Genomic DNA, 218,876 nt, shown 5'->3' on the forward strand with positions numbered 1-218,876 from the left:
TGAGAAGGTCTTCGAGATCGCGAAGAACTTCAGGAACGAAGACATCGACACCAACCACAACCCCGAGTTCACAATGGTGGAGATCTACGAGGCCTACCGCGACTACGACGACATGATGAACCTCACCGAGGAGATCCTCTCCTATCTCGCGGAGAGGGTGCTCGGGACGACCGCCTGCTCGTTTGCGGGGCATGATCTGGACTTCTCCCGGCCCTGGCGCCGCCTCACGATGGAGGAGGCGGTGCGGGAGTACGCCGGGATCGACTTCCCGGCCATGAGCCTCGAAGAACTCCGCGCCTTCGGCCTCGAGCACTGCGTGGAGGGCTGCGAGAGCGCCACGACCCGGGGCGAGTACCTGGTGCTCTTCTTCGAGCACTTCGGCGAGAAGCACCTCATCCAGCCGACGTTCGTCTACGACTTCCCGATCGAGAACTCGCCGCTTGCAAAGAAGCACCGCGCGAAGGAAGGGCTGACGGAGCGGTTCGAACTCTTCATCGCCGGGATGGAGATGGCGAACGGCTTCTCGGAGTTAAACGACCCCCTCGACCAGAAGTCCCGGCTCGAACTTCAGGACGCAAAGCGCCGGAGGGGCGATCTCGAAGCGCAGATGATCGACTACGACTTCATCAACGCGCTCGGCTACGGGATGCCCCCGACGGGCGGCGTCGGCATCGGGATCGACCGCCTGGTGATGCTCCTCACCGGCAAGGACTCGATCAAGGAGATCCTCCTCTTCCCGCAGATGAAGACCGCCGTCCCCGGGCAGAACGGGGACGGAGCGGAAGAGAGCGACAGGGAAGAGTGAACCCCCGCATTTTCAGGTCATGAACGGACGGAACAGGGCCGCCATCAAACCCGGGATGACGGTGGATATCGTACTCAAACGTGACCAGAAGACCGGCAAGCGCACCCGGGGCATCGTCGCCGAGATCCTGACGAACTCCTCTTTTCACCCCCACGGGATCAAGGTCCGGCTCCGGGACGGGCAGGTCGGGCGGGTGCAGGAGATCGTCGAATAGGGCTAGGCGGCCTTGCGGAGGGTGAACCGGACGGCCGTCCCCTCCTCCGGCCGCCCTTCCACCCGGTCGTCCGCCCATATCCTCCCGCCGTAGCGTTCGATGAGCATCCGGCAGATGTAGAGGCCGAGACCCAGACCGGCAAGCGATCCGCTCCCCTTCTGGAAACGGCGGAAGAGTTCGCTCTTCACCGCGTCGGGGATGCCCGGCCCGCTATCCTCGACCGAGATCAGCACGTCCTCCCCGCGGTCTTCGACCCGGACGGCGATCTCGACCCCCGGCCCGCCGAACTTCACCGCGTTGCCGATGAGGTTCGCGAAGACCTCCGAGAGGAGGTCATCTGCAAGAACCGCAAGCGGGCGCCCTTCGTACCGGATTCGGATCGCGGGGTGGTTCGCGATCTCCGTGCGGACCACCGGATCCAGGTCCACCCGTGTCAACGGACTTCCGCTCTCCAGGGCCTCCCGGAGGGTGGCGACGGACCCGATGATCGCGGAACTCTGTTCAAGCCGGGAGAGCATCTTCTCGGCCATCTCCCGCCGTTCCCCTTCAAGCGCACCGACGAGGAGACGGGTATACCCGATAGCGACGGTGTTTGCATTGTTGATGTCGTGGACCATGATGTCCAGAAAGAGCGTTGCCGCCCGGTTCGACTGCTCGAGGTCGGCAGTCCGTTCCCGGACCAGATCTTCAAGCCGGGTGCTGTAACCCCGTGCCGTCTCCTCCGAGGCGCGGAGACGCCGGATGTTCTCCTTAAGGGCGTCGACCATGGCATCGATGCTCTCTTCGAGACGGGTGAACTCCGCTCCCGCGGAGACCCGGATCCGGTGATCGAGATCCCCCCGGGCTATGATGTTGACGTCGTCGACAATCTCCCGCACCGGACGGGTTATCTGCCGCGAGACCGGAACCGCGATGCAACAGGCGGCGAGGCTTGCGAAGAGCGCGAGGAGGGCATGAGTGAGGCGGATCCCGGCAAGCCGGGCATCGAGAGGAGCGGTACTGTAGGTCAACTCGACGACCCGGCTCGCGTCCGAGGGGGATCCGGCAGCGGAGAGGTCGACAAGGACGTACCGGACGATCTTGCCCGCTACCGGATCCGTTATTGTCCGGTCCCGTTGCTCCTCATAGACCGCCCGGGCAACGAAATCGATGGCGGCGGGATCGGCCGGGCTCTCCGACTCGGTCGCATTGACGGATCTCCCGTAACGGTCGAAGATCCGGATCCCTTCGAGCGCAGGGTTCAACCGCATCAGGTCGTCTTCGAGGGTCCGGTATTTCAGATCGAACCGGTCGGTCCCGATGGAACCGCAGACGAGCCCGAGCTCGAAGAGATAGCGGTGATCCGGCGAAGGCATGTAGGCGTACTTTCGCAACCGCCCGCTCGCCGGCTCCGCCACGATCCGGTCGGCCGTAAACGAGTCACCGAGCCGGATCTCCGTTATCCGGTTATGGAAAGATGGAACTTCACGGAAATCGATGCCGAGATCAGGAGGGTAGGTGGTATATTCGATGACACCCGCGTCGTTGATGATGTAGACGTCCATCTCCTCCCCGAGCTGCGCTCTGACGCGGGCAAGATCCATCTCTTCCGGATCCCCGCCCACCCGTTTGTATTCGGCCAGAACCGGGGTGAACGCCTCCTGCATCCGGTGGTCGAGCGTGCAGTCGAAGAGATTCAAGCCCGCATCCATAAGGCGTATCGACTGGACGGCACTCCTCTCCGTCTGCTCCCGGAGGTGATCCTCCTCGGCGATCAGGGCCCCCTCGACCTGCCGGTAGTCCAGAGCCGAGATCAGCCCGATCACCGGGAGCGTGATCACGATCATGACGAGGATCAGGTGCGTACCGAATCGGAGCGGTCTTCCGCCCCCGACCGCCGTCATGGGTTGTCCTCCTCCGCCTTCCGAAGCGTAAACCGGATGGCGGTGCCGCACTCCGGGCATCCCTCCACCCGGTTGTCCGCCCATATCCTTCCGCCGTAGCGTTCGATGAGCATCCGGCAGATGTAGAGACCGAGTCCCGTCCCCGCCGCGCCGTGGGTTCCCCGAACCAGCCGCTCGAAGAGTCGGACCTTTATCGCGTCCGGGATACCCGGTCCGGTATCCTCGACCGAGACCAGCGCCTCCTCCCCGCGCTCTTCGACCCGGACGGTGGTCTCGACCGCCGGCCCGCCGTGCTTCGCCGCGTTGCCGATGAGGTTCGCAAAGACTTCTGAGAGGAGGTCGTCGGCGAGGACGGTGGCCGTGGTGCCGGAATACGTGATTCCCGTGACGGAAGAACGCTCTATCTCGGCCCTGATAACGGAATCAAGGTCGAGCGGACGAAGCGACGGCACGCCACCCTGAACCTGCTGGATGGTGTTGACGTTGTGGACGATCTCGATACTCTTCGTAAGCCCCTTCCTCGCCTTCCCGAGCAACTCGACCTCGGGCCCTCCCTCGAGTTCGGCGTGGAGAAGGTCGGCGTAGAGGTTTGCGACGTTGTTTGCGTTGTTGATATCGTGCCCCATGATGTCCAGGTAGAGGGTCGCCATCCGGTTGCACTCCTCGAGAGCGGCGGTCCGTTCCCGGACCTGCTCTTCGAGGACACGGCTGTGCCGGACGATCTCCTCCTCCGACTCCCGGAACTTTCGGATAGTCTCCTTCAAGGATCCGACCATCGCCGAGACGCTCTTTGCGAGGTGTACGAACTCCTCGTCCCCGCTCATCCGTATGGGCCGCTCCAGATCCCCGCGGGCGATGGCATCGACATCCTCGACAAGGATGCGTATCGGCCGCGTCAGGTGGTGCGCGGCGATGGCCGAGAGAGAGCCGATGCAGAAGAACGCGATAAGGAGGACACCCGCATGCCGGTCGAACATTCCGGCGAGTTCCGCCTCCGCCCTCCTCGTGGTATAGGTCAGTTCTACGACCTGGCTCATGTCCGATGCATAATCGAGGTCGGCCATATCGACGAAGACGTAGCGTGTCAGTTCGCCTGCAGTGGCGTTCTCCACCTCGATCGTGGCCTTCTCCCGGTAAGCCTTGCGGACGAACTCCAGCCGGCGGTCGTCGTCGGGATGCACCTCCCCGGTGATCATCTCCCCCAGGCAGTCGAAGATCCGGATCTCGATAACGTCCGGGTTTTCATCCACAAGTTCCCGGACGGTCTCCCGGTACTTCAGCGCTGTGCGGTACTGCTGAAACTCGGACTCCGCAAGGCCGAGTTCGAAGAGGTAGCGGTGATCCGGAGAAGGATGATACGCGTACTTCCGGAGTTCCCCTGACGAGATCTCGGAGACGACCCTGTCGGCAGCAAACGAGTCTCCAAGCCGGATCTCTGTTAGCCGACCGTAAAACTCGGGCATTTGCCTGAAATCAAGGCCAAGGTCAGGAGGGTAGGTGGTATATTCGATGATACCCGAGTCGTTGATGACATAAAGATCCATCCTGCCCCCGAGTTCCTCCTTGACACCGGGGAGATCCATCTCTCCCGGATCCCTTCCCGCCCGCTCGTACTCGGCGATAAAAAGGTCGAATCCCCCCTCCATCTCCCGGTTCAACGTCTTATCGAAGAGTTTCAGCCCGGTGTCCACCAGGTTCACCGCGAGGACGATGCCGGACTCGGTCTGGTTCCGGGACTCTTCGGCATTCGCCTCCAGTTCCTGCCTGACCGCCGCCGAATCGACGATCGAGAGCAGGCAGACGACAGGGACCGTCGCGAGGAGAATCACAAGCAGAAGATAGACCATGAGCGGAAGCGACGGTCGCACGGGACTCTTCGCCGTCATTTACGCATACACTCCGCTCCTCATGCGATACCCCCGGGGGCAGGATCAATTCCTCAAGGAAGGGTATATCTGTAACTATATAGCATGAACGATTTTGACGCGAAAGAGGAAATTTGAACAGATCATTTCGTCGCGAGATGCCGGAGGGGGCAGGATCACGCCCCCCTGCAGACCGGGATCGGAGGGGAGCCCGACGGGCCGAAGGGTGCGACGGTTCACTAGAACCGGAGCATGAGAAGCCCGAAGGGCTTCGAGTCCGGAACTCGAGCACCGGAGATGCGGTGCAACTCCCGGGTGGAAACGCGGTGCGAAAAAAGAGAGTGCCGGGCCCGGATCGCGGCCCCGGATCGTATCGTGGGACGGTACGGTGATCTTACATCGGGGGCATGCCCATGCCGCCCATGCCGCCACCCATGCCACCGCCCATGGCAGCCATCTCCTCAGGAGAGGGGCCGGCGGACTTGGACGAGGCGATGACGTCGTCGATCCGGAGGATCATGACGGCGGCCTCGGCGGCGCTTGCGATTGCCTGGGTCTTCACCCGGAGGGGCTCGACGACGCCGCCCTTGAGCATGTCGCCGGAGGCGGCGTTGAAGACGTCGAGGCCCATGTATTTTGCATTCTTGCCGCCTTTCTCGTGGGAGGCGCGCAACGCAACGAGCATGTCGATCGGGTCGAGACCCGCGTTCTCGGCAAGCGTCCTCGGGATGATCTCAAGTGCGTTTGCAAACGCCTCGATGGCAAGCTGGGCACGGCCGCCGACACTTGCGGCGTACTCGCGGAGCCGGAGCGAGAGCTCGATCTCGGGGGCACCACCGCCGGCGACGAACTTCTTGTCCTCGACGGCAACGCTGACGACCCGGAGCGCGTCCTCGATGGCGCGGTCGAGTTCATCGACGACGTGCTCGGTGCCGCCGCGAATGATGATCGAGACCGCCTTCGGGTTCTCGCACTCGGTGACGAAGATCATCTCTTCGCCGGAGACTTTCTTCTCCTCGACACTGCCGGCCTTTCCGAGTTCCTCGGGGGCGATGGCGTCGATGGAGCTGACGACGGCCGCACCGGTGGCGCGGGCGAGTTTCTCCATGTCGCTCTTCTTGACACGGCGGACGGCAAAGATGCCGGCCTTGGCGAGATAGTGCTGGGCGATGTCGTCGATGCCCTTCTGGCAGAAGAGGACGTTCGCGCCGCTGGCAACGATCTTGTCGACGATGCCCTTGATCATCCGCTCCTCTTCATCGAGGAACATCTGGAGCTGGTCGGGGCTCGTGATGCTGATCTCGGCGTCGACCTCGGTCTTCTTGAACTCGACGGCGGCGTTCAAGAGCAGGATCTTCGCGTTCTTGACGGCACGGGGCATCGCGGGGTGGACACGCTCCTTGTCGATGATCATGCCCTCGACGATCTCGGACTCCTCGATGGAGCCGCCGACCTTCTTCTCGACCTTCACGAACTCGGTGTCGACGGTTCCGTCGGCGTCGGCGACCATCGTGATTGCCTTGACGACGAGCTCGGTGAGTTTCTCCTTTGCAGCCTCGGCGCCCTTGCCGGTCATGGCGGTGTCGGCAAGCTTCCTGAGCATCGCCATGTCGTCGGGCTTGACGTCGACGGCGATCTCGTCGAGGATATCCTGGGCCTTGTCGGCTGCCATGCGGTAGCCGTGGGCGATGACCGTGGGGTGCACGTCCTGGTCGAGGAGATCCTCGGCACGCTTCAGGAGCTCGCCTGCGATCACCACGGCTGTCGTGGTGCCGTCGCCGACCTCATCGTCCTGGGTCTTGGCGATCTCGACCATCATCTTCGCGGCGGGGTGCTCGATATCCATCTCTTTCAAGATGGTCACACCGTCGTTCGTGATGACGACGTCGCCGATGGTATCGACGAGCATCTTGTCCATGCCCTTCGGGCCAAGCGTTGTCCGTACAGCGCTTGCCACGGCTTTTGCGGCTGCGATGTTGCCCGACTGTGCGTCACGACCGCGGGTACGCTGGCTACCCTCTTTCAGAATCAGGATTGGTTGTCCTCCAAGACTTGACATAGGTATCACCGTTGTTAAGCGATAGAAAGGTAGGTTTGTAGTTCTATATAAACTTATTCACTCATTTATCATATCTATGAGTTCCGAGCCGTCTTCGAGGGTGTGGAGATGTTCTTCTCCGATAAGAAGCGTTTTGCCGATCTTTTTCTGCTTTTTATAATCCGTGATGACGCACATTGCAAACGTCTTCGTGATCTGCGAGATGTTGCCGATGAGCGAAGCGCGCTTCACGATCTTCTGGGAAGTGCCGTACGCCGTCAGGATCGTGTGCCGATCAAAGAGCGCCAGAGCCTGGAACGGAGCCTGCCGCATCGCATGGATCTCCATCCCCATACGTTCAAGGTCGGCCAGAACGTCGCCGGGCGTGGATTCCAGGTGCTTCTCGGGTTCGGGAGTGCGGTAACCGAGGAGCTCGATCGTCTCGACGAGCGGGGCGTTGAAGATCTCCTCGAGCCTGATGGCGACATCGAGCGTGGTACCCATCCCGCTCTCGTACTTGCTGATCGTCCGGCGGGAGACCCCGAGGTGCGACGCAAGATCCCCGAGCGACATCCTGAAGCGCTCCCGCACCTCCCGCAGAAGATCGCCTTTGATCTTCACGTAGAGGCCACCGGGGGAGGCGTAGACCATCGGCGAGAGCCCTTCCACGAAGTAGTCGTAGAGTGTCTCGGGGCTGAGGGCAAAGAGCCCGTAGCGGATGTAGACGACGCCGCGCTCGAGATCCGTATCGCGTGCCCGCTCCCCGACGATGAGGGGGGTGGCCTCCAGGTGGCTGGCGATCAGGTTGAGATCCCAGGCGATGTCGGCGCTCACGCTGTCGATATGAGAGGCGACTTTGATGATGACCAGGTTGTCGCCCTTCTTCGCGATAAGGTCGAAACTCCGCGGACGGATGTTGCATCGCTCCGAGACGTCGAAGTTCGCGAGGAGCATGATGCTGATGACCATCTGGGGGAGGCGATCCTGCGACATAACCCGTAAGAATCGATATAGCCGGAGACGATATAAACTAGAGGGTTATGTGGATCGGGATCGACGATACGGACTCGCCTGCCGGGATGTGCACCACCTACCTCGGTGCGGTCCTGGTGCGGCGGCTCGCGCAGGCGGGGCTGCGCACCATCGGCGCCCGCCTGGTCAGGCTGAACCCGAACGTCATCCACAAGACCCGGGGGAACGCGGCGATCGCCATCGAGGCCGACGGCGATCCGGAGACGGGCTTCGCCCTCGCCACCGCGTGCGTCGAAGAACTCGCGGAGTTCGACGACGAAAAGACCAATCCCGGCGTGGCGGTGGCGAGCGTCCGTCCGCCGCCGGACTTCTATTACGCGGCGCTCCGGGACTACTGCACCGTTGACGAGGCGGTCAGGGTGCTCGAGGCGGCCGGGGCCCTGTACCGGGGCTACAAGAACCGGCGCGGGCTCATCGGCGCAACAGCCGCGATCGCAAGCGATCTTCCCGACCTGACCTACGAACTGCTCGCCTACCGGAAGCGCCCGTTGTGGGGGACACACCGGCAGGTGGATGCAGCGAGCCTCTTTCGCGCCGAGGAGGAGACCTACCCGCATACCTGGGACACGGTCGACCGGGAGAACAGCGTGGTGGTCGGGGTGCCCCACACCCCCGACCCCGTCCTCTTCGGCATCAGGGGGGAGAGCCCGGCATGGGTAAAGGAGGCGCGTTCATACGTGCGCTCGGAGGAGCCTGCCTGCGAGCAGGTCTACGCCACCAACCAGGGAACCGACGCCCACCTGATACCGGGATCGATCGCAACGCTCCGGGAGGGGCGGTCGTACCTGGTGCGGGGCACGGTCGCAGAGGCCGCTGCCACCGGGCCCGGCGGCCACGTCTCGTTCCTCCTCAACGATTGCGGCATCGATCTCCGCTGTATGGCCTACGAGCCGACCAAGGGGTTCCGGGACGTCGTGAGGGCGCTCGTCCCGGGCGACGTGGTGGCCGCGGCCGGGAGTTACAAGGGCGGGAGCCTCAACCTCGAGAAACTCGGTGTCGCCCGCCTCGCCGACGCGGCCCGGATCCGCCCGCCGGTCTGCCCTGCCTGCGGAAAGCGGATGACGAGCGCCGGGACAGGCAAGGGCTACAAGTGCAGGGTCTGCGGCGAGCGCAGCCGCGAACCCGAGACCGAGGTGGTGGAGCGCCGGCTCCGGCCCGGGTGGTATGAGGTGCCCTCCACTGCCCGCCGGCATCTCGCACGGCCGCTGGCGCGCGGCGTCCCGGGATGGGAAGAGATCGTGCTTCAATCCGGCCGGAAGTGCAATCAATCCTCCACCACGTCAATCAAATGAAGTTTACAAAAAAAGATTTATAACGTTTGTGCGTTAACTTACTCCCTGGTGATCCCGTGCCGACGATCTGCGGCGAACGTATGCATGCCCCGACCTCTCCGTCCGCGACGGTGCCACCCATGGCGGACGGGGTTTCGCGGCAGGCTGTACGGGTTCGCGGCAGAGTATGCACGGAACGAAGACGAAGGTAGCCTTCCGGGCACCTTTCCGTTTCCGGCCCGAAAGTCCGCTCTCTAGAGAGATGGTCCGGGCATACCGGACCCCGACACGGTGGGACGAGCGGGATCATCCCGTGTCGAATAACCAGTCATCCCCTGTCTGGCAGCGGGGGCCCGACCACCGGACCCCCGCAACATCATGGCATTTTTATCAGGGCATTCCTTTCAGCCGACGGGCCTTACGGACGGCCCCGCAAAAAGACGATCCATTATCGTGCATGAATGCCAATACCTCGTACAGAAGCTGGTGTAACAGTATCATGACCTTCAAGTACGGGGAAGCGGTTCAGCAGGCACGGGTGCACCCCGGGATGACGGTCGGCGAACTCGTCGACGAACTCGGGAAAGCCGGAGCCTACAACGGAGGGTCGCTGTGGCAGGCGGTCAACATCTACGAACGGATGCTCCGCGACGAAAAAGCGCTGAAATTCTTCGGCCTCTCGGGTGCGATGGTGCCCGGCGGCATGGGGGGCATCGTCGCCGACCTCATCGAGAGAGGACATATCGACGTGCTCGTCTCGACGGGGGCGAACCTCACCCACGACGTCATCGAGGCGATCGGCTGCCACCACTACCACGGGACCGCTCAAGTCTCCGATACCGAACTCTGCGAGGAGGGGGTCAACCGGATCTACGACATCTTCCTCCCGAACGAGGCGTTCATCCGGTTCGAGGAGTTTCTGCAGGACGCCTACTCCTCCCTACCCGAAGGCTCGACGGTCTCGATCTCCGATCTCCTCGGCCGGATCGGCAGCCGGCTCGATACCGGGATCCTCTCCGCGGCGGCAAAGGCCGGGGTGCCGGTTTACTGCCCGGCCATTCAGGACTCGATGATCGGGCTGCAGTACTGGCTCTTTTCCCAGACGCACAGGGTCACGGTCAGCGCGTTCGACGACATGCCCGGGCTGCTCGATCGGTGCTTTGAGGCCGAGCGGGCCGGCACCATCCTGGTCGGCGGCGGCGTCCCGAAGAACTACATCCTGCAGAGCAAACTGATGACCGAGAGCGGGTTTGATTACGCGGTGCAGCTCACCGGCGACCGGCCGGACCTCGGCGGCCTCTCGGGTGCGACGCTCGACGAGGCCCGGTCGTGGGGCAAACTCACCGGAGAGGCCACCGCCGTGACGGTCTACGGCGACGCGACGATCAACCTGCCGCTCCTCGTTGCGGCAACCCTCGAGAGGCTGGGATCGTGACCGAACTCATCCTCTCCCTCGACGTGCTCGACCGGAAACAGGCGGTGAGCGTTGCGGAGTCGTGTGCACCCTTCATCGACGCGATCAAGATCGGTTATCCCCTCGTCCTCTCGACAGGCCTCTCGATCGTCAGCGACCTCGCCGATCTCGCCCTCCCGCTCATCGCCGACTTCAAAGTCGCGGACATCCCGAACACCAACCGCCTCATCTGCGAGGCGGTCTTCTCGGCCGGGTTCGACGCCGTGATCGCCCACGGGTTCGTGGGAGCCGATGCCGCGAGAACCTGCGTCGAGGTGGCGCACAGGCACAGCGGGGCGGCCTACATCGTCGCCGAGATGAGCCATCCCGGGGCGACCGAGTTCTTCCACGGCGGCGTCGCCGAACGGATCGCGGAACTCGCCGTCACCTGCCGGGCCGACGGCATCATCGCTCCGGCTACCCGTCCCGAGCGGATCGCCCGGCTCCGGGAGATCGTCGGCAGCAAGGCGATCTACTCGCCGGGCGTGGGGGCACAGGGCGGCGACCCCGACGAAGTTGCCCGGCTGGTCGACGGGATCATCGTGGGAAGGAGCATCTACGAAGCGGAGAACCCGGGCGCCGAAGCCGAACGCCTCTCCCGCATCCGCCGGTGATGAATTCTCCGTTCCGATCCCCGTCAGGGGAGATGACGAACCCTATGAGTGATCTGAGGCGGATGCGGCCTATCCCGCATCTGAAGGGTTATATATTCTCCCGCAGATACTGGTATCATGAACTGGAGTCCCGAACAACTCAAACTGGCGGAGAAATACCGGAGCCTCGATGAAATCCCCGCGGGAGAGCGGCGGTACAAGTGCCACACCTGCCACTTCGTCGTGGACGAGAACCCCTGCCCTCACTGCGGCGAGACGTCGCTTGAGATCATGTGCCCGCTCGACCACTGCGACTGCCACCACTCCATCGTCGAGAGCATCGAGTACTGTCCGCTCTGCGGCAAGGCTGTCTGTCCGGAGTGCGGGAGCCATGACGTCGTCCAGATCAGCAGGGTCACCGGATACCTCCAGGACGTTGCGGGCTGGAACGCGGGCAAGCAGCAGGAGCTGAAAGACCGGGTCCGCTACTCCGTCGTATGAGATATTTCGTCAGGGACGAGACTCTTTTTCTTCGCGGCCGGTTCAGGGCAGCGAGCACCGGGGTTCACGGGGGTATCGGCGACGTCACGACGGTCCTGAACCACACGGTGCCCCGCGACTTCGAGGGCGATCCGGTGCGCCATCTCGACCTTCTCGCCGCCCGGCACGGGATCTTCCGGGACTACTTCGGCCTCATGACGGCCGTTAACATGCGCCACCTCTGCGTGCTCCAGTACGATTTCGTTACGGTCTTCATCACCGCCGGGGTGACCAACCCGACGGGGGGGCCCGCGAGGGGCGACGCCCCGCACACCATCAACATCATCGTCTACAGCCGGGAGGGGATGTGCGATGCGGCGCTCCTTGAAGCAATCGTCACCGCGACGGGGGCGAAGGCCCAGGCGCTCCACGACCTCGGCTACGACTTCCCCGGGACCACGACGGACGCGGTCGCCGTCGCCTGCGAACGTGACGCTCCACCATCGCACACCTACGCCGGAACCCTGACCGGGGTCGGCAGCAGGGTTCACGAGGCCGTCCTCTACGGGCTCCCGGAGGCCCTCGCGCGGCAGCAGGGCGGGACCCGGCGGAGCGAGCCGTCGTTCTTCATTTACAGCCGTTACGGCGGGGACCACTGGGTGGAGTGGCAGAAGGAGAACTGCCCCTACTACCCCTGCCACTTTCCGGGACAGCGGTGCGACTACTGCTACTGTCCCTGCTACCCCTGTGCGGACGAAGAACTCGGCGAGTGGGTCGAGAGTTCGAATGGTGGCAAGATCTGGGGGTGCGCGGGCTGCACGCTCCTGCATGTCCCGGAAATTGCAGATTACATGAAAAGAAACCCGGAGGCCGCTCTCGCCGAACTCAAGCGTCTCCGGCAACGATTATAATCGGATTTTACGCCTCGGCGACGCCGAGAGCGGAGAGCATCTCTTCGAGAGGGATGCCGTGCGCCTGGGCGGCTTCCCGGATCGTCTCGTTGTTTGCGATGGCGCAGCCAAGGCAACCCATGCCGAACCGGAAGAGTACCTGTGCCGATTCGGGCTTCTCCCGAAGGAGTTCCGCGATTGTACTGTCCGCAGTCAATGCCATGCAGCTGATGTTGTCCTTGCCTCTATATATACATTCAAGTATCGGGTGCAGAGGCGTCCTGATTTGCTCGCAGACGCCTAAACCGCGCATCCGCCTGCCCCGGCAGGTACCGGCAACCTGGAGCCCGCATGGGGACCGCCCCTCCGGTCAGCGGGGGGACGTGTGCCGCGTGATGACCGGGGCGGCCGACTCCTGCCGTGCTCTCTTCCGGCCGGCCGCATGGGGGGCATCCGCGGCGGGCTCCGGGTTCACTTTCACATCGCGGGCCGAGTCTTAATACCCTGACAGTCTGAAGTACAGACTGGAGATGTAAGTATGAACCTATCAGAGGTAACAGAGAGAATCTCCCGGAAACTTGAAGCAAAAGGCGCACAGCCCGATCGGCAGAAGATCGAATCACGCCTCCGCCGTCTCGTCGAGGAGTTCGGCGTCCACGTCGACGAGGCCGAACGAACGGTGACGGCCGATCTCGCCCGCGAGCACAACGTCACCGGTGTCGGGAGCACCTCCACCGAGCTCCGCCCGATACACGAGATCGTTCCCGGCGAGTGGGTCACGATCGAGGGGAAGATCGTTGCCCTGACCCCGCCCGTCTCGCCCTCGATCGCACAGACCGGGATCATCGCCGACTCGAGCGGCGCCATGCGTTTTGTCACCTGGGCACGGGCGAACGCCCCTGCAATGGAGTACGGCCACTGGTACCGGCTCGAGTCCGCGGTCGTCGACGAGTACAAGGGTGCGCCGAACCTGAAGATTCACTCGGGCACCACGATCGCCCGGATGGAAAAGGATGCTCCGCTTCTTCCTTCGATCACGCCGATCGCCGAGCTGAAGCCCGGCGTCGGGAGCGTGCGGGCCAAGTTCATCCAGGAGTGGGACGCCTCGCACGACCGGATGCTCCAGACGGGGCTCCTCGGCGACGAGACCGGCACCATCAAGTTCGTCATCTGGAAGGAAGAGGGAGCCGGCTCCTCCGGAACCAGCCCGGCGGCTCCAAAGGAGCCGCTCGGAAAAGATAAACTGGAACTCGATGCCGTCTACAACATCTTCTACGCCACCGTAGACGAGTACAACGGCAGGCTCTCCCTCGCCCTGAACACCGCAATGTACATCGCCGACGAGGGCGATATCGAGGTCGGGCGAACCGAGACCGAGATCCGGGGCGCTCTCGTCCACGTCGCTCCCGGCTCGGGCCTGATCAAACGCTGCCCCGTCGAGGGCTGCAACCGGACGCTCTCCCGGCAGAACTACTGCCCGGTGCACGAGATCCAGCCAGAGTTCCGCTACGACCTCCGCTTGAAAGCGGTCCTCGACGACGGCGTACGTGCCAGGAACGTCCTGATGCAGCGTGAGGTCGTCGAGGCCCTCACGGGGATCACCCTTGAAGAGGCCGTCCAGATCGCGGAGACGAACCCGCTCGGCATGGACGAGATCTTCTACCGGATCAGGAACACGGTGCTCGGCCGCTACTATACCTGCAGCGGGAACGAGTTCGGCGGCAGGCTGCTCGTCAACGCCTGTACCCCGATCGTGTTCCAGCCCGAAGAACTGGCTGCGTTGCTGAACCGCGCCGGGGGTGAGCCGGCATGAAGCCCCAGAGCGCATTCGAGCGCGAACCGGCTCGCAGGGTCTTCGCATCCGAGCTCCGCGAGACCCGCTACCAGTTCAAGGACGGCGAGGACGAGAAGAGCCCGACCTACGTCATCCTCCCGACCGGGATCCGGAGCAACCGGATCTTCATCGCCGGGACGCTCACGGAGAAGCAGCGGCAGGGCGACCAGAACATCTTCTACCGAGGGAGAGTGGTCGACCCGACGGGCACCTTCTTCATCATGGCGGGCTCCTACCAGCCCGAGGCGATGCAGCAGCTTGCCCGGATCGAGCCGCCGGCCTTCGTCGCCGTCGTCGGGAAGCCGAACCTCTACACGACCCCGGACGGGAACTGTCTGGTCTCGGTTCGCGTGGAGTCGGTCGCGGTCGTGGACCGCGAGACCCGCGACCTCTGGGTGCTGGATACCGCCCGCGAGACCCTGGACCGGCTGGATGCGTTCGGCACCACCGACGACTCCAGAAAGGCCCAGGAGGAGTACGGGACGCAACCGGACGTCTACAAAAAGATCGTCTACGACGCCCTCACCCAGGTGCAGCTGTAGAGGCTCTACCTCCGAAAACTCTTTTTTTTGCAGACCCGCTGCATTTGCTCCCGGTAGCAACCTTCACGGTGTGATACCGGTGCAATATCGCCCCCCTGCTATATTAGCGCAGAAACCCGCCCGGACTTAAGGATAATGCCTGACGGGGATAGGGAGGAGAGCCCCGACGCACAAAAATAGTGGGTATCGGCCTCTTACAGCCTGAAGACGAAGAGGTTCCAGAAGTTGACCCACCACGACAGCATGAAAAGTCCGATAACGACGATGCTGTAGTGCACCCGGTGCCATACAGACCAGTAACGCCGTCTCCAGACCAGGATGGCAAAGGCGGCGGCCACAGCCGATAAGAGCACGGCAATGACCGGGACGGTCATGACTGCGCTCAGGACAAGGGGGATCGTCTGGCCGAACATGTACGACTCGATGAGTGCCATATCGCCCATCACCGCCGGGAGGAGAGCGAGCACGAAGACGACGAAGAGCAGGGAGGCCGCTCCGGCCACCAGGCGGACATACGCGGAGAGGGCCGTATCGCGTTCGTCCCCGGTAACACCGTAAACCCGCCGGAATACGGCCATGATCGGCCATACGAGAACCGTCAGGAGAATCGCGAGGCCGGCATTCTTCACGCCGTCGGTGAACGGATCGGTTGCATACCATGGCACCCGCTCGAACGCGAAGAAAGGCAGGTTTCCGTAACAGAAGAAGTCTACAGTGCCCTGTTCATCCTCGTGAAAGACCAGGTTCCCGTAAGATGTCCGCTGACCGCTCGATTGCGCAAAGACACCGGGAGTGACCTCGCCATATTCGGAAGGAGGGCTTCCGCTCGATGTAAACAACAGCGTCTTCTCTCCCTGTTCGATACGTATCTGCCCGGGCCGCGAGAGATAGAACTCGAACGTTCTGTAGTTTTGACGCGTCGACTGATAGGTCCCGGTGTATTTTCCGGCGGGCGTTCCTGAATCTTTTGCGGGCGCGATGGAGGCGGAGGCGGGATAGAACCGATCGACAAACTCCATCAGGAGATCGTCTCTCGCTTGACCCCCTCCGAGACTGTTGTAGGAGACAAAAAATCCTGTCCCCCTCTCCGGGATGATTGCAAGGAGGGAATGGAACGTATCCGTGTCGCCGCCATGCCCGATTATTCTCTCGTCGTTCAGGCGTGTCTCGTAAAACCCGAGGCACATGCCGCTTACACGCGGATCGTTGGAGAACGCCGGCGCGTGCATGAGGGCGGCAGTCTCTTCCGAGAGGATCTCCACACCGTGCCAGGAACCGTTCTTCATATGGGCGGCAAGGAATGCCGCCATGTCGTTTGCGGTGGAACTGATGGCTCCGGCAGGACCGATGACATAGATCATATCCACAACGGCCTCGTTCGCCATTCCCGTATAATGGTAGCCGGAGGAGAGGTTCCGGGCCATCTCCGGGGGAAGCGTGTACGAGATGCTTGTTCTCGTCATGGAGAGCGGGGAGAGGATATGCTCGTTGAGGTACTGCTCATAAGGCACACCGGTAACGTCTTCGACGATGACCGCAGCGAGTGTTGTACCGTAATTCGAATACGAGGTGACCGTCCCGGGGGGATACACCCTGGCGGGAACGTTCTCCTTGCAGTATATCCTGAACGGATAGAGATCCTCTACGTCTAAAACGGCCCCATGGATCCCCTGCTCTTCAAAACCCGCCGAATGCGTCATCAGGTGCCGCATCGTCACCGGGTTTCCAGGATATGTCTCCGGGATTGAGAAATCTTTCAAATACGTATTGATATCCGCATCCAGGTCGATCTTCCCTTCTTCCACCAGCTGCATGACACATGTCCAGGTGAAGAGCTTGGTGATCGACCCGATGTGAAAGAGCGTCGTTTCGGGATCGACGGGTGTTCTGTTTTCAATATCGGAGTACCCGTATCCTCTGGAAAAGATCAGTTCCCCATCCTGTACGAAAGAAACCGTGGCACCTGGAATGTTGTACTTCGCCAGTCCTGCCGGTACGGCCTCATCAAAAAATGCTTCCACTTCCGCACGATCTACGGTTCCGCTCTCGAAGGAAGGTCCGGCATCGCCGGCAAGCACCGGTGACCATGTGATCAGGATCAATGCAAGAACCAGGATCGTATACCTGCGGAAACCTCGAAGTTTCCCGGAACGGTGAACGTTTCGGCCCTCAGAAGGCATATCATTCAGTTATATCCTTTTTGCACAATTTAGACTTGCTGAAATGATCCAAATAGGAAAAATCGCATTTCTTGCCTTTCGGGGTCTAAAAATGCCAATCGTGGAAAAAAGTGTTCCGTCCGTAAACGGATCTCCCAACCCGGTATCGGTTCCGGAACGGCTTTCCGGGTGTCAACTACCCGCGCCTGTGGGATAGGATTCAGGATTCCCTGATCCCGGTGAGAACCTCCAGCTCGATCACATCATCGCAGTTCTGGACGGCGAGTTCAACGATACCCCTGAAGACGTGGGGGTTCGTGGCAGTCATCAACCGTCTCCGGCCGAAAAGAGGGGTCAGCATCCTCTTTGCCGACCAGGTGCCCTTTGACTACGTCACTCCTCCGGCTCCTGCCGGACGCCCTTCCACTCCCCCTTCAGTTCCGGGTAGTCCGCGAGGATCTTGCTGACCGTGCTCCTGCTCACGTCGAACATCCTGCAGATCTGGCTGATGCTCGTGCCGGCCTGCCGTACCGTGAGGAGAGCCTCGACCTGCCCCTCGTTGAGCGCCTTCGGCCGTCCGATGGGGCGCCCGTTATCTTTCTTCGTCTTCTTCGCGACGGCCGGGGCGGCTTTCCGGCCGCTCTCGCGGTACTGCTCCATATACTCGATGAAGTTTCCGATCGCCGCTCCCCTCTCCTTCGGGTCGTCCCGGAACCCGAAGAAATCGTTATTCACGCAGTAGACGGTGTAGTGCTCGTTCAAGGTTTTGAGTGCGGCAAGCCCGGCGTCCGGGTCCCTCGCGAGGCCTGCAAGGTCGGGGATAATGATATCGGAACAGTTGTTGGCGGCGCAATACTCCAGCATCTCTGAAAAACCCTTCCGCTTCTCCGGGGGCGTTGCAGTTGCCCGGTGATCGTGGAAGATTTCAACAACCTGAAACCGGTATTTGCAAAAATCCTCGACATCCCTCTTTTGTGCTGCGAAATCCCCCTTCTTTCTCGTATTCAAGTATGCCACAGCATCTCTTTTCATCCGATTATGGTGCCGTACAATCGTATATATTGTTTTTGAAAACACCCGCGCCGTGCCGTTTTGCGGCGCAACTGGAGAGCCCGAGCACGTTACGGGGGATGTGCAAAAAGGCATCCGGGAATACTTTTCGGGAGGCGGGTTTTGCGGGGGAGGAACGAAAAGAAGCGGGTGTTATTGCGATTTCTCCGACTCCCACCGCTCCAGGACGTCCTTCCCCTCGATGAAGACAAGCCCGTGCTTTCTCGCATACTCCATCGCACCCTCCTTCGAGAGGGCAAACCCCGTCTCGTCGTCCAGCATCTCGCAGATCGTGACCGCCGGGGTGATGTTAGCCATGGTCGCGAGCGCGATCGAGAGCTCGGTCTGCCCCCGCCGCTCGTCAAGCAGCCGGTCGGCGGCCCTGAGGAGCGCCATATGGCCCGGCGTCCGGAAATGCGCCGCAAAGGCATGGCCGCCGCCGTTGAGCGACTTTCTCACCTCGTCCGCGATGGCGGTGACCGTCAGGGCCCGGTCACGGTCGGTGACCCCGGTATAGGTCTCGCGGTGATTCACCCAGAGGGAGAACGAGGAGTGGTTCTTCGGGTCGTACGGGACCTCACCGTCCCTCTCAACGAGGCTGCAGGCCCGCAGGACCTCGTGCGCAAACGGCAGGCCGAGCCTCTTTGCAGCCTCGGGATGGACCGCCGTGCAGATCAGCCCGCCGCCGTCTTTACGCATCTGCCGGATGTGGGCGGGCGTGACGGCGTCCGAGCGGATCGCGAAATCCGTCTCGCGCTCGCGGTTGTCAAAGTCGTATAGCAGGACGAATTCGCCCCTGGCAAGGGCCTTTATGGCTGCATCAATCATGGGTAATCTCCACCTCAATCGTATCGTTATCGTTCAGGTTCAGGGCTTTGCGAAGTTCGCACCCGGCGATGACCTCGATGATATCTTCCGGGTAATGGGTGCGGGAGGGCACGACGATCGCGCACTTCTGCCCCCTGATCCGGCAGGGGAGCACCCGTGCGCCGCCGAACGTCCGATCGTCGGCGGTAAATCCGGGAATGTCGATCCAGCCGGCGTGATCGAGCAGTTTGCGGACCTCGATACTCGCTGCATCGAGCCTGATGTTCAGGGTTCCGGGGAAGGGTTCGAACCCGAGACACTCACCGAACTGCTCCTTGTAATGAGGGATGCTCATGTAGTAGCGGCCTTCCCCGAGCCCGCTGATCACGGTTCCTGTCAGGGTGTACCCCCTCTGATCCGGGTTGAATATCCGGACGTAATCCGTGTACTCCCGCTTCAGCGCCTGCTCGCCCTCGCGGGTGACGGCGACATACTGGCCGTCGGGCTTCATCGTTCGGACGACGAACTGCTGCCGCTCAAGCGCGATCAGCCGCCGCGAAGCGGTCTGGGGGCTGATATCCAGAACGTTGCCGAGCGACTGCGACGAGAGCCAGATCGGCCCGCGGCACCCGCCGAGCAGGGCAATCGTCTTCAAGGACTGCAGGTCTTCCGCTTCAACCATTGTATCAGAATTGAGATGCATACTATATACGGGTTGCGCAACGATCCCGCTTCGTTGATCTTCGTGAAATGTCGATGTGGGATACGCTAATTATTTAAGTCGGGGGTGCTGACAGTACCTGCATGAAATCCGGAGTGCGGCATCAGCTTGCCGAGAAAATGGCAGGAGAAATCACACTCTCGGACTCACCGGGTCAGGCCCTCAAGAAGTGGCGGCAGAGCTTCAACATCCCGCAGGGATTGCTTGCCGAGCGACTGGAGGTCTCTCCCTCAGTTATCAGCGACTACGAAAGCGGACGGCGAAAGAGTCCGGGAACTGCCATCGTTGGAAAGATCGTCGATACGATCCTCTCGATCGACGAGGACAACGGAGGCCGGTTCATCAACAAATTTGCGAAAATCCTGTACAGCGAATTCGACGAAGACGTCATCTACGACATCCACGAGTACGCGTCCCCTGTGGCCCTCTCCGACTTTGCGGAGGCCATCGGCGCCGTCATGCTCTGCGGCCCGACGGATCAGACCATCTACGGGTACACGGTGATCAACAGCCTCAATGCGATCCTCCAGCTCTCTTCGAGCGAGTTCAACCGCATCTATGGCTGGAGCACGGAACGTGCCCTCATCTTCACCGAGGTCTCGACCGGAAAATCTCCCATGGTGGCGATCCGGGTCACGCCGTTCAAACCGCGTTGCGTGGTGCTGCAGGGACTCGGCCCGGACGAGGTGCATCCGTTGATCCCGGGCCTCGCGGAACGCGACCGGATCAGCGTGCTCTGCACGGAGATGGATGTCGAGACGATCATCAGTTCACTACGAGGAAAACTATGGTAGGCATCTACTCATACGGCGTCTACATCCCGCGATACCGGATAAAAGTCCCGGAGATCGCGCGGGTCTGGGGCGCCAATGCAGACGACATCATGAGAGGTCTCGGGGTCTTTGAAAAGTCCGTCCCCGATCTCGATGAAGATACCGCAACGATCGCCGTCGAGGCGGCACGCGCCGCCCTCCGGCGGAGAACCGTCGACACCGACGCGATCGGCGCCATCTACGTGGGCAGCGAATCCCACCCCTACGCGGTCAAGCCCACGGCCTGCACGGTCGGCGAGGCGATCGGGGCGACCCCGAACATGACCGCCGCCGACTACGAGTTCGCGTGCAAGGCGGGGACGGCAGGCATCCAGACCTGCATGGGCATGGTCAAGAGCGGGATGATCCCGTTCGGGGTCGCCATCGGTGCGGACGTGGCGCAGGGCGCTCCCGGCGACGCGCTCGAGTACACGGCCGCCGCCGGCGGAGCAGCGTTCGTCATCGGTAACGAGGACGTCATCGCCGAGATCAACCACACCTGTTCGTTCACCACCGACACGCCCGACTTCTGGCGGCGCGAAGGGCAGAACTACCCCCGCCATGGCGGGCGGTTCACCGGCGATCCCGGCTACTTCAAGCACGTTCAGGGTGCGGCGCGGCTGATGCTCGATGCGAGGGGAACGAACCCGAAGGACTACGATTACGCCGTCTTCCACCAGCCAAACGCGAAGTTCCCGCAGCGGGTGGCGAAGATGCTCGGGTTCACGGACGAGCAGATCCGCCCCGGCCTCGTCGTCCCGAGGCTCGGCAATACCTACTCGGGGGCGTCGATGATCGGGCTGGCGGCCACGCTCGATGTGGCGAAACCGGGCGACCGGATCTTCGTCACCTCGTTCGGGTCCGGGGCCGGGAGCGATGCCTTCGACATCACGGTGACCGACGCCATCGAGTCCGCAGAGTTCGACCGGACGGCGGCGCCGAGCGTGGAGAACCTCCTCGCAAATCCGACCTACCTCGACTATGCACTGTATGCCAAACACAAGGGAAAGATCGTGATGCAGAAATGAGAGACGTAGCAGTAATCGGAGTCGGGTGCACGGAGTTCGGGGAGCACTGGGGAACCTCGTTCCGCGACCTCTTCGTCAAGGCCGGGGCGCTGGCGCTCGAGGATGCCGGTGTCACCGGCGAGAGGATCGACGCTCTCTACGTCGGGAACATGAGTGCCGGACGGTTCGTCGAGCAGGAGCACATCGGTGCCCTGATCGCGGATTACGCAGGCCTCGCGAGCAACAACATTCCCTCGACGAGGGTGGAGGCGGCCTGCGCCTCCGGCGGGCTTGCCTTCCGGCAGGCGGTCATCGCGGTCGCGAGCGGCATGGAGGATGTCGTCGTCGCGGCCGGCGTCGAGAAGATGACCGACGTCGGGACCGGAGCGAGCGTGGACATGCTCGCGAGCGCCGCAGACCGCGAGTGGGAAGGGTTCGCCGGAGCGACCTTCCCCGGGCTGTATGCGATGATCGCAAAAGACTACATGCACCGCTACCCCCTTACCCGGGAGCAGCTTGCACAGGTCGCGGTGAAGAACCACGAGAACGGCGCGAAGAACCCGATCGCACAATTCCGAAACCGAATCACGGTCGATACGGTCTTAAATTCGTCGCTCGTGGCCGACCCCCTGCGGCTCTTCGACTGCTCGCCGATCACCGACGGTGCGGCGGCGGTCGTGGTGGTTCCGCTCGAGCGTGCCCGCGAGTTCACCGACTCGCCGGTCAGGGTGCTTGCAAGCGCCCAGGCGAGCGACACGATATCGCTCCACGACCGGCGGGACATCTCGACCCTGGACGCCTCGGTCGCCGCAGGCAAGCGGGCGTTCGCCCAGGCGGGCCTCACCCACAAGGACATTGACATGGTGGAGGTCCACGACTGCTTCACGATCGCGGAGATCTGCGCAATCGAGGACCTCGGGTTCTGCAAGAAGGGCGAAGCGGGGAGACTCACCGCGGACGGGGCGACTGCTCTCGGCGGGGAGATCCCGGTGAACACGAGCGGCGGCCTGAAGGCCTGCGGCCATCCGGTCGGTGCGACCGGGATCAAGCAGATCTGCGAGATCGTCGGCCAGCTCCGCGGCGAGGCCGCAGGTCGGCAGGTGGACGCGGAGATCGGTATGGCGCATAACGTCGGCGGCACCGGCGCGACGGTCGTCGTGCACATCCTGGGGGCCTAACCATGTCGGTCTCACGGTTCTGGAGAAAGATTCCGCAGCGTTACAACCTCGTCGGGACGAAGTGCACAACCTGCGGGCGGCACTTCTTCCCGCCCCGGTCGCTCTGCCCCGACTGCCGGCGGAGCGGCAACATCGTCGACCACAAGTTCACCGGCGAAGGAGCGGTCGTCACCTACACGGTGATCCGGTCGGCAAGCGACCAGTTCGAGAACACCACGCCCTACGTCCTCGCGGTCGTGGAACTCGACGAGGGCCCGAGGCTCACCACCCAGATCGCATGTCCCATCGAGGATATTAAGATCGGGATGCGGGTCAAAAGCGTCTTCCGCCGGATAGCGGCGGACGGCGAGAGCGGCACCATCCACTACGGCACGAAGTTCGTCCCGGTGGAATAAATCTAACCCTTTTCGGGTTGGCAGGGGTTTCCCGCGCAGAGTGCGGGATTGAATCACGCTCTATACTTCTTTTTTGGTTCGCACGAGAGCGTAGCGAGATTGAGACGTCATCAGGCTTTGAAGATGCAGGCGGTGTGTCCAGCGGTGCGGCGGATGCATGGGCGCCGAGGGGTGCAACGGGTTTCCCTCCGTCAGAGGATATCGGAATAACTTCAATCACAAGCTCCATCCACGGCTTTCCAGTGGATATCGCCAGGAGAGGGGGGGAGGGGACAGGGGAGTGCGAGCGCAGCGAGAATGAGAAACTCGAAGAGTTTCGAGGGGGGATGCTCCCCCCTTCCCACCTGACGGTGGTCGAGCTCCGGGCGTTCCGCCCATCGCACTCCCCGTCAGCCCCACCCCCAATGGCGATACTCCCACGGAATCCGTGCCAGATATAGCCATAGGAAGTTCGAAGGATAGAACCCGGGTGCCCCGGGTGCGAGGTTCGATGTTCCGCCAGGAACGACTGCCTGCAGGATGCAAGAACCGCAATCTCCAGATCCCCTTACTTCTCCATCACAATATCATACACCGCGTGCCACTTCCCCGGCGAGTAGGTCCTGACCTGCCGCTCGACGACCTCCCCACGGGTGACCTCGCGGATCAGGGGGAGGTATTCGCCCTCCTGCTCCTCGAGGGCGTAGAGGTGGATCGTGCCGCCGTCCCGGCAGAGGGCGGCTGCCGCCGGGAGGAACTCCGGCGCGGCGAGGGGGAGGTTCATGACGACCCGATCGAAGGGAGCAAAACCGAGCCGGGGGAGGTGCGCGGCGTCGGCGAGCATCGGGATGACGTTTCCGGCGCGGTTGAGCGCGATGTTCTCGATCAGGAGGTGGACCGCGGCGGGGTTGAGGTCCGCGGCGACGACGAACCCTGCCTTCCCGGCGAGGGTGATCGCGAACGGCCCGACGCCGGCGAACATATCGAGCACCCGTTCTCCTTCCTCCATCGCCCCGAGAACCCGCTGCCGCTCGGTCGAGAGCCGGGCGGAGAAGTAGGCAAGGGAGAGATCGACATCGAAGGAGTGGCCGTACTCCGTCACCCGGGTGCGGGTGGAGGGAACTCCGGCAAGAACCGCAAACCGGCGGGTGCGGTACTCCCCCTCGACGGCGGTCTCCGGGAACAACACCGTATCGAGTGACGGCCGGGAGGCGAGCAGCCGCTCCGCGCCTTCGGGATCGTTCTCCTGCATGATGGCAATCCCGCCGACGAGCTCGTGGCGGGGGAGAACGAGGCGTTCCGGCACCGCCTCGAACTCGCACCGGACGGCGCCCAAAACCTCCTCCGTCACCGGGAAGAGGACCGCGTCGCCCTCCGGCCGCGGGCGGAACCGACGGTCGAGGAGCCCCTCCTCAAGCAGCCGGCGCCGCGTCTCTTCAGCCTCTCGTCTCGGCACCGCAAGGCACCACTGTTCTTCTCCCAGATCGACCACCAGCCATTTAGGTATGAGTTCTCATACTTATTCATGGATGAGTATATCGGGAGGCTGAAAGACGGGTCTCTCAAACTCTATGCCCTCGAGAAGGTTCTCCCCCCCGAGGAGGCCGTCCGGGTGCGCCGGGCGTTCGTCGAGAGAGAGACCGGCACCGCCCTCCCGAAGGTCGGGTCGTTTTCCATCGGGCTCGACCGGGTCGTGAAGCGCAACATCGAGAACATGATCGGCACTGTCCAGGTGCCGCTCGGTGTCGCGGGGCCGCTCCGGGTGAAGGGCGAGTACGCCGACGGGTCATACTACCTCCCCCTCGCGACGACCGAAGGGGCGCTCGTCGCCTCGGTGAACCGCGGCTGCTCGCTGATCACCAGGGCGGGGGGTGCGGACGTGCGGATCATGCGGGACGGGATGACCCGGGCACCGGTCTTTGCCGCCCGCGACGTCGTTCACGCCCGCGAAGTGGTCGAGTGGGTCGAGGGGCACGGCGCCGAGATACGTGAGGTCGCACAGAGCACCACGAAGCACGGGGAGTTCCTCGAAGCCGTCTCCTACGTGGCGGGGACGAACGTCTTCGTCCGGCTTGAGTTCGACACCAAGGACGCCATGGGCATGAACATGGTGACGATCGCAGGCCAGAAGGTTGGGGAGTTCATCGAGCGGGAGACCGGGGCCCGCCTCATCGCCAACTCCGGGAACATGTGCACCGACAAGAAACCCGCGGCGATCAATCTGGTCCGTGGCCGGGGGAAGACCGTGGTCGCGGGGGTGCGGCTCACCGATGAGATGGTCGCCGACCTCCTGAAGACCGACGCGGAGACCCTCGCCGAGGTCAACTACCGCAAAAACCTGGTGGGCTCGGCGCGGGCGGCCTCGTTCGGGTTCAACGCCCACGCGGCAAACGTCGTCGCCGCCATGTTCATCGCCTGCGGGCAGGACCCCGCCCACGTCGTGGAAGGGAGCACCGCGATCACCACCGTCGACCGGGTGGACGGCGGCGTCTACGTCTCGGTCACCCTCCCCTCGCTCCCGGTGGGGACGGTCGGCGGCGGCACGGGGGTCGATACCCAGCACGAGTGCCTCGCGATGCTCGGCGTCGCCGGGGGCGGCGACCCGCCGGGAGCCCACGCAAAGGCGCTCGGGGAGATCGTCGCCGCCGGGGTGCTCGCCGGCGAACTCTCCCTCCTCGGCGCCCTCGCGGCCCAGCACCTTGCCCGGGCACACCAGGAGCACGGGCGGGGATAACGGTCTGGTGCTCCCCGGCGCTGCTGTGGTGCCGGGGAGTAAGGGTGCATGAGAAGATTTAAGAGGCGCGATCGTCGTAAGTACTTCTTGGGCATGCATCCGGGAGCCGATATCTATACCCTTCTCATCCAGAAGCGGGATGAGATCTTATCTCTTGCGCACCGGAGGGGAGCCAGAAACGTGCGGGTATTCGGATCCGTGGCACGAAACGAAGCCCGGGAAGACAGTGATATCGATCTCCTGATCGATCTCGATCCTGACCGGAGTCTCCTTGACGTGGGCGGTCTTGCGATGGATCTCTCGCTCCTGCTCGGTCGTTCGGTCGATGTTGTGACCGAAGCGGGGCTTCGGGAGCGTATCCGATCGAGGGTCTTACGGGAAGCGCGGCTGTTATGAGAGATGATCGTGAACGCCTGCTGGATGTTATCGAAGCCATCGAACGGATTGAAAGAGTATCGGCCCGAGGGCGCGAGTACTTCTACAATGATGAGATGGCACAGGTTTGGGTGATCCACCACCTTCAGATCATCGGGGAAGCCGTAAGGGGGATTTCATCAGAATTCAGGGCCGAAAACCCGGGAATCCCCTGGACGGAGATCATCGGCATGAGGAACGTCCTTATTCACCACTATTTTGGGATCGACCGCGATGCAGTCTGGAACGTGGTCGAACACGATCTGCTGGAACTGAAAAGCCAGATCCAGTCCAGGGTCAGGGAGTAGGGGCCACCAGGAGCGATGGTGAGCGGCTCCAGACCCTTCGGCCCGTCGCGAGTCGCACCTTCGGTGCTCCCGCTCCGGTTCTACGAACCGTCACAAGTCGAAAACGCTTCGCGTTTTCTCCCGCTCCGCTCCTTGCGGAGCGTCGCGTCTAGAACCTGAACCACTTCATCATGACCAGGGCATCCTCCTCGTTCGCATAATATGCAGCGACCTGGAAGACCTCCCGGTAGCCGAGACGGCGGTAGAACTCCTGCGCCCCGGTGTTGCTGACCCTGACTTCGAGCTGGACGGCGCTTGCGCCGAGAACGGTATACTCCTGCTCCAGGCGGCGGATGAGGTGGCGCCCGATTCCCCGGCGCCGGCATCCGGGGGCGACGGCGAGGTTCATGATATGCCCGTACACCTCTTCCCCGGTATCTTCGATGCCCCCGGCGACGAAACCGGCCACGTCACCGTTGTTCCTGGCGACAAAGAACGTCTCCGGATAGTAGGCGAGGGATTCCTGGAGCGTCTTCTCGTCCCAGGGGTCGGCGAAGGCCACCCTCTCGACGGCGACTATCTGCGGAATGTCTGCGGGCTGTGCCCGGTGAATGGTGAGTTGAAGCGGCATCATAGTCGGCCTCTCCCTCTTGGAATGCCTTACCTAATATAGTGTCAGGGAACAAAATAGTAGGCACATACGAGTGGCGGTATTTATGGTTCAGATCTATCGTTTCGCGGCGGTCCGTCCGGGGCGGCGGTACTCCGAAAAGATCCCTTCCGTGCCCTACGATGTGGTGACGGCAGAAGAGGCCCGGGAATGCATCGAGAGGAATCCCTTAAGCTTCCTGCGGGTCAGCCGGCCGGACGCCGAGCTCCCCGACATACCCCCGAACGACGACCGGGTCTACCGGCGGTCGCGGGAGGTCTTTGATGGGATGCTCGCGGACGGCCTGATGCAGCGTGACCAGGAGGACGGGATGTACGTCTACCGGGCGGTCCAGGACGGCGAGGAGTTCGTCGGCCTGGTCTGCTGCGTGGGGACGGAGGACTACGAGAACCGGACGATCCGGCGGCACGAACTCACCCGGTACGACAAGGAGGAAGACCGGACACGGCACATCGACGTCGTCGGCGCGAACACCGGCCTCGTCTTCCTGCTCTATCGCGACCCGGGGGAGATCTTCTCTCACGTCCGCTCCCTCATCGACGGCGTGCAGCCCGACGGGAGCACCACGACCGCATCGGGCGTGCTCCACGAGGTCTACCGGATCGCCGATGAAACCGCTCTCGCCCGCCTCGAGAACCTCTTTGCGGGCGTTCCGGAGACTTACATCGCGGACGGGCACCACCGCGCCAAATCGGCGGTGAACGTGGCGGAGCGGCGGCGTAGCGTTGGACGGTTCACCGAAGAGACCGGGAAGTTCATGGTGGTCCTCTTCGCCCACGACCGCGTCCGCATCCACGGCTACAGCAGGCTCGTCACCGACCTCGGCAACTACAGCACCCCCCGCGAGTTCATCGAGGCCCTTCCGAAAGCGGGCTGGACCGTCCGCCCCTACGGGAAGGTCGACGCAGCGGGCTACCAGATCCAGCCGCTCGCTGCACGGGATGCGCCGGTGCACGTCATGCACTTCTACCTCGAGGGAACCTGGTACGAGGTCTCCCGGCCGGTCGCGGGCCCCGGCGACCTTATCGGATCGCTCGACGTCTCGGTCCTCCAGAAAGACGTCCTTGAAGGGATGCTCGGCATCTCCGATCCCCGGGGCGATCCCCGGCTCCACTACATGGGCGGGGCAAAACCCCTCCGTGAACTCGAACGACTCGTGGATACCGGCAAATACGCCTTTGCGGTAGCGATGCAGCCGGTGCCGGTCGAGACGGTGCTCGCGATCGCCGATGCGGACGGTGTCATGCCCCCGAAATCCACCTGGTTCGAGCCGAAACTCCTCTCGGGGCTTGTCGTCCACACCATCGACTGAAAATCCATATCACCAACTTTAACTCATTTTCTGCCCGATCACCTCTTATGATCACGATTGCGCTCCCGAAGGGGAGCCTTGAAGCGCAGACGCTCCAGCTCTTCAAGGAGGCGGACCTCGAGGTCAGGCGAACCGACCGCGACTACAATCCCCGGATCAGCGATCCCCGGATCGGGAAGGTGAAGATCCTCCGCCCGCAGGAGATCCCGCTCTACGTCCAGATGGGCTACTTCGACCTCGGGATATCGGGGCTCGACTGGGTGCAGGAGAGCGGTGCCGACGTCGCCGAGGTTGCAAACCTCTCCTACAGCAAGACGGGCGACGGGAACGTCAAGATCGTGGTCGCGGTCCACCGGGACGAGCCGATAGAGGACGTCGCCGCCATCCGCCCGGAGAGCCGGGTGACGACCGAGTATCCACGGATCACGGAGCGGTTCTTCACGGACCTCGGGGTTCCGGTCAGCCTCTTTCCGTCCTACGGGGCATCCGAGGCGAAGGTTCCCGACCTGATGGACGTCGTCGTCGACCTCACCGAGACGGGGAGCACGCTCAAGAAGAACGGGTTGAAGATCGTCGGGCAGATCATGGAGTCGCACACCGCGCTCCTCGCGAACCGCGAATCCCTCTATGACCCGGAGAAACGGCGGGAGATCGACGAGATCACGACCCTCCTCCTCGGGGTGATCGAGGCGCGTCACCAGGTGCTCCTGACGATGAACGTGCCCTCGGCCGCGCTCGATCGCGTCATCGAGGTCCTCCCGGCGATGAAGAAGCCCACCGTCGGCAGGCTGCACGGCATAGACTACTTCAGTATCCAGACGGTGGTGCAGAAAGGGCTCGTCAACGGCCTCATACCGCCGCTCAAGGCTGCGGGCGCCGAAGACATCCTCGAGATCCCGATCGCAAAAATAGTGCGGTGAGGGGTGGTCTCACAGGTGCCGGGAATACTCCCGCGAGCAGGCGTAGCAGACGAACTTTCCGTCCTCGACCCTGACGCGGGACTCGGCGGTCATCTCGCCGCATTTCGCGCACGGCACCGATCGAAATATTCTGGCCCGTTCGGGGATCTCGGCATCGACCTCGCGGACAATGAAGAGCTGCTCGGCGGGCGCCTTCATGATGGCCTCGACAATCTTCTCCGTCCGCTCGTGAAACTCGGCGTGCTCCGCATCGGTCGCGATCCCCTGCATCACCCGCGCCCGAAGCGGCGCAAGCTCGGGGTCGAGCGAGTCGATGTTGAACGACGGGTTCGGCACCACGCGGATTGCGGCCCCGGTGTTGCGGTTGATGAACGTGAACGCGTGCTTGCCGTGATCCTTGAAAAGGAGGTTCCCTTTTCCTGCGGTGCAGCCTGTCAGGACCTGGATGGCATCGATGCCGCAGGCGTCGGTCTCGGCGATGGTGACGAGTTCTTCGTCCTCCGAGCGCCCGGAGCGTAGCCGCGCGAGGGCGACCTCTGCCGCCCGGTAGCCCGTCGCGAGACCGGGGCAGACGTGGCCGTGAAAGGCGGCTGCTTCGGCGAACCGGTCGCGTGTTTCTCCCGGCGTGCCGGGGGGAATGGTAGTACACATATGCTTACCCTGCATCAGGTGTTGTTACTAACTTTCGGATATATGTTACGGAAGCGCGCCGGAACCCGCGGCCCGGTACGCCCGGCATATAAGGGCGGAACCACTCCGGCCAGCGAGTCCGCGTGCGAAACGAAATATTTTTGCATTGGGTTCTCTGCACGTTTCCAATATCCCGATTTATGGGCAAATCTTTGAAGATACAAGAGTGGTGGTTATTTATATGCCCTCGGGTATAATGACTGCTTTACATGAGAGTTCCCGGGGGAGTTCTAGCCCTGCTTGCCGCAGTCTGTATCCTCTGCACCGCGTGTGGCTGTCTCGGCACATCCTCGCCGCCGCCCGGCGGCGGCATCACCTCCATCGATCTACCGGAGCCGGAGGGCTACACCCTCACCGAAGCTCTCGCGGAACTCGATGTGCTCAGCGTCGAAGGAGGCCTGAATCTCACCGGCACCTCGATGCGTCAGGTGCTCGGGAACCGCGTAACACTCGATGGGCGGGCAGCCGCCTGGGCCATCGGTTTTGAGGACGGCGAAGAGGGGCGCTGGCTGACCTCCGGCGTCACGGGCTGGAGGGAGACCTCGCTCCGTGCTCCCCTGCCCGACGGGGAGGTGAATATGACCGAGATCCTCTCCCCGGAGGCGCTCCTCGCGGCGCAGGAAGAGGCGATCCGGCCGGTGATGGTGCGCCTCGATGCGAGCACGGTCGATGTCATGCTCGCGGAGGGAGTCTACACCATCACGATTCGTTCGAATGCGGGGGTAGAGGTTCTCACGTTCCGGGCAGATAACGGGGAGGCGATCGTATAAAACCGGCAACCGATGACGGCATGATGTCGCTTGACTTCCTCGTGGGGTTCACGATCTTCATGCTCGCCCTGATCATGGTGGTGAGCATGGTTCCAGGGCTCCTCGCGGGTCTGGAGAGCAGCGAGATCGACTACGACGCGGTTGCCTACCGCACAGGGGTGATCCTGGTGGAGGATCCCGGCTGGCCGGTATACCCGCCATGGGAGATGAAGACTGAAGCCTATAAGGACGAGATCGAGCGGATGGGGCTCGCGGTCTCGAAGGAGACTCCGAACATCCTCCTCTCGACGAAGGTAGATAAGTTCTTCAACGACTCATTCTTCACCGAAGACGACTACCGCGACAGGGCGATCTTCGGCGACATCCCTTACTCTTACAGTTTCTTGTTCCGGAGCGGTAGCGAAGTCAAGCAGGTCGGCGACGCCCCTCCTTCCGGCCACGGCTACATCCGCCGTGTGGTGAAGATCAAAGAGCCGGGAGCGGCGGTGATCGACACGAGTTTCGTGCCGCAGTACAAGGCCACCTCCGCCCCCTCCGCGGATCAGGAATTCATCGTCCGGCTCAATTTCAGCCAGCTGCTGGACCCATCCGTCGATCCGGCCTACAGGATAGACCCGAGAACCGAGCCGGTGAACGTGACGATCACGGACTTCGACGCATTTCTGAACATGACCGAACCGAGTACCACGAACGCGACGCTCAAGAACGTGACGTTCTGGAAGATGGATCCGACGAGACCGAGCCCGCGGTTCACCCGTATTCCGTTCACCTACAATACGATGGACCCCGGTCTTTACACCCTCTCCCTCGACGGGAATCTAAAAAGCCTCGCGCCGCCGGGAGGGGTCGAAGTCTTCGACAACATATCCCTGGTGCTGAAACCGGCGGCCACCTCACTCTTCACCCTGGACCAGAACAGCATCCTGGATATCCGGTTCAACTTCGATGACGATCCTGTGCGAACCCACATCACCGGCATCCACCACTACGACTACAACCCGACAAACGTCACCCGCCCCGACCTGAAGCCCGGGGTTCTGGAGGTGGCGATATGGTGAACGATAGAGGACAGCTCTACACGATGGAGGGTGTCGCGGCCGGGATCATCATGCTGCTCACCGCGTACATCGTCATCAGCACGACAAGCATCTACACCCCCGGCGATACGCACATCCCGGACATGCAGCTCGAGCAGCTCGGGAGCGACGTCCTCGCGATGATGGATACGCCGAACTCCAAAGAAGACGACGAAAGCCAGGAGAGCGATCTCGTAACCTACATTCTCGCAACGGATAAAACCAGTTTCAGGGCTATGTTCCGCGACTACTGCAACATGCGGGCAGGTTCCGGTGACGACCTCAAGATGAACGCCTATGTTTATTTCCACGACCGGGATACCGGCACGGTCAGATCATACGTTCTCGACGAGGAAGACCACGCAACCGGGCGCGAAAACGCTGTCCGGGTCACCCGATGGGTCCAGCTCCCGGAGAGACCTGATAACCTTCCCATGGCAGTAACGGACATCGACAACCGCCCGCAAGCCGTTCTTCTGGAGGTGCTGCTATGGCGTACATGAACGAGGACGGCCAGTGGATCGTCCTGATGGGGCTTCTCGTCGCCGTGGGGCTGTTCTTCCTCGCGCTGATCATCAACCAGTCGGCGCTCGTCGGGCAGACGACCGCGGAAGGAGTGCTCGAGTTCCCGAAGAACGACATTCAGGACCTGCGAACGGCAGTGTTCGACTACGTCGATCAATTCCCCTATCCCGGGGATCCGAGAGTGCAAGAAGATATCATCGCGATATCGCTCGAGAGGAAGAACTCCCTGGTCGATTTCTCGGTCGGGCCGAAGGTGCAGGTCTCCGGCCGCGACCTGTACCCGATAACCATCCACTACTACAACGGGGTGACGAAGTATGATGAGACCGTGTATTACTGAACCGCCGAACGAGGAGGGCGTCACGAGGCTGATGGAGTACGTCATCGTCAGCGGCATGCTCCTCCTGCTGATGGTCGTCATGATCTTCACCGTCAACGCCGTCTTCATGGAGGGGCCGGCAAACAATCTCCGTTACCACGCCTTTGTAGACATCGGGAACGGGGTCAGCACCCGGATCGTCGACCTTTACGTTATCGCGCCCGGCAACGGGACGATCGCGACGAAGTTCGACATCCCCGACGACGTGGCCGGGGCGGACTATTTCGTGAACGTGGGCATGACGGGGGCGAGCCAGGAGATCCAGGTGCAGGGCGGCGGCATCCAGAGCAAAATCGCCATCGCCGGCGTCGGAGCGACGAGGGGCGTGACCGGCAACACCACCGGCGCCGGATGGAACATGATCCAGTATAACTCAAGCGGGGTTTAGGAGGAGATATCCGTGAAGATAAATGAGAAGGCGGTATCGGAGGCGATCGGGTTCGTCCTGATCCTCGGGATCGTCATCAGCGGCATCGGGCTGGTCACGCTCTACGGCTACCCGGTGCTCGTCAAGGAGCAGAGCAACACCGACGTAAGGAACATGGAGCGGGCGATGATCGTCATCCAGAACGACATGAAGAGCCTCTGCTTCAAGAACGTGCCCTACAAGGAGACATCGCTCCAGGTGAGCGGCGGAACGTTCGAGGTGATCAACGCCAGTGATTACGGTGGTTTCATCAACGTCACGAACGGCACTGCCGATTTCCAGCAGGACTACTACCTGGGCGCCCTGACCTACCGCTCCGACCGGGGCACCGGGGTGATCACCCTCGAGAACGGTGCGGTGATGATGCGCCAGGAGTGGGCGGCGGGGTCGGCGATGCTTGCCGAACCGCGATGGTTCTACGACGACGAACTGAGCGAGAGGACGTTCGTCATCTACATCATGAACGTCACCGCCGACACGTATATGGCGAAGTCCGGGATGACGACGGTGAGGATGAGCCTGGAAGATTCGAGTACGCAGACGATACCTGTTCCCGGAGGCAACGTGACGGTAGAGTATACGAGCGGTTCGTCGGGCGACTACTCGACGGCGTGGGAGAACTACCTGACCGGCACCTCGGTCGGGATGCAGAGGACCGCGCCCAATAACTACGAACGGGAAAACGTCGATAAACTCGTCATAAAAGAGTACAGGATCAAGATTTACGACATCTAACCTTTTTTGACTCTAATACTGCATATCGTCGGGCGCTGCCCCAGTACTTCAGTCGTTTCGGCAACCGAGACTGAACAATGCGGCCTCGTGCAATACGGTAACGAGGAGTTGGCAGCACTCGGTGGCCGGACTTCGCACCTTGCGGTGCTCGAGCTCTGTTCCTGATGGAACATCGCACTTCGCGGCTTCGCGCTCTTCGCGTGAGACCGTATTGGTATCTTCGCCCATCAACTCACGCGAAGGCGCGAAGAACGCAAAGGGAAGTTAATGGATTGACCTCTTGAAAACTACCTCAGCCATTTTAGCGAAGTACTGTGCCCGATCTCCCGGCGGGCGGAGGGTATGGAGTAAAAAAGGATATCAGAGATACCGGTTCTTCCGGAGCCACTCCACCTGAGGTTTCGTGTATCGGTAGACGATATCGCACTTCTCGTCCTGGAAACTCCAGGGAACGATTACCAGGACGTCTCCTTCCCGGATCCAGACTTTCTTCTTGATCTTGCCCTTGATCCGCCCGGTGCGGGTCACTCCGTCGAAGCAGCGGATCTTGATATGGTTTGCCCCGAGCATCAGTTCGGCGCTCCCGAACATCTCCCGGTTCCTCTTGTTCGGCAGGCGCACGCGGATAACCTCATCCCCCGCTTCCCCTCCATTGGACCCGGGTTTGCGCTTCGTAGGATCTGTCAGTTAATCAACCCCATGTTCCAGAGTATCCGGTCTTTTGTGTGTCAAATTTATACAACTGCTAGGTTATCAAATATTCTCCCGCGAGCGCAACGAGCGGCGGTCCCGCTCCGGTTGACCGCGACGGAGCCTGAGCACAACCCCCGGAGATTGCCGGCGGGGCGGTTATGTATATCTGCCGGGAGTATCCATCCAGCGTCTCCATGGCATGCTCGAACCCCCCGCGCGGGACTTACCTCACCTACATCATCCAGGGACTCATACTCCTGAGCGCAGCTTCGAGCATCCTGGCGGGCGAGTACTTCCTCGGGCTCTCGGCGACCGTCGCGTTCCTCCTGACGATGGCACCGTCCCTCATGACGAAAAATCTGCGCATCTGCTTTCCCTGGGAGATCAACCTCCTCGTTGCCGTCTCCTTCTATCTCCACGTCATGGGGCACGTCGGAGAGTTTTACGTCACCCTCGCGCCCTACTACGACAAACTGACCCACCTCGTCTCCTCGGTCACCGTCGCGCTTCTCGCTTTCTTTCTTGCGGTCCTTGCCGACCATCAGGGGGAGATCCGGCTGACGGGTCCGGCAATCGCCGTCTTCATCCTGACCGCCACGCTGGCGGCGGGGGCGGTCTGGGAGATCTACGAGTTTGCGGTCGACCAGGTCTTCGGCACGGGCCTCCAGCTCGGCAACACCGATACTATGTCGGATCTCATCGTCGATCTCGCCGGGGGAGCGATCGTCGCCGCCTTCGCCGCGATCGCTCTTGCGAGGGGTGAAGAGCATCGATTTATCCGGCTCTTCGCCGAGCAACCCTCCGGTGCGGAACCCTCCGAGATCGTGGGGGATCCGATCGATCCGGCTCGCAGCCGCTGACCCGCCCGGGTCCGATCCTGCGGATCGTATTTATATCCGGAAGGTTGAATAAAATACAGTGAACCTGAAGGCACCTAATGCGCGACATATGGCGATATTCATGCTTATCGTGCTTCCTTCCATGACGGGCTACATGGCCTGGGAGGCACGGGCCGTCGAGGTGACCGTCCTCTCGATCGACGGCGCACCCGAAGGCATCGTCTATATCACCGATCCCCACGTCAGGGCGTCCAACATCGACCACGTCCGGGAGGTGATCCGCGAGGTCAACCGCTTAAACCCCTCGCTCGTCCTGATCGGCGGCGACTTCGTCACCGGCGAAGAGGAAGACTTCGTCTCACAGGAGGTATGGAGGTCGCTCGACGCCCCGGCCTACGCCGTGCTCGGGAACCACGACTACCGGGTGGGGATCGACGGCCCGACGGGCATCGAGAGACTGCTCGCCACCTCGACGTCGGCCGTGGTCGCCGCCGGCGCCTACGACGTCTCCGCCTTGAACGACGGTTCCGCCGACACCCCGTTTGCCGATGATCTCACCGCAGTGCTGGAAGAGAACGGGGTGCACGTCCTCAGGAACGATTACGCCCGCGTTGCCGTCGGGGGCGAGGAGATCGTCATCGTCGGGATCGACGACGGGTGGGCAGGGATGGCGGACCCGCCCGAGGTTCCGGCAACCGATGCATTCACCCTCTACCTCATTCACGAACCCTCGTGCCGGGCGGACTGGGACGCCGACCTCATCCTCGCCGGCCACACCCACGGCGGCCAGTTCCTCTTCCCGGTCATCAAGCAGCTGAATGATCTCGGCGTCATCGAACTCGCCGGCCTCTTCGACGGCGACGGGAAGACGCCGACCTACATCTCCCGCGGGGTCTGCACCTCGAGTTTTGCGGGAGTGGAACTCCGGTTCAACTGCCAGCCCGAGATCGTCCTCATCAACCCGACCGAGGAGCAACTCCGGGCGATCGCCTGACTTCACGGTTCAAGAACGGCACGCGCCCGCCCGGCGATCAGCAGCACCTCTTTGAGGGGGATGCCCGCATCGTGGGCGATGGTCGCAGCGTCGCCGTAGGCGACCTGTTTTGCCGTGACGACCCCGGCAGCGGCCAGCCGGGTGGAGATCGACGACCTCACCCCGGCGACGATCGTGACCGGGTAGGACTGCGTCTTCTCGATCATCGTCCGGAGGTTCTGGTCCTCCGGGTAGTCCCACCCGATATGCCCGATTCCCCGGCAGGTGGCGTACCGCTTTGCATGCTCGGAGAGTTTGGTGTTGCAGACGATCAGGGCGCCGTCGATCGAGACGGTGCACCGTCCCGACCGGAACCCCTCCTGAAGGTCCTCGATGATAGCCCGGGCGATCCGGCCCTCGTCGAGGCCGGTCACCCGGTGATGGCTCACATGGTGTTTCACCTCGACAAAGATGGTTGCGCCGTCTCTCTCTGCGATGGCATCCACCTCGTGCTCCCCGCATAGCCCGGCGAGGATGCACCCGGTCTCCACCCGGTAGCCGTGCTCACGGAGGAGAACCCGCACGAACTCCTCAAAGTCCGGTTTCGAGCGCAGAAGGCCGAGTGCTCTCCGAAGGTTCGTCCGGTGCGCGGCGGCGGGGCGGACCGCCCGGGCCCGGGCCCGGATCATCCGGAGGACCGCGGCGGTCCTCACCCCGTCCGGCACAGACTCCTCGATATCGCCGGCAATCCGTTCGGCCTCCTCCGCGCCGATGCCCATGTTCCGGAGCGTTCGCTGCACCTTCAGCGGATCGAACGGCTGCCGGGTACCGTCGACCTTCGTGACGTGCTTCATCAGGTACGATACCTCGGCACCAGGGACGAAAAGTGTTCGCCATCCGATTCCCGGGACTCGGGATTAAAGCGTACACCACAATACCGCACCGTTATCGTCTTTTAGATCCAACAGCAGCTACGGGAAAGATGGAGTCTCTGCAAAGCCCGGTTATCCTGGTTCTCGGCGCGGGGGCGGTCGGCCTCTCGCTCGCCGGAAGACTTGCCGCGGTCGCAACGGTCTACGCGGCCTGCCGACCGGTGCATGCCGACGCGATCCGGGAGCGGGGCCTTTTGATGGAGGGCGTCTGGGGAGACGGTATCGTCAGGGGGGTTATACCGGTCACAGGGCCGGCCGATGTTCCGCCTGCGGTCGACTTCGTCGTCGTCACCGCGAAGGGCACCGGCACCCGGGCGATATGCGAGGAGTACGCCGGGGCGATCCGGGGCCGGCCGACGGCAAGCCTCCAGAACGGGATCGGAAACGAAGAGATCATTGCCGAGTATGCCGACACCGTCATCGGCGGAACCGTGACGACGAACTTCTCGACCCTCGGGGCCGGCCACGTCCGGGTCTTGAGCGAGAGCGCCCCGATGCGGCTCGGGGTCTGGTCCGGCGGCGACGGCGAGGCTCTCGATCGCCTGATCGGGATCATCCGGGCCGCCGGCATCCCGGTGGAGGCGGAGCCCGACATCCGCGCCGGCAAGTGGGCGAAAGCCCTCCTCAACATCGCGGTGAACCCGCTCTGCGCTCTCCTCCGCGCCCCGGTCGGGGTGGCCGCCGACGAGAACATCCGCGAGATCGTCGACGGCCTCGTCCGCGAGACCTTCGCCGTCGCGGGTGCCGAAGGGGTGCGGCTCCCCTGGGCGACCGCCGACGACTACCTTGCGCACCTGTTCCGCGTGCAGGTGCCCGACTTCGCCGCGGTCTACCCCTCCATGTATCACGACCTCCGGCAGGGCCGCCGAACGGAGATCGACCTCCTCAACGGATATATCGCGGCCCTCGGGGAACGCCACGGCATCGCAACGCCGCACAACCGGTGCATCTCCGGCCTCGTCCGCCACGCTGAAGCGCACCCGGACGGGCGGTGACGCTCACTCCCCGCCCACCTTCGCGGCGAGCCGCCGGGCCGCCTCTTTCGCCTTTGCTTCCGTCATCCAAAATCCGGTCTTCCCGACGGGATTTGCGTCCCGGTCGTAGAGCTGTACGTAATAACCGCCGTCCTGGCGGGAAAACCGGACTTCGCCGACGATGCCGGGACCGTATTCCTGCATGCCCCAAATCTTATCGGCAGTTGATTATGATGGTTCCGCATCCTGCTGCTCTATATGGAATGATCGACACTACCCCGCCCGGAGTGATGGTGATGATCCTCATCGTATACTACTCCGGCGAGGGGCATACGGAGAAGGTGGCGACGGCGCTCGGAAAAAAGGTCGGGGGCAGGCTCGCGACGATAGAGCCGGTTACGGAAGCGGGGACGTTTCGGAAAGCCATGACGGCGATGTTCGGGATGCGGGCGGCGATCCGCCCGATGAAGACGGATCTCTCCGACGTCGACTTTCTGGTCGTCGCAACCCCCGTCTGGTCGCGGAAGGTTCCGCCCTACGTCAACGAGTACCTTGCCGGGGTCACGAACGCCGCGGGAAAACCCTTCTCGGTGCTCGCGGAGATGGGCGGTTCCGGGGCGGAGAACGCCATCGAGATCGTGAGGAACAGCCTTGAGGCGAAGGGGATGCGGTTCGTCTCGTCTGCCGTGACGGTCGAGAGCGAGGTCGATGCCGGGCGGTTCGGCCCGGCGATCGAGGAGTTCGCCCGGACGATCACGGCGGTTGCCGCCCCGGCGGTCTAGATGCTCCTTACAGCGTCAACGGTATCCCGAGGAGGTGCAGCACCACCGTGACAAGGACGCCGAATATCCCGCCGATTGCGCAGATCAGGACGGTGATGATGTTGATCGGGATATCGGGCCGGCCGACGAGTTGCATCAGGTCGAGGAGGTTGATGAGCCAGAGCAGGATCACGCCCACGACGGCGTTGATGATGAGGCCGGTCACGCTCTTCACGACCTTGTAGAGGACGAACGCAAGGATGATCACCAGGATCAGAGCAAGGAGTCCCGTGAGTAAGCTCATACCGCTCGTATGACGCGCCTGGTATTGAACGTTCCTGCGTGAGGGGCGAAGACCGTTCAGAGGTAGCCCAGTGCCTCGAAGAGAGGCTGGAAACAGACCCCTTCCCCGATCTTCACGCACCTGACAGCAGAATTTCCTTCGTAAGCGCCCATCGTACGACCGTCGGCGAGTTCGACCCAGTCGTGGACGGCGACACCCTTCCCGAGGATCTCGACGTGGAGTGCGTTTGTCCGGAACGCTTCCGTATCCCAGACCATGATGCCGTGAACCGGCCGGGCAGGGACGCCGTTCCGGCAGAGAATCTCCGCCCTGAGAAGCGCGAGATCGGTGCAGTCGCCCACCCCGCAGGCAAGGGTCGCGTTGAGGCCCGCGGGAAACAGGCGAGGGGAACCGTCGACACAGGCGAACGTCGTCCGGTCCACCCGGTCGACGAGGGTGTCCAGGGCATGTTCCGGGAGGGGTTCGGAAAGGAAGGCGATCTCGTCTGCTTCCGCTTCTTCGACGACGCTGAACCCACCATCACCCCCTCCGCCGTCATAGATCAGGTATCCCTGAGGAACGAGGAGGGAGAGAAGGAAAATCGCGTTAAGAATACTCCAAACCACGTTATTTTCCCAATATATTTTAATGGATTCATCGCCATATTAGGCATTCTATTTTTCTGGCAGGGATATATATGGCGGATATATGATTTGCAGATTTCTGATCGAGGAGAGAGGCTCGAGCGCGCACCCCGCGAGAGATGGATCTCATGATGTACGGTCGAGAGAATCGGGGGTCCCGGAGGTCACCGGGCGGCGTAAACGCCGGCGATATGCCCTGCAGCAAGCGCTGCCGTGGAGAACGCGGCCTGGAGATTATAGCCGCCGGTATCGCCGTCGATATCGAGCACTTCGCCGACGCAGTAGAGGTTTTCGACGGTCTTTGACGCCATCGTCTTTTTGTTGATTCCCTCGAGAGCGACTCCGCCCCGCGTCGCCATCGCTTCGTTGAACCCGCCGAGCCTCTCCACCCGGAACGGGTACTCCGCGAGGGATGTGGCGAGCGCGTTCCGGGCGTTTTTCCGGAGCTGGGCGCAGGTCTCTCCCGCCGGAATCCCGGCGAGGTCGAGCAGCCGCCGGACGAACCGTTCGGGGAGGGCGAGATCGGAGAGGACGGTCTTTACCTGCCGGCCCCCGCCCGCCCCGATCGCGTCGGCGAGGCGTTTTCGCACCCCCTCCACGCTCGCCCCGGAGAGGAACGTGACCCGGAGGACGTCGCGGGGGAGGATGGAGCGGGAGAGATCGAGGATGCCCGGGCCAGAGAGCCCGGTGTGCGTGAAGAGGAGATCGCCGGCGTGCCGCCCGACACGTTTTCCGTCGCGGTAGACGGCCAGGGTGAGGTTCTGAAAGGAGATCCCGGCAAGGTCGGCGAACGGGTAGTCCTCAACGTAAACCGGGGCAAGCGCCGGGGCAACCTCTGTTGTCGGCTGTCCGAGAGCCCGGGCGAAGGCGTAGCCGTCACCGGTCGAGCCGGTGGCGGGGTAGGAGGCCCCGCCGGTGGCGATGACGAGGACACCGGCCCGGACGGCTGCCTTCGCCGTCCGGACGATGAACCCGTCGCCGTCGCGTTCGACGGCAAGGACGGGGTCGTTGCACCGTATCTCCACCCCGCGGGCGGTGCACTCCGCGAGGAGGACGGCGAGGACGTCGGCGGACTTCCGGGTCTCCGGGAAGACCTTCCCCCCGGGCTCGATCTCCATGCGAAGACCGCGATCGGCAAAGAACGCGATGAGATCCCGGTTCGTGAAATTCATGAACGCAGGCCGGAGGAACACCCCATGGTCGCCGTAATGGGTGAGGAAGTCGGCGACTCCGCCCGCGTGGGTGATGTTGCACTGCCCCGACCCGGCAATGAGGAGTTTCTTCCCCGGCGCCGGCTTCTTCTCGAAGACGACGACGTTCCGCCCCTCCCCTGCCGCCTGCAGGGCGCAGAAGAGCCCGGCGGGCCCTCCCCCGATGATCGCGATGGTCCCGTTCACGGCACTAACCGGTGTACCGTGCTCTCCCGCGAAGCATCAGCGTTGGGGTGCGGCGGCCGCTAGACGGATATAGGAGCGGGCCCCCACGGGGGGCGGATCACCATGAATGCTACCTGGATAGTTCTTGCCGGAGGGATCGCCGCGCTGCTCCTCGCAGCCGGTGCCGGGGCGGCTGCGGAGATCCCGCACGCCGCCGTTCCCACTGCGGATACGCCCGCCGACATCACCCCGCGGTACTGGCTGGACGGCAGCGGCGTTACCACCGGGGTGTTCGCTCATCGCCGGACGGTGTCGATCGACGACCCTCCCGGCATCGACGGTCTTGCGGTCGCCTTCAACGCAACCCACCTCCCGGGGATGCGGCCGGACTTTGCCGACATCCGCTTTATGGAGAGAGAAGGGACACCTATCCCCTACTGGATCGAGGGCGCGACCGCCGGCTCCCACGCCCGCGTCTGGCTCGCCCTCCCGGCGAACGCGACGGCGATCACGATGCTCTACGGCAACCCGGAGGCCCGGGACGCCGGCGACCCCGATGCCGTCTTCCTCTTCTTCGAGGATTACGAGAGAGGCGAACTCTCCCGGTGGTCATCCTGCGGTTCGAGCGCCGAGGTTCAGTCCGGCGTCGTCCGCGACGGTGCATACGCCGGGGATATCAACGTCTCCAAACCGGATCTCCCGGAGTTCAACGACAGAAGGGTCTGTACCGCAAACATCTCATACGGACCGATTGCCATCGAGGGGGACTTCCGGGTCAGTGAGTTCGGGCGCTGGTGCGGTTCGGGCTACATCCAGGCCTGGAACGGGACCGACCACCTGTACGCCCTCCACCTCCGGAACGGCTCCGTGCAGCACTACGACGGCGGCCACCGCAACTTCTCCATCGACGCCCGGGCCGAGACCGATACCTGGTACCGCATCAGGGTCGTCCTGGATACGCCGAACGCCACCGAACATGCCTGGATGGACGGCAAGTACCTGGGGAGCGTGCCCATGCGGTTCTCCGACGGGTCCCCGGTCAAGAACGATACGGTCTTTGACTATCTCGCCCTGATCGGGTCTTCCGCGTGGAATTCGGGCGATCCGCACCACTTCTACGCCGACAACGTCGTCGTCAGGAGGTACGTCCCCGTCGAGCCGGTGCTCTCTTACGCGGACGGCCCGGTCAGCCCGTAACGGCAACGAGGGCGAAGTAGGCGACGATCAGCCCCTGGAAGAGGAAGTAGCCCACGATATTCGCGACCGCATAGGGAAGGGCGCACGCCCGCCCGGGGCACCGGTGCGCAAAACCCCACAGAGCAATCCCGAGCGGGATGAATGATGCAAGCGTCACCGGCCAAAAATTCACGGGTGCGAAGAATCCGGTGAGCGCGAAGACGATGAGCGCCGCAGTCGCGAGGGACGCCGCGAGAGCGATGAGCGAGAATCCGAAGACGCGGCCTTTTCGGACGACGAGCGTCCGCTTCCCCCCGGCGATGTCGCCTTCCCTGTCCGGGATCTCGACGCTCGTGATGAAGACGAGCCCATAAAGGCAGAGCGGAACGGCGAACGTGAAGAACGAGGCATCGAGTGTTCCTTTCGCGACGAAGTAGCCCGCCCCCGGCATCAGGAGGCCGAAAGTGATCATGTTCGTGACCTCGCCGAGTTTATGGTAGGCGAAGGCGAACGGCGGCGCCGTGTAGAACCACCCGAGCAGGTTGCCCGCGATGCCGAAGGCGAGGAAAACGACCGGGTAACCGTAGACGGTCACGAAGAGATACCCGATCAGGACCGAGACCGCCATCAGGGCGACGGCCGCCCGGAACGCGGCGGGTTTGAGGCCGGGGTTGGCGGCGAGGACGCCGCTCCCCCCGGATATCGGCGTCGTCTCGACGAAACGGTCGGCGTCGGCATCGAAGTAGTCGTTGCTGTAGTGAACGGAGAGGTGCGCCGCCGCCATGGCCGCGTAGCCGACGAAAAACTGGGCCGGGGTGAACCGCGCCCCGAGGAGGAACGCGAGGAGCGCCCCGGCGGTGAACGGGATAAAGCCCGAGAGGAGGAAGGGGAACCGGCCGAGCCGGATGAAATCTCGGAAGGCACGGGTGTCCATGGAAGAGTCTCCCGCCGGAGCATGGGAGGAGCGGGTATATAGCCTTTTTCCGATCCCTATCCGTCCCGGCCGTGCGCGAGAAGCGACACCACGGCCCGCAACGCACCGACGCCCCCTTCGACGTAGATGAGACCGAGAACCGCCCGGGCAAGGGTCTCCTTCTCCCGCTCGAGGTTCCCGCCGTCCGGAGAGCGGCGGGGCCCGGGACCGATCCGGCTCTCGTGAAGACCCCACCGATCGCAGAGGGCGGCGAGGCCTGCCGCCCCGACGCCTTCGCCGGGGAGGACCTTCAGCCGCAGGGTGACGTCGCCGATGAGAGCAAGGGCATGGGCGTCGTCGGCGAAGTTCCCGAGCATTGCCAGGTCGTTTGCACGGATCGGGAGCGCGTCTTCAGGGAACCCGGTAAGGATATCCGAAAAGAGCCGTTTGGTAGAGGGGGCCATCAGAACCCGGGCAAGCCCGTCCGGGCCGCGGAAGGTGTGCCCGGTCTCCTGCTCGATGCGCGGAAGGGTGCGCTGTGCCACATGAGCGGCCTGCTCCGCCAGGCGGCCGGTCGCCCTGCACCACCCCCGTATCCGCCGGAGCCGCCGCGATCGCCGGGCCGAACGCCGGGGAGCGGGGAGGTACTCCAGGCGGTACTCACGCATGAGCCCTTCCTGCAGCGCCGCGAGGGTCTCCTCGAGCGGGCGGGAGAGCGGCCCGTACTCGTATGCCATACGATATGGTGAGACAACGGACTGATTATAACTTTGTCATCCTGTAAACCCCCATCCGTTGATAAGGGGTTGCAGGAGACCCATGACGAGCGCGGCGGCGAGCACGAGGTGCAGGCAGAGGAAGAGAGGGACGAGCCTAAAGAGCGGCTTCTGTGTCTTGTGCCGGAAGGCACGCATCGCGGCATAGGCGCCGAACGGCCCGAACAACGCGATGACGAGGAGCGTCTTCTCCGGCGTCCTCCACGCCGAACGCTTTGCCGACCGCTTGTCGCGGTAGTATGCAAGGAATGCAACGGCGTTTGCAAGGAGGTAGACCGTGATCGCGGCGAAAGCAGGAGTCATAAAGATTGTTCCTCCTGTTTGGGCGTGTTCCGCCGGATGCGTTCGCAGATCCCCGAATCAGATTGAAGTGCCTCCAGCAACAACCGGATCTGCTGGATCGTCGAGGGATGGAGTTCGTGTTCCATATAACAGGCGTCGGCGTTGGCAATCTTCTCCGGGACGTTGATGGTCATCAGAAACTCCTTTAAGGTATCGTGACGGAATTTGATGACCTCGGCAACCTCGCGCCCCGCCGGCGAGAGCACCACTCCTTCGTAACGCCGGTACCCGACAAGACCCATACCGTCAAGTTTCTGGAACATCTCCACGACTGTCGACGGGCTGATGTCCAGCTCGCATGCCACGTCTTTGGTGCGGGCGTAGCCTTTCTCCAGCGTGACGTTGAGGATGGCTTCGAGGTAATCCTCGACCCTGCTGCTGAGGTTTACTGCACATCCACGACGTCTCATACGGAACATATGTTTCATACAACAAAGATATGATCTTTTCGGGACGAACCCATATCAGCATTTCACCAGTTTGATGAAAACGCAACCTGTTCTCGGTGCATACCGTCAGAGCGTGAAAGGAACGTTCTCATTTCCACCTGCCTTTCAGAAGGACGAGGTGGCCGGGACCCGCTCCAGGCGCCGCACCGGGGCGGTAAACGGCAGAATGAACCCCGTCTCATTCATGCCTCATCGGACTTCCTATTGAAGAGGAAGTAGACAATCACCAGCGTAAACGGCAGGAGGAGGACCGCCGCCGAGTAGGGCGGAGCAAACCCCCCAATGAAACCGGCAACCGAGTTGAAGAACTCCGGTGCCTCTTCGCCGGCAGGAATGCTCTCGCATAACCGGGCGAAGATGTCGGTGCCGGCGATGATCCAGACCATGATCGCGCCGAGAATCGCCTTTGCAGACCGTTCCATGGTCCCGGGACTCATCAGGCTGCCGAGCATGAAAAGGCCGCCGAAGACCATGACGGCGCCTCCCCACGCCCAGCGGAAGAAGTCGTCGCCGGCGATCTCAAGGACGCCGATTGAGACGCTCTGGATCATCCCGGCCCAGGCGAGGATATCGGCGAGGCCGAACGCAAGCGTAACGAGTCCGAGCAGACCGATGTAGAGCGTAACCATGCTGGTATTCCGGTTCATTTATGCAACCCCCATGAGGATGCCGACGGCGTGAATCAGTCCGCCGTAGACAAAGACCGTCGCCGCGAGCACGGCAACCGCCGCGGCAAGTTCCTTCCACCCCTCGCGCAGCATCACCACGAAGGTGGCCACGCAGGGGAAGTAGATGGAGACGAGCACCACAGCGGTGATCATCTGGTACGGTGTCATGGCAATGGCGGAGAGCTGGGCGACCGCGAGGTCTTTGCGGAGGAAGGCTGCAATGAGCGGCCCCACCGTCTCTTTCGGCACCCCGAACCAGGTGACGAAGAGCGGTTCGAAGAGATCGGCGAGCGCCCCGATGACGCCCGCAAGGTAAAGAACATTGACGGCCAGCACCCCGAAGAGGACGAACGGAACAGCGTCTTTAAGGAAACTCTTCGTTCTGTTCACGAGTTTTTTTGCAACATTCTTCCACAGCGGCCAGTGATAGGGCGGGACGTCGATGAGGATCTCGGGGTTGCTGCCGGGAATGATCCGGTCGAGCACGAACCCGAAGATCCCGAACCCGAAAAGCAGGAAGAGCATGACCCATCCCACTGCATCAGGAATAACTTCGAGCATCACACCGAGCTGGGCGCCGCAGGGGATGAAGATGGCAAGCAGGGTCATCATGATGAACCGCTGTTTCCGCGTCTCCAGGACACGGGTCGCCGTCACCGCCGGCACGTTGCACCCGAGCCCGAGGATCGTCGGCACGATGGCATAGCCGTGCAGCCCGATCCGGTGAAAGACGGTGTCCATCAGGACGGCGAGGCGCGGGAGGTAGCCGGAGTCTTCAAGGATCGTCATCATCAGGTAGAAGATGAGGACGGCCGGCAGAACCACCCCGATCGAGACGAAGAGCCCCGACGTGAGCATCCCGAACGCTTCAAAGCAGTTTTCCGCCAGCGGGTCGCCGACGAAGAGGAAGTAGTGGATGCTTGCCGGGTCGGGCCAGACCTCCTGGAGCCACGGGAGCCAGTAGTCGTCGAAGGCCTTGACCATGAAACCGTCCGTGACGAGGGTGCCGGCAAACGAGGAGAAGATGCTCCAGAAGGCGTAGAGCACCGCAACCGCAACGGCAATGCCGGTGAGCGGCCTGACGGTGAGGTCACCGAGGACGTCGCCGAGGTTCTGCCGGTAGATCCCGGCGGTCACCGTTTTTCTGGCGATTGCATCGACAAGGTCCCACCGTTCCTGCACGGGAAGCGCCATCCTAGCATCCCCCGCACAGGCCGCACCCGGCACATCCGCCCGACCGTTCCGGCTCATTGAACCGTCCGTCGGCCCGGGCCCGTACCTTCTCGATATCGGCCTTCTGCGCCTTGCGTATCATCTCCGCAAGGTCCCGGACGCCTTCGCCGGTGACGGCCGATGTCGGCACCACCGGCACGCCGAGGATCTTCTGGAGCATGTGGGTATCGACCACGATCCGCCGGTCGCGTGCGGCGTCGATCATGTTCAGCGCGATGACTGCCGGACGGCCGCGTTCGATCACTTCCAGAGCCAGGTAGAGCCCCCGCTCGACGCGTGTCGCATCGAGGATGACCAGGACCGCCGCACCCGGGTTCTCCGAGATCAGCCGGACCGTCACGCTCTCGGCGGCGTCCCGTGCCTCAAGGGAGTACGTCCCCGGTGCATCGATGACCCCATACTCCCGCCCGGAGACGACGAGGAGGCCTTTCGTATAGTCGACCGTCGTTCCCGGATAGTTGGAGACGACCGCGTCTCCCCCGGTGAGCCTGTTGAAGAGGGCGCTCTTCCCGACGTTCGGGTTGCCCACCATCAACAGTGTTTTAGACGGTTCCGTCATACTCCGGTCCTCCCGCGGCCATCGGTCTCGATGATGACCCCTTCGGCAATCTCCAGTCCCATCGCCACCTCCATGTCGTCGACGACGACGACAACGGGCCCTTTGATCGGCTGGCGGGTGACCATCTTCACCTGTTTTTTCCTCCTGATACCAAGGCAGTTGAGTTCGTGCTGCGAGGCTCGAATCTCCCGGACAAATCCGGATTCGCCGTATTCCAGTTCGGACAATCTTTTCACGAAATCACACCTTCCGTACCTGAATTTTCCGCGCCATTCCCCGGCCGAGGACGAGCGTCTCATCGCTAATCCGGAGGACAACCGGGCCGAATCGGCCGGAGAGTACGCTGACGATGCATCCTCCGGCAAGCCCGCGCAGCGCGAGGTGCTGGCAGAGACACTGCCCGCCTTCGACCGCAACAACCCGGGCGCGTTCGTTCGGAACCAAGTCAGTCAGTTGCATTTCTCGTAAAACGGGTATCCAGTTCGGCCGTAATCAACCAGAGCCGAATACTCTTCGGAAAGACAGGGGGTCCCCGAAGAGGTTTCGGAAGAAGAGAGTGAACCGAAAGCCGGCCGATTCTTCTGGCGGGCAGCGGCACAACCCCTCCGGGGTATGATCCGCTCAACGAGACATGAACCAGGACCCTGCCCGTTGTGCTGCGTGAGTCCCGGCGCCACAGGGATTTCGTGATACGAAAAAGAGATCGGTTATTGGATGATGTTGGTCTGGTACGTTGTACAGAGTGAGGCTCTACCATGGCTATCCTGTTCCCCTACCGGGGTGACAACCGGGAGAATGCAGAATTCCAGCGCAGGACTACACCGGATCACCTCCGGGGCTTTGAGCAGCACGGTTCGATGCCGGATAGGCTCTTTCACCCTTCCACGAGACTGTTTTTTCCGAGTTCGTCTTTTTTTGCCTCCTGTCGGACTCTGCCGACATGTATCCCGTGTGTCGTTCGGGAAGCATGTACCTTCCCCGCATTCTGTTCGGTTTTGCCCTGAAAACGAGAGAGGTGTTCGGTTTCTCGTAAAAAACCGGAATCCCGGGCTACCCGGACCGTGGCTCCTTCCTCCGTTCCGGGCCCGGGCCGGAGAGGCGCCGGACGAACTCCCGGACCTCTTCGGGGTCCCGGACGCCGCGGATCGAAGCGCCGCTGCTCATCTCAAAGCACTCCTGAGCGGAAGTTCCGCCACGTTATCCGGAGAGAACCCTTCTTCACCTTCTCGTATCTCGTGCCGTTCATCTTCATGACCACCTATTCCCGGTATATCCGGTAAGGTGTTCGGGAGAGATGATCTTCACCCGAAATGAGTTCGGATCTGCACATATTCCCGGAAAAAAGCATGGACCGGGGAGCCCACGGGCATATCCCGATCGGGCAGATCCGGGAGTTTCGACCCGGAAAACCTGCTCTTCCCGGCGAGGCCGACCGGGCAGGTCTTCACGATCGTGGGGTGAGCCGGCTGCAGACTTAACCTGCCTGCAACGCTTTTTGAACCAGGACGTAGAACTCATGGCATACATCATGAGGGAGACCCTCACGGCGCTCGCGGACCTGACCCGGGCTCATTTCTTCTTCGTCTGGCCCCTGCTCTTCTGCTCGGGACTGGCGCTTGCGTTTGAGAACTACGGCGGGTTCTCGTGGGAACTCGTCGGGCGGGCGGCGCTGATCGGCCTTTTCGGGTTCGAAGCCGGGTTCGTCCTGAACGATTACGTCGACCGGGAGTACGACAGGAAGGACGTCAACGGCTCGCTCACCCGCTACTGGCGGCCGTTCGGCGAGCGACCGATACCGGCGGGAAAACTCTCCCCCCGGGCGGCATTCGCCGTCTTCCTCATCCTCGCCGGTCTCGCGGCCGCCCTCGCCGCGACCCTCCCCGCTCCCCACAACCTCTACGTCCTCGGGATCATGGGCTACTCGTACCTGGCCGAGTACTTCTACCAGACCAGGAAGCGCAACCAGAAGATCCCGCTGGCCCAGATCGTCGGGCGGACGGACTTCGCCCTCTTCCCCGTCGCCGGCTACCTGGTGTACGGGAATCCGGACGCGACCGCTCTCCTCTTCTTCCTCTTCTTCTACCCCTGGACGCTCGCGCACCTCGGGGCAAACGACATCGCTGATATCGAAAACGACCGCGTCCGGGGGATGGCGACGATCCCGAGTCTGACCTTCGGTCTGACCGGGTCGGCTCCGGAGGACCCGACTCCGGTCCTCTACGGCATGAAGGGCGCGACCGCCTGGGTTCTCGGCTTCTCGGCCGTCCACGCGGGTATGGCGCTCGTCTTCGCCCTCACGCTCGGGCCGATCGCCGTCGCCGGATTCGCGGCGGGGCTCATCCTCCTCGGGGCTGCGAACTACCTCATCCTCCGGGGGAAGACCGCGGACGCGGCGATGCGGGCGCTCCCGCTCATGCATGCATCGCTGCTCGTCTACGCCGCGGCGATCATCGCGGGTGCCGTCCTCTAGATCTCCTTCTGCATCCAGACGACTTCGAAGGGAAACCCGCGTTTTGTGCCGACGCTCTCAAAGCGCCCGCATTCGACGAACTCATGCCACCGGTGGAACCGGATGCTCCCCTCGTTCACCAACGAGATGCCCGCGAATCTGAAGGTTACTAGCGTAGCCCCCTACGTCACGATGAACGCCCCGTGCATCGCAGGATGGACGTCACACCGGAAGAAGTAATTTCCCGGGGTCTCGGGCGCCGTGAGGGTGTAGGTGGCGCGGGTGGGGCCCGTGATGATTTCGCCGACGAAGATCGCTTCGGCCGCGGAAGAATCCGTGTAGACCGCGACGTTGTGCGGAACCCCTTCATCCCGGTTGTCGAACTCGACTGTCACCTCCGCGCCTGCGGGAACCGTTATCGTCTCCGTGCTGAAGCCGAAGTTCTCGGCCGCGATCGCGACGGTCACCCTCGCTACGGCGCGGGCCGCTTCCGGGGTCACGCCCGCACCCCCGCGACGGATGCCATGCCTGCGGTCATTCGTATCATGAGCCCCTACCGGGCGGGCGGGAACCATAAAGGTTACTTCGCCTGCGCTATAGCGATCTCCCGGTGCGGCGACCGTATGCTAAAAAGGAGAGGGAAGCCCTCCCTACTCAACAACGAACTCCCCGTCCATCGGGGGATGCACGTCGCACCGGAAGTAATAGGTTCCGGGCTCCTCCGGCGCCGTGAAGGCGTAGGTCACCTGATCCGGGCCGGTGATGATATCGCCGACGAAGATCGCTTCGGCTGCCGAAGAATCCGTGTAGACCGCGACGTTGTGCGGGATGCCGGTGTCCCGGTTATCGAAGACCATCGTCACGTTCGCCCCCGCCGGGACGGTGATGGTGGATGTGTTGAAGGCAAAGGCTTCGGCCACAACCCCCACGGTCACGTTCCGGGCTCCGGGGGCAGGGGTGGTCGTCGCGTTCGCGGTCGGGACCGTCGTAACGTTTGCAGTCGGCGTTATAGTCACGTTCCCGGTCGCGGCCGGTGTTGCAGTCGCACCCGCGCCCGGAACCATCGTCACGTTTGCCGTCGGGGTCGGCGTCGCCGTCACGTTCCCCGGGACGATCTTCCAGACCCTGCCGGTCATGTTGGACGCATCCGGGCCCCCGTCGTCGGTCGTGAGCACATAGATCTCCGCCTCCTCATCCATACCGAATCCCAGGAGGAAGGCATCTACGGTTCCCGCAGGCGTCCCGGCCACGTTGAGTTTCTGCAGGCTCCACATCGCAACGTCTTCGGGAGTGAGGTTCTCCGCGGAGTCGGGGAAGGCCGTTGCGTTCCAACTCTCAGGGGGCGTCGCGGCGAGCAAGGTGGCGTTCCCGGCGGCGAAGTCACTGCTCCAGTAGCCGAAGACGTAGCGTCCGGCAAGTTCCGGGAGTGCCGTGCCGTTGTAGACCCGGCCGCCGACGAAGACGACGCCCTGATCATGGCCGCCCTCGATGACGGGGCCGATCAGGGGTTCGCCGGAGGAGCCGTTTGCCGGGCAGGTCACCGGGGGCGTGACGGGGTTCTCCGGGTCGAAGCAATGGGTTCCTTCCATGAGCCGCCAGCCGTAGTTCCCGCCCTTCGTAACGATATCCACCTCCTCAAAGAGGTTCTGGCCGGCGTCGGCCACGTAGAGGTTGCCTTCGCTGTCAAACGAGAGGTAAGCAGGATTCCGGAGGCCGTAGGCGTAGATCTCGGGTGGAATGCTCTCGTTTTCGACGAACGGGTTGTCCGCCGGAATACCATAGAGGGTACCCGCCGCCGTCGTCCAGGTAGCGTTCTCCGGCTCGGTCACGTTCCCGGTGACGTTGTCCACGTCGATCCGGAGTATCTTGCCGTAGATCTTCGTGAGATCCTGGGCGTTCCCGATACCGGGAGTGTGGCCGGTCCCGTTATCGTCTCCCGCCCCGCCGTCCCCGAGCGGGACGTAGAGATAACCGTCACCGGGACCAAAACCGATGCTCCCGCCGTTGTGGTTGAACTGTGGTTTGTCGATCTCCATCAGGATCTTCTCCGAGGTCGCGTTGACACGGTCGGGGTTCTCGGGGTCGATCTCGAACTCCACAAGACGGTTCGTGCAGTTCCAGTCCTCGGGAGCCTCCTCGCGGAGGGGCGCGCTGTAGAACGCAAAGACCCGCCCGTTCTCCCGGAAATCGGGGTGGAAGGCGATCGAGAGAAGACCGCGCTCATCGAACGCCGGGTTGAGTTCGACCAGGCGGTCGCGGACGTCCAGGAACGGTTCCTCGAGGAGAGTGCCGTTCGCGTCGATGATCGAGACCGTGCCGACCTGGTCGACGACAAAGAGCCGGCCCGAATCGTCGCCGGCGTCCGTGAGCATCACCGGCGCGACGAAGCCTTCGGCTACGGGCTCGAGGCTCACGTCAACCATCTCTCCGGCAAGCCGGGTGGTCGAAGTGTTGTTCAGGAACTCCGCCGCATAGGGCGACCCGGCGTTCGTCAGGTTTCCGGCGGTGGCCGTTACATTCGCCGCTTCGGAAGCGGGAGGCTGCGTGAGATCGGTTCCGCCGTTCGGGTACACCTCGGCCCCGGCAACGCCTGTCAGGGCGAGGAGCACGAGGACGGATATCATGACTACGGCTGCTCGCGTCATGCGCCCTTCCTGTCGGGGACGAACATATAAACGTTACCCTGCCCGTTCGTAGATCCTGACACCTTCCTCGTCGTAGATGAGACGGAGCCCCCGGTCCGGCAACCGGACGTCGTAGCGCTTGTGCTCGGGCTCGCCGACGTAGAGGAGGGTCGCGTTGTACTTCTCCATGAGCGCAAGGGTTCTTTCGGGATCTTCATAGATCGCCCGGATGTCCGCCGGGCGCTCCGTGTACCAGGCCCCGTTCCCCCGCCATGTCAGTTCGTGGCCGATCTGCCCGAGGATCGTCGGGATGCCGGAAAAAGACGAGACCCTCGAGTAGTAGCCGTAATCTCCGTTCTCCGCCTCGACGATCCGGTGGTCGCCGCCGAGCGTCCGGAGGAAGCCGATCGCCGCGGCCTCCCCCGGCCGCGTGGCCTCGAGGTAGGCGAACCCGTCCAGGGTGCCGTAGCCCGCGGGGGGGTAGTCGATCCCGAGGAGCCCCCGGCCGATATCGACGTCAAGGGCAACGGGGGCGGCGACGAGAGCGATGGCTGCGGCGACGGCGGCACCCTTCCGTGCCGTTTCCGGGAGGAACGCTCGGCGCCCGGCAAGCCATCCTCCGGCAAGGAGGAGGGAGCCGGTGCCGACCAGGACCCAGGCGTCGAAGTAGAACTTGAAGATGGTGTTGAACCGGCTGTAGTCGCCCCCGAGCATCTCCTGGAAATGGAAGATTTCGCAGAAGGCGAGGACCGTAAGGCCGGCGATGCAGAGGAGGCCTCCAAACGAGCGCCCCCGGCGGAGAAGGAGGTAGGTGAGCGGGACCAGGAGCAGAGCGAGCGCGGCGTAACCGGCGGCGAGTGCCGGGACGGCGACGGCGAGCGCCACCGGAAACCGCCGGATATCCCGGGCGACGGCGACGTAGACGATCCCGAGGAATCCGCCCCAGACCGCGAGGAAGGCGAGCAGGTCGGTGGGAGGGAGGCCCCACCCGATCCCGCCGATACCCGCGGGTTCGAGATGCAGGTAGTAGGGGAGGTAGATAAGGAAGGCGACGGCAGGGACCGCGACGGCGGCGGCGAGGGTGGAGCGGTCGCGTTCGCGGGCCAGGACGAGGAGGAGGAAGGCGGCGACAGCGGGAGCGTAGACGAGAGCGTCCCAGGAGCAGAAGAGCGGCATCGAGCCGACGGAGAGGCCGAGAAGGGAGAGGAGGCCGAACCGGCCCCGGGTGTCGAGTGCGCCCCACCGGCACCAGATAAACCCGAGGAGGAAGATGAGGAAGATCTGGTTGAACGCGGCCATCTCGAAGGCGTGGACGTTCCCGAGGAAGAGGGAGAAGACCGGGAACTCGAACCGGGCACCGGGGATGATCCAGTTGGTGTCCTGCAACGCGTAATAGAGATCGCTTCCTGTAGCGAGGAACCAGATGACCGACGGGGGGACGAGGAGGAGGGCCGTGAGGGGAAGCCACCGCCACCGCGGGAGGATGAGGTGCCCGAGAGCGTAGAGCGCGACAAACGACGTCCCGTAGACCGTCCCCGGAATCAGGTTGAAGGCCGCCTCCGACGGGATGCCGGTGACGATGGCAAGCGAGCCCATCAGCCAGTGGCCGAGGTAGTAGTAGACGGTGAGGTGCCCGCCCGCAAACCAGGGGTCGAGCGGGGGCACCACGGGCTCCCGGATGACGCTCGCGAGAAAGGCGTGGTTCATGTACTGCTCGCTGAAGTAGCCGATGGGAGGGTTTACGAACCGGACGGAGAGGGCGAAGAGGAACCCGACGGCAAAGACCGCATCCCAGGAGAGGAATCTCCGGATCTCGCGGAGCCGGTAGTCGCCCCGCCGGATGCCGTAGGCCCCGAGGGCGGCGAAGACGAGGAGGGCGAGAGCGACCGGAAGGCGGAGGAGGCCGCAGTACCAGGTCGCGAGGGCGAAGAGGAGGAGGGAGGCCGGGTAGGCCGCCGGGTAGGCGTAGTCCCCGAGTGCCGGGCGGAGCCGGGGCCAGAGGGCCATCTGCAGTCCTTTGAGGAGGCCTGCCCAGAGGAGCACGTCCCACGCCTGGAGGAGGAGGTTCACGCCCCGCTATCGTGGGTAGAGGTATATGCGGTTTGCGCTCGCCCCCCCGATCTCCGAAGGGTCAGCGGCCCGCGGCTGGCACCTCCCCCCTCTTCGCCTCGCGGTCGCCCCAGTCCCCGCACTCGGCAACGACCATCCACGTCTCCCGGATCCCTTCTTCCAGCCGCACAATCCGGGCGGTTCCGCCGAGGCTCTCCTCGACCTCGAAGAACTCCCGCGCCTTCTGCTCGTTGAACGGGCCGTAGCGTTCGGTGACGCCGCGGTCGCCGAGGACCTCGACCCTGTACTTCAGCCGCGAACCATTCATCATCATTCACCGACGGGAGAGTCGCCTGCGGATCCATAAACCTTGGGGCGTCCTGCCGGAATCCGGTGGGTCGGGGACGTACCGGGGCAAACCAGGGAGGTCGATCAGGATTCCAACGAACGCCAGCGACCCGAACACCATTCAGCTCCCGGCGTAACGCTCGATGAGAGAAGAACCAGGGGATTAACTGCGCATTCTTTTTCCGGCTGTCCTGCTGTCCACCCGTACCGATGAGCTACAATATATACTATCCAATCATAACTCTACAGGCAGTGTTCTATCTGCATGAGCAATCCAATGGATTATAACAGAGGAAACAGAAATTTCGGTGGACCGAGGAACTTCGGCGGGCCCCGTGAAATGACGAAGACCGTTTGTTCAGACTGTGGGAAAGAGTGCGAAGTCCCCTTCAAGCCGACCGAAGGCAGACCCGTGTATTGCCAGGACTGCCTCCCGAAGCACAGAAAACCCCGGTTCTAAACCAATAAATCTCTTTTTTTAGCCCTGTTGAAATGCTTTCCACAACCTTCGGATAACACCCGGTTATCGATAGAAGTCGGTGGTGCGGCATCGCGCGACCCACCTCTTCAAGGCCTCCCGGTGCTCGGGAGACCTTGATCGGAAAAAGGAGCGGGCTTATTCAAGCCCGAGTTCGGCAAAGAGGGTATCGCGGAGCGCCCGGAGTGCACCCGTTGCCGGGGACTCACTCCGGGTCACGGGGCGGCCGTTGCGGACGGCGTCGACCACCGCCGGGTCGAACGGTATCTTGCTCGCTACCACGATGCCCTCTCTCTCGCAGTAGTCCTCGATCCTCTTGCAGATATCCTCCGCAAGGTCGAACCGGTTGATAGCGGCGAAGATCCGGACGCCGAACCGGCGGCAGACCGTCACGAGCCGTTCGAGATCGTGGAGCGCCGAGACCCCCGGCTCCGTGACGATGAGAACCGCGTCCATGCCGCTGATCGTCGCGATCAACGGGCAGCCTATCCCCGGCGGGCCGTCGGCAAGCAGCAGGGCGGCGCCGTCCGCAAGACTCACGGCCCGCTTCTTCACCTCGGTGACGAGCAATCCCGAGTTCCCCGAGCCCGGGAAGAGCCGGGCATGGGCGAGGTTGCCCCGGTCGGTCGCCGAAGTGTAGATCTCGCCGCAGACGCGCTGTTCCATAGAGATCGCTCCCATGGGGCAGACATAGGTGCAGACGGCGCAGCCTTCGCAGTGCAGCGTATCCACCTCCCAGGCGTCGTCGCGGCGCACGATTGCCCCGAACCGGCAGTGGTCGGCACAGATGCCGCAGCCACGGCACCGCTCCGGGTCGATCCGGGCCGCCGCGAGCCCCCGGAACTCCTCCGTGGTTAGCCGCCGGGGGCGGAAGAGGAGCTCCAGGTTCGCGGCGTCCACGTCGCAGTCGGCGAGAACCTGCGGCACCCCGCTGATATCCGCGAGCGCCGCGGCCACCATCGTCTTCCCGGTGCCGCCCTTGCCGCTGACGACCGCAAGCCGGATCACGGACTCACCCCCGCGATCTTCACGACCGCTTCAAAGAGGGCGACGAACCGCTCCTCCCACCCGGGAAGGAGCGCGGCGATGAGACCGCCACGGTTCTGGACGGCGGCGATCTCCCGCGAAAACGGGATGGTCATGATGACGGGGAGCCCGCGCTCCCGGCAGAAGTCGAGAGTTTCCTCGTCCTTGCCGTCGCTGCGGTTGATCACGACGCCGGCAGGAATACCGACCCTCTCCACCACCTCGGCCGCGAGGCGGAGGTCGTGCAGCCCGAAAGGCGTCGATTCGGTCACCAGGATGCAGGCATCGCTCCCCTCGAGCGTCTCGATCACCGGGCAGGCGATCCCCGGAGAGGCATCGTAGAGGGTGAGCGGGTGCCCCTCCGCGAGCAGCTTTGCCGCCCTGATGACCGCCGGGGCCTGCACCTCCCCCTCGTTCAAGACGCCGCTGATCAACACCAGGGCAGGCAGCGGGCGGGAGCACGCGACCCGGCCGACGGTGCGCGGGACTTCCCGGACGGCTCCCTGCGGGCAGACGAGGGAGCAGCCCCCGCACGAGTGGCAGAGTTCCGGGAAGACGAGGACGCGGTCTTTCAAGACCGAGAGCGCCCCGAACCGGCAGAACTTCCCGCACTCACCGCAGAGGGTGCAGCGGGCGGGATCGATCTCCGGAACCGGTGTCGTCACCGGCACGTCCACGGTAGTAGCGGGGAAAAAGAGGTGGAGGTTCGGCTCCTCGACATCGCAGTCGACGAGCACCACCTCGCGGGAGCGGGAGAGCGTGCAGGCGAGGTTCGCCGCCACCGTACTCTTCCCGGTGCCGCCTTTCCCGCTTGCAATCGCGATCTTCATACTGGGTTCCGCTTCATGCAAGGGGGAGCGGCTGCAGGTTCCCGGCGGTATACTGCGCGAGGGCATCGGCCACGCTGCCGCTTCCGCGGTAGGCGTAGGCCTTGATCCCGCCTACTTCAAGCGCTTTCGCAGCGTTCCCGCCGACCTGACCGGTGATGACCACCGTCGCGCCGTGCTCCGAAAACATCTGGACCGCCCGGGGACCGACCCCGCCGGCAGCGTCGACGAGGGGATTCTCAACCGATTCCGCTTTCCCCGTCTCCGTGTCGACGAAGACGAAGTAAGGTGCCCGGCCGAACCGCTGCTCGACCGGGGCGTCTGTGCCTGCTGCACGTGCCGTGATACCGACTATCATCCTGATTCACTCCTCTGGTGGTTTTTGCTCATATGAGCATAATACTATGGGTGGTGCACCCGTCTCATTGGTGCCCGTCGCACTCGCCGCCGTCTTCGTGGTGGCAGGAGCTCTTCCCCGGAGAAAGGCGGCCGGCAATATAGTCCTGCGCCACGTAATCAGTGTTTCCACTGACGCCGAGGAGAACCTGAATTCCGTTTGCGTTGAAGAGCTCGACGGCTCGTGGACCCATGCCGCCGGCGATGATCAGGTTGACACCGTGCTCTGCAAGAAAGACCGGGAGCCGGCCGGGCTCGTGGCCGGGGTTCGGGAGATCGTCTCTTCTGTAGATGATCGAATCTTCGACGTCGAATATGGCGTAACCCTGGCAGTGCCCGAAGTGTTCGGATACCCTGTTTTCGTCCTGTGCGATTGCTATTCTCATAATATCACCGAATTTACGCGGCCTCATATCCGGTATCGGCCGCATACAAACGTACTACACATATGCGCGAAAGAAAGTAAAACCACCCATCGTACCATCCGGTGCCGGGCCGGGGAACCTTTTTTAAGGCGAGCGACATCCTGCGGTGTAAGTTGCAGAAACCTGGTGAGATTGATGATTCAGCCCTTGGATATCGGAGAGTACCGGAACGTCTACGAACCGGGAAAGGTGGAGTGCGCCAGCACCGAGGAGATGCGACCCCTCGAGGAGATCATCGGCCAGGAACGGGCGCTCCGGGCGCTGCGGTTCGGCCTTGAGATCCGGGAGGCCGGGTTCAACGTCTACGCCGCGGGCGCCCAGGGAACCGGGCGGGTGAGAGCCGTCCGGAGTTTTCTTGACGAACTCGCGAAGGCCAAGTCCCGGGCGAGCGACTGGGTCTATGTCCATAACTTCGAGAACCAGTACGAGCCCAACGCCGTCGCCCTCCCTGCCGGGAAAGGGACGGAGTTCCGGGAGGATGTGAAACGGTTCATCGAGGAGGCGCGGCAGGCTCTTCCCCGGGCGTTCCAGAGCGAAGAGTACGCCAGACGGCGGGACGAGACGCTTCAGGCGCTCCAGGGGAACAGGACGGATCTCATCGCGCGAATCAACCAGAAAGCCCAGGAGGCGGGATTCGTCATCCAGATGAGTCCCATCGGTCTCCTGACCATCCCGGTCATCGACGGGAGGCCGGTTCCCGAGGAGGAGTTCATCAACCTCCCCGACGAGGTGCGGGCGGAGGTCCAGCGGCGGCGTGACGCCCTGAACACCGAACTGCGGAGCACGCTCCGGCAGGTGCAGGATATCGAGCGGCAGGGGGCCGAGGCGGTCAAGGACTTAAACCACGACATCGCCCTCTACGCGATCGGCAACCTCGTCGCCGAACTCCAGGAGAAATATGCCGACGTCCCGGAAGTCCCCGGGTACATCGACGCCGTCCAGAACGACATCCTCGAGAACATCCAGATATTCCTCGGTGTCCCCGAGCAGCAGCAGGGCGTCCCGCCCCAGTTCCAGGCCTTCATGCGCGAGATTCCGTTCCGGAAGTACGAGGTGAACGTCGTCGTCGACAACGCCGCGACAGAAGGCGCGCCGGTGGTCTTCGAGCAGAACCCCACCTTCCAGAACCTTCTTGGAAAGATCGAGAAAGAGGTGCAGTTCGGCATCTTCACGACCGACTTCACGATGATCCGGCCGGGCTCGTTGCATCGGGCCAACGGCGGCTACCTGGTCCTCGAGGTCGAAGACCTCCTGCGCGCCCCGCTCTCCTGGGACGGGCTCAAAACGGCATTGAAGACCGGAGAGGCCGTCATCGAGGAGCCGGGAGAGCGGATGGGGTTCATCACGGCAAAGACGATCAAGCCCGAACCCATCCCCCTCGACATCAAGGTGGCCCTCATCGGGACGCCCATGATCTACCAGATCCTCTACCGGATGGACACCGACTTCAAGGAGCTCTTCAAGGTCAAGGCCGACTTCGACATCGTGATGGAGCGAACCGACGAGAACGCCAATAAATACGCCGACTTCATCTGCAACCTCGTCCGGGAGGAGAACCTCCGGCACCTCGAGCGGGAGGCGATCGCCCGGGTGATCGAGTACGGGTCGAGACTCGCTGCGGACAGGGAGAAGCTCTCGACCCGGTTCTCGGCGGTCGCCGACCTCATTCGGGAGGCGAACTTCTACGCCGCAGAGAACGGGGCCGAGCAGATCGAGAGGAGACACGTCACGAAGGCGATCGAGGAGAAGATCTACCGCTCGAATCTGATCCAGCAAAAGATCGAGGAGGCGATCCGGCGGGGAATCTTCCTCATCGATACCGGGGGCGAGAAGGTCGGCCAGGTGAACGGCCTCTCGGTCATCGGGCTCGGTGACTTCGCGTTCGGCCGGCCGTCGAAGGTGACCGCGAGCATCGGGGTCGGCCGCGAGGGGATCGTGGACATCGAGCGGGAGGCTGCGCTCGGCGGGCCGATCCACACGAAAGGCGTCCTGATCATCAGCGGCTACCTCAACAACAACTATGCGCGCGATAAGCCCCTCTCCCTCTCCGCCCGGCTCGTCTTCGAGCAGAGCTACGAGGGGATCGAGGGCGACTCCGCGTCGAGCACCGAACTCTACGCCCTCCTCTCGGCGCTCTCGGGGCTTCCGCTGAAACAGTACCTCGCCGTCACGGGCTCGGTGAACCAGCGGGGGGAGGTCCAGGCGATCGGTGGGGTGAACGAGAAACTGGAGGGGTTCTTCGAGGTCTGCAAGGCCAAAGGGCTCGACGGGAGCCAGGGAGCGCTGATCCCGGCGAGCAACGTCCAGAACCTGATGCTGAAAGAGGAGATAGTCGAGGCCGCGAAGGCCGGAAAGTTCCGGATCTACCCGGTGCGGACGATCGACGAGGGAATCGAGGTCCTCACGGGCGTTCCGGCAGGCATCCAGCGCGAGGACGGGACCTACGAGGAGGGGACGGTGAACTACCTGGTGGACCGGCGCCTTCGGGAGATGGCCGAGACGATGCGCGGGTTCCAGCCGACGACGGCGAAGTGACCGGGATGGAGCGGAAACGGTCGGTCTACATGGACCATGCGGCGACGACGCCGGTGCGGCCGGAGGTCGCCCGGGCGATGCTCCCCTACTTCTCGGAGCGGTTCGGGAACCCCTCCTCGCTCTACTCCCTCGCCCGGGAGGCGAAGGAGGCTGTTGAGGAAGCACGGGAACACGTGGCGGCGGCGATCGGGGCAAGCCCCGAGGAGATCTTCTTCACGTCGGGCGGGACGGAGGCCGACAACTGGGCAATCAAGGGGACGGCGGCGGCGAGCCGAAAGAAGGGTGATCATATCGTCACCTCTTCAATCGAACACCACGCCGTCCTCCACACCTGCCGGAGCCTTGAGAAGCAGGGCTACCGGGTCACCTATCTCCCGGTGGACGGGTACGGCCGGGTGGAGCCGGAAAGAGTCGAGGAGGCGATCACGGATGCGACGATCCTTGTCTCGGTGATGGCCGCGAACAACGAGATCGGGACGATCCAGCCGATTCGGGCGATCGCGGAGGTTGCGCACGACCACACAATCCCGTTCCATACCGACGCCGTCCAGGCGATTGGAGCCTTCCCGGCGGACGTTGACGAGATGAGGGCCGACCTCCTCGCCATCTCCGCCCACAAGTTCGGCGGCCCTAAGGGGACGGGAGCGCTCTACATCCGGCGGGGAACCCGGATAACGACGTTCATGGACGGTGGGGCGCAGGAGCGGGGCCGACGTGCCGGAACCGAGAACGTTCCCGGGATCGTGGGGCTCGGGCGGGCGATCGAACTCGCGGTCGCCGGGATGCCCCGGAACGCCCCCAGGCTTGCCGCGATGCGGGACCGGTTGATCCGGGGAATCCTGGAAGCGATCCCGGACACCCGCTTGAACGGCCACCCGACCGAGCGGCTCCCGAACAACGTGAACGTCGCATTCCGCTACGTCGAGGGGGAGTCGATCCTTCTCATGCTCGACGCCCTCGGGGTTGCCGCCTCGACGGGGAGCGCCTGCACCTCGGCGTCGCTCGAGCCCTCCCACGTCCTCACTTCGTGCGGCCTTCCCCACGAGGAGGCGCACGGCTCGCTCCGGCTCACCCTCGGGTACGCGAACACCGGGGACGACGTCGACTACGTCCTTGAAGTGCTCCCGGGGATCATCGAGCGGCTGCGGGCGATCTCGCCGCTCCGGGGGGAGGCGTGAATGGCCGGGATCTTTCGGGCCTACGACATCCGGGGACGCTACCCGGACGAGCTCGACGAGGCGACAGCAAAACGGATCGGGAACGCCTTCGTCGCGCTCCTTGCAGCTGAGCGGATCGTCGTCGGGCGGGACATGCGCCCATCCTCGGAGTCGCTTTCCCGGGCGTTCATCAGGGGTGCGGTCGAGGCCGGGGCGGAGGTCGCCGATATCGGGATGGCGAGCACCCCGCTCCTCAACCACGCCGTCATTGCCGGGGGGTTCGACGGCGGGGCGATGGTGACGGCCTCCCACCTTCCCGGGGAGATGAACGGGTTCAAACTCGCCCGCGAAGACGCCGTCCCGCTCTCCGGCGACCGCGACCTGCCGCTTCTGGAGACCCGAACCGGGGAGGAGGAGGTCGCCCGCGCCGGGGGGTCGTGCCGCGAGACCGGGATGCTGGACGCCTACGTCGGGACCGTGGCCGGGTTTGTCCGGGCGCCGAAACCGCTCACGGTCGTCGTGGACGCGGGGAACGGGATGGCCGGGCCGGAGGTGCCCCGGCTCTTTGAGCGGATTCCGGCATGGCGGCTCGTGCCGATGTATACCGAGCCCGACGGCCGGTTCCCTCACCACCATGCAAACCCGCTCGACCCCGCGACCACCCGGGAACTGCAGGAACGGGTCGTGGCCGAGGGCGCGGACTTCGGGGTGGCGTTCGACGGCGACGGCGACCGGTGCGGGCTCATCGACGAGCGGGGCGAGCGCGTCCGGGAGGATCTGGTGACCGGCCTCGTCGCGGAGTATCTGCTTGAAGAGAACCCGGGGGCAACGATCCTCTACGATCTCCGGTCGAGCCGGGCGATCCGCGAGGCGATCGAGCGGGCCGGGGGCCGGGGCGTCCGCTCAAGGGTCGGCCACGCCTTCATCAAGACCGCGATGCGCGAGGAGGACGCCCTCTTTGCCGGGGAACTCTCCGGGCATTACTACTACCGGGACATGGGGTTTACCGACAACGGGCTTCTCACGCTGGTCACGATCGCAAACATCCTCGCCGCAAGCGGCCGGACGCTCTCCGAACTTGTTGAGCCCCTCGACCGCTACCCCTCGACCGGGGAGGTTAACCTGACGGTGAGCGAACCGGCGGCGGTGCTCGCGGTGCTTGCGGCGCGCTACCGCGACGCGGACCTCGACAGGCTCGACGGGCTGACGGCGACCTACCCCGACTGGTGGTTCAACATCCGCCGCTCCCACACCGAGCCGGTGGTGCGGCTGAACATCGAGGCGGATACGAGGAGCCTCCTTGATGAGAAGAAGCGGGAGGTGCTCGCGGCCATCCGGGACGCCGAAGGTGCGTAAGGACCGGCCCGGCACGGAACGAGGGGCGGCGCGAACTGCCTACTCACGCGAAGGCGCGAAGGCGCCAACCCCCCCGGGTTTCTTAAGCCCGGGCCGTCGCGCTTCGCGTTCTTCGCGGCTTCGCGTGTGGCCGAAGAAATGTAAAGCAGGAAGCCCCCCTTCAGGGTGGGGTGGTTCACCAGCGCTGTCATTCCCAGATTCTGTGGATCGGGACATTTGTCCCCGGGCGGTCGCGGATCGGGATCGCAGCGCCGCCGGCATACCCCACGAAAAAGAGCCGTTCGATTCTTCACAGCCCAAGAAGGCGCCGTTAATCCATTGCTTCGGCGGGAAGAAGATGATGGCCGACGGCCGCAACTTATAAGTATCCGATATCCCACTGTTGCCCGGCAGGCTGCAGCTTGCAACCGAAGCGGGGCCGGGTGGAGCTCCCGGAAATTGTTATCCGGGGGAAGAGAGCCGGGATTCAACGGGCACCCGGGCCCCGAGCCGGGAAGACAGAACAGGTAATTGATGAGGTGATGATAATGGCGGAACAGCAGATGGAGTCCCGGCCCTGGCAGGAGACCATGGTCCGGAAGACAAACAACCAGGAGGAGCAGTTCAACCCCGACAAGATCAGGAGGTCGGTGCAGAACGCCGGAGCAGACCAGCAACTGGCGGACGAAATAACCCGGCAGATCCAGGGGAGCACGCACAGCGGGATGACGACCACCGAGATCGACGACAATATCCAGGATATCCTCAAGCAGCGGGATACGAACGCCTACAACAACTGGATGCAGTGGAAAGAGCAGCACCAGAAGATGCGGTAAGAAATTTCCTGGAGCATTCTGCAGGCAGTCCCTCATACTACAGGTGCCAGAGACCCGCCGGCAGGCTTGTACGGCGGACCTCCGGACATCGCGCCTGTCGGATATGCGGGCGCCCTGCAGAACGCGCACAACGTTTTTATGATCAAAGAACAATATTTATATGCAGTGAGATCCCGGGAAAATCCCGGAGATCCGAACTAAATGGCCGTTTCCGAATTCAGGCCGGCTGCATCACAATTCTCGGGCCCGTAGCTTAGTCCGGTCAGAGCGCCCGGCTCATAACCGGGCGGTCGTGGGTTCGAATCCCTCCGGGCCCATATTATTTTACGAGTACTCCGTGAGAAGAACAGGTAAGTGAAGGGCCGGCTCCGCAAAGCGACTCCACAAATGAACGTCCGTCCAGTGCATCGCAGGGAAACCCGTTAGAAAGGGCTATCTGCCGGGACGTGAGAGTTTCCTGGGACTATGATCGAATGGGCCGTAATCCTTCTGCTGTTTCTTGCTGTTTTAGTTTTATTTTATAAGTACTCCAGGATTCAGGGTCGGATCGAGCAAAAAGCACGCGAGATATTTGAATCCTGGCGCCTGAGGGAACGAGAAGACCTTGAAAATTGGAAAGAGCAGGAACTCAAACGTCTTTCGGACGAAAAAGCAAAGATCCTCTTTGAAACGTGGAGGCAGGAGGAAGAAGGGAACATCCGCACCGATGCGATCAAGCGCAGCCAATCGGTGACCCGGGGGAAGGTCACGGAGTGCCTCATCCCGTATTTCCCGGACTTCCCCTACAATCCGAAAGATGCGCGGTTTTTAGGGACGCCGGTCGATCTCATCGTCTTCGACGGATTGTCCGACGCCGATGAAGTGCAGAACGTGGTCTTTGTCGAAATAAAAACAGGTAAAGCCGCCAACCTGAGTAGACGAGAACGTGCGGTCAGAGAATGCATCAAAGCCGGCCGGGTGCAATATTTCATCATCCACCAGTCGTTTGACGAAACCGCCAATCAGTTGCGCGATATGGGGATGAACTAGTCATACACGGCCATATCGGGTTTTGAACCGCCTCAAAAAAGATACAGAGTATCTTCCGATCAGGGCGACGGTTCGAAGGAGGCGTCCTCGTCCTCCGGGCACCCCTCCTCCCGCCGGCGGCCGCACCCGACGATCCGGATCGTCTTCCCGTGCACCAGGGCGTCGGCGACCTTCGTCCGCGCCTCGTGCAGGTCGCGCCAGAGGGTCTTTCGGGAGACGCCGAGGGCGACGGCGGCCTCCTCCTGCTCGAGCCCCTGGAGGTCGACGAGCCGCAGGGCTTCCACCTCCTCGGGGAGGACGACGACGAACTCGTCGGGCCCCCCGCAGAGCGGTCCGAAACACCGGAACGCTCCCTGGTCCCCGATCATCCGGCGAACACGGGGCCGGCCCCGCTGGCGGCGGCCACGCCCCTCGCCGGGTTCTCTCTCGTTCATGCTACCGATCTCCTGAAGTAGAGATCGGTCTCCCGTGCAGATAGTGCCTTCGCTCCGGGTCGGCGGCTACCACCGGCCGCGTGCCCGGCCGCCGCGGCCAAAACCGCGGCCGCACCCCCACGGGATGCCGCCCCGGCCGATGCCGCGAAGCACCGGCGCGGAACCTTCTTCTGGTGTCCCCGCTACAGGGGGCGAGACGCACCGCCCCCGGCGGCCGCCCGTCATCGGGCCACGGCCGGCCGGGCCGGTTCCATCAAATCCTGGCATGGTTGTATCACCTCAATTATTACACATATGAGTAAAAATATGTAAAAATATCCAATGGGGCATATCCGGTGTTCCGGGCTGTGGCGGTCTAGTTGTGGTCTAGCTGATTGTGACTCCGCCTGATCAGGCGACGTCATAACCACCCGGACCACTGCGCTTACCCACCCTGAACGCCGCATATACAGCCGTTCCGCATCGATCTACTACACCTCTCGAGCCCCGGTGGTCCGGCTAAAACCCTCGCCTATCCACGGCGACGTCGTAACCACCCGGACCACAGTATCCCGGCAGGGCAACCTATATCCCGCACCCCGCACCCTCACCGAGCATGCCCGCCGGTGAGACGAACTGGAGGAGAAGCCTCCCGGCCGACCTCGTCGCCGGGGCGACCACCGCCCTCGTCGGCATCCCGCAGGGGATGGGGTTCGCCCTCGTCGCCGGGGTCAACCCCGTCTACGGCCTCTACACCGCCGCGTTCTCGACGGCGATCGGGGCGTTCCTCACCGGCTCCACCTACCTCAAGGTGATGCTCTCGAACGTCCTCGCGGTCTCGATCTTCTCGGTCCTCGCCCCCGTCCCCGAGGCCGACGTCCCGGCCACCCTTTTCATCCTGACGCTCCTCGTCGGGATCTTCCAGCTCGGGTTCGGGCTTCTTCGGGCAGGCAGCCTGACCCGGTTCGTATCGAACGCCGTTCTCACCGGCTTCGTCACGGGAGCAGCGCTCCTCATCGTCCTCGGCCAGCTCGGGAACCTCACCGGCTACCGGCTCCCGCGGGAAGCGATCCAGATCCTCGCCATCCCCGACCTGCTTCTCCACGCGGGAGAGATCCAGCCGCAGGCGCTCTTCGTCGGCCTCCTCACCATCGCTCTCGCCCTCGTCTTCCAGCGGGTGCCGCGCCTCAGCTCCGTCTCGCTCCTCCTCCCGGTCATCATCGCGGCCCTCATTGTCCGGACCGCATTCCCGGGGGTCGCGCTCGTCGGCGATATCGCCGCCATCCCCGCCGGCCTCCCGGCCCCCGTTGTCCCCGACATCACCCTCGTGCCCGGGCTCCTCGTCCCGGCGCTCGCCCTCGCCATCATCGGGCTCGTGATGGCCGTCGGGGTCACGGAGACGATCCCCGAGCCGGACGGCAGCATCGCCGACGTGAACCGGGACTTCTCCGGGCAGGGGATCACGAACATCCTCACGAGTTTCCTCCAGTGCGCCCCGTCGGCCGGCTCCCTCTCCGCGACGGCGCTCAACGTCGCCGCGGGGGCAGAGACGCGGGCGGCAAACCTCATCTCGGGCGCCCTCGTCGGAGCGGTCATCGTCGTCGCGGGATCGCTCGCGGAACAGATCCCGCTCCCGGCTCTCGCCGGGATCCTGATCCTCATCGGGGCCGAGCTCATGAACCAGCCCCACGTGATCGCCTGCATCTGGAGATATTCCCGCCCCGGGCGCTGGGCGATGCTCGCCACGTTCATCTCCACCCAGGTCCTCCCGCTCCAGTACAGCATCTACATCGGCGTCCTCCTCTCGCTTGCCATTTACCTGGTCACCTCCACCCGGGAGGCGACCGTGGTCCGCCTCGCCCCGGTCGAGGGGGGGATGTTCCGGGAAGAACCGGCGCCCGAACGACTTTTGGACGACAGCATCACCGTCCTCTCGGTCTCCGGGAGTGTCTACTTCGCCACCCTCCGTGCCATCGAGCGGTCGCTCCCGTCCCCGGGAGGGGCAGAGAGCGCCGTCGTCATCCTTGCCCTCCCCCGAAGGGTCGAGGCAGGAACCGGGCTCTTTCGGATGCTGACACGCTACGCCCGGAAGGTCACGGCCGGTGGGAACCGGCTCATCCTCGCCGAAGTCAATCCCCGGCTCCTTGCAGGACTTGAAGAGGGGGGCGTCGTCGAGGCCATCGGCCCCGGGAACATCTTCCCCGCGACACCGGTCATCGGCGAGTCGCTTCGGGCCGCTATCCGGGCGGCGAAGGCCGGAACGTGATAACCCCGCCGGAAAACTCTTTCTCTGTGGAGCGCCCATACCGTTCCTGTGAACATCGCCGGGAACCTCCCTCCCCCTGCCCGGATCGCGATCGTCGGGGCGGCGGTCGTCATCGTGCTCGCGGGGATACGGGTGGCCACACCGATCCTCGGCCCGCTCCTCGTCGCCGCCTTCTTCGCCATGATCACTGCCCCCGCCATGAAATGGTTGACCCGGCGGAGAGTTCCCCCGCTCCTCGCCGCCGCAACGGTGGTCGCGGGGCTGATCGGGATCTTCGCCGGAATGATCATCTTCCTCGGTGCGGCCTTTACCGGGTTTATCCGAACTCTTCCGCAGTATCAGGCGAGTCTCGAAGCCCATGCTGCCGTCCTCGCCGATTACGGCATAGATATCGGCAGGTTCACGATATGGGACTACATCGACCAGGGGTTCATCCTCCAGCAGGCGACCGAACTTGCCCGGCAGATCGGGAACATCGCCGTCGATGCCTTCCTCGTCTTCGTCGGAATCGGGTTCCTTCTCCTGGAGGCACCCCGTCTTGCGGCCGTTCTCGCGCGCCACCTGGGATCGGAGAGCGCCCCCTACCGGCACCTATCCCAATCGGGCAAGATCCTGATCGACTACGTGGTGGTCAGGACGAAGGTGAACCTGATCACCGGCGTCGGTACCGGACTCTTTCTCACCCTCCTCGGGGTCGACTTCGCGGTGCTCTGGGGGTTCATCGCCTTCGTCCTGAGTTACGTCCCCTACATAGGCCTCGTCGTGGCCGCGATCCCGCCCACCCTCCTTGCTTTCATCGAGTTCGGGCCGGCCGGAGCCGTTGCCGTCATCGCTGCCGTCGCCCTCATCGACGCCGCTGCAGAAAACCTCGTCCTCCCCCGGATGGCCGGGCGGGAACTCAACCTCTCCCCGTTCGTCGTCCTCTTCTCCGTCATCTTCTGGGGTTTCATCCTCGGTGCGGTCGGGATCTTCCTCGCCATACCGCTGACGATCGCGGTGAAACTCTTCCTCGAGAGCTGGGAAGAGACCCGGTGGATCGGGGAGATGATGGGCAACGGAGACCGGGAGGGGTAGCGGCGGCACAAGATGTTTACGAGACGACGACCAACCCGTGATCCATGAAGAGACCAGCCGGGCTCTACCTCGCCTACCTCTTCCAGTTCCTCATCGCCGCGAACGTCCTCCTCGCGCTCTCGCTCGGCGAATACTCGCAGGTCTTCGGCGGCGTCGTCGCGTTCTGCCTGACCCTGGTTCCCGCCGTCGTCACCCACAGGTGGAACATCACGCTCCCCTGGCAGGTCAACCTCCTCATCGTTCTCTCGCTCTACCTCCACATCGCCGGCGAGATCCGGGGGTTCTACATGCTCTACTATCCCTACTACGACAAAATCGCCCACCTCATCTCCGGGATAACCGTCTCGGTGCTCGCTTTCGTCATCGTCCTGCTGCTCGACCGGTTCAGCAGGTTGAACCTCTCCCGGTGGATGATCGTCGGGTTCGTCGTCATCGCCGCGATGGCAATGGAAGGGTTCTGGGAGATCTACGAATGGCTCTTCGACACCTTCCTCGGGACGAACCTCCAGCACGGGCTCGACGACACCATGCTCGATATGATCTTCGTCCTCATCGGCGCGATCGTCGTCGCACTCGCCGGGAACCGTTACCTCTCACGGTTCTCGAAAGAGGAGATCACCGGCAGACTGGTGATCCCGAAAGAGCCCCGGGCCGAATGACGGCCGGAACCTTTTTCTGATCCGCCCCGGAGAGGGGGCGCCATGCTCGAAGGGATGGCAACAGGTGCGGGAAACGTCGTCGGGTTCCGGTTCGACGGCGAGATGACGGCCGGAGATTACGACGGGACACTGATCCCGGCGCTCGAGGAAGCGGAGCGAAGCCACACGGTTCTCCGGATACTTTTTCATATCGTGAACTTCCACGGCTGGAAGCCGCACGGCTACTGGGAGAGGCTCAAGGACTGGTCGGGGATGGAGAAGGTCGACCGGATCGCGATCGTCGGCGGGGAGAAGTGGGAAGAGTGGATGAACCACCTGCCGGGACTCTTCACGGGCTTTACGGGTATCGACGTCCGCTATTTCACCGAAGGCCATCTGGACGCCGCCATCGGCTGGCTGCGGGAGCCGATACCCGCCGAACCGGAGATGAGATAGGTGCCGGTCCGGCCCGTTCCCGGAGAAGAGGCAACCCTTTTTCATCCCGGGACACCTACCGATGATCAGACAGAAACCCCATGCAGTACTATAAAGACATCGTATTTCAGAAACCCCTGCCTGAAGAGATCCGGCGTCTCGGGCTGCTCCCGGCGGACCTTCACTTCCATACCCGGCACTCCGACTCCGCCACCCGCGTGCGGGACGCACTGAAACTCGCGGCACGGCGGGGGATCGGGCTTGCGATCACCGACCACAACCAGGTCGGCGGCGTCTCCGAGGCAGAGCGGCTGGGGATTCGGGTCCCCCTCGTCCCCGGGATCGAGGTCAGCGCCAACGACGGCCCGCACATCCTGCTCTACTTTTACTCGGCGTCCGATCTGCGGGACTTCTACCGGCGCCACGTCGAGAGGAATCGGAGAAACGGCCCGTTCACCGCGATACGTCTCGATACTTCCGAGATCCTCGACCGCCGGGAGGGCTACGCCTGCATCGCCGCCGAGGCGCACCCCTGCGGCTACGCCTTCCTGAACCGCGGGGTCGAGCGGTGCGTCGCCGGTGAGTGCATCGGCGAAGAAGTCTTCTCCCGCCTGGACGGCCTCGAGGTGATCTGCGGCGGGATGGCCCGGTCCCACAACCTGAAGGCGGCCGGGCTCGCCGCCACCCACGGTCTCGGGCGGACCGGCGGAACCGACGGCCACCTCCTCTACGAACTCGGGGGGGTCGTCACCTGCGCCGAGGCCGATACCGTTGAAGAGTTCCTGGACGCAATCCGGGCAAAAAAGACCGTCATCATCGGGCGCGAGCGGCCGCTCTACGAGAAGGCGGTGATGGGGACCGCGGTCCTCCCGCACCACCTCCCCTACACCGTCCCCATCCTCCAGGCCCGCTGGGAGCAGGGCCTCCCCCGGATCAGGAAGTTCGTCGAGGGGCGGCTGAACCGGTGAGAAGGCCGGCACTTCGCGGGGTTTTTTGAGGCGGCGGAGCGCGAGAGGCTTTAGGCTTCGTGTGAGTTAATGGGGTATGGTGGAAAAGGCCTCACGCGAAGGCGCGAAGGAGACTGTCACCAACAGTCGACCGGACTTCGCGTTCTTCGCGGCTTCGCGTGAGAATATCAGGAAGTGGTAGTGATACGGTCTCACCCGAGCGGCGAGAAGAGGCGCGAGACCGACTCCTTCACCCGGACGCCGAGAGGGCGCGCCAGGTAGGTCTCCGGCGTGATCTCGGTGCAGATGGCGAGATCCTCCTCGAACGCCCGCACAAGATCCGCCCCGACGCCCGCGTCGTAGAAGAACGCGTTCGCCTCGAAGTTCAGCCGGAAACTCCGGACGTCCCAGTTCGCGCTCCCGACCGAACCCGCCTTCCCGTCGACGACGATCGTCTTCGCGTGGAGAAAACCCCCGTCGTAGGTGTAGGCCCGCACCCCGGCATCCAGCAGATCGCCGATGAACGAGAGGGTCGCCCAGTAGACGAACGGGTGATCGGGCTTGCAGGGGATCATGATCCGGACGTCGACCCCGGAGAGCGCCGCAAGCCGCAGGGCGTCGGCGACGCTCTCGTCCGGTATGAAGTAAGGCGTCTGGATGGAGATCGATTCCCGGGCGGAGTTGATCAGTTTGAGGTAGCCCTCCTTTATCGGGTTCCACCGGGTATCCGGGCCGCCGGAGACGATCTGGATGGGCGTCGTGCCGGGAGTGCTCTCCCGGGGAAAGTAGCAGGTCTCGAGGCCCGGATACTCGCCGGTCACGTAGTGCCAGTCGAGGAAGAACCGGAACTGGAGCATCCGGACGGCTTCTCCCGTGATCCGGACGGCGGTATCGCGCCAGCGGCCGAGCGGCCCCTTCCCGAGATAATCGTCCCCGATGTTGAACCCGCCGATGAACCCTACCGCCCCGTCGATGACGGCGATCTTTCGGTGATTGCGGTAGTTTATCCGGTAAATCGAGGGGAAGAAGACGCCGAGCTTCCCGCCCGCGTCCGTCAGTTCGGAGAACGCCTTCCGCGACCCGCCCCCGGCCCGGGAGCCCATTGCATCGAAGAGGAGACGGACCTCGACGCCCTGGCGTGCCTTCTCTGCAAGGGCGCGGACGACCGCACGCCCGAGTTCGTCGTCGTTGATGACGAAGTACTCCAGGTGGATGCTATGACATGCTCCCCGGATCGCGGCAAAGAGCGCGTCGAACTTATCCTCGCCCCGGGTATAGACGTCGACCCGGTTCCCCTCGGTCAGGTAGGCCCGGTTGTTCTGGAGGAGGAGGAAGATCGCGTCGCGGTACTCCTCCGCTTCCGGGGTGGCGAACCGGTGATGGTTGCTGGCGAGCGCCCGGTGCTGCTCTTCGAAAGTCTCCTGAAGAAAACAGCGGTCCTCATGCTCCTTGACGACGAACATCCTCTGCCGGGTATAGTTCTGGCCGAAGAACACATAGAGTGCGAATCCGACGGGAGGCAGCAGGAAGAGAACGATCAGCCATGCCGTCGTCGCCGTCGGGTTCCTCCGCTCGAAGAAGACTATCGTGACGGCGAAGACGACGTTGAGCGCCAGGATGACCCCTATCGAGAGCAGCAGTTCCACTCGAGAGACCCCCTGCCGGAACAGGGCGTTCCCGTCTATCTCCCCGCAGGGGTATATACATACCCGCCGGGATATCACCGGCGGTCAGCCATACCTTTTTTTCTTCAGAGGGCTATAGGGGCACCCATGCTTGACCGGATGAAGGAAAGTACGGGAAGTGTCCTCGGGTTCCGGTTCGACGGAAAGTTGAGCGAGAGCGATTGCGCCACCGTCCTGATCCCGGAACTGGAACGAGCAATGAGCGAGAATCGAAACGTCCGGATCCTCTTAAAGATCGAGGGGTTCCGCAGCTGGAGGCCGGGGGAGGGCTGGGAGGCTTTCAAACAGTGGCCGGGGCTGGAGAGAGTCGACCGAATTGCCGTCGTCGGTGGAGAGCGGTGGCGGGAATGGATGAACCGCCTGCCGGGGCTCTTTGTCGGCTTTGACGGGGTCGACGTGCGCTACTTCCCGGAGAGCCGCCTCCGGGACGCCTGGGGCTGGCTTCGCGAAGGGCTCGTGGTCACGGCGCCGCGGGCGGCGTGAAACGCCTATATACCGTGGGCTCCAACGCATCGATATGCATTGTCCGGTCTGCGGGCACGACTGCGTCACGGACGCCCGCTCACTTTTCGCGGAACTTCCCGGGCGGTTCGCACCGTGCCCCGACTGCATGGGGCTCGTCTACGACAAGAGGAGTCCCCCCCCCGATATCGATACGGCCGAACCCTGTCCCTCCTGCGGGAAGCGGTTCATCGATGAGGTCTTCGCCCAGATCTACCGGGTGATGGCCGCCGAAGGGGACCTCGCCGGAACCGAACCCCTCGCCGCCGCCGGAACGCCGCTCGTTCATCCCGGGTTCGCCATGCGTTCCGCCCCCTACCTCCCGCCCGATTCACTCGTCCTCCTCTCCCGGTCGGCCGGGAAGCGTGCCGCCGCCCGCCTGGTCGCCGAGATTCCCGAGGTCCGGGGCGTCGTCAGGACGGGTGCCGCAGCACCGGGGATCAGCGATACCGATACCGATACCGATGCCGAGCCCGCCGGGCATACCCTCCTTGCCGGGTGCGATGTCCGGGCGGACGTCTTCCCGACACGCGCGGGACCCGTCGCCGTCTACAAAGAGCAGTCCGCCCTGCACGTCGAGTTCCCCCGGGGCCGGGACGAGAAGATCCTCTCGCTCGAGCGCGAGATAGACCGGTACCGCCCCCGGACGTTCGTCGACGCCTGCTCCGGCGCCGGCACCCTCGGCCTCGCCGCCGCCCGGGCGGGAGTGCCTCACGTGATCGCGAACGACGCCTGGTACGCGGCTGCTTTCTGGACTGCCTGCAACTTTCGGGTCAATCAGGATGTTCTCGGTATCGGGGAGGTGGCGATGCACCGGTCCTACGACGACCTCCGCCGCCGGCCGGTCGCGCGGGACCCCGTTCTGATCGCCACCGCCGCCGGGACGCGGGAGATCGAGGTCTATCAGGGCGACCTGCGGCTGCTTTCGGCCGTCCTCCCACCCCGGATCGATCTCGCCGCCCTCGACCTCTTCGAGAAAAACGACGTCGGGAAGGTCGAGGAGATCACCGGAGCCTGGCGTGCCCGGGTGGGCGGAGCTATTTTTATCCCATAAACTCCAGTATATACGGGGACTAGCCCGGGTGGCTCGGCGTCACCTGTTACCCGAAACCGCCGTCCGCGGGGGGCGAAGTCTGAGGAAGGCCGCAGCGGCCTGCAGGAGCCTCTGCGTCCCGACGGAGAAACCTCGTCCCATGAGGTCGACGGAAAGGGATCAATGCCCCGGAGGGGGCGGCGACCTTTTGCCGCGGGTACCGGTTCAGGCCCGGAAGGGAGCAGACTTACCGTGGACGTTCGGCGCCCATGGGGTTGCGGGGTGGAGGAGGGATGCAGCGGTGAATGCTTGTGCGCACGGTCGACCAAGGACGTGTCCCCAACGGCGATTTCCATGGCAAAAGTAACGATTCTCGGGGCTACAGGGAACGTCGGCGTATTTGCGGCCCACACCATATCCGAGATCCCGTACGTCAGCGATATGCTGCTCGTCGGGAGGCCCGGACGCGAAGATTTTCTCGCGGGCTGCTGCCGTGACTTATCCGATTCGTTCGCTGCACGAGGCACTGATGTCCGCCTCTCGTACAGCACGAGTATTCTCGACGCAAAAGACTCGGATGTCATCATCTGCACGGCAGGCGTACCCCGCCGGCCCGGCCAGGACAGGAACGACCTGGCCTTTGAGAACGCAAAGATCATTGCCGAGACTGCCGAGACGATCGGCCGGTCATCGCCCGACGCCATCCTCTTTCTCGTAACGAATCCCGTCGACGTCATGACCGCCGTTGCCCTGAAATATTCGGGGCTTCAGCCGAGACAGATCTTCGGCCTCGGGACGCATCTCGACTCGATGCGCCTGAAATCCCTGATCGCGCATTACTTCCGGGTCCACGTCAGCGAGGTGCATACCCGTATCATCGGGGAGCACGGCGACAGCATGGTTCCGCTCTGGTCGGCGACGACGATCGGCGGCATCCGGATAAGCAACCTGCCCACCTTCTCGGGACTGCCTGTGCAGGAGATGATCGAGACCGTCAGGACAAGCGGGGAGGCGATCATCAGGGATAAGGGCTCTACCGTCTACGGGCCGGGAGAAGCGATCGCGACTCTTATTCGGACGATTCTCGGGGACGAGAACCGTATTCTCACCGTCTCAAGTTACATCAAGAGTGAGATCCACGGGATCGGCGATGTCTGCATCGGCGTGCCCGCGCGCATCAACCGGGACGGCGTTTTTCCGGTTCCGCTCAGCCTCGAAGAGAGCGAAGTCGCCGGGTTCCGCGAGTCGGTCAAGAAGATCCGCAAGGTCACTGCCGGCGTGATGGAACGGCTCGAAGAAGTTCGTTAGGAAAAGTGGGTATCGAAAGTCCCACTTACACAAGAGTGGATTCGACGATCTCGGCGCTTGCGACGCCATCTATCTTCTGGAGCGCCGCTTCGACCTCATCGGGAGCGCCGGCGCTGTCGGGGACGACCACGGCGGCTTTCAACGCCACGAGACCGAACCCGATCGGCTCTTCCTGAATATCGTCGACCGGGACGGCCGCCCTGACCGCCGCTTTGAGCGCTTCACGGTCGACTTCCGGGGATTCCGGCATTATCTTCACGATTATGGCTACGTTTCCCATGGTTATGGCCCCTGGAACCCGCACTTCGGGCACGTATACCCTATGCTCTGCTCCCTGCACCGGTAGCACCGGTTGATCTCGTGCGCGCACACCGGGCACGGGAACCAGGTGGAACCGTCCTCGGCCAGTGTGGCGTTGCAGGAGGTACATCGGTCTCTCGCTGTCATCGTTGCTTCCTCGAATGTTAACCTATCATATCGCTGCCGCAGCAATTAAAATCTCGGATCGACGAGAGTCCCGACAACCGGCTCGTCACGGAGCGCACTGCGGACACGGTCGCCATGCCTGCCGTTGATCACCCGGGCCGTGAGGTTGTTATCGAAGGCGAACCGGATGAACGCGGGATCGACATCATCGGAGACGAGCGAGGGATCTTCGATTCGTGCGAGGAGCTTTCGACGGTGACGGATACCGTCGACCGATTTCAGGAGAAGGAGATCGGCCGAGAGTTCGCGGGCGACCCAGGCGGCGATGGTGTCGGAGGTGACGTTCCAGGAGTGGGGGAGGGGATCGAGCTTGCGGAGAGCGCAGTAGGGGAGGAGGACCGTCGCCTCCACGGGAGGCGCGAGGGCGGAGGTTGCCGGGATGCCGTGCGAGGCGATGTACCACGCAAACTGCTCCATGCCGGCGATCGCCATCCAGTGGGCGGCGTCCTCGGAGACGTCGAGCCGTCGGACGAGGTCGGCGAACTTCCCGCCGCCGGGCACGATCAGCACCGGGCGTCCGGCCTCCCTGAAGAGGTCGAGCAGGGGGACGACCCGGTCGAAGAGGCTCCCCCCGACCTTGACGACCAGCGGGGATGCGGGCAAAGTCATATCGCTCTGCTATTAAACCGGAGATGACATAACCCTGCGTATGCGCCGGATCGCCGCCGTCCTGCTCCTCTGCCTCCTTGCCGGCACGGCCGGCGGTATTCAGATCGTCGAGTTCTGCCCCGATCCCTACCTCTCCGGCGATCCCGACGAGTACCTGGTGCTCGAGGGAACAGGGCTCCTCGACGGCTACGTCCTCTCGGACGGCGAAGGCGGCTACCGGTTCCCGCCGGGAACGCGGATCGACGGGCGGCTGGTGGTCGCGAGGAGCGGGCCCGCGTTCGAGCAGTCGCACGGCTACCTCCCCGACTTCGAGATCGAGGAGCGGACGCCGGCCGTGCCGGACGTTATCCCGAACGGGAACCTCATGATGGCGAACCGGGCGGACGAACTCCTCCTCTACCACAAAACAACCCTCGTCCAGCAGGTTGCCTGGCCCGGCGACGTCTGCGCCCGGGAAGGGCAGATCCATTACCTCGATGACGGTTTCTGGGACACGCGCCCGCTTTTTGTCGGCCAGTCCCGCATTAAGCCCCAAACCTTCGAGAGCGTTACGGTAACCGCGTTTGCCGCCCCGGACTGCTCGTACGAGGTCTTCTCGGCAGCCGTCGCGGGGGCACAGCGCGAGATCCTGGTGAATGTCTACGAGTTCACCGATGAAAAGATGGCGAACGACCTCACCCGCGCCCGCGAGCGGGGGGTTGCCGTGACCGTCCTCCTCGAAGGCGGGCCGGTGGGCGGCGTCTCACCGGAGGGGCGCGCCGTCGCGGGCACCCTTAACCGGAGCGGCATCCCGGTTCTCTCGATGACGACGACGGATGCCGCCCACGCGAAGTACCGCTACGACCACGCCAAGTACCTCATCATCGACAGGAGCACCGTTCTCCTCGGGAGCGAGAACTTCAAGCCCGGCGGCTACCCGGAACCGGGACTGCAGGGCAACCGTGGGTGGGGCGTCCTTCTCGAGGACCCGGAACTCGCGGCCTACTTCCGGGAGGTCTTCCTCTTCGATGCGGCGGGCGGGGACATCGTGCCGCTCGAAGGGACGGCAGCCGAACTCTACACACCCTGGGCGCCCGACTACACGGTCGAGTTCGCTCCCTGCCGCGCGGAGGGGGCGCGGGTGACCCCGGTCATATCCCCGGATACGAGCGTCCTCATCCTCGAACTGATCGAGGGGGCAGAGGAGAGCATCGCGATCGAGCAGGCCTACATCACGAACGAGACAGCCTGCGACTTCAACCCCTACCTCGCGGCCGCGATCGACGCCTCCCGGCGAGGCGTCGCGGTGCGGGTGCTCCTCGACTCCGCCTGGTTCAACACCGAGGGCGACGCTGACAACGACGAGATGGTCGGGATCATCAACCGGATTGCCGCGGCCGAAGGGCTGCCGCTCGAGGCACGGCTCGCCGACCTCGAGGCGAACAGTCTCGACAAGATCCACAACAAGGGCGTTGTCGTCGACGGCCGGGCGGTGCTCGTCAGCAGCATCAACTGGAACGCCAACTCACCGGCGTTTAACCGGGAAGCGGGCGTGATCGTCGAGCACCCGAAGATCGCCGCGTACTACGCTGCCGTCTTTGAAGATGACTGGGACGCTTCGGACAGGAGTAAGGCGAGCAGCGTTCCGAGATCCGACCTGCTCAAAATAGCCGCGGCGGCATGCATACTCGCCGCGCTGGCGGGACTCTACCTCCACCGGCGGAGGCGCACCTGATACATCACCGTTTGCCGGCAAGATCGGCGGAGCGGCAGACGTCGCAGATGGTGATCGTCCCTTCGCCCGAGGCGACTGCGGAGACCCATCGTTCGATGACCGATTCAAGGTTGTCGGGGAGATCTTCCCGGTTAAATCCGCGCTTCCGGCTCATGTACTGGGATATCGCGGCCCTGCTGATCCCGAGACGCTTCGAGGCCTCGCTCTGGCTGATCCCGCGCTCGTTCACCAGGCGGTAGACCATCTCGGCACGCATCTGGGGGAGCAGCCTTCGCGCGAGGGTGTTGCACCGCATGATGTCGCAGGAGTAAGGCTCAGTCATTGCGCGGACACCATCTGGGAGTCTTTGTACTCGTAGAGGATCTGCCGGGCATCCCTGAAGTTGAACTTCTCCACGATCATATCGTTGTCTTTGAGTCGCTTTAAAGCATACCGGACGGTGCGGGGGGCAAGGCTGCTGAGGCGGACGAGCTCCTTGTGGGTCAGGGCACCCCCGTCCTCTAAAAGCAGGAGGATCTTTCTCGAGGAGGGGGGAAGGTTCACATCATCCATGCAGGATAGTTAACGCTGTTAACATATCAAACTGACGGAAGTTATTAGCCCGGACGTCGATAGGGTTTACCATGCTGGAACGGCAGGAGAAAACGGCACTTGCCGTCCTCGTATGCGTCGTCGGGATCGCGCTTGCGGCGCACATCCTCTTCGACGCCGTGGGCCGGCCGCTGGTGGCGGAGCAGTACTCGCCGGAGGTTCCGGACGGGGCGCTGGTCCTCCTTGAAGGAAGCATTGAGGAGATCACGGAGACCGCGACCGGCGGACACCTGGTCCTCACCGTCAACGGCACCGCGGTCTTCCTGCCGGAGAACGTGGCTGCCGGGCTCGAACTGCACGAAAACGAGAACGTAACGCTGTATGGGGTCGTTCAGACCTATCGCGGGAAACGGGAGGTGGCGGTAGCCTCCTCCGGGGACATCCGGGTCCTGAAATGAACTACTTCGTCTTCGTGTAGAAGATATCGGCGTCGTCGCCATCCCCGAAGAGGGGCTGTCCCCGCCGGGACTTCCCGGGGCTCTCTGCCTTCTTCGCAGTCTCCCGTTCGGGTTCCCGGCGGGCGGGGGTCGGGGTCTCGTCGGGCTTCTTCTTCCGTCCCCCCTCCACGCCGGTCCCGGAGGGAAGGTCTCCGTCGTTGATCCGCACGCTCGGCATACAGGATAGTCGCCCTGTCCGGTATATGACACCTCTGGATCGCCCTGCGGCCACGTGAAGTTTTTCCGGTATAACGAGCCCCATCTCCTCCTCCGGCCTGGTGGGGGTGCCGGCGTGGAGGGTGAGGAATGCATCAGATCGGTTTTCACCGCACGGCGCGTCGCCGCGCGGAGTTTGCACGACGCAAATCCAAAAAGAATTTTCTCTCCATAGGAGAGACATTCAACCATCGCGAGAACAACAGTAATCCGGACCGAAAGGGGCGGCGGCGCGCCGGGATTGAGCGGCACGGAGGATTACCCGCTCTCCGCGGTCCCGGACGAGGCGCGGCGTGGATTCTGGCCGATCACCCTGGTGCTGCTCGGGTTCACCTTCTTCTCCGCCACGATGTGGGGCGGCGCGAGCATCGGGGTTGCGTTCCCGCTCTGGCCCGATCTCGCCCTGGTCATCCTTTTCGGGAGCGCGATACTCGCGTTCTATGTCGCCGGCCTCGGGTACGTCGGCTATAAGAGCGGGCTCTCCACCGCCCTCTCCGCCCGGTTCGCCTTCGGCGACGCGGGGAGCCGGTGGCCCGACATCCTCCTCGGGTTCACCCAGGTTGGGTGGTACGCCTGGGGAACCGCGACGATCACGATCGTCCTTGCCCGCCTGCTGGACCTCGATGCCGGGTTCGAGAAGCCCCTGATGGTCGTCTTCGGATTCGCCTTCTGCCTGACGGCATACATCGGCTACCGCGGCATTACAGCCCTCTCGTGGGTCTCGGTTCCGGCGATGCTCCTCCTCATCGCCGCAAGCGCCTCGGTCGCTCTCAGGGACGCCGGGGGTGCCGCCGGTCTCCTCCCACCGGGCACCGTAGGGGCGCTTACGGTCGCCGAAGCGCTCACGATCGTCGTCGGCACCTTCGTCTCCGGCGGCACCCAGGTCGCGAACTGGACGCGCTTTGCCGGGTCACCGCGCGCCGCCGTCGGTTCCACGTTTCTCGCCTTCTTCTTCGGGAACGGGCTGATGATCGCTGTCGGAGCCTTCGGTGCCGCCGTCTACGGTCTCTCCGACATCGTCGAGGTGCTGGCGGTCCAGGGCCTTCTTGCCGCCGGCATCCTGATGCTCTTCTTGAACATCTGGACGACCCAGGACAACACCATCTACAACTTCTCGGTCGCCGGGTGCCACTTCTTCAGGACGGAACGCCGAAGGCTGGTCACCTTCGCCGGCGCCGCTGCAGGGACGAGTCTCGCGCTCCTCGGGATGTACAACTGGCTGATCCCATACATGGTCATGATGGGGGTCTTCATCCCTCCGCTCGGCGGGGTGATCATGGCCGACTTCTTCGTCCGCCACCGGAGTAGCTACCCCGCACCCGGGGAGGGAGCCGTCCCCCGGCTCAACCTGCAGGGGATCGCGGCGTATGCCGCCGGCTCCCTCGCCGCCCTCCTGGTTCCGGGCATCCCCCCGCTGAACGGCATCGTCGCCGCGTTCCTCGCCTACGCCTGTCTCGTCCGGCTCCCGGCTCACATGAACCGCTCGAACCGGTCGCGGGAGACCCGGCAGATCGGGCAGGTCTCGGGCGGCTCGTTCCGGGCGCAGAGGTAGCCGCAGACCCGGCACCGCCAGACCGGGTAGTTCAGGGTTCCCGGTGCGCGGCCCACCAAGGCGCGCTCCTCTTTCTGCCGCTTGCGCTCCGCCGGCCCCGGGCGCCGTTCCGGGACGGGATCGGGGGCACGCTTCCCGGCTTCCACGTCGGCGGTGACGTAGAGCGCGCAGTAGCAGGCTCCGTAATCGGCGAGATCGGGGTCGCGGTAGTCGCAGGGGCAGATGATGTCGAGGTCGTCGTCCCGGTTTCCCGAGGCAAGCCTGCAGGGGCAGGATATGTAGCCGTAACGCTCCCGGTTCGCGAGCAGGCCCTTGACGAGATCGCGGGTGAACTCCCGGTCGGGATTCGTGTGGTAGCCGCCGGCCTCCGCCTCGGCTTCGAGGTCGCGCATGAGCCGGTCCACCTCCCCGTCACTCACCGCATCAGGCACCGACCGCCTCCCGGATCTCTTCTTCCCGGAACCCCACGATCACCTTCGCCCCGTCGATGACGATCGTCGGAAACGAGACCCGGGGGTTCCAGCGTTCGACCTCCCGGACCACACGGTCGCGCTCCTCCCCCGCGAGCAGGTCGACGTAGACATACGAGAACCCGACGCCGAGGTCGGTGAGAAGTTCCTTTGTGCGGGCACACCAGCCGCAGGTGCTCAGGGCGTAAAGCACTACCCTGCCGCGGTCGACTCCAGGCACGTCCTGCATCTCTGTCAAAAACCTTCCTCCGTCTCACCTGCTACGGGGGCCGAAGGTAAGTATCTTGCCCCGGAGCGGGAGGGTCAGGAGGGAGCGGGCTTGAGGAGCAGGAAGAGGCCGGCGCCGTTCCCGGAGATCGCAAGCGACGCTCCCGCAAGTCCGAACTTCCGCCGGTAGAACCGGATTCTCCGGGAGGAGAGGGGGTCGGAACCCCCGATCAGGAGCCCGGCGGCATCCCCCTCCCGCCGGAGGGCGAGCCGGATCTCCCGGGCGCCGGCGGCCGCCATATCCTCGAGGACGCCGACGACCTCGTCGCAGAACCGTTCCCGGTCGACCAGCACCGGCGGGAAAGAGCCTTCGGCATCGAGAACAAGCTCGACGTCCTCAAGGAGCGGGAGGTAGGCGAGCCGGGAGACGAGTTCCACCCGGTATGCCACCGGGTCGTCCGCCGCCTCGATGAACGCCTCGTCCGAGAACGGGGGCGTCGAGACCGCGGCGGCGATCTCGCGAAGCATCGACGAGGGATCCACGGTAGAGAGGAAACCTGTGTCGCGGTAGCCGAAGACCGTGTTCATGAAGTCGGTGAGCAGACGATCGGCCCGGCGGAGGAGCGCTGCGTCGACGACGTGGTTCAGCCGGTCGCCTGCGAAGTGAGCCTCGATCCGCTGGATCGCCTGGACCGCCTTGAGAACGAGCTGGACCTTAAGCCTCTTTCCGGCGTTGAACTCGTCGGCAAACCGTGAAAAATCATCGAGGACCCCGTCAATCTGGTCGGACTCCAGAAGTTCCTGGTAGCGCCGGGCCTCTTCGGCTTCGCCGAGGTCGTCGAGGCGGTAGGCGAGGGCGTAAAGCCGGCCTGAGACCGCTGCAAAGATCCGGTTGACCTCCTGGAGCAGATCGACGGCGTGTTCCAGGGAGTCGTCGAGCCGGCTCCGGTCGAAGGGACCTATGCTGGCGAGCTCCGCAGCATCCCTCTCGAGCCGGTCGAGGAGCGCCGGCATCGTCGTAGCCGGGATACACCTGCCGTGACCCGGGCAACAGAGGCTCACCGGTTCGTGAGCAAAGATCCACCGGAGCCTTCCCACCGTCTCGAGCAGCGCCGGCTGATCCCACCCGGAGATCCCGGCGATCCCGGGGCTTGCGGAGAAGAGGAGGTCGCCTATGAAGAGGTACTCGCCGAGCCGGATGCAGACACTATCGTGCGTGTGTCCGGGAGTATGGTAAACCACAAGAGTGTCCCCGGATCGGAGGGAGATCTGCTGCCTGTTGAGGACGACCCCATCATCCATCTTCAGGGCCTCACGGTCGCGAGCGGTGAGGAGAGGGAGACCGACCGGGAGCGGCTCGACCTCCCATCCCATCAGTTCCGCAATCGTCCAGATGGCGTCGCCGGCCTCGAGCGCCCGAGCGCCCGTCTCCTCTGCGGCGACAGAGAGATCCGGGAGAGACCGGAACCGGGGGCTCCGGACGGCCTGGAAGCAGTGGTCGGCATGGCAGTGCGTGAGGAAGAGGAGAACCGGGCGCGGCGTCTCCCGGAGGAGGTCGTCTAACAGTTCGAGGATCCGCTCCATCTGCTCATGCTCAGCCCCCGTATCGACGATCAGTATCTCACCGGGTGTCTGGATGAGGTAGGCGTTCGAACAGGTGACGTCCGGTTTCCGGATGAAGGGATAGATCTCGGCGCCGGCGGTTCCCGGCACCGATTGCCATTGTTGGTCCTGAAGCATGTCTGTACCTGCAGAGAGGGATAATTGACCAGTGTTGCACTGCAGGGGAGAAAAAACAGGCTGGTTTCTCCCAAAAAAGTGGATCGTCCGGCCGGACGGCCGGGCCCGGGTAACTTCTTATCCTGCCGTGCAGGAAGGAGAGATGAGGTGAAACAGAGCATGAATGTCAGGAGACTTGCCGGAATCGCGGCCGCGCTCGTGCTCGCGGCATGCATCTGCGGCAGTGCCGCCGCACAGCAGGCGGGCATCGACGATATCGGGACCGTCGCCGCCGGAGAGACGGTCACCATCGGCGGGACGACGAACCTCGCCCCCGGCAACCGCCTGCTCGTCGAGGTGACGCCGATCGGGTTCGGGCCGGGGAACGCCTCGGTGCAGGGAGGGACGTCGGGGACGGCCGTCGTGGAGGAGGGGGGCGACACCGCGAACTCCTGGTCGTTTGACGTGGACACGACCGGGTTCGAGCCCGGGGAGTACAGCGTGACCGTGGAGTGGGTCGAGGGCGACGCCACCGCAAGCACCACCTTCACCGTCGTCGAGGCGGCGGCGGTGACCCCGACGCCGACGGTGACCCCGGCCGCCACCACGCCGTCGACGACGACGGTGACGACGACCCCCACGCCGACCGCGGCAGGACCCGCTCTCCCGACGGCGGCTGCCCTCGCGGCAGGGCTGGCCGGCTACCTGGTGCGGCGGCGGTAGGGGCCGAAGTAGGAGCACCGCAAGGTGCGAAGCCCGACTGGCCGAAGGGAATTACAGATAACCCTCTACCGTTCTTCGCGTCCTTCGCGGCTTCGCGTGAGATAACCAGGATGAGCACCGAAATGGCCTCGCGCGAAGAACGCGAAGCCGCGAAACCCGGTGTCCCAACGCGAACCCCTGCACTTCCCGCACACCTCACCGCCGGTCCACGATCCGCTTCGGGCGGCCGGGCGCCCGGTGGAGTTCGAGCCCGCCCGGCGGCGTGACGCTGCAGAGGATCTGCAGCGTTCCGTCCTCGTATGCCCCCGAAAGACCCGGAACCGACCGCAGGAGGGCGGCAAGGAACGTCTCTTCGATCTCGCCCGCATCGACGTTGGCGGGATCGAAGCACTCCACGCTCACCCGGAGAACGGTCTCCCCCGCCTCGTCGCCGCCGTAGACGAACGCTTCGTACTCCCCGTTCAGGCGGGCCATGTTTTCGGGCGCAAAGACCGCCGCCTCCACGTCCACGCGGTTGAGCGCGATATCCCCGATCCGGACCGTCTCCGCCTCGCGCCGGGGGGAGGCGATCCGCATGTGCGTCCGCCCGCAGTCGCACCGCTCCCGGGAGACGACCGAGCAGGTATCCTCCGTATCGTAGTTGATGAGGAGCGTCCCCGCCCGCTTGCCCGGAGCAAGGAGCGTCGTGTAGACCAGCCGCCCGGTCTCGCCGTCATGGACGAACCGGTTCATCCCGGGGTCGTAGAGGTCGAAGTGAACCAGATCCTCGGGGACGTGGAGACCTGCCTGGCGGGTGCACTCGCCGCACATCGTCCCTTCGGTGCTCCCGTAGGAGTTGTAGACCGGGCATCCCCAGACCTCCTCCAGGTAGCGCCTCGATTCCGGGGCGAAACTCTCGCCCCCGACGACCAGTCGTTTCACGCCCGCGTCCTGTGGCGGGTGGCCTTCCGCCTCCATCCTGCGGGCGAGCCGCAGAAACTTGAAGACGCTCCCGATCAGCGCCGTCGGGCGGTACTGTTCCAGCACCCTGACCGGGAAGGTGCACTTCCCCTCCGGGACGATCGCCATCCCGATGTCGCGGGCGGCGAGGGTCATGGTGTTCGCGCCGACGTTCATCCCGTAGGAAGCGCAGACCACCACCCGGTCGCCGGCCTCGAACCCCTGCGAGACAAAGAGCCGGGCGTACTTCTCCGCATACCGCTCCCAGTCCTCCCAGGTGAGGAAGAAACTCTTCGGGATACCGCTCGTCCCGGAGGTCTCGTTGACCGTGAAGACCGCCTCCCAGGGGACGCTCTTGAAGCAGAACTCCCGCTCGTGCGGGGGCTGGTATCGCCGGATCGTCGCCCCGGAGATGATGGGCAGATCGCGGAGGTCCTCGTGCTCCCGGATAGCCTCCGGGCGGATGTTGTGCCGCTCGAACCACCGGCGGTAGAAGGGCGAGTGCTCCACTGCATACCGGACGGTCAGGCGGATCCGCTCGTCGATCAGCGTGTCGAGATCCGATCGCGCAAGCGTCTCCACCGCCGGGTCATGATATCGGTTGCCTGTCATCCGGCCGGGATAGACGCAGGGGATAAAATAGGTGCCGGGGGATCAGAGCGCCCAGGCGGGAATGTCCAGGGGAACCCCGAGTGCCCAGAGGACGATCGTGTAGAGGCAGACCATCCAGAGCGCCACGCCGATGAGGTCGAGCGCCCATCCGGACCGGAGCAGGTCTCGTGCGGCGATGTAGCCGCTCCCGTAGGCGACGGCGTTCGGCGGGGTGGCGACCGGGAGCATGAACGCCATCGAGGCGCAGACCGCGGCGGTCATCATCAGGACGATCGGGTTTAACTCCATGCTGACGGCCGTGACCGCCATGATCGGCATCAGGACGGCAGCCATGGCCGTGTTCGAGGCGATCTCCGAGGCAAACGAGACCCCCAGCGCCACGATGAGGATCAGGAGGATGACCGGGAGGCCATGGATGAGCGTGAGCGACTCGACGATCGCCGCGGCAAGTCCGCTCGCGAGGAACCCGTTCGAGAGGGCGATACCGCCGCCGAAGAGGAGGAGGATGCCCCAGGGGATCTTCACCGCCCATTCCCACTCCATCGTGAAGATACCCTTCTTCATGTCGACCGGGAGGACGAAGAGGAGGAGCGCACCGAAGATCGCGATGGTGGAGTCCTTGATCCCGGGGAAGATCATATCGAGGCCGGGGATGACGAACCCGCCGATCTCTTTCGTCTGCGCAAAGACCCAGGCGAGGGCGGTCAGGGTAAAGACGATCAGCGTCCATCGCTCCCCGGCAGAGATCGAACCGAGTTTCTCGAGTTCCTCGCGGATGATCCCCCGGGCGCTCGGGAGGCTCGACCCCATCTGCCGATACGGGACTTCAATGAGCCAGAGCCAGGCAAGAACGAGGAATATGGCAGCGAACGGAACGCCGAACTTCATCCAGGTGAAGAAGTCGATGGTGGGTCCCTCGGGAAAGATCGTCGCGAGCTGGGAGATGAAGATCCCGTTCGGGGGCGTGCCGATGATCGTGGCGATCCCCCCGATGCTCGCGGCGTAGGGGATGGAGAGGATGAGGCAGCGGGCAAGTGCCTGCTCTTTCCCGTCGAGGTTCTCAAGGGCTTTGTCGGTCCCGGGAATGATCGTCAGGATGATCGCGACCGCGATCGGGATCATCATCATCGCTGTTGCGGTGTTCGAGATCCACATTGAGAGGAACGCAGTGGCGACCATGAACCCGAGCACCAGGCGGCGCGGACTTGTTCCCACGATCCGGATGATGTGCAACGCGATACGCCGGTGCAGGCCCCACCGCTGCATCGACATGGCAATGATGAACCCCCCGAGGAAGAGGAAGATCACCTCGTTGCCGTATGACTCCGCCACCTTCACCGGCGAGAGAACCCCGAGCACCGGGAAAAGAACCAGCGGAAGCAGTGCGGTCGCCTCGAGTGGGATGACGCCCGTGACCCAGAAGAGAACCATCAGGATGGTCACTGCCGCGACGGATTTGGCCTCGGGCGCAAGGACGGTGGGATCGATGGGGATCGCCAGAACCACGAAGAAGACGAGGATTGATGCGATGATAAAGGCGACCCTGCTCATTATCAGAAATGGGAGAAGAAATTATTTAAGTGTAAGGAATCGAATTCCAGCGCATTTAGAGGATTATACAGGAATTCGAACGATAAGAGAAATGCTTTGTCGCGACAGGGCTATCCGGACGCAGCCGGAACCGCTCCCGGCGGAGAGGAGCCGCCGCGCCACCGTACCAACCTATATCAGCAGAATCAGCATACGGGATACCATGGCACCGGAATGGATCCGCAGGCGAGGCCTCGTCATCCTCCTCGCCATCTGTATCATTGCCCTCTGTGTGGGGCAGGCCGGAGCCCGCGGCCCGACGATCCGCGATATCCAGCCTTACGACACGATCTTTATCCACGAAGAGGGGCTCGACCTCTCGCAACTGAGGAACGCGACCACGGATAACCCCGTCACGGAACTGCGGCGATACCAGGACGACAACCCCGACCGGGGAGTCGCGAGGAGCATCCCGGTCACCGACGACACGAACTTCGAGGTGCAGGAGTTTCTGGTGCGCGACGACTACGGGACATACTACGCCTTCAACCCCACGGACGGGGCGACGGCGCAGGTCATGATCCGCGAGCCGAGGCTCTTCCTCGACGTGGTCCTCGCGAACCCCCACCATAACGAGCCCCTGGAAGGGCTGACCGTCTCCCCGAACACCCGGATAGCCTTCAGGATATCCGCCCCCGACGTCGGGGCGTTCTACCAGGCCGGCGGGGTCCACCCGGCGACGATCGATATCGTGCTCACCACGCCGGGCGGCGCCGAGACCACCGTCGTCGGAGGACGTAACTTTGCGGGCCTGAACGTCAGTTCGACCCGGTTCTACACCGACGACCCCGGCTGGCCCGGCGCAGTCCGGCTCGGCGACCTCGGTGAGCCGGGGACCTACTCCGTCAGGGCCGTATGGAGGACGCCTTCGGGGTTCGACGCCAACGCTCCCGACTCCGAGCGGGTGACGTTCACGGTAGCAAACCGCATCGGGGTGGATACGACCGCGACGCCGACACCCACCGCAACCGTGACGGCCACGCCGACGGCAACCCCCATGCCGACGACCGTGCCCACGACCGTGCCCACGACCGAACCGACGGCAACGGAGACGGCAACACCGGTCACAACCGCCACGACGGAGACGACAACACCGACACCGACCGCTACGCCGCTCCCGGCCGCCCTGGCCGTAGCAGCGGCCGGGTTCGCCCTGGCGCTCGCCGCCAGGCGGCGGTAAAAAAATCAGCAGAACCGGCAGCCGCTACCGCAGGCCGCGTCCCTGATCCTGCGGAGGGCGGCAGCCGCCCACCTTGCGACACCCGGATCGGCGTCCTCGAGCGCCTGCACGAGCGCCGGGATAGCTCCCGCATCCCCGATCATCCCCAGGGTGTAGGCCGCCCACATCCTGAGGCGGGGATCGGGATCGTCGAGCGCACAAAGAAGCGGCGGAAGCGCAGCCGGACCGAGGGCGGCGAGTTCCGCCGCCGCTGCCAACCGATCTGCGGTCTCACCGCCGCGAAGAGTCCGGATCAGCGCCCCGGGACCCGCCGTCACGGAGACGTTCTCTCCTCTTTCTCCCCGTCACCCGAGGCCAGGATCTCGTCCAATCCCACGTAGATCGGGAAGACCTCATGGACACCCGCCATCAGGAAGACCTTGTAAACGTCGGGCTGAACCGCGCAGAGTGCCATCTCTCCGTCCACCCGCCTTAGATCACGGAACTTGCCGAGCAGCACCCTTAGACCGCTGCTGCTCATGTAGGCGGCCTTCTCCAGGTTCACGAGCACCCGTTTTCCGCCCCGCGCCAGCACTCCGGTGATTGCCGTATCCAGGCTTTCTGCCGATTCCGCATCGATTCTGCCGTCAACGGATACGACTGCCGTATCGTCTCGCTCACTGACCGTTACGTCCATGGTTGTTTTTCGGTGCGGGAGGAGAAAAATCGTCCGTTTCTCAACGGGGCGCATGCAGCGCTTGCGCAACGCTTCCGCTTTTCTTGAAAAAAAGGTCAGTGAGTCTGCCGGTAGTAATCCCACGCGTCGATAACGGTTCCGTTTGCAAAGATACAGACACCGTACTCGCTGCCGTCGGCGTTCTTCCGGATCTCGTAGGTGTGGCCCTGCTCGATGCACCAGACCGCAGCCGGGTTCGCGATGCCGGCGTTTCCGCCGCATGCGGCGGAGACCCACGGGACGTCAATGATCTCGATAAGGGTTCCCCACTGCTGGATGGTCGCGGTATCCCGGGCTATCTCCCCGACGAAGGCAAGGCGCATCCCGTCGACGCGGTAGGTCTCGTCGAGATCGAGAGGGAGATAACGTTCGCCGCCGTCGGCGACGATCCCGTAGAAACCGCCCTCAAGATCGACATACGTGACGGTCCCGGTCTTTGCGACGTAGGTCGCATTTCCTGCCGCATCGACGGCGAGTACCTCGACCGGCGTGCCCCACTGCTGGATGGTCACGGTGTTCTCCTTGATCCGGGCGACGAACGTCACGTTCGTGCCGTCGGCCTGCCAGGTCTCGTTCAGGTTGAGCGGGAGGTAGTGCCTGCCGTCGTCGGCGACGAAGCCGAAAAAGCCGCCCTCGAGGTCGATGTAGGTGACCGTGGCGTTCCCGGAGACGAGCAGGACGCCTTCAATCACTTCGATCGACCGGATCTCGACCGGGGTTCCCCACATCTGGATTCCCGCGCCATCGTCCTGCACGTCGGCGCTGAACTGCACTAAAAGACCGTCCTGCCGGTACTCCGCCGGGAGGTTTCCGGGCAGGAATTTCCTGCCGTCGTCGGTGACGAGGCCGTAGAACCCGCCCTCGAGATCGATGTAGGTGACCGTGGCGTTCGCCGCGACCGTCCGGCGGGTGTCGCCCGCCGCGATCTCGACTATCTCGACCGGCGTGCCCCACTGCTGGATGGTTGCCGTCTCGCTCGCGGGTTCGACGACGAACGCGACACGGAGGCCGTCCTGCCGGCATTCAGTCGGGAGGTCGGTGGGGAGGTAGCGCTCGCCGTCATCGGCGACGATCCCGTAGAACCCGCCTTCGAGATCGACGAACGTGATCGTGCCGTTCCCGGAGATGCGATCGGCCGGCTCGTCCTCTCCTCCGGCAGCCATGCACCCGCATGCAACGACAGCCCCGAAGAGAACGAGGAAGATAACCAGGTAGTTCGGATTGGATCCCGTCATAGGCTTCAACAGAAATACATTACCCGGTCAGAGGTAAGTAGGTTTCCTTAACTACGAACAAATTCGGACTTATTTGACAGGAAGGCCATGTATCGGGTGGAAAAAAGATCGAAAAAGAGCGTCAGCGCCCCCCGACACCGCCGCCCCCAAAGCCGCCCCCGCCGCCGAACGACCCGCCGCCGCCGAACCCGCCGCTGCCGCCGCTCGACGGCGGGGAGTAGAGGACGATCGGGGCAAAGATCACCGGCATGTTCGAGTAGAGCGGCACCCCGACGTCCGGGAGGTTGATATGCAGGTTCTTCATCGCTTCCTCAACCTTATCGCCGAGGCCGAGCGCCGTCCCGTAGACCAGCCACTCACCCCACATCGAGAGGTCGGCAGGAGAGTACTGCCGGATCAGCGCGAGATCCGAGAGGAAGTAAGCGAACGCGTCCCACTCGAGTTTCTCCCGGTAGTGGTCGCCTTTCCAGAACCCAAACAGCGTCGAGGGGAAGAGGGCCGCGACCCCGACCTGGACCGCGGCGATGAAGGAGAGGACGCCGGCCGGAATCAGGAGATAGGCCGCTCCCGGCGCGAGGATGAACGCAAGAATGGATAGCCCGCACGGGATGGCACCGAGGAAGACGAGTGGAAGGATCATCGTCCGCCCGTCCTTGATGTACCGGTGGGCGAGCGAGGTGTCCACGTCCCGGGTCAGGCCGGCAAGCGACTGCTGGTACTGCACGATCCGGTGCTGGTATCCGGGGCTCCGCCGGGCGGTCCGGGCAAACTCCTCGAGCTCGGCGGTGTCCACGACGTGATCGTCGGCGATGTTTCCAAGGAAATTGAGCACCCGCCGTTCGTAGGGGTCGGTCGACTCCCCCGAGACGATCCGGACCGTGACGCCTTTGCCGTCCGGCTTTTCGGCCACCACGATCTTCTTCTGCCGGTGCAGGTCGAGGAGCGTCGCGTAGAACCCGTTCTCGTCGTAATCAAGCGCGTCGCCCTTGAAGAGGAGGTTCACCTGCCAGGGCTTGAGCGCGGTGTTCGGTGTGAAACTCAGGTACTCCGGCACCGTGAACGGTTTTTCCCTGCCGTAGCGAAGGTAGACGCCGAGAAGGATGAACGGGATCGCGAGGACGAGAACGGTCGCAAGGCCATAGAGGACGCTCGCCGCCGCATAGAGGATCGGAGGCCAGCGATTGGCGTCGGCCGCCTGCTGCCGCACGTCCGGGACATACTCCGGGAACCCGCCGACCTCGTCCATGAACGTGGGGTCGAGGATCATCTCGACATTCAGCGCGTCGTCCTGCGGGGCGGTCCCCGTGACGACGACGGACTCCGCCGTCCGCTCGATCTCAAGGGTCGGGGGATGCGTGTAGACCTCCTCGATCTGCCCGGCGAACGGCAGCGTAACCCGGAGATTGCGGAAGGGGACGTGCTCGTCCACGAGTTTCAGGTTCAGGTGCGCCCATTCCTCGTCGTACTCGATCGGCGGCCGGACGATGTAGCGGTACTCCACCGTATAGGTGCCCGGGGCAAAGTAGCCGGGGTTGTAGAGGCCCACCTCGTTATCGTATGCAAGATTTCGTATCGCCGCGACATCCGAAGGGGTCGCGCTCCCGGCGGCCGGGCGCACCTCACCCCAGTCATTTTTGACGTAGCCGATGGTTCCGGGCGGGACGGTCATCCCGACAAACTCGATATGCGGCCGACCGATTGCGGAGAATGTGAGCGGAGCGTCCCAGTAGCGGTAGAGCATCCGGTACTCGCCTGCGGCGCGGACGTCGTAGGTGTAGCGCTCGATCAGGGTTCCGTTCTGGTAAAAGACTGCGTCATACTGCTCGACGTCCAGGTTTCCCCGGAAGAGGGCAGGGAGCGCGTTCGCTCCGACGACCGCCAGCACCCCGACAACCAGGGTGAAGGCGACAAGGGTGAGTATCTGCTGCCGCTCAGTTATCCGCATGGTCTATCAGAACGCTATCGTCGGGACCCGCTCGATCTCCTCGCCGAACTCCAGGTATTCGAGCTTCTTAAAACCCATGACGCCGGCGATCAGGTTCGAAGGAACCGTGTCGGTCATGGTGTTGTACTGCTGCGCAATGTTGTTGTAAGTGTAGCGGTGCCGGGCGATCTCGTCCTCGACACCCTGGACCGCGCCCATCAGGTTCTGCACCGTCTGGGAGGTCTTGAGATCGGGGTAGTTCTCCGCGACCGCGAGCAGCCGCCCGAGAACCGAGCGCGATTCGCGCTCGAGTTCGTTCAGGTCGCCCGGGCCGGCGCTGCCGATGCGCGCCCGCATCTCGGTCACCCCGGTCAGGGTCTCCTTCTCGAAGGCCGCGTAGCTCTTCACCGCGCCGAGGAGCTGCTCGATCATGTCCAGCCGCTTCTTCATCGCGACCTTCACCTGCCCGACCGTCGCTTCGGCGGAGTTTTTGAGGGAGAAGAACCGGTTGTAGATGCCGACTGCTGCCGCCGCGACGCCGATGACGACCAGCACCACGACGGCGATAAGGACAAGGGAGATGATGTCCAACGTTGTCACCATTACTCTATGTGCCCCGCGGCGTATTTAAGGAGTGACCCTCGAAGTCGCACGGAGAAACCGGGAAAAACACGATGTGGGAGGAAACTGGGGGTTCCGCGCTACGAGCGCTTTTTCACGGAAAAACCGGCTACTCCGCAAGCTCCTCGCCGGAACTCACCATCGCCACCACGTTGCCGTCCGCGTCCCGTAGAAGGGCGTTGTGCCAGAGTATCGGCCGTTCCTGCCCGTCCCGCGTGACGACCGGACTCTCCTCGAACGGCGGAGGCTCGACGCCGCAGGCCACGAGACGGTTGAAGTTCTGCGCGAGTCGGTCGCGCAGCCGCCCGGGCACGACCGTCTCAAACCAGTTCTTCCCTGCAAGATCTCCCTCGGGGTATCCCAGGATCTCGCTCGCCTTCCGGTTGACGAGGTCGATGGTGCCGTCCGCCCCGATCACCGCGATCATCACGCCCGCCGCCTCAAGGTAGCCCTGCGCCCGGTCGCGCTCGGCGATCAGGAGAACCTCCGCGGCGGCGCGATCGGTGACGTCCTCGGCGAACCCGAGCATGTACTTCAGCATGCCCCTTGAACTGAAGATCGGGATCTTCTTCATGGAGATGGTTCGCCCGCCCGGGGTCCGGATCTCCTTCTCAAGGGCGGCCGCCCGCTCCACGAGTTCCCGGTCGCCGTCGGCGAAGAAGGCCGCCATCTCCGGCGGGAAGATCTCCGCGGCCCGTTTTCCCGCCATCTCCTCCTGCGTCATCCCGAGGAACGTCTCGGCGGCCTTGTTCGAGAAGACGAACGTGTTCTCTTCCACTTCCCGAACAAAGACCATGCTCGGGATGTTGTTGACCACGGAGTAGAGGAACGACTTCCACTGGGCCACCCGTTTTGCGGCACGCGCCCGTTCGGTGACGTCGCGGCAGACCATCCGGTAGCCGGTGAAGTCACCGATCACGTCGTAGACCGGCGTCCCGCTCGCCTCGAGAACGACGGGGCTCCCGTCCCGGTGGAGCATCGTCCATTCGAAGAGAACCCGCGGTCTCGGTTCTGCTAAAAGAGAGGAAAACTGCTCCCTGACCGGTTCTGCCTTCTCCGGGGGCATGAAGTCGCAGGGGGTCTTTCGAAGCATCTCCTCGGGTGCGTAACCGAGAATCTCCCGGCTTTTGGGGCTGACGTAGGTGAACACGCAGGCTTCGTCGACGTTCAGGATCAGGTCGCTGATATTCTCGACGAGGCTTCTAAAGAGGAGCTCGCTCTCGCGCAGGGCCTCTTCCGCCCGCCGCCCCTCGGTAATGTCCTCGAGGATGATGGTGACCCCCGGCGCCCCGTCGTTGAAGACGGTGGGGAGGAACTTGATCCTGAAGAAGAGTTCCTCGTCCTGCCGCAGGAACCGAAGTTCTTCGGTGACCTCGCGGCCGTTCAGGGCGTCGGTGATCCGGCTCCGTATCAGCGGGTGGTCGAACGCGGCGAGCGGCGACGTCTCGATGGAGTTCCCGATGATATCGTCTCGCTCCCTCCCCACAAACGAACAGACAGCGTCGTTTGCCTGGACGATCCGGCGATCCCGGTCGAGCACCAGCACGAGATCCGACGAGAAGTTGAGCATGGCGGCGATGGGGACCCTCTGCGAGAGGTAGAAGACCTTGGCCTTCCCGTAGGTCTCCATCTCCACCTGGCCCGATACCAGGAGGACGTCGAGGTACCGGGAGACGGTGTTCCGGTTGATCCCGACGGCTGCGGCAAGATCGGAGACCGACATGCCGCGCGGATGCTCTTTCAGGGCCCGGAGCAGGAGAGAGAGTGCGTCGGTAGTGGGATCCATGTGCAAACAGTGTTTCGTGCCGGGAGATATAGGGTTTTGCAGTGCTGCATGCTATGACGCTACACACAACGCCACACCACAATGCAAGGCAATGACCGAAAACGATATATGCCACCCGGATCAACTCATGATCCCCAGAGTCGAGAGACGGGGAATCTCTCCGACAACCCGGACCGCACAGGCACGGCGGGCCGGGCCGGCGCAGAAACGGCTGGGACCGGTGAACACAACATTCACCACGCTGACTGCATCAACGTCACGATGCACCGGAAGAGACCCGGTGTACACAGGCACACCTCTCTAAACACTCATACCGGCACGGTGGACGCGGCGCCGGGGCGGGCGGCACAACCGCCCCGGAACCCGCCGCAGACACCGCATGGTTATCACACACCCTACAATACCTCTTTTTTTGCTCTCTCCCTCTAGGACGTCCGAAAACAGAGAGCAACATCTATCTTCCATCAGAACAAAAATTCATGAAATGAGCGGGCACTTCGAGATCACCGAGAAAAAAGCCGGCACCGTCGATATCATCACGGTGAAAGGGCGGCTGGACGCAGGCTCTTCGGAGACGGCACAGGAGCGGATCAACAGGGTGCTCGACGCCGGAGGGAGGAACCTCCTCGTCAACCTCTGCGACCTCGACTATATCAGCAGTTCCGGGCTCCGGGTGCTGCTTGCCACGCTGAAGCGGCTGAAGGCCGACGGCGGGACGTTCCGGATCGCCTGCGCACAGCCGCAGATCCTCGAAGTCTTCACCATGGCGGGATTCCACCGGATCTTTTCGCTCTCTCCCGACGAGGCAACTGCGCTTGCCGGATTTCCGGCGGGACCCTGAGCGGCACCACGGGCGGTAGACCGGCATGGCGTTCTCCGGCTTCGGCGACATGTTCTTCGTGCTCCTGCAGATGATCTGCGTCATCATCGTGGTCGCCTACCTGATCACGCGGACGAAGTCGTTTACGCAGGTGCTCGACGGCATATTCTCCTGGAAGGGGCAGGCGACCCTCGTCCTCCTCTTTGGGGCGCTCTCCATCTACGGCACCGAGAGCGGGATCACCATCCTCGGTGCCACGGCAAACGTCCGCGACCTCGGCCCGATGGTCGGCGGGCTCGCCTGCGGCCCGGTGGTGGGACTCGGCGCCGGGCTGATCGGCGCGGCGTACCGCTTCTCCCTCGGGGGGTTCACCGCCGTCCCGTGCGCGACCGCGACCATCCTCGCGGGGCTCTTCGGGGGGCTGATCTTCCTCCTTGCCGGGCGTAAATTCATCGGGATGCACGGCGCAGTCCTCTTCGCCGTCTGTATGGAGGCATTCCACATGGGGATCACCCTCCTCCTCTGCCGGCCGTTCGATCAGGCGCTCGGGGTCGTCGAGGGGGTGGCCGTCCCGATGATCATCGCCAACGCCACCGGTGTCTTCATCTTCGCGTTCATCATCGGGAACCTGGTCGCCGAGCGGCAGACGAAGGAGGAGCGGGATACCTTCCTCTCTGAACTCGAACGCAAGAAGGCCGAACTGAAGATCGCGCACGACATCCAGATGAGTTTCCTCCCCGAACGGCTGCCGGAAGTTCCGGGCTTCGAACTCGCCGCCCTCTCGCTCCCGGCAAAGGAGGTCGGCGGGGACTTCTACGACGCCATCCCCCTTCCCGGCGGCCGGACGGCGCTCGTCATAGCCGACGTCTCGGGAAAAGGCGTCCCGGCAGCGCTTTTCATGGCGCTCTCGCGGACGGTGTTGCGGGCGAACTCGCTGGTTCCCCGGAGCGCCCGCGACGCCGTCGGCGAGGCCAACATGCTGATAGCCGAGGACGCGAAGTCCGGGATGTTCGTCACCCTCTTCTACGCGGTCGCCGACCCGGCGAACAAGACGATCACCTACGTCAACGCGGGGCACAACCCGCCGCTCCTCTTCCGGGCGGGCGGCGGGCGGCCCACGGGGCTGAAAGGAACCGGGATCATCCTCGGGGTCATGCCGGAGGCCGAGTACGGCGAGGAGACGATCCATCTTGCGAGCGGGGACCTCGTCCTCTTCTACACCGACGGCGTCACCGAGGCGATCAACCCCGGCGAGGAGCAGTTCGGGGAGGCGCGGCTGATCGAGACCGTCGCGGGCTCCCTTGACCGGCCTCCGGCCGAGATCGTCGAGAGGATCCGCGACGCGGTTATGGCGTTCTCGGGCGACGAGCCGCAGTTCGACGACCTGACCCTCATGATTCTCCGGGTGGTCTGATGGCGGAACTCACCGTGCGGGCGGAACTCCCGGCGCTCGCGGCGATCGCCGACTTCCTCGCGGAGACGCTCGCCGGGTGCGGCGACGAACTCGTCTTTGCAATCCAGCTCGCCGTCGACGAGGCCTGCAGCAACACCATCCTCTACGGATACCCCGGCGGGGAGGCCGGGACGATCACGATCGCCTGCACGGTGGACGACGACACCGTCCGCGTGACGATCACCGACAACGGCGTTCCCTTCGACCCGCTCACCGCCCCGGTGCCGTCTCTCGACGTTCCCGCGGAAGAGCGGCCGATCGGGGGGCTCGGCGTCCACTTCATCCGGACGGTGACGGACAGTGTGACCTATGCCCGCGAAGGTGAGAGGAACGTCCTCTCGATGGAGAAGAAGCGGCCGGCGTCACCCTGACGCCGGAAGCGGCGACCCGAGCGCACGGGGGAGGTCTTCTTTTCTCGTGACCACCCTGGCGGACTCTTCGAGCATCAGGTTGACCCGCTCGTGGTGGCCGACGACCCGGAAGTCGGTGCGGAGCGCGACGACCTTCTTGCCAAGAGCATGCGCGTACCCCATCTCCCACGAGGTTCCCGAATCGGCGTCCGCGCCGTCGATGACGGCGACGACGGTATCGACGTCGCGGAGCGCCGCGGTGTGCTGCGCAAAGATGTCCCGGTGCTCCTCCCGGCACCGGGTGTGGCTCGTGTCTCCCACCTCCTGGGGGAGGTAGACGTCGAAGAGGTGCGCTTCGAGGAGTTCCCGGAGCGCGAGGTTGTAGGTCTGCTCCGCCTCCGAGAAGAGCGGGGCGGCGAGGTAGACCCGGTAGCGGGCGAACTCCTTCACGTCGATCGCCGGGATCTCCAGGAACCGGGCGAGAAACGCTCCGCGCCCGGGCTGTTTCTCCGACGAGTAGTAGGTGGCGTTCACCCCGCAGGTCGGGGAGGAATCCACCCCGACGATGGCGAGCGGCGGCTCCCCGCGATCCCGTATCACGGCACGGATCTCCGCCTCGAGCCGGTCGAGGAGGGCGGCAAACTCGTCGGTCGCGAGCCGCTCTACGAACGAGCCCGGGGAGCGGTCGGCGCCGAGGTAGATCGTCTCCGGGCAGGGGAGCGGGACCATCTCGATCGAGAAGCGCCGGCACCGCTCCATCGCCCGACGGAAATAGCGCAGGTCCTCATCGGTCGTTATCCCGCGGGCGCGGCGCGCAGGATTCTGTATGCAGGGAGCGACGAGCACGTACATTGATAGTACCTGGACGGCGTACCATAACAAGACAGATGATACCGCTCTACGCCTACCGGGACGACACCTGCGACCCCCGGAAATGCACGGTGAAGAAACTCGCCCGGCGCGGGCTTGCCCGGATCGTCACGAGCATCGCGAAGATCCCCCGCTCGACCCTCCTCCTCGACCCGACGGCGGAGAGAGCGGTCTCCCCCGCCGACCGGGACCTCCCCTCGATAACGGCGCTCGACTGCTCCTGGGAGGTGCTCGATACCGGGGCCGTCGCCTCCTGGCGCAACCGCCGGGCGCTCCCCTTCCTCGTAGCCGCAAACCCGGTGAACTTCGGCCGGCCGTTCCGGCTCACCTCGGTGGAGGCGATGGCCGCAACCCTCTACATCCTCGGCGGGAAGGAGCAGGCCAGAGAGATCCTCGCCCCGTTCGGGTGGGGGCTCCGGTTCCTCGAGGTGAACGCCGACCCCCTCGAGGACTACTCGCGGGCAAAGGACAGTGCCGAGGTCGTCGCTCTCCAGGCGCTGTACATGTAGCCGGAACCCCGGCATCCCCGGGGTCGGCACGTATTTATTCCGGGAGCCTCCATTCCGCGTCCGAGGAACAGGAGGTTACCGGACCATGGATACCGAACGAGAGAGGGCGCTCCTTGCCGCGGCCCATGCCGTGACGTTCAAGCCCGACTACATGACCGTCGACAAGCTGGAGGCGGCGACCCGCGGCCACGGGGCGCTCGTGATTCCTGCGTTTGCCGCGGCGAACTCGCTTGCGGAGGACATCTTCTGCAGCATCGGCGCGCCCGAAATGAGTCTGATGAACATGACGGTGGTCGATGCTTCGGCCCCCCACCTGCCGCTCGATACGATCATCGGGAAGGCGGTGGGTGAAGCGAAGCGGGGCGGGGCGGAACCGGCGAACGCAGCCCTGATCGTCGCGACGCTCGCCTACTTCTCGGGAAGCTGCGCCCGAGCCGGCGTGCCGCTCGGAAACCGGAAACTCGGCGCCATCGCCCGGATGCATGCCGGCGGCGACCGGACGAGTGCCATCGCTTTGACGACGAACAAGTTCACCCACCGCATCCCGGCGTTCCCCGCCTACCTCGCGATCTACGAGGCGCTGATGGATAAGAAACTGACCCGGCTCGACGGCGCGGTTCTGCCGCCCTTCGTTGCCGGCGGCGGCGTCATGGGTCACGCGGCGCTCGGCGAGGACTACAACATCCCCGAACTCGCGAGAAACGCCGCAAAGGTCGGGACCGAGGCGTTGATGCGGAGCATGGAGGGCGCCGGGACGACACCCTACCCCCTCTGGCCGGCCCTGATCGCGGCGGCGGTGACGATGGAACTCGTCCACCCGGACGCCCTCCTCGGGGAGGAGTTCGGGAAGTTCGGGCAGGTCGACTCCGCCTACCTCGCCGGGAAAGGGGCCGTCGAGGCGGCGAAACTGCCCGAGAAACTTCACATGCGGGGGACCGGGGAGGAGTACGACACCGTCCGGGTCGTCGGCGACTTCGGGCTGATCTTGAAGGACGTCGGCGGGCCGTCGGTGATCGGGTCGATGGTGACGAACGAGCTCTTCGCCGGGTTCCAGGAGTCCGCCATGATCGGGGCGGGGTTCTCCGGCGGGCCGGTGAACGTCCCGCTCGGCCACCTCGCCGGCGACATCCTGCCGGCGCTCCGGCTGCTGCTTGCAAACGGCGGCGACGTCGAGGCGACCGCAACGGCGATCCGGGACTACAAGATGCAGTCGTTCATCGACCCCGAACTCGCCCTCTGCGGCCTGAACACCATCGTCCGGAAGGCCGAGGTCGTGAACCGGGGTTCGGTGACGGAGGCCTGCATCCGGGCGAGCGAACCGGTGCGTGACCGGGCGATCTACCGGCGGGCGGCGAAGGTCTACGAGATGCTCAAGGCAGGTAACTCCCTTGAAGAGGCGGCCGGGGCCCTCGACGACGAGCGGAGAGCCCTCGTCGAGCGGCGGGGCTCCGCGGCACTCTCGGGGTTCACGGGGAAAGAGATCAGGTTCCGCTTCACGGAGATAGGTCCCCACGCACGGAGAACGGACGGGTTCACCGCGAAGTTCTGGGGGTTCGACCCGAAGGTCTCCTACGACATCGCCATCGACGGGAGGGACTACCATATCGAGAACCTCACCGCCCGGGTGGTCCCGGAGTACGCGCTTGAGGGGAAGGGGCGGGACGACCCCGATATGGGCACCGCCGTCTTCGTCGGCGCTGTCCTTACCCAGGAGATGCAGTATATCGGGCACACCATCATCAACATGGTCGTGCCGGCCGCGGTCGCCGCCGCCCTCGGAACCGGGCCTGCGGAAGCGGCGAAGAAGGCCGCAAAAGGCGCATACCTGACGAACGCCATCGCCGGCGGCCGGGAGGCGGCTGAAAAGGTCGCGGAACTTGCGCAGACGGTGTATGCAAGCCTCGGCAAACCGCTCGAAGGGGTGGAGTGAGGAGCCCGGCGGGAAAGTATGAAGGTCCTCGTCATCGACCCGGCATGCGCGGGGATAGCGGGGGATATGCTCCTTGCGTCCCTCGTCGACCTCATCGGTGAGCCCCGCGCACTCGATCCGCTTGCGGACGCGATCCTGGCTCTCGATCTCTGCCGGGAGTTCACCTACGAGGCAAAGACCGTGGATGCGGGCGGGATCACAGCGACCCGCCTCGCGATCGAGATCGCGGAACGAGGCGCGACTGACGCGGGCGATCTCCTGGAAGCAGCTGCCGCGGCCGCTGGTGCTGCAGGCCTGTCGCCGGGCGCACGCTCCCGGGCGCTTGCGGTCATCGGCGACCTCGCCGCCGCCGGGGCGCACCTCCACCGGGCGGGATTCTCGCGGCATGCGATCGCTTCGGTGGACACTATCTTCGACGTTGTCGGGACGATGCTGCTCCTCGACCGGGCGGGGTTCTTCGAGGGAACGATCGTCGCGACACCGCCGGCGCTCGGCAGCGGAACCATCCCGATAGGGTACGGCGAGATCCCGGGACCCGCGCCGGCGACGCTCGAGATCCTCGCCCGGCACCGGTTCCCGTTCGCCTCCGCGCCCGTCGACGTCGAGCTGACCACGCCGACGGGAGCGGCCCTGCTCGCCAACCTTGCAGAACGCGCGGTAACTCCCTACCCGGCCATGGCTCCCGTCCGGGTCGGCTACGGCACCGGCACCCGGGAGGTTCCGGGACGGCCCGACCTGCTCCGGGTGGTGGAGGGGGAACGCCTCCCCTCGGGCGAGGACCGGTTCGTCATCCTCGAGACGAACCTCGACGACATCCCCGGCGAGGTGATCGGCTACACGGTCGAGCGCCTCTTCGCCGAGGGGGCGGTAGACGTCTTCGTCACCCCGGCGTTCGGGAAGAAGAACCGGCCGGTCAACGTCGTATCGGTGATGGCCGCTACAGGAGAGGAAGACCACCTGATCCGGGTTCTCATGGAAGAGACCGGGACGCTCGGGGTGCGGGTGTATGAGTTTCGGAAGGTGGTGGCCGTCCGGGAGAAGGAGACGGTGCCGGTCAGCCTCGGCGGCAGGGTGTACCCCGTCCGGGTGAAGACCTCGACCATGGACGGCCGTCTTATCGCAGAAAAACCCGAATACGAAGACCTCTCCGCGATTGCACGGGAACAGGGCATCCCCCTTCGGTTCGTGGACGAGGAGGTCAGGCTACGCATATCGGAATGGAAAAGAGCGCGCACCGATGCTCAAGGGGGTGCAGGGGGTGGATGCCCACCCGACCGCCCAAACGCGGCAAATACCGCACGCGACGAGTGAGTGCGAGCACTTCCCACCGGGACGTGCCCCACTCGCGTCTACAGTTCTCTCATGTCACCGGGGTAATAGTTCCCCAAGATATTAGATGATGCATGCGATATTTATACAATTCTATTTCATATCGCCGATCAAACACTGTTTTCGACCCAATTTGCCGAACAACTTTCAAAAGGCCGGGTATTCCCCCGTACGATTATTGCGTCCCGGCTCCTGAATTGAAAAAAACGATAAATTGGCGCCGTAAAGAGAAGACAGTCGTTTCTTGCCGTCAGACAGATGGCTTCCCCCCGAAACGGCGCGCCATGGCCCTCGCGTCTTCGAGCATGGCGTGATCGGTGTTGAAGGAGATATACACCCGTTCCGGGCCGATGCCGGTGATTCGATCCCGGATGGCGGTGAGTTCACCCTTCGTATAGTCGTGCCGGTACCAGGCATCCCGCCCGTGCAGCCGAAGGTGCTCCGCGGACCGTCAAGAACTCCAGAAAACCCTCTTTTCCAAAGCAATCCCGCAAAAATCCAGCATATTTAATAATACCCCGGAATAACTTCGATTATGCGAATAACTACATTTATTGCCGCCCTTCTCGTCGCCGTCGCGGTGCTCGGGGCAGGCTGCACGGAAGAGAACCAGCCCTCTTTAGGTGAGGGCGGGGAGGGGGTTCTTCAGGAGGCCGTCGCCGGGATAAACGACGAACTGGAGGGCGTCAGAGCCTCGGCCCGCGAGAGTGCCCGGGTACTCGGCGAGGACGGGCTCACGAGCGCCGCCGGGAAAGAGGCGGTGCGGCAGGCGATGCTGAACCACCCCTATACGGAATCGACCCTGGTGGTGATGAAAGACGGCATCGTGGTCATGGCCGTACCCGAGAACTACGCCGGCGCGGTAGAGAGCGATATCTCGTCCCACCCGGAGACCGGGCGGGCGGTCCGGGAGCAGGTGCCGCTCGTGAGCGAGGTCTTCCCTCTTGAAGAGGGATACGCCGGAATTGCCCAGAGTTATCCGGTCTTCGGGAAGGGTGGGGAGTACCTCGGGTTCGTGAGTCTCGCGTACCGCCCCGACGCCCTCATCGGCCGGGCGGTCGCGCCCCTGACAAACGGCACCCCGTACGATATCTGGGTGGCGCAGACCGACGGTCGCGTGATCTACGATACGACGCCCGAAGAGATCGGAAAGAACCTCTTCTCCGACCCCGCATACCAGTCCCCGGCACTCCAGAAGGCGTTCTCCCGTATCGTTGCCGAGCCCTCCGGGTCGCTCGAGTACTCGTTCTGGAACCGGAACTGGGAGCGGAACGTGACGAAAGAAGCAGTATGGGACACCGCCGGCATCGACAGTGCGGAGTGGCGCGTCGTCGTCACGCGGGGCCTGGATGCGGGAGAAGTGCCGGCCGCAGCCGGCGAGAGGCCGCCTGCGGCGGATGCCGCAGACGAGATGAAGGCTTTTGTTGCCGAGGCGGCCCTCTATGCACGTGAGCACGGGCGCACCGACGCCATTTCCGCGTTCAACGACCCGGACGGCGAGTTCGTCAGAGAGGAGCTCTACATCTTCGCCTACGATACGAACGGCACCGTCCTTGCACTTCCCTTCCAGCAGGGGTTCGTCGGCACGAACCGCAGCGAGGTGCACGACTCGAGCGGTGTGGCCTATATCTCCGGCATGAGCAGGATTGCGGCGGAAGGTGGCGGCAGCATCTACTACATCTACCCGAACCCGGCGAGGGGGTATGCCGAAGAGCTCAAACTCGGCTACGTCCTCCCCGTGGACGAGACCTGGTTCGTCGGCTCGGGGATCTACATCCCCGGGGTCGGAACCGAATTCGACACAGAGGTCAGGGAGACGCTCGTGGAGCGGGTGAAGGCTGCGCGGGACTTTGCGCAGGAGCATGGAAGAGAGGCGGCGTGTACCGCATTTAACAATCTCTCCGATGACTTTGCCGACGGCGGGGCGTATATCTTTGCCTATAGAACGGACGGGACGACGCTCGCCCTCCCTTACCAGCCGGAGTACATCGGGAAAAACCGCTTCGACCTCGTAGACCGCTACGGCGTCAGGGTGATCCTCCTCGAGAGCGCCGCTGCAGAGAGCGGGGGCGGGTTCGTATACATCACCTACTATAACCCGGACACCGGGCTTGACGAACTCAAACTCTGCTATGTCGCTCCGGTCGACGAAGGGTGGTTCGTAGGATCCGGCGTATACGCCGATGCGTAACCAGTGCCTTCCTTTTTTTTAAACCGTCTAATAAAAACCGGGCACCAGAACGTAGAGCCCCCAGCCCATGTGTTCGCGGCCGTAGCCGAAGTACTCGTCCTGGATGCGGTGGAGGTAGTCGATCATGAAGTCTCGCTCGGGATGATCGGGATGGCTGCCAAGCCAGGAGATGGCCGACTGCCAGATCCCCGACTCGTAACGATCCCAGTCGTCCGGGCTCGACCGGATGACTGCGGCGACGTCGAGCCCGGCATCCCGCACGGCACCGAGGATCTCGTACTCGGTCGAGATATCGGGCCACTCCCGGGCGAATTCCGGTGGGACGCGGTCGGATTGCCAGTAGCGGTCGCCGATGACGACGGCGCCCTCGCCGTGGACCAGATCGAGCAGCGCGTCGAGCGTCGCTGAAAACCCGCCCCGGATATGCGACGCACCGATCGAGGCGGCGCAGTCGAACGGCTCGTCGGGGACGTAACTGCGGGCGTCCATGCACCGGACGGCGATCCGTTCACCGAGCCCCGCCGCCCGGAACGTCTCCTCCGCCCGCCGGCAGGCATCCTCGCGAGTCTCGATCCCGAGGCCGGATATCCCGTACTCGCGCCCCCAGAGAGCGAGTATCGTCCCGTTTCCGCACCCGACCTCCACGGCGCGGGAGCCCTCCCGGAGCCCCGCCGCCCGCCCGGCGGCGAGGACCTTCTCCGGCGTGGTTGGGTTCATGATCGCGAGCGTTCCCTGCGTTATGCTGACGAGTTCATTGTTCTCCATGATCGGCGGTCCTCCGGGCGCCCGGCCCGTCGTACAGGATACGCCTTCCCCGTTTAAATCCCTGCACTCCGATCGGCCCTGCCCGGGCCATAGCGCCGGTGCACACCTGACGGAGACGCCCAAACGTCAGCGGAAAGTCCCGCCACCAGGAGCATAAACATTATATATCGTATAGAACACCACGCACCGATACGGTATGCAGCCGGAGCAGGATATCCCGGGGAAAACCCTACAAACTCTCAAATTCCGGCCGAAGGGTATGACGATCACCGAGATCGCGAGAGCCCTCGGGGCGAACCGGAACTCGGTCTCGAAGCACCTTGAGGTGATGCAGGCGGCGGGCCAGGTCGAGGCGCGGCTCGTCGGCAACGCCAAGGTCTATTCCGTCGCGCAACGCATACCCCTCTCGGCGTTCCTCTGCTTCACGAAGAACCTGATCCTGGTTCTCGATACCGATCTCGCGATCGTTCAGGCCAACGATCGGTGTCTTGCACAGTTCGGGCGCCCAAAAGAGGAGCTCGCGGGCCAAAACATCCGCGATGCCGATCTCCCCGTCGTCTCCTCTCCCGAGGCCCTTGCCGTCGTCGAAGGGCTTGAGCGGGAGCAGGTGATCGCCGACATCGCTCACCGGCGGGATGACGGGAGCGAGTCCTTCTACCAGATGCAGGCGATCCCGACGACGTTCGAGGGCGGGGAGAAGGGGTGCACCATAGTCCTCGAGGATATCACCGAGCGGAAGCGGTATACCCGAAACATGGCGCTTCTTGCCCGGACGGCGATGGAACTCGTCGATCTGCCGCCGGTCGACATCTACCAGTACATCCTCGACCGGCTTACGGAACTCGTGCCCGGAGCATATGCTTATCTTTTCTCCTACAACGAACCCCACCAGCAGTTCGTCATGCGGGCAGTCGCCGGCGAGGGGGCCCGGGAGATGCTCGCGGAGATCCTTGGGCGGGACCCCATCGGCCTGATCATCCCGATCGCCCGGATCTTCGACACCCCGTATCACGAAACCCCCCTCTCGATACGCGGTTTGCGGGAGTACGTCTTCCGCCCTATACCGTCCTCGTGGTCGTTCTACGACCTCTGCTTCGGGGCAGTCCCGGAGGAGGTCTGCGAGGAGATCCTCACCCGGTTCGATGTCGCAAAGATGTACGTCATAGGGCTGGTCTGGCGCGAGCAACTTTTCGGGATCGCGGGTATCTTTCTCCGACCGGGAAGGGAACTCGAGAACCGGGAGACTATCGAGTCATTCACCCGGCAGGCATCCATCGCCCTCGCCCGGCGGCAGACCGCCGAACGGCTCCAGCGGAGCGAGGCGCGGTTTCGGAACATGGTCGATTCGTCTCCCTTCGGGGTCGCGCTCATCGACTGCGAGAGGCGGTTTGTCTACGTCAACCGGAGGTTCGTGGAGATCTTCGGCTACGGTCCGGACGAAGCACCCACAGTCGCAGAGTGGACCCGGTTGATCTTTCCGGATGAAGAGGCCCGGCGGGAGGCCCTCGGTGCCTGGCGATCGGATCTCGAGCGTTCGGTTCCGGGCCAGGTCAGGCCCCGGACGTTTACTGTCCGGTGCCGGGACGGCTCGAAGAAGACGGTTCTTTCCCGCTTCGTAACACTCTGCGACGGGACAGAATACTCGACCTGCGAGGATATCACCGAAGAGACGCGGGCCTACCGTCTCCTCGTCGCGGACATCGCCGACCTGCGGCGGCGGGAGCAGGAACTCCTCATCAAGGACCAGGCGATAGCCTCCACCAGGCGGGCGGTCGCCTTCCTCGACCCGGACGGGGTGGTGACCTACGCGAACGCCGCTTTTCTGGCCCTCTGGGGTTACCCGGACCCAAAAGATGTCCAGGAATCACATTTTTCCCGGTTCTGGGAGCGCCCGGATGATATCAAGGACGTCATCAACACAGTCATCGGAGGCGGATTCTGGCACGGCGAGCTTGCCGGCCTTCGGAGCGGCGGCGAGAAGTTCCGGGCGGACCTCCTCGGGACGCCGATCGTGGCCGAAGGCGGCAGGGTGATCGGGATGATGGCGGCTGCGACGTTCCGGCCGAACGGAGATTGAGAAGACGCGAAGCGTTTCCGAACGGCGACGTTCCGGGGAACAACTGTCCGTAGGATGCGATGGCCCGTAGGATGCGATGGCCCGCAGGGTGCGACGTTCCAACGGAACGGAGCATGAGAAACCCGAAGGGTTTCGGACAGGAGTTTGAGAAGACCGGGGGTCTTCGAGGAACGGAGATTGAGCACCGCCACCCCCGAGGGTATAAGAACCTATGCCCGGCAGTACCGATCTGCGGTACCGCACGGCGATTCTGGTTCGTAAAAACTTATCGGCATCCCGGGACACCCCCAATTTGCACCAGGAGGTGAAGAGATGCAGACGACCATCGAGAGGAGAGGGGTGCGGGAGGAAGACAACGCGGAGGTCCGGGAGCTGATGTACGCCATGCTCAACGGCGACACCTACACCAGCCTGCAGGCCGTCAATGCCCTCGGGGCACTCGGGGCACCGGCGGTCGGCCCGCTGGTACGGACGCTGCTTGCCGTCGACAACGACGCACGCTGGACCGTGGCGATGGCGCTCGCCCGCACCGGCGCCGAAGCGGTGGAGCCGCTCGTCGGGGTCATACTCGTTGCGGACGACGATATCAAGAATCCGGCGATCTGGGCGCTTGCCGAGATCGGCGACCAGCGGGCGGTCGACCCGCTGGTCGGCGCCCTCCGGACCAGCCGGTCCGAGTGCTGCCGCGCTCTGACCGCCGCGGCCCTGCTGAAACTCGGCGACCCCGCGGGGATTGCCGAGGTGGAGAAGGAGTTCGAACAGTCGGGCGAGGGATTCAGAGGCCTTGCTATGGAGGCCTTCGAGGGGACGTGAGGCTCCCCTCCGGGCACCTCTTTTTTTTTGGCCGCCCTCCAGAGCGGCGTTGATGGGTAACTTCTAATAGAGCCCGCAAACAAGAGATCAGTATGCAAGGGCGCCATATCCTGGTCCTGATCCTCCTTGCGGCAGCCGTCATCGCCGGAGGCTGCATGACGCCCGAGGAGGATACCACAGACGCGCAACCGGCCTCCCGGACACCCGCGCCGACGGAGGTGCAGGCAGTGGGAGGGAGCCAGCCGGCCCCAACGCCGCCCGTGCCCCCCCGCGGGAAGGATCAGCCGCAAAGCGTGGGGTTCGTCGACCCCGCGACCTACCATCTCTCGGTGACCCCGACGCCCACCACAACGATGGTGAAACCGCCGCAAGACATCCGCATATCCGAGAAGATGGTGGAGTATGCGGCGGTCTCCTGTGATGAAGGCCTTTACGGGCGCCGCGTTCTCACCACCGAGGTCTACCACATCCCGTTCCCCTACTGGGCGATCACCGTGAGCGCAACGGCGGGGACTGAATACCCCTGGCTCGCGGTGGAGATCCGCGATCCCGACGACCCGAACCGGCTCGTCGAGGAGATCCGGTACTTCCGGGGCGATATACTCGAGGTCGAGAGCAACGCTACAAGAAACAACCCCGTAGAAAAGGAGAAGACGTTCCTGATCCGGGAAGGCTACGACGACTACTACTTCGTCACCCGCTCGGAGTCACTGGAATCCTTCAAGATCGTCATCTCCGTCCCGGAGAAGTACCTCGTCTAGGCGGGGGGGAACTTCCGCCCCCTCTTCTGCGGCGCGAAGTTCGCGGTCGTAATCCGTGATCGCGGCGGCGTAATCCCGCCACGCCGCGTCCGCTTCTGCGATGTTCCGGTTTGCCGCATTATAATCCTGCACGGCGTAGGCGCCCGCGGCCGACGACCAGAACGTGAACGCACGGTTCAGGTTGTCGAGCGCCCGGACGTAAGCCGACTGTGCTCCGGCGTAGGCTTCCGGGACGGTGTCGGCCGAGACGATCCGGCGGTGGTAGGCCGTAACATCCCTGCCGTAGTTCGCGATTGCCGCAAATTCCCGCACATGGGCATCGCATTCGGCAACCGAGAGGTCGTTCGTGGGGGTGCGCATATGCGCGGTGATCTTCCCGGAGATCTGGGAGAGATCGGCCTCCGACGCCGAGACGTGGCTGTGGAACGCGGCAACCTGTTGATCTGCGGTGTAGTTGAAAAGGATCGCCCCCCCGACGAAGGCGACCACCACCACGAAGACCGCCGTCCCGGCGGCCGCGAGCGCCTTCTCCCTGGTGACTGCGATCTTCGGGAGTTTCAGATCCGGGAGTTTCGGGAGCTTCAGGCTGCCGGACGGTTCGGGGCTATCGGGGTCCATCTCACGCTCCTCCTGCCGGCAGACGGGCGGAACGGATCCGGTACTCCCCCGGCTCGGGGACGTAGCGGAGCGGGACGATCTGCGGGGTCTCCGACCGCACGCTGGGGATGCCCGTGCCGGAAGTGTCCCCGATAGCCAGCGGTCTTCCCCAGATCGCCGTGGAGCCGACCGAGACGTTCCCCCACTTAAAATCCGTCCCTTCGACGTAGTAGTAGTGCTTTCCCCCATACGTGAAGTACTTCGGCGTGTACTTCGCGTAGTAGGGGTTGAACTCGTTCATCCGGATGCCGAGGGCCATGTGATCCGAGTATCGCAGCAGCACCGTATCGTAGCCGAGGGCGTCGAGGAGCCCTCCCATCAGGATGGCTGCATCCTCGCAGTCCCCCCTCCCGTCGACGAGCATCTCGACGGGGTATTTAGGATACTCGACGCCGTCCTTCATGTATATGGCGTGACGGGGAAGGACGCCCTCGGTGTAAGAGGTCGCGTTGTCGTCCTTATCGTAGGGGATCTGCTGGACAAAGAAGACGAGGTTCATCAGCCGGAAGTAGCCCTCGTCCGGGTTGGCGGTCGGGGGCGCGATCCGGCGCGCAAGATCCTCGAGGATCGGCCGGTCGGTATCCGCAAGCGCATACCGCCCCCATGAATTATAGTCGCTGAACCGCGGAGTCCCCCGGTGCGCAAGGAAGAGCGCCTCCGGGACCGTGACCTGCGTCGTCCGGACGCCGCCGTCGATCGCCGTCCAGCGGAAATTCCGGGTGCAGGCCTCGCCGTCGTCCACGAACGGCGTCGGCGTCGGTACCGGCGCGGACGAGACGTATACGGGCGGGTCGCCGGCCGGGACCGAACCATGAGAGACGAGGCCGATCGGCTCCCCGAGGAGAGCGGGTTTCACTACGAGGGCGACGACCAGGATCACGACCGCACCCGCGATGACCGGGATAACGTCCTTCCACTCCATAGCAGAACCAGCAACAGCCTCCGGTAGAGATGTTTGCTATCCACCGTTAAAAAACGTTAACTGTTGTGCTCAGGTGGCGGATCATTCCGAAATGGCTTAATACGAGAATGAAACGTGAACGGGTGTCCGGGGCCTTCCTGCCGGAACCGGTCGGCGGGAGGGACGGCCCCCTCCGCTTTGCGCCGGCAGCGCCGCATCACCTCATTCTGGGCGCGGGGCCCGGGGGGCAGACCCCCTCGAGTCCGGCCAGCTGCTCTCCCGGCCCGGCCGCATACCTGCAGACCGAGGGGTAATACCGGGTGACGTATTCTTTGAGCATCCGGAGAGAGCAGTATTGCGGGGCAACGCTCTTGATCGACTCTTTCATCACCCGGACCCACTTGTAGGGAACGTCGTTCATCGTCCGCGAGTAGTAGAGCGGCGCAACCTCGTTCTCGATGAGATCGTAGATCGTCTCCGCATCAGCCCGGTTATCTCCCGGGGAGGCCGCGTGGCCCTCGAAACCCCAGCCGTTCCTGCCGTTGTAGCCCTCGACCCACCAGCCGTCCAGGACCGAGAGGTTCAGCACCCCGTTCATCCCTGCCTTCATACCGCTCGTGCCGCTCGCCTCCATAAGCGGGACGGGGGTGTTCATCCAGACGTCGACGCCGTGAACCATGTAACGCGCAAGCTGCTCGCCGTAGTCCTCGATAAACGCTATCCGGCCGCCGAACCGGGGATCCTGCGAGTACTGATAGATCCTTTGCAGGATCCGCTTGCCGCGCTCGTCGGCCGGGTGGGCCTTCCCGGCGAAGATGAACTGCACCGGCCTCCAGCGGTTGTTCACGATCCGATCAAGCCGATCCAGGTCCTCGAAGATGATATCCGCCCGCTTGTACTCGGCAAACCGGCGGGCAAACCCTATCGTCAGCGCCGAGGTGTCGAGCATGAGCCCCTCGGCCGCGAGATTCGCGGGTTCGTCACGGAGGTTCGCCCATTTTCGGCGTTTCCGATCCCGGATCCGGGAAAAGAGCTTCATCTTCAGCCACTGGTGCTCGCGCCAGAGCTCTTCGTCCGGGATCTCGTCGACCACCTCCCAGATGATTGGGTTGTCGTAATCCTCCCGCCAGTTCGGATAGACCGGGTCCATGTAGCGGTCGATGAGCGCCTCGATACGGTGGTTCAACCACGTCGGCACGTGAACACCGTTCGTGATGGCGTCGATCGGCACCTCTTCGGGGGCGAGGTCGGGCCAGAGAGGCTGCCACATCTCCCGGGCGACTTCGCCGTGCTTTTTGGAGACACCATTGTGGAACCGGCTCATCCGGAGCGCAAAAGCAGTCATATTGAACCCGGCACCCGGGTTGTGGGGATCGTCGCCGAGCGCCATGAACTCGTCCCAGGAAAGACCGATCGACGGGCAGTAACTCCGGAAGTACTTCGCCATCAGATCCTCGGGGAAGACGTCGTGGGCAGCCGCCACGGGGGTGTGGGTGGTGAAGACCGAGGTGCCCCGGACCTGTTCACGCGCATCATCGGGGGGCATCCCGGCCACGAGCCGCTCCCGGAGCCGCTCGAGGATGGCGAACGCGGAGTGACCTTCGTTCAGGTGCATCGCCGAGTATTCCACGCCGAGGGTATGGAGAACCTTCCTTCCGCCGATGCCGAGCACCAGTTCCTGCCGGAGCCGGCACTCGAGCTCTTTTAAGTAAAGGCGATGGGAGATGCTCCGGTTCTCGGGCTGATTCTCGTCGATATGAGTATCGAGGAGGTAGAGGGGTACCCGTCCCACCTGCACCTTCCAGACCGCGACGTAGATCGGCGGGTCGATCAGGGGCACCTTCACCACGAGCTGCTTCCCGTCGTCGCCGAGCACCCGGAGAACCGGGGCGGCGTCGCGATCCAGGATCTCGGCAACGTTCTTCTGCCACCCGTTCCCCTCGATATGCTGGTGGAGATAGCCTTCGGCGTACATGAACCCGACGGCGACCGTCGGCACGCCGAGATCGCTCGACGCCTTGACGTGGTCGCCCGCGAGGATGCCGAGCCCGCCCGCGTAGAACGGGAGCGAGTGGTGCAGCCCGAACTCGCTCGAGAGGTAGGCGATCGTCAGCGGGGTCCGCGCGGGGTAGTGCTGCGCAAACCAGCTCGTTCCCGGCACCATATACTCCCCGAACCGGTGCATGATGATGTCGTAGCGGCGGAGGTACTCCGGGTTCGTCGCCGCCCGCTCGAAGAACTTTGGTGGGGTATCGAGAAGCATCCTGACCGGATTGTGGCGGCTCATCTTCCACTCCGCCCGGTTCAGCATCTTGAAGAGCACGCTCGCCGAGGAGTGCCAGCTCCACCAGAGGTTGTACGCGAGGTCGACCAGCCCGAAGATCCGTTCCGGGACGTGAGCGAACCGGTCGTAGGGTATCTCCGTCTTCATCGCGACGGGCATTATCTGCCTCACCAGATAAGTGCTTCTGTCAGGAGGGACGGCGGGGCCGGAACCGGCTCACCGCCGCTCTTCACGCTCCATGAACTCCCTGATCTTTCGCTCCTCCCACTCCCTGCCGAAGATCCGGCCTTCGACAAAGACGCCGAACCCATGAATTACCACGCCAATCCCCCAGAAGAATGTTACCCAGTAGAACCAGAGCGAGTCAGGGCTGAAGAGCATGTTGATCCCGAAGAGGATGAGATTGACGGCGATATAGAGCACGAGGTGCTCGTAGAAATCCCGAATCTCCTTGACCCGTCTCCTCGCACGTGCATACCGATCCTGCTCGTCCATGGGATTCCGATGACCGACCAGGATACTTATACCTGCCCATGCCCCGGTGCAGCAGGTATACGACGGCCGGCAGGCTGCCTCTCACGACCTCCCGTGGTGGTGCCGGAAGAACGGCGGGGCCATAATGATTATTTTTGCAGATACGGCCCGAAGACAGCCGGAGTAAATGGAAAGGTATTATATGCACCGTTTACCGATGTTCCTTCAAGCAGAACCCGAAGGAGCGTGTCTCGCGTGCGGCAGATGATAGAGGCAACCGACCTCACGAAGAACTACGGCAACGTCACCGCGGTGAACAGGGTATCGTTCTCTGTCACGGAAGGGGAACTCTTCGGCCTGCTCGGGCCGAACGGCTCGGGCAAGACGACGATGATCCGGATGCTGACCGGGCAGATTCCGCCGACCTCCGGGTCGGCCCGGGTTATGGGGCTCGATGCGGCGAAGGATCCCATCGGGGTCCGGGGGCTCGTCGGGATCATCCCCGAGCAGGAGACGCCGCCGAGTTTTCTTACCGCCGAGGAGTACCTCCGCTTCGTGGCCGGCATCCGAAACCTCGATTCGGTGGACGAGCGGTGCGACCGCTGGTTCGACCTGCTGGAGTTCCAGGACAAGCGGGACGTCCTCTGCAAGGATCTCTCGCGGGGCACCCGGCAGAAACTGATGTTTGCGCAGGCGTTCCTCCATGAACCCGGGCTCGCCCTTATCGACGAGCCGCTGATCAACCTGGACCCCATCATGCAGCGGACGGTCAAAGACTTCCTGCAGGAGTACGTCCGCAATGGCGGGACCGTCTTCCTCTCCACCCACATCCTCGAGATCGCCGAAGAGATCTGCGACCGTATCGGGGTCATCCACAACGGCAGGCTCCTTCACTGCGGCCCGGTCGGAGACCTCGTCGGATCGGGCCGGCATCTCGAGTCCTTCTTCCTCGATCTGGTCAAGGGTGATGCCGGTGCCTGACCTCTTCCTCGCGATGATGAAGGAAGAGTGGCGGATGCACTCGACGATCTTCGGGAGCCTCGGGTTCGCCCTCTTCCCGGCGATCATCGCGATCTTTGCCCTTCTCGGATCGTTCACCCTCCCGCTCTTTGCCGACGTATTTCCCTACGACGTGGTCGCGCTCCTCGCGCACGCCCTCTTCCTGCTCATGGGCGTGATGGTGGGGTCGTTCGGCCTCATGGGCCGCGAGTTCATGAACCGGCGGTTCGGGCAGGCAAGCCTGATTGCCTACGCTTCCCGGAGCCTCCCGGTCTCCGAACGGCGGATATTCGGCGCGTTTCTCGTGAAGGATACCGTCTACTACATCCTGCTCTACGTCCTCCCCTTCGCGGCCGGGTTTGCCGCGGCGACGCCGTTCATCGGCCTCGACCCGGGCCTGGGACCCCTCGCATTCGTCTCGCTCGCGCTCGCCTTCCTCCTCGGGCTCTCCGCCGTCTGCTTCCTCTCGACCCTCTACGCACGCTCCGTCGCGCTCCTCGCCGGAACCGTCGCGGTGCTCGTGATGTTCGCGCTTGCGGCGTTCCGCCTCGGGGCGATCACCGTCTCCGCCGTCCTCCCCCCGTACGCCTTCTTCCTCGACCCCAAGGTGGAACCGCTCGCGATCTCGCTTCTCCTCATCCTGGTCCCGGCAACCGCCTCGGTGCTCTTCGTCACCGTCGACTACCCGGACCGGACGAAGCGGTTTAAAAATAGCCTCGATCCCCTCGCGGAGAGGGTCGGCACCCTCGGGAGCGCGCATTTCATCGCAAAGGACGCCCTCGACCTCCTCCGGAGCGAAGGCGGTGCCGGAAAGGTGATCTTCTCGTTCCTCCTCCCCCTCGGCCTCGTCTGGGTCTGCCTCCGGGTCCTGATCCGGTTCATCCCGGGGATCGATCCGCTGGTGGTCTTCGCGGTCCTGCTCGGGGTGATATCGGCCACCATCTACAACTGGCTGACCGAGTTCGACTCCTTCACCTCCTACGCCTTCCTGCCGGTGGAGGTCTCGGCGGTGATCGACGCGAAACTGAAGAGCTACGCCATCGCAAACCTCCTCCCGCTCGGAGTGCTCGTGCTCGCGGCGGCGACCTCCGGTGCGGCGGGGACGTTCCTCCCGGCACTTGCCGCGTTCGCCTCGGTCTCGGCCTACACCCTCGCGGTGACGCTCTACCTCACGGGGCTCCACCCGAACGTGATGCTCTACTCGGCCGGAGTCTTCCTCCGCTACCTGCTCGCGATAAGCCCGGCACTCCTGCTCCTCATCTTCGCGTCGATCGTCGACCCGGGATACGCGGCCTTAAGCCTCCTCCTCGTCGTGCCGGCGGCCCTCCTCCTTTCCCGCGGCCGGACGAAGTGGCAGGCGTGGGAGATGCCGGGATACTGACGCAACTGGAATTTTTGGGGTGGGAAGAAGATCTCGCGCGAAGACGCGAAGGCGCGAAGAGGGGACGTCAACCCATATGCTGGACTTCGCGTTCCTCGCGGCTCGAAGCCTACGGCTTCTCATGCTCCGTTCCGTTGGAACGTCGCACTTCGCGTGAGTTAACGGTGGAGGAATAGCGGCGAGATCCCATCTCACGCGAATTTCGCCGCGTCGCGTGAGCGACAGGGTGTGGCAGGGATAATTCCCGGCAATCTGGCTGCCAGCCCGTGAGGGGTATCTCACTTTCACCCCCCGCACGGCGCGGCTTTTAAACCCCTGCGGGTGACTCCGGGAGTATGCTAGAGAGAGCAGGCTACCTCCAGAACAGCAGGTGCGCCGCGGTCGACGAATGGGGGAGACCCTGCCGGATCGTCGAGATCGCCCTCGACGGCAGGCGGTTCGGAACCGGGGCCGGCGAACTCCGGCAGGCCCTCGACGGCCGGCGGCCCGCCCGGGTCAGGCTGCTTCGCGACGACTGGGGCCCGGTTCTCGGGGATACGGTCGGCCGCGCGGAGCGATCGCGGACGGGCAAAGCGGTCGTCTTCGAGCTCGTCACCGGGGAGCGCTACACGGTGCCGGCCGAGGCGCTCCGGGCCGTCCTCGCCCGTGCGGCCGCTTTTGCTCCTGTCTCGGCAATCCTTCCCGCGGGTATCCCGACTGCCCGGCAGCAGGTTCTCGTCACCGGGTAACCCCTGCCTCGCGGATCGCCGCCTCCCCCGCGTCGCGGAACGCCCGGCCGACGTTGCCCGGGCCAAGGAGGACTCCGCCGAAGATCCTTGAGACCACCAGCGCGTGGCTCCCGAGGCCGTGCTTGCGGAGCAGGTCGAGGAGGATCCTCCCCGGCCGGCCGACCTCGCCGTCGTTCCTGAACTCCTCGAGGGTACCGCACCGGAGGGCGGCACAGTGGTGGGCAGCCTTCCGGTAGGCCTCCCGGTGGCCGGCGAGAACCCCCGCGACATCCTCCGATCCGTCGACCCGGTAGAGGTGAGCGTAAAACCGCGATCGCCGGACCTCGATCACGGCGGCGCCGAGAGGCTCCGCGGTCACGCCGCAACCCGCCTCCGGGCGTACTCGTCCCAGTGCGCCTCGAGAAACCCTCTGATCCCCCGGCCGGGTTTGTAGGGCGGATATATCTTGCGGTAGGCCTCCTCGGCGTCGGCGAACCTCTCCCTCGGCAGGACGTCGGTGTAGGCCGCGAGGTAGAGGAGTCCGATCGCCGCCGACCGGGAGACGCCGAAACCGCAGTGAACCAGCACCTGCCGCCCCTCCGACAGACACCGGTCGATGAAGGCAAGAGCGGCATCGACGGCCTCCTTCGGGACGTCGGCGGGATCCTTCGCATCGACCAGGTTGAGCATCAGCCGGTTCCCCCGCCGGGCGACCAGGTGCTCGGGGTGATCCGGCGGCACCGTGCCGAGCGGCGAGTAGGTGACCGCCAGGCAGTGGTAGGGGCTCCGGCAGGCATGTACCACGCACCAGGTCTCGTGCGCCTCCACCGCGACCTCGTAGTCCTCCTGCGTCCCGATGTAGAGGTTCTGGTAGATCTCGATCATGTGCCCACCTCACCGCGCCTCGAGCGCGTACGCCGCCGCCCCGAGAAGCGGCGCCTGTCCTGCAAGGCTCGAGACGACGAGCCGGGGAAGGGCGAGGTAGCGGTCGATGAACGGCTCCATCTCCCGGATCACGATATCCCCGTAGTACCGGGCGAGCGGTCCGTCGAAGACGATCACCTCGGGGTTGTAGGCGACGATCACCGCCGAGACCCCGCGGCCGTTCATCTCCCCGAGCGCCTCCATGAAGGCGAGGGCGACGGGGTTCTCCGCCCGCGCCGCCGTAAAGATCGCCCGGGTGGAGGAGGGGTCGAAGGCCACGTGCCGGATGTCGGCCGCCTCCCGCCACGCCGCGAAGAACCCGGGAATGTTCTTTGCAGAGGCGTAGGCCTCCCAGTGGCCGGCAAACCCGCACCCGCAGACGAGGTTGTAGCGGGTATCGACGGGGATATGCCCGATCTCCCCGGCGTTCCCGCTCATCCCGAGGAGCAGGCGGCCGTTCACCACCGCGCCGCCGCCGATGCCGGTCGAGAGGGTGACGTAGACGACGTTGTCGGAGCCGCGGGCGGCGCCCGCCCACCGTTCGCCGAGGACACCGGCCCGGGCGTCGTTGATCAGGGCGACCGGTAACCCGAACCGCTCCCGGAGCGGCTCGACGATCTCCACGACCGGGAACGCGATGTTCGGGGAGTCGACGATCCACCCGCGGCCGGGGTCCAGCGGACCGGCCGACGCGACGCCGATGGCCGCGGCCTCCCGTCCTTGCGGCGACGCGAGGAGGGCTTCCACCCGGGCGGCGATCGCGGCGGTGATCACCTCCCCGGAGGGCCCCGTGGTCGGCGTCGGGACGGCGTCGTGGGCGAGCAGGGTCGCGTCGGAGCCTACCAGGGCGGCGCGGAGGTTGGTTCCGCCGAGGTCAACGGCAATCACGGTCGTCATATGGGTCACTCCTCTGGACAGCAGGTGCTTCTCTTCTCGGTTTACGCGAACCACCGGGATAAACCTTGCTTCCGGCCTGGACGGCGGATCCGGGACGCACCCCCGGCTACGGAAGTAAGGTATATCTACCTCCGGCACCCAGATTTAGGCATACCTAAAAATGATCGCCATGGAAAGAACGTTGCTTGAACTGGAGCCGGGCATGCAGGGAACCATCGCCCGATTTATCGGAAGCCCGGGCTTTGTCCGGAAACTCAGAACCATCGGAATCAGGGAAGGCAAGACCCTCACCGTCGTCACCCGCCACCCCCTCGGCGGTCCGGTGGTGATCGAAGTGGACGGCCGGGAAGTGACGCTCGGCCGCGGAATGGCCGTAAGGGTCGTCGTGGACGTTGCCGCATGAAGACCGTCGTCCTGATGGGCAACCCGAACGTCGGGAAGAGCGGGATCTTCTCGCGGCTGACCGGCACCCGGGTCATCACCTCGAACTACGCCGGGACCACCGTCGACGTCTCCCGCGGGAAACTGCATCTTCCGGACGGCCCTGCCGGGGTGATCGATGCACCCGGCACCTACTCCCTCACCCCCACGAACCCCGCCGAAGAGGTCGCCGCCGCAATCCTCGGGGAGGCCGATGTCGTCGTCAACGTCGTCGATGCGACCAACCTGGAGAGGAACCTCTACCTGACCCTTGAGACCCTGGAACGCGGGGTCCCGGCGGCCGTCGCACTCAACCTCTGGGACGAGGCCGGGCACCAGGGAATCGGGATCGACGTCGCCGGGCTTGAAGCGCTCCTCGGGGTGCCGGTCGTCCCGACCGTGGGCCTTTCCGGGGAGGGGATTCGGGAACTCGTGGGGCGGCTCGGCGAGGCACGTCCCTCGGCGACGATCCGGCCGATGAGCGAGGAGGAGCGGTGGGCGGCGGTCGGCCGGATCACCGGAGCGGTGCAGACGATCGCTCACCGGCACCACACCCTCGCCGACCGGGTTAGCGAGGCGAGCATCAGGCCGGTGACCGGGGGCCTGATCGCCATAGCCGTCATCGCCGCGGCGTTCCTGGCGGTCAGGTGGATCGGCGAAGGACTGATAGCGTTCTTCTTCGAGCCGCTCTTCGACCTCTACACCCCGATCGTCATGAGGGCGAGCGACCTCCTCGGCCCCGGGATCCTGCACGAGATCCTGATCGGGCGCCTCATCGGGGGCGAGATCGACTACGTCGAGTCGATGGGACTCCTGACGACGGGGCTGTACGTCCCGTTCGCCATGATCCTCCCCTACATCGTGGCGTTCTACCTCGTCCTCTCGATCCTCGAGGATACCGGCTACCTCCCCCGGCTCGCGACGCTGGCCGATACCTTCTTCCACCGGCTCGGGATGCACGGTTACGGCATCATCCCGGTCTTCCTCGGGTTCGGGTGCAACGTGCCGGGGGCGCTCGCCACCCGGGTGCTGGAGACGAAGAAGCAGCGGTTCATCGCCGCCACCCTCATGTCGCTTGCGATCCCGTGCATGGCGCAGATCGCGATGGTCTTCGGGGTGCTCGGGCCGTTCGGCCTCCGGTACGTGGTGATGGTCTTTGCGACCCTCGCACTCGTCTACGTCGCCGCGGGCCTGATCCTGAACCGGGTCGTGCCGGGCGAGTGCCCGGAGATATTCCTGGAGATTCCGCCCTACCGGATGCCGGATCTCCGGGCCACCGCCACGAAGACCTGGATGCGGGTGAGGGGCTTCGTCGGGGAGGCGATCCCGTACCTCTTCCTCGGTATCCTGCTCGTCAACCTGCTCTATTCGGTCGGGTTTCTCGACCTGCTCGCGGCCGCCTTCGCCCCGGTGATGGAGGCCTGGCTCGGGCTTCCCGCCGGAGCGGCCGTCGCGCTCCTCGTAGGGTTCCTCCGAAAGGATCTCGCGGTGGGGATGCTGGTGCCGCTCGGGATGAGCCCGGAACAGCTCGTGATCGCGGTGACGATGCTCACGATCTACTTCCCGTGCGTGGCGACGTTCGTGGTGCTCTTCCGGGAACTCGGGGCGCGGGGGATGCTCGCCGCCGCAGGCGTGATGGTGACGACGGCCCTCCTCGTCGGGGGCGCGCTGCGGGTGATCCTGATCGGGTTTTAAGGAGGAAGGAGAGATGCGGAAGAAGACAACGGAAGAGTACATCGAGATCATCTGCCTGCTCGAGAGGCGGGAGGGGCGGGCGCAGACCGGCAGGATAGCGGACGCGATCAACGTTAAACCGCCGTCGGTCACGGAAATGCTCCGGAAACTGGAGCGGGAGGGGCTCATCGTCTACGAGTCCTACGCGGGCGCGACGCTGACCCCGGCGGGCGAGGAAATGGCCCGCGATCTCCAGAGGCGGCACAGGACGTTTGCGGAACTGCTGGAGCTCCTGGGGGTCGAGGGAGAGACCGCGGAGACTGACGCCTGCCAGTTCGAGCACCACGTGAGCCCGGAGACGCTGGAACGCCTCAGGCTCTTTCTCGAGTTTCTGAGCAAGAGCCCGGACGGCCGGCGGTGTCTCGCGGCGTTTGGGGAGTTCCAGAAACAGGAACGGTGAGGAGGGCCCGGGTCAGACGTCCTCCCCCACCATCATGCAGGGATACTTCTCCCGCGGGTACCTGCCCTCTATCGACTCGCGGACGAACTGCTCCCTCGACGGGGCCGCAAGGAGACCGTCGTAGACCTCCTTCGGAACCCCTGCGTAACGATACGCGTCGGCACTCTCGCAGATGACGAGGAGCGCTTTTGTCGTCGGGTCGTAACCGACGGATCGTATGGCGCCGGAACGTCCGGCTGACTGTCGGGACATACGGGCGGGTTGTGGCGGGGGAAGGTGATAGCGGTTGCGGCGGGTTTCACCTGACCTTCTCGTAGGGGTAGCGCAGCCGGATGAAGTCGCCGAAATACCGGCCCTTCGACCGGGCCGCGAGCATTCCTTCGTAGACGTCGGGCGGCACCCCGACGTAGTGGTAGACCCCGCCGCTGTGGAACTCGACCTCCAGAATCTCGTCTTCCGGGTCGTAGCCGACCGACTTGATACTGGTAGACTCGACGATCTGGCGCTGCATGGGCGGGAGTAGAGGGGGTAGTGGGGATAAGAGTTGCGGGGGCATGCGCCATGGAGCGATCGGGCGGAGAATCTATGCCGTCACGGTGAAGGCCGCGAACGTCGCGAGCGCGAGAAGGGCGAGAAATGCGATCACCCCGACCGTCCAGACGACCATGAAGAGAACGACCGAGGCGAAGCGCATTTCGCGGAACGGAACGGTGCCGGCGTTCATCCGGCGTGCGGTCGCCCGGGCGTCGTAGATCGAAAAGACCCAGACGATTGCCCCGGGAATGAACATCACGAGAAGCCCCGCGAGCACCAGAAAAAGCACCAGGATACCCCTGCCCGTCTCTCCGTTATAGACCTGGCCGAGCCCCGGGAAGAGGAGGGAGAGACCCGCCGCAAAGACCGGGTTCTTCTCCTCCCGCACCGGGCCATCCCCTTCCGTCATGGTTTTCCGTACTTATCGTGCTCGCCGGGAAAAGAAGGAGGTTTCGGCTCGTCCGCCTCACGCATCCGTCAGACTCATAACCTCGCGAAGCTACCCCCCTCCGGGGAGACCCACATGGCACGAAGAGACGTAACATCGGAAGAAGCAAGGGCGATGGGCGAGCAGCTCGGGATCACCTGGGAGGAGTTCGACGTCGACCAGTTCCGGCGGGGCATGGCCGTGGAACTCGAGCACGGCCTCCGTGACCCGGCGACGAACGTCACCGACGACGACCTCTTCCTGACGGCAAAGATAGCGCTTGCGCACTTAAACGAATTTCCGGACTACTACGACCGGCTCGAGGAGATGGAAGAAGAAGCGGAAGCCTACTGGGAGGAGCAAAAAGCGCAGGCGTCGCGGACGCAATAAAGCCGGACGATCGCTTTCGGCGGAGCGATGCACAACAACTATTGCCTGCCCGCTGAAACGATAAACCATGGATCGGAGTTCGAGGGAGAACTGGATCAGGATTCGGCAACGGCGAATCGTCGACGGAAGGGAATACTACGCCGACCGGCTCTACGAGACCCAGCAGGCCGCAAAAACCTACGCCCAGCAACTGGAGCGCCGGGGAGAGGACGTACTCGTCCTCGGGTCCGCCGCCGAGGGCGGGCACCGGGGCTACGCCGTCTTCATCCAGAAATAGGGTCCCAAAGGGTTCCGAACAGGCGGGGGCGACAACAGAGTGGGGGGCGAACCCCGTCCACATTCCCCATTATTCCATCAACGGGAGGGGTGATATAATCCCCGTACCGCAGGAGTTCGTGGATTGAACCTCCCGGCTCAATGCTCCGGGGATCTCCGGATTTCCGGAGGGGCGCACCGCTCCCGCCAATCGTCACGGAGGATCCCCCAGACCTCGACGTCCTCAAAGACCCCCCACTTCCTCGCGTGCTCCCGAAGGTGCGCCTCGTGCATCATCCCGCACTTCTCCATCACCCGGCCGGATGCAGGGTTGCGGGAAAAATGCATGGCATGGATCCGGTGCAGCCCGAGGACGCGGAACCCGTACTCGATCACCGCACGGACAGCCTCGGTGGCGTATCCCCGCCCCCAGCAGGATTTCGCGATCCAGAACCCGAGTTCGCCGCGGGCGTGAGCGGTCTCGATCCGAAGACGGGCACCGCCGATGAGGGCTCCGCCCCGGGCAAGGGTGACGGCGAAGGCCGCAGCGTCGCCACGTTCGGCGCCTTCACGAAGGGAGGCGATCCAGATCTCGGCAAGGCCGTCCGGATACGGGTAGGGGAGAAGAGTCGTCGCGGAAACGGCGTAGTCTCCGCAAAGCCGCTGCACGGCACTGGCATCTGCCAGGGTATACGGCCGCAGGAGCAGGCGGTCGGTTGCGAGGACGGGAGGTTGATCCATGGACATACCTCCATGGCGCCGATCGGATATAAGTCCTGCCGCACCGCGCCCCGGCTTCCGGGGAGGGGAAGGGAAGAGAACCGCCAGGAACCGTCCCCGGGTTCCCGGGCCGATACGAACCCTGCCGTGTTTATATCTTGAGGTTCCATCCGCTTTGTTTTCGCGGATTTCAATCAATTACAGGCACCCACAAGAGCCTGTTTTCGATAAGAGTTTCTAATATACTTTCTATTTGCAAACCAGCAACCTTTATTAATTTTTGTTCTGTATTCCATCTTGCATGATCAAAGTCGCGATCAACGGGTACGGCACCATCGGCAAACGGGTCGCCGATGCGGTCGCCGCACAGCCCGATATGGAAGTCATCGGGGTCTCCAAGACGAGCGTCTCCGCCGAGGCATACATCGCGAAAGAGCGCGGGTACCCTCTCTACATCGCGGACCTCGGGAAGAAGCCGGCGTTCGAGAAGGCCGGGATCGAGGTCGCCGGCGACGTCGAAGCGATGCTCAAGGCCGCCGATATCGTCGTAGACGCCACCCCCGGCGGCGTCGGCGAGAAGAACAGGCCGATCTATGAGAAACTCGGCAAGAAAGCAATCTTTCAGGGCGGCGAAGATCACGAGGTCGCCGGGTTCTCTTTCAACGCCCACGCGAACTACAACGAGGCCGAAAACCACCAGTTCGCCCGGGTCGTCTCGTGCAACTCCACCGGGCTCGTCCGGATCATCCACGCCCTGGACCAGGCCTTCGGCGTCGCACGGGTTCGGGCGGTGATGGTCCGGCGCGGCGCGGACCCCGACGACGTGAAGCGGGGACCGATCGATGCCATCGTCCTGAACCCGGCGTCCATCCCGAGCCACCACGGCCCCGACGTCAACACCGTCCTCCCGCACATCAACATCGTCACGCTCGCGATGATCGTCCCGACGACGTTTATGCACATGCACTCGATCCAGATGGACTTAAAGAAGGAGACCACCCGCGAGGAGGTGCTGAAGGTCTTTGAGAACCACAGCCGGATCGGGCTCGTCCGCAAGACCATGGGGATCAAGAGCAACGCCCAGCTCCGGGAGTACACCCAGGACCTCGGCCGGCCGAGGACGGATCTCTGGGAGAACGGGGTCTTCGAGGAGTCGGTCTCGATCCTCGACGGTAAAGAATTCTACTGCTTCCAGGCGATCCACCAGGAGGCCGACGTCGTCCCCGAGAACATCGACTGCATCCGCGCCCTGATGGGAACGGTGAAGGATTCACAAGAGTCCATCCGGATGACCAACGAAGCGCTCGGTCTCGTCGCTATCGGATGAACGGAGAGCGGGGGAGGAAGAAGCATTAACTCCCCGGCAGACCCACTATTTTTAATGGATCCGTACGAACTGGCGACCCGGAATACCGTAGAGGTCGTCACCGACGAGGAACTGCGCGCGCTCATCGACCGTCCGGTCAGGCGGGTCTACACCGGCTACGAGCCGAGCGGAGAGATCCACCTCGGCCATATGGTGACGGTGAACAAGCTGATGGACCTGCAGCAGGCAGGGTTCGAGGTGACCGTGCTGATCGCCGACCTCCACGCGTTCTTGAACCGCAAGGGGACGATGGAAGAGATCCGGGAGACGGCCGAGTACAACCGCCTCTGCTTTGAGGGGCTCGGCCTCCGCGGCGCAAACTATGTCCTCGGCTCGGACGTGCAGCTCACGGCGGAGTACGAGCTCGCCGTCCTTGAACTCTCCCAGGCGATCACCCTCAACCGGGCGAAGAGGAGCATGGACGAGGTCGGGCGGCAGATGGATAACCCGACGGTCTCGCAGATGGTCTACCCCATCATGCAGATGGTCGATATCGCGACTCTTGGGGTGGACGCCGCCGTCGGCGGGATCGATCAGCGAAAGATTCACATGCTCGCCCGGGAACACCTCCCCTCGATCGGGTATCCGGCGCCGGTCTGCATCCATACGCCGATCATCAACGGACTCGACGGGAAGAAGATGTCGTCATCGGCCGGAAACGTCATATCGGTCGCCGATTCCGAGGAGGAGATCAAGAAGAAGATGAAGAAGGCGTTCTGCCCGCCCGAGGTCGAGAACAACCCGGTGCTCGAGATCCTGCGCTACCACGTCTTCCCCCGGGCGGATGCGGTCGCCATCCGCCGGCCCGAGAAGTTCGGCGGCGACCGGGAGTTTGCCGCCTACGAGGACCTCGAGCGTGCCTACGCCGCGGGTGAGATCCATCCGCTCGACCTCAAGACGGCCGCCGCCGACCACCTCATCGATATCCTCGCCCCCGTACACGACTACGTCTGCAGCAGGTGATCCGGCCGTGGGCCAGAGAGACGAGCACGAGCGGTTCGACCGCAAGATCGAGGCGATGGGCGTCAGGATAAAAGACGCCGATGCGGTGAAGGTACGGGACGACGTCTTCGATGAGGTCACCCTTCTCGCGCTCTACAAGCTCGTTCACAAGAAACTGATCACGGTCATCGGCGGGCCGATCAGCACCGGGAAAGAGGCGAACGTCTTCTACGGCGAACGCGACGGCCGGGGGCTTGCCATCAAGATCTACCGCATCCAGACCGCGAACTTCAAGGCGATGACCGAGTACCTGGCGGGAGACCGCCGGTTCTCGAGCGTCCGCGGGACGCGCAAGGGCCTCATCTTCGCGTGGACCAAGAAAGAGTTCAGCAACCTCGCCCGGGCACACGATGCAGGCATTCCGGCCCCCGAACCGCTCGCATTCGACCGGAACATCCTCCTGATGGAGTTCCTCGGGCGTGACGAGGTGCCGTATCCGCAGATCCGGAACGCCGAGGTCGAGGATTACGGGAAGGTATACCGCGAGATTCTCGGCTACGTGGAGCGGCTCTACCGGGAGGCGCGCCTGGTTCACGCCGACCTCTCCGAATACAATATCCTCTACCACGAGAAACCATACCTGATCGATATGGGACAGGCAGTCACCCTGGATCACCCGCGGGCGTCGGTGTTTCTGGTCCGGGATATCAAGAACCTCAATCGATATTTCTCCCGCTACTGCGACGTGGTCGACGAGGAGGAGATCATCGGAACGCTCGTCGGCACCGGACGCCGGGAGCCCTGAACACCGGAAGGAGGGATGCAACCATGACCATACAGGAGATGAAAGTTTCAACAGCGAGGATCGGTGTACTCATCGGGAAGAGCGGGTCCACGAAGCGCGAGATCGAAGAGAAGACCGGGATAACCCTCCGGATCGACAGCGAGGAAGGACTGGTGACGCTCGAAGGGGAGGACCCCGTCGGCGTCATGACGGCGACGAACGTCGTCTCCGCGATCAACCGGGGGTTCTCGCCGGAGCGTGCGTTCCGGCTCCTCGACGATGAGGACATGATGCTCGATATCCTCGACCTCGCCGACCTCTCGGGGACGACCCGGCAGCTCGAACGGCTCCGGGGCCGGATCATCGGGAAGTCGGGAACGTCCCGCGCCCAGATCGAGGATATGACCGCGACAGAGATCTCGGTCCACGGCAAGACCGTCGCGATCATCGGTCTCCCGGATCAGGCCGAGACCGCGAGGAAAGCCATCGAGATGCTGATCCAGGGCGTCCCGCACGAGCATGTCTACGGATTCCTCGACCGGAAGAAGAAGGAAGCCAAGCAGGCGATGCTGGAGTACTACTCGTGATGCGACCGGGCCGGACCGACCCTGCCCATGACAATACGGAAGATACGCGGTTTGCAGTGGAAATGAAGGGGTACACATGGAGATAGCCGATCTCCCCGTCCCGCCGGACCTCGCGGCCGGCTACATTGCCGGCGGGATCACGGAACTTTACCCACCGCAGGCCGCCTGCGTCGAAGCGGGCCTTTTTTCGGGAAAGAACCTCCTCGTCGCCATCCCCACCGCGAGCGGCAAGACCCTGGTCGCCGAGATGGCGATGCACTATCAGGTGGCGAGGGGCGGCAAGTGCCTCTACATCGTTCCTCTCCGGGCGCTCGCGAGCGAGAAGTTCGAGGAGTTCTCGGGGAAGGGTCTCCGGGTCGGAATCGCGACCGGCGACTTCGACCGGCGGGACGAGTACCTGGGAAGGAACGACATCATCGTCGCGACGAGCGAGAAGGTGGACTCGCTCCTGCGGAACCGGACACCGTGGCTTTCGGAGATCAGCCTGCTGGTCGTCGACGAGGTCCACCTGATCGACGACCCGTCGAGGGGAGCGACGGTCGAGATGGTGATCGCGAAACTCCGCCACAAGAACCCGAAGATGCAGATCATCGCCCTCTCGGCGACCATCGGGAACCCTGCCGACCTCGCCGGATGGCTGGATGCCGAACTCGTCGAGAGCGAGTGGCGGCCGGTCGACCTCCGGGAAGGGGTCTTCTTCGAAGACGGCATCAGGTTTGCCGACAGCGTCCGGGAGGTCGGGCGAAAGAGCAAGTACGAGGACCTGGACCTCGTCCTCGACACGGTCGCGGAGGGTGGGCAGTGCCTGGTCTTCGTCAGCTCGAGGAAGAACGCCGAAGCGTTCGCGAAACGCGCGGCATCGGGCTTAAAAATCGCAAACCCCGTCCTCGCCGGCTACGCTGATAAGATACGGTCGAGCGCATCGACCGATATGGGAAAGACCCTCGCCGCCTGCGTCGCCCAGGGGGCGGCGTTCCACCACGCGGGGCTCTCGCGGGAGGAGCGCCAGCTCGTCGAGGCGGGGTTCCGTGAGGGGCAGATCAAGGTCATCTCCTCCACCCCGACCCTCGCGGCGGGCTTAAACCTCCCCGCCCGGCGGGTGATCGTCCGCGACTACCTCCGGTTCAACGCCGGGGAAGGGATGATGCCGATCCCGGTCCGGGAGTACCGGCAGATGGCCGGCCGGGCCGGACGGCCGCGGCTCGACCCCTACGGCGAGGCCGTCCTGATCGCGAAGTCCGAGGAGATGGTCGAGGAGCTCTTCGACTACTACATCGAGGCGACGGCAGAAGACGTCCGGAGCCGGTGCGCGGACGAGGCGGTCCTCTGCACCCATATCCTCTCGCTCGTCGCGACCGGCTTCGCCCGGGAGCGCGGCGAGGTGCTCGGGTTCATGGACGGGACGTTCTACGCCCACCAGGGCGAGAGCCCGCGTGCGCTGAAACGGGCGGTCGACCGGGTGCTTGAGTTCCTGCGGGAAGCGGAGATGATCACCGAGGTGGGGGAGTGGCTCGAGGCCACCGAGTACGGATCGCTCGTCTCCCGGCTCTACATCGATCCACGGAGCGCCGAGGTGATCGTGAACGCGATGACGGGCCGGAAGGGCTACACCGATATCGGTTTCCTCCACCTCCTCTGCGCGACGCCGGATATGCCGACGCTCTTTGTCCGCAAAAACGACATGTACGCTCTCGACCGGTTCCTCGCCGACCACCGGGAGGAACTCTGGATGGAGATCCCCTGGGATGCGGACGAGGGGTTCGACCGGAGCCTCAAAACCGCGCTCCTCCTCGCCGACTGGGCCGACGAGGTGGGCGAAGACGTGATCTGCGAACGCTACAGCGTCGGGCCGGGCGATGTCTACGGGATGGTGGAGAGCGTCGCCTGGCTGGTTCACGCGAGCCGGCACCTTGCCGGGCTCTTCGCCCCGCACCTCGCGGCCCCCATCGAGGAGATGGAACTCCGGACCAAACACGGTATCAAGAAGGAGCTCCTGCCCCTCATCAGGATCCGGGGGATCGGCCGGGTCCGGGCCCGCCGGCTCTTCAACAACGGTATCGACTCGATCGAGGCGCTCCGGGAGGCGGGGCCCGAGAAGGTCGCAAAGATCCTCGGGCAGGGGATCGCCGCCCGGGTCTTCGAGCAGCTCGAGGGAACAAGGGACGAGATCGGGGGTGTCGGCGAGGAGCAGTCGACCCTTTCCCGGTTCGGGTGACTGAATATGACAGAACCAGAGATACCATGCGAAGTTTACCGGGCGGTCTTCACGGTCGATGACAACGCCGTTTTCCTTCAGAAGATCCGAACGATCGCCGATGAATTCAAGACGCACATCATCCTCTTCGACGCCGACCGCCTGGCCGGACGGGATCACGTTGAGGCGGCGCTCCGGCATGCCTGCCGGTCGTGGACCGGCGGTGAAGCGATCGCGAACTCGCTTGAGATGGAGGCGCTCCTCTACGCCGCGGGAACCCGGCAGTGCCAGGTGGCCTCGTCGTTCGGGATTCACCCGGGCGAGAACCGGTCGTTTGTCGCCGTCTGCCCGCCGGTTCCCGGCACCCGGGACCGTCTTGCCGGTCTCGTGAAGATCGTTCGCGACGAACAGGGTGAGGAGGAGATCGATCCCGAGAAGCGGGCGCTTCTCGCGGACCTCTTCTCGATCACCCCCGAGGAGGTTGCGGTTGCCGGCGAGGACCGGTTCCGCGAACTCGTTCTCGAACGGGTGGCGCTCCTCGACGTCTACCGCTGACTTAAACAAATTTCTTTTTCGCGGTTTCGCGTGAGGCTGTATCGTTATCCGCGCCTGTTTGCTCACGCGAAGCCGCGAAGGGGGTTGCTCTTGGATAACCGATCTTCGCGCCCTTCGCGGCTTCGCGTCCTTCGCGTGAGACTTTGCCGCTACCCTTCGCAGGTAAAACGGCGCACTACCGCTGACCGGCCCCGGCGTGGGTCAGGATGTGCCGGATCTCGGGGATGATAATCTCGTTTGCGGCGAGGGTAACCGCCTTCGTCGAGCCCGGGATGCAGAAGACCGCCCGACCGCCGACGACCCCGGCGATCGCCCGCGAGAGGATCGCGGCGGTTCCTATCTCTTCATAACTCTTCAGCCGGAAAAGTTCCCCGAACCCGTCGATCGTCTTTTCAAGAATCGGTGCGACTGCTTCGATGGTCACGTCGTCGGAGGTGAGCCCGGTGCCCCCGGTGACGATGACGCAGGTTGCACGCGAAAGCGCTGCCCGGACCTCGGAACGGATCCGCTCCTGATCGTCGGGGATGACGGAATAATGAGTCACCTCGATCTCCGCGGCCGAGAGGAGGTCGATGAGCGCCTTCCCACTGGCGTCGGTCTCGGGTTTCCGGGTCGAGGACACGGTGATGACGGCACCGGTCACGGTGAGCGGTTTAAGATGACTGCTGTCCATAGGATCTTCCAGTACCCCTGTACCGTGTATTTTACTTCATTCTATCCCCTGTCCGGGAGAGTTCAATCCCCGACCCCTTTGCTTCGCGTGGAAAAAAGGAGGACGCCGCGGGCCAGGGACGGGAGAGGACAAAGAGGAGAGGAACCCGGATACAGGATTCCCGGAGAGGAACCCGGTCAATCCAAAAGAATTAACGAGATCGTCCTCATGGAACCGATCGGATGGGACCCGGGTACCCGGCAAAACTCTCTCCCGGAAACCGATCACCCTCTCCCGGGAACTGATCGGACCTCCCGATCCGCTCTGCTCCGGGACTTCTCCGGGTTGTCTTTCGGTGAGTCGATCGATCGGGGAGGATACCCGATCAGGTTCCCGGAGAAAGAGATTTTTCCTGCCCCTGTTTCCTGATTCATCCCTTTTCAGTATCCCTTTATCCGTATAATGCTCTCTCTTCCGTTTTTACTTGTCTTCTTTTGCTTCCTTGCCTCTTTATGCTCTTTTACCCGCTTTATTCATCCATTTTACCTTATATTCTCTTTTTATCCGCTCTTTTCTTTCACAGATTCTTCTATTCTCTTTGTTTTCCTTTTACTTTCTTTTCCTCTCTTTGTTTTTTCTTTACGTTAATACGGTAAAACTTTATATCTTGAATTGCAGAGGTACACATGACTATTGTCATCAGTTTTGAGTGAATGATACACCCGGTGTATCGTCATCAGGTTTCCACTCGAAACAAAGGGGTCGGGGCGATCCCGCCGGGGTCCCTCGATCCACCCTCCCGGACCCCCCTCGACTCGACCGGTTTATCGGGATCTCCCGGCGATCCAATGCTCGAAGTTCCACTGGAAACGAAGGGGTTATCTGTCCCTAAAGCGATCATATTAAGAGAGCTCGACACGAAAATTTCCTGCCCTGCCTGCCTCCCCGGTGACATCATGTCGGACGATAAAACGAGCCCTATGGGGTTATTCAAAAAATACCTGACCAATAGACGTATATTCAAGAATAGAGAAGTCCTCCGCCACAACTATCGTCCCCAGATCCTGCCTCACCGGAAGCCGCAGATCGACGAACTCGCCTCCATCCTCGCACCCGCCCTCACGAACGAGACCCCGTCGAATATTCTCATCTACGGCAAGACCGGGACCGGGAAGACGGCTTCGGTCCGGTATGTGGGAACGGAGCTCGAGAACGCGAGCGCCCTTGCCGGAACGAAGTGCAAGATCGTCCACCTCAACTGCGAGGTGATCGACACCCAGTACCGGGTCCTCGCGCAGATCGCGAACGGTCTCGACAACGCCGACGAGCACCCGAGCGACAGCACGAGAAACCACATCCCGATGACCGGGTGGCCGACGGATCAGGTCTACATGGAGCTCAAAAACCAGCTCGAGAGCAGCGGCGGGGTCATGGTCATCATCCTCGACGAGATCGACAAACTCGTCAAAAAGAGCGGTGACGACACCCTCTACAATCTCACCCGGATCAACTCCGACCTCAAGTTCGCGAAAGTGAGCATCATCGGGATCTCGAACGACCTCCGGTTCACCGATTTCCTGGACCCCCGCGTCCTCTCCTCGCTCTCCGAGGAGGAGATCGTCTTCCCCCCCTACAACGCCCCGCAGCTCTGCGACATCCTCCAGCAGAGGGCGGAGATGGCGTTCGTCGAGGGCGCGCTCGACGAGACGGTCATCCCGCTCTGCGCGGCGCTCGCGGCCCAGGAGCACGGCGACGCACGGCGGGCGCTCGACCTGCTCCGGGTCTCGGGCGAACTCGCGGACCGCGAGAACGCCGCGGGCGTGACCGAGAAGCACGTCCGGATGGCCCAGGAGAAGATCGAGACCGACAGCATGGTCGAGTGCATCTCCACCCTCCCGACCCAGAGCAAGGCGGTCCTCTACGCGATGCTGATCCTCGAGCAGATGGGTAAGAGGATCTTCACGAGCGGCGAGGTCACGGTGGTCTACCGCGAGATAGCCCGGATCATCGATCTCGATGTCCTGACGCACCGCCGGATCACCGATCTCATCTCCGAACTCAACATGCTCGGCGTCATCAACACCCGGGTCATCTCGCGGGGCCGCTACGGCCGGACGAAGGAGATGTGGTTCGATGCGACGACGAGCAAGATCGAGGAGGTCGTCACCCGCGACCCGAGGCTCGACGACGAGAGGCTCAAGAAACTCGACGTCAACCGATTGAGAGCAATGTTCAGGTGAAACAATGGACGAAAAGGACCGTATCCTCCTCCAGCTCCTGGAGGAGAACTGCCGCACCCCCTTGAGCGAACTCGCGGTGCTGGCCGAGATGAGCGAGCAGGACGTGAAGGATCGGATCGGCCGGCTGGAAGCGGCAGGTGCCATCCGCCGCTACGGGGCGGTCGTCGACTGGGAGCGGGCCGGCGACGGAAACGTCGCTGCGGTGATCGAGCTCAAAGTCTCGCCCGAGCGGGACTTCGGCTACGACCGGATCGCCGAGCGGATCTCCCGGTTCCCGCAGGTCCGGTCGCTTCGCCTGATGACCGGCGCGTACGACCTCCAGCTCCTGGTCACCGGGCCGAGCATGCACGAGATCGCGCGGTTCGTCTCCGAGCAGATCGCCCCGATGGACCGGATCCGGGAGACGGCGACGCACATCATCATGAAGACCTACAAGGAGAACGGCACCACCTTCGCCGAGCGCGAAGAGGTCGAGCGGCTCCCCTACTCGTTCTGAGGTGAAACGTTTGAGGGATTTCGTCTCGAAACGGGCCCGCGCCATACCTCCTTCGGGTATCCGGAAGTTCTTCGATATCGCCCAGACAATGGAAGACGTCATATCCCTGGGTGTCGGCGAGCCGGACTTCGTGACACCCTGGTGCGTCTGCGAGGCGTCCATCTACTCCATCGAGCAGGGGTCGACCGCCTACACCTCGAACAAGGGGACGCCCCAGCTCAGGGCCGCCATCAGCCGCTACCTCGATACCCGGTTTAACACCCGGTACGATCCCGAGGCGGAGATCATCGTCACCTGCGGCGTCTCGGAGGCGGCCGATATCGCCATCCGGGCCGTCACGGATCCCGGCGACGAGATCCTGGTCGCCGAGCCCTGTTACGTCTCCTACAACCCCTGCGTCTCTCTTGCCGGAGGAACGCCGGTGCCCGTTCTCTGCCGGGCGGCGGACGAGTTTCGGCTGACGGCCGACGCGCTCGCGGAGAGCATCACCCCTAAGACGAAGGCCCTCATCGCAAACTTCCCGAACAACCCTACCGGCGGAGTGATGGAGAAGGGGGACTGGCACGCGATCGCCGATCTCCTGGTCGACCACGATCTCCTCCTCATCAGCGACGAGGTCTATGCCGAGCTCACCTACGACGGCGAACACTTCTCGCCGGCAAGGATCCCGGAACTCCGGGAGCGGACGATCACCTTAAACGGGTTCTCAAAGGCCTTTGCCATGACCGGATGGCGGATCGGGTACCTCTGCGCCCCGCCCGAGATCACCGCGGCGGCCCTGAAGATTCACCAGTACGTCGCGCTCTGCGCCCCCGTCATGGGCCAGATCGCGGCTTATGAAGCGCTCCGGATCGGGGAGGACGAGAAGGATGCGATGGTCCGGGAGTACCGTCTCCGGCGCAACCTCTTCGTCGACGGGCTGAACAAGCTCGGCCTTGTCTGCCACGTCCCGAAGGGTGCGTTCTATGCCTTCCCGTCGGTGGAGAGCACCGGCATGACCGACGTCGAGTTTGCAGAGGGACTCCTCCGGGAGCAGCACGTCGCGGTCGTCCCGGGGAGCGCCCTCGGCCCCTCGGGAGCCGGGCACGTGCGGTGCGCCTACGCGGTCTCGCGCGACGATCTCAAAGAGGCGCTCTCCCGGATGGGGGCCTTTTTGGAATCGATAAAATAAAAATACCACCATAAATATCTTCAAATGAAAATCGAAACTGTTTTATGAGATATCTCTGCATGGGCAACCGTCAGTTTGTTGTCCGACAGAGGAACGACAGGTAGAGAACCCCTTTATTTCCACTGGAGATGTGGATTTATTCGGGAATTTTGGCCGACCGGGATCCCGGTGTGCCCGTATCGGAAATATGCATTCGGTCACCCAAATGCCGGGCGGATCTGCGGGTTCGCATCCGCGCTCCGGCGAAAGGATCCGATGACAGATTGGCATACCGCCCCGGAGGGAAAACTCGATGCGTTAGCCGGTGATGCACCTGAAAAGAAAATTCCACTGGAAATAAAGGGGTTAAGATCCCGACGGTGATCGTGCCGGGGCTGATCCGCAGAAGCCAGGGTTGATATACAATGATCGCTGTCGCCGGAAACCCGGGATGTACGCGAATATCGCGGTGCAGCGCCGGAGATAATCGATCTGCCATCCCGTATCTCTCTGGCCGCTTTCCGCACCACCTCCCCGGGGCGCGGAACGGTGGAGCGGGCGATGCAGGGGTTGCTGAAACCCGGTTGCCTTTAAACCGGGTGACCGCACTCCCGGTATCAGATTGTAACGTTTATCAGCATGTATCACTCCATCCTACTTGATAGAACAATGAGTTGTACTATTATCGTCGGCGGGTTCTTTGGTGACGAGGGAAAAGGAAAGATCGTAGCCCACATCGCTCACCAGGACAGACCATCCATCATCTCCCGGGGCGGGGTCGGCCCGAACGCAGGGCATACCGTCCGCGTCGGAGAGAAGGAGTACGGGGTTCGGATGGTTCCCTCGGGGTTCGTCTACCCGGAAGCGACCCTCATGATCGGGAGCGGCGTGCTCGTCGATCCTCGTGTCTTTCTGCGGGAAGTCGATCTCGTCGGCGTCCGGGACAGGATCTTCGTTGACGGGCGGTGCGGCGTCATCGAAGAGGATCACATCGCGCGGGACAAAGCGAGCGACCATCTCAGTAAGAAGATCGGGAGCACCGGAACCGGGTGCGGCCCGGCGAACGCCGACCGCGTTCTCCGGACGTCGCGGCAGGCGAAGGACGTCCCGGAGCTCGCGGGGTTCATCACCGACGTGGCCCAGGACGTCAATCGGGCCATCGATGACGACGAGGTGGTTCTCCTCGAAGGAACCCAGGGATTCGGGATCTCGCTCTACTTCGGAACCTACCCGTTCGTGACGAGTAAGGACACCTCCGCCTCGCAGATCGCCGCCGACAACGGCGTCGGCCCGACCCGGATCGACGACGTCATCGTCGTCTTCAAGGCCTACCCGACCCGGGTCGGCGAGGGCCCCTTCTCCACCGAGATGTCGGCGGCGCAGTCGCACGAGCTCGGGATCGAGGAGTTCGGGACCGTCACCCATCGCCAGCGCCGCATCGGCACCTGGGACGGGAAGATGGCGCGCTACTCGGCGATGATCAACGGGTGCACTCAGGCGGCGATCACCGGCATCGACCGGATCGATCCGACCTGTTTCGGCGCGACGGAGTACGATCAGTTGACGAAGACGGCGCGGGACTTCATTGCGCAGGCCGAAAAGGACATCGGCAAACCCGTCACCCTGATCTCGACGGGTCCCGAGATGTCCCAGATCATCGATCTGAGGGGCGAATTATGAGAAAAAACCTGATGGAGATACTCTGCTGTCCGGTCTGCAAGGGCGAACTCGAACTGACCGTGACCGAAGAGAGCGGTGAGGAGGTGCTGGAGGGGACTCTCCGGTGCGCGGCGTGCAGCGTCGACTATCCCATCAGCGAGGGCATCCCGAACCTCCTCCCCAAGACCGCCTGTGAGGACTGATTGCGTCGATGACGGAGATCCATCTCAACCGCCGGGGGATTAACTCCATCGAGGTTCCGGCCGAGGTAGAGGCAACGCCGGGGAGCGACCTCGTTCTGTGGATCGTCAACCACGGGTCGCCGCTTCACATCACCCTCGCCTCCTCGAACTCCTCGGCCTTCACCGGTTTTTTCCATGAAAATCTCTACGTGGGCGGGCCCGAGGAGTTCGCCATCCCCATCCGGGAGAACGCCTACCCCGGCACCTTTAACGTTGAGGTCATCGCCGGATACGGCGCCCGGAAGGCGGAGTTCCGGGTCGTCGTCAGGGAGCGGGCGGCACCGGAGCCCGAACCGGTTGAGGTTCCGGCAGCTCCGGCCGTTCCGGCGAGATCGCTACGGTGGCGGTCGTCCGCCCCGGCTCTTCTCCTCGCCGCCGCCGCCCTGATCCTCTACGGGCTGTGGCTGGTCTACCGGGTGGATCTCTTAAACGCCGCTTCGTTCGCGGCGCTCCTCCTCGGGGTCATTCTCGCATGGCTGCGGCAGCGGTCGTAGTCGCCGCGTCGCTGCTGGTGGACCGGCTGCTCGGCGACCCGCACTCACGCTACCACCCGGTGGCACTCCTCGGCCGGTTCATCGGGTGGTGGGGAGTCCCGGCCCGCTACCCGGTCGGTCTCCAGCGATCGGTCGGCTTCGCGGGGACCGTTCTGACCGTCGCGCTCTTTGCCGCCCCGTTTGCGCTCGTAGAGATCGCGGCCCCCTGGTACCTCTACCTCCTCCTCGCACCCTTCCTCCTCAAGACCTGTCTCGCCTGGCGGGCGCTCGAGGAGCATGCCGCCGCCGTGGTGCGGGCGCTCGATGACGGCGGGATCGATGCGGGCCGCCGCCGGGTCGGGATGATGGTGAGCCGGGATACGGCGCGCCTCGATCCCGAGCACGTCCTCTCGGCCGCATATGAATCGATGACCGAGAACCTGGTGGACAGCATCATCTCCCCGCTCTTCTACTTCGGGTTCTTCGGGCTCGCCGGGGCCGCAGCCTTCCGGGCGGTCAACACCCTGGACGCCATGCTCGGCTACCGGGACGAGCGGGCCCGGATCGGGTGGTTCTCGGCCCGCGCCGACGACGTTGCAAACTTCATCCCGGCGCGGCTGACCGGCCTCATCCTCCTCGCCTACTTTGCGGCGAAGGGCCGGTTCGCCCCGGCCTGGGCGGCGCTCCGGCGCGATGCGAAGAAGCGGCCGGGGTTCAACGGCGGGATCCCGATGGCCGTCATCGCCGGCGGCGTCGGCGTCCGGCTCGAGAAGCCCGGCGCCTATACCATCGGGGATGCGGAGCGGACGCTTGCGGAAGGGGGCGCCGGGATCGTCTCTGCGGTCCGGGCGGCGACGATCATCTTTGTGATCTTCGAGATCGCCGCACTATTTTTATTGGGGTCAGTGAGCTATACATAAGAGTAATGAAACTCGAGGAACTGAGATTTGGCACCGAGCTGATCAAGCGCGGCTTTGCGTCGATGCAGAAGGGCGGCGTCATCATGGACGTCGTCAACGCAGAGCAGGCGCAGCTCGCCGAAGAGGCCGGTGCCGTCGCCGTCATGGCGCTTGAGAGAGTCCCCGCCGATATCAGAGCGGCCGGGGGCGTGGCCCGCATGGCCGACCCGCAGAAGATCGTCGAGATCATCGATGCGGTATCCATCCCGGTGATGGGGAAGGCCCGGATCGGCCACTTCGTCGAGGCCCAGATCCTGGAGGCGCTCGGCGTGGACATGGTCGACGAGAGCGAGGTGCTGACCCCCGCCGACGAGCAGTTCCATATCGATAAGGCCGGGTTTGCTGTCCCGTTCGTCTGCGGCGCCCGGAACCTCGGGGAGGCGCTGCGCCGTATCAACGAGGGTGCGGCGATGATCCGGACGAAGGGCGAGGCCGGAACCGGCAACGTCGTGGAGGCGGTCCGCCACATGCGGGCGATCATGGGCGGGATCCGGGCGCTGAAAGGCCTCTCCAGCCAGGAGCTCGCCGACTGCGCCCGCGATATCGAGGCGCCCGTGGAACTTGTGATCGAGTGCGCAGAGCGCGGCCGTCTTCCCGTGGTGAACTTCTCCGCGGGCGGGATCGCGACCCCCGCCGACGCGGCGCTGATGATGCAGCTCGGAGCGGACGGGGTCTTCGTCGGGTCGGGCATCTTCAAGTCCGCGAACCCCGAGGCGACCGCCCGGGCGATCGTGGAGGCCGTGAACCACTACGACGATGCAAAGGTCGTCGCCGAAGTGAGCAGGGGTCTTGGTGCGGCGATGAAGGGCCTCGACGTCCATCTCCTCCGCGAAGACGAGGTGTTGCAGACCCGTGGGCGTTAAGGTCGGCGTTCTCGCGCTCCAGGGCGACGTCGCCGAGCATGTCGCGGCGTTCCGGGAGGCTCTCGCGGAGAGGCCGGGCTCGTCGGTCATGGCGGTCCGAAGGCCGGCGGATCTCGCGGACCTCGACGCGCTCGCGATACCGGGCGGGGAGTCGACGACGATCTCCCGGCTGATAGAAAAGAACGGGCTTTACGAGCCGCTCGTGCGGTTCGAGGGCGGCATATTCGCCACCTGCGCGGGGATGGTCCTCACTGCGGACCGGGTGGACGACCCCCGGGTCCGGACCCTCGGGCTCATCCCGATGCACGTTGCGCGGAACGCCTTCGGCCGGCAGGTCGACTCCCGCGAGGCGATGCTCGAGGTCGCGGGGCTGGCCGAACCCTTCCGGGCGGTCTTCATCCGGGCACCGGTGGCGACGGACGTTGGCTCCAGCGTCGAGGTGCTCGCCCGCATCCCGGAGGGGATTGTCGCTGTCCGGCACGGCCGGCACATGGCGTTCGCCTTCCACCCGGAGCTCGGCGGGGACCTCCGCCTGCACCGGATGTTTTTAGAGGGGCTCGGGCTCTAGGCCCTGGACATCCATCTATCTTTCAGCTTCCATTGTCATCTACGATCTGTTGCGCCCAAGCCTCACCTTCGGCCGTCAGGCGGTAGATGATCCAGTTCCCCTGTGCCTCGCCAGCGATCAGATTCGCTTTCTTCAGGACACCAAGGTGGTAGGAGAGTTTCGAGTCTGCAATGCCGAGCACCGCCTTGACGACGCAGACGCAGAGCGGCTGCACGGAGAGCATCGTGAGGATCTTGAGACGAAGCGGATCGCCGAGCGCACGGTGGACACTGCTCTCCCGCTCAAGCACCGCATCGTCCGGCAACTGTTCTATGAGCCCTGCAATCCCGCCACACTGACAGAGCGACTCTTCGACTCCGGGAGGGAGGGGCAGGGATGTGTCCTGATACTCTTCGCCTCCTGTCATCCAACCATCACACTCTTCTTTCGAGATAATACGAAACGAAAGTACCTATAATCTTTCGCTGCTACCGCGCGAGGCACGAGCTAACCGTTCGACAGCAAAGGAGAAAAAGCATGGACATCAGAACCGCCGGTTTGCTCGTCTGTTCTCACGGTTCTGGGCCTGCTTCTGGTCTCCACCGATACGGGCTCCTCGACCCTGCCCGGTCGCGGAACCTCACTGACGCCGTTGTGAGTCCCGTTCCTGTTAAACCGTTCATGGCTGTCGAAAAGGCTATTCGGGAGATCTACCGGACGAGCCTGACGGGGCTCTACCGCAAGCCCACCGGCTGACCCATACTTCAACTCTTTTTGAAACCAGAACATTTATCGGTGGTGATGCCCATCTTGTTTCAAATAATGTTGAAACAGCGTGGAGCGTAACACCATGGCAGACGACACCAGCAAAAACCGGAAGGAAGGCACCGCTGGAAGGTTCAAGAGACTCCTTGCACCGGAGAGTGACTGCGGCTGCTGCTGCGGCAACGTGAAGATTGTGCCGAAGAAAGCGGACGAGAAGCAGGAGTGACCGGAAGCGGAGCATGGCAGGAGATGGGGGTCGAGGGGTTCCATACCAGGGCGGAGAAGTTGCAGCCCGTCACCGGTGGCGTACGACTCTCAGGAGAGGGAACAGGCAGGTGAGTGAGCGACCATGGATGCCGCTTCGAACCTGATCACCGCCGGACAGTTCTTCGTCGTCATCGCCGGGGAACTGGTTCTGCTCTTTGTGGGGATCACCTTCCTCGTCGGGCTCCTCCAGGCGTACATTCCCGAAGAACGGATCCGGAGCGTGCTCGCCGGGAGGCGGCAGGGTGCCGGGAATGTCCTTTCTGCCGGGTTCGGGGCCCTCACCCCATTCTGCTCCTGCTCGACGATCCCGATCCTGCTCGGCCTCCTCGACATCGGGGTCCCGTTCGGGGTCTGCATGTCGTTCCTGCTCGCCTCCCCGCTCTTGAACCCGGTGATCCTCGCCCTCCTCGTGGCGCTCGTCGGGGTCATCCCGACCGCCATCTACGCCGCCGTCACCTTCACGGCCGCAGTCGTGCTGGGCTGGCTCCTCGGCCGGTTCGGGTACGAACGCTACGTGAAGGACGTCATGGTCGAAGGCCGGCCGGAACCCTGCGACTGCAACAGCAGCCACGGGACGCGGATTCGTGCTGCGTTCTCATTCGCGGTCAGTCTCTTCCGGCAGGTCTTCCCCTACCTCCTGCTCGGCGCGGGGATCGGGGCGTTCATCTACGGGTTCATCCCCGGAGACCTGATCGTCTCTCTCGCGGGGCCGGACAACCCTCTCGCCATCCCGGTCGCGGCGGTCATCGGCATCCCGATGTACATCCGGGCGGAGACGCTCATCCCCGTGAGCGCCGTCCTCCTCTCGAAGGGAATGGGCATCGGCGCCGTGATGGCGCTGATCATCGGCGGTGCGGGAGCGAGCATCCCGGAAGTGACGCTGCTTGCCGCGATCTTCGAGCGGCGCCTTCTTGCCGCGTTCGTGGTGATCGTCCTCGGGGTCGCCGTCCTGGCCGGTGTGGCATTCCAGGCCCTTGCCGTCATCTGAATCGCGGATTGAGTATACAAGAACTGAGAAAGGAACAGACCATGATCGATATCCTCCTCGGCGCTCTGGCATCCGGACTTGCCTCCGTGCTCGACTACCTCTCGGCGCACGTCCTCACCTGCCTGGTCCCGGCGTTCTTCATCGCCGGCGCCATCGCCGCGTTCGTCAAGAAGGACGCGATCCTGAAGTACTTCAGCCCGGACACTCCAAAATACATCTCCTACGGGCTGGCATCGGTATCAGGGACGGTCCTTGCCGTCTGCAGCTGCACCATCCTCCCGATATTTGCCGGCATCCTCAAGAAAGGGAGCGGGATCGGGCCGGCGACGACGTTCCTCTTCGCGGGACCGGCCATCAACATCCTCGCGGTCATCTACACTGCCTGGGTTCTTGGCTTCGATCTGGGTATTGCCCGGGCGATCTCTGCGGTCGTCCTCGCCATCGTCATCGGGCTTGCCATGGCGTTGATCTTCCGGTCGACGGACGTCGAGACGCTCAAGAAGAAGGCGATGGCGCCGAGCGTCGCCGGGGCGTGCGAGGAGGAGAAGCCGCGCTGGGTCACGCCGGCGTTCTTCGCCCTCCTGGTCGGGGTGCTGGTCTTCGGGGCCTCGCCGCTTGAGTGGGCGTTCCGGCTCTCGATCGTCTACATCCTCACCCTCGCGATCGCCGTCCTGCTCATCTACTACTTCGATCGCGACGAGGTGACCGACTGGGGGCTGGAGACCTGGGACCTGACGAAGAAGATCTTTCCCATCCTCATCGGGGGAACCTTTCTCGTCGGGATCATCGCGTTCTTCCTCCCGCCGGAGACCTTCCAGCCCTACTTCGGGAACAACTCGCTCGGCGCAAACTTCCTTGCGGCCGTTGTCGGGATGATCCTCTACATGCCGACACTCTTGGAGGTCCCGATCATCGGCACCACCTTCGGCTACACCACCGGACACATGGCCGCAGGGCCGGCGCTCGCTCTCCTGCTCGCCGGCCCGACGATCAGCCTCCCCTCCGTCCTGGTCATCTCCCGGATCATCGGGGCGAAGAAGACGGCAGCCTACGTGGGGCTGGTGGTCGTCTTCGCGACCGTCGCCGGGTTCCTCTACGGGAACGGCATGCTGCTTATCTAGGAGAGAACCCATGGAGACAGAGAAGCGAGAGAAACCCTGCTGCGCCGCCGAAGCCCTGCGCCGCGTCCGCCGGATCGAGGTCGGCGGGGTCGTCGTCGGGCTCACGATGCTCGACGATATTCTGGCCGACGTCATCGATTGTGATATCTCAGGCGAAGCCGCTATCGGCGACGAACTCATCAGACAGGTAAAGATCTACAACTACATCCCGAAGGAGGCGGAACCGCTCTACCGGGCGGCGCTCCTTTTAGAGTACCAGAACGAGGTGAAGAAACAATGAAGGTAGAAGTGCTCGGAACCGGCTGCGCCAAGTGCAAGCGGCTTGCAAAGAATGTTGAAGCGGCGATCAAAGATCTCGGCATCGAGGCCGAACTCGTCAAGGTCGACGACATCACCGAGATCATGAACCGCGGCGTGATGCTGACCCCCGCCCTCGCCGTCGACGGCGAACTCAAGGTCTCCGGCCGGGTGGCGGACGTCAAAGAGATCAAGGAGATCCTGCAGGGGTGAGACCCCTTTTTCCCCTGCAGTGGAGTCTGAGAGATGGTGCTGGTTGAAATCTTCGGAACCGGCTGCGCCAAGTGCCGGCGGATGAACAAGAACGTCGAGATCGCGGTCGGGGAACTCAAGATCGATGCGGAGATCCGCACGATCGAGAGCCTCGATGCGATGATCGAGCGGGGTGTGATGCTGACGCCGGCGCTCTACGTCGACGGCGAGGCCAAAGTCGTCGGCCATGTCCCCTGCGTCGAGGATATAAAACAGATACTGCTTGGAGTGAAGTGAGATGACGGAACAGACAGTGCCGCAGTGCACCTGCGGGGGCGGCGCGGAGCCGGCAGGCGGACCGAAACGGATCATCTTCGCCTGTGCCGGCGCATCGAAGGCCGGACAGCTCACAAACGAGGCCGCCGTCCGGTTAACGAAGGAAGGATACGGGAATATCGCCTGCACGGCCTCCCTCGCCGTCTCTACACCCTCGATCATGAAAAATGTCGAGGCGGCGGACGAGGTGTTCGTCATCGACGGCTGCCCGGTCGGCTGCGCCCGCCAGATCGCCGAACGGGCCGGGGTTACACCCGATCAGGAGATCGTGGTCACGGACCTCGGGATCGAGAAGGGCGGGAGCCTCGCCCTCTCCGAAGAGGACGTGGAGACGGTCGTCTCCGCCGCCTGGGAGGGGCGGGGAAGAGAGAAGCAGGAGCAGAAGCCTGAGGGCTCCGGTGGATGCGGCTGTGGTTGTGGATGCGAAGAATCGACGGATACCCTCATCGTCGAATGGCGGCATATCGGAAGAGACATCGAGAACACCTGCGAACGGTGCAGCGAGACCGGGAAGACGGTGAGAGAAACAGTCGATCGGATTCGCGCAGCCCTTGAAGATACAGGCATCACGGTTAAATTCATCGAGAACGTCCTTCCGCACGATGCGATAGCAGACTCAAACATCATCCTCTTCAACGGCGTACCACTCGAGGATCTCATCGAAGGCATGGAAGTTACCAGCACACCCTGCGCCTCCTGCGCCTGCATCACCGGGCAGGATGACGTCGAGTGCCGTGCGGTCGATTACAGCGGCGAGCGTTACGAGTCGATCCCGCCCGAACTGATCGCCCGTGCGGTACTGAAGGCGCTTGGGCTGGAGTGATACTGTGAAGAAGAAAGTCCTCTTCGTCTGCACCCATCGTTCTGCACGCCCACAGGTGGTGGAGGGCGGGATCTGCCCCTTCTTCCCCCGGGTGAAGGGGGAGATCCACCGGGAGTTTCCCGATCCGTTGAATCTCGCCGGCACCGATGATGAGATCATGGCCGACGTCCGGCGGATCCGGGACGAGGTCACCATCCGGATCGATACGGCGTTCGGGGCGGTCTGAATGGCGTTCACCGTCATCACCTGTTCCGGGGTCTCGAATCCCGGGAAACTGACCGCCCAGACCGGGCCGGCGCTCATGCGCCGGTGCGGCGGGAGGATCGAGGCGTGTATCGCGGCAACCCGGCCGACGGCGTCGCTGGAGGCCACGGTCCGGCACGCGGATCGCATCCTGGTGCTGGACGGGTGCGGCGATTGCTGCGGGAGGAAGAAGTTACAGGCGCTCGGGGTCGAGCCGCACCTGCATCTTGTTGCAACTGACTGCGGCATCGCAAAGAACGGGATGGCCGAACCCCGGTTCGACGAGATCGAGCGCCTCTCGGCCGCCGTTATGGATGCGATCAGGGGATAAAGGCCGGCTCCAGACCTTTTTTGCTGGCAGGTTTCTGACCGGCTCTTTCGCTCTCCATGCCAGCTCGGGCAGGCTGCTTTCCCACCGGCGGCGATCGCTTCTCCCGGTACTCACCCGAATGAATTATATATCCGGTTGAACAACAGGTCAGCGTCATTTCAAGATATCTTGTAATGATGTCCCGGCACCGGGGGTGTCCCTGATGAGACGAACACACATGAGTAACTCCGAACCCGGGCGCACACAGGAACAGTTCCCCTGCAGCGCCCCCGCCCGGAAGATCCTGCCGATCGCTGCGCTGTCGGTCATCCTGGCGTTGACCGCCCTCTCTGCAGGATGCATGACAGCACCCGGCGGAGCGGATGCCGCATCAGTCTCGCCGCTCAACGGCACCGTCACGAAAGTCGAGGTCATCCACTTCACCGCGCCGAGCCAGTGCTACTCCTGCGTGGTGCTCGGTGACTACGCCGAGGAGACCGTGAAGACGCACTTCCCCGAAGAACTCGGCTCCGGGAAGGTGATCTTCGACCACATCGATATCGCCGACCCGGGAAAGAAGGAGATCGTCGAGCGCTATGGTGCGACCGGCTCGTCGCTCTGGCTCGGCACCTACGACGACCAGGGTGGATTCTACAAAGAAGAGGATACCCGGGTCTGGTACAGACTCAACGATAAACCCGGATTCATGCAGTACCTCAATGCGCTGATCGAGATGCGCCTTGCAGGGGACTTCTCGCAATGAGCGTGATGGGGTTCATGGAGACGATGGGGACGAACAGCGTTCCTCTCGTCGCCGCGTTCTTCATCGGGCTGATGATGGCCCTCTCCCCCTGTCCGCTCGCGACGAACGTCGCCGCGATCGGTTATCTCTCCCGCCGGATAGGGAGCCCGGGGCAGACCTTCCTCGCCGGGTCGCTCTACAGCGCGGGGAGGATGGTCGTCTACGTCGGGCTCGCGGCGTTGATCGTCATCTTCGGCCTCTCTGTCCAGGGGATCTCGCTCTTCCTCCAGTCCTGGGGGGAGATGCTGGTCGGCCCGCTGCTGATCGCCATCGGGGTCGTGATGCTCGATCTCGTCCCGCTCCCCTCATGGGGCGGCGGCAGCAGGCGGTTTGCCGCGTTCAAGGAGCGGGTCGCCGATAAGGGCCTCGTGGGAAGTTTTCTCCTCGGCGTGCTCTTCGCGCTGACCTTCTGCCCCTTCTCGGCGGTTCTCTTCTTTGCGATGCTCGTCCCGCTGGCGCTCCGGACCTCCGACCCACTCGGGGTGCCGGCGGTCTTTGCCGTCGCGACCGCTCTGCCGGTGATCGCGTTCTCGCTGCTCATGGTGACCGGGATCGCGAAGGTGGGGAATGCGATGAAGGCGGCGGAGACGTTCGAGTACTGGACGCGGCGGATCGTCGGGGTGCTCTTTGTCGGGATCGGGGCCTATCTTCTCGTGGCAATGCTGGTCGCGTGACAGGCGGGAGTGAGAAAAAGACGAAGGATGCACCGGCTCAGGGGTAAAGAAACTCTTCTCTTCCGGCTGCGGTTGCGGAACATGGATCGTCCCGAAGACGAAGACGGAAGTATCCGAGCCGAAAGAGGAGTAGACAGGTAGTGCGGGGTCGAGGGCACATCCCTCCTCTCCGCAGTCTTTGAGCGGAAGACCGTGCGAACGCTGGCGGCCTCTGTGGGCCGGAATACCCTTGACAGTTCCATGGCATCACCTACGGCCCGTACTCGCCTGATAACGTGTGTTTTTATATTTCAACTCTAGAGTATTCTCCAGGTTGGGTCCCGCCGTGACCGGGGAGATCGTTAACGAAATACTGAGCTGCGCACAGACGCCCGCGTCTTTCGCCGGCGGCCGGGCTGGTCAGGGGGAGATGGCATGCCGAACGTAATCGAGGCCGCCCGCCTCACGAAGACTTTCGGCGCCGTCACTGCCGTGGACCGCGTCTCGTTCGAGGTTCGGCGGGGCGAGATCTTCGGGTTCCTCGGGCCGAACGGCGCCGGGAAGACCACCACCACGCGGATGCTCACCGGCGTCGTCCCGATGGACGGCGGGAGCGTGAGGATCTTCGGCCACGATATCCGAAAAGAACCCGTCCGGGCGAAACAGCGGTTCGGCGTCGTGCCCGAGACCTCGAACGCCTACGTCGAGCTCACCGCGTGGCAGAACCTCATGCTGATGGGCGACCTCTACGGGATCGGCCGCACCCACTCAGAGCGGCGGTCACGCGATCTCCTCGAGACCCTCGGTCTCTACGGGAGGAGGGACCAGAAGGTGCGGGGCTACTCGAAGGGGATGAAGCAGCGGCTCATCCTCGCCATGGCGCTCCTTCACGAGCCCGAGCTCCTCTTCCTCGACGAACCGACGAGCGGGCTCGACGTGCAGAGCACGCAGACGATCCTCGTCCTGCTGCGCGACCTGAACACGGACGGAACCACCATCTTCCTCACCACCCACAACATGGAGGAGGCGAACCGGCTCTGCGATCGGATAGGCATCATCCGGGCCGGGAAGATCGTCGCGATCGATGCCCCAGAGAGGCTGAAGACCGCGATCGACCGCCTGCACCGGCTTGAGGTGAGCTTCGACCGGCCGGTCTCCGCCGACGTCCTCGCGGGACTCGACGGCGTGGCCGAAGCGGACCGGACGGGGGATAAGTGGCGGATCGTTACGGAGGATCCGGATCTCGTCATCCGGTCGCTCGTGGCCTTCAGCAGCGACTGCGGTGCGGCTATCCTTACGTTAAACACCCTCGCCCCGTCGCTCGACGAGGTCTTCCTGCGGCTGACCGGGGAGGAGCGGCCGTGAATCCGGCGGCTTACGGCGAGCAGGCGCGGCGGGCGTGGGCGATCGCGAGGAAAGATATCCGCGTCTATTACCTCAAGGGCCCGGTGCTCATCTTCGGGATCTTCATGCCGGTCTTCCTCTTCCTCGCCTTCTTCCTGGGCGGCCGGGACCTCCCACTCGCGTTCCTCCTCTCCGGGCTGGTGGGGATGACCCTCTTCTTCACCGCGACCGCCGTCTCGCCGGCGATCTTCCCCTGGGAAGGGCAGGCAAGGACGCTCGAACGGCTTGCCGCCTGCCCGGTCACCATCGAGGCGATCGTCCTCGGGGACATGATCGCCTCCGTCCTCTTCGGGATCGGGGTCACGGCGGTCACCATCCTCATCGCGGTCGGGCTCGGCCTGCCTCTCCTGCACGGCATCGTGCTCGGGGTATCAATCCCCATCGCCGCGTGCTGTTTTTCGGCAATCGGCATGCTCCTTGCCGTCCCCCCGACGAACGTCCCCTCGAACATCATGATGCTCTCCACCCTCCTGAAGTTCCCGCTCGTCTTCATATCCGGCATCTTCCTCCCCCTGGAGCAGATGCCGGCGTGGGGGCTCATGCTTGCGGCCTGCTCGCCGCTCACCTACTTCACGGACATTGTCCGCTACGCTTTTTCCGGCGCACACCACTTCCCGGTGATGGTCGATATCGCGGCGCTCACGCTCTTTGCCCTGGTCTTCACCGCCGCCGCGATGCGCCTGCACAGGCGAAGCATGCCGCGGAGGATCTGATCCGGTGCAGCGACAGGAAGATGTCGTGTCGGTGCCAACAGTGGAGATGCACCATGAAGAAGGAACTCGTCATCGAATGGAAGCACACCGGAAGAGACGTTGAAAAGACCCGTGAAGAGTTCGAGGAGACCGGGATGGCCCTTGCGGCGGTCCTCGCGGAGATCCGCATGCTCCTCGAGATGGAGGGGGTCGGCGTCCGGGTGGTCGAGACGGTCCTCCCCGACGATGCCGCCGCAGAGTCGGAGTGCCTCCTCTTCAACGGGATCCCGGTCGAGCAGCTCCTCGAAGGGGTCGAGGTGACCGCGACGGCCTGTGCCTGCGCATCATGTGAATCCTGCGAGACCTGCGGGGAGGAGGAGTGCCGGACGCTCCGCTACAACGGCGAGGAGTACGAGGCGATCCCGCCGGAACTGATCGGGCGGGCCGCCGCAAAAGCGCTCGAGATGGAGTGAGGGGCTGCCGTCGCCGGCTCCCTCTCCTGAATGCAGGGAGCCGGAGGTCTCCCGAACGCCGAAGTGCGTGGGCCCGGCCCCGCAGCGGGGGGGAGACTTTTTCAACCTGTTTTCAATGTAGTGTACTTAACATTAACATAATGTTAAATGATTATTTTTAATAAGGGCCGCGTGCCAACCACGATACCGTAAGCCTCCGGTACCTCCCCGAAGCGCACCGGAGAGGACCGAACGGACGTGGTAGCCATTACAAGACGTTGTTATCTTCTGATCCTCCTCCTCGGCATCTGCGGGGTGCTCCTCTGCGCCTCCGCCGCCTGCACGGCCACGCAGGGGACGCCCTCCCCTGCCGAGAACCGCACGATCACCGATATGGCGGGCCGGACCGTCGTCGTCCCGTCGGAGATCGAGAGCATCCTCTGCACATCGCCGCCGTCGACGATGCTCGTCTACATGATCGCGCCCGGCCGGCTCGCCGGCTGGAACTTCGCCCCGGTGAAGGAGTACACCCCCGGGCGGTACGCAGCGCTCCCGGTCGTCGGAGGCTGGTTCGGGAAAGAAACCGGCAACTACGAGACGTTCATCTCGATGCACCCCGACATCATCGTCGAGGGCTACACCACCGACGGCGGGGCGGCGCTTGCCTCGGTCGCCGAACGGCAGCGGAAGATGGGCCCCATCCCGGTCGTCGCCGTCGAGGACACCGTCAACGCCACCGGCTACTCCGCACCCATCAGGTTCATGGGCGATCTCCTCGGCGAGGAGGAGCAGGCCGAAGCGATGATCGCCTACTACGAGGGCGTCCTCGCCACGGTGACGGAGCGGGTGGCCTCGATCCCCGACGACGAGCGGGTGGCGGTCTACTACGCCGAGGGGCCGAAAGGGCTCATGACCGACCCCTCGGGCTCGCAGCACGCCGACCTCATCGACCTCTGCGGCGGGAGAAACGTCGCGGACTGCCCGATCACGCCGGGAATGGGGATGACGGAGGTCTCGATGGAGCAGGTCATCGCCTGGGATCCGGAGGTCATCCTGGCCGCCGAACCGGCCTTTTACGCCACGGTCAGGACCGATCCGCTCTGGCAGGATATCACCGCCGTGAAGACCGGCCGGGTATACCTCATCCCGGAGACGGCGTTCGGCTGGATCGACCGCCCGCCGGGCATCAACCGGATCGTCGGGATCCCCTGGACCGCCAGGACCCTCTATCCCGATCTCTTCCAGGACATGGACCTCGAATCCCTCGTCCGGGAGTATCACGAGATCTTCATCCACGTATCGCTCTCCGACGACCGGATCCGGGAGATCCTGAACCCCTGAGGTCAAGATGGGATACGTACCAGGCAGATTCGACCGCGACGGGGCGGAGGATATGGATCGGATCGCAAAGACGATCTTCGCCCCGGTCTACCCGGTGATTGCACGACAGATAATCGAGCAGTGCGGGTTCTCCCGCGGCCGGTGCCTTGATATCGGCAGCGGCCCCGGCTCGCTCGGGATCGCTCTTGCGCAGGCGAGCGACCTTGCGGTCACGCTCCTCGACTCCTCCCCGGAGATGATCGCCGTTGCCGGAGGGAACGTCCGGGAGGCCGGGCTTTCGGCCCGCGTCGCGCTTCTATCAGGCGACGTTCACGAGATTCCGCTTCCCGACGGGTCCGTCGATCTCGCGGTCAGCCGCGGGTCGCTCTTCTTCTGGGAGGACCTCCCCCGCGCGTTCTCCGAGATCCACCGGGTTCTCGCGCCCGGCGGGAAGACCTACGTCGGAGGCGGGTTCGGAACGGCCGAACTCCGGGACGCCATCGCGGCCACGATGGAGAGGGCGAACCCGGAGTGGAGGAGTTTCCGGGACAGGAACCTCGGCACGGATAATCGGGAGCGGGTCGCCGGGATCCTCGCGGATCTCGGGTTCTGTCACCGGCTCGTCAGCGACGACTCGGGGTTCTGGATCGTGATGGAGAAGGAGCGGTGAGCATGCGCTGCTCGATCTGCGAGAACCGATGCGCCGTCCCGCCCGGCGGCGTCGGGCGGTGCAGGATGTATACGAATGAGGGCGGAGCGATCGTCGAGCGGTTCCCCGACCGTTACATCGCGGTCATGCCGATCGCGATCGAGACGATGCCGATCTGCCACTACCACCCCCGCGGGACGTTCCTGCAGGCGAGCGGCATCGGGTGCACCTTCTCCTGCGGGGGATGCATATCCGAGACGATCGCCCTCCACGCAGAGGCGGTCTCCGGGGCGCTCAGGCATATCCCGCCCGGCGCTCTGGTCAAGCGCGCCTTAAAAGAGGGGTGCCGGGGGATAGCGTTCTGCCTCAACGACCCGACCGCGATGCACCAGACCTTCCTCCGGGTGGCGCGGGCGGCGCACGACGCGGGCCTCCTCGTCGGGTGCGCGACGAACGGCTACTACACGGAGGAGTCCCTCCGCGACCTCGCGCCCGTCGTCGACTTCGCGAACATCGGACTGAAGGGTGCATCCGATGCACGGTACCGCGCGTGCGGCGCGATCTCGGCGGAACCGGCCTTCCGGACGGTGAAGACCCTTCACGAAGCAGGCGTCCACGTCGAGGTCTCCTGTATCCATTCCCGGGGGTGCGACGACGAGATCCGGGCCGCGGCCGCCCGGGTCGCGGAGATCTCTCCCGACATCCCGTTCCTCGTCATGCGGTTCATCCCGTTCGGCGACGAACCGCCGGAGAGGGAACCGACGATTGCGGAGTCGGAGCGGATCTGCGACGACCTGCGGCGGACGCTCCGCTACGTCTACCTCTTCAACTCGCCCGGAACCGGATACCTCGATACGGCGTGCCCGTCCTGCGGGAAGACCGTCGTCCGGCGGGAGTTCTTCGGGCCGATGGGAGCGCGGACGATCGCGATCCCGCCGGACGCCCGGTGCTCCTGCGGTTGTTCTCTCCCCGTGACCGGGAGGGTCGCGGAGACGCCCTACGCCGAGCCGGGGATGATGGGTGGCTACCGGTTCACCCGGGCGCTGGAGATGGTTCACGCCGTTCTGGTCTGCCTCGGCGTGGAGTCCGACGCCGACCTCGCCCGTATCTGGGCGGGGGTCATCCGGGACGACTACATCCGGGACCTCCATGGGAAGATCCAGTCAATAGACGGCTACCTCGATCTCGTCCGGGAACTCGGGGAGCGGGCCGGCCGCACCGGGGCGGCGGAGAGGCTGGCCGGCTACATCGGCGACCGGGTAACGGCGGTCTCGTCGGCGGTCGAGGGCTGCCGCCGGCCCCGGGTCTACTACTCGATGGGGACGCCGCTCTTTGCCCTGAACGCCGACCGGTTCGAGATGGACCTCGTGGAGGCGGCCGGCGGCGACCCCGTCAACCGCGGGATCGCCCGGGCCGGTAAACCGGGCGTCAACATAACGCCGGAGGAGTTTGCGGCGTTCAACCCCGAGTACATCTTCGTGTCCGGGTTCCTCTCGGCGCCTGCCTCCGATTACATCGCGGCGTGCCGGAGGATGGGACTCTCCGCCGACGCCGTCGAGCGCGGCCGGGTTTACACCATGCCGCCGGGCTGGGACTTCGGCAACCCCCGCTGGGTGCTCGGCCTCTGTGCCATCGCACGGACTCTCCACCCGGAGCGGGCTGCCTTCGACCTTGCCGCGGAGCAGGACCGGTTCTACCGGACGTTCTATGGAACGGATGCGGCCGCGATCATGGGGAACCGGTCGTTCTATCGCCCATAGGGAGCGAAGAGAGCCGCCTTCGCGGCATTACGCCTCCTCCCTCCCGCGGCAGCCGCACGGGCTCATCGGGATGCAGACCATCCGCTCCACCTCTTCGACGTAGCGGACACAGACGTCGATCCCGTAGGCCTCCCGCAGGTTCTCCTTCGTGATGACGTCCTCGGCCGGTCCCCGTGCGATCAGCCTGCCGTTCTCGAGGATGGCGACCGTGTGCGAGAGCAGAAAACCGTGGTCCGGGAAGTGGGTGCTCATCAGGATGGCGATCCCGTCGGCGGCCAGCCGGTCGATCGTCGCGATCACCTTCATCTGGTTGCCGATATCGAGGTGCGACGTCGGTTCGTCGAGGATGAGCAGCGACGGCTCCTGGGCAAGAGCGCGGGCAATCATCACCATCTGCGACTCCCCGCCCGATATCTCGGAGATACACTTGTCCTGGAGGTGCGCTATCCCGATCCGCGCAAACGCCTCCTCCACCTTCTCGCAGTCCTCCTCCCCCGGGACCGAGAAGGTCGGGATGTGGGGGGCTCTCCCCATGAGGGCGAAATCGAACGCCCTGAACGGAAAGACGGCGCGGTGCGTCTGGGGAACGTAGCCGATCTCGCGTGCGATCTCGTCGGGCCGCATGCCGGCGACCCGGCGGCCGTTGATCTCCACCTCCCCCTTCTGGAGCGTGAGGATGTTTAAGATGCACTTGATCAGGGTCGATTTTCCGGTCCCGTTCCTCCCGAGGAGGGAGAGGACCTCTCCTCTCCGGAGGGAGAGGGAGATCTCTTCGAACTGTTTTGTGATGCCGTCGTACGAGAACGAGGCGTTGTTGACGTTCAGGATCATGATATCCAGCCTACCTTTTTGCGTGTCAGGAGGTATGCAAAGAATGGCGCACCGACGAGCGACGTCAGGATGCCGAGCGGGATCTCGGCTGCGGTCAGGGTTCTTGCGATGTCGTCGACGACGAGAAGGAACGATGCCCCGAGGATGGCTGATACGGGGATGAGCTTGCGGAAATCCGGGCCGACGAGCATCCTTCCTATGTGGGGGACGACGAGGCCGACCCAGCCGATGATCCCGCTGATACAGACCGCGGAGGCGGTGATGACCGTCGAGGCGATGATGAGCACCACGGTCATCCTCTTTGTGTCCACCCCGAGCGCCCGCGCCTCCTCTTCGCCGACCGCGAGGAGGTTGATCCGCCACCTGACGAGGTAAAGGCAGAGAGCGCCGAGAAGGATCGGCGGGGCAACCGCGATGACGTCGGCGTTCGAGACCGTAGAGAGGCTTCCCATCAGCCAGAAGACTATCGCGGGCAGGGTGTCGTACGGGTCGGCGATGTACTTGGTGAGGGATATGAAGGCGGAGAAGAGTGATCCAACGATGATCCCCCCGAGGACGAGGACGAGGGTCGAGCCCTTGCCGACGGCCCGACCGATGCCGTAGGTGACGGCGACCGCGAGGATCCCGAAGAAGAAGGCGGAGATCTGGATAACCATGGGGTTGCCGGAGAGGAGGATCCCGACGGCTGCCCCGAACCCTGCTCCGGCGGAGACGCCGAGGATGTCGGGCGAGACGAGGGGGTTTTTGAAGAGGCCCTGGAACGAGGCGCCGGCGATGGCGAGCCCTCCCCCGACGAGCATCGCCGCTATCAACCGCGGGAGCCTGATCCGGAAGACGACCGTCTCTTCCGATGCTCCCCAGGTCTGCTCGAAGGAGGGGAGGAGGACCGGGTGACCGGAGACGGCCGAGAGGAGGGACGACGCGCCGTCGAGGAACCCGTTCGCCGTTCCGACGATGAGGACCCGGAAGGTCTCCACCGGGTCCATCATGTATCTCCCGAAGAAGAGGGAGAAGAAGAAGAGGGCGACCGGGAGGAGATAGATGGCCTTCTCTGCCGGGATCAGCCGGAGAACGGCTTCGTGAACCGGCGTGCCGTCCCGAAAGACCGATCGCAAAAGACCGATCGCAGCGTTCCGGGGCTCCTGCCCGATCTCCATGATCGGCTCTTTCCTATGGGTCATCCGATGTACCGTCCATACCGGATATGCATACGATATTTACTTAATTATATGGAAATGTAAACGACATAACATTTACAACAACGATAAAAAGGTTCTGAATACCCCGTTTTTCGGCTGCGGCCGGGGACTAAAAGTCATGCACCGAGCGTGCGCGGCCGGTGTCCTCGTAACCTGCTCACGTACTGGAGAAAAAGAGATGAGGAGGGTTTTTGGGCAGATACCTATTTTCGTTCCGGATCAGGGGTCGCCCCCCCCTCACTCCTCCGGCCCGTAGCAGCGCCGGAGGATCACCGGGGTGCTCCGTGGCGCCCCGGCGGCCGTATCCGCAAAGAGCGCTGGAGCGGCGATGCGATCCCCCGGAACCGGAGGCGCCGGAACCGGGGAGAACGTCTGCGCCTCCCGCCACTCCCAGACGGCATCCATCACGGCGTCCGCCGTCGCCATGACGCTCGCGGCCCCGACGTCCACCACGACGGGGTTCGTGATATTCCACCGCTCGACGACCGTGTCGAGGAGCCGGCGCCGGACCGTCCAGACCATCGGCGGGTGGGGGTGTGCGAGCAGCCGGTCGAGCTGCTCCGCCCAGACCCCGCCCTGGAGCTCGAACCTCCCCACCTCGTCGATGACCACGAGATCGGTCTCCCGCGGGTCCGGCGGCGCGAGCGCCCTGCGGCCGAACGCGAGCCCTTCGGGGCGGAAATAGAACCGGCCGTGGGCCTCGCACCGGGGATCGGGGTCGATCGAGCAGAGTTCCTCGTGCCCGCCGGTGGCGAGATCGACCAGGGTGAACCCCGACCTCCGCCCGTCCCGCACGTGTCCGGGAGCGATGACCCCGCGGACCCGGACGTTCAGCCCGACGATGAGCCCGAGAACCAGGTGCAGGAACGTCGTCTTGCACTGGCCCTGCCCGCCGGTGATGATGAAGACCGGCGCCCGGTGGTTCATCCCGGAACCCCTCCGCTGCAATAGGTCGGGCGGGGAGTGTTCGCTCCGGAGTACATGCATATACTTCCGGGCTAATCATATAAATCATTTTTACTTGAGGGGTTTGTTTATGTGATCTTGTTGACCGGGTGGGCCGGGCCTCCCGGCATACCGCCCTCCATCAGTATAAGTAGCAACGACGGAAAATACCATAACGGAGTTAATTGTTATGGCAGAGACAAAAGTCGTGCTCCACACGACCATGGGAGAGATCACGATCCGCCTCTACGACGACATGCCGGTGACCGCGGGGAACTTTGTGAAACTCGCGAAGTCCGGGTTCTACGACGGCACGATCTTTCATAGGGTGATCGCGAACTTCATGATCCAGGGCGGCGATCCCACCGGCACCGGAACGGGCGGGCCGGGCTACACCATCACCGATGAGTTCGTGAAGGGCCACTCGAACGTCCGGGGGACGATCGCGATGGCGAACACCGGCCGCCCCAACTCCGGCGGCAGCCAGTTCTTCATCAACCTCGTCGACAACACCTACCTCGACTGGGACAACCCCCGGACGCCGAGCGCCCACCCGGTCTTCGGCGAGGTGGTCAGCGGGATGGACGTCATCGACAAGATCGGGAAGGTGAAGACGGACTCCGCCGACCGGCCGAAGGTCCCCGTCCGGATCGAGAAGGCGGAAGTCCTGGAGTAATCCTTTTTTATGCGCCATAGTGACGCCGGCTACGGGAATCCGGGCGTGGTCGAGGAGCGGATCGGCTATACCTTCAAGGATCGTTCGCTCCTCGAACGGGCGCTCACCCGCCTCGCCTACACCCTGGAGGCAGGCCTCCCTCCGGACGCCCACATGGACGCTCTCGCCACCCTCGGCGATGCGGTCATCAACGTCGCGGTGGTGGAGGCGGTGGTCGCGGGCGGGGCGCACGACAAGGGAGCGATCACCAACGAGAAGATGAACCTGGTGAACATGACCCGGCTCCGCGGGCTCGCGGAGGGCCTCGACCTCGCGGACTACGTCCGCTGGGGAAAAGGGGAGGCCGCCCAGAGGGTCTGGACCTCCGGCCGGGTCCTCGCCGAGTGCCTGGAAGCCCTCGTCGGCGCCGTCTACCTGGACGGCGGGATGGGTGCGGCCGCGGGAGTGCTCCGGCGGCTCGGGCTCACGGAGAAGGCGTAACCCCTTCTTCTCTCTCCTCCCCCGGTGCCGGAACCCCCGCCGGCGGCCGCATCAGGAGCCAGGCGACGCCGAACCCCGCCGCCGCGAGGGCCGCGACCCACGGGAAGACCCCGAGGTAGGTTCCGGTCGCCGTCCGGATGAACCCCGCGAGCTGCGGCCCGGCGATGGCGCCTGCGCCGTAGGCGAGGAAGACGACCCCGTAGCAGCGCGGGTAGTCGCACGTCCCGAAGTAGGAGGCCGTCGCCGTCGGCGCGATCGCAAGCCAGCCTCCGAGGCAGCCCCAGAGGACGGCGAACGCGACGACGTAGGCCGGCACACCCGGTGCGAGCCACATCAGGACGGACGCCGCCGCAATCAGACCAAACGTCAGCATCGCCGTCTTCTGCGCCGATATCCGGTCGGCAAGCCCGCCGAATGCCGGCCGGCCCAGCCCGTTGAAGACGGCGAAGAACCCGACGAGGAGCGTCGCGAGCCCCGCGTCCACCCCGGCGAGTTCGGTCCCGACCGGTTTTGCAATCGAGATCGCCATCAGCCCCGCGAGGCAGCCGACGAAGTAGCAGGCGAAGAGCCCGTAGAACGTCCCCGTCCGGAGCATCCCTCTCCGGTCGCACTCGCAGACCGGCGTCGTTCCGACCCCGGGCGCGGGCGCCGACCAGCCCGCCGGCCGCCAGCCCTCCGGCGGGAACCGGAGCGGCAGGGCCGAGAGAACCAGGACGGCGATCAGCGCGGCGCCGAAGATCCGGAACGTCGCCATGACCCCGTAGGCGGCGATCAGGGCTCCTGCGGCGTTCGCGGTGACGAAGGCCGAGAACCCGAACCCGAGGAGGGCGAGCCCGACGGCAAGACCCCGCCGGTCCGGGAACCATCGGGCGGCCACGGCGACCGGCGCCCCGTAGGCGATCCCGACACCGAGGCCGCCGATAACGCCGTAGACGACGTAGAGTGCCTCGACCGACGTCGCCGTCGAGGCGAGGAGCCACCCGAGGCCGGTGAGGAGCCCGCCGACGACCGTCACCTTCCGCGGGCCGTAGCGCTCGATGTACTTCCCGGCGAGCGGCATGGCTATCGCGAAGAAGGCGAGGAAGACCGAGAACGGGAGGAGAACCTCCGCCGCCGTCACCTCCCGGCCGAGCGTCGCGGTGAAGTGCGCCGCAAGCGGCGCGACGAAGACGCTCCAGGAGTAAATGCTCCCGAGGCAGAGGTTGACGACGAGGCCGAGGGCGACGAGCCCCCACCGCCCCTTCTCCGCAGGCAGGCCGAAGATCGTTGTATCCGGCATGGCCGTCTACTCCTCCAGGGTGGAGATGTCGCCCGGGTCCATGCCGAGCTCGCGGGCTTTCAAGACCCGGCGCATGATCTTGCCGCTCCGGGTCTTCGGGAGCCTGTCCATGAACTCGAACTCGGCCGGAACCGCGACCGGCCCGAGGCTCTTACGGACGTGGCGGGCGAGGTCGTCGGTGAGGCCGTCGCCGGAGTTCACCCCCACGCGGAGGGTGACGAACGCCTTGATGACGTTCCCTTTCAGGGAATCGGGTTTCCCGATGACCGCCGCCTCCGCCACCGCGTCGTGGGAGACGAGGGCGCTCTCGACCTCGGCCGTCCCGATGTTGTGCCCGGCAACGACGATCAGGTCGTCGGCCCGGCCGAGGACCATGATGTAGCCGTCCTCGTCCTTCACCGCGAGGTCGCCCGCGGTGTAGCACCCCGGGATGGTCTTCCAGTAGGTGCAGTAGCGCTCGTCGTTGCCGTGAACCGTCCGGAGCATCGCCGGCCAGGGCTCCCGGATGACCAGGAACCCGCCGGTGCCGGGGGGAACGGGTTTCCCCGTCCTGTCGACGACGTCCACGACGGCGCCCGGGATGGGCTTTCCGGCGAACCCAGGCTTCATCGGCTCGCCGATCATCGTGGTCACCATGTGCATTCCGGTCTCGGTCTGCCACCAGGTATCCACGACCGGGCACCGCCCGCCGCCGATCGCGCGGTAGTACCACTCGAACGCCTCCGGGTTGAGCGGTTCGCCGACCGAGCCGAGCACCCGGAGCGTCGAGAGGTCGTACTTCGCCGGCCACCCGTCGCCGTAGCGCATGAACATCCGGATGGCCGTCGGCGCGGTGTAGAAGATCGTCACCCCGAGGTCCTGGACCAGCTGCCAGTATGCGCCCGGATCCGGGTAATCCGGCGTTCCTTCGGCGAGGACGACGGTCGTGCCGACCTCGAGCGGGCCGTAGACGATGTAGCTGTGGCCGGTGATCCAGCCGGTGTCGGCGGTGCACCAGTAGACGTCGTCCTCCTTGACGTCGAAGACGTGGCGGGTGGTGTAGTAGGTTCCGACCGCGTAGCCGCCGCAGGTGTGCACGATGCCTTTCGGCGCACCGGTCGAGCCGCTGGTATACAGGATGAAGAGCGGGTCTTCCGAATCCATCGGTTCGGCCGGGCAGTCGGGTGCGGCGCGGGCCACCAGATCGGCGTAGTCGACCTCCCGGCCGGGGTCGAGTTCGACGGCCGGGGTCTCGCGCCGGAGGACGACGACCTTCTCGACGCCCGGTGTGTGGGCGAGCGCCTCGCTCGCGAGTTCACGGAGCGGGACGGTCTTTCCCCGGCGATAGCCGACGTCCGCGGTGACGAGGACCTTCGCCTCGGCATCGTTGATCCGCATCGCGAGCGCATCGGGTCCGAACCCGCCGAAGACCACCGAGTGGACGGCCCCGATCCGGGCGCAGGCGAGCATCGCGACGACCTGCTCGGGGACGAGCGGCATGTAGATGCAGACCCGGTCGCCCTTACCGACCCCGAGGGACTTCAGGCCGTTTGCAAACCGCATCACCTCGCGGTGCAGGGCCTCGTAGGAGAGGATCCGCTTCTCTCCGCTCTCCCCGTGCCAGACGATCGCCGGCTTATCCTTCCGGCCGCCGGCGACGTGGCGGTCCAGGCAGCTCGTGGTGATGTTCAGTTTTCCGTTGACGAACCACTTCGCGTAGGGGTAGTTCCACTCCCTCACCCGGTCCCAGGGCTCGAACCAGTCGAGCTCGCGGGCGACCCGGTCCCAGAACCCTTCCGGGTCGCGCAGGAACTCGCTGTAGGCCTGCGTGTAGTCCGGCGTCCAGGCGGTCGCCTTGCACCGGGGGTCGGGGTAGTAGCACTTCTCTTCCAGTTTCACGGCAAATGTCTCTGCCATTTCTCTTCATCCGTCTTCATTCATCATCCGGGCCGGTTTTTGCAGCCCGTAATCGTGCTACCGATGCTTACCGGTCGCCGGCAGGCGGTGCCGGTCCCCGCGGGGCGTAACCATCGCAGACCTCTTCTCTGCGTGGCCGTCCTGAATTTTACACGATTAATAATGTATAATGTGTGATAAACTTTGCGGTCTCCGGGACAACAGAAATCGGTCCGGGGGTGGAAGGCGGGGTTTGCATGAAGGACGCGGAGGGGCGGATGCCGGTCTCCGGTCTGCCCCCAATCCGCAGATGTCAAAAAAGGATGAGTCCTTCACCGTCGCTTAAGCCAGAACCCGGCGGCTATTGCGCCGACGACCAGGATAACCAGCACCACGGGAATGAGGGGCGTGCTGGTGGTCGGATTGTCCACCGCATCCTGTACCTCCCGCATCACGTGGCCGCTCACCTCCTGCGCGGCCTTTGCCACATCGCCGGCCATTTTATCGACGGTCTTCCCGATCCCCGATGCATCCGTCGTGTTGGTGACCTGATCTCCCGTGCCGGAAGGAATCGGTGTGAACGTGGGGAGCGCCGAAGAGGAGGAGCGGGAGGATGGACGCTTGCCGCTGCTGCTGGAATCGGGTGCCTGGGGTGCGGGGATCTGGCTCTGGATGTAGGCCTCCAGCTGGAGGTTGCCGCAGGTGTGGTGGCAGCATGTCACCCCGTGGAACTCGACCGACTGCTGGAACTCCTGTGCGAGGTGCTGCAGGACATCGGCATCGGGGTTCCAGTAGCCCTTTCTGGCGGCATCCAGCATCCTTGCGGCAATCGACTGATATGCGTAGGGATTGCGTGCATCGAGGAACTCTTTCAGGCCGAGGTCATACTGATCCTCGGCGTATGTCTCGTAGACGCTGTCCCACATCTCCTCGGTGATGAGATCCGGCATGGTGACGTCCCAGATCCACATATTTTCCACGAATGCCTCCATATAGCGGGCTCCGTCGAAGCCCTGTTCCATCATTCCTTTTATCCATTCGGGATTCAGGTACCGGGAACGGAGATCGCGGCTGACGAAGTGCTGGAGTGTCTCTAATTTCTGGTTCTGCGCGTCCCGCTGGTTATTGATATACATATCGGGAGAGATTCCGGATACGCTCTTCACCGCCAGGTTCAGCCCCCCGAAGTAGGCCGCAACCATCGGGTGCTCCAGTGTTCCGTAGACGTTGGATGTCCTGGAGAAGACGGCAGAGTCCACATCGCCCAGGTTTGCACGGAAGACGTCGGCATACTGCTCTCCCCAGATCGTACTCCCGTAGACGTAGCCCATCCGGTTGATGTAGAGTTCGGCGAGATCTTCGGTGCTGCTCCAGGTGTCGGTGGCCCCGATGGCGTGCTCTATGCCGGGGGTGTACGAGTCCGGCGGCGGGCAGAAGATGCGGGAGGCTGCAAGTTCCCTTGCGGTCTCCTCATCATACCCCTGATTGAGGAGTTCCTGGTAGATCGCTGCGGTATGTTCGCGGACATAGTTCGGTGTGGCGCCGTCGTCGGCAGCGGCGGCAATTCGCACCGCTTTATCGATCAGGAGTAATTTACTGGCATACATGTCCCTGTACGAGCCCGACGTGACGACAAGTACGTCGATACGGGGGCGGCCGAGTTCCGCGGACGGGATCAGTTCCACATCGTCCACGCGGCCGTAGTTGTTCCATACGGGCCTGACGCCGAGAAGGTAGAGGATCTCAGCCTCCATCGTTCCCTGGTGGCGCGATGTCTCGATCGACCAGAGCAGGAACGCGACCTTGTCGGGATACGTTCCGTGCGATGCAATGTGCGTCGCGAGCAGTTCATCCCCGAGCGTCTGTCCGACCGTCCAGGCGGCGTGGGTAGGAATGATCCGGTCGTCGAAGGTACAGAGGTTTCTGCCGGTCGGGAGCGCGTCCGGATTGCGTATCGGGTCGCCGTTCGGGCCGGGAGGGATGTACTTCGCCTCGAGGGCATCCAGGATACGCGGTATCTCGATGCTGCAGCCTTCGATCCGGTTCCTGTAGTCCAGTGCCCGGTTGAGGTCGGCGGTGACGTCCGCATGCGCGGCGCCCAGGAACGTTACCTGCGCGTCCGCCGGAGATGCGCCGTTGATGACCACTTCGGCGAGGAGTTCCAGGCGGTTCTCTTCGCTGCCGCCGGCCGCAGCGACGTGATCGGCGAACGGGGCGCCCAGCATGCCGTCTATCATGGCGACGAGCTGTTCGCCTGCCGGCACCTCGCCGAGCGTGTGCGAACCGTAGGGCATGAACGTGGTCTTCAGTTCCAGCAGGTATTCGTCCAGATCGTCGACAAAGACATCAAATGCGGCAACATTGCCTTCCAGAGCCGCCAGGTCGGCACCGAGATCCGTATCGAGATCGAGTTCCTCGACAGTGGCGATGATCTCGGACCGGTACTCGGCCTTTACGGCCTCGTCAACGACCGTCCGGTAATTGGTGATGGTTTCGTCAAGGTCGGCGAGCGGGCCGTAAAGGCCCGACGGAACGATGGTCGGGGTCAGGAAGTCGACAATCGCCATGTTTGCACGGCGCCGATCGAAGATCCCTTCCGCATCCATCGGAAGCACGTGGACGTGCGGCATGTCGCCCATCAAAAGAGCCCCCCAATCGTCTGCGGCAAGCCCTGATTCTTTTCCGGGCATCATCTCGATGCTGCTGAAGATGGAGAAGATGGCGTCGGCCCCGTATACTCGGTCCATGTAGTAGTAGAAGGCCAGACACTGGTGTGTCGGAGGAATCGACCCGTCGTGATACATCACGTCGGTATCCTGGTTCCAGCCCCACATCGGGTCCGGCACGAGCAGGACGTTGCCAAACTGGATCGTCGGGATGACCAGGGAACGCACTCCTCCGTCCTCGTATACCATGATCTCGCCGGGGGGTTCGCCCCAGATATCGATCATCTCCTGGCGTTTTGTAGCGGGCAGTTCGTTGAACCATGCGAGGTACTGGCTTTCCGGGATCAGGATCACGTTGCCGGCCTCGACGCGGCTATCCAGCTCTTCCTGTGCCCAGGTTCCGATATTGTAGCCCTGCGTCGCCATCAGGTCGGCAAGTTCGTCCGCATCGGGCAGCTGGCCGGTGCCGAGGTCGTATCCCCGGTCCTGCATCGCCCCGAGCAGGCTGGCAAGGCTTGCCTGCGCGTTGAGGTAATAGTCGATGTCGGCGCCCACGGTCGCCCGCCCTCCTTCGGCGCTGTAATACGGGATGACGATCTTCTTCTCCGCATTGGCGGTTCGGTGCAGGTTCACCCAACCGAGTGTGCGCTCCGTCAGCCACGCAACCTGGTCGTCGAACGGCTTGTAGTAGAGTTCGGCCGTGACGGGATCGAGCTCCTTGCCCGTGACGACGATGGGTTCGATGACGCCGTCGAGTTCCGCCATGACCAGCTGGTATGCCTGCTCCGGCCCGACACCGTGGGGGCTCTCTCTCCAGGTCGTTTCGTTGACGTCGTAAAAGAGCCTGACGGCGTTAAGCACCGGGACGTTGAGATATTGCAGGTTCTCGACTCCTCTCTCGGGGTCGGAGTAGTCGAGCCGGGAACCCTTCGAGATGAGCACGGCGGTATCGATGAGCACCGCTCCGTTGTTGTCCAGGAAGTAGCCGATTCGTATCGGGTCCTTGTAGTGGTAGGTGGCTACGATAACGTTGACGTCCTTCTCTTCAAATGAACGAACCAGAGCGTCGATCATGGGGCCGTCCCGGTCCATATACTTGTACTCGCCGGTGATGATGCCGACGGTCGGACGCGTTGCGTCGTATCTGCCGGAAGCGCTGTACCAGTCCAGGTACTCTGCCGACGTTGCGAAGATATTGGGGGCGTCGGGGTGATAGATGCCGTAGACCGGCCGCTCCTGGGGAGGCGCCACGTCTGTCGTAATGTTACAGTACGTGACTCCTATGTAGCGTGCCAGGTTCTCGAAGTTCGTATCGGATGGATATTCGAGGTAGGCGGCGATCTCGGCAACGGCCGGATCGGACGGGTCGACGGTGTGCAGGTTGTAACTCTCTACGAGCGGCCCGCAGGCGATGACGACGCTCCCGTTATCCCGTGCGTCCTCTACGGTATCTCTGATGGCCTCGACGACCGGTGCGTCCAGGTTTGAGAGCAGGATGACGTCGTTTCCGTCGAGATTGAAGGAGAGATCTTCGTTCGATCTGCCAAGGTATACGGAGATGTCCATCATCGACTGGATTGTAGAATTACCGGAAACCGATGTCATGCTCGCGACCTCGGATGTGCGGGAGAAGACGTACGCGATTCCTGGTCTGCCGGGCTGCGGGACGGGATCTGCAAGGTCGTGGCCGGCCCCGTAGAACCGGTTGTCCAGGGCCAGGAGGAGTTGTTCGAGGTTTGCTTCGCCGCCGTAGAGCCAGTATTGCCGCAGAACTTCATCTGCAGGGATACCGAAGGTCACGCCTTCGGGGAGATGGCAGGTAATTGCCGTGGCGTTCGGGTTCAGCGTGCTGTTGATGTGGGCAACGGTATCGTTGCCGATGGAAGCGGCGAAGATGGAGAGATCTTCGGAGAAGTCGTGCAGCATTGCCTCTTCTTCGGAGAAGGGCGTGATGTTTAGCGGAAGGCTCCCGTTCATGTTCATGATCGCTACCCGCCTTTGATCGTCGCTCGTGATGATCACGATCGAGTTCGTTTCATTCTGCACTGTCTCTCCACCCGCTACGGGTGCGATCAGGAGGAGGACAATCAAGATCAATGCAAACAGACTGTATAACTGGCTTTTTCGTTTAACTCTCATAATCTGGCCTCTTTTCTTCCCGGCGCTCCTCTTTTCGGCCGGGTAGATAGTAAAGTAATGTTTAGGTAGATCAAGTACGCTTGATTGCTAATATACGTTACGCATCGAAGCGGCGGAAGAGGCCGGTTTCTGGATAAAAGAGTTAGTTATCCGCGTCCCCGTCGTCGGGAACGTAAATGATCTCGCCGCTCTCCAGACGGTACGCCGTGCCCATGCGGCTGCCCTGGCCGCCGGCAAGTTCCTCGGTCATATTCAGCACCTTGAGCGTCTTGCCTTCCTTGATGATGATCTGCATATTCGGCTGTCCCGGGTTTTTCACCACCGTGAGGTCCGCTTCATCGTCGAGGAGCTCGGGAACGTTGTAGGCGACGACGAGCGCGACCAGGAGGGCGACGGCGAAGACCATAGCGACGTCAAAGAGGTTGGCGACGCCGGAGAGAGGGTCTTCGTCCTCGTCGTCGAGGATGATGCGTCGTCTTCTCATCCCACCATCCTCACCACGTACTCCATGTCGCTCAAGTCCTGCAGGTACCACCGGCGCTTCGTCAGCATGATGGCGTAGGCGATGCCTCCGGCAAACAGCCCGAGCACCGTCGTGCTGAATGCGATGACCAGATTGGACGCCAGCGTCTCGACGTTCCCTGCCGAAAGACCCATCAGCGCGGGGCCGAGGGGTATCAACGTTCCCATGAGCCCGAGCATGGGAGCTGTCCGCGTCAGGACTTTGAGCCGTTCCAGTTCAGCTGCAATGCGTATCTCGTAGTCCTGAAGGAGTTTTTCCGACTCGATCGAAAACCGGTCGTCGTCGAGGAGTTTCGCAAGGTCGCCGGTAAACGATCTGAGAAGCGGGTTTGACCCCGACGCCGCCAGCGTCTCTGCGGCCTCGCCGTACGACCCGGCCTGGACGAGCGCCTGGGTCTCCCGGCACCCGTCCCTGAGCCGTTCGAGGCTCCGTGTTCTTCCCGAATACTCGGAGATGAACTGGCCGAGAGCCGTCAGTGTCCAGACAACGAAGGCAAGAAGCAGTATGATTGCAGGATAGAGCAGTGCCCCGGACAGGGTGAACATGGTCTCCATGATCAGTGTCGATAGGTCCATCATCTCCCTCCATGATCCACGGTGTGCCGGATTCTGTCGGCGAGCGCCCCGAACGCGATCAGAGCCGTCATCAGGACGAGCGCAAGGAGCATGCCGGCCGGATCCGTTGCGATGCCGAATGCCGGCGCATCCTGCGCCTGCAGGTAAGCCGGGACGAGGAGGAGGCAGAGCAGGTAGAAGAGACCGAGAAACAGCATGACGTTACCCAGGGTGGAGGGGTTTTTCATGTTGGCTTTTTTTGTAATCCAGCTCGTGCCAGCTCCCCCTACCAGGGTTCCTACAAGAAAGACGCCCCCGACAACGGCGCCCGCCGCAACGCCGCTCACTCCGGCGATGTCGGTGAAGATGAGGCACGAAAGGAATGTTGCTGCAAGGCATGCCGGGCAGGGAAGTGACATCAGGAGAAACGTCCGACACGATATGTCTTGCCGGTCTGACAGCCACGCCTTCTTCGTTCTGATGCCGAAATAGACGAGCGCGAGCCCGATGACGAGATGCATGACAACGCCGAGCCCGACGATCTGCTCTGTTGCGTCTACCGGAATGCTGCCCACGACCGCTCCTATGATAAGCGCCGTGAACGCGTACACGGATGCAAGACAGAGCGTCTCGCGCGTTCGCAGTCCCGAAAGCCCGCACCCGACTCCACTCTTCAATGCCAGAAGGGCGGTGCCGCCGAAGACGCCGGCGGTGAGGAAGTTGACAACGTTACTCATAATTATTTAAGTTTAAACAAATGTACTTTATAAAATAGACGGTTCTGGTACTAAAACTGCAGTATTTTGTCGCCGGAATCCGGAATACAACTCCGCAGATGCCTGTGCCGGAGCAGCGCAATAGTATAGCCGCGCCCGTGCGGGTTCCGGCGCAGGTGAGTTTGCCAAAAAAGTGAGTAAGATTAGATGACCAGGATCAGCGGCGCGAAGACCAGCGCGACCATGGACATCAGTTTCAGGAGAATGTTGATCGCGGGGCCCGAGGTGTCCTTGAAGGGATCGCCCACGGTGTCGCCGACGACCGCCGCCTTGTGGGCCGGGGAGCCCTTGCCACCGAGGTGGCCCTGCTCGATGTACTTCTTCGCGTTGTCCCAGGCTCCGCCGGAGTTCGCCATCGTGACGGCGAGGAGGAACCCGGCCGCAAGCGAGCCGACGAGCAGACCGCCGAGCGCCTCGGTGCCGAGGACGAACCCGACGGCGAGCGGCGCGGCGACGGCGAGGACGCCGGGCAGGATCATCTCGCGCAGCGCCGAGTGGGTGGAGATGGCGATGCAGGAGGCGTAGTCGGGCTCGGCCGTCCCCTCCATGAGGCCGGTGATCTCCTTGAACTGGCGGCGGACCTCGTGGACGATGCTGTAGGCAGCTTTCCCCACTGCCATCATCGTGATGGAGCAGAAGAGGAAGGGAAGCATCGCACCGATCAGGACGCCGATGAAGACGTTCGGGACCGAGACGTCGATGACCGAGAGGCCGACCGCCTGGGTGTAGGCGGAGAAGAGCGCGAGCGCCGTCAGCGCCGCAGAGCCGATAGCGAATCCCTTGCCGATGGCGGCGGTGGTGTTCCCGACGGCATCGAGCGTGTCGGTGATCTCGCGGACCTCGGGCTTCTGGTGGGACATCTCGGCGATACCGCCGGCGTTGTCGGCGACCGGACCGTAAGCGTCGACGGAGAGGGAGATCCCGAGCGTCGCGAGCATGCCGACGGCGGCGATCGCGATACCGTAGAGTCCGGCGACCTGGTAGGAGACGAAGATCGCGACGGAGATGATCAGGACCGGCCAGAGGGTGCTCTCCATCCCCTTTGCAAACCCGGTGATGATGGTGGTCGCGGCCCCGGTCTCGCTCGACTTGACGATGGCGAGGGTCGGGCTCCGCTCAAAGGAGGTGTAGAACTCGGTGATCAGGCCAATGGCGAACCCTGCGACGAGACCGGCGACGGCCGCGTAGAAGACGCCGATGTACTCCGCCCCGAGGAGCCGGGTCACCAGGAAGTAGGCGGCGGCGACCGTCACGACCATCGCGGCCAGAAGACCCTTGTTGAAGGCCATGTGGATGGCGCTGCTCTCGGTCTTGTTCGTCCGCACGAAGAGCGAACCGATGATGGACGCGACGATACCGACTGCCGCGATAAGCAGCGGGAGGAGGATCACGTTCATGAGCTCGGCGTTCGGGAACTGCGTGGCCGCGACGGCGACGCCGAGAACCATTGCAGCGATGATCGAGCCGACGTAGGACTCGTAGAGGTCGGCACCCATGCCGGCGACGTCGCCGACGTTGTCACCGACGTTGTCGGCGATGACGGCAGGGTTGCGGGGGTCGTCCTCGGGGATGCCCGCCTCGACCTTGCCGACGAGGTCGGCACCGACGTCAGCGGCCTTGGTAAAGATACCGCCGCCGACACGGGCGAAGAGAGCGATCGAACTTGCACCGAGACCGAACCCGGTCACGATGGTGAGCACTTCGGCCTGACCGAGTCCCGTGAAGTTGCTGACGACCATGTAGGCGACCGAGAGCCCGAGAAGCCCGAGCCCGACCACGGCCATGCCCATGACCGAACCGCTCGCGAACGAGACACGGAACGCATCGGCGATCCCGCGCCGTGCGGCGTTCGTCGTCCGGACGTTTGCGGCCGTGGCGGTGAACATGCCGATGTAGCCGGCCGTCGCCGAGAGCGCCGCACCGAGCACGAAGCAGGCCGCGGTGAGCGGGTTAATCCAGACGCCGAGAACGACGGCAAGGACGATGACAAATACGGCTATAGCGCGGTACTGCCTGTTCAGGTAGACCATTGCTCCCTCATGAATGGCGGCAGCAATCTTCTGCATCAGGTCGGTACCCGTCCCCTCCCGCCTGATACTCATGTACGAGTACCCTGCGAACAGGAGAGCAAGAACGGCACCGATGGGTGCCAGATATACCAGATCCATCTCTCTGCATTCCTCCGGTTGTAGTACCATATACAGAGGAATTCAACATTTTTAAATATGTGGAAAAGATCCGGGGTATCCGGCGGGTATTCAGCTAAAATCGATCACTTCAGGCTGGAGCGTCTGGAGATCGACGACGAACGCACGCGCGGGCGTGGGATGGATGTTCATCTGCTTCTGAAACGCGGTCTGAGCCTGCCAGGTTCCGGCATTTAACCCGAGCACGCCCCGGTAGCGGGTGATGCCGCAGATATGGACGTGCCCGGTGAGGAGGATCTCGGGGAGCGGGTCGATGACGAGCCGGTCGGTCTTCATCGCGGCGATCGGCGTTCGCATGCCGTAGGGGGCGGCGAGCAGCCGGCGTTTGAGCATCTCGTCCATGATCTCGCCGGGCCGCTCGTAACTCGCGCCCGGGATCAGCCCGATCATGTCGTCGATCGACCGGCCATGGTACATCAGGACCCGGACGCCCTGGAGGTTCAAGAGGCAGGGGTTCTCGACGAGGGTACAGTTCTCCGGGAACTTCGCGGTGAACTCCGGCGGGATCGCCGGCTGCGGCTCGGCCATCCTGACGACGTCGTGGTTTCCCGGTGCGGCGACGATCCGGATCCGGGAAGGCAGATCGCGGAGCATCCCGGCAAAGACGTCGTACTGCTCGTAGATGTTCTTTATCGTCAGCTCGTTATCCTGGCCGGGGTAGATCCCGATACCGTCGACGAGGTCGCCCGCGATCAGGAGATACGCGGCATCGGAGTCCTGGAGCCAGTCGGCGAACCGGTTCCACGCCTCGTCGAGGAAGGTGTCGCTCCCCACATGCACGTCGGAGATCAGGACCGCCTTCCCCGGCCGGTCGCTCTTGAACGGGGCGTTGTTGATGGGGACGTCCGGGCGGAAGAGGTGTTCGGCGAAGAAGAGCCCGCCGTCGCTTGAGAGTTTTCCCTTGACCCCGAGCACCTCGTCGGGGAGGATCCGCTCCGCCTCCGCAAACGACTCGTCCCGCCCTTTGTTGAAGAGCACCCTGATTGCCCCGGTGGGGTCTTCCACCTCGACGAGCCGGTGCCCCTTCGCGGTCGTCCGGACGTCCGCCACCATCCCGATTATGCTGCACTCTTCGTCGCGGTAGCGGTGGGGCGACTTCAGCAGCGCCTCGATCGGCATCGTGGTCATCCGGCTCCGGATCATCGAGGAAAGGCAGTTGTAGCGGTTCCGGAAGTAGTGGACGGCGTCCTCGTGGCCGCTGACACTCCCCGTGGTCCCGGCGCTCCCCATGATCACCTCGAGTTCCGGGTCGACGAGGAACCGCGTCCCGTCCCGGACTTTCTTGAGGCCCGGGATATGCTCTGCGGAGACGACCAGGGTGCCGGCGGCAGCCGCCGCCATCCGGTCGATGAGCGTCGGGTCGTTCTGCTCCCGGATGTAACTCACCACCTCGGGATGGACCTGATGCTTTAACTCGAGGAACCGGCGTACGATCTCGGCGTTGGCGAGCATGGACTTCAAGATATTCTCCCCCCGGCAATATGGGTTTATCTTTTTCACGCTCCGGGGGAGTGGATCGCACCGCCCCCGTCTCTCACGCTGCCGACGGATCATGGGCCGATACGGCCCCGGGGGAGGAATTCAGGAGAACCCGTCCTCGCGCTTCACCCCGGTCGGGGGCATCCGGGGAACCTATGTATATGAAGGATAGCAATCTCTTTAGAACAGATGTCGGATACCACCTGGCTGCAGCGTGCAGCATCGGCCATGCGAGCGTTCCGGGAGAGCGACCGCCCGCTCGTCTCGCTCGCCCGCGACCTCCTCTGGGTCGCCGCGGTCGTGGGCGGTATCGCTCTTCTTCTCTACCTCTTCGCCGGCACCTGGCCGGCGGTGGTCACGATCGAGTCGGAGAGCATGGTCCCGAACATGAACGTCGGCGACCTGGTGCTCGTCGTCGACGAGGACCGGTTCGGCGGTCTCACGACATGGGTCGAGGGGCAGCGGACGGGTCAATCGTCCTTCGGGAACTACGGCGACGTGATCGTCTACCGCCCGAACGGCGCCGACTCCGTCCACCCGATCATCCATCGGGCGATGACCTACGTCGATACCGCCGCCGTGGAGGAGTCGGGGCTCGGGGCGTACTACGACGACCCGCACGGCGGCTACATCACCAGAGGCGACAACAACCCCTACACCGACCAGCCGAACCTCCGGATCTCCGGCATCGGGGTGATCGAGCCGGTAAAGAAGGAGTGGATTGTCGGCAAAGCCCTCGTCGCCGTCCCGCTCGTCGGCTACCTGCCCCTGCATCTCGCCGAGTTCGCGGTCGTCGTCATCCTCGTCATTCTCATCCACGACTTCGTCCTTGCGCGGCGAAAAGAGAAAGAAGAATAAATCCGGGATTACGAGAGCTATTACGATGCCCAACCCGCTGCATACCCTGCTCGACGATACGCTTGCCGGCCACCGGCTCACGGAAGAGGAAGCGGTCCGCCTCCTCTCGACGCGCGACCGGGGCGTCCTCGCGATCGCCGCCGCCGCTGACGAACTCCGCGAGCGGAAAGTCGGCAACGTCGTCACCTATGTAAGGAACCAGAACATCCACGTCACCAATATCTGCAAGAACCTCTGCGGGTTCTGCGGGTTCGGGCGGCGGGCGGACGATCCGGAGGCGTTCCGCGACGATATCGATGCGATCCGGGATAAGGCCAGGACGGCCGCGGCGCGGAACGTCACCGAGATATGCCTCCTCTCCGGCGTCCACCCGGACTACACCCTCGACTCCTACGTCGACCTCATCTCCTGCGTGCGGGAGGAGGCTCCCGGCACGGACATCCATACGGCAAGCCCCGACGAGATCGCCTGGGCGGCGAAACGAAGCGGCGTCTCGACGAAGGAGGCGATCGGCCGCCTGATTGATGCGGGTCTCGGCACCCTGCAGGGGACCGCGGCCGAGATCCTGGTCGACGACGTCCGTCGGGTGATCTGCCCGGCCAAGTGCGACACGGCGACGTGGGTCCGGATCATCAAGGAGGCGCACCGTCTCGGCCTCCGGTCGACGGCGACGATCATGTACGGCTCCTGCGAGAGCGCGGGCGATCGTGCCCGGCACCTTTCGATCCTCCGCGAGATCCAGGACGAGACCGGCGGGTTCACCGAACTGGTTCCGCTCTCCTTCCTCCACGAGAACACCGCTATCTACCGCAAGGGCCTCGCGCCCGCAGGCGCCACCGGCCGCGAAGATCTCCTGCTCTTTGCGGTCGCGCGGCTCTTCCTCGACAACTTCGACCATATCCAGATCTCCTGGGGCAAGGTCGGGACGAAGATGGCAGAGCTCGGACTACTCGCGGGCGGCGACGACCTCGGCGGGACGATGTTCTGCGACGACGTCAGCACGGATGCCGGCGGCGAGGGCGCCGACTACCTCGACCCGGCTGAGATGCGGCGGATCGCCGAAGATCTCGGCCGGACGCTCCGGCAGCGGACGACGACCTACGAGCTGGTGTGAGGGTGGATCACATCCTCCGGATACCGCCCGGTTGCCAATAGAGGCTGCCAAGTGTGGTCTCTGCCGGGGTAGAGATGTGGTCTCACGCGAAGTCTGGATGGATACTGACAGTTTCCTTCGCGGCTTCGCGTTCTTCGCGTGAGGCCTTGTCACCGTCCCTGTACTGATAGCTCACGCGAAGCCGCGAAGAACGCGAAGACCGGCATATAGGTGCTGGCCACCGTTTTTGCGGCTTCGCACCTTCGGTGCTCATGCTCCTTCCTTCCCCGGCAGTCGCGCTTTGCGCGGGTCAACAGTGTGTGGATAACCCCAGAGGAGTTTGACCTCCGGGGTGTTCTACAGGGCCGTCACATCCGGTTCAGGGCCTCCCTCCCCGGCATCCCGATCTCAACGCGGCGCTGCACCGCGGGGAGGTTCGCCGCCTTCACCTCGGCGTCCATCAGGGAATCCAGGTTATCGAGGGTCGACTCTTCCGAGGCGCCGACGATCGCCGCAGGCACCCCGGCGTTCGCGAGCGCCTCGATATCGAACCCGTCCGTCCCGATCATCCCCTCGTCGGTCACCCAGGCCATCAGGCTGGCGCTCCCGACCGGGATGACGTAGCCGAATGCGTCCTTGTAGCTGAGCCTTGTGCGCTGATGGCACAGGATCTGTTGAGCCATGGCCGCCGGGATACCCCCGGAAACTGATAAGTGTATGCACCACCGCCGGGCGCACCCGAAGGTTCTTGTCCTGACCGCGCCAGATCAACGTATCCCACACGGAGGGACGGATGAGGTGCATGACGCCGCCGCTATCAGAGATGCTTGACGACGTGCTTGCCGGCCACCGGCTTACGGAGGAGGAGGTCGTCCGCCTCCTCTCGACACGCGGCCGGGAAGTCTGGGCGATCGCCGCCGCCGCGGACGAACTCCGCGAGCGAAAAGTCGGCGATACCGTCACCTATGTCCGCAACCAGAACATCAACGTGACCAACATCTGCGTGAACGCCTGCGGGTTCTGCGGTTTCTCCCGCAAATCGGGCGACGTCGATACCTTCTTTTACGACGAGGCCGCGGTGCGGGAGAAGGCGCGGGCGGCGCGCGAGCGCGGCGTCACCGAGGTCTGCACGGTGAGCGGGCTCCACCCGGAATTCGACGCCCAATCTTACGCCGGCATCTATTCCTGGATACGGGACGAGGCCCCAGGGGTACATATCCACGCGAGCAACCCGATGGAGGTGGCGTATGCCGCGAGAAAGAGCGGCATCTCCACCCGGGAAGTGCTGGAGATGATGAGGAACGGGGGACTCGGGACGCTCTGCGGTACCGCGGCCGAGATCCTGGTGGACGACGTCCGTCGGGTGATCTGCCCGGACAAGGTCGATACGGCGACGTGGACCCGGATCATCAAAGAGGCGCACGGTCTCGGCATCCGGTCGACGGCGACGATCATGTACGGCCACTGCGAGAGCGAGGCGGACCGTGCCCGACACCTTTCGATTCTCCGCGATATCCAGGACGAGACCCGGGGATTCACGGAGTTCGTGCCCCTCTCGTTCATACACCCGAATACTCCTCTCTACCGGGCGGGGCTCGCCCGGGCGGGGGCGACCGGCAGAGAGGACCTCCTGATGTTTGCGGTCTCAAGGCTCTTCCTCGACAATTTCGACCACATCCAGGCATCCTGGGTGAAAGTCGGGACGAAGATGGCAGAGCTCGGACTACTCGCGGGTGCAGACGACCTCGGCGGGACACTCTTTGAGGAGAGCATATCCCGGGAAGCGGGCGCCCGGGATACCGATTACCTGGATCCGGCCGAGATGCGGCGGATCGCCGGGGATCTCGGCCGGGTACTCCGGCAACGGACGACGACCTATGCCCTTCTTCAGGGCTGAACACCCGGAAGGATGAGACGGTTTCGCTCTACCGCCATTTCTGGAAAAATATAAATAGCAATGGATAGATCGTCCCTCCTCAGCGTCGGCCGAATGCCGGCGATTGGGGGGAGGAAACAATGGTAAACGGACTTGTGGGCCTTGCAATTCTCTTCTTCGTACTGGCACTTATCTTCGCCATACTCGGGGCGCGGGGCATTGCAGGGATGTCGATGTCGATTGCGAAGTGGCTGGTCATCATCTTCATCGTCCTCGCGATAATATCGCTGCTGCTCTGACCCGGCCGGGATGCGGGGCGTTCGGTTGCGGCACCCTTGATTTGCCCCGCATCGCAGGAGCCGGTTCTCAATCTTCGGGCCGGAGGTACCGGACGATCCCATCCGCGACCGCCCTGGCTTTCTTCATCGCCTGCTCGTCTTTGCGGATATCTCCCGGCGCGTAGCCCTTCCCGCAGACGTAGCCGAGATACGAGAACTCATGGGTGTTCAGGAACCCCTCTATGGTCTCGAGGGAGCGCTCGCACCCCCGGTCGGCGCAGACGGCGACGGCGACGGCTCTCCTCCCCGAAAGCCTCCTGTCGTGGTAGAGAGAGTAGGTCCGGTCGATCAGGTTCTTCGTCTGGCCGTTGATGTCGTAGTAGTAGGTCGGGGCGCCGAGAACCAGCACCTCGCAGTCGACCATCTTCTGCGCGACGAGGCCCCAGTCGTCATCCTCCGTCACGCACCACTTTGCGTCCTTGCAGGCTTCGCACCCGGTGCAGGGCCGGATATCCATATCGGCTAGCGTCAGATACTCGGTCTCGATGCCCGCCTCCCGCACCCGATCAAGGATGGTAGTGACGAGCGTCGCGGTATTGCCGTTTTTGCGCATGCTTCCGGAGATACCGAGAACGTTCATACTCTATGCTCGTTCCCCTCGTTCTTGATTCTTGTGATCCGGGCATCCAGTTTGAGACTCCTGAATGCTGCGACGACCTCGAGGGCCGGGTCGTCGGGACGGTAGAAGAGGTGGGAAGGGCAGGCGCAGTCGCTGCACCCGAACCCGGGAACGTACGCCCCGGCGACGGCACGGGCGAGATCGCACTCGCAGTCCCGGTCGGTGGCGGCGGTGACGACGGCGGCGGGAAGAAAGTGCGGGTCGAGGAGGAGGTAGTCGATGTGCCACCGGGGCGGGCGGTCGCGGCGGAGGGCGAGCCGCAGGTGCCGCAAAACCCGGGCAAGGCCGCCGCTCCCCCGGGCGGAGCCCACGTAGATGTGGCTGCCGCGGAAAAACTCCCTCTCCCCGAGAGCACCGATCCGGACAGAGCAATGGGTGTTCTCGAGGACGAGGGCGTAGACCCCTTTATCCATAGAACCGGAGCGCCTCCCGGGCGGCCGCGATATGCCTCCCGCCGCCGCGGGCGACGGGCTCGCCGTGGCCGGGGTAGAGACCCTCGACGTCGAGCGCTGCGAGGCGGTCGATGGATGCCGCGAGCGCCGTCCGATCGCCGCCCGGGAAGTCGTAGCGCCCGAAGGATCCGCCGGTGAAGACGGTGTCCCCGGAGAAGAGGATCTTCGCCGCTTCGGCGTAGAGGCAGATCCCGCCCGGGGTGTGCCCGGGGGTGTGGATGACGCGGAGGTTTCCTACCCTGTCGCCGTCATGGAGAAGAACGTCGGGGACGATCCCGGGCGAGCGGGCTCCAAAGACCATCGAGAGGCTCCGGGCGTCGTCGAGGAGGCCGGGCGCGTCCGCCTCGTGGATGCAGACGGCCGCATCGCCGCAGATCCGCGCGATCTCCGCGAGATGGGCGATATGGTCGTAGTGGGCGTGGGTGACGACGATCGTATCGATCTCGGCGGCATACGGCTCCACCGCCATCGGGAGAACGCCCGCGTCGATAAGGACGTTTTCGTAAACGAACGAATTGGCGTAGGTCGCAGTGCTCGCGATCCACCGGACTGGCATGCAGACTAATATGGCTTCCGGGCAAATGGTTCTTATGCATACCCTGATCTCCGCGTGCCTGCGCGGGGTCCCCCCGGAGGTGGAGACGATCGCCCGGGAGGAGGATCTCCCGCCCCACGCCGCCGCCCGGGCCGTCGCCCGCGGCCGGATAGTCGTTCCAGCAAACCCCGCGAGACCGCACCGGCTCTGCGCCATCGGGGAGGGCTGCAGGGTACGGGTCAACGTGAACGTCGGGACGTCGGGAACCCGGTGCGACGAGGATCTCGAGGTCGAGAAGGCGAAAGCGGCCCTCCGGGAGGGTGCGGACGCGCTGATGGACCTCTCGACCGGCGGCGATCTCGTCCGCATCCGGCAGAAAATCCTCGAACTCGACGCGCCGGTCGGCACCGTCCCCGTCTACGAGGCGGTCCGGCGGGCGGGGAGTGCGGCGGACGTCGACGGGGATCTCCTCTTCAAGGTGATCCGGGAGCACTGCCGGCAGGGCGTGGACTTCCTGACGCTGCACTGCGGTGTGAACCGCGACGCCCTCGCGTCGCTTAAGGCCGACCCCCGGACGATGGGCGTCGTCAGCAGGGGCGGGGCGTTCCACGTGGCGATGATGGCCGCGACGGATGAAGAGAATCCGCTGTACGCCGAGTACGACTACCTCCTCGAGATCCTTGCCGAGCACGACGTCGTCATCAGCCTCGGCGACGGGATGCGGCCGGGCGCGCTCGTGGACGCCGGCCGTCTCGCGAAGTCGACCGAGTACCTGACGCTCGGCCACCTCGCAAAGCGGGCGCTCGCCGCCGGGGTGCAGCGGATGATCGAGGGGCCGGGGCACATCCCGGCCGACCAGGTCGGCTACAACGTCCGAATGATCAAGGAGCTGACCGACGGCGCTCCGCTCTACCTGCTCGGCCCGCTCGTGACCGACGTGGCGCCGGGCTACGACCACGTCGTGGGGGCGATCGGCGGCGCGATCGCCTGCATGAACGGCGCCGACTTCCTCTGCATGGTCTCGCCGAGCGAGCACCTGGCGCTGCCGGATGTCCGCGACATCGTGGAGGGAACGCGGGTGGCGAAGATCGCGGCCCACGTCGGGAGCCTCTCCCGCGCCGCCGCACACACGAAGAACCGCGAGATCCGGATGGCGGAGGCGCGCCGGGCACTCGACTGGGAGAAGCAGTTCGAGGCGGCGCTCGCCCCGGGGGAGGCCCGGCGGATCCACGAGCGCGACGGCGAGATCGAGACCTGCTCGATGTGCGGCGACCTCTGCGCCGTGAAGATGGTGCGGGATCTCCTCCCGGTGCCACAGAAGCGGATGGAGCCGTGAGAAGGAGCGACTGGCTGCGGAGCCGCACCGGAGCCGGGGTGTCCCGGATCGTGAAAACGTCCCCTCACTTCACCCCAGACCGCCCGTCGATCCAGGCGATGATCGCGTCCCGGCTCCGCCGGTAAGCCCCGAGCACCCTGTCCGGGGTTCCGGTGGCCTTCGCCGGGTCAGGGAAGTCGACGTGGATCGTCTCCTTCGTCCAGGGAAACATCGGGCAGACGCCCCCGCTGCAGAGCGCGATCACGTAGTCCATCTCTTTTCCGTCGAAGAGGGCGAGGTCCTTCGCCCGCTGCTTTGAGATGTCTATCCCGATCTCGTCCATCACCCGTACGGCAAGAGGGTCGAGAACGGTGGGGGCGATCCCGGCGGAGCAGGCCTCGTAACGGTCGCCGTAACGGGCGCGGAGGTAGCCCTCCGCCATCTGGGTCCGGGCGGCGTTGTTCGTGCCGATGAAGAGCACTCTCTGCTTCATACCCCTCCCTGCACGGCCGGGTGGAAAAAGGTTGCCGGTATATACCGCTGGCTCATGCGAAGAACGACGCTCTGGAGTGCGACCGAAGGTGCGACCGTCCAACAGAACGGAGCTTAAGAAACCCGAAGGGTTTCGAACGGGAGTTCGAGCACCGAAGGTGAGAAGAACGCGAAAGCACCCTAAAGGTCCTCTCATTTTCGCGCCTTCGCGGCTTCGCGTGAGGTGTGTTCCTCCTCCAAACTGGCGTAAAGAGGGTGTATCAGGCGCGTCCTGCCTCGAGGATCCGGATCGCAAGCAGGGCGGCGTTCACGCCGTTGTCCACCCCGACGCAGGCCACCGGAACGCCTTTCGGCATCTGGGCGATCGAGAGAAGGGCGTCGAGACCCATCAGCGTCCCGCTCACCGGAACACCGATCACCGGCCGCTTCGTCTTCGAGGCAATCACTCCCGGGAGGGCCGCCGAGAGTCCGGCGATCGCGATGAAGACCCGTGCATCGCTCGCCTTCACGTACTCGTCCAGTCTGTCGGGGTCACGGTGCGCCGATATCACCTTGTAATCGTAGGACACGCCGTGCTCTTTCAGGGTCTCAAAGACCTTCTCCGCGACGACGCCGTCCGAGGCGGAGCCGCAGATTACCGTGACGTCTGCCATATCCAGCTTCAATTGTGGCCCGCCTCTTTTTCACCCTGTCGATATTGCACGGTGGTGAGGTTGATATGAAACCACATCCAACTTCCTTGCAGGAACAGCGTCTGTCCTCGACGAGACGATACGGACTGATATCCCATGGAACAAGAACCACTCCTGATGATTCCAGGCCCGGTACCCATTCCGCAGCGGGTACGTGCCGCCATGACGCGGCAGGCCATCAACCACCGCGGCCCCGAGTTCGGCGCCGCATATGCGGAGACCGTCCAGACCTTAAAGACCCTTTTTGGTACCGTAAATGAACTCTACATCATCAGCGGCTCGGGAAGCGCCGGGATGGAGGCGGGCGTCGCGAACTTCGCGCGGGACAAGCGAATCGTCTCGCTCGTAAACGGTAAGTTCGGCGACCGCTTTGCCAAGATCGGCGCACGTTACGGCACCGTCACCACCCTCGAGTCCGAGTGGGGAACCCCGCTCGATCTCGCGGCCCTCGAGCGTGAACTCGAGGCCGGGGCCGAGGTCGTCACCATGGTCCACAACGAGACGAGTGCCGGGATCAAGAACCCCGCGCCCGAGGTCGGCAAACTCGCCCGGAAGCACGACGCGCTCTTCATCATGGACGGGGTCACCTCCATCGGCGGCGACGACGTCCGGATGGACGAATGGGGCGTCGATATCGCCGTCGTCGGCTCGCAGAAGTGCCTCGCGGCCCCCGCGGGCCTCGCCGCAATCGCCGTCGGCGACCGCGCCTGGGACAGGATCTCGGAGAAGCGGCCGTTCTACCTCGATATGGCCGCCTACCGAAAGAGCGGCAAGGGCTCCCCCATGGAGACCCCCTACACACCGGCAGTCCCGCTCTTCCTCGCGCTCCACGAGGCCTGCAAGATGATCGAGGAAGAAGGCGTCGCTGCCCGGATCGCCCGGCACCGCCGGATGGCCGACGCCGTCCGCGCCGCGGCGAAGGGCTGGGGCGTCGACCTCTTCCCAACCCTCGACGAACACCATGCCTACTCGAACACCGCGACCGCGATGCGGATCCCGGACGGCGTCACCGACAACGATCTCCGGGGAACCGTCAAGAAGTTCGGCATCGAGATCGCCGGCGGCCAGGACCACCTCAAGGGCAAGATCTTCCGGATCGGCACCATGGGCGGCGTCGGGGCGCAGGAGATCCTCGCCACCCTCGCGGCCGTCCAGTTCGCCCTCAGGAAGTCCGGGTTTGCGGCCGGGGACGGGGTGGAGGCCGCTGCCGGGGTGCTGCTCGGATGAAGATCGGGATCGCCGACACGACGTTCGCCCGGGTCGACATGGGCGGGATCGCCATCGACGAGATCCGCAAGCACGCGAGCGTCGGGCTGGAACGCTACGTCGTCCCCGGGATCAAGGATCTCCCGGTGGCGTGCAAGAAGCTGATCGAGGAGCGGGGATGCGACCTCGTGATGGCGCTCGGGATGCCCGGGGGGGCGGAGAAGGACAAGGTCTGCGCTCACGAGGCCTCCCAGGGCCTCATCATCTGCCAGCTGATGACGAACAGGCACATCATCGAGGTCTTCGTCCACGAGGACGAGGCAAAAGACGGAAAGGAACTTGCCTGGCTGATGGAGCAGCGAACCCGCGAGCACGCGGTGAACGCCGTGCGGCTCGCGCTCCGCCCGAAGGACCTCGAGAAACTCGCCGGGACCGGTCAGCGGCAGGGGTTCGAGGACGTCGGGCCCGCCCGCCCCTGACGAAAAAAGTGAGGATTATCAATAACCGGTGCGAGTAGTACCACAGGAAGGATTAACATGACGGTAAAACTTGGATTCGTCGTCGCGGAGTTCAACCGCGACATCACTTACATGATGGAGATCGAGGCCCGGGAACACGCCGGTTTCCTCGACGCGGAAGTTGCCGATACGATCTACGTCCCCGGCGCCTACGACATGCCACTCGCGATCAAGAAACTGCTCGGACGCGAGGACGTCGACGCGGTCGTCACCATCGGCTGCGTCATCGAGGGCGCCACCCAGCACGACGAGATCGTCGTCCAGCACGCGGCGCGTAAGATCATCGACCTTTCTCTCGAGTTCGGCAAGCCCGTCGCGCTGGGCATCTCCGGACCGGGGATGACCCGGATGGAAGCGACCGAGCGGATCGACTACGCGAAGCGCGCCGTCGAATCGGCCGTGAAGATGGTCCAGCGGTTGGAATGAGGGGCCTCTCGGAGAAGGTTGCGGCCATCGCCCCCTCCGCGACGATCGAGATCTCAAACGCCGCAAAGCGGATGGCGCAGGAGGGGGCCGACGTCATCAGCCTCTCCATCGGGGAGCCGGATTTCGATACCCCACTCCACATCAAGGACGCCTGCATCGATGCCCTCCGCCGCGGCGAGACGCATTACGCCCCGAGCACCGGGATACCGGCGCTGACGGCCGCAATAGCCGAGAAGGTCGCCCGCGAGAACGCCGTCCCCGCAAACCCGGACGAGGTGATCGTCACCTGCGGGGCGAAAGACGCCATCTACGAGGCGATGGAGGCCGTGCTGAACCCGGGAGACGAGGCGCTCATCCTCGATCCGGCGTGGGTCTCCTACGAGCCCTGCGTGGAGCTTGCAGGCGCCGTCGCCCGGCACCACCCGCTCTCGACAGAGACCTTCCAGGTCGACGACACCCTTCTTGAGGCCGTCGGTTCCCGGACGAAGATGATCGTGGTCAACTCCCCCTCGAACCCCTCCGGCGCGGTGCTGGATGCGGCCTCGCTCCGGCTCGTCGCCGATATCTGCCGCGACCACGACCTCTACGCGCTCTCCGACGAGATCTACGAGAAGCTCGTCTACGGGAAGGAGCACGTCTCCCTCGCCTCGCTCGACGGTATGGCCGAGCGGACGATCACGATCAACGGGTTCTCGAAGGCCTACGCGATGACCGGGTGGCGGATCGGCTACGCGGTCGCTCCCCGGCCGATCCTCCGGCAGATGGAGAAGGTGCAGCAGCACACCATATCGCACCCGACGACGTTTGCGATGTTCGGCGCCCTCGCCGCGCTCCGGGGCAGCCAGGACTGCGTGGAAGCGATGCGCCGCGAGTTCGAGCGCCGGCGCGACTACCTCATCCCGGCGCTCCACGACCTCGGCTACGCCACCGCTCCGGCGGACGGGGCTTTCTACGCCTACGTGCAGGTCGACGGGGACGACATGGCGATCGCCCGGTCGTGGCTCCACGACGCCCATGTGGCGGTCACCCCGGGAACTGCGTTTTACACCCCCGGCTGGCTCCGGCTCTCCTACGCGACCGCGATGGAGAACCTCGAGAAAGCGGTCGAACGAATAGCGCGGGTCTAAAGCCCCTTCTTTTTTTCCGAAATCCGTTCTCGCTGCCATGCCGGCAGCCGCTGCAGCCTCTCGTAGTATTTGGCCGCTTCGGCGGGACGGTCGAGACTGATGAGGGCCACCGCTTTCCCGTTGAGCGCTTCGATATCTTCGGGACTCGCGGCGAGCGCCTGGTCGTAGCAGTCGAGCGCCTCCTCGGAGCGTTCCAGGATCACGAGTGCGTTCCCCATCATGTTCCAGACCTCGACTCTCGTGGGGTCGATCTCGAGCACGTGGGAATAGCAGGCGACGGCCTCGCTGTACCGCGCGAGGACGAAGAGCGCGAGCCCTTTATTATACCAGGCGTCCGCGTTCTCCGGGTGGGCCAGGAGTTCCTGATCGTAGCAGACGAGGGCCTTGTCGTAATGCGATAGAACGGAGAGAACGCTTGCTTTGTTGTTCCAGACCCGGCGGTTTTCCGGGTCGATCTCGAGCGCCCGCTCGTAGCAGACGAGCGCCTCCTCGTAGTGCTCCAGGTGGTAGAGCGCGTTGCCGCAGTTGTTCCAGGCGACGGCGTTCTCGGGGTTCGTCCTGACCACGGCCCGGTAGCATTCGATCGCGGCCTCGCAGTTTCCGAGGGCGTAGTAACTCTCGCCCCGGTAGTATTCTGCGTCAGCGTGGCCGGGCTGGAGTTTGAGCGCCTGGCTGAGGCATTCTATCGCATCCCCGTAGCGCTTCAGGGTAAAGTAGAGCAGGCCCTTCTGGTACCAGATCTCCGCGTCGACGGCGTTCGCCCGGAGCGCCCGGTCGAAGCAGGCGAGCGAGAGATCGTAGCGCTTCAGCTTCTTCAGCACCGTGGCCTTCTGATACCAGATGCCGGGGTAATCGGGGTCGATCCGGAACGCCCGCTCATAGCAGTCGAGCGCCTCTTCGTAACGCTCCAGGCTCTGCAGTGCCCGGCCCCGGTTGTACCAGGCCTCCGCGTCGTCGGGACGGAGGGCAATCACCCGATCGAAGCACCCGACTGCCTCGTCGTAGCGCTGGAGCGCCGAAAGCGTGCATCCCCGGGTGTACCAGGTGTCGGCGTGGTTCGGGTCGATGGCGACGGCCCGGCCGTAGGAGGCGAGCGCGTCCTCGTAACGGGAGAGGAGGGTCTCGATGGTCCCTCTGGCGTACCAGGCGTTTGCGTTCTGGGGCTCGAGCGCGACCACCCGGTCGTAACACTCGATCGCCCCCTCGTACCGGCGTTCGGCGGCAAGCGCCGTGCCGCGGGCGAGCCAGGCATCGATCCGGTTCGGTTCGAGCGCGACCACCCGGTCGTAGCACGTGATTGCCTCGGGGACAAGTCCGATCTTCCGCAGGGCGTGGCCCCGGATGAACCAGGCGTTCGCGGAGTCCGGCGCGAGTTTCACTGCCTGGCCGCAGGAACCGATCGCCTCCCGGTACTCCCCGAGGTCGTAGAGCGCCTGCCCCCGGGCGAGCCAGAACCGGCCGCAGGTCGGGTCGTTCCTGACCGCCTGATCGAAGCACTCAATCGCTTCCCGGTGGCGCCGGGCGGCGGCGAGGGCGAGCCCCTTATGATACCAGGCGGCGCCGGCGCCGGTGTTCTGTCGAATGGCCTGGTCGTAGCACTCGACGGCCCGGTCGTACTGCCCCTGCTCGGCGTATGCCCGCCCTTTTTTGCACCAGGCCTCGACGCTCTTCCAGGGGAGTTCCATTTCGTGAGAGGTAGCGTCACCGGGTAAAAAAGCGTTTCGATAACGTTCGCAATGATTTCTCTTGCCTGGAGGAAAATCCCGCTTCGTAATCTACCTTCCCTAGATTCGGGCCGTCCCGGTGCGCCGGATCGATTGGCAACGTATACATGCTCCGGAATCAAAACCGGAAATCACGGTATCCCCAGCGGGCCGGCTGAGTATGAGAAAGAGGATGCGAGACACCCCGAACCGCGATCGCCCGCGTGAGAGACTGGCGGCACGAGGACCGGAGGTGCTCACCGATGCCGAACTGCTCGCCCTTCTCCTCGGGCGCGGCACGAAGGGGCGGGACGTCTGGCAGGTCGTGGGCGACGTCGAACGCTGCCTGAAGCGTACCGAAGGTTGCCCTTCCTACGACGAGCTCCTCGGCATAGACGGGGTCGGGTCGGCGAAAGCCTGCGAGATCATGGCCTGCTTCGAACTCGGCCGGAGGTACTTCGGGGACGACGGGGTCTCCGGGCACCGGATCGCCTCTCCCGTCGACGTGCTCCCGTTTGTTGCGGAGTGGCGGGACAGGAAGCAGGAATACTTCATCTGCATCACCTTAAACGGTGCCGGCGAGAAGATCGCGCGGCGGATCGTCACCGTCGGAATCCTGAACCAGAGCCTCGTCCACCCGCGGGAGGTCTTTTCCGAAGCAATCACCGACCGCGCCGCTTCGGTCATCCTGATTCACAACCATCCTTCGGGCACGCTCGAGCCCTCCGCCCAGGACCTTGCCATCACCCGGCAGCTCGTCGAGGCCGGGTCGATCCTCGGCATCCGGGTGCTTGACCACATCATCGTCACGAAGAGCGGCTACGCGAGTTTGAAGGAACTCGGGCATCTCTAACCCGTCGCGCCCGGGGCGTCATCCCCATAGCCTGTCCTCCTCACACCGATCATCACCGGCTTCTGGGCTCCTTTCCCGTTCCGGTCCCGGCAATTTCGGTTCGGTTCGGGTGTATCGCCAGGGTCCGGGTTGAATCCTGGAAATTCTCCGGATATCTGCGGGATTGCTTTACAACCCCCCTATGTTCCTGAAAAAAGTTTATCTCGTCATGTCTGCCAAGAGTATGAGAGGCATATCTATATGGAAACTGGATTTCTCCGGGTGTTGTTCGAACCCGGGCGGTTCTTTGAGGCGCGCATGCAGGACAGGCCGAGCCTGAAGATACCGGCGCTCATCGCGGTCGTCATGGGGCTGATCGGTGCGGTCTCGGTCATACCGATGACGGATCTAACCATGGCCATGCTTCCCGCGGAGATGCAGGGTCTCGGGGTGATCATGACGATCATCTTCGCGGCCTTTGCCTTCGCCGGCGGGTTCCTCGCGTGGATCATCTACGGTTTCGTCTTCCACCTCGTCTCGATGATCTTCAAGGGTCAGGGCGATCTCGAGCGGACGATGGAGTTCACCGGCTACGGGCTTCTGCCCCAGGTATTCGGGGGGATCATCGGGACTTACTTCTCCTACCGGCTCCTCTCGGGCCTGAACGTCCCGCCCATGACAAACCCCGAACAGATCGCGGAGTTCTCCGAGAACCTGGTGAGCGTTCTCGCGACCGATCCCCTGGCGCAGATTGCCGGGCTCGTGACCATCCTCTTCACGATCTGGAGCGCGAACATCTGGATCTTCGGTATGAAGTACGCACGGAACCTCTCCACGCGGGACGCGGTTCTCACCGTCGGGATACCCGTGGGCCTCTACATCCTCTATATGCTCATAACACTTGCCGGATGGCTGTAACATGAAACCACTCAACATTTTGATCATATCTCTCCTCTGTGCCGCGATAGCGTTCATTGCACCGGCCAGCGCCGCCCCTGCGGACGTCACCGTGATCTCCTCGTCGCTCGATCCCACGGTCCTGATGAAGGGGGACACCGGGACGCTGACGGTGGTCGTCCAGAACAACGGCGCCGACCCGGTCGCGATCCGGAACGCCCGACTCTACGGCAGCGGGGTCGTGCCGCTGAGCGACCCCTACCCCTCGGTCGGGGAGCTCGGCGCCGGGAACAGCAAGACGTTCACCTTCACCGTCCGGGCGGACGGGGGCGAGGGGACGTTCTACCCCCAGTTCGTGCTCGACTTCCGGGACGCCGGCAGTCTGCGCTACCCGATCCCGGTGCAGGTCGAGAACACCCCGCTCAGCGCGTCGGTGATCGCGAAACCTGACGCCTTCGCCGAGTCGCGGACCGCCGACATCACCGTCCGGGTGGGCAACCCGCGGCCGAACGCCGCCTCCGGCGTCCAGGTGATCCCGCAGGGGAGCGGTTTTACCGTCACCCCGACCGGCGGGTTCATCGGGGCGCTCGCCCCTGACGCGTCCGGGATGGTCACGTTCAACCTGACCCCCGCCGCGGAGACGGACGTCACGTTCCAGGTGGTCTGGCGCAACGGGATCAACACCCACACCGCCGACCTTGTGCTGCCGGTTGCGTTCGGCGAGGACAAGAAGCAGGCCGACCCCGTCATCACCAACGTCGAGGTCACGCCCATCGCCGGCGGCTACCGGATCGTGGGCGATGTCATGAACGCCGGCCTCGAATCCGCCCGGTCGGTGCTCGTCACCCCCGGGTCGCCCGCGACGCCCATCGATCCCTTCCGGGTCTATGTGGTCGGGACGCTGGACCCCGACGACATCTCGTCGTTCGAGGTGACGTTTAAGGCCGACGCCGGCGTGGAGGAGATCCCGGTCATCGTCGAGTACCGGGACGACGACGGCAACCGCTACACCGCGACGACGCCGGTCGGACTCGGCGGCACGACGGCCGCACCGCTCGAGGAGCCGGAGGACGGCGGGTTCCCGGTCGCCGGGCTCCTCGTCGTCGTGCTCATCGCGCTTGGGGTCGCCGGAGCAATCTACTACTCGTGGAAGCGGACGTAACGACGATGCCGGTCATCAGTTTCGAGAACGTGACGAAGGTCTACCCCCTCCCGGCGGGCGACGTCGTGGCGCTTGCCGGGGTGGATCTCGCCATCGAGGAGGGGGAGTTCGTCCTGATCATGGGCCCGTCGGGGTCGGGGAAGTCGACGCTCTTGAATATCATGGGCTCGCTCGACGTCCCGACCTCGGGCGAGGTCATGATCGCCGAAAAGAGGATCGGCGGGATGGACGACGACGACCTTACCCTTCTGCGGCGCGACCATATCGGCTTCGTCTTCCAGCAGTTCAACCTGATCCCGCTCTTATCGGTGGTCGAGAACGTCGAGTATCCCCTGATCCTGAAAGGCCGGCAGAACGGCACCCGGGAACGGGCCGAAGAAGTCCTCCAGGCGGTCGGGATCGAGAAGACCCATTTCACCCACAAGCCCGGCGAACTCTCCGGCGGGCAGCAGCAGCGGGTCGCCATCGCCCGGGCGCTCGTGAACGATCCCGCCTTCCTCCTCTGCGACGAACCGACCGGGAACCTGGACTCGAAGACCGGGACCGCCATCATGACCCTCCTTGATAGGATGAACCGCGAGGAGGGCAAGACCGTCGTCATGGTCACCCACGACCCCAGGATGACCGAGTATGCCGACCGGACGATCCGGCTCGTCGACGGGAGGGTGGAAGAATGACGTTCTTCGACCTCGCCCGCCGGAACGTCGTCCGCCACTGGCTCCGGTCGTCTCTTGCGGTCATCGGGATCGTCATCGGCGTCATCGCGATCGCCTCCCTCGGCATCATGGGCAACAGTATCGGCCTGATGTTCGGCGACATGGTCAGCGACGTCGGCGACACCCTCATCGTCTCCCCGGCGACGGGCGTGGGCGGGGGGAAACTCACCGAACGACAGGTGACCGATATCACCCGGGCGGTCGGATCCAACGTGGTCATACCATTCTCGAGCACCGGCGACAGGATATCCGTCGGTGATAAGGAGAGCGCCGCAATGATCTACGCGATCCCCGCCGGGGATATCCCCTCCCTGCTCGATGTGGAGTCGGGGAGTTACCCGAAGGAAACCGGCGCCGGATGCCTGATCGGGAGCCAGCTTGCTGCGAACAGCAGGGATAACGGCCTGAAACTCGGCGCCCGGGTCAGGTTGGGCGACGAGACGCTGCGGGTTACGGGCGTGCTCAAGGAGCGGGGGATGGGGTTCGACATCAACCCCGACTATGCCATCATCGTGCCTTACTCCTGGTATTCGAGCCATTACGACGAGGACGATTACGACCAGGTGATCGTGAAGGTCAGGAACGTTGATGATATCGACGCGGTCAAAGAGTCGATCGAGCAGCGGATGAACCGGCGGGAGGATGTCGTCAACGTCATGGACACCCGGGGGATCCTCGAGAGCATCTTTGAGGCCACCGGGTCGATAACGGTGTTTCTCGCGGGAATCGGCGCGATATCGCTCCTCGTCGCCGGGGTCTCGATCCTGAACGTGATGCTGATGTCGGTCACCGAGCGGATCAAGGAGATTGGCGTTCTCCGGAGCATCGGCACCCGCCGCAGCGAGGTGATGCGGATGTTCATCTACGAGGCGCTCGTCCTCGGCCTTGCGGGCGCCGTCATCGGGGGCGTACTCAGTTTCTGCGCCGGGTATCTGGTGACGGCAATCTTCGTCGGGAACGCGGACTACCTCTTCGACCCAACGAGTCTCCTTTATATCGTCTTCGGGATGGCCTTCGGCGTCATCACGAGCGTGGCGTCCGGTTTCTACCCGGCCTGGAAGGCGGCTCACCTGAACCCGATCCAGGCCTTGCGCCACGAGTGACGGCTAGTCCATACATCTCTCTTTTTCCCGATCGATGTCGTCACGGAGCGCCTCGAGCATGCCGTTGATCGCTCGCGGCGCACCCGGGAGGAGGGCAAGGTATTCACTCGCCCCCTCGACGACGAGGAGCGCAACCGGGGCCAGGCTGACCACGGCCGCTCCCCCCACGCAGAGCGTGAATGTCCTGACGATGGGGATGATGCACCGGCCGCCTGTCGTGCGCCCGCCGCCGACGACGAGATCGGTCGCTTCAGGCACCCGGAGCACCTCTTCCCGATACCTGGCGGAGCCGCTCTCGCACCGGTTTTTTCAAAAGAGCCCTCGCGACCGCGATGAGAATCAGGAGCGGGCGGCGGACCTGCATCCGGAGTATGAAGGTGCCTTCGAAGATCTCGCGATCGAAGACAGGGGTCATCACGAAGTCGATCGCCTCCGCCGGCCAGAGGGCGTAGCGGGCGGCGGTGCAGTAGCCGTACACGACGCCGGTGTCGGCGGGGCTCTCGAGGCCGAGGACGATGTCCCCCCGGAGCGTTTCAAGGCAGAGAGACCGGTAGACGGTTTCGAGGATCCTCCGGAGATGTGGCCAGAGGTCGCCCGCTACATCAAGGTATTCCCTTGCTGAAAGGGCCGGTTTCCGCTCCTCCTTTTTCTTCTCTTCCTTCCCTTCCTTTGGCTCCGCCGCCGCCAGTTCCTCCAGATCCCTGGTCATGACCCGGCGGCCGGCGAGAAGGATCTCGAGCACCTGCGCCCCGTCGCCGACCCGAATCCTCGCCTCCGCGATGCCCCAGGCTACGGTTGCCGCCGCCCGGGCTCTCTCCCGACTGCAGTCGGCGACCGTCGAGACGATCACCGGAACCAGGTAGAGGGCCAGGAGAAGAGCGAGGAGGATGACGGCGACGGTGAGCAGGACAACGAAGAGAAGGGTCGCGGCCATGGAATGGAGGTGAAGAGAACCTTATGCCTCTCCTTCACCGCCGATCGGGATCTCCTTTCCTTCCGGTGCCGGGAACGTCTTGCCGCCCTTGCGCTGCTGCATCATCTCGGAGCCCTTCTCAAGCACCCGCTCGACGTGAGGGCCGACCGCCTCCCCGATCGTCGAGATGACCTCGGCAATCTCGCTCTTCTTCTTCAGCGAGACCACCTGTATGCCCTCGGGGCCGGGGACGCCTTTGGTGATGATGATCAGAGCGACGGCCGATATCCCGCCGCCGCCGGCACTCGCGGACCCGGATCCACCGGCCGGGCCGCCTTCCCGGCGCTCTCCGGAGCCTTCGCCGCCGCCGAACCCGAGCCCGAACTCGGCGACCGGTATGATCACCCGCTCGCCGGCCTCGATCGGGGCACCGAGGACCGCGCTCGCGCAGAGTGTTCGTGCAAGTTGATCGACGGTTATCTGAAGCATTGATTCGCCAGTCAAATTATTCACCACAGGTAATCCACTCTCCGGCCTCGTATATAATTGTTGGGGTTTCCCGGCGTTCGCCTGCCGATTCGGGGAGACCGGCCGGCGTCCTCACGGCAGGAGCCGCAAGCCCACGGTCAGCGCGGCGAGGACAGCGAGGCCGAGCGCGGCGACGAGCGCCATACGGAGGGAGGGATTTATGAGCCACGTGAGGGCGGCCGCGAGTTCCCGGCGATAGATGCAGGCGAACAACCCCGCTATCAGGAGGAAGAAGAGCCACTCGCTCGGCTGTGCGAGCTCCCGGAGAACCGACTCCCAGAAGTAGTCTTCCGGGTAGCCGTGGCTCTGGAGAGGGCCGAGAAACGGCCAGAACCACTCGACCGGGTGCCGCCACATCCCGTCGAAGAACTGGTGGCTCGCCATCCCGGCGGCGACGGCGAAGAGATCGATCCGCCGGCGGTAGTAATAGAGGATGAGGCCGGCGATGACGACCAGGAAGAGGATGGTGAGGCCGTGGAAGTAGATCCTGCCGTAGTCCAGGGTTCCGGCGAGGACAATGTGCCCGAGCGGTTTGTCGATCAGGTCGGGGAGCACGGCGCCCAGCACGGCGAGCGCGAGAACCCGCCGGTCGCCGACGATCGCCGCAAGCACGACGCCTATGAGGAGACCGACCATGGCGTGGGCGAGGAGGTACATCGCTATCCGGTGGCAGGGCGTGCATATACTCTTTTCCCGTTCGGATCGAGCAGAGATTGGGTTCGCGAAGCACCAGGGTGATCTAGAGTGATCAATAATGTTGAATAATGTATATATGTGTGCAGAGTACACCGTGATGCATGCAGACGAAGATCCTCCTTGACGAGGGGGAGATGCCGAAACGTTGGTACAACATCCAGGCAGACCTCCCGACGCCCATGGACCCGCCCCTTCACCCGGCTACCGGGAAACCGGCGGTTCCCGACGATCTCCGCCACCTCTTCCCGATGGAACTGATCCGGCAGGAGATGAGCACCGAGCGCTACATCGATATCCCCGAAGAAGTCCGTGATATCCTGACCCTCTGGAGGCCGAGCCCGCTCTACCGGGCGAGAAGGCTCGAGGCGGCCCTGAAGACCCCGGCGAAGATCTACTTCAAGTGGGAGGGCGTGAGCCCGCCGGGTTCGCACAAGCCCAACACCGCCATCCCCCAGGCCTACTACAACCGCGAAGAGGGGATCGAGCGGCTCGCGACCGAGACCGGGGCGGGGCAGTGGGGGTCGTCGCTCGCGTTTGCGACGAGCCTCTTCGACATGGAGTGTACCGTCTACATGGTCCGGTCCTCTTACGACCAGAAGCCCTACCGCAAAAGCATGATGCAGGTCTACGGCGCCGAGTGCATCCCGAGCCCGTCGGAGAAGACCCGGTCCGGCCAGGCCATCCTCGCCCGCGACCCGGATACGCCGGGCTCCCTCGGGATCGCCATCTCCGAGGCGGTCGAGGACGCGGCCGCCCACGAAAACACCAACTACGCTCTCGGCTCCGTCCTCAACCACGTCTGTCTCCACCAGACGATCATCGGCCAGGAGGCAGAGCAGCAGCTCGCGGCCGTGGACGCCTACCCCGACGTGGTGATCGGGTGCGTCGGCGGCGGGAGCAACTTTGCCGGCCTCTCGTTCCCGTTTGCGGGGGCGAAGATGACCGGGAAGCACCCCGATATCGATATCGTCGCGGTTGAGCCTTCCGCCTGCCCGACCCTGACGAAGGGGCTCTATGCCTACGACTTCGGGGACGTCGCGGGGCTGACCCCGCTCATGCGGATGTTCACCCTCGGCCACGACTTCGTCCCGCCGGCGATCCATGCCGGGGGGCTCCGCTACCACGGGGCGTCGCCGCTCGTCTCCCGGCTCGCCCGCGACGGGATCGTCCGGCCGGTCGCCTACCGGCAGAACGAGGTCTTCGAGGCCGCGGTGCTCTTCGCCCGGACGGAAGGGATCGTCGTCGCGCCCGAGGCCGCCCACGCGGTGAAGGCCGCGGTCGACGAGGCGCTCCGGTGCCGGGAGGCCGGGGACGCGAAGACAATCCTCTTCAACAACTCCGGGCACGGCAACTTCGATTTCTCCTCTTACGAGGCCTACTTTGCAGGAAAGCTCGTCGACTACGAGTACCCGGCCGAGCTGATCAAAGAGTCGCTCGCCCGGCTGCCGGTGACGGGGTGATGCCGGTGGACTGGACGGCGCTCCAAGAGAGCTGAACACGACCCCGGGATACGAGGAGGCCGCCGCCGCGGCGGACGCGAGCGGCCGGCCCCTTCTCGTCCCGGTATATGAAGAGATCCCGCTCCCCGCGGCATCGCCGGCCGCCCTCTATGCCTCCCTCCGGGACGGCCCGGGGTTCCTGCTCGAGTCGCTCGAGGGGAGCGCGAAGGCCGCCCGTTACTCGTTCATCTGCACCGCCCCTGCCGCGACCGTCGCCGTGGCCTCCGACGGCACGCTGACGGTCTCCGGTAATGCGCACATCCGGGAGGTCGCCGCCGGCGTCGAGGGCGAAGACCCCCTCGATGCCCTCCGGTCGTTCATGGGCCGGTTCCGGGTCGCCGCTGCGCCGCTTCCCCGGTTCTCCGGGGGGCTTGCCGGTTACTTCTCCTACGACCTCGTCTCGTCCCTCTACCCGGTTCCCCGGCCGGGGGGAGCCGAAGAACCCGTCGCCCGGTTCATGCTGGCGCAGGACTGCCTCGCCCTCGACCACAAACGAGAGCGGCTCGCGGTCGTCGCGAACCTGCTCGTTGTTGACGGGACCGATGTGGAGGAAGAGTACGCCCGGGTCGGGACAGCGATCGCGGAACGAATCGCCCGGATTCGCGATCTCCCGCCGCCGCTCCCGTGCGAACCGTGCAGGTCCGGCGTCCCGGCGTCGTCCTGCAGCCCGGACGAGTTCTCGGACGCGGTCCTCCGGCTAAAAGAGCATATCACGGCGGGCGACGTCTTCCAGGCCGTCCTCTCCCGGCGGCTCGCCTGCCGCATCGAGGGCGACCCGTTCGCCGTCTACCGGCGGCTCCGGACGGAAAACCCGAGCCCCTACATGTACTACCTGGATTTCGGCGACCGCCAGGTCGCCGGGAGCAGCCCCGAGATGCTCGTCCGGGTTGAGGACGGCCGGGTGATGACCGTCCCGATCGCCGGTACCCGGCCGCGGGGGCGGACCCCGGCGGAAGACGACCGGCTCGCGGCCGAGCTCCTGGCCGACGAGAAAGAGCGGGCGGAGCACGTCATGCTCGTCGACCTGGCAAGAAACGACGTCGGCGCGGTCTCCGCCTTCGGGAGCGTCTCGGTGAAGGACTTCATGACCGTCGAGCGGTTCTCCCACGTCCAGCACATCGTCTCCACGGTCTCGGGCACGCTTCGCCCGGGGTGCGATCGGTTCGATGCCCTCCGCTCCTGCTTCCCGGCGGGAACCGTCTCGGGGGCCCCGAAGGTCCGGGCGATGCAGATCATCGGCGAGACGGAGGGGCTCCGCCGCGGTATCTATGCCGGAGCCGTCGGTTATGTCGGGTTTTCCGGCACGATGGACCTTGCAATAGCCATCCGGACGGTTCTGGTGCAGGACGGCGTCGCTTCCGTCCAGGTGGGGGCGGGGATCGTGGCCGACTCCGACCCCGGCCGGGAGTGGACCGAGACCGAGAACAAAGGGCGGGCGATGCTTGCGGCGCTCGGCGCGGAGGTGGAGTGATGCGGGTGCTCGTCATCGACAGCTACGACAGTTTCACCTTCAATCTCTGTCAGCAGATCGGGGTGCTCGGGGCGGAACCGGTCGTGGTGAAGAGCGATACGCCGTTCGAACGGATCCAATCCGAATCGTTCGACCGGATCGTCCTCTCGCCCGGGCCCGGGCATCCCCGGGATTCCGCCCTCTACCGGGAGGTCCTCGCGACGATCAGCCGGACCGTCCCGACGCTCGGGGTCTGTCTCGGCCACCAGGCGATCGGCCTCGCCTTCGGCGCCCGCATCACCCGGGCGGACCGGCTGATGCACGGGAAGCGGTCGCTCGTCCGGCACGACGGTGCGGGGATCTACGCGGGCGTGCCCGCCCCCCTCGTCGCGACCCGCTACCACTCGCTCGTCATCGACCCGGCATCCGTCCCGGACTGCCTCGCGGTGACCGCCACGAGCGACGACGGAACGGTGATGGGCGTCCGGCACCGGTCGTTCCCGATCGAGGGGGTGCAGTTCCACCCTGAAAGCATCCTCACTCCCGAGGGGGACCGGCTGGTGGCGAACTTCCTCTCCGGCGCCGGGTCCTGCGGAGCCGGAGCCGGCCCGGCGGGACCAGGGGTCCCGCTCGGCACGGGAGGCGCGGCATGATCCGCGAGGCGATCGCCCGGGTCTCCTCGGGCACGGACCTCTCCCCGGCCGAGGCGGGAGGGGTGATGGAGGAGATCATGCGGGGCGCGGCGACACCCGCCCAGATCGGCGGGTTTCTGACGGCGCTCCGGATGAAGGGGGAGACCGTTATAGAGATAGCGGCGTTCGCCCGGGTGATGCGGGCGGCGGCCGTCCCGGTCGCCCTCCCGGCTCCCGCGGCGCGGGTGGATACCTGCGGTACCGGGGGCGACGGCGCCGGGACGTTCAACATCAGCACCGCGGCCGCCTTCGTCGCGGCCGGTGCGGGCGTCTCCGTCGTGAAGCACGGGAACCGGGGGGTTTCGAGCCGGTGCGGCTCGGCCGACGTCCTCGAGGCGCTCGGGGTCGACGTCGCGACCCCGCCCGAACGGGTGGCGGACGTCCTTGCGGCGGCCGGGATCGCGTTCCTCTTCGCCCCGGCCTACCACCCGGCGATGCAGTACGCCCGCACCGCCCGCGAGGATATCGGGATCCGGACGGTCTTCAACCTCCTCGGCCCCCTGACGAACCCGGCGGGTGCGGGAGCCCATCTCCTCGGCGTCTACGATCCCCGCCTGACCCTTCCGGTCGCCCGGGTCCTCGGCGATCTCGGGGCGGAGCGGGCGATGGTGGTCCACGGTGCGGGGCTCGACGAGATCGCGACGGCCGGCCCGACGACGGTCGCGGAACTCCGGGGCGGCGGGGTCACGACGTATACCCTCGACTGCACGGAGTTCGGGATCCCGCGTTCGTCCGTCGCGGCCATCCGGGGCGGCGGGCCGGAGGAGAACGCCGCGACCCTTCTTTCCGTCCTCGCGGGCGAGGAGGGCCCCGCGCGGGATATCGTCCTCCTCAACGCCGGGGCGGCGATCTACCTCGGCGGCAAGGCCGGCGACATCGCCGGGGGCATCACCTGCGCCGAGACGTCGATCGACTCGGGGGCGGCGCTCGACCGGCTCCGCCGGTTGGTCGGGGCGACCGGAGGCGGGGCATGATCCTCGACGAGATCGTCAGGTCGACCGGCGAGCGCCTCCGGCACCTCGACCAACCGGTCGATCCCGACCCCCTGCCCCGCCGGAGCCTCGCAGCGGCGATACGCGTCTCTTCCGGGAGGCACGCGGTCATCGCCGAGGTGAAGTACGCCTCCCCGTCGCGGGGGAGGATCCACGAAGGCTGCACCCCCGAAGCGATCGCCCGGGAGTTCGTCGCCGCCGGGGCCGCCGGCCTCTCGGTGCTGACCGAACCCACCTATTTCGGGGGGAGCACCGGGTACCTCGTCCGGGTGCGGCGTGCGGTATCCGTCCCGGTCCTCAGGAAGGACTTCATCATCGACGAGCGCCAGCTCGGCGAGACCCGGGCGCTCGGCGCCGACGCCGTCCTCCTGATCGCCCGGGTGCTCGGCGACCGTCTCCCCGCGTTCGTCGACGGGGCGCTCGCGCTCGGGCTCGAGCCGCTCGTCGAGGTCCACGACAGAGACGAGATGGAGCGCGCTCTCGCGACGGATGCGACCCTCATCGGGATCAACAACCGCAACCTGGCAACGATGACGATCGATCTCTCCACGACCGTCCGCCTGGCGAGAGCGGCCCGCGATGCGGGGCGGCTCGTGGTCTCGGAGAGCGGTATCACGTGGCCCTGCGACGTCCGGAGCCTCTCCCGGCACTGCGACGCGTTCCTGATCGGATCCGCCCTGATGTCGGCCCGCGACCGGAAAAAAAGGCTGGAGGGGTTCGTATTCGCGTGAAGATCTGCGGGATGACGAGCGTTCGCGACGCACTCCTCGCCGTGGCGGCCGGTGCCGACGCGATCGGCGTGGTACTCGCGAGCCCCTCCCCGCGTTCGGTGACCCCTGAAGCGGCCCGTGAGATATTCGCGGCGGTTCGGCCGTTCGTGGCCACGGTCGCGGTCACCTCGACCGACCGGCCCGAAGACGTCGCGGCGCTTCTCCTCTCGCGGCCGGACGCGGTCCAGGTGCCGGGCGATCTGGAACTCCCTCCTGATGCGGGGGTGCGGGTCATCAGGATGCTCTCTCCCGGCGACGCTCTCCGGGACGACTGCGATGCAGTGATCGTCGATGGCAGCCACGGCACCGGGCGGGCGTTCGACCCGGAGTATGCCAGAAGATGCGTGGCCGCCTCCCCGGTGCCGGTCATCCTCGCGGGAGGCCTCACCCCCCACAACGTCGCCGACGCGATCCTGGCGGTCCGGCCGCATGGGGTCGATGTCTGTTCAGGCGTCGAGGCGGCGCCGGGGATCAAGGACGAGCGCCTCGTGCGGGCGTTCGTGAAGATATGCAGGATGATGGACAACCCATGAAACCAGGACGATACGGTATATACGGCGGGCAGTACGTGCCCGAGACCCTGATGAGCGCGCTGATCGAACTCGAGGAGACCTACGAGCGGGTTCGCGAGGACCCGGAGTTCTCCCGCCGGCTCTCCTGGTACCTCCGCGAGTACGCCGGGCGGGAGACGCCGCTCACTTACTGTTCGAACCTCTCCCGCGACCTCGGCTGCCGCGTCTACCTGAAACGCGAGGATCTCCTCCACGGCGGTGCGCACAAGCTGAACAACACCCTCGGCCAGGCGCTGATGGCGAAGTTCATGGGCAAGCGCCGGCTGATCGCCGAGACGGGAGCCGGACAGCACGGCGTCGCGACGGCGATCGCGGGCGCGGCGCTCGGTCTCCCTGTCGAGGTCTACATGGGCGAGGTGGATACCCGCCGCCAGGCATTGAACGTCTTTCGGATGGAACTCCTCGGTGCCCGGGTCGTCCCGGTCGTTTCCGGGACGCGGACGCTGAAGGACGCCATCAACGCGGCGATGCGCGACTGGGTGGCGAACCTCGGGGAGACCCACTACCTGCTCGGCTCCTGCGTCGGCCCGCACCCCTTTCCCCGGATCGTCCGCGATTTCCAGTCGGTCATCGGCGAGGAGACGAGAAGACAGATCCTTGAGAGGGAAGGTCGGCTCCCCGACACCGTCGTCGCCTGCGTCGGCGGGGGTTCGAACGCGATCGGCATCTTCTACCCGTTCGTTGGCGACGACGTTGCACTGGTCGGCGTGGAAGCGGGAGGCGAGGGGCTCGATTCCGGCCGACACGGGGCCTCGCTCTCTGCCGGTTCGGTCGGGGTCTTTCAGGGGGCGCTCTCCTACCTTCTCCAGGACGGCGACGGCCAGGCGCTCGAGACGCACTCCGTCGCCGCGGGCCTCGACCACCCCTCGGTCGGGCCGGAGCACGCCATGCTGAAGGACTCCGGGCGGGTCCGCTACGAGGCGGTCACCGACGCCGAGGCACTCCACGCCTTCCGCCGTCTCTCCCGCACCGAGGGGATCATCCCGGCGCTCGAGTCCGCCCACGCGGTCGCCTACGCCCTCCGGGCGGCGGACGATCTCGATAAGGACGGCATCCTCGTCGTCAACCTCTCGGGGAGGGGGGATAAAGACGTCGCCGACGTCGCGAACCTTCACGGGGGCGTCGCATGAGCCGGATCGCCGGCCTCTTTGCCCGGAAGAGCCCGGTCTTCATCGGGTTCACCGTTGCCGGAGACCCCGGCATCGAGGCGTCGCTCCGGGTGGCGAAGGCGATGATCGATGCGGGCGCCGACCTCCTCGAGATCGCCGTCCCCTATGCCGACCCGGTGGCGGACGGCCCCGTGATCGAGCGGGCGCATGTCCGCGCCCTCCGGGCAGGCACGACTGCGGACGACGTCTTCGCCCTCGTCCGGCGGATCAGGGGATATGCGCCGGCGCTCCCCCTCGTCCTCTTCACCTACTATAACATCATCCACCGCCGGGGACCCGACCGGTTCTTTGCGGAGGCCGCGGCCTCCGGCGCGGACGGCGTCCTCATCGTCGACCTCCCCGTCGAGGAGTCGGACGAGGTCGCGCCCTACGCCGCCCGGCACGGCATCGACCGTATCGCTCTCATCGCCCCGACGACCTCGCCGGAACGGCAGCACACGATCCTTTCCGGAGCATCCGGGTTTGTTTACCTGATCTCGCTCGAAGGGGTGACCGGCGAACGCGACCACCTCCCCCCCGGCCTCGCCGGGCTGGTCGGCGCGGTGCGGGAGAAGACCGGCCTTCCCCTCGCCGTCGGGTTCGGGGTCTCGCGCCCGGAGCACGTCCAAACCGTCGTCGCCGCCGGCGCGAACGGCGTCATCGTGGGGAGCGCGCTCGTCCGGCTGATCGAGGAGCACGCGGGCGACGAGGCCGGGATGCAGGATGCCCTCCGGGCGGCGATAGCCACCCTCCGGCGCGGGCTCGTCCCCGACCCCGAACCTGATATACCCTGATGGGCAAGAATAGAGAGGTGGGTTCCGTAGTGATGAAATCTCACGCGAAGTCGCGAAGCCACGAAGTCTGGTGGGTACTGATAGTCTCCTTCGCGTTCTTCGCGGCTTCGCGTGAAACAACGGGAGCTGGCTGATCCTGGAGCACTGCTTCATCCAAACCCGGGTGGTAACCAATTGACGCGAAAACGGGGGTATGATCTCTGACAGAAAGTTTTCTACAGAGTAGGGTGATGAAAAAGGCCGTCGGGTTCCTGGTCAACCCCGTCGCCGGGATGGGCGGCGCCGTGGGGCTCGCGGGGACGGACGGGCAGGCGGCCGAAGCCCTCCGGCGCGGCGCCGTGCCGCGCTCTGCCGACCGGGCGGTGCAGGCCCTCTCCACCCTCCGGGGTCAGGATATCGAGTGGTGCACCTGCTCGGCGCCGATGGGGGAAGACGTCCTCGCAGCGGCCGGGCTCGCCCGCTCCACCGTTCTCTATCACCCGAGTGTCCCGACGGGTGCGGCCGACACAAAGGCCGCGTGCCGGGCGTTCCTCGATGCCGGGGTGGACCTCGTCGTCTTCTGCGGCGGGGACGGGACGGCCCGGGACGTCTTCGACGCGGTGGGGCGGGAGGTGCCGATCCTCGGCATCCCTGCCGGAGTGAAGATGTACTCGGCGGTCTTTGCGGTCAACCCGGCGGCGGCGGCCGACCTCGTCCGCCGGGCGGGGGAGGTTCCCTGCCGGGACTCCGAGGTGATGGACGTCGACGAGGAAGCCTATCGCTCGGGCCGTCTTACCGCCCGGCTCTACGGCTACGCGTGCGTCCCCTATATCCCGGAGCGGACCCAGGGAGGGAAGCAGGTATTCGAGCAGCAGGACGAGGAGCGGGCGAAGGAGGATATCGCGGCGTTCATCGCCGAGATCATGCTCCCGGACACCCTGTATATCATCGGTGCCGGGAGCACGACCGCCCGGATCATGGAGCGGCTCGGGCTTCTCCCCACACTCCTCGGGGTCGACGTCGTCAGGAACGGGGAGGTCCTCGCCCGCAATGCCGACGAGCGGACGCTGCTCGCCCTCCTCGAAGAATACCCGCGGGCGAAGATCGTCGTGAGCCCCATCGGCGCCCAGGGATTCGTCCTCGGGAGGGGGAACCAGCAGATCAGCCCCGCGGTGATCCGGAAGGCCGGGCTACGGAACCTGATCGTGGTCGCCACGCCCGCTAAACTCGCCGCAACACCCCTCCTCTACGTCGACTCGGGAGACGCAGCGCTCGACCGGGAGGTCGGGGACTCGCTCCAGGTCGTCTCCGGCTACCGGATTGCGCAGCGAAAGCGGGTCGTCCAGATCAATTGACGCAGTCTCGGCCTTCTTCTCGCGCGAGTACTGCTCGGCAAGTTTGCGAAGATCCCGCACCTTGGCGTTCGCCGCCTCGATGATCGAGAGGACCTCGAGGTAGCGGCTGTCCGCGAACGCGCCCTCCCTCTTGAGGCTCACGAGCTGCTCGCGGTAGCGCTCATTGATGGCGCGCTGGAGTTCGACGTCCCGGCCCCGGAGTTCCGCGACGGTCACGTCGAGAATCCTCGGGAAGAGGAGCCCGAGCCCGACGATGTTCTCGTCGAGAATCCGGTAGACGCCGTTCGTCTTCTTCACCAGGGTGGGGGAGACGCCGTTCCCCGACATCCTGCGGAAGAACTCCCCGAGGTCCGCCCCGAGGTCGCCGAGCCGCTCGATCTCGTTCGACATCCGCACCAGGAAGACCACCTCGGTCGCTTCCTGATCGGAGAGTTGCCTTTTAGAGATCGTCCGGAGCGCCTGCTCAATCCTCTGATCCAGGTAGTTGTTCAGGCTCTTGAGCCGCTCGACCATCTGGTAGTCCGCCTCCTTTGAGGTGGCAAGGTAGGTCATCGCCGCCCGGAAGAGGTCGAGCGTGACCTCGTGGGCGTGCCTGAGCTCGTTCCGGATCACCTCGAACCCTGCTTGCGTGTCGTCTGGGATGCCCTCCTCGAGGTGGCGCGTCCGCATCAGGATCTCGGGCTCGTTCCCGGGCACCGCCCGTTCCACGAGCTGCCCGAACCGCCCGATGAAGAGGAGGAAGACCGCCGCCGCGATCAGGTTGAAGACGAGGTGGGCGTTCGCCACCATCTGCGCTTCGGTTCCGCCGATCGCTGTTACGAGTTCGGCGAACGGCACGAGGAAGGGCAGGATCAGGAGCACGCCGCCGAGGTTGAAGATGAAGTGGGCCGCCGCCGCCCGCCGGGAGTGGAGGTTCATCCGGGCGGAGGCGATCAGGGTCGTCGTGGTCGAACCGATGTTTGCGCCGAGCAGGATGGGGATCGCCTGCGGGAGGGTGAGCAGCCCCTGCTGGGCGAGGACGACGACGAGGCCGGTGGTGACGGAGCTCGACTGCACCGCGGCGGTGAAGAGGAACCCGATCAGTACGGCGAGCGGGAGGGCCGAGTACTCTGCAACAAGCGCGATGATCGCGGGATCGCTCTGGAACGGCGCGAGCGCCGTGGAGATGAGGTTTAAGCTGAAGAGGACCAGGCCGAAGTAGAAGAGGGGTTTACCCAGGAACCGGTAGCGCCGCCCGAAGATCCCGACGAGGAACCCGATCGGGATCAGCACCTGCCCGAGGGCGGTCATATTGAAGGCGACGAGCTGGGCGGTGACGGTCGTGCCGATGTTCGAGCCGATGATGACCCCGAGGCTCTGGAGGAACGAGAGCGTCCCGGCGTTGACGAGCCCGATGGTGATGATCGTGGTCGCCGCGCTCGACTGGACGATGGCGGTGACGACGGCGCCGATGAGTGCGCCGACGACCGGCCGCGACGTCAGCCGCCCCAGGAGGTTCGCGAAGCTGCCTTTCGCGACCGCGAGGATCTCCCGCGAGAAGTTCTCTATCCCGTAGAAGAAGAGGATCAGGCCGGGTATGATGGCGAATAGGAGTTCCCACGGGACCATTGCTGTTCAGGGAGTATGGAGTCGCCGCCCTCAAATACCTCTCTAAATAGTTCCCTGGACGTACATCCGGTTCACGGGAACGGCGATGAAGTAGGCCGCGGTGAGGGCGAGTGCGATCGAGGTTCTCTCCGGTGCTGTTCTCATCCCTCCTCCTCGGCGTACCCCTCACCCCTGGACGGGGGCGGCAGTCAGGCGGAGAGCGGCGTAGAGTATGGTTGCGGCGAGCACGCACTCGAGGTAGAACCCGAAGACCCCGAAGGCGGAGAAGAGCAGGCTATACGCGGGGGTGCCCGCCGTGAGGGGGAGGGCGCTCATGATCCCGTCGAAGAGCCACCCGAATACCGGCACGCTGTCCGCGACGAGCGGGGGGGCGTCGCCCCGTTCCCACTGGCCCGGGTTTATCAGGAGGGCGAAGACGAACGGAACTGAGGCTGCAACGGCGACGAGCATCGCCTGCCGCTCTCTCCGGACCGGGACGGCGCCCGGGATGAGCGGGAGGGGCGTCGCGGCTCCCGCGACCGCAAGGGTGACCATCACGAGGACGAAGACGGGGAGGACGAACGGTGGCGCCGGTCCGACGATCCCGGAGACGGTTCTGGCGGTACCCGCCCAGATCACGCATGCGACGACCGCAACGAGCGGGGGGATGGCCGGCGAGAACCGGCTCCGGGGGGGCGAGGCGATGATCTTACCTGACATACTGCACCGTTCTCGACACGGTTCGGCTCCCGTGTCCTGGAAATCTGCGGGAAATGTCGACGTCCCTCTATAAACGATTTCTGTCACGATCGTCTACACGTCGGGGCGCTTCAATCCGTTTTGTTCCCGGAAAGGCGGTAGAAGGGGTATCTCGATGCGGCTCTTCCACCGCGGCAGAACGGTCAGTCCGGCTGCTTCTCCCGGCACCGTTTGCTCACGATCTGCACGATGAGGCTGCCAAACAGCAGGATGAAGAACAGGTACCGGGCAAGGGCGCCGGGCCGGCCGTGCAGGATTATATCCTGGTAGTAGTTGACCGCGAGGACAGCTACGGCAAGGGCGAGGAGCAGTTTCCACAGGAGCGACAGGTAGTTGCAGTTCATGTTCGCCGCCGGTTATACGATTCCCACCGCGCGATGGAGGTAGTACGCGAGCACCACGCCTGTCGCAAGAGCGACGAAGACGGCCCGGTCCTTCGACTTCTCGTGGAAAATCCATACGCCGAAGTAGGTCGAGAGGCAGAACCAGGCGAGGAGCAGCAGGCCGGCAAACGGAACCTCCAGGAGGACCACCCAGGAGAAGAGGATGAGCGGCGAGAGGGCGTAGACCGCCGATTTCATCGTCTGCTCGAACTCCCGGTGGACGTCGACGAAGAGCAGGAAGAAGTGCTCGACGAGGCTGACGGCGAGGAGGGCGACGGCTCCGGTTATCAGGCCCTGCGTCAGGGTGACAAGGGTGCCTGCCGCGATAAACCAGATCCGGTGCGTTCCGTCAATCTTCGCCGCCTCTCCCGTAAGGAGGGGCAGTACCATGAATAGGACCGATGCGGCGGCGACGATCGCGAAGTAGAATATGAGGTCGTCGCGCAGCGGTTTTTCGTTGAGTCTCTGGAAGACCCGCCGGGGGCCGGTGATGATTGTTTCCGGTGATATATCTCCTGGCATGCTCTTCTTCCCTGGACGGCGCACCTGCCTGTCTGGTTCCGGTATCGATGAAGGAGAAATCGATGTACTCCTATAAACGTTCTCTGTCTGAATCGTCTACACGTCGGGTCACGGTTGGTTGAAGAGAGGCAGCCGGTGCCCGTTATCGCTCTGACACTATGCAGGGCCGGGAGGTGGTATAGCCCCCATTCATCCTTCGTCCGGGTGAGGGGAGCTTGTTTTTACCGATGGGCGGCCTGAAAATCGTTGGTATCAGCGGTGGAGTACTGCCGGGAGGTTCAATCGCCTCTCATGGACGGTCGATGTGAGCTCGAACCGCCCCTCTCCGGGTTCAAACGGGGAGCAGGATACAGTCAACGTTCCGGAGTTGATCCCTTCTGATTCCTGAGTTGTGCTGTGAGGTATCCCCGCAGGGTCCCAGACCGTTAGGGTGAAGGTGGCTTTCTTTGCGCTGCTTGGCTTATTTTCTTGGTCACTTCTCCACGAGACAGTGAAGGTGCTTGCTTCCATTCCCGTCTCGATCAAGGAGATGATGTTCGAAGAAGTTGTGTTTGCCCCGAAGTCGGCCGACCCCTCGCCAAGGAAGAAAACACCACGTGAGTTACTGTCCTGAAAGACGATTTTGCCGCTGGACGTAGTGGTATTAACGGCAACATCCTCCTGGGCGGATGATATCACATATGCCAGAGCACCAACAAGACCTATCATCAGGATGATGATGCACGCTATTTTCCTGTTCAAAAGGTCATCACTCCGCTTTAAAAATAGTGCATCCTAGAGATGTACCTGTTTAGACATAATCGAGGTCGCCAATGTAGGGGCCACCTATCGCCGTCGTCGTATCGAACCAGTTGTGCGTCTCGCACCAGAGTTCGTACTGGGCATCGCCGCTGCCCTGTGAATTGAAGCTCACGCTGATGGTGCCGCTGGTCGCCCAGTCGACCCGCTTTTGGGTAGTGTGCGCCGCGCCCAGAGCATCATAGACCGTCAGGCGGTAGATCGCTCCCTGACCGTCGTTGTCCACATCGTTAACATTACTGTATGTTGCTGTGAAGGTGTTCTGCCCGGCTGGAGCAGTGACTGATCCCACACCGGCCACGCTTGCTGTGTCGCCGTCGCCATCTGTCGACATGCTTCCCAGGTGTATTGTGGCCCGAGCCCCGGCATCATCTGTGCCCACCATAGGGGGTATTTCTCCGACTTCGATGTTCTCCTGATCAGCCTGGGCTGCAGAAGCAACCCCGGCAGATACTGATACAAATAGCATCAGTACTGCCAAAACCGGCAGAAATCTGTTTCGGCTTTCCATTTTCTGTTTCCTCCATTATTACAGCACCGGAGGAGAGAGAACGTACCTATAAGTAAAGGTAATAACAACCCTCCTTTTGCCTCCGGGCGTGCGGGGTCCATCATCCTGTCGTGAACCGCGGATGTGTGGCCCCGCGACTCATGCGAATGCCCGATTCCGGCACCCGCACTGCAACCTCAACCTCGGGCTATTTACCTTTTCTCTCACTTCTCTCTACATGTTCGCTGTCTTCTTCGGAAAGCGGAAGGCTGGATACATCCTGCACGGCCCACGGAACCGGAGAGGGTTCCGGCCGGAACCGGGAGTGCCTGGGCTCCATACTCGGTCCTGCTCCCCTCTGGGCGTGCTTACCGGATATCCATCCGCATGAACCGCGTGTACGCGACGGCGAAGAAGGCGACGGGGTAGATGGTCAGGGCCGCAACGCTCGACCATATCTCGCCGAGCGTATCTTCAAGGGTTGCCCCCGGGGAGTTGCTGATCCCCTGGATGAGGGCGTTGACGGCCATCTGCGGCGAGAAGAGGTTTGCAGCGCTCTCGATCATCTTCATCTGGTCGAGGTACGCCGTAATCTCCACCTGGTAACCTTCCGATTGGGTATCCCCGCCGTATGCGGCGGGGTCGGGCTTTTCCATCATGAGGGCCGTGCCGATATTCGCGGTGGCGAAGGGGGCCAGGAAGACGAGGAGGACGAAGACAACCACCGAGAGGAGCAGGGCGCTGCCGCTCTCCCGGCAGAGGGTGGAGAGGGCGAGCGCGATGGAGAAGAACGTCACGAGGAAGAGGAGGGTGACGCCGGCATAGGTCAGGATCATCCACAGATCGCCGGAGGCGGGCACGATCGAGAAGACGAGGAGCAGCGCGGTGGATATAGCGAGCACGCTCCCGACGACGAGGGCCAGCAGCGCAACGCCCCCGAGCGCCTTGCCGTTGATGATCTCGTCCCGGTAGACCGGGTGGGAGAGCAGGCTTTTGAGCGACCGGGACTCCTTCTCCTTCGAGACCAGGTCGAACCCGAGCGCAAGCGCAAGGAGGCCCCCGTAGGAGACCAGCGTCCGGAACACCGAGGAGTAGATGCCCTCGACCGGCGGTTTTGCGGGCATCATCCCGGCCGGTCCGTCATTCTGGTTATCCATCGTCGCCAGTTGCTGGGCATACCGGTCCAGGTCTCTCTCGTAGCTCCCGACCCCGCTGTAGGTTCCCACCAGGGCGATGGCGAGGAACAGGGCGAGGATCACCAGGAACCGCCAACCCGTGATCTGGTCGGCAAACTCTTTTTGGGCCACGGTGAAGACCCGTTCCGCCGTCATGTGTTATCACCGGTCAGTGTACATACATCTATCTTCATGCTCGTTCTCCGTCCGTGGTCGCAAGAGTACCGCAGGTCCGTGACTATACGCGGTATCGCCCCTTAAGTGACAACCGAGGTTTTTCCGCCGCCCGGAACAGGCAAGGGTTAATCAGATGCACTTCCACGGGCGTTGCCGTCTTGAGACTGGATCGTTACTCCATATACCTTTTCTCTCACATTCCTCTACACGTCGGGGCGTGAGAGGAGTGGATCCGACCAGTGGCCGTGGTAAACCGACGATACTCTGCACCGGTCACTTTTCGGAAACTTCAAGCCCGGCCGGTCCCATACTGACTTTAACCACGCCGGTTCCATCGGCCCGGAACTACCATGAGACGACCGATCCTTGCCGTTATCGTCGGAGTAATAACTGTCTACGCCTGCATGCACTTCTTCGTCCTGCCGGAGGCCCCGGACGTCACCCGTATCGAGAATATCACCCATCTTGAGTCCCCGGCATACCATCCGGCCATCCTGGACCTCTGGGAGATCGCCGTCGATAGCACCGGCGTCGAGAACGAGTCGGCGAGACTGCTGCGACTGGAGACCAACATCGCCGGGGACGGCGCGATTCGGGTGATATGGTTCTACTTCTACGGTGATAAGGACGGTGAACAGCACGGCTACGAGGCGTATGTGGGGCCGGGCGGAATGGTATCGGCTAAATCGCAGAAGTTCAATTTTTCCGTGCAGGGGGTGCACCCCCTCGAACTCTTGCGGGAGGTCGACGCTATCGCCCTGGAGGATATTCCCTCCCGGGACCGGGGTATGAGGCTTCTTGTGAGCGTGAACGCGTACGGGGACCACTACAACGAGACCCGGGGAAGGCTCTACGAGGTCTCGGATGGAATATTCCGCCCGGTGAAAGAAGTGACGTTCGGCCCGGACGCGCGCTGGTACACCATCACGATCACTCCCCACCGGAGCCCGGGATCCCCGCCATCTCCAGAAGAGGTTCTTATTGCGTTCACCCGGCAGGATCTCGCAGCGGCCGAGTCCGTAGCCTACGGATAGGTGAGCGTCGAGAACCGGGACTCGTTCATCGTCTCCGGCCCAACCGCCCCCGGGTGACCTAACCGGTTGCGTCTGCGCCCCTGTCCGCCCGGGATACGATATCCCGCCGGGGGAAATAGCGCACCATCCTCCCGTCCCTCTCGCTCCGTACGGCACCGTCCCGGATGAGCAGCGCCATATGCCAGGTCACTGATGCGCCGGAGATCCCGAGCGCGGATACGACCTCTTTTCGCGCCATTCCCGGGTCCTGTGCAAGGAGATCGAGGATCTGCTTTCGTGTCCCGTTGATGGGATAGCCTTCTCCCTCACGGGCCGTCCTGCCGTTCGTGTAATACCGTAACTGCCCGTGATCGCGCTCAGCTACTATCTGTCCGGTCTCGCAGAGGGTTGCAAGGTGGTACCGGAGCGTTCCAATGTTAACCCCCAGCCTGCGTGAGAGGGAAGCGTGGTTGATCCCGGGGTTCTCCCGGATGCAGAGGTATGCTGCACGGCGGGTGTCGTGTTCAAGAACGTTCTTTCTGGAGATCCTCCTCTGGCCAAGAATAAGCCATACGGTTACTGATATGAGGAACTGGACCGGGAGGAAGAGCAGGGGTGCGGTCATGAAGACGAAGTCGAGCAGGAGCAGTTTGGGCGGCACGTTCCAGATATATAGTGGGGCCGGATCGTCCGGTATCGTCTCCGGAAACTCCCCCTCACTTGATATGGTGCCAGTAGCGCTCCCCGGGGCGATTATAAGCAGGAGGGCGATAAGGAGCAGTGCGCCCCTTGCGAGAGGGAGTTGATGCCGCATTAAAAAGATCAGGTGACCGGGAGTATAAAAACGGTGCTATTCTGTTATCCCCCCATCGCACACCTCTGCGTGCCTTCGGGTAGCCGGTCCCCTCCACAGTCTGGGCCCGGTATCGACCGATGCAGCAAACGTCCCTGATTGACTGCGGCGAATTTTCCGGAGCAAAACGAACGGATCCGGCTCGACGTGTAGAGGGGCTGGACAGAAATCGTTTATAGGGGAACGTTGAGTTCTCATGCATAGATCCCGGAAGACGGGCCCACCCGGCCGGGCGGTGGTGAGGAGATGGGCGGGCGACGTAACAATGCCAAAAAAACCGTACTGAACCTATTGATAGCGGTCACCATCCTTGCCGTGGTGGTCTTCCTGCTCTTCCTTGGTCCTGCATTCGTCTCGACGACCATGCCGAACGACTCCTATATGATCGAGATCACCGGTCTCTCCGGTCTTGCCGTGAACGGCACCGCCACGGTCATGATCCCGGTCCCGGCGAACGCGAAGGGCGAGCTGGTGATCTTCGAGGCGTCCAGCGCTCGCCAGCCCGCCGGGTGGCGGACGGCGATCCGGGAGACGCAGTACGGGAAGATGCTCGCGTTCACGACGACGGAGGACTACGCGCAGGATATCTTCGTACCATCCGGCGAGTTCGAGACGAAGGAAGAGCCGCGGCTGCTCGTGCCGGTCCTCGCAACCCCGGACAACGCGAGCGTCGCCGAGTTCACCCGGAGCTCGGGCGGTACCTACACCACGGTCGGCTTTCTCGACGGCTTCGTCCCGCCGGAGAACGCCACATCGATCTCGTTCGACCTTGAGTACCAGGGCGGCGGCGGTGTGAAACATCTGATCAAAGAGAATATCTGGACGGCGACGGTGAATACGGCTGTTCCGAGCACAACGTCGGGATTTGTTCCGGTTCCGGCAGGATACCATGTTATTGCCGGGGGTATCAATCTATAATGACCGACTCCGGGAGAGAAGATCTCCATCGATTGAAACGTATGCTCGTTGACGGCAAAACTCATGCAGCCCGTAAAATGGCGATATCTCTTGCTCTTTTATCCCTCATCGTCCTCACTGCCGTATCGGGGTGCCTCTCGATCGACGCTGTCGCCGACCGTCATGCTCTCTCCGTCACCCGAACCGACGCCGCCGGTACCGAGATCTGGCACACCGCTTTTGATGGAGGGGGCGACGAATACGGCACCGTCCTGTTGCCGGTTTCGGACGGCGGCCTGCTTGTCGGGGGGTCGGTCAAACAATCTCCGGGAAGCGAAGAGCACGCCCTGCTGCTCAAGATCGCGGAGGACGGCCGGATCGAGTGAAACCGGTCGTTCCCGACACGGTATGGCGTTGAGGCAGTCGTCTCCCACCCTGACGGCAGTTTCACCGCAGGGACGGGTGACGGGTCTCTCTTCCGGGTGGCCGGCGACGGGACACCCGTCTGGAGCAGCCCGGTTTCGGAGTCCGTGCCTGGAGTCTCCGGTCTGCCGGATGGAGGTATCATGGCTGCAGGGAGCCAGCACGAGAGGGATGTCTGGGTGGCGGTCGTGAACGATACCGGGTCGCTGCTCCGGGAAGAGACCTACCCGGATCTCGGACGGGGGCGGGCTCTCGAGGTCGCTTCGGCGTCGGACGGGGGGTGCATCGTTGCAGGGACGACGGATAGCCACCCGCTCTGGGTGATGCGGCTCGATGGAGAGGGCAACGTCATCTGGACCCGCACCTTCGAGGAAGGCCCTGAGTTTATCGGAGTCATGCTTCACCATGTATATTCGGTGCGAGAGAAGCCGGACGGTAGCGTGGAACTGCTCTATAAGGTCGGCCGGGCCCTGAAAGGAGAGGAAGCCGGAGGATCGGTCACGGTCGACCGAACCCTCGCCCGGGACGGCTCTGATGTGAGCGTAACGGAGTTCTATATGCCCTGCCCGGTTGTCCGGGCCTCCGGCGGCGGTTACGCCTGTGCCTCCCTCGAGAGTTCCGAGGGCGACGGTTACACCATGGGGAACCATCTCGGGTCGCCGATTCACGTGATGAAATGTGACGATCGCGGTGAGATTGTCCGGGTCAGTACCGGCACGGAGGCGGAGGTGGATATCGTCACGGATATCGTGCAGACCCCGGATGGGGGGTTTGCGATTCTTGGTGGGTCTACGAAGACCTGAACCCTCAAGATCTCGTATGCTCTCCCGATGCCGGCCGCCATCACAACCTTTATAGTTAGGTCAACCCAAACTAATGGGTATCAACCATGGCGGCGAGACATGAGCACCTGTTCGAAGTGTTTGATCGCCTGATCGCCATCAAGAACGAATGCTCCTCCGAGATCTTCTCTGAATGCGGGCTTGCCGACGTGACGGTGAAGCAGGTCGCCTACCTGAAGACGATCGACGAGCACGGCGACGTGACGTTCAGCGGTCTTGCCGAGATCACCAGGAACTCGAAACCCACCGTGACGGAGATGGTTAATCGGTTCGTCCGGATGGAGTGCGCCTACCGCCAGAAGTCCCCCGACGACGGGCGGGTCACCTACATCCGGCTGACCGAGAAGGGCCGGATGCTGGCAAACGCCGAGCGGAACGCGCTCCACCGGATGGTCGAGAGGATGGTGCGGACGCTCGATGAGAACGAAGTGGATCTTCTGGTGGAGATCTTGAAGAAGGTCGGATGATTTTTTTGGCCGGCCATATTGTTAGGTAAATGCGAACTAAACAATCCGGAGTCACCATGCACTCACCAGAACCAGACACCAGCAGAGAGCACATTGTCATACCGCTCTTCGAGACCGTGGTCTACCCCGAGACCCGGACGAAGCTCCAGGTCGAGACGGCCGTCGGAGAAGCGCTGATCGCCGCCATGAAGAGCGACGGGTCTGCATACGCGGTCGGGCTGACCGCAAAGGGCGGGGCAGAGTCCCCCGGGGAACCGGCCGACGCGCTCTACCCGACCGGGAACCTTCTTGCGATCGCGCACGTACAGCCTGCAGACGACGGCTACCTCGTCTTTGCTCACGCAACGCGCCGGGTGAAGGCCGTAACCCTCTCGGAGAAGGGCGGGCAGTACTACGCCGTCTGCGAACCGCTCCCGGACGTGCCGGACCTCGACGAGGATGCCCGGGCAGAGATGCTCGGGCGCGTCAAAGCGGCCGTCCATGAGATCAGCGGCAACTTCCAGGGCTCCGAGCAGTTCACCCGGCCCGTCGACAGGATGGAGTCCGTCGACCAGATCATGGGTTTCGTCATGCCCTTCCTGCCGATCGATGTTGCCGAGAAGCAGTCGCTCCTCGAGATCGTCTCCGTCCGGGAGCGCTACACCGCGTTCCTCCGGATCCTGGTGAACCTGAACGAGAGCATCAACCTCCGGATCGAGGTGGCGAAGAAGGCTTCCGAGAAGGTCGGGAAGGCGAACCGCGAAGCGATGCTCCGCGAGCAGCTCCGGGTGATCCAGGAGGAGCTCAACGGCTGCGACGGCTCGTCGGGCGAGGAGAACTACCGGGAGCGGATCGAGCGCTCGACGATGCCCGAGGAGGTGCGCAAGAAGGCCTTCGCCGAACTGAAGAAACTCGAGTCGGGCGGGAGCCAGCACCACGAGAGCCAGGGGATACGGAACTACCTCGACCTCCTGCTCGATCTCCCCTGGACGGTCGAGAAGAAGAGCATCGACATCGAGGAGGCCCGCCGGGTGCTCGAGAGCAACCACAACGGCCTCGAGAAGGTCAAGGAGCGGATCGTCCAGCATCTCGCGGTCATGAAACTCAAGGAGGAGAAGCAGGGCTCGATCCTCCTCTTCGCCGGCCCGCCCGGGACCGGGAAGACGAGCCTCGGACGGAGCATCGCCGACGCGCTGGGGAGAGAGTACGTCCGGATCAGCCTCGGCGGCGTCAAGGACGAGGCGGAGATCCGCGGGCACCGGCGAACCTACGTCGGGTCGCTCCCCGGCCGGATCATCCAGGGGATGAAGCGTGCGGGGGCGAAGAACCCGGTCTTCATCCTCGACGAGGTCGACAAACTCGCCGTCTCGTATTCGGGAGATCCGGCAAGCGCCCTCCTCGAGGTCCTCGACCCCGAGCAGAACAGCACGTTCTCGGACCACTACCTGGAGGTTCCCTACGACCTCTCGGACGTGCTCTTCATCGCGACCGCAAACAGCCTCGCGACGATCCCGGCGCCGCTCCTCGACCGGATGGAGCTCATCGAGATCTCGGGCTACACGAAGAACGAGAAGTTCGCGATCGCGAAAGATCACCTCCTGCCGGAGACCCTCGAGGAGCACGGGCTGACCGCGGATCACCTCCGCATCGAAGATGAGGCCGTCTCGGCGATCATCGACCGCTACACCCGGGAAGCGGGCGTCCGGACGCTCAAGAAGCAGCTTGCCCGGATCGCCCGGCATGTCTCCGCGAAGGTCGTCTCCGGGACGGTCGACCTCCCGGTCGTCGTGACGGCGGAGATGCTCCCGGAGATCCTGGGCCGTGAGACCGTCCGGCCGGACATGGCGCGGAAGGAGAACCCGCCCGGCGTCGTGACGGGGCTCGCGTGGACGCCGGTCGGCGGCGACATCCTCTTCATCGAGGGGACGTTCATGCCCGGCAAAGGGAAACTGACGCTGACCGGCCAGCTCGGCGACGTGATGAAGGAGTCGGCCCAGATTTCCCTCAGCCTGATCCGCTCGAGGCTCGCGGCCATCGCGACCGGGTTCGACTTCTTCGCAAGCGACATCCACATCCACGTGCCGGCGGGGGCGACCCCGAAGGACGGGCCGTCGGCGGGCGTGACCCTCTTTACGGCCCTCGCCTCCCTCGTCACGGGGAGAACGGTCGATCCGACGGTCGCGATGACCGGCGAGGTGACGCTCTCCGGCGCCGTCCTCCCCGTAGGCGGGATCAAGGAGAAGGTTCTTGCGGCGCACCGGGCCGGGATCAGGACGGTCATCCTCCCGCGGGAGAACGAGCGGGATCTCGAGGATGTCCCCGGTGACGTCCGAAGCGATCTTACGTTCGTGACCGTGGAGACGATCGAGGACGTCCTCCGGGAGGCACTCGGGATAGAACTCAACGGGCCGGTTCTGCCGTATGGGGGGAAGAACCGGTGCGTCCCCGCGCACAACCTCTGAAGATCATTCGGGTTCGGGCACCTCCTCTTTTACCCCGCCCCGTGCCTTTTTTTGCTCACCAGGCCCCGTCCGGGGAGCCTATTGGCCCAAAGCGGCCCGACGTGTAGAGGATTGTGACAGAAATCGTTTATAGAGGTACGTCGACCTCTCCCGCATGGACGCCGCGACCTGTCCCCGGAGGTCGCCCGTCACCTAGAGGAAACCTCATGAATCAAACTCATATAGGAACTATCGCCCTCACGTTCTGCATCGCGTTCTTCGCCGGCGCTTTCTTCACGGCTGTGCTCGTCCATAACCCCGAGCCTCCCGCCCCCACACTCCGGCAGAACATCTACGGCCTCCCGCTCTCGGAGATGTGGGCGATCGTCCAGGACCGGACCGGTGTCGAGAACTCGACGGCGATCCTCGGGGATTTCCGGCTCGTGATCGACGGGGACGGGGCGGTCGAGCAATTAAGTTTCGAGTTCTACGGAGACGATACCGGTCTCCCCCACTGGTATCGGGTTGCAGCGAGTTCGACGGGGAGAGTGACCTGGAATTCCCTGGAGGTCGACAGAGCACCTCCCGGAGAGCATCCGCTCACCCTTTTCACGGAGATTGAGCGGATTCCCTACCGGGAGCTGGCCGGTGAGAACGGGATCCTGATCGTCGGCGTCAGTTCGCAGTCGGGAAACCTGTCATACGATGCCAGTTATGGAGACCTCTACGCCCTGCGCCAGAGCGAGATCATCCCCTTGAAGCATGTGGGGTTCAACACGATGGAACCCTGGTACAGTATCGACGTCTCGCACGGGGTAAAGGACGGTTCCGGACTGGTAGGTACCTACTACTGCACGATCTTTACGCTCCGCGATCTCGTCAAGGCCGAGAGGGTGTACTATCCGGACGGGAGATTTTTCTGGCCCCCACCCGGTTCGCTCCCGGCAGGTATCGATGGATCACCCGGATTGGGGGCCGCCTCTTGATGCCGGACGATCCGCTCCGGAGACAGGATGGTCGTATGAAGCCTGACCGGAAGCGCCTGATTGTTGTCGGGACCCTCGCGTTCATCGGCGTCGTCGTCCTCGTCGCGGCGACCGTGTTCGGAGTTACAACCCTCATTGCCCTGGTCACGGGAATCGACGGGCCTCCGAAGTCGTTGACCGTGGAGGTGGTCGTAGAAGAGGATCTGCAGAACGCATCCGTCATCCATCTGACCGACCGGGACCTGAAGCAGCACCCGGTGCTTGCCTCTGCGATCCGCGAGGCCGGCAGCGAATCCAACGTGGTGAGATCCGCGTCGGTCCCGATGACGGGGGCCGAGTGCCTCGCACTCACCGAGTCGTTTGGTGTGTATACGGCGAATGCGCCGATCCTCGAGTACGACGGAGTATACTACGCCACCCGCGTTCTGATCCATTAGAATCGTGTCAAAACAGGTGCAGAATGGAAGAAGGTAAAAAACCCGGCAACCGGCTCAGAACGGCGGGGCTCGTCGTCGCGTGCGGCCTTATCGGGATCGTCGCGGTCGCGCTCGGCTTCATGCTCGCCGACGCTCTCATCATCTACGCGATGGAGGGTTCGGGCGGGCAGCCGATGCTCTACGTCATGGAGAGCGCGGATGTGCAGCCCGAGTGGGGCATGGTCGTTCCCCTGACCGAGAAGGACTTTGCCGACCACCCGGCGCTCGACGCGGTCATCCGGGGCGAGGAGCGAAACCCGTCGGTGTGGGAGTGGGGAGCCGGTGACCGGCGCTTCATCGGGGGAACCAACGTCTCCTACGCGGAGAGCAAAGCGCTCCAGGACACGTACGGGCCCGACCGGGAGACGTGGGTCTACCCGCACCTGGAGTACGAGGGGGCGTACTATCTGGTGGTGACGACGTGGCCTTGACACGAGGGGATCCTTCGGTGATCGGGTTACGTGTCGGCGGTCGGGGAGACCGAAAGATGATGAAGATCGCATCCGCCGTTTTTCTGCTGATTGTCTCGGTCTGTATCGCGGGCTGCTGCACCTACGAAACGGCCGATCCAGCCCCTCCCGGCGGCCCGCAGGGGACGCCGGCGCAACGGTGCCCCGAGATCGACGTATCGGAGATCCCTGTAGCCACCCCGGAGGTGATCAGGACAAACGGCTCATACATCGCCGGGATTGCGCTCGGCGACGAGCGGGCACGGGCTCTCGTCCGGCACGGCGGCAAACCCGAATCGGTTGCCGTGCTCTTCCACTCGTGCCCGCGAAACGACCCATACTGCAACCGGAACCCGAGCCTCGTCATCCGCTACGGGGAGATCCGGTTTGCGGTCACTGTCGACGAGACGGCCGGGACGGTGCTCGTCGGCTCCGCGCTCGTGCCGAACACGCCCTCCCGGACGTATTACAAGACCCGCGACCTCTCGACCGGGACCGATACCGTCTACCTGGGGGACGCCCCGATCATGACCTACAACGAGACGTCGCTCCTGTACCTGAACGAGTCGTACGGTCGATAATGTGACTTATATCATTCACGGTGGCGACGTGGTGCTCGCTCTCTGAGGACGGGCGCGCCCCCGGTTCCCGGCCCGCAGCGGCGTTGTTCGGCTTCAAAATCGATCGGGAAGGCCCGACGTGTAGACGATTGTCACAGAAATAGTTTATAGAAGAAGGTCGACCTCTCCCGCGTGGGTACCGGTATCCGGGGGCGCGGGTCCGGTCGTGCGACCCGTCAAAAATCGGGCCGGTACTACCGGGTCGGGACGATTTACCGGGACTGAACGGTGAGGGATTGAAAATGAACGGAAAAACCAGAACATTGACCTTCCTCTTCGCGCTGCTGCTCGCGGCCGTCCCGGCGGCAGGCGCAGATCTCGGTCCCAATCAACACCTGATCCCGGAACTGAAAGTGAACGAGTCGATCGAGACGATCGCCATCTCCGGGGAGTTGAGCCTTCAGCCGGAGTGGGACGGGAGTGTGACCACCGGGATACCGTTCGGTTCGATCCTCGTTCATACGGCGGATGAGAAGACGCTGGTCTTCGATAGCGACGGCAACCAGCTGCTCTCCATCAGCGACGAACTCTCTGCGAAAGTCCCCACCCCCGCGGGTGTCGAGAAGCCCTGCACCTGGGTGCACCAGCTCCCGAACGATTCCCGGGTCTACCATCACGACAATGCGACCTTCATCTTCGGCAAGGCCGGGAACCTCATCCTGACCGTCATCAACGAGCATCCGCCGCCCGTCGAAGACCCGATCACCATCAACATCACCTCCCCGCGTGAGGGTGAGACGGTCTGGATCGACGTCGTGCCGCCCCGCGTCGCCGTCGTCGGGGAGGTGCACGCCCCCGCAGGTCTGCACAACGTGGTTGTGCGGAGCGGGATCGGAGAGGTCTCGTGCGGGAACCGGCCCGAGTTCGCCTGCTCGGTGCCGGTCTCCGCCGGGGAGAACACGATCACCGTCGTGGCGGACACCCATGGACCCCTGGCCGAGAAGACCGTGAACGTGACCGTCCGTATCGGTCTCCCGCCGCCCCCGGCGATCGCCGTCTCGGGCAGGGTGACGGATACCGGCGGCAACCCGGTTCCCGGTGCACTGGTTCGGTTCGAGTCGGTGTTTACGCTCGACGAACCCCTCGCAGCGGTCACCACGGACGAGGACGGCCGCTACCAGATAACCGCTCCCGGCCACCGGCAGACGGTCACTGTCGAGAAGGAGGGCTACTCCACCATCCGGGAGGGGTTCGTCTTCGAGAACCCAACAAACACCCTCGACCTGGAACTGGAACCGTCGAGCCGGACGGTCCCGGGGTTCGGTCCCGCGCTCGCGGTTCTCTCGCTTTTGGGGGTCTTCCTCCTCATCGGCCGGAAGAGGCGGTGAGATGACAGAGAGCGGCTCAGTAATCCCGGCACTCCTCCTCACCGCCGCGGTCACGGCGCTGGCGGCGGGGTTTGCGGCTTTCGCGCCCGTCACCGAGGTCCCCATAATCTCGCATGAGCAGATTGCCCCACAGGATCAGGCCCTGGTCCATATCGACTTCTTCACGGAGAAGAGGGATACCCCGGTCGAGGGCGTGGATATCCTCTCCTCGATCCTGCGTTACGAACTCGCGGTCTACGATACAGAGGGTATCCGGGATCACCTGCTTTCCGGCGAACCGCTGGCGGTGCATATCGCCGTGCAGGGCTGCCCGGCGGTTCTCGAGGGGTCGTTGCACGGCACCGGCTCCTTCACCGGCACCCTTTCCGGGGACGGCAGGGCGCATCTGACCATCAGAGGCGACGTCCTTCGCGGTTATTTCGAGACCGGCGGCGTCGCATACTGGGTGGAGAGCACCGGGCGGTACGACACCGAATCCCCGGGGAAGGTCCTCCACTATCTCTTCTCCTCCGCAGACGTGAAAGGGTTGAGCGGCTGCTATCTCACGCTCTACAACATCAGCAACGGGGATCTGGAAGATTCCGGATACCCTGCAGGTTGGACGGAAGCCGACTTCTTGAGTGCCGGCCACGAGGTCGTCCCGCTCACGGATGCCGATCTCGCCCGCCTCCCCAGAGTGAACGAGACCCTTCGCACCGGCTTTATGGAGGTGCCGCTCTCCGAGAGCGAGACGATGCGCATCATGAATGGTTACCGGGGGAGGATCGCGGAGTATCGCGGGAACTACTACGTGATCGACTTCATCGAGAGTTAGGTCGCACCGGTCCCCTAAACCCTCTTTGCTATCGTCTCGATCGCTTCGATAAGCGTCTGCTGCTGCGGCTTGATGATCGCGACCGGGCAGTCGGCGATCTTCTCCACGATCGGCGCGAGGATGGGTGCGCAGATGATCCCGAGCGCCCCCTCCTTGTCCGCCCGGACGGCGGCGATGATGCACTCTTCAAGGGAATCGGCCGCATAGCCCCGGATGTGGTATTGCTTCCCGCCGATGGCGAAGTTACGGTTGTCGATCTCGTCGAGCAGGAACCGGGCTGCGATCACCGCGATGAAACTCTTCTCCCGGGGCTCGAGGACGTTCACTATCCGCCGGACGGTCGAGAGGCGCGGGTCCGCCCTGCCCGACGTGAGCTTGTAGAGGGTTGCGGGCGGGATCCCGGCCCGTTCCGCGAGATCGCGGATGCTCATATCCTGCCGGGCGAGTTCCTCCTGGAGCGCGTCGGCAAAGTCGGCTTCGAAGATCTTTCGCGAGAGCATTGTTCTACTATAGTCATATCTATGAGATAATGTTTTTCCTGATTCGGTTAAGAGTTCCGCTATGGAGAACAATCCTTATCTTCCTGCATGACGACCCTCCCGCATGGACCCCTCACCCATCCGCGAGATCACGATCCTCCCCGGCCGGAACCGGAACGGCGAACCGGAGCGGTTCGAGGCGATCGTCATCCGCCCGGGCGATACAATATCAGTCGTCGGCCCCACCGGTTCGGGGAAGAGCGCCCTCATCAACGATATCGAGGTCTTCGCCCGGAACGACACTGCCACGGGACGCACCGTCCTTGTCAACGGGGAATACCCTCCCGAAGAGTTCGTCCGCGACCCGGCGCACAAGCCCGTCGCCCTGATCACCCAGAACACCCGGTGCCTCGCCGACCTCACTGTTGCAGAGTTCCTTGCGATGCACGTCCGGTCCCGCAGGATCGCCGACGACGGGATTGTCGAGAGGACGATCGATCTTGCAAACGAGTTCACGGGCGAGGAGATCCGGGCCGGCGCCCGGATGACCGCGCTCTCCGGGGGGCAGACCCGGTCGCTCCTCGTCGCGGACGCCGTCCTTATCGCGGCTGCTCCGGTCCTCCTCCTCGATGAGGTGGAGAACGCAGGGATCTTCAAGGAGCGGGTGATCGAGGTGCTCCGGGCCGGTGGGAAGGCGGTCATCTTCGTCACGCACGATCCTCTGGTCTCCCTTCTCTCCGCCCGGCGGATCGTCATGCGGGACGGGGCGGTCGAACGGGTGATCGAGCCCCTCGACCGCGAGAATGAGGCGCTCCGGGAGGCGCTTCGCCTCGACGGAATCCTCCGCCGGATGCGCGAGCAGATCCGGGCGGGCGACCTGATCACGGGACCGGTCGGGGCATGAGGCTCGCCGTCGTTGCGGGACCGCCGTCCGCCGGGAAGACCGCCGTCGTGCGGCAGATCATCCGCACCCTTCTGGACCGGTACCGGATCGCTTACCTGAAGATCGACGTCGTCCGGGCGTTCGAGGACGAGGAACTCGCGGCCGAGTTCGGGATACCGGCACGGAAGGTCTGCTCCGGCGACCTCTGCCCGGACCACGCCGGGGTGATGGTGATGCGGGACGCCATCGCCTGGGCCGAAGGGGAGGGGGCCGACCTCCTCCTGGTCGAGAGCGCCGGGCTCTGCCTGCGCTGCTCCCCCTACACGACGCAGGCGCTCGGGATCGTCGTCCTCTCCGCGGTTTCCGGCACGAACACGCCTCTGAAGATGGCCGCGATGCTCGGGCTCGCCGACATCGCGGTCGTGACCCGGATCGACCTGGTCTCACAGGCCGAGAAGGAGGTCTTCCGGGAGCGGATCCGGGAGGTGAACCCGGACCTCGACATCGTCGAGACGAACGCCGTCCAGGGGACCGGGATGCGCTACCTCATCCGGGCGATCGAGGACTGCCCGCCGATAACCGATCCCGATACAATCGTCCTCCGGGGTGCGCCGCCGCTCGGGGTCTGCACCGTCTGCATCGGGAAGACCGAGATCGGGTGGCAGCACCACTTCGGGGTCGTCCGGAGGCTTGAGGACGCAGACTATCTCTTCCGGGGGGACTGATCCGGTGGCATGGGACCCACCCGGGAAGGACTGCGGGGCCTGCGGCGCCCCGACCTGCGAGGCGTTCCTCCAACGGGTCCGGCGCGGGGAGAAGGATCTTGAAGACTGCGTCTTCTACCCCGCCGGGACCCCCTCCCCCCGGTTCGAGGGCGAGACCCTTCATACCGGCCGGGACGTCCTCGGCGGCGAGTACGACTTTATCCTCGATCCCCTGCCAGGCGAGGTTTCGGCCCGGAAGATCGTGCTGCCCTTCCGCCCGGACCTCGTAGAGAAGTGGGGGATTGCGGCCGGGGATATCGTCGTCGGGAGGCCGGCCGGCGCGGGATGCCCGGTCCAGCACGTCCTCTCGGTCCTCCATGCAAGCCCGGTAAGCGGCCTCCTCACCTGCCTGGTCGTCGGCCCGGAGGCCTCGCGGGGCGGAGAATTTAAGGACGTTGAAGCCTACCACATCGTCGGTTTCGAGGGGATTGCCCGGACGGTGCGTCAGGAACCGGTCTTCGGGATGCGGCAGCGGTTCCTGCCCGGCTACTGCATGATGAACCTTACGCATACGGGTGTCGTGAATATGATTCTCGCACAGTCCTCGGGTCTCCATGTGCGGGTGGAGGATATCAGGTTATGAAGACGATAACAGAGATCGACGAGAAGATCCGGAATGGTTCGGCGGTCGTCTACACGGCCGCGGAGTTCAAGCGTCTCGTCCGCGAGGGTGCGGACGTCACGGCCGCAGAGGTCGACGTGGTCACCACGGGAACCTCTGGCGTGATGTCGGGGACCGCGGCGATCCTCTCGGTCCCGGTGGCGGCGCCGGGCACCTTCGAGCGGGCGGACCGGGCCTGGCTGAACGGTGTCCCCTGCATGCCCGGCCCCTGCCCGAACGAGCGTCTCGGGCTCGTCGAC

At 64.0% G+C, this 218,876-nt stretch carries 243 protein-coding genes, 1 tRNA gene, 1 other RNA gene and 1 pseudogene (2 of these 246 cut by a window edge); 143 read left to right on the forward strand and 103 right to left on the reverse strand.

The features are described from left to right. A protein-coding gene (gene lysS / locus SZ63_RS06040) for a lysine--tRNA ligase (protein ID WP_048182640.1) crosses the window boundary here: on the forward strand, positions 1-805 show its 3' portion. Its footprint begins 722 nt before the window's first position; only the last 805 of its 1,527 coding nucleotides appear in the window; the start codon falls outside the window, past its left edge; its stop codon occupies positions 803-805. Between the two features lie 19 nt (positions 806-824). Further along, a complete protein-coding gene (locus SZ63_RS06045) occupies positions 825-1,019 on the forward strand; it encodes a YwbE family protein (protein WP_048182643.1) in 195 nt (64 codons plus the stop codon). Between the two features lie 2 nt (positions 1,020-1,021). On the opposite strand, the gene SZ63_RS06050 is transcribed toward SZ63_RS06045, so the two are convergent. The 4 genes from SZ63_RS06050 to SZ63_RS06065 all read right to left on the reverse strand — a co-directional run bounded on the left by SZ63_RS06050 (position 1,022) and on the right by SZ63_RS06065 (position 7,798). After that, a complete protein-coding gene (locus SZ63_RS06050) occupies positions 1,022-2,902 on the reverse strand; it encodes a sensor histidine kinase (protein ID WP_048182647.1) in 1,881 nt (626 codons plus the stop codon). Continuing rightward, positions 2,899-4,788: a sensor histidine kinase gene (locus tag SZ63_RS06055; RefSeq protein ID WP_048182650.1), complete on the reverse strand. Its 1,890-nt coding sequence runs from the start codon at positions 4,786-4,788 to the stop codon at positions 2,899-2,901. Before SZ63_RS06055 ends, SZ63_RS06050 begins: the two co-directional genes overlap by 4 nt. 373 nt (positions 4,789-5,161) lie before the next feature. Beyond that, positions 5,162-6,826, reverse strand: coding sequence for a thermosome subunit alpha (thsA, locus tag SZ63_RS06060; RefSeq protein WP_048182653.1), 1,665 nt, complete (start codon positions 6,824-6,826; stop codon positions 5,162-5,164). Between the two features lie 57 nt (positions 6,827-6,883). Continuing rightward, the gene (locus SZ63_RS06065) at positions 6,884-7,798 is read right to left on the reverse strand and encodes a transcriptional regulator (protein WP_048182655.1); all 915 of its coding nucleotides are present in this window, start codon (positions 7,796-7,798) and stop codon (positions 6,884-6,886) included. 47 nt (positions 7,799-7,845) lie between these two features. Here SZ63_RS06065 and SZ63_RS06070 point away from each other — a divergent pair, with 47 nt between their 5' ends. The 5 genes from SZ63_RS06070 to SZ63_RS06090 all read left to right on the forward strand — a co-directional run bounded on the left by SZ63_RS06070 (position 7,846) and on the right by SZ63_RS06090 (position 12,545). Beyond that, positions 7,846-9,129, forward strand: a complete 1,284-nt coding sequence (locus tag SZ63_RS06070; RefSeq protein ID WP_048182659.1) for a tRNA(Ile)(2)-agmatinylcytidine synthase — start codon at positions 7,846-7,848, stop codon at positions 9,127-9,129. A 478-nt stretch (positions 9,130-9,607) separates the two neighbouring features. Further along, the gene (locus SZ63_RS06075; RefSeq protein ID WP_048182664.1) at positions 9,608-10,543 is read left to right on the forward strand and encodes a deoxyhypusine synthase; all 936 of its coding nucleotides are present in this window, start codon (positions 9,608-9,610) and stop codon (positions 10,541-10,543) included. Continuing rightward, the gene (gene pyrF, locus SZ63_RS06080; RefSeq protein ID WP_048182668.1) at positions 10,540-11,175 is read left to right on the forward strand and encodes an orotidine-5'-phosphate decarboxylase; all 636 of its coding nucleotides are present in this window, start codon (positions 10,540-10,542) and stop codon (positions 11,173-11,175) included. The genes SZ63_RS06075 and pyrF overlap by 4 nt, the downstream gene beginning before the upstream one ends. Before the next feature lie 117 nt (positions 11,176-11,292). Then, complete coding sequence (gene nrdD, locus SZ63_RS06085; RefSeq protein WP_048182670.1) at positions 11,293-11,655, forward strand: anaerobic ribonucleoside-triphosphate reductase; 363 nt, start codon at positions 11,293-11,295, stop codon at positions 11,653-11,655. Then, on the forward strand, positions 11,652-12,545 hold the full coding sequence (locus SZ63_RS06090) for an adenosylcobinamide amidohydrolase (RefSeq protein WP_048182672.1): 894 nt from the start codon (positions 11,652-11,654) through the stop codon (positions 12,543-12,545). The genes nrdD and SZ63_RS06090 overlap by 4 nt, the downstream gene beginning before the upstream one ends. A gap of 7 nt (positions 12,546-12,552) precedes the next feature. Here the strand turns inward: SZ63_RS06090 and SZ63_RS06095 are convergent, their stop codons facing one another. Further along, positions 12,553-12,747 carry a DUF1858 domain-containing protein gene (locus SZ63_RS06095; RefSeq protein ID WP_011845185.1) on the reverse strand — a complete coding sequence of 65 codons (195 nt, stop codon included), beginning with the start codon at positions 12,745-12,747 and terminating at the stop codon, positions 12,553-12,555. A gap of 315 nt (positions 12,748-13,062) precedes the next feature. Here SZ63_RS06095 and SZ63_RS06100 point away from each other — a divergent pair, with 315 nt between their 5' ends. Next, positions 13,063-14,337: a nucleotide-binding protein gene (locus SZ63_RS06100; RefSeq protein ID WP_048182676.1), complete on the forward strand. Its 1,275-nt coding sequence runs from the start codon at positions 13,063-13,065 to the stop codon at positions 14,335-14,337. Continuing rightward, entirely contained in the window at positions 14,334-14,900 is a 567-nt protein-coding gene (locus tag SZ63_RS06105) for an RPA family protein (protein WP_048182679.1), read from the forward strand. Before SZ63_RS06100 ends, SZ63_RS06105 begins: the two co-directional genes overlap by 4 nt. A gap of 194 nt (positions 14,901-15,094) precedes the next feature. Here SZ63_RS06105 and SZ63_RS06110 read toward each other — a convergent pair whose 3' ends face one another. From SZ63_RS06110 to SZ63_RS06125, 4 genes are all read right to left on the reverse strand, one after another. Continuing rightward, positions 15,095-17,002 carry a serine hydrolase domain-containing protein gene (locus SZ63_RS06110; RefSeq protein ID WP_052959073.1) on the reverse strand — a complete coding sequence of 636 codons (1,908 nt, stop codon included), beginning with the start codon at positions 17,000-17,002 and terminating at the stop codon, positions 15,095-15,097. 450 nt (positions 17,003-17,452) lie between these two features. After that, on the reverse strand, positions 17,453-18,205 hold the full coding sequence (locus SZ63_RS06115; RefSeq protein WP_338151815.1) for a recombinase family protein: 753 nt from the start codon (positions 18,203-18,205) through the stop codon (positions 17,453-17,455). A gap of 57 nt (positions 18,206-18,262) precedes the next feature. Next, positions 18,263-18,937, reverse strand: coding sequence for a 3,4-dihydroxy-2-butanone-4-phosphate synthase (ribB, locus tag SZ63_RS06120; RefSeq protein ID WP_048182687.1), 675 nt, complete (start codon positions 18,935-18,937; stop codon positions 18,263-18,265). After that, a complete protein-coding gene (locus SZ63_RS06125) occupies positions 18,930-19,598 on the reverse strand; it encodes a DUF120 domain-containing protein (RefSeq protein ID WP_048182689.1) in 669 nt (222 codons plus the stop codon). Before SZ63_RS06125 ends, ribB begins: the two co-directional genes overlap by 8 nt. A gap of 122 nt (positions 19,599-19,720) precedes the next feature. Between SZ63_RS06125 and SZ63_RS06130 the strand changes: the two genes are divergently transcribed. From SZ63_RS06130 to SZ63_RS06145, 4 genes are read left to right on the forward strand one after another with little or no spacing between them, the layout of a single operon-like run. Continuing rightward, positions 19,721-20,431, forward strand: coding sequence for a helix-turn-helix domain-containing protein (locus tag SZ63_RS06130; RefSeq protein ID WP_048182692.1), 711 nt, complete (start codon positions 19,721-19,723; stop codon positions 20,429-20,431). Further along, entirely contained in the window at positions 20,425-21,477 is a 1,053-nt protein-coding gene (locus tag SZ63_RS06135; protein WP_048182695.1) for a hydroxymethylglutaryl-CoA synthase, read from the forward strand. The genes SZ63_RS06130 and SZ63_RS06135 overlap by 7 nt, the downstream gene beginning before the upstream one ends. Continuing rightward, positions 21,474-22,634 carry a thiolase domain-containing protein gene (locus tag SZ63_RS06140; protein WP_048182698.1) on the forward strand — a complete coding sequence of 387 codons (1,161 nt, stop codon included), beginning with the start codon at positions 21,474-21,476 and terminating at the stop codon, positions 22,632-22,634. Before SZ63_RS06135 ends, SZ63_RS06140 begins: the two co-directional genes overlap by 4 nt. A 2-nt stretch (positions 22,635-22,636) precedes the next feature. Next, positions 22,637-23,029 (forward strand): Zn-ribbon domain-containing OB-fold protein, encoded by a 393-nt coding sequence (locus SZ63_RS06145; RefSeq protein WP_048182700.1) that lies wholly within the window; start codon positions 22,637-22,639, stop codon positions 23,027-23,029. A gap of 547 nt (positions 23,030-23,576) precedes the next feature. Here the strand turns inward: SZ63_RS06145 and SZ63_RS06150 are convergent. Further along, positions 23,577-24,491 carry a class I SAM-dependent methyltransferase gene (locus tag SZ63_RS06150; RefSeq protein WP_048183735.1) on the reverse strand — a complete coding sequence of 305 codons (915 nt, stop codon included), beginning with the start codon at positions 24,489-24,491 and terminating at the stop codon, positions 23,577-23,579. A 42-nt stretch (positions 24,492-24,533) separates the two neighbouring features. Here SZ63_RS06150 and hmgA point away from each other — a divergent pair, with 42 nt between their 5' ends. From hmgA to SZ63_RS06165, 3 genes are all read left to right on the forward strand, one after another. Next, positions 24,534-25,742, forward strand: a complete 1,209-nt coding sequence (gene hmgA / locus SZ63_RS06155; RefSeq protein WP_048182703.1) for a hydroxymethylglutaryl-CoA reductase (NADPH) — start codon at positions 24,534-24,536, stop codon at positions 25,740-25,742. A 93-nt stretch (positions 25,743-25,835) separates the two neighbouring features. Further along, positions 25,836-26,138, forward strand: coding sequence for a nucleotidyltransferase family protein (locus SZ63_RS06160; protein ID WP_048183738.1), 303 nt, complete (start codon positions 25,836-25,838; stop codon positions 26,136-26,138). Then, positions 26,135-26,464, forward strand: coding sequence for a HepT-like ribonuclease domain-containing protein (locus tag SZ63_RS06165; protein ID WP_048182706.1), 330 nt, complete (start codon positions 26,135-26,137; stop codon positions 26,462-26,464). Before SZ63_RS06160 ends, SZ63_RS06165 begins: the two co-directional genes overlap by 4 nt. A 148-nt stretch (positions 26,465-26,612) precedes the next feature. Here the strand turns inward: SZ63_RS06165 and rimI are convergent, their stop codons facing one another. Next, positions 26,613-27,077, reverse strand: coding sequence for a ribosomal protein S18-alanine N-acetyltransferase (gene rimI, locus SZ63_RS06170; protein WP_048182709.1), 465 nt, complete (start codon positions 27,075-27,077; stop codon positions 26,613-26,615). A gap of 82 nt (positions 27,078-27,159) precedes the next feature. Here rimI and SZ63_RS06175 point away from each other — a divergent pair, with 82 nt between their 5' ends. Beyond that, complete coding sequence (locus SZ63_RS06175; RefSeq protein WP_048182712.1) at positions 27,160-28,425, forward strand: DUF1015 domain-containing protein; 1,266 nt, start codon at positions 27,160-27,162, stop codon at positions 28,423-28,425. Positions 28,426-28,472: 47 nt separating this feature from the next. Next, the gene (gene hisG / locus SZ63_RS06180; protein ID WP_048182715.1) at positions 28,473-29,345 is read left to right on the forward strand and encodes an ATP phosphoribosyltransferase; all 873 of its coding nucleotides are present in this window, start codon (positions 28,473-28,475) and stop codon (positions 29,343-29,345) included. A 9-nt stretch (positions 29,346-29,354) separates the two neighbouring features. Here hisG and SZ63_RS06185 read toward each other — a convergent pair whose 3' ends face one another. Next, positions 29,355-29,996, reverse strand: coding sequence for an FmdE family protein (locus SZ63_RS06185; protein ID WP_048182718.1), 642 nt, complete (start codon positions 29,994-29,996; stop codon positions 29,355-29,357). Between the two features lie 248 nt (positions 29,997-30,244). On the opposite strand from SZ63_RS06185, the gene SZ63_RS06190 reads away from it, so the two are divergent. From SZ63_RS06190 to SZ63_RS06215, 6 genes are read left to right on the forward strand one after another with little or no spacing between them, the layout of a single operon-like run. After that, entirely contained in the window at positions 30,245-30,805 is a 561-nt protein-coding gene (locus SZ63_RS06190; RefSeq protein WP_048182720.1) for a hypothetical protein, read from the forward strand. A 20-nt stretch (positions 30,806-30,825) separates the two neighbouring features. Beyond that, a complete protein-coding gene (locus tag SZ63_RS06195; RefSeq protein WP_241481261.1) occupies positions 30,826-31,863 on the forward strand; it encodes a DUF7287 family protein in 1,038 nt (345 codons plus the stop codon). Next, entirely contained in the window at positions 31,857-32,384 is a 528-nt protein-coding gene (locus SZ63_RS06200; protein ID WP_048182723.1) for a DUF7288 family protein, read from the forward strand. Before SZ63_RS06195 ends, SZ63_RS06200 begins: the two co-directional genes overlap by 7 nt. Beyond that, positions 32,372-32,746: a hypothetical protein gene (locus SZ63_RS06205; RefSeq protein WP_048182724.1), complete on the forward strand. Its 375-nt coding sequence runs from the start codon at positions 32,372-32,374 to the stop codon at positions 32,744-32,746. Before SZ63_RS06200 ends, SZ63_RS06205 begins: the two co-directional genes overlap by 13 nt. After that, complete coding sequence (locus SZ63_RS06210; RefSeq protein ID WP_048182727.1) at positions 32,724-33,173, forward strand: hypothetical protein; 450 nt, start codon at positions 32,724-32,726, stop codon at positions 33,171-33,173. Before SZ63_RS06205 ends, SZ63_RS06210 begins: the two co-directional genes overlap by 23 nt. A 12-nt stretch (positions 33,174-33,185) precedes the next feature. After that, positions 33,186-33,947 carry a DUF7289 family protein gene (locus tag SZ63_RS06215; protein WP_048182731.1) on the forward strand — a complete coding sequence of 254 codons (762 nt, stop codon included), beginning with the start codon at positions 33,186-33,188 and terminating at the stop codon, positions 33,945-33,947. Positions 33,948-34,307: 360 nt separating this feature from the next. On the opposite strand, the gene eif1A is transcribed toward SZ63_RS06215, so the two are convergent. Further along, entirely contained in the window at positions 34,308-34,634 is a 327-nt protein-coding gene (gene eif1A, locus SZ63_RS06220; RefSeq protein ID WP_082122667.1) for a translation initiation factor eIF-1A, read from the reverse strand. 200 nt (positions 34,635-34,834) lie between these two features. On the opposite strand from eif1A, the gene SZ63_RS06225 reads away from it, so the two are divergent. Then, positions 34,835-35,500: a hypothetical protein gene (locus SZ63_RS06225; protein ID WP_048183744.1), complete on the forward strand. Its 666-nt coding sequence runs from the start codon at positions 34,835-34,837 to the stop codon at positions 35,498-35,500. Positions 35,501-35,588: 88 nt separating this feature from the next. Then, entirely contained in the window at positions 35,589-36,473 is an 885-nt protein-coding gene (locus SZ63_RS06230; protein ID WP_048182734.1) for a metallophosphoesterase, read from the forward strand. A gap of 2 nt (positions 36,474-36,475) precedes the next feature. Here SZ63_RS06230 and SZ63_RS06235 read toward each other — a convergent pair whose 3' ends face one another. Next, positions 36,476-37,306, reverse strand: a complete 831-nt coding sequence (locus tag SZ63_RS06235) for a restriction endonuclease (protein ID WP_048182736.1) — start codon at positions 37,304-37,306, stop codon at positions 36,476-36,478. A gap of 128 nt (positions 37,307-37,434) precedes the next feature. Between SZ63_RS06235 and SZ63_RS06240 the strand changes: the two genes are divergently transcribed. Next, a complete protein-coding gene (locus tag SZ63_RS06240) occupies positions 37,435-38,379 on the forward strand; it encodes a ketopantoate reductase family protein (RefSeq protein ID WP_048182739.1) in 945 nt (314 codons plus the stop codon). A gap of 3 nt (positions 38,380-38,382) precedes the next feature. Here the strand turns inward: SZ63_RS06240 and SZ63_RS06245 are convergent, their stop codons facing one another. Continuing rightward, positions 38,383-38,562 (reverse strand): hypothetical protein, encoded by a 180-nt coding sequence (locus SZ63_RS06245; RefSeq protein WP_048182742.1) that lies wholly within the window; start codon positions 38,560-38,562, stop codon positions 38,383-38,385. Between the two features lie 59 nt (positions 38,563-38,621). Here SZ63_RS06245 and SZ63_RS06250 point away from each other — a divergent pair, with 59 nt between their 5' ends. Further along, a complete protein-coding gene (locus SZ63_RS06250) occupies positions 38,622-39,140 on the forward strand; it encodes a flavodoxin family protein (RefSeq protein ID WP_241481263.1) in 519 nt (172 codons plus the stop codon). A gap of 7 nt (positions 39,141-39,147) precedes the next feature. Here the strand turns inward: SZ63_RS06250 and SZ63_RS06255 are convergent, their stop codons facing one another. From SZ63_RS06255 to SZ63_RS06265, 3 genes are all read right to left on the reverse strand, one after another. Continuing rightward, on the reverse strand, positions 39,148-39,423 hold the full coding sequence (locus tag SZ63_RS06255; protein WP_048182744.1) for a pro-sigmaK processing inhibitor BofA family protein: 276 nt from the start codon (positions 39,421-39,423) through the stop codon (positions 39,148-39,150). A 56-nt stretch (positions 39,424-39,479) separates the two neighbouring features. Then, on the reverse strand, positions 39,480-40,028 hold the full coding sequence (locus tag SZ63_RS06260; RefSeq protein ID WP_048182747.1) for a transglutaminase domain-containing protein: 549 nt from the start codon (positions 40,026-40,028) through the stop codon (positions 39,480-39,482). Between the two features lie 182 nt (positions 40,029-40,210). Further along, on the reverse strand, positions 40,211-41,443 hold the full coding sequence (locus SZ63_RS06265; protein ID WP_048182750.1) for a BaiN/RdsA family NAD(P)/FAD-dependent oxidoreductase: 1,233 nt from the start codon (positions 41,441-41,443) through the stop codon (positions 40,211-40,213). 102 nt (positions 41,444-41,545) lie between these two features. Between SZ63_RS06265 and SZ63_RS06270 the strand changes: the two genes are divergently transcribed. After that, positions 41,546-42,619 carry a DUF2341 domain-containing protein gene (locus SZ63_RS06270; protein WP_048182754.1) on the forward strand — a complete coding sequence of 358 codons (1,074 nt, stop codon included), beginning with the start codon at positions 41,546-41,548 and terminating at the stop codon, positions 42,617-42,619. Here SZ63_RS06270 and SZ63_RS06275 read toward each other — a convergent pair. The 9 genes from SZ63_RS06275 to SZ63_RS06315 all read right to left on the reverse strand — a co-directional run bounded on the left by SZ63_RS06275 (position 42,609) and on the right by SZ63_RS06315 (position 47,997). After that, on the reverse strand, positions 42,609-43,532 hold the full coding sequence (locus tag SZ63_RS06275; protein ID WP_048182756.1) for a prenyltransferase: 924 nt from the start codon (positions 43,530-43,532) through the stop codon (positions 42,609-42,611). The genes SZ63_RS06270 and SZ63_RS06275 overlap by 11 nt on opposite strands. A 56-nt stretch (positions 43,533-43,588) precedes the next feature. Further along, on the reverse strand, positions 43,589-44,248 hold the full coding sequence (locus SZ63_RS06280) for a hypothetical protein (RefSeq protein ID WP_048182760.1): 660 nt from the start codon (positions 44,246-44,248) through the stop codon (positions 43,589-43,591). 36 nt (positions 44,249-44,284) lie between these two features. Beyond that, a complete protein-coding gene (locus SZ63_RS06285; protein ID WP_048182762.1) occupies positions 44,285-44,590 on the reverse strand; it encodes a DUF1294 domain-containing protein in 306 nt (101 codons plus the stop codon). Beyond that, positions 44,587-45,039 (reverse strand): metal-dependent transcriptional regulator, encoded by a 453-nt coding sequence (locus tag SZ63_RS06290; RefSeq protein WP_241481264.1) that lies wholly within the window; start codon positions 45,037-45,039, stop codon positions 44,587-44,589. Before SZ63_RS06290 ends, SZ63_RS06285 begins: the two co-directional genes overlap by 4 nt. 221 nt (positions 45,040-45,260) lie before the next feature. Next, a complete protein-coding gene (locus SZ63_RS06295) occupies positions 45,261-45,725 on the reverse strand; it encodes a hypothetical protein (protein WP_048182767.1) in 465 nt (154 codons plus the stop codon). Further along, the gene (locus tag SZ63_RS06300; protein ID WP_052959074.1) at positions 45,726-46,940 is read right to left on the reverse strand and encodes a nucleoside recognition domain-containing protein; all 1,215 of its coding nucleotides are present in this window, start codon (positions 46,938-46,940) and stop codon (positions 45,726-45,728) included. Between the two features lies 1 nt (position 46,941). After that, positions 46,942-47,538: a FeoB small GTPase domain-containing protein gene (locus tag SZ63_RS06305; RefSeq protein WP_082122669.1), complete on the reverse strand. Its 597-nt coding sequence runs from the start codon at positions 47,536-47,538 to the stop codon at positions 46,942-46,944. Next, a complete protein-coding gene (locus tag SZ63_RS06310) occupies positions 47,535-47,774 on the reverse strand; it encodes a FeoA family protein (protein ID WP_048182775.1) in 240 nt (79 codons plus the stop codon). Before SZ63_RS06310 ends, SZ63_RS06305 begins: the two co-directional genes overlap by 4 nt. Positions 47,775-47,778: 4 nt before the next feature. Continuing rightward, positions 47,779-47,997 (reverse strand): FeoA family protein, encoded by a 219-nt coding sequence (locus tag SZ63_RS06315; RefSeq protein WP_048182778.1) that lies wholly within the window; start codon positions 47,995-47,997, stop codon positions 47,779-47,781. A 1,057-nt stretch (positions 47,998-49,054) separates the two neighbouring features. Between SZ63_RS06315 and SZ63_RS06320 the strand changes: the two genes are divergently transcribed. Further along, the gene (locus tag SZ63_RS06320; protein ID WP_241481265.1) at positions 49,055-50,008 is read left to right on the forward strand and encodes a UbiA family prenyltransferase; all 954 of its coding nucleotides are present in this window, start codon (positions 49,055-49,057) and stop codon (positions 50,006-50,008) included. Here SZ63_RS06320 and SZ63_RS13230 read toward each other — a convergent pair. From SZ63_RS13230 to SZ63_RS06340, 5 genes are all read right to left on the reverse strand, one after another. Continuing rightward, positions 50,005-50,127, reverse strand: a complete 123-nt coding sequence (locus tag SZ63_RS13230) for a GNAT family N-acetyltransferase (protein WP_277619444.1) — start codon at positions 50,125-50,127, stop codon at positions 50,005-50,007. The genes SZ63_RS06320 and SZ63_RS13230 overlap by 4 nt on opposite strands. Positions 50,128-50,169: 42 nt before the next feature. Next, positions 50,170-50,487, reverse strand: a complete 318-nt coding sequence (locus SZ63_RS06325; RefSeq protein WP_241481266.1) for a cupredoxin domain-containing protein — start codon at positions 50,485-50,487, stop codon at positions 50,170-50,172. A gap of 150 nt (positions 50,488-50,637) precedes the next feature. After that, entirely contained in the window at positions 50,638-52,632 is a 1,995-nt protein-coding gene (locus SZ63_RS06330) for a PQQ-dependent sugar dehydrogenase (protein ID WP_241481267.1), read from the reverse strand. 33 nt (positions 52,633-52,665) lie between these two features. Further along, entirely contained in the window at positions 52,666-54,681 is a 2,016-nt protein-coding gene (locus SZ63_RS06335) for a DUF2298 domain-containing protein (protein WP_048182783.1), read from the reverse strand. A 61-nt stretch (positions 54,682-54,742) separates the two neighbouring features. Beyond that, positions 54,743-54,994, reverse strand: coding sequence for a hypothetical protein (locus SZ63_RS06340; protein ID WP_241481268.1), 252 nt, complete (start codon positions 54,992-54,994; stop codon positions 54,743-54,745). 279 nt (positions 54,995-55,273) lie between these two features. Between SZ63_RS06340 and SZ63_RS12650 the strand changes: the two genes are divergently transcribed. Next, positions 55,274-55,468, forward strand: a complete 195-nt coding sequence (locus tag SZ63_RS12650) for a CxxC-x17-CxxC domain-containing protein (RefSeq protein WP_011845255.1) — start codon at positions 55,274-55,276, stop codon at positions 55,466-55,468. Positions 55,469-55,624: 156 nt separating this feature from the next. On the opposite strand, the gene SZ63_RS06345 is transcribed toward SZ63_RS12650, so the two are convergent. The 4 genes from SZ63_RS06345 to SZ63_RS06360 all read right to left on the reverse strand — a co-directional run bounded on the left by SZ63_RS06345 (position 55,625) and on the right by SZ63_RS06360 (position 58,121). Then, positions 55,625-56,494, reverse strand: coding sequence for an ATP-binding protein (locus tag SZ63_RS06345; RefSeq protein WP_048182786.1), 870 nt, complete (start codon positions 56,492-56,494; stop codon positions 55,625-55,627). Beyond that, positions 56,491-57,342 (reverse strand): nucleotide-binding protein, encoded by an 852-nt coding sequence (locus SZ63_RS06350; RefSeq protein ID WP_048182790.1) that lies wholly within the window; start codon positions 57,340-57,342, stop codon positions 56,491-56,493. Before SZ63_RS06350 ends, SZ63_RS06345 begins: the two co-directional genes overlap by 4 nt. A gap of 13 nt (positions 57,343-57,355) precedes the next feature. Next, the gene (locus tag SZ63_RS06355; protein WP_048182794.1) at positions 57,356-57,697 is read right to left on the reverse strand and encodes a NifB/NifX family molybdenum-iron cluster-binding protein; all 342 of its coding nucleotides are present in this window, start codon (positions 57,695-57,697) and stop codon (positions 57,356-57,358) included. 64 nt (positions 57,698-57,761) lie between these two features. Further along, positions 57,762-58,121 (reverse strand): NifB/NifX family molybdenum-iron cluster-binding protein, encoded by a 360-nt coding sequence (locus SZ63_RS06360; RefSeq protein ID WP_082122671.1) that lies wholly within the window; start codon positions 58,119-58,121, stop codon positions 57,762-57,764. 174 nt (positions 58,122-58,295) lie between these two features. Here SZ63_RS06360 and SZ63_RS06365 point away from each other — a divergent pair, with 174 nt between their 5' ends. From SZ63_RS06365 to SZ63_RS06390, 6 genes are all read left to right on the forward strand, one after another. Then, on the forward strand, positions 58,296-60,695 hold the full coding sequence (locus SZ63_RS06365) for a Lon protease family protein (protein ID WP_048182797.1): 2,400 nt from the start codon (positions 58,296-58,298) through the stop codon (positions 60,693-60,695). A gap of 5 nt (positions 60,696-60,700) precedes the next feature. Then, positions 60,701-61,873 (forward strand): cysteine desulfurase NifS, encoded by a 1,173-nt coding sequence (nifS, locus tag SZ63_RS06370; protein WP_048182802.1) that lies wholly within the window; start codon positions 60,701-60,703, stop codon positions 61,871-61,873. Continuing rightward, complete coding sequence (locus SZ63_RS06375; RefSeq protein WP_048182805.1) at positions 61,874-63,208, forward strand: phosphomannomutase/phosphoglucomutase; 1,335 nt, start codon at positions 61,874-61,876, stop codon at positions 63,206-63,208. Positions 63,209-63,735: 527 nt separating this feature from the next. Beyond that, entirely contained in the window at positions 63,736-64,023 is a 288-nt protein-coding gene (locus SZ63_RS06380; protein WP_048182808.1) for an ATP cone domain-containing protein, read from the forward strand. A gap of 242 nt (positions 64,024-64,265) precedes the next feature. Continuing rightward, positions 64,266-64,340 (forward strand) — tRNA-Ile (locus SZ63_RS06385). Between the two features lie 148 nt (positions 64,341-64,488). After that, positions 64,489-65,052, forward strand: a complete 564-nt coding sequence (locus SZ63_RS06390) for a Holliday junction resolvase-like protein (RefSeq protein ID WP_048182810.1) — start codon at positions 64,489-64,491, stop codon at positions 65,050-65,052. 59 nt (positions 65,053-65,111) lie between these two features. Here the strand turns inward: SZ63_RS06390 and SZ63_RS06395 are convergent, their stop codons facing one another. Together SZ63_RS06395 and SZ63_RS12655 are read right to left on the reverse strand one after the other, a co-directional pair. Further along, positions 65,112-65,486, reverse strand: a complete 375-nt coding sequence (locus SZ63_RS06395; protein WP_048182814.1) for a DUF134 domain-containing protein — start codon at positions 65,484-65,486, stop codon at positions 65,112-65,114. Positions 65,487-65,552: 66 nt separating this feature from the next. Beyond that, positions 65,553-65,753, reverse strand: coding sequence for a DUF5320 domain-containing protein (locus tag SZ63_RS12655; RefSeq protein WP_082122673.1), 201 nt, complete (start codon positions 65,751-65,753; stop codon positions 65,553-65,555). A 328-nt stretch (positions 65,754-66,081) separates the two neighbouring features. On the opposite strand from SZ63_RS12655, the gene SZ63_RS06400 reads away from it, so the two are divergent. The 5 genes from SZ63_RS06400 (at position 66,082) to SZ63_RS06420 (ending at position 70,846) form a co-directional block, all read left to right on the forward strand. Continuing rightward, entirely contained in the window at positions 66,082-67,731 is a 1,650-nt protein-coding gene (locus tag SZ63_RS06400; RefSeq protein WP_048182817.1) for a SulP family inorganic anion transporter, read from the forward strand. A 48-nt stretch (positions 67,732-67,779) separates the two neighbouring features. Next, positions 67,780-68,805, forward strand: coding sequence for an AI-2E family transporter (locus SZ63_RS06405; protein WP_048182820.1), 1,026 nt, complete (start codon positions 67,780-67,782; stop codon positions 68,803-68,805). Between the two features lie 44 nt (positions 68,806-68,849). Continuing rightward, positions 68,850-69,464, forward strand: coding sequence for a hypothetical protein (locus SZ63_RS06410; protein WP_048182823.1), 615 nt, complete (start codon positions 68,850-68,852; stop codon positions 69,462-69,464). Between the two features lie 42 nt (positions 69,465-69,506). Further along, the gene (locus SZ63_RS06415) at positions 69,507-69,899 is read left to right on the forward strand and encodes a SpoIIAA family protein (protein WP_048182827.1); all 393 of its coding nucleotides are present in this window, start codon (positions 69,507-69,509) and stop codon (positions 69,897-69,899) included. Between the two features lie 80 nt (positions 69,900-69,979). Next, complete coding sequence (locus SZ63_RS06420; RefSeq protein ID WP_048182830.1) at positions 69,980-70,846, forward strand: PHP-associated domain-containing protein; 867 nt, start codon at positions 69,980-69,982, stop codon at positions 70,844-70,846. A 191-nt stretch (positions 70,847-71,037) separates the two neighbouring features. Here SZ63_RS06420 and cls read toward each other — a convergent pair whose 3' ends face one another. Beyond that, positions 71,038-72,471 (reverse strand): cardiolipin synthase, encoded by a 1,434-nt coding sequence (gene cls, locus SZ63_RS06425; RefSeq protein ID WP_048182833.1) that lies wholly within the window; start codon positions 72,469-72,471, stop codon positions 71,038-71,040. Positions 72,472-72,597: 126 nt separating this feature from the next. On the opposite strand from cls, the gene SZ63_RS06430 reads away from it, so the two are divergent. The 4 genes from SZ63_RS06430 to SZ63_RS06440 all read left to right on the forward strand — a co-directional run bounded on the left by SZ63_RS06430 (position 72,598) and on the right by SZ63_RS06440 (position 75,352). Further along, positions 72,598-72,993, forward strand: a complete 396-nt coding sequence (locus SZ63_RS06430; protein ID WP_048182836.1) for a SpoIIAA family protein — start codon at positions 72,598-72,600, stop codon at positions 72,991-72,993. A gap of 34 nt (positions 72,994-73,027) precedes the next feature. Then, on the forward strand, positions 73,028-74,065 hold the full coding sequence (locus SZ63_RS06435) for a hypothetical protein (protein WP_048182839.1): 1,038 nt from the start codon (positions 73,028-73,030) through the stop codon (positions 74,063-74,065). A 12-nt stretch (positions 74,066-74,077) separates the two neighbouring features. Further along, an RNA gene (gene ffs, locus SZ63_RS12540) (signal recognition particle sRNA) lies at positions 74,078-74,387 on the forward strand. An 11-nt stretch (positions 74,388-74,398) separates the two neighbouring features. Next, a complete protein-coding gene (locus SZ63_RS06440) occupies positions 74,399-75,352 on the forward strand; it encodes a malate dehydrogenase (RefSeq protein ID WP_048182842.1) in 954 nt (317 codons plus the stop codon). A gap of 25 nt (positions 75,353-75,377) precedes the next feature. Here SZ63_RS06440 and SZ63_RS06445 read toward each other — a convergent pair whose 3' ends face one another. Genes SZ63_RS06445 through SZ63_RS06450 form a run of 3 tightly spaced genes read right to left on the reverse strand, consistent with a single transcriptional unit; the run spans position 75,378 to position 76,447 of the window. Beyond that, the gene (locus tag SZ63_RS06445; protein ID WP_048182845.1) at positions 75,378-75,632 is read right to left on the reverse strand and encodes an elongation factor 1-beta; all 255 of its coding nucleotides are present in this window, start codon (positions 75,630-75,632) and stop codon (positions 75,378-75,380) included. A gap of 2 nt (positions 75,633-75,634) precedes the next feature. Next, positions 75,635-75,799 (reverse strand): zinc finger domain-containing protein, encoded by a 165-nt coding sequence (locus SZ63_RS12660; protein WP_082122701.1) that lies wholly within the window; start codon positions 75,797-75,799, stop codon positions 75,635-75,637. A 45-nt stretch (positions 75,800-75,844) separates the two neighbouring features. Beyond that, complete coding sequence (locus tag SZ63_RS06450; protein WP_048182848.1) at positions 75,845-76,447, reverse strand: amino acid kinase family protein; 603 nt, start codon at positions 76,445-76,447, stop codon at positions 75,845-75,847. Positions 76,448-76,487: 40 nt separating this feature from the next. On the opposite strand from SZ63_RS06450, the gene SZ63_RS06455 reads away from it, so the two are divergent. After that, entirely contained in the window at positions 76,488-78,161 is a 1,674-nt protein-coding gene (locus SZ63_RS06455) for a phospholipase D-like domain-containing protein (RefSeq protein ID WP_048182851.1), read from the forward strand. Positions 78,162-78,165: 4 nt separating this feature from the next. Here SZ63_RS06455 and SZ63_RS06460 read toward each other — a convergent pair whose 3' ends face one another. Next, positions 78,166-78,483: a transcriptional regulator gene (locus SZ63_RS06460; protein ID WP_048182854.1), complete on the reverse strand. Its 318-nt coding sequence runs from the start codon at positions 78,481-78,483 to the stop codon at positions 78,166-78,168. Further along, on the reverse strand, positions 78,480-78,713 hold the full coding sequence (locus tag SZ63_RS06465) for a winged helix-turn-helix domain-containing protein (RefSeq protein WP_048112957.1): 234 nt from the start codon (positions 78,711-78,713) through the stop codon (positions 78,480-78,482). The genes SZ63_RS06460 and SZ63_RS06465 overlap by 4 nt, the downstream gene beginning before the upstream one ends. Positions 78,714-78,784: 71 nt before the next feature. On the opposite strand from SZ63_RS06465, the gene SZ63_RS06470 reads away from it, so the two are divergent. Continuing rightward, positions 78,785-79,150 (forward strand): hypothetical protein, encoded by a 366-nt coding sequence (locus tag SZ63_RS06470; protein WP_048182856.1) that lies wholly within the window; start codon positions 78,785-78,787, stop codon positions 79,148-79,150. 1 nt (position 79,151) lies between these two features. Here SZ63_RS06470 and SZ63_RS06475 read toward each other — a convergent pair whose 3' ends face one another. Continuing rightward, complete coding sequence (locus SZ63_RS06475; RefSeq protein ID WP_048182858.1) at positions 79,152-79,367, reverse strand: hypothetical protein; 216 nt, start codon at positions 79,365-79,367, stop codon at positions 79,152-79,154. Positions 79,368-79,646: 279 nt separating this feature from the next. On the opposite strand from SZ63_RS06475, the gene codB reads away from it, so the two are divergent. After that, positions 79,647-80,957 (forward strand): cytosine permease, encoded by a 1,311-nt coding sequence (gene codB / locus SZ63_RS06480; protein WP_048182861.1) that lies wholly within the window; start codon positions 79,647-79,649, stop codon positions 80,955-80,957. Here the strand turns inward: codB and SZ63_RS06485 are convergent. The 3 genes from SZ63_RS06485 to SZ63_RS06495 all read right to left on the reverse strand — a co-directional run bounded on the left by SZ63_RS06485 (position 80,876) and on the right by SZ63_RS06495 (position 83,374). Then, positions 80,876-81,388 (reverse strand): ferredoxin-thioredoxin reductase catalytic domain-containing protein, encoded by a 513-nt coding sequence (locus SZ63_RS06485; protein WP_338151816.1) that lies wholly within the window; start codon positions 81,386-81,388, stop codon positions 80,876-80,878. The genes codB and SZ63_RS06485 overlap by 82 nt on opposite strands. Further along, entirely contained in the window at positions 81,381-81,656 is a 276-nt protein-coding gene (locus SZ63_RS06490) for a glutaredoxin family protein (RefSeq protein ID WP_048182863.1), read from the reverse strand. The genes SZ63_RS06485 and SZ63_RS06490 overlap by 8 nt, the downstream gene beginning before the upstream one ends. Before the next feature lie 74 nt (positions 81,657-81,730). Beyond that, positions 81,731-83,374, reverse strand: coding sequence for an MBL fold metallo-hydrolase (locus SZ63_RS06495; RefSeq protein ID WP_082122674.1), 1,644 nt, complete (start codon positions 83,372-83,374; stop codon positions 81,731-81,733). A gap of 147 nt (positions 83,375-83,521) precedes the next feature. Here SZ63_RS06495 and SZ63_RS12400 point away from each other — a divergent pair, with 147 nt between their 5' ends. Continuing rightward, a complete protein-coding gene (locus tag SZ63_RS12400; protein ID WP_052959075.1) occupies positions 83,522-84,076 on the forward strand; it encodes a hypothetical protein in 555 nt (184 codons plus the stop codon). 195 nt (positions 84,077-84,271) lie between these two features. Here the strand turns inward: SZ63_RS12400 and ftsA are convergent, their stop codons facing one another. Further along, positions 84,272-85,627: a coenzyme F390 synthetase gene (ftsA, locus tag SZ63_RS06505; RefSeq protein WP_048182869.1), complete on the reverse strand. Its 1,356-nt coding sequence runs from the start codon at positions 85,625-85,627 to the stop codon at positions 84,272-84,274. Between the two features lie 42 nt (positions 85,628-85,669). Further along, positions 85,670-87,178 (reverse strand): SLC13 family permease, encoded by a 1,509-nt coding sequence (locus tag SZ63_RS06510; protein WP_048182870.1) that lies wholly within the window; start codon positions 87,176-87,178, stop codon positions 85,670-85,672. A gap of 202 nt (positions 87,179-87,380) precedes the next feature. Here SZ63_RS06510 and SZ63_RS06515 point away from each other — a divergent pair, with 202 nt between their 5' ends. Then, positions 87,381-88,397, forward strand: a complete 1,017-nt coding sequence (locus SZ63_RS06515; RefSeq protein WP_048182873.1) for a DUF3821 domain-containing protein — start codon at positions 87,381-87,383, stop codon at positions 88,395-88,397. Between the two features lie 5 nt (positions 88,398-88,402). Here the strand turns inward: SZ63_RS06515 and SZ63_RS06520 are convergent, their stop codons facing one another. From SZ63_RS06520 to SZ63_RS06545, 6 genes are all read right to left on the reverse strand, one after another. Further along, the gene (locus SZ63_RS06520) at positions 88,403-88,714 is read right to left on the reverse strand and encodes a HEAT repeat domain-containing protein (protein ID WP_048182875.1); all 312 of its coding nucleotides are present in this window, start codon (positions 88,712-88,714) and stop codon (positions 88,403-88,405) included. Continuing rightward, the gene (locus SZ63_RS06525; protein WP_048183771.1) at positions 88,711-89,073 is read right to left on the reverse strand and encodes an STAS domain-containing protein; all 363 of its coding nucleotides are present in this window, start codon (positions 89,071-89,073) and stop codon (positions 88,711-88,713) included. The genes SZ63_RS06520 and SZ63_RS06525 overlap by 4 nt, the downstream gene beginning before the upstream one ends. A 95-nt stretch (positions 89,074-89,168) precedes the next feature. Next, positions 89,169-90,347 carry a putative hemolysin gene (locus SZ63_RS06530; protein WP_048182877.1) on the reverse strand — a complete coding sequence of 393 codons (1,179 nt, stop codon included), beginning with the start codon at positions 90,345-90,347 and terminating at the stop codon, positions 89,169-89,171. Between the two features lie 121 nt (positions 90,348-90,468). Continuing rightward, a complete protein-coding gene (locus tag SZ63_RS06535; protein WP_048182880.1) occupies positions 90,469-92,292 on the reverse strand; it encodes a DUF2207 domain-containing protein in 1,824 nt (607 codons plus the stop codon). A 6-nt stretch (positions 92,293-92,298) separates the two neighbouring features. Further along, the gene (locus SZ63_RS06540; protein ID WP_048182882.1) at positions 92,299-92,874 is read right to left on the reverse strand and encodes a LemA family protein; all 576 of its coding nucleotides are present in this window, start codon (positions 92,872-92,874) and stop codon (positions 92,299-92,301) included. A gap of 127 nt (positions 92,875-93,001) precedes the next feature. Continuing rightward, positions 93,002-94,678 carry a PAS domain S-box protein gene (locus SZ63_RS06545; RefSeq protein WP_048182886.1) on the reverse strand — a complete coding sequence of 559 codons (1,677 nt, stop codon included), beginning with the start codon at positions 94,676-94,678 and terminating at the stop codon, positions 93,002-93,004. Between the two features lie 484 nt (positions 94,679-95,162). On the opposite strand from SZ63_RS06545, the gene SZ63_RS06550 reads away from it, so the two are divergent. From SZ63_RS06550 to SZ63_RS06560, 3 genes are read left to right on the forward strand one after another with little or no spacing between them, the layout of a single operon-like run. Further along, complete coding sequence (locus SZ63_RS06550) at positions 95,163-95,519, forward strand: STAS domain-containing protein (RefSeq protein WP_048182890.1); 357 nt, start codon at positions 95,163-95,165, stop codon at positions 95,517-95,519. A gap of 25 nt (positions 95,520-95,544) precedes the next feature. Continuing rightward, the gene (locus tag SZ63_RS06555; RefSeq protein WP_082122676.1) at positions 95,545-96,912 is read left to right on the forward strand and encodes a PP2C family protein-serine/threonine phosphatase; all 1,368 of its coding nucleotides are present in this window, start codon (positions 95,545-95,547) and stop codon (positions 96,910-96,912) included. Further along, a complete protein-coding gene (locus tag SZ63_RS06560; protein ID WP_048182891.1) occupies positions 96,912-97,322 on the forward strand; it encodes an ATP-binding protein in 411 nt (136 codons plus the stop codon). Before SZ63_RS06555 ends, SZ63_RS06560 begins: the two co-directional genes overlap by 1 nt. Here SZ63_RS06560 and SZ63_RS06565 read toward each other — a convergent pair. Next, complete coding sequence (locus SZ63_RS06565) at positions 97,314-98,153, reverse strand: nucleoside 2-deoxyribosyltransferase (protein WP_048182894.1); 840 nt, start codon at positions 98,151-98,153, stop codon at positions 97,314-97,316. The genes SZ63_RS06560 and SZ63_RS06565 overlap by 9 nt on opposite strands. Before the next feature lie 35 nt (positions 98,154-98,188). Here SZ63_RS06565 and SZ63_RS06570 point away from each other — a divergent pair, with 35 nt between their 5' ends. The 3 genes from SZ63_RS06570 (at position 98,189) to larC (ending at position 101,921) form a co-directional block, all read left to right on the forward strand. After that, positions 98,189-98,680, forward strand: coding sequence for a DUF367 family protein (locus SZ63_RS06570; RefSeq protein ID WP_048182897.1), 492 nt, complete (start codon positions 98,189-98,191; stop codon positions 98,678-98,680). A gap of 85 nt (positions 98,681-98,765) precedes the next feature. Beyond that, positions 98,766-100,610 carry a hypothetical protein gene (locus tag SZ63_RS06575; RefSeq protein ID WP_048182900.1) on the forward strand — a complete coding sequence of 615 codons (1,845 nt, stop codon included), beginning with the start codon at positions 98,766-98,768 and terminating at the stop codon, positions 100,608-100,610. A gap of 18 nt (positions 100,611-100,628) precedes the next feature. Next, a complete protein-coding gene (gene larC / locus SZ63_RS06580) occupies positions 100,629-101,921 on the forward strand; it encodes a nickel pincer cofactor biosynthesis protein LarC (RefSeq protein ID WP_052959077.1) in 1,293 nt (430 codons plus the stop codon). Positions 101,922-102,189: 268 nt separating this feature from the next. On the opposite strand, the gene SZ63_RS12665 is transcribed toward larC, so the two are convergent. After that, positions 102,190-102,369 (reverse strand): DUF72 domain-containing protein, encoded by a 180-nt coding sequence (locus SZ63_RS12665; protein ID WP_156168425.1) that lies wholly within the window; start codon positions 102,367-102,369, stop codon positions 102,190-102,192. 105 nt (positions 102,370-102,474) lie between these two features. Here SZ63_RS12665 and SZ63_RS06585 point away from each other — a divergent pair, with 105 nt between their 5' ends. Then, on the forward strand, positions 102,475-104,130 hold the full coding sequence (locus tag SZ63_RS06585; protein ID WP_048182903.1) for a cache domain-containing protein: 1,656 nt from the start codon (positions 102,475-102,477) through the stop codon (positions 104,128-104,130). A gap of 27 nt (positions 104,131-104,157) precedes the next feature. Here the strand turns inward: SZ63_RS06585 and SZ63_RS06590 are convergent, their stop codons facing one another. Next, entirely contained in the window at positions 104,158-104,895 is a 738-nt protein-coding gene (locus SZ63_RS06590; protein ID WP_048182908.1) for an SAM-dependent methyltransferase, read from the reverse strand. Positions 104,896-105,154: 259 nt separating this feature from the next. Here SZ63_RS06590 and SZ63_RS06595 point away from each other — a divergent pair, with 259 nt between their 5' ends. The 3 genes from SZ63_RS06595 (at position 105,155) to SZ63_RS06605 (ending at position 108,546) form a co-directional block, all read left to right on the forward strand. Then, on the forward strand, positions 105,155-106,972 hold the full coding sequence (locus tag SZ63_RS06595; protein WP_241481269.1) for a PAS domain S-box protein: 1,818 nt from the start codon (positions 105,155-105,157) through the stop codon (positions 106,970-106,972). 312 nt (positions 106,973-107,284) lie between these two features. Then, positions 107,285-107,785: a HEAT repeat domain-containing protein gene (locus SZ63_RS06600; RefSeq protein ID WP_048182914.1), complete on the forward strand. Its 501-nt coding sequence runs from the start codon at positions 107,285-107,287 to the stop codon at positions 107,783-107,785. A gap of 92 nt (positions 107,786-107,877) precedes the next feature. Next, positions 107,878-108,546 (forward strand): hypothetical protein, encoded by a 669-nt coding sequence (locus SZ63_RS06605; protein WP_048182917.1) that lies wholly within the window; start codon positions 107,878-107,880, stop codon positions 108,544-108,546. On the opposite strand, the gene SZ63_RS06610 is transcribed toward SZ63_RS06605, so the two are convergent. The 4 genes from SZ63_RS06610 to SZ63_RS06625 form a co-directional block, all read right to left on the reverse strand. Then, complete coding sequence (locus SZ63_RS06610; protein ID WP_048182920.1) at positions 108,493-109,164, reverse strand: hypothetical protein; 672 nt, start codon at positions 109,162-109,164, stop codon at positions 108,493-108,495. The two genes, SZ63_RS06605 and SZ63_RS06610, sit on opposite strands and share 54 nt — an antisense overlap. Before the next feature lies 1 nt (position 109,165). Continuing rightward, entirely contained in the window at positions 109,166-110,125 is a 960-nt protein-coding gene (locus SZ63_RS06615; RefSeq protein ID WP_048182922.1) for a hypothetical protein, read from the reverse strand. A 196-nt stretch (positions 110,126-110,321) separates the two neighbouring features. Beyond that, complete coding sequence (gene glgP / locus SZ63_RS06620; protein ID WP_048183782.1) at positions 110,322-112,535, reverse strand: alpha-glucan family phosphorylase; 2,214 nt, start codon at positions 112,533-112,535, stop codon at positions 110,322-110,324. A 69-nt stretch (positions 112,536-112,604) separates the two neighbouring features. Further along, entirely contained in the window at positions 112,605-112,883 is a 279-nt protein-coding gene (locus SZ63_RS06625) for a 2TM domain-containing protein (RefSeq protein WP_048182925.1), read from the reverse strand. Between the two features lie 243 nt (positions 112,884-113,126). Here SZ63_RS06625 and SZ63_RS06630 point away from each other — a divergent pair, with 243 nt between their 5' ends. From SZ63_RS06630 to SZ63_RS06640, 3 genes are all read left to right on the forward strand, one after another. Continuing rightward, entirely contained in the window at positions 113,127-113,843 is a 717-nt protein-coding gene (locus SZ63_RS06630) for an ABC transporter ATP-binding protein (protein WP_048183785.1), read from the forward strand. Continuing rightward, entirely contained in the window at positions 113,830-115,242 is a 1,413-nt protein-coding gene (locus SZ63_RS06635; RefSeq protein WP_156168409.1) for a hypothetical protein, read from the forward strand. The genes SZ63_RS06630 and SZ63_RS06635 overlap by 14 nt, the downstream gene beginning before the upstream one ends. A 335-nt stretch (positions 115,243-115,577) precedes the next feature. Further along, positions 115,578-115,970, forward strand: a complete 393-nt coding sequence (locus tag SZ63_RS06640; RefSeq protein WP_048182926.1) for a hypothetical protein — start codon at positions 115,578-115,580, stop codon at positions 115,968-115,970. On the opposite strand, the gene SZ63_RS06645 is transcribed toward SZ63_RS06640, so the two are convergent. Genes SZ63_RS06645 through SZ63_RS06655 form a run of 3 tightly spaced genes read right to left on the reverse strand, consistent with a single transcriptional unit; the run spans position 115,960 to position 117,770 of the window. After that, a complete protein-coding gene (locus tag SZ63_RS06645; RefSeq protein WP_048182933.1) occupies positions 115,960-116,328 on the reverse strand; it encodes a YigZ family protein in 369 nt (122 codons plus the stop codon). The two genes, SZ63_RS06640 and SZ63_RS06645, sit on opposite strands and share 11 nt — an antisense overlap. Then, positions 116,325-116,834: a dual specificity protein phosphatase family protein gene (locus SZ63_RS06650; RefSeq protein WP_048182936.1), complete on the reverse strand. Its 510-nt coding sequence runs from the start codon at positions 116,832-116,834 to the stop codon at positions 116,325-116,327. The genes SZ63_RS06645 and SZ63_RS06650 overlap by 4 nt, the downstream gene beginning before the upstream one ends. A 9-nt stretch (positions 116,835-116,843) precedes the next feature. Further along, a complete protein-coding gene (locus SZ63_RS06655; protein ID WP_048182940.1) occupies positions 116,844-117,770 on the reverse strand; it encodes an ROK family protein in 927 nt (308 codons plus the stop codon). A 169-nt stretch (positions 117,771-117,939) separates the two neighbouring features. Here SZ63_RS06655 and SZ63_RS06660 point away from each other — a divergent pair, with 169 nt between their 5' ends. Genes SZ63_RS06660 through SZ63_RS06670 form a run of 3 tightly spaced genes read left to right on the forward strand, consistent with a single transcriptional unit; the run spans position 117,940 to position 120,324 of the window. Then, positions 117,940-118,173 carry a FeoA family protein gene (locus SZ63_RS06660; protein WP_048183790.1) on the forward strand — a complete coding sequence of 78 codons (234 nt, stop codon included), beginning with the start codon at positions 117,940-117,942 and terminating at the stop codon, positions 118,171-118,173. Continuing rightward, positions 118,170-119,885, forward strand: coding sequence for a ferrous iron transporter B (locus SZ63_RS06665; protein ID WP_048182942.1), 1,716 nt, complete (start codon positions 118,170-118,172; stop codon positions 119,883-119,885). The genes SZ63_RS06660 and SZ63_RS06665 overlap by 4 nt, the downstream gene beginning before the upstream one ends. A 13-nt stretch (positions 119,886-119,898) precedes the next feature. Further along, on the forward strand, positions 119,899-120,324 hold the full coding sequence (locus SZ63_RS06670; RefSeq protein ID WP_048182946.1) for a metal-dependent transcriptional regulator: 426 nt from the start codon (positions 119,899-119,901) through the stop codon (positions 120,322-120,324). Between the two features lie 12 nt (positions 120,325-120,336). On the opposite strand, the gene SZ63_RS06675 is transcribed toward SZ63_RS06670, so the two are convergent. From SZ63_RS06675 to SZ63_RS12405, 3 genes are all read right to left on the reverse strand, one after another. Beyond that, complete coding sequence (locus SZ63_RS06675; RefSeq protein ID WP_048182948.1) at positions 120,337-120,576, reverse strand: KTSC domain-containing protein; 240 nt, start codon at positions 120,574-120,576, stop codon at positions 120,337-120,339. Between the two features lie 46 nt (positions 120,577-120,622). Next, positions 120,623-120,835, reverse strand: coding sequence for a KTSC domain-containing protein (locus SZ63_RS06680; RefSeq protein ID WP_048182951.1), 213 nt, complete (start codon positions 120,833-120,835; stop codon positions 120,623-120,625). Positions 120,836-120,907: 72 nt separating this feature from the next. After that, positions 120,908-121,267: a hypothetical protein gene (locus SZ63_RS12405; RefSeq protein WP_052959079.1), complete on the reverse strand. Its 360-nt coding sequence runs from the start codon at positions 121,265-121,267 to the stop codon at positions 120,908-120,910. Between the two features lie 114 nt (positions 121,268-121,381). Here SZ63_RS12405 and SZ63_RS06690 point away from each other — a divergent pair, with 114 nt between their 5' ends. Both SZ63_RS06690 and SZ63_RS06695 read left to right on the forward strand, forming a co-directional pair. Next, complete coding sequence (locus SZ63_RS06690; RefSeq protein WP_048182954.1) at positions 121,382-121,675, forward strand: DUF5661 family protein; 294 nt, start codon at positions 121,382-121,384, stop codon at positions 121,673-121,675. Between the two features lie 67 nt (positions 121,676-121,742). Next, the gene (locus SZ63_RS06695) at positions 121,743-121,952 is read left to right on the forward strand and encodes a hypothetical protein (RefSeq protein ID WP_048182958.1); all 210 of its coding nucleotides are present in this window, start codon (positions 121,743-121,745) and stop codon (positions 121,950-121,952) included. A gap of 137 nt (positions 121,953-122,089) precedes the next feature. Here the strand turns inward: SZ63_RS06695 and SZ63_RS06700 are convergent, their stop codons facing one another. Beyond that, the gene (locus SZ63_RS06700) at positions 122,090-122,671 is read right to left on the reverse strand and encodes a GNAT family N-acetyltransferase (protein ID WP_052959080.1); all 582 of its coding nucleotides are present in this window, start codon (positions 122,669-122,671) and stop codon (positions 122,090-122,092) included. Positions 122,672-122,951: 280 nt separating this feature from the next. On the opposite strand from SZ63_RS06700, the gene SZ63_RS06705 reads away from it, so the two are divergent. The 6 genes from SZ63_RS06705 to cgi121 all read left to right on the forward strand — a co-directional run bounded on the left by SZ63_RS06705 (position 122,952) and on the right by cgi121 (position 129,078). Beyond that, complete coding sequence (locus SZ63_RS06705; protein ID WP_048182962.1) at positions 122,952-123,977, forward strand: type II glyceraldehyde-3-phosphate dehydrogenase; 1,026 nt, start codon at positions 122,952-122,954, stop codon at positions 123,975-123,977. A 54-nt stretch (positions 123,978-124,031) separates the two neighbouring features. Next, on the forward strand, positions 124,032-124,979 hold the full coding sequence (locus SZ63_RS06710) for a tyrosine--tRNA ligase (protein WP_048182965.1): 948 nt from the start codon (positions 124,032-124,034) through the stop codon (positions 124,977-124,979). A 7-nt stretch (positions 124,980-124,986) separates the two neighbouring features. Beyond that, positions 124,987-125,763 (forward strand): serine protein kinase RIO, encoded by a 777-nt coding sequence (locus SZ63_RS06715; RefSeq protein WP_048182968.1) that lies wholly within the window; start codon positions 124,987-124,989, stop codon positions 125,761-125,763. 23 nt (positions 125,764-125,786) lie between these two features. After that, the gene (locus SZ63_RS06720; protein WP_011845330.1) at positions 125,787-126,329 is read left to right on the forward strand and encodes a KH domain-containing protein; all 543 of its coding nucleotides are present in this window, start codon (positions 125,787-125,789) and stop codon (positions 126,327-126,329) included. 76 nt (positions 126,330-126,405) lie between these two features. Further along, positions 126,406-128,544: an ATP-dependent DNA helicase gene (locus tag SZ63_RS06725; protein ID WP_048182974.1), complete on the forward strand. Its 2,139-nt coding sequence runs from the start codon at positions 126,406-126,408 to the stop codon at positions 128,542-128,544. 6 nt (positions 128,545-128,550) lie between these two features. Continuing rightward, complete coding sequence (cgi121, locus tag SZ63_RS06730) at positions 128,551-129,078, forward strand: KEOPS complex subunit Cgi121 (RefSeq protein ID WP_048182977.1); 528 nt, start codon at positions 128,551-128,553, stop codon at positions 129,076-129,078. 175 nt (positions 129,079-129,253) lie between these two features. On the opposite strand, the gene SZ63_RS06735 is transcribed toward cgi121, so the two are convergent. Continuing rightward, positions 129,254-129,751, reverse strand: a complete 498-nt coding sequence (locus tag SZ63_RS06735) for a MogA/MoaB family molybdenum cofactor biosynthesis protein (protein ID WP_048182980.1) — start codon at positions 129,749-129,751, stop codon at positions 129,254-129,256. 935 nt (positions 129,752-130,686) lie between these two features. Here SZ63_RS06735 and SZ63_RS06740 point away from each other — a divergent pair. The 9 genes from SZ63_RS06740 (at position 130,687) to pdxT (ending at position 138,380) form a co-directional block, all read left to right on the forward strand. After that, entirely contained in the window at positions 130,687-131,970 is a 1,284-nt protein-coding gene (locus SZ63_RS06740; RefSeq protein WP_048182983.1) for an ORC1-type DNA replication protein, read from the forward strand. 4 nt (positions 131,971-131,974) lie between these two features. Beyond that, positions 131,975-132,466 carry an Lrp/AsnC family transcriptional regulator gene (locus SZ63_RS06745; RefSeq protein WP_048182986.1) on the forward strand — a complete coding sequence of 164 codons (492 nt, stop codon included), beginning with the start codon at positions 131,975-131,977 and terminating at the stop codon, positions 132,464-132,466. A gap of 10 nt (positions 132,467-132,476) precedes the next feature. Continuing rightward, positions 132,477-133,637, forward strand: a complete 1,161-nt coding sequence (locus SZ63_RS06750) for an aminotransferase class I/II-fold pyridoxal phosphate-dependent enzyme (protein ID WP_048182990.1) — start codon at positions 132,477-132,479, stop codon at positions 133,635-133,637. A 648-nt stretch (positions 133,638-134,285) separates the two neighbouring features. Continuing rightward, positions 134,286-135,296 (forward strand): adenylosuccinate synthetase, encoded by a 1,011-nt coding sequence (locus SZ63_RS06755; protein ID WP_174435773.1) that lies wholly within the window; start codon positions 134,286-134,288, stop codon positions 135,294-135,296. Next, positions 135,293-135,478, forward strand: coding sequence for a methytransferase partner Trm112 (locus tag SZ63_RS06760; protein WP_048113569.1), 186 nt, complete (start codon positions 135,293-135,295; stop codon positions 135,476-135,478). The genes SZ63_RS06755 and SZ63_RS06760 overlap by 4 nt, the downstream gene beginning before the upstream one ends. A gap of 8 nt (positions 135,479-135,486) precedes the next feature. Next, a complete protein-coding gene (locus SZ63_RS06765) occupies positions 135,487-136,011 on the forward strand; it encodes a DUF7524 family protein (protein ID WP_048182998.1) in 525 nt (174 codons plus the stop codon). Continuing rightward, positions 135,990-136,910: an adenosylcobinamide-phosphate synthase CbiB gene (cbiB, locus tag SZ63_RS06770; RefSeq protein WP_048183000.1), complete on the forward strand. Its 921-nt coding sequence runs from the start codon at positions 135,990-135,992 to the stop codon at positions 136,908-136,910. Before SZ63_RS06765 ends, cbiB begins: the two co-directional genes overlap by 22 nt. A 5-nt stretch (positions 136,911-136,915) precedes the next feature. After that, positions 136,916-137,812, forward strand: a complete 897-nt coding sequence (gene pdxS, locus SZ63_RS06775; RefSeq protein WP_048183002.1) for a pyridoxal 5'-phosphate synthase lyase subunit PdxS — start codon at positions 136,916-136,918, stop codon at positions 137,810-137,812. Further along, entirely contained in the window at positions 137,802-138,380 is a 579-nt protein-coding gene (pdxT, locus tag SZ63_RS06780; protein ID WP_048183005.1) for a pyridoxal 5'-phosphate synthase glutaminase subunit PdxT, read from the forward strand. The genes pdxS and pdxT overlap by 11 nt, the downstream gene beginning before the upstream one ends. A gap of 22 nt (positions 138,381-138,402) precedes the next feature. Here the strand turns inward: pdxT and SZ63_RS06785 are convergent, their stop codons facing one another. Continuing rightward, a complete protein-coding gene (locus tag SZ63_RS06785; RefSeq protein ID WP_048183008.1) occupies positions 138,403-138,786 on the reverse strand; it encodes an ArsR/SmtB family transcription factor in 384 nt (127 codons plus the stop codon). Positions 138,787-138,896: 110 nt separating this feature from the next. Between SZ63_RS06785 and SZ63_RS12935 the strand changes: the two genes are divergently transcribed. The 18 genes from SZ63_RS12935 to SZ63_RS06865 all read left to right on the forward strand — a co-directional run bounded on the left by SZ63_RS12935 (position 138,897) and on the right by SZ63_RS06865 (position 151,433). Next, positions 138,897-139,115 (forward strand): hypothetical protein, encoded by a 219-nt coding sequence (locus tag SZ63_RS12935; protein ID WP_156168411.1) that lies wholly within the window; start codon positions 138,897-138,899, stop codon positions 139,113-139,115. A 94-nt stretch (positions 139,116-139,209) separates the two neighbouring features. Continuing rightward, a complete protein-coding gene (locus tag SZ63_RS12940; protein WP_156168413.1) occupies positions 139,210-139,350 on the forward strand; it encodes a hypothetical protein in 141 nt (46 codons plus the stop codon). Between the two features lie 123 nt (positions 139,351-139,473). Then, a complete protein-coding gene (locus SZ63_RS06790) occupies positions 139,474-140,379 on the forward strand; it encodes a permease (RefSeq protein ID WP_048183011.1) in 906 nt (301 codons plus the stop codon). 41 nt (positions 140,380-140,420) lie between these two features. Next, positions 140,421-141,500, forward strand: a complete 1,080-nt coding sequence (locus SZ63_RS06795; RefSeq protein ID WP_048183014.1) for a permease — start codon at positions 140,421-140,423, stop codon at positions 141,498-141,500. Positions 141,501-141,510: 10 nt separating this feature from the next. Beyond that, a complete protein-coding gene (locus SZ63_RS06800) occupies positions 141,511-141,780 on the forward strand; it encodes a hypothetical protein (protein ID WP_048183017.1) in 270 nt (89 codons plus the stop codon). Beyond that, positions 141,777-142,010: a thioredoxin family protein gene (locus tag SZ63_RS06805; protein WP_048183023.1), complete on the forward strand. Its 234-nt coding sequence runs from the start codon at positions 141,777-141,779 to the stop codon at positions 142,008-142,010. Before SZ63_RS06800 ends, SZ63_RS06805 begins: the two co-directional genes overlap by 4 nt. Positions 142,011-142,043: 33 nt before the next feature. Beyond that, positions 142,044-142,286 carry a thioredoxin family protein gene (locus SZ63_RS06810; protein ID WP_048183026.1) on the forward strand — a complete coding sequence of 81 codons (243 nt, stop codon included), beginning with the start codon at positions 142,044-142,046 and terminating at the stop codon, positions 142,284-142,286. A gap of 1 nt (position 142,287) precedes the next feature. Further along, a complete protein-coding gene (locus SZ63_RS06815) occupies positions 142,288-143,148 on the forward strand; it encodes a putative zinc-binding protein (RefSeq protein WP_048183029.1) in 861 nt (286 codons plus the stop codon). A gap of 4 nt (positions 143,149-143,152) precedes the next feature. Then, the gene (locus tag SZ63_RS06820) at positions 143,153-143,374 is read left to right on the forward strand and encodes a low molecular weight phosphatase family protein (protein ID WP_052959081.1); all 222 of its coding nucleotides are present in this window, start codon (positions 143,153-143,155) and stop codon (positions 143,372-143,374) included. Beyond that, a complete protein-coding gene (locus SZ63_RS06825) occupies positions 143,375-143,722 on the forward strand; it encodes a putative zinc-binding protein (protein ID WP_048183032.1) in 348 nt (115 codons plus the stop codon). A gap of 202 nt (positions 143,723-143,924) precedes the next feature. Continuing rightward, positions 143,925-144,464, forward strand: coding sequence for a nitrophenyl compound nitroreductase subunit ArsF family protein (locus SZ63_RS06830; RefSeq protein ID WP_156168415.1), 540 nt, complete (start codon positions 143,925-143,927; stop codon positions 144,462-144,464). Beyond that, positions 144,461-145,177 carry an aromatic aminobenezylarsenical efflux permease ArsG family transporter gene (locus SZ63_RS06835; RefSeq protein ID WP_052959083.1) on the forward strand — a complete coding sequence of 239 codons (717 nt, stop codon included), beginning with the start codon at positions 144,461-144,463 and terminating at the stop codon, positions 145,175-145,177. Before SZ63_RS06830 ends, SZ63_RS06835 begins: the two co-directional genes overlap by 4 nt. 414 nt (positions 145,178-145,591) lie before the next feature. Next, positions 145,592-146,521, forward strand: a complete 930-nt coding sequence (locus SZ63_RS06840) for an ABC transporter ATP-binding protein (RefSeq protein ID WP_048183036.1) — start codon at positions 145,592-145,594, stop codon at positions 146,519-146,521. Beyond that, on the forward strand, positions 146,518-147,273 hold the full coding sequence (locus SZ63_RS06845; protein WP_048183039.1) for an ABC transporter permease: 756 nt from the start codon (positions 146,518-146,520) through the stop codon (positions 147,271-147,273). The genes SZ63_RS06840 and SZ63_RS06845 overlap by 4 nt, the downstream gene beginning before the upstream one ends. Before the next feature lie 53 nt (positions 147,274-147,326). Then, positions 147,327-147,725: a DUF2703 domain-containing protein gene (locus tag SZ63_RS06850; protein ID WP_048183042.1), complete on the forward strand. Its 399-nt coding sequence runs from the start codon at positions 147,327-147,329 to the stop codon at positions 147,723-147,725. Positions 147,726-147,962: 237 nt separating this feature from the next. Then, positions 147,963-149,045: an ABC transporter substrate-binding protein gene (locus SZ63_RS06855; protein ID WP_048183045.1), complete on the forward strand. Its 1,083-nt coding sequence runs from the start codon at positions 147,963-147,965 to the stop codon at positions 149,043-149,045. Between the two features lie 7 nt (positions 149,046-149,052). Then, positions 149,053-149,694, forward strand: a complete 642-nt coding sequence (locus tag SZ63_RS06860) for a class I SAM-dependent methyltransferase (protein WP_048183047.1) — start codon at positions 149,053-149,055, stop codon at positions 149,692-149,694. Between the two features lie 2 nt (positions 149,695-149,696). After that, positions 149,697-151,433 (forward strand): radical SAM protein, encoded by a 1,737-nt coding sequence (locus SZ63_RS06865; RefSeq protein WP_048183050.1) that lies wholly within the window; start codon positions 149,697-149,699, stop codon positions 151,431-151,433. Positions 151,434-151,460: 27 nt separating this feature from the next. Here SZ63_RS06865 and SZ63_RS06870 read toward each other — a convergent pair whose 3' ends face one another. The 3 genes from SZ63_RS06870 to SZ63_RS06880 all read right to left on the reverse strand — a co-directional run bounded on the left by SZ63_RS06870 (position 151,461) and on the right by SZ63_RS06880 (position 154,390). Then, positions 151,461-152,264 carry an ABC transporter ATP-binding protein gene (locus SZ63_RS06870; protein ID WP_048183053.1) on the reverse strand — a complete coding sequence of 268 codons (804 nt, stop codon included), beginning with the start codon at positions 152,262-152,264 and terminating at the stop codon, positions 151,461-151,463. Next, positions 152,261-153,445 carry a FecCD family ABC transporter permease gene (locus tag SZ63_RS06875; RefSeq protein ID WP_241481271.1) on the reverse strand — a complete coding sequence of 395 codons (1,185 nt, stop codon included), beginning with the start codon at positions 153,443-153,445 and terminating at the stop codon, positions 152,261-152,263. Before SZ63_RS06875 ends, SZ63_RS06870 begins: the two co-directional genes overlap by 4 nt. Positions 153,446-153,700: 255 nt before the next feature. Next, entirely contained in the window at positions 153,701-154,390 is a 690-nt protein-coding gene (locus SZ63_RS06880; RefSeq protein WP_048183056.1) for a nucleoside-triphosphatase, read from the reverse strand. Positions 154,391-154,598: 208 nt separating this feature from the next. Here SZ63_RS06880 and SZ63_RS06885 point away from each other — a divergent pair, with 208 nt between their 5' ends. Both SZ63_RS06885 and SZ63_RS06890 read left to right on the forward strand, forming a co-directional pair. Continuing rightward, positions 154,599-155,084 carry a peptidylprolyl isomerase gene (locus SZ63_RS06885; protein WP_048183058.1) on the forward strand — a complete coding sequence of 162 codons (486 nt, stop codon included), beginning with the start codon at positions 154,599-154,601 and terminating at the stop codon, positions 155,082-155,084. A 9-nt stretch (positions 155,085-155,093) separates the two neighbouring features. Continuing rightward, positions 155,094-155,564 carry a ribonuclease III domain-containing protein gene (locus tag SZ63_RS06890; protein WP_048183061.1) on the forward strand — a complete coding sequence of 157 codons (471 nt, stop codon included), beginning with the start codon at positions 155,094-155,096 and terminating at the stop codon, positions 155,562-155,564. On the opposite strand, the gene SZ63_RS06895 is transcribed toward SZ63_RS06890, so the two are convergent. The 8 genes from SZ63_RS06895 to SZ63_RS06930 all read right to left on the reverse strand — a co-directional run bounded on the left by SZ63_RS06895 (position 155,548) and on the right by SZ63_RS06930 (position 169,035). After that, a complete protein-coding gene (locus SZ63_RS06895; protein WP_048183064.1) occupies positions 155,548-156,843 on the reverse strand; it encodes an L-lactate MFS transporter in 1,296 nt (431 codons plus the stop codon). The genes SZ63_RS06890 and SZ63_RS06895 overlap by 17 nt on opposite strands. Before the next feature lie 6 nt (positions 156,844-156,849). Then, on the reverse strand, positions 156,850-158,739 hold the full coding sequence (acs, locus tag SZ63_RS06900; protein WP_048183068.1) for an acetate--CoA ligase: 1,890 nt from the start codon (positions 158,737-158,739) through the stop codon (positions 156,850-156,852). A gap of 311 nt (positions 158,740-159,050) precedes the next feature. Continuing rightward, positions 159,051-163,430, reverse strand: a complete 4,380-nt coding sequence (locus SZ63_RS06905; protein WP_241481272.1) for a cobaltochelatase subunit CobN — start codon at positions 163,428-163,430, stop codon at positions 159,051-159,053. Positions 163,431-163,665: 235 nt separating this feature from the next. Beyond that, a complete protein-coding gene (locus SZ63_RS06910) occupies positions 163,666-164,007 on the reverse strand; it encodes a DUF2149 domain-containing protein (RefSeq protein WP_048183074.1) in 342 nt (113 codons plus the stop codon). Further along, a complete protein-coding gene (locus SZ63_RS06915; protein ID WP_082122677.1) occupies positions 164,004-164,624 on the reverse strand; it encodes a MotA/TolQ/ExbB proton channel family protein in 621 nt (206 codons plus the stop codon). Before SZ63_RS06915 ends, SZ63_RS06910 begins: the two co-directional genes overlap by 4 nt. Then, the gene (locus tag SZ63_RS06920; RefSeq protein WP_048183080.1) at positions 164,621-165,337 is read right to left on the reverse strand and encodes a DUF2162 family putative transporter; all 717 of its coding nucleotides are present in this window, start codon (positions 165,335-165,337) and stop codon (positions 164,621-164,623) included. Before SZ63_RS06920 ends, SZ63_RS06915 begins: the two co-directional genes overlap by 4 nt. Before the next feature lie 182 nt (positions 165,338-165,519). Next, entirely contained in the window at positions 165,520-167,544 is a 2,025-nt protein-coding gene (locus SZ63_RS06925) for a sodium-translocating pyrophosphatase (protein WP_048183082.1), read from the reverse strand. Positions 167,545-167,634: 90 nt separating this feature from the next. Then, complete coding sequence (locus SZ63_RS06930; RefSeq protein ID WP_048183085.1) at positions 167,635-169,035, reverse strand: DNA-directed DNA polymerase II small subunit; 1,401 nt, start codon at positions 169,033-169,035, stop codon at positions 167,635-167,637. A 216-nt stretch (positions 169,036-169,251) separates the two neighbouring features. On the opposite strand from SZ63_RS06930, the gene SZ63_RS06935 reads away from it, so the two are divergent. After that, on the forward strand, positions 169,252-169,920 hold the full coding sequence (locus SZ63_RS06935) for a S24/S26 family peptidase (RefSeq protein WP_048183088.1): 669 nt from the start codon (positions 169,252-169,254) through the stop codon (positions 169,918-169,920). Positions 169,921-169,945: 25 nt separating this feature from the next. Then, complete coding sequence (gene cofH, locus SZ63_RS06940) at positions 169,946-171,034, forward strand: 5-amino-6-(D-ribitylamino)uracil--L-tyrosine 4-hydroxyphenyl transferase CofH (protein WP_048183091.1); 1,089 nt, start codon at positions 169,946-169,948, stop codon at positions 171,032-171,034. A 347-nt stretch (positions 171,035-171,381) separates the two neighbouring features. On the opposite strand, the gene SZ63_RS06945 is transcribed toward cofH (SZ63_RS06940), so the two are convergent. After that, entirely contained in the window at positions 171,382-171,696 is a 315-nt protein-coding gene (locus SZ63_RS06945; protein ID WP_048183094.1) for a YunC family protein, read from the reverse strand. Positions 171,697-171,806: 110 nt separating this feature from the next. Between SZ63_RS06945 and cofH (SZ63_RS06950) the strand changes: the two genes are divergently transcribed. Continuing rightward, positions 171,807-172,910, forward strand: coding sequence for a 5-amino-6-(D-ribitylamino)uracil--L-tyrosine 4-hydroxyphenyl transferase CofH (cofH, locus tag SZ63_RS06950; RefSeq protein ID WP_082122678.1), 1,104 nt, complete (start codon positions 171,807-171,809; stop codon positions 172,908-172,910). Between the two features lie 119 nt (positions 172,911-173,029). Next, positions 173,030-173,188, forward strand: a complete 159-nt coding sequence (locus SZ63_RS12670) for a DUF1328 domain-containing protein (RefSeq protein ID WP_048183097.1) — start codon at positions 173,030-173,032, stop codon at positions 173,186-173,188. A gap of 67 nt (positions 173,189-173,255) precedes the next feature. On the opposite strand, the gene SZ63_RS06960 is transcribed toward SZ63_RS12670, so the two are convergent. Genes SZ63_RS06960 through SZ63_RS06970 form a run of 3 tightly spaced genes read right to left on the reverse strand, consistent with a single transcriptional unit; the run spans position 173,256 to position 174,854 of the window. Further along, entirely contained in the window at positions 173,256-173,807 is a 552-nt protein-coding gene (locus SZ63_RS06960; RefSeq protein ID WP_048183100.1) for a flavodoxin family protein, read from the reverse strand. Further along, the gene (locus SZ63_RS06965; protein WP_048183104.1) at positions 173,804-174,259 is read right to left on the reverse strand and encodes a GIY-YIG nuclease family protein; all 456 of its coding nucleotides are present in this window, start codon (positions 174,257-174,259) and stop codon (positions 173,804-173,806) included. Before SZ63_RS06965 ends, SZ63_RS06960 begins: the two co-directional genes overlap by 4 nt. Next, positions 174,252-174,854, reverse strand: a complete 603-nt coding sequence (locus SZ63_RS06970) for an MBL fold metallo-hydrolase (RefSeq protein ID WP_048183107.1) — start codon at positions 174,852-174,854, stop codon at positions 174,252-174,254. Before SZ63_RS06970 ends, SZ63_RS06965 begins: the two co-directional genes overlap by 8 nt. A gap of 25 nt (positions 174,855-174,879) precedes the next feature. Here SZ63_RS06970 and thiC point away from each other — a divergent pair, with 25 nt between their 5' ends. Next, positions 174,880-176,169 carry a phosphomethylpyrimidine synthase ThiC gene (gene thiC / locus SZ63_RS06975; protein ID WP_156168417.1) on the forward strand — a complete coding sequence of 430 codons (1,290 nt, stop codon included), beginning with the start codon at positions 174,880-174,882 and terminating at the stop codon, positions 176,167-176,169. A gap of 64 nt (positions 176,170-176,233) precedes the next feature. Here thiC and SZ63_RS06980 read toward each other — a convergent pair whose 3' ends face one another. Further along, entirely contained in the window at positions 176,234-176,641 is a 408-nt protein-coding gene (locus SZ63_RS06980; protein ID WP_048183110.1) for an arsenate reductase ArsC, read from the reverse strand. Positions 176,642-176,900: 259 nt separating this feature from the next. Next, the gene (gene purE / locus SZ63_RS06985; RefSeq protein WP_048183112.1) at positions 176,901-177,293 is read right to left on the reverse strand and encodes a 5-(carboxyamino)imidazole ribonucleotide mutase; all 393 of its coding nucleotides are present in this window, start codon (positions 177,291-177,293) and stop codon (positions 176,901-176,903) included. A 135-nt stretch (positions 177,294-177,428) separates the two neighbouring features. On the opposite strand from purE, the gene SZ63_RS06990 reads away from it, so the two are divergent. Genes SZ63_RS06990 through SZ63_RS07005 form a run of 4 tightly spaced genes read left to right on the forward strand, consistent with a single transcriptional unit; the run spans position 177,429 to position 180,609 of the window. Further along, positions 177,429-178,559: a pyridoxal-phosphate-dependent aminotransferase family protein gene (locus SZ63_RS06990; protein WP_048183115.1), complete on the forward strand. Its 1,131-nt coding sequence runs from the start codon at positions 177,429-177,431 to the stop codon at positions 178,557-178,559. Continuing rightward, a complete protein-coding gene (ribC, locus tag SZ63_RS06995) occupies positions 178,556-179,017 on the forward strand; it encodes a riboflavin synthase (RefSeq protein ID WP_048183118.1) in 462 nt (153 codons plus the stop codon). The genes SZ63_RS06990 and ribC overlap by 4 nt, the downstream gene beginning before the upstream one ends. Before the next feature lie 57 nt (positions 179,018-179,074). Further along, complete coding sequence (gene ribH / locus SZ63_RS07000; RefSeq protein WP_048183122.1) at positions 179,075-179,482, forward strand: 6,7-dimethyl-8-ribityllumazine synthase; 408 nt, start codon at positions 179,075-179,077, stop codon at positions 179,480-179,482. Beyond that, positions 179,479-180,609, forward strand: coding sequence for a pyridoxal phosphate-dependent aminotransferase (locus SZ63_RS07005; protein ID WP_048183124.1), 1,131 nt, complete (start codon positions 179,479-179,481; stop codon positions 180,607-180,609). Before ribH ends, SZ63_RS07005 begins: the two co-directional genes overlap by 4 nt. Here the strand turns inward: SZ63_RS07005 and SZ63_RS07010 are convergent. Then, positions 180,606-182,294, reverse strand: coding sequence for a tetratricopeptide repeat protein (locus SZ63_RS07010; RefSeq protein WP_048183127.1), 1,689 nt, complete (start codon positions 182,292-182,294; stop codon positions 180,606-180,608). The two genes, SZ63_RS07005 and SZ63_RS07010, sit on opposite strands and share 4 nt — an antisense overlap. Before the next feature lie 199 nt (positions 182,295-182,493). Between SZ63_RS07010 and radC the strand changes: the two genes are divergently transcribed. From radC to SZ63_RS07035, 5 genes are all read left to right on the forward strand, one after another. Then, complete coding sequence (gene radC / locus SZ63_RS07015; protein ID WP_048183130.1) at positions 182,494-183,165, forward strand: RadC family protein; 672 nt, start codon at positions 182,494-182,496, stop codon at positions 183,163-183,165. Positions 183,166-183,405: 240 nt separating this feature from the next. Continuing rightward, positions 183,406-184,062 carry a Yip1 family protein gene (locus SZ63_RS07020; RefSeq protein ID WP_048183133.1) on the forward strand — a complete coding sequence of 219 codons (657 nt, stop codon included), beginning with the start codon at positions 183,406-183,408 and terminating at the stop codon, positions 184,060-184,062. A 1-nt stretch (position 184,063) separates the two neighbouring features. Further along, positions 184,064-185,203 carry a COG1361 S-layer family protein gene (locus tag SZ63_RS07025; protein ID WP_048183137.1) on the forward strand — a complete coding sequence of 380 codons (1,140 nt, stop codon included), beginning with the start codon at positions 184,064-184,066 and terminating at the stop codon, positions 185,201-185,203. A gap of 5 nt (positions 185,204-185,208) precedes the next feature. After that, positions 185,209-185,880 (forward strand): ABC transporter ATP-binding protein, encoded by a 672-nt coding sequence (locus SZ63_RS07030; protein ID WP_048183812.1) that lies wholly within the window; start codon positions 185,209-185,211, stop codon positions 185,878-185,880. Continuing rightward, positions 185,877-187,022: an ABC transporter permease gene (locus SZ63_RS07035; protein WP_048183140.1), complete on the forward strand. Its 1,146-nt coding sequence runs from the start codon at positions 185,877-185,879 to the stop codon at positions 187,020-187,022. The genes SZ63_RS07030 and SZ63_RS07035 overlap by 4 nt, the downstream gene beginning before the upstream one ends. A 3-nt stretch (positions 187,023-187,025) precedes the next feature. Here the strand turns inward: SZ63_RS07035 and SZ63_RS07040 are convergent, their stop codons facing one another. The 4 genes from SZ63_RS07040 to SZ63_RS07055 form a co-directional block, all read right to left on the reverse strand. Further along, positions 187,026-187,280 carry a hypothetical protein gene (locus tag SZ63_RS07040; RefSeq protein ID WP_156168419.1) on the reverse strand — a complete coding sequence of 85 codons (255 nt, stop codon included), beginning with the start codon at positions 187,278-187,280 and terminating at the stop codon, positions 187,026-187,028. Then, positions 187,273-187,956 carry a DUF2953 domain-containing protein gene (locus tag SZ63_RS07045; protein WP_048183146.1) on the reverse strand — a complete coding sequence of 228 codons (684 nt, stop codon included), beginning with the start codon at positions 187,954-187,956 and terminating at the stop codon, positions 187,273-187,275. The genes SZ63_RS07040 and SZ63_RS07045 overlap by 8 nt, the downstream gene beginning before the upstream one ends. Positions 187,957-187,977: 21 nt before the next feature. Next, a complete protein-coding gene (locus SZ63_RS07050; protein WP_241481273.1) occupies positions 187,978-188,448 on the reverse strand; it encodes a spore germination protein GerW family protein in 471 nt (156 codons plus the stop codon). Positions 188,449-188,535: 87 nt separating this feature from the next. Then, entirely contained in the window at positions 188,536-189,120 is a 585-nt protein-coding gene (locus tag SZ63_RS07055) for a metal-dependent hydrolase (RefSeq protein WP_048183152.1), read from the reverse strand. Between the two features lie 140 nt (positions 189,121-189,260). Between SZ63_RS07055 and SZ63_RS07060 the strand changes: the two genes are divergently transcribed. The 9 genes from SZ63_RS07060 to SZ63_RS07100 all read left to right on the forward strand — a co-directional run bounded on the left by SZ63_RS07060 (position 189,261) and on the right by SZ63_RS07100 (position 198,410). Continuing rightward, on the forward strand, positions 189,261-190,619 hold the full coding sequence (locus tag SZ63_RS07060; protein WP_048183155.1) for a TrpB-like pyridoxal phosphate-dependent enzyme: 1,359 nt from the start codon (positions 189,261-189,263) through the stop codon (positions 190,617-190,619). A gap of 31 nt (positions 190,620-190,650) precedes the next feature. After that, on the forward strand, positions 190,651-192,129 hold the full coding sequence (locus SZ63_RS07065) for an anthranilate synthase component I family protein (RefSeq protein ID WP_048183157.1): 1,479 nt from the start codon (positions 190,651-190,653) through the stop codon (positions 192,127-192,129). Beyond that, positions 192,129-192,761: an anthranilate synthase component II gene (locus tag SZ63_RS07070; RefSeq protein WP_048183160.1), complete on the forward strand. Its 633-nt coding sequence runs from the start codon at positions 192,129-192,131 to the stop codon at positions 192,759-192,761. The genes SZ63_RS07065 and SZ63_RS07070 overlap by 1 nt, the downstream gene beginning before the upstream one ends. Continuing rightward, entirely contained in the window at positions 192,758-193,774 is a 1,017-nt protein-coding gene (trpD, locus tag SZ63_RS07075) for an anthranilate phosphoribosyltransferase (RefSeq protein ID WP_048183163.1), read from the forward strand. Before SZ63_RS07070 ends, trpD begins: the two co-directional genes overlap by 4 nt. After that, positions 193,771-194,523: an indole-3-glycerol phosphate synthase TrpC gene (locus SZ63_RS07080; RefSeq protein WP_048183167.1), complete on the forward strand. Its 753-nt coding sequence runs from the start codon at positions 193,771-193,773 to the stop codon at positions 194,521-194,523. Before trpD ends, SZ63_RS07080 begins: the two co-directional genes overlap by 4 nt. Continuing rightward, a complete protein-coding gene (locus SZ63_RS07085) occupies positions 194,520-195,095 on the forward strand; it encodes a phosphoribosylanthranilate isomerase (protein ID WP_082122680.1) in 576 nt (191 codons plus the stop codon). The genes SZ63_RS07080 and SZ63_RS07085 overlap by 4 nt, the downstream gene beginning before the upstream one ends. Further along, positions 195,092-196,264 carry a tryptophan synthase subunit beta gene (trpB, locus tag SZ63_RS07090; RefSeq protein WP_048183169.1) on the forward strand — a complete coding sequence of 391 codons (1,173 nt, stop codon included), beginning with the start codon at positions 195,092-195,094 and terminating at the stop codon, positions 196,262-196,264. Before SZ63_RS07085 ends, trpB begins: the two co-directional genes overlap by 4 nt. Beyond that, positions 196,261-197,076, forward strand: a complete 816-nt coding sequence (gene trpA, locus SZ63_RS07095; RefSeq protein WP_048183172.1) for a tryptophan synthase subunit alpha — start codon at positions 196,261-196,263, stop codon at positions 197,074-197,076. Before trpB ends, trpA begins: the two co-directional genes overlap by 4 nt. A 230-nt stretch (positions 197,077-197,306) precedes the next feature. After that, positions 197,307-198,410, forward strand: coding sequence for an ATP-NAD kinase family protein (locus tag SZ63_RS07100; RefSeq protein ID WP_048183176.1), 1,104 nt, complete (start codon positions 197,307-197,309; stop codon positions 198,408-198,410). A gap of 717 nt (positions 198,411-199,127) precedes the next feature. Here SZ63_RS07100 and SZ63_RS13160 read toward each other — a convergent pair. The 7 genes and pseudogenes from SZ63_RS13160 to SZ63_RS07135 form a co-directional block, all read right to left on the reverse strand. Beyond that, a pseudogene (locus SZ63_RS13160) lies at positions 199,128-200,018 on the reverse strand (Na/Pi cotransporter family protein); the annotation flags it as partial. 165 nt (positions 200,019-200,183) lie between these two features. Further along, positions 200,184-200,717 (reverse strand): hypothetical protein, encoded by a 534-nt coding sequence (locus SZ63_RS07110; protein WP_048183181.1) that lies wholly within the window; start codon positions 200,715-200,717, stop codon positions 200,184-200,186. A 182-nt stretch (positions 200,718-200,899) separates the two neighbouring features. Beyond that, positions 200,900-201,100: a hypothetical protein gene (locus tag SZ63_RS07115; protein WP_048183184.1), complete on the reverse strand. Its 201-nt coding sequence runs from the start codon at positions 201,098-201,100 to the stop codon at positions 200,900-200,902. Positions 201,101-201,112: 12 nt separating this feature from the next. After that, positions 201,113-201,661, reverse strand: coding sequence for a Yip1 family protein (locus SZ63_RS07120; protein WP_048183188.1), 549 nt, complete (start codon positions 201,659-201,661; stop codon positions 201,113-201,115). A 252-nt stretch (positions 201,662-201,913) separates the two neighbouring features. Continuing rightward, on the reverse strand, positions 201,914-202,402 hold the full coding sequence (locus tag SZ63_RS07125; RefSeq protein WP_048183191.1) for a hypothetical protein: 489 nt from the start codon (positions 202,400-202,402) through the stop codon (positions 201,914-201,916). A gap of 49 nt (positions 202,403-202,451) precedes the next feature. Beyond that, positions 202,452-202,970: a hypothetical protein gene (locus SZ63_RS07130; RefSeq protein WP_048183194.1), complete on the reverse strand. Its 519-nt coding sequence runs from the start codon at positions 202,968-202,970 to the stop codon at positions 202,452-202,454. Between the two features lie 347 nt (positions 202,971-203,317). Next, positions 203,318-204,280, reverse strand: a complete 963-nt coding sequence (locus SZ63_RS07135) for an ABC transporter permease (RefSeq protein WP_048183198.1) — start codon at positions 204,278-204,280, stop codon at positions 203,318-203,320. Positions 204,281-204,651: 371 nt separating this feature from the next. On the opposite strand from SZ63_RS07135, the gene SZ63_RS07140 reads away from it, so the two are divergent. Continuing rightward, the gene (locus tag SZ63_RS07140; RefSeq protein ID WP_048183201.1) at positions 204,652-205,335 is read left to right on the forward strand and encodes a hypothetical protein; all 684 of its coding nucleotides are present in this window, start codon (positions 204,652-204,654) and stop codon (positions 205,333-205,335) included. 58 nt (positions 205,336-205,393) lie between these two features. On the opposite strand, the gene SZ63_RS07145 is transcribed toward SZ63_RS07140, so the two are convergent. Then, positions 205,394-206,128, reverse strand: coding sequence for a winged helix-turn-helix transcriptional regulator (locus SZ63_RS07145; protein WP_048183203.1), 735 nt, complete (start codon positions 206,126-206,128; stop codon positions 205,394-205,396). Positions 206,129-206,413: 285 nt separating this feature from the next. Between SZ63_RS07145 and SZ63_RS07150 the strand changes: the two genes are divergently transcribed. The 11 genes from SZ63_RS07150 (at position 206,414) to SZ63_RS07200 (ending at position 215,889) form a co-directional block, all read left to right on the forward strand. Further along, positions 206,414-207,085 (forward strand): hypothetical protein, encoded by a 672-nt coding sequence (locus SZ63_RS07150; protein WP_048183205.1) that lies wholly within the window; start codon positions 206,414-206,416, stop codon positions 207,083-207,085. A 77-nt stretch (positions 207,086-207,162) separates the two neighbouring features. Beyond that, positions 207,163-207,450, forward strand: a complete 288-nt coding sequence (locus SZ63_RS07155; RefSeq protein ID WP_048183207.1) for a hypothetical protein — start codon at positions 207,163-207,165, stop codon at positions 207,448-207,450. 180 nt (positions 207,451-207,630) lie between these two features. Further along, positions 207,631-208,290 carry a hypothetical protein gene (locus SZ63_RS07160; RefSeq protein WP_048183210.1) on the forward strand — a complete coding sequence of 220 codons (660 nt, stop codon included), beginning with the start codon at positions 207,631-207,633 and terminating at the stop codon, positions 208,288-208,290. Between the two features lie 86 nt (positions 208,291-208,376). Then, entirely contained in the window at positions 208,377-208,796 is a 420-nt protein-coding gene (locus SZ63_RS07165; protein WP_048183213.1) for a MarR family winged helix-turn-helix transcriptional regulator, read from the forward strand. Positions 208,797-208,852: 56 nt separating this feature from the next. Next, entirely contained in the window at positions 208,853-211,237 is a 2,385-nt protein-coding gene (gene lon, locus SZ63_RS07170; protein WP_048183217.1) for an endopeptidase La, read from the forward strand. Between the two features lie 206 nt (positions 211,238-211,443). Next, positions 211,444-212,202: a hypothetical protein gene (locus SZ63_RS07175; protein WP_048183221.1), complete on the forward strand. Its 759-nt coding sequence runs from the start codon at positions 211,444-211,446 to the stop codon at positions 212,200-212,202. A 35-nt stretch (positions 212,203-212,237) separates the two neighbouring features. Next, entirely contained in the window at positions 212,238-212,639 is a 402-nt protein-coding gene (locus SZ63_RS07180) for a hypothetical protein (protein WP_048183224.1), read from the forward strand. 23 nt (positions 212,640-212,662) lie between these two features. Continuing rightward, positions 212,663-213,109 carry a hypothetical protein gene (locus SZ63_RS07185; RefSeq protein ID WP_048183226.1) on the forward strand — a complete coding sequence of 149 codons (447 nt, stop codon included), beginning with the start codon at positions 212,663-212,665 and terminating at the stop codon, positions 213,107-213,109. A gap of 56 nt (positions 213,110-213,165) precedes the next feature. Beyond that, a complete protein-coding gene (locus SZ63_RS07190) occupies positions 213,166-213,708 on the forward strand; it encodes a hypothetical protein (RefSeq protein WP_048183229.1) in 543 nt (180 codons plus the stop codon). Positions 213,709-213,989: 281 nt separating this feature from the next. Next, entirely contained in the window at positions 213,990-215,075 is a 1,086-nt protein-coding gene (locus tag SZ63_RS07195; protein ID WP_082122682.1) for a carboxypeptidase regulatory-like domain-containing protein, read from the forward strand. A gap of 1 nt (position 215,076) precedes the next feature. Next, on the forward strand, positions 215,077-215,889 hold the full coding sequence (locus SZ63_RS07200) for a hypothetical protein (protein ID WP_048183235.1): 813 nt from the start codon (positions 215,077-215,079) through the stop codon (positions 215,887-215,889). Positions 215,890-215,903: 14 nt separating this feature from the next. Here the strand turns inward: SZ63_RS07200 and SZ63_RS07205 are convergent, their stop codons facing one another. Further along, a complete protein-coding gene (locus SZ63_RS07205; RefSeq protein ID WP_048183238.1) occupies positions 215,904-216,389 on the reverse strand; it encodes a helix-turn-helix domain-containing protein in 486 nt (161 codons plus the stop codon). A 103-nt stretch (positions 216,390-216,492) separates the two neighbouring features. Here SZ63_RS07205 and SZ63_RS07210 point away from each other — a divergent pair, with 103 nt between their 5' ends. The 4 genes in view from SZ63_RS07210 to SZ63_RS07225 are tightly spaced (at most 4 nt apart) and all read left to right on the forward strand, a layout consistent with a single transcriptional unit that may run on beyond the window. Continuing rightward, positions 216,493-217,272 carry an ATP-binding cassette domain-containing protein gene (locus tag SZ63_RS07210; protein ID WP_048183241.1) on the forward strand — a complete coding sequence of 260 codons (780 nt, stop codon included), beginning with the start codon at positions 216,493-216,495 and terminating at the stop codon, positions 217,270-217,272. Further along, positions 217,269-217,976 carry a GTP-binding protein gene (locus SZ63_RS07215; RefSeq protein WP_048183244.1) on the forward strand — a complete coding sequence of 236 codons (708 nt, stop codon included), beginning with the start codon at positions 217,269-217,271 and terminating at the stop codon, positions 217,974-217,976. The genes SZ63_RS07210 and SZ63_RS07215 overlap by 4 nt, the downstream gene beginning before the upstream one ends. A 4-nt stretch (positions 217,977-217,980) precedes the next feature. Next, a complete protein-coding gene (locus tag SZ63_RS07220) occupies positions 217,981-218,598 on the forward strand; it encodes a (Fe-S)-binding protein (protein WP_048183250.1) in 618 nt (205 codons plus the stop codon). Continuing rightward, positions 218,595-218,876: the beginning of a methanogenesis marker 16 metalloprotein gene (locus tag SZ63_RS07225; RefSeq protein WP_048183253.1), read on the forward strand. It continues 960 nt past the right edge of the window; the window shows 282 of its 1,242 coding nt (coding positions 1-282); it begins with the start codon at positions 218,595-218,597; its stop codon lies beyond the right edge, outside the window. The genes SZ63_RS07220 and SZ63_RS07225 overlap by 4 nt, the downstream gene beginning before the upstream one ends.

It is taken from the genome of Methanoculleus sediminis (assembly GCF_001017125.1).
Classification (GTDB): Archaea; Halobacteriota; Methanomicrobia; order Methanomicrobiales; family Methanoculleaceae; genus Methanoculleus; species Methanoculleus sediminis.

Coding starts and splice junctions, on each gene's coding strand:
- SZ63_RS06745 (WP_048182986.1), top strand. CDS start 131,975: ATGGACGAAAAGGACCGTATCCTCCTCCAGCTCCTGGAGGAGAACTGC.
- SZ63_RS06810 (WP_048183026.1), top strand. CDS start 142,044: ATGGTGCTGGTTGAAATCTTCGGAACCGGCTGCGCCAAGTGCCGGCGG.
- lon (WP_048183217.1), top strand. CDS start 208,853: ATGCACTCACCAGAACCAGACACCAGCAGAGAGCACATTGTCATACCG.
- SZ63_RS06445 (WP_048182845.1), bottom strand. CDS start 75,632: ATGGGAAACGTAGCCATAATCGTGAAGATAATGCCGGAATCCCCGGAA.
- SZ63_RS07070 (WP_048183160.1), top strand. CDS start 192,129: ATGCGGGTGCTCGTCATCGACAGCTACGACAGTTTCACCTTCAATCTC.
- SZ63_RS06195 (WP_241481261.1), top strand. CDS start 30,826: ATGATGTCGCTTGACTTCCTCGTGGGGTTCACGATCTTCATGCTCGCC.
- SZ63_RS06235 (WP_048182736.1), bottom strand. CDS start 37,306: ATGAAGCACGTCACGAAGGTCGACGGTACCCGGCAGCCGTTCGATCCG.
- SZ63_RS06600 (WP_048182914.1), top strand. CDS start 107,285: ATGCAGACGACCATCGAGAGGAGAGGGGTGCGGGAGGAAGACAACGCG.
- SZ63_RS06680 (WP_048182951.1), bottom strand. CDS start 120,835: ATGCAGCGCCAGATCGTCGAGTCTACCAGTATCAAGTCGGTCGGCTAC.
- SZ63_RS06910 (WP_048183074.1), bottom strand. CDS start 164,007: ATGAGAAGACGACGCATCATCCTCGACGACGAGGACGAAGACCCTCTC.
- rimI (WP_048182709.1), bottom strand. CDS start 27,077: ATGATGCCGCTTCAACTCACCATTCACCGGGCACAGCCCGCAGACATT.
- SZ63_RS06515 (WP_048182873.1), top strand. CDS start 87,381: ATGGCACCGGAATGGATCCGCAGGCGAGGCCTCGTCATCCTCCTCGCC.
- SZ63_RS07110 (WP_048183181.1), bottom strand. CDS start 200,717: ATGTCAGGTAAGATCATCGCCTCGCCCCCCCGGAGCCGGTTCTCGCCG.
- SZ63_RS06835 (WP_052959083.1), top strand. CDS start 144,461: ATGAGCGTGATGGGGTTCATGGAGACGATGGGGACGAACAGCGTTCCT.
- SZ63_RS06095 (WP_011845185.1), bottom strand. CDS start 12,747: ATGGCATTGACTGCGGACAGTACAATCGCGGAACTCCTTCGGGAGAAG.
- SZ63_RS06545 (WP_048182886.1), bottom strand. CDS start 94,678: ATGGATCCCACTACCGACGCACTCTCTCTCCTGCTCCGGGCCCTGAAA.
- cbiB (WP_048183000.1), top strand. CDS start 135,990: ATGGCTGCGGCAGCGGTCGTAGTCGCCGCGTCGCTGCTGGTGGACCGG.
- SZ63_RS12405 (WP_052959079.1), bottom strand. CDS start 121,267: ATGACGGAAGGGGATGGCCCGGTGCGGGAGGAGAAGAACCCGGTCTTT.
- SZ63_RS06205 (WP_048182724.1), top strand. CDS start 32,372: ATGGCGTACATGAACGAGGACGGCCAGTGGATCGTCCTGATGGGGCTT.
- SZ63_RS06880 (WP_048183056.1), bottom strand. CDS start 154,390: ATGAACCACCGGGCGCCGGTCTTCATCATCACCGGCGGGCAGGGCCAG.
- SZ63_RS06915 (WP_082122677.1), bottom strand. CDS start 164,624: ATGATGGACCTATCGACACTGATCATGGAGACCATGTTCACCCTGTCC.
- hmgA (WP_048182703.1), top strand. CDS start 24,534: ATGGATGAGTATATCGGGAGGCTGAAAGACGGGTCTCTCAAACTCTAT.
- SZ63_RS12655 (WP_082122673.1), bottom strand. CDS start 65,753: ATGCCAGGATTTGATGGAACCGGCCCGGCCGGCCGTGGCCCGATGACG.
- SZ63_RS07140 (WP_048183201.1), top strand. CDS start 204,652: ATGAGACGACCGATCCTTGCCGTTATCGTCGGAGTAATAACTGTCTAC.
- cofH (WP_048183091.1), top strand. CDS start 169,946: ATGCCCAACCCGCTGCATACCCTGCTCGACGATACGCTTGCCGGCCAC.
- SZ63_RS06530 (WP_048182877.1), bottom strand. CDS start 90,347: ATGACGGGATCCAATCCGAACTACCTGGTTATCTTCCTCGTTCTCTTC.
- purE (WP_048183112.1), bottom strand. CDS start 177,293: ATGGCAGACGTCACGGTAATCTGCGGCTCCGCCTCGGACGGCGTCGTC.
- SZ63_RS06510 (WP_048182870.1), bottom strand. CDS start 87,178: ATGAGCAGGGTCGCCTTTATCATCGCATCAATCCTCGTCTTCTTCGTG.
- SZ63_RS07010 (WP_048183127.1), bottom strand. CDS start 182,294: ATGGAACTCCCCTGGAAGAGCGTCGAGGCCTGGTGCAAAAAAGGGCGG.
- SZ63_RS06625 (WP_048182925.1), bottom strand. CDS start 112,883: ATGGACGAGCAGGATCGGTATGCACGTGCGAGGAGACGGGTCAAGGAG.
- SZ63_RS06765 (WP_048182998.1), top strand. CDS start 135,487: ATGACGGAGATCCATCTCAACCGCCGGGGGATTAACTCCATCGAGGTT.
- SZ63_RS12940 (WP_156168413.1), top strand. CDS start 139,210: ATGGCAGACGACACCAGCAAAAACCGGAAGGAAGGCACCGCTGGAAGG.
- SZ63_RS07160 (WP_048183210.1), top strand. CDS start 207,631: ATGGCTGCAGGGAGCCAGCACGAGAGGGATGTCTGGGTGGCGGTCGTG.
- SZ63_RS06705 (WP_048182962.1), top strand. CDS start 122,952: ATGATCAAAGTCGCGATCAACGGGTACGGCACCATCGGCAAACGGGTC.
- SZ63_RS07020 (WP_048183133.1), top strand. CDS start 183,406: ATGGAAACTGGATTTCTCCGGGTGTTGTTCGAACCCGGGCGGTTCTTT.
- SZ63_RS06870 (WP_048183053.1), bottom strand. CDS start 152,264: ATGATCCTGAACGTCAACAACGCCTCGTTCTCGTACGACGGCATCACA.
- SZ63_RS06550 (WP_048182890.1), top strand. CDS start 95,163: ATGAGCGGGCACTTCGAGATCACCGAGAAAAAAGCCGGCACCGTCGAT.
- SZ63_RS06755 (WP_174435773.1), top strand. CDS start 134,286: ATGAGTTGTACTATTATCGTCGGCGGGTTCTTTGGTGACGAGGGAAAA.
- SZ63_RS12650 (WP_011845255.1), top strand. CDS start 55,274: ATGAGCAATCCAATGGATTATAACAGAGGAAACAGAAATTTCGGTGGA.
- SZ63_RS06070 (WP_048182659.1), top strand. CDS start 7,846: ATGTGGATCGGGATCGACGATACGGACTCGCCTGCCGGGATGTGCACC.
- SZ63_RS06790 (WP_048183011.1), top strand. CDS start 139,474: ATGGATGCCGCTTCGAACCTGATCACCGCCGGACAGTTCTTCGTCGTC.
- SZ63_RS06350 (WP_048182790.1), bottom strand. CDS start 57,342: ATGAAGATCGCGATTGCAAGCGGGAAAGGCGGCACCGGGAAGAGTACG.
- SZ63_RS06140 (WP_048182698.1), top strand. CDS start 21,474: ATGAGAGACGTAGCAGTAATCGGAGTCGGGTGCACGGAGTTCGGGGAG.
- SZ63_RS07180 (WP_048183224.1), top strand. CDS start 212,238: ATGAAGCCTGACCGGAAGCGCCTGATTGTTGTCGGGACCCTCGCGTTC.
- larC (WP_052959077.1), top strand. CDS start 100,629: ATGAAGGTCCTCGTCATCGACCCGGCATGCGCGGGGATAGCGGGGGAT.
- SZ63_RS06585 (WP_048182903.1), top strand. CDS start 102,475: ATGCGAATAACTACATTTATTGCCGCCCTTCTCGTCGCCGTCGCGGTG.
- SZ63_RS06375 (WP_048182805.1), top strand. CDS start 61,874: ATGGCCGGGATCTTTCGGGCCTACGACATCCGGGGACGCTACCCGGAC.
- SZ63_RS07035 (WP_048183140.1), top strand. CDS start 185,877: ATGACGTTCTTCGACCTCGCCCGCCGGAACGTCGTCCGCCACTGGCTC.
- SZ63_RS06160 (WP_048183738.1), top strand. CDS start 25,836: ATGCATCCGGGAGCCGATATCTATACCCTTCTCATCCAGAAGCGGGAT.
- thiC (WP_156168417.1), top strand. CDS start 174,880: ATGGTTCTTATGCATACCCTGATCTCCGCGTGCCTGCGCGGGGTCCCC.
- acs (WP_048183068.1), bottom strand. CDS start 158,739: ATGGCAGAGACATTTGCCGTGAAACTGGAAGAGAAGTGCTACTACCCC.
- SZ63_RS06890 (WP_048183061.1), top strand. CDS start 155,094: ATGCGCCATAGTGACGCCGGCTACGGGAATCCGGGCGTGGTCGAGGAG.
- cofH (WP_082122678.1), top strand. CDS start 171,807: ATGAGGTGCATGACGCCGCCGCTATCAGAGATGCTTGACGACGTGCTT.
- SZ63_RS06075 (WP_048182664.1), top strand. CDS start 9,608: ATGACCTTCAAGTACGGGGAAGCGGTTCAGCAGGCACGGGTGCACCCC.
- SZ63_RS06250 (WP_241481263.1), top strand. CDS start 38,622: ATGATCGACACTACCCCGCCCGGAGTGATGGTGATGATCCTCATCGTA.
- SZ63_RS07115 (WP_048183184.1), bottom strand. CDS start 201,100: ATGAACTGCAACTACCTGTCGCTCCTGTGGAAACTGCTCCTCGCCCTT.
- SZ63_RS07150 (WP_048183205.1), top strand. CDS start 206,414: ATGGGCGGGCGACGTAACAATGCCAAAAAAACCGTACTGAACCTATTG.
- trpD (WP_048183163.1), top strand. CDS start 192,758: ATGATCCGCGAGGCGATCGCCCGGGTCTCCTCGGGCACGGACCTCTCC.
- SZ63_RS06850 (WP_048183042.1), top strand. CDS start 147,327: ATGAAGAAGGAACTCGTCATCGAATGGAAGCACACCGGAAGAGACGTT.
- SZ63_RS06185 (WP_048182718.1), bottom strand. CDS start 29,996: ATGTGTACTACCATTCCCCCCGGCACGCCGGGAGAAACACGCGACCGG.
- SZ63_RS07155 (WP_048183207.1), top strand. CDS start 207,163: ATGGCGATATCTCTTGCTCTTTTATCCCTCATCGTCCTCACTGCCGTA.
- SZ63_RS07130 (WP_048183194.1), bottom strand. CDS start 202,970: ATGGAAAGCCGAAACAGATTTCTGCCGGTTTTGGCAGTACTGATGCTA.
- SZ63_RS06980 (WP_048183110.1), bottom strand. CDS start 176,641: ATGAAGCAGAGAGTGCTCTTCATCGGCACGAACAACGCCGCCCGGACC.
- hisG (WP_048182715.1), top strand. CDS start 28,473: ATGATCACGATTGCGCTCCCGAAGGGGAGCCTTGAAGCGCAGACGCTC.
- SZ63_RS06270 (WP_048182754.1), top strand. CDS start 41,546: ATGAATGCTACCTGGATAGTTCTTGCCGGAGGGATCGCCGCGCTGCTC.
- SZ63_RS06125 (WP_048182689.1), bottom strand. CDS start 19,598: ATGGTTGAAGCGGAAGACCTGCAGTCCTTGAAGACGATTGCCCTGCTC.
- SZ63_RS06360 (WP_082122671.1), bottom strand. CDS start 58,121: ATGAGAATAGCAATCGCACAGGACGAAAACAGGGTATCCGAACACTTC.
- SZ63_RS06670 (WP_048182946.1), top strand. CDS start 119,899: ATGCGGAAGAAGACAACGGAAGAGTACATCGAGATCATCTGCCTGCTC.
- SZ63_RS06090 (WP_048182672.1), top strand. CDS start 11,652: ATGAGATATTTCGTCAGGGACGAGACTCTTTTTCTTCGCGGCCGGTTC.
- SZ63_RS06695 (WP_048182958.1), top strand. CDS start 121,743: ATGGATCGGAGTTCGAGGGAGAACTGGATCAGGATTCGGCAACGGCGA.
- trpB (WP_048183169.1), top strand. CDS start 195,092: ATGAAACCAGGACGATACGGTATATACGGCGGGCAGTACGTGCCCGAG.
- SZ63_RS07210 (WP_048183241.1), top strand. CDS start 216,493: ATGGACCCCTCACCCATCCGCGAGATCACGATCCTCCCCGGCCGGAAC.
- SZ63_RS06135 (WP_048182695.1), top strand. CDS start 20,425: ATGGTAGGCATCTACTCATACGGCGTCTACATCCCGCGATACCGGATA.
- SZ63_RS06115 (WP_338151815.1), bottom strand. CDS start 18,205: ATGCCTTTTTGCACATCCCCCGTAACGTGCTCGGGCTCTCCAGTTGCG.
- SZ63_RS06930 (WP_048183085.1), bottom strand. CDS start 169,035: ATGCTCGCCAACGCCGAGATCGTACGCCGGTTCCTCGAGTTAAAGCAT.
- cgi121 (WP_048182977.1), top strand. CDS start 128,551: ATGACAGAACCAGAGATACCATGCGAAGTTTACCGGGCGGTCTTCACG.
- SZ63_RS06320 (WP_241481265.1), top strand. CDS start 49,055: ATGGCATACATCATGAGGGAGACCCTCACGGCGCTCGCGGACCTGACC.
- SZ63_RS06920 (WP_048183080.1), bottom strand. CDS start 165,337: ATGAGTAACGTTGTCAACTTCCTCACCGCCGGCGTCTTCGGCGGCACC.
- SZ63_RS06650 (WP_048182936.1), bottom strand. CDS start 116,834: ATGATCGAGATCTACCAGAACCTCTACATCGGGACGCAGGAGGACTAC.
- SZ63_RS06410 (WP_048182823.1), top strand. CDS start 68,850: ATGAAGAGACCAGCCGGGCTCTACCTCGCCTACCTCTTCCAGTTCCTC.
- SZ63_RS06830 (WP_156168415.1), top strand. CDS start 143,925: ATGAGACGAACACACATGAGTAACTCCGAACCCGGGCGCACACAGGAA.
- SZ63_RS06740 (WP_048182983.1), top strand. CDS start 130,687: ATGTCGGACGATAAAACGAGCCCTATGGGGTTATTCAAAAAATACCTG.
- SZ63_RS06475 (WP_048182858.1), bottom strand. CDS start 79,367: ATGCCGAGCGTGCGGATCAACGACGGAGACCTTCCCTCCGGGACCGGC.
- SZ63_RS06655 (WP_048182940.1), bottom strand. CDS start 117,770: ATGACGACCGTGATTGCCGTTGACCTCGGCGGAACCAACCTCCGCGCC.
- ftsA (WP_048182869.1), bottom strand. CDS start 85,627: ATGACAGGCAACCGATATCATGACCCGGCGGTGGAGACGCTTGCGCGA.
- thsA (WP_048182653.1), bottom strand. CDS start 6,826: ATGTCAAGTCTTGGAGGACAACCAATCCTGATTCTGAAAGAGGGTAGC.
- SZ63_RS06190 (WP_048182720.1), top strand. CDS start 30,245: ATGAGAGTTCCCGGGGGAGTTCTAGCCCTGCTTGCCGCAGTCTGTATC.
- SZ63_RS06165 (WP_048182706.1), top strand. CDS start 26,135: ATGAGAGATGATCGTGAACGCCTGCTGGATGTTATCGAAGCCATCGAA.
- SZ63_RS06285 (WP_048182762.1), bottom strand. CDS start 44,590: ATGACTCCTGCTTTCGCCGCGATCACGGTCTACCTCCTTGCAAACGCC.
- SZ63_RS06525 (WP_048183771.1), bottom strand. CDS start 89,073: ATGGACGTAACGGTCAGTGAGCGAGACGATACGGCAGTCGTATCCGTT.
- SZ63_RS06595 (WP_241481269.1), top strand. CDS start 105,155: ATGACGATCACCGAGATCGCGAGAGCCCTCGGGGCGAACCGGAACTCG.
- nrdD (WP_048182670.1), top strand. CDS start 11,293: ATGAACTGGAGTCCCGAACAACTCAAACTGGCGGAGAAATACCGGAGC.
- SZ63_RS06045 (WP_048182643.1), top strand. CDS start 825: ATGAACGGACGGAACAGGGCCGCCATCAAACCCGGGATGACGGTGGAT.
- SZ63_RS06330 (WP_241481267.1), bottom strand. CDS start 52,632: ATGACGCGAGCAGCCGTAGTCATGATATCCGTCCTCGTGCTCCTCGCC.
- SZ63_RS06700 (WP_052959080.1), bottom strand. CDS start 122,671: ATGGATCAACCTCCCGTCCTCGCAACCGACCGCCTGCTCCTGCGGCCG.
- SZ63_RS07145 (WP_048183203.1), bottom strand. CDS start 206,128: ATGCGGCATCAACTCCCTCTCGCAAGGGGCGCACTGCTCCTTATCGCC.
- radC (WP_048183130.1), top strand. CDS start 182,494: ATGAGAAAGAGGATGCGAGACACCCCGAACCGCGATCGCCCGCGTGAG.
- SZ63_RS06660 (WP_048183790.1), top strand. CDS start 117,940: ATGGAAAGAACGTTGCTTGAACTGGAGCCGGGCATGCAGGGAACCATC.
- SZ63_RS06860 (WP_048183047.1), top strand. CDS start 149,053: ATGGGATACGTACCAGGCAGATTCGACCGCGACGGGGCGGAGGATATG.
- SZ63_RS06895 (WP_048183064.1), bottom strand. CDS start 156,843: ATGCCGGATACAACGATCTTCGGCCTGCCTGCGGAGAAGGGGCGGTGG.
- SZ63_RS06440 (WP_048182842.1), top strand. CDS start 74,399: ATGGCAAAAGTAACGATTCTCGGGGCTACAGGGAACGTCGGCGTATTT.
- SZ63_RS06390 (WP_048182810.1), top strand. CDS start 64,489: ATGATCGAATGGGCCGTAATCCTTCTGCTGTTTCTTGCTGTTTTAGTT.
- SZ63_RS07045 (WP_048183146.1), bottom strand. CDS start 187,956: ATGGCCGCGACCCTTCTCTTCGTTGTCCTGCTCACCGTCGCCGTCATC.
- SZ63_RS07135 (WP_048183198.1), bottom strand. CDS start 204,280: ATGACGGCGGAACGGGTCTTCACCGTGGCCCAAAAAGAGTTTGCCGAC.
- SZ63_RS06815 (WP_048183029.1), top strand. CDS start 142,288: ATGACGGAACAGACAGTGCCGCAGTGCACCTGCGGGGGCGGCGCGGAG.
- SZ63_RS06885 (WP_048183058.1), top strand. CDS start 154,599: ATGGCAGAGACAAAAGTCGTGCTCCACACGACCATGGGAGAGATCACG.
- SZ63_RS07120 (WP_048183188.1), bottom strand. CDS start 201,661: ATGCCAGGAGATATATCACCGGAAACAATCATCACCGGCCCCCGGCGG.
- SZ63_RS06540 (WP_048182882.1), bottom strand. CDS start 92,874: ATGGTGACAACGTTGGACATCATCTCCCTTGTCCTTATCGCCGTCGTG.
- SZ63_RS06825 (WP_048183032.1), top strand. CDS start 143,375: ATGGCGTTCACCGTCATCACCTGTTCCGGGGTCTCGAATCCCGGGAAA.
- SZ63_RS06280 (WP_048182760.1), bottom strand. CDS start 44,248: ATGGCATACGAGTACGGGCCGCTCTCCCGCCCGCTCGAGGAGACCCTC.
- SZ63_RS06690 (WP_048182954.1), top strand. CDS start 121,382: ATGGCACGAAGAGACGTAACATCGGAAGAAGCAAGGGCGATGGGCGAG.
- SZ63_RS06720 (WP_011845330.1), top strand. CDS start 125,787: ATGACCATACAGGAGATGAAAGTTTCAACAGCGAGGATCGGTGTACTC.
- SZ63_RS07005 (WP_048183124.1), top strand. CDS start 179,479: ATGAGGGGCCTCTCGGAGAAGGTTGCGGCCATCGCCCCCTCCGCGACG.
- SZ63_RS06590 (WP_048182908.1), bottom strand. CDS start 104,895: ATGGAGAACAATGAACTCGTCAGCATAACGCAGGGAACGCTCGCGATC.
- SZ63_RS06395 (WP_048182814.1), bottom strand. CDS start 65,486: ATGAACGAGAGAGAACCCGGCGAGGGGCGTGGCCGCCGCCAGCGGGGC.
- SZ63_RS06210 (WP_048182727.1), top strand. CDS start 32,724: ATGATGAGACCGTGTATTACTGAACCGCCGAACGAGGAGGGCGTCACG.
- SZ63_RS06535 (WP_048182880.1), bottom strand. CDS start 92,292: ATGCGGATAACTGAGCGGCAGCAGATACTCACCCTTGTCGCCTTCACC.
- SZ63_RS06935 (WP_048183088.1), top strand. CDS start 169,252: ATGTCGGATACCACCTGGCTGCAGCGTGCAGCATCGGCCATGCGAGCG.
- ribB (WP_048182687.1), bottom strand. CDS start 18,937: ATGATTGATGCAGCCATAAAGGCCCTTGCCAGGGGCGAATTCGTCCTG.
- nifS (WP_048182802.1), top strand. CDS start 60,701: ATGGAGCGGAAACGGTCGGTCTACATGGACCATGCGGCGACGACGCCG.
- SZ63_RS06300 (WP_052959074.1), bottom strand. CDS start 46,940: ATGGCGCTTCCCGTGCAGGAACGGTGGGACCTTGTCGATGCAATCGCC.
- SZ63_RS06305 (WP_082122669.1), bottom strand. CDS start 47,538: ATGACGGAACCGTCTAAAACACTGTTGATGGTGGGCAACCCGAACGTC.
- SZ63_RS06455 (WP_048182851.1), top strand. CDS start 76,488: ATGCGCCGGATCGCCGCCGTCCTGCTCCTCTGCCTCCTTGCCGGCACG.
- SZ63_RS07205 (WP_048183238.1), bottom strand. CDS start 216,389: ATGCTCTCGCGAAAGATCTTCGAAGCCGACTTTGCCGACGCGCTCCAG.
- SZ63_RS06420 (WP_048182830.1), top strand. CDS start 69,980: ATGCAGTACTATAAAGACATCGTATTTCAGAAACCCCTGCCTGAAGAG.
- SZ63_RS06100 (WP_048182676.1), top strand. CDS start 13,063: ATGAACCTATCAGAGGTAACAGAGAGAATCTCCCGGAAACTTGAAGCA.
- SZ63_RS12670 (WP_048183097.1), top strand. CDS start 173,030: ATGGTAAACGGACTTGTGGGCCTTGCAATTCTCTTCTTCGTACTGGCA.
- ribC (WP_048183118.1), top strand. CDS start 178,556: ATGAAGATCGGGATCGCCGACACGACGTTCGCCCGGGTCGACATGGGC.
- SZ63_RS06925 (WP_048183082.1), bottom strand. CDS start 167,544: ATGGATCTGGTATATCTGGCACCCATCGGTGCCGTTCTTGCTCTCCTG.
- SZ63_RS07060 (WP_048183155.1), top strand. CDS start 189,261: ATGCAGACGAAGATCCTCCTTGACGAGGGGGAGATGCCGAAACGTTGG.
- SZ63_RS06555 (WP_082122676.1), top strand. CDS start 95,545: ATGGCGTTCTCCGGCTTCGGCGACATGTTCTTCGTGCTCCTGCAGATG.
- SZ63_RS06240 (WP_048182739.1), top strand. CDS start 37,435: ATGGAGTCTCTGCAAAGCCCGGTTATCCTGGTTCTCGGCGCGGGGGCG.
- SZ63_RS06105 (WP_048182679.1), top strand. CDS start 14,334: ATGAAGCCCCAGAGCGCATTCGAGCGCGAACCGGCTCGCAGGGTCTTC.
- SZ63_RS06365 (WP_048182797.1), top strand. CDS start 58,296: ATGATTCAGCCCTTGGATATCGGAGAGTACCGGAACGTCTACGAACCG.
- SZ63_RS06175 (WP_048182712.1), top strand. CDS start 27,160: ATGGTTCAGATCTATCGTTTCGCGGCGGTCCGTCCGGGGCGGCGGTAC.
- SZ63_RS06725 (WP_048182974.1), top strand. CDS start 126,406: ATGGAGATAGCCGATCTCCCCGTCCCGCCGGACCTCGCGGCCGGCTAC.
- SZ63_RS06965 (WP_048183104.1), bottom strand. CDS start 174,259: ATGGATAAAGGGGTCTACGCCCTCGTCCTCGAGAACACCCATTGCTCT.
- SZ63_RS06635 (WP_156168409.1), top strand. CDS start 113,830: ATGCCGGTGCCTGACCTCTTCCTCGCGATGATGAAGGAAGAGTGGCGG.
- SZ63_RS06615 (WP_048182922.1), bottom strand. CDS start 110,125: ATGGAGTGGAAGGACGTTATCCCGGTCATCGCGGGTGCGGTCGTGATC.
- SZ63_RS06230 (WP_048182734.1), top strand. CDS start 35,589: ATGGCGATATTCATGCTTATCGTGCTTCCTTCCATGACGGGCTACATG.
- SZ63_RS07195 (WP_082122682.1), top strand. CDS start 213,990: ATGAACGGAAAAACCAGAACATTGACCTTCCTCTTCGCGCTGCTGCTC.
- SZ63_RS06665 (WP_048182942.1), top strand. CDS start 118,170: ATGAAGACCGTCGTCCTGATGGGCAACCCGAACGTCGGGAAGAGCGGG.
- SZ63_RS06470 (WP_048182856.1), top strand. CDS start 78,785: ATGCTGGAACGGCAGGAGAAAACGGCACTTGCCGTCCTCGTATGCGTC.
- SZ63_RS06275 (WP_048182756.1), bottom strand. CDS start 43,532: ATGGACACCCGTGCCTTCCGAGATTTCATCCGGCTCGGCCGGTTCCCC.
- SZ63_RS06865 (WP_048183050.1), top strand. CDS start 149,697: ATGCGCTGCTCGATCTGCGAGAACCGATGCGCCGTCCCGCCCGGCGGC.
- SZ63_RS06800 (WP_048183017.1), top strand. CDS start 141,511: ATGGAGACAGAGAAGCGAGAGAAACCCTGCTGCGCCGCCGAAGCCCTG.
- SZ63_RS06340 (WP_241481268.1), bottom strand. CDS start 54,994: ATGATGATGAATGGTTCGCGGCTGAAGTACAGGGTCGAGGTCCTCGGC.
- SZ63_RS06610 (WP_048182920.1), bottom strand. CDS start 109,164: ATGGACCCCGATAGCCCCGAACCGTCCGGCAGCCTGAAGCTCCCGAAA.
- glgP (WP_048183782.1), bottom strand. CDS start 112,535: ATGAAGACGGAGATACCCTACGACCGGTTCGCTCACGTCCCGGAACGG.
- SZ63_RS07185 (WP_048183226.1), top strand. CDS start 212,663: ATGGAAGAAGGTAAAAAACCCGGCAACCGGCTCAGAACGGCGGGGCTC.
- SZ63_RS06795 (WP_048183014.1), top strand. CDS start 140,421: ATGATCGATATCCTCCTCGGCGCTCTGGCATCCGGACTTGCCTCCGTG.
- pdxS (WP_048183002.1), top strand. CDS start 136,916: ATGAAACTCGAGGAACTGAGATTTGGCACCGAGCTGATCAAGCGCGGC.
- SZ63_RS07175 (WP_048183221.1), top strand. CDS start 211,444: ATGAATCAAACTCATATAGGAACTATCGCCCTCACGTTCTGCATCGCG.
- SZ63_RS07025 (WP_048183137.1), top strand. CDS start 184,064: ATGAAACCACTCAACATTTTGATCATATCTCTCCTCTGTGCCGCGATA.
- SZ63_RS06970 (WP_048183107.1), bottom strand. CDS start 174,854: ATGCCAGTCCGGTGGATCGCGAGCACTGCGACCTACGCCAATTCGTTC.
- SZ63_RS06430 (WP_048182836.1), top strand. CDS start 72,598: ATGCTTGACCGGATGAAGGAAAGTACGGGAAGTGTCCTCGGGTTCCGG.
- SZ63_RS06945 (WP_048183094.1), bottom strand. CDS start 171,696: ATGGCTCAACAGATCCTGTGCCATCAGCGCACAAGGCTCAGCTACAAG.
- SZ63_RS06605 (WP_048182917.1), top strand. CDS start 107,878: ATGCAAGGGCGCCATATCCTGGTCCTGATCCTCCTTGCGGCAGCCGTC.
- SZ63_RS06785 (WP_048183008.1), bottom strand. CDS start 138,786: ATGACAGGAGGCGAAGAGTATCAGGACACATCCCTGCCCCTCCCTCCC.
- SZ63_RS06675 (WP_048182948.1), bottom strand. CDS start 120,576: ATGTCCCGACAGTCAGCCGGACGTTCCGGCGCCATACGATCCGTCGGT.
- SZ63_RS06050 (WP_048182647.1), bottom strand. CDS start 2,902: ATGACGGCGGTCGGGGGCGGAAGACCGCTCCGATTCGGTACGCACCTG.
- SZ63_RS06065 (WP_048182655.1), bottom strand. CDS start 7,798: ATGTCGCAGGATCGCCTCCCCCAGATGGTCATCAGCATCATGCTCCTC.
- SZ63_RS06380 (WP_048182808.1), top strand. CDS start 63,736: ATGGCGGAACAGCAGATGGAGTCCCGGCCCTGGCAGGAGACCATGGTC.
- SZ63_RS07030 (WP_048183812.1), top strand. CDS start 185,209: ATGCCGGTCATCAGTTTCGAGAACGTGACGAAGGTCTACCCCCTCCCG.
- ribH (WP_048183122.1), top strand. CDS start 179,075: ATGACGGTAAAACTTGGATTCGTCGTCGCGGAGTTCAACCGCGACATC.
- SZ63_RS06355 (WP_048182794.1), bottom strand. CDS start 57,697: ATGATAGTCGGTATCACGGCACGTGCAGCAGGCACAGACGCCCCGGTC.
- SZ63_RS06735 (WP_048182980.1), bottom strand. CDS start 129,751: ATGGACAGCAGTCATCTTAAACCGCTCACCGTGACCGGTGCCGTCATC.
- SZ63_RS12935 (WP_156168411.1), top strand. CDS start 138,897: ATGGACATCAGAACCGCCGGTTTGCTCGTCTGTTCTCACGGTTCTGGG.
- SZ63_RS06760 (WP_048113569.1), top strand. CDS start 135,293: ATGAGAAAAAACCTGATGGAGATACTCTGCTGTCCGGTCTGCAAGGGC.
- SZ63_RS12660 (WP_082122701.1), bottom strand. CDS start 75,799: ATGACAGCGAGAGACCGATGTACCTCCTGCAACGCCACACTGGCCGAG.
- SZ63_RS06225 (WP_048183744.1), top strand. CDS start 34,835: ATGGCATGCTCGAACCCCCCGCGCGGGACTTACCTCACCTACATCATC.
- SZ63_RS06295 (WP_048182767.1), bottom strand. CDS start 45,725: ATGAACCGGAATACCAGCATGGTTACGCTCTACATCGGTCTGCTCGGA.
- SZ63_RS06130 (WP_048182692.1), top strand. CDS start 19,721: ATGAAATCCGGAGTGCGGCATCAGCTTGCCGAGAAAATGGCAGGAGAA.
- SZ63_RS06200 (WP_048182723.1), top strand. CDS start 31,857: ATGGTGAACGATAGAGGACAGCTCTACACGATGGAGGGTGTCGCGGCC.
- SZ63_RS06315 (WP_048182778.1), bottom strand. CDS start 47,997: ATGCAACTGACTGACTTGGTTCCGAACGAACGCGCCCGGGTTGTTGCG.
- SZ63_RS06460 (WP_048182854.1), bottom strand. CDS start 78,483: ATGACTGAGCCTTACTCCTGCGACATCATGCGGTGCAACACCCTCGCG.
- SZ63_RS06490 (WP_048182863.1), bottom strand. CDS start 81,656: ATGCAGGACGTGCCTGGAGTCGACCGCGGCAGGGTAGTGCTTTACGCC.
- SZ63_RS06570 (WP_048182897.1), top strand. CDS start 98,189: ATGATACCGCTCTACGCCTACCGGGACGACACCTGCGACCCCCGGAAA.
- SZ63_RS07165 (WP_048183213.1), top strand. CDS start 208,377: ATGGCGGCGAGACATGAGCACCTGTTCGAAGTGTTTGATCGCCTGATC.
- SZ63_RS07080 (WP_048183167.1), top strand. CDS start 193,771: ATGATCCTCGACGAGATCGTCAGGTCGACCGGCGAGCGCCTCCGGCAC.
- SZ63_RS06630 (WP_048183785.1), top strand. CDS start 113,127: ATGATAGAGGCAACCGACCTCACGAAGAACTACGGCAACGTCACCGCG.
- SZ63_RS06465 (WP_048112957.1), bottom strand. CDS start 78,713: ATGGATGATGTGAACCTTCCCCCCTCCTCGAGAAAGATCCTCCTGCTT.
- SZ63_RS06245 (WP_048182742.1), bottom strand. CDS start 38,562: ATGCAGGAATACGGTCCCGGCATCGTCGGCGAAGTCCGGTTTTCCCGC.
- SZ63_RS06960 (WP_048183100.1), bottom strand. CDS start 173,807: ATGAACGTTCTCGGTATCTCCGGAAGCATGCGCAAAAACGGCAATACC.
- SZ63_RS06875 (WP_241481271.1), bottom strand. CDS start 153,445: ATGACCCATAGGAAAGAGCCGATCATGGAGATCGGGCAGGAGCCCCGG.
- SZ63_RS06495 (WP_082122674.1), bottom strand. CDS start 83,374: ATGCTTCAGGACCAACAATGGCAATCGGTGCCGGGAACCGCCGGCGCC.
- SZ63_RS06805 (WP_048183023.1), top strand. CDS start 141,777: ATGAAGGTAGAAGTGCTCGGAACCGGCTGCGCCAAGTGCAAGCGGCTT.
- SZ63_RS07190 (WP_048183229.1), top strand. CDS start 213,166: ATGATGAAGATCGCATCCGCCGTTTTTCTGCTGATTGTCTCGGTCTGT.
- SZ63_RS06450 (WP_048182848.1), bottom strand. CDS start 76,447: ATGACTTTGCCCGCATCCCCGCTGGTCGTCAAGGTCGGGGGGAGCCTC.
- trpA (WP_048183172.1), top strand. CDS start 196,261: ATGAGCCGGATCGCCGGCCTCTTTGCCCGGAAGAGCCCGGTCTTCATC.
- SZ63_RS06145 (WP_048182700.1), top strand. CDS start 22,637: ATGTCGGTCTCACGGTTCTGGAGAAAGATTCCGCAGCGTTACAACCTC.
- SZ63_RS07055 (WP_048183152.1), bottom strand. CDS start 189,120: ATGTACCTCCTCGCCCACGCCATGGTCGGTCTCCTCATAGGCGTCGTG.
- SZ63_RS06565 (WP_048182894.1), bottom strand. CDS start 98,153: ATGTACGTGCTCGTCGCTCCCTGCATACAGAATCCTGCGCGCCGCGCC.
- SZ63_RS06400 (WP_048182817.1), top strand. CDS start 66,082: ATGCCCGCCGGTGAGACGAACTGGAGGAGAAGCCTCCCGGCCGACCTC.
- SZ63_RS07100 (WP_048183176.1), top strand. CDS start 197,307: ATGAAAAAGGCCGTCGGGTTCCTGGTCAACCCCGTCGCCGGGATGGGC.
- SZ63_RS07200 (WP_048183235.1), top strand. CDS start 215,077: ATGACAGAGAGCGGCTCAGTAATCCCGGCACTCCTCCTCACCGCCGCG.
- SZ63_RS06255 (WP_048182744.1), bottom strand. CDS start 39,423: ATGAGCTTACTCACGGGACTCCTTGCTCTGATCCTGGTGATCATCCTT.
- SZ63_RS07215 (WP_048183244.1), top strand. CDS start 217,269: ATGAGGCTCGCCGTCGTTGCGGGACCGCCGTCCGCCGGGAAGACCGCC.
- SZ63_RS06415 (WP_048182827.1), top strand. CDS start 69,507: ATGCTCGAAGGGATGGCAACAGGTGCGGGAAACGTCGTCGGGTTCCGG.
- SZ63_RS06560 (WP_048182891.1), top strand. CDS start 96,912: ATGGCGGAACTCACCGTGCGGGCGGAACTCCCGGCGCTCGCGGCGATC.
- SZ63_RS06840 (WP_048183036.1), top strand. CDS start 145,592: ATGCCGAACGTAATCGAGGCCGCCCGCCTCACGAAGACTTTCGGCGCC.
- SZ63_RS06435 (WP_048182839.1), top strand. CDS start 73,028: ATGCATTGTCCGGTCTGCGGGCACGACTGCGTCACGGACGCCCGCTCA.
- SZ63_RS06640 (WP_048182926.1), top strand. CDS start 115,578: ATGCTAGAGAGAGCAGGCTACCTCCAGAACAGCAGGTGCGCCGCGGTC.
- SZ63_RS06575 (WP_048182900.1), top strand. CDS start 98,766: ATGGATACCGAACGAGAGAGGGCGCTCCTTGCCGCGGCCCATGCCGTG.
- SZ63_RS06290 (WP_241481264.1), bottom strand. CDS start 45,039: ATGAGACGTCGTGGATGTGCAGTAAACCTCAGCAGCAGGGTCGAGGAT.
- SZ63_RS06990 (WP_048183115.1), top strand. CDS start 177,429: ATGGAACAAGAACCACTCCTGATGATTCCAGGCCCGGTACCCATTCCG.
- SZ63_RS06710 (WP_048182965.1), top strand. CDS start 124,032: ATGGATCCGTACGAACTGGCGACCCGGAATACCGTAGAGGTCGTCACC.
- SZ63_RS06055 (WP_048182650.1), bottom strand. CDS start 4,788: ATGACGGCGAAGAGTCCCGTGCGACCGTCGCTTCCGCTCATGGTCTAT.